The organism is Cyclobacterium sp. L-R (genome assembly GCF_056859355.1).
The window spans coordinates 57,672-288,357 of the sequence record NZ_JBSXOH010000084.1 but is presented as its reverse complement, the minus strand read 5'-3'; the positions used below and the strand labels follow the sequence as shown (position 1 = coordinate 288,357).

163 protein-coding genes, 2 tRNA genes, 1 pseudogene, 1 CRISPR repeat array and 1 riboswitch (2 of these 168 only partly in view) are annotated in these 230,686 nt (G+C 37.7%); of the genes and pseudogenes, 58 read left to right on the top strand and 108 right to left on the bottom strand.

Annotation, left to right across the window (positions count from 1 at the left end; translation table 11 throughout):
• The 5 genes from AC13EX_RS17005 to eat form a co-directional block, all read right to left on the bottom strand.
• Positions 1-884 carry the 5' portion of an aldehyde dehydrogenase family protein gene (locus AC13EX_RS17005; protein WP_482893625.1) on the bottom strand. 481 nt of this gene lie to the left of the window's left edge, so only the first 884 of its 1,365 coding nucleotides appear in the window; its start codon is at positions 882-884; its stop codon lies off the left edge, out of view.
• Between the two features lie 3 nt (positions 885-887).
• On the bottom strand, positions 888-1,631 hold the full coding sequence (locus AC13EX_RS17000; RefSeq protein ID WP_482893624.1) for a gamma-glutamyl-gamma-aminobutyrate hydrolase family protein: 744 nt from the start codon (positions 1,629-1,631) through the stop codon (positions 888-890).
• Between the two features lie 3 nt (positions 1,632-1,634).
• Positions 1,635-2,783, bottom strand: coding sequence for an iron-containing alcohol dehydrogenase (locus AC13EX_RS16995; RefSeq protein ID WP_482893623.1), 1,149 nt, complete (start codon positions 2,781-2,783; stop codon positions 1,635-1,637).
• 191 nt (positions 2,784-2,974) lie between these two features.
• Positions 2,975-4,339: a glutamine synthetase family protein gene (locus AC13EX_RS16990; RefSeq protein ID WP_048643778.1), complete on the bottom strand. Its 1,365-nt coding sequence runs from the start codon at positions 4,337-4,339 to the stop codon at positions 2,975-2,977.
• The gene (gene eat / locus AC13EX_RS16985; protein ID WP_482893622.1) at positions 4,336-5,670 is read right to left on the bottom strand and encodes an ethanolamine permease; all 1,335 of its coding nucleotides are present in this window, start codon (positions 5,668-5,670) and stop codon (positions 4,336-4,338) included. Before eat ends, AC13EX_RS16990 begins: the two co-directional genes overlap by 4 nt.
• 711 nt (positions 5,671-6,381) lie before the next feature.
• On the opposite strand from eat, the gene AC13EX_RS16980 reads away from it, so the two are divergent.
• Entirely contained in the window at positions 6,382-6,999 is a 618-nt protein-coding gene (locus AC13EX_RS16980; RefSeq protein ID WP_339716535.1) for a deoxynucleoside kinase, read from the top strand.
• On the opposite strand, the gene AC13EX_RS16975 is transcribed toward AC13EX_RS16980, so the two are convergent.
• On the bottom strand, positions 6,996-7,640 hold the full coding sequence (locus AC13EX_RS16975) for a DUF7255 family protein (protein ID WP_482893621.1): 645 nt from the start codon (positions 7,638-7,640) through the stop codon (positions 6,996-6,998). The two genes, AC13EX_RS16980 and AC13EX_RS16975, sit on opposite strands and share 4 nt — an antisense overlap.
• Positions 7,641-8,102: 462 nt before the next feature.
• On the opposite strand from AC13EX_RS16975, the gene AC13EX_RS16970 reads away from it, so the two are divergent.
• Positions 8,103-8,441 (top strand): hypothetical protein, encoded by a 339-nt coding sequence (locus AC13EX_RS16970; protein ID WP_482893619.1) that lies wholly within the window; start codon positions 8,103-8,105, stop codon positions 8,439-8,441.
• Positions 8,442-8,519: 78 nt separating this feature from the next.
• Entirely contained in the window at positions 8,520-10,217 is a 1,698-nt protein-coding gene (ggt, locus tag AC13EX_RS16965; RefSeq protein ID WP_482893616.1) for a gamma-glutamyltransferase, read from the top strand.
• Between the two features lie 12 nt (positions 10,218-10,229).
• Here ggt and AC13EX_RS16960 read toward each other — a convergent pair whose 3' ends face one another.
• The 10 genes from AC13EX_RS16960 to AC13EX_RS16915 form a co-directional block, all read right to left on the bottom strand.
• Entirely contained in the window at positions 10,230-10,520 is a 291-nt protein-coding gene (locus tag AC13EX_RS16960; protein WP_482893615.1) for a DUF6958 family protein, read from the bottom strand.
• Positions 10,521-10,737: 217 nt separating this feature from the next.
• Positions 10,738-12,168: a hypothetical protein gene (locus AC13EX_RS16955; RefSeq protein ID WP_482893613.1), complete on the bottom strand. Its 1,431-nt coding sequence runs from the start codon at positions 12,166-12,168 to the stop codon at positions 10,738-10,740.
• A 200-nt stretch (positions 12,169-12,368) separates the two neighbouring features.
• Positions 12,369-14,084 carry a RagB/SusD family nutrient uptake outer membrane protein gene (locus AC13EX_RS16950; protein ID WP_482893612.1) on the bottom strand — a complete coding sequence of 572 codons (1,716 nt, stop codon included), beginning with the start codon at positions 14,082-14,084 and terminating at the stop codon, positions 12,369-12,371.
• 45 nt (positions 14,085-14,129) lie between these two features.
• Complete coding sequence (locus AC13EX_RS16945; RefSeq protein ID WP_482893610.1) at positions 14,130-17,252, bottom strand: SusC/RagA family TonB-linked outer membrane protein; 3,123 nt, start codon at positions 17,250-17,252, stop codon at positions 14,130-14,132.
• 882 nt (positions 17,253-18,134) lie between these two features.
• A complete protein-coding gene (locus AC13EX_RS16940) occupies positions 18,135-19,679 on the bottom strand; it encodes an SDR family NAD(P)-dependent oxidoreductase (protein WP_482893608.1) in 1,545 nt (514 codons plus the stop codon).
• 150 nt (positions 19,680-19,829) lie between these two features.
• Entirely contained in the window at positions 19,830-20,372 is a 543-nt protein-coding gene (locus AC13EX_RS16935) for a hypothetical protein (RefSeq protein ID WP_482893606.1), read from the bottom strand.
• A 331-nt stretch (positions 20,373-20,703) separates the two neighbouring features.
• The gene (locus AC13EX_RS16930) at positions 20,704-21,147 is read right to left on the bottom strand and encodes a hypothetical protein (protein ID WP_482893604.1); all 444 of its coding nucleotides are present in this window, start codon (positions 21,145-21,147) and stop codon (positions 20,704-20,706) included.
• A 175-nt stretch (positions 21,148-21,322) separates the two neighbouring features.
• The gene (locus AC13EX_RS16925; protein ID WP_048643788.1) at positions 21,323-21,736 is read right to left on the bottom strand and encodes a response regulator; all 414 of its coding nucleotides are present in this window, start codon (positions 21,734-21,736) and stop codon (positions 21,323-21,325) included.
• A gap of 492 nt (positions 21,737-22,228) precedes the next feature.
• Positions 22,229-23,404 carry a sialidase family protein gene (locus tag AC13EX_RS16920; RefSeq protein ID WP_482893602.1) on the bottom strand — a complete coding sequence of 392 codons (1,176 nt, stop codon included), beginning with the start codon at positions 23,402-23,404 and terminating at the stop codon, positions 22,229-22,231.
• A 195-nt stretch (positions 23,405-23,599) separates the two neighbouring features.
• Positions 23,600-25,132 carry an arylsulfatase gene (locus AC13EX_RS16915; RefSeq protein WP_482893600.1) on the bottom strand — a complete coding sequence of 511 codons (1,533 nt, stop codon included), beginning with the start codon at positions 25,130-25,132 and terminating at the stop codon, positions 23,600-23,602.
• A 241-nt stretch (positions 25,133-25,373) separates the two neighbouring features.
• Between AC13EX_RS16915 and AC13EX_RS16910 the strand changes: the two are divergent.
• Positions 25,374-26,611 (top strand): annotated as a pseudogene (locus AC13EX_RS16910) (IS256 family transposase).
• A gap of 96 nt (positions 26,612-26,707) precedes the next feature.
• Here AC13EX_RS16910 and AC13EX_RS16905 read toward each other — a convergent pair.
• Entirely contained in the window at positions 26,708-28,168 is a 1,461-nt protein-coding gene (locus AC13EX_RS16905; protein ID WP_482893598.1) for a BspA family leucine-rich repeat surface protein, read from the bottom strand.
• 483 nt (positions 28,169-28,651) lie between these two features.
• Here AC13EX_RS16905 and AC13EX_RS16900 point away from each other — a divergent pair, with 483 nt between their 5' ends.
• Positions 28,652-29,653 (top strand): hypothetical protein, encoded by a 1,002-nt coding sequence (locus tag AC13EX_RS16900; protein ID WP_482893597.1) that lies wholly within the window; start codon positions 28,652-28,654, stop codon positions 29,651-29,653.
• Between the two features lie 26 nt (positions 29,654-29,679).
• On the opposite strand, the gene AC13EX_RS16895 is transcribed toward AC13EX_RS16900, so the two are convergent.
• Positions 29,680-30,102 (bottom strand): DUF983 domain-containing protein, encoded by a 423-nt coding sequence (locus AC13EX_RS16895; protein WP_482893596.1) that lies wholly within the window; start codon positions 30,100-30,102, stop codon positions 29,680-29,682.
• Between the two features lie 1,606 nt (positions 30,103-31,708).
• Between AC13EX_RS16895 and AC13EX_RS16890 the strand changes: the two genes are divergently transcribed.
• The gene (locus AC13EX_RS16890; RefSeq protein WP_482893637.1) at positions 31,709-32,551 is read left to right on the top strand and encodes an IS982 family transposase; all 843 of its coding nucleotides are present in this window, start codon (positions 31,709-31,711) and stop codon (positions 32,549-32,551) included.
• 328 nt (positions 32,552-32,879) lie between these two features.
• Here AC13EX_RS16890 and AC13EX_RS16885 read toward each other — a convergent pair whose 3' ends face one another.
• The 3 genes from AC13EX_RS16885 to AC13EX_RS16875 form a co-directional block, all read right to left on the bottom strand.
• Positions 32,880-34,619, bottom strand: coding sequence for a S1C family serine protease (locus AC13EX_RS16885; RefSeq protein WP_482893595.1), 1,740 nt, complete (start codon positions 34,617-34,619; stop codon positions 32,880-32,882).
• A gap of 472 nt (positions 34,620-35,091) precedes the next feature.
• Entirely contained in the window at positions 35,092-36,384 is a 1,293-nt protein-coding gene (locus AC13EX_RS16880; RefSeq protein ID WP_482893594.1) for a hypothetical protein, read from the bottom strand.
• A 196-nt stretch (positions 36,385-36,580) separates the two neighbouring features.
• The gene (locus AC13EX_RS16875; RefSeq protein ID WP_482893593.1) at positions 36,581-37,357 is read right to left on the bottom strand and encodes a carbohydrate-binding family 9-like protein; all 777 of its coding nucleotides are present in this window, start codon (positions 37,355-37,357) and stop codon (positions 36,581-36,583) included.
• A 613-nt stretch (positions 37,358-37,970) separates the two neighbouring features.
• On the opposite strand from AC13EX_RS16875, the gene AC13EX_RS16870 reads away from it, so the two are divergent.
• Positions 37,971-39,548: a M81 family metallopeptidase gene (locus AC13EX_RS16870; RefSeq protein ID WP_482893592.1), complete on the top strand. Its 1,578-nt coding sequence runs from the start codon at positions 37,971-37,973 to the stop codon at positions 39,546-39,548.
• Between the two features lie 469 nt (positions 39,549-40,017).
• Here the strand turns inward: AC13EX_RS16870 and AC13EX_RS16865 are convergent, their stop codons facing one another.
• Positions 40,018-41,154 carry a bile acid:sodium symporter family protein gene (locus AC13EX_RS16865; RefSeq protein ID WP_482893591.1) on the bottom strand — a complete coding sequence of 379 codons (1,137 nt, stop codon included), beginning with the start codon at positions 41,152-41,154 and terminating at the stop codon, positions 40,018-40,020.
• A 668-nt stretch (positions 41,155-41,822) separates the two neighbouring features.
• Here AC13EX_RS16865 and AC13EX_RS16860 point away from each other — a divergent pair.
• Positions 41,823-42,500, top strand: a complete 678-nt coding sequence (locus tag AC13EX_RS16860; RefSeq protein ID WP_482893590.1) for an Ig-like domain-containing protein — start codon at positions 41,823-41,825, stop codon at positions 42,498-42,500.
• A 51-nt stretch (positions 42,501-42,551) separates the two neighbouring features.
• Here AC13EX_RS16860 and AC13EX_RS16855 read toward each other — a convergent pair whose 3' ends face one another.
• Positions 42,552-42,980, bottom strand: coding sequence for a DUF2141 domain-containing protein (locus AC13EX_RS16855; RefSeq protein WP_482893588.1), 429 nt, complete (start codon positions 42,978-42,980; stop codon positions 42,552-42,554).
• Between the two features lie 42 nt (positions 42,981-43,022).
• The gene (bamG, locus tag AC13EX_RS16850) at positions 43,023-44,264 is read right to left on the bottom strand and encodes a BamG family beta-barrel-assembly machinery protein (protein ID WP_482893586.1); all 1,242 of its coding nucleotides are present in this window, start codon (positions 44,262-44,264) and stop codon (positions 43,023-43,025) included.
• Positions 44,265-44,539: 275 nt separating this feature from the next.
• Between bamG and AC13EX_RS16845 the strand changes: the two genes are divergently transcribed.
• From AC13EX_RS16845 to AC13EX_RS16825, 5 genes are all read left to right on the top strand, one after another.
• Positions 44,540-45,790, top strand: coding sequence for a DUF4270 family protein (locus AC13EX_RS16845; RefSeq protein WP_482893584.1), 1,251 nt, complete (start codon positions 44,540-44,542; stop codon positions 45,788-45,790).
• A 6-nt stretch (positions 45,791-45,796) separates the two neighbouring features.
• A complete protein-coding gene (locus AC13EX_RS16840; RefSeq protein ID WP_482893583.1) occupies positions 45,797-46,777 on the top strand; it encodes a Kelch repeat-containing protein in 981 nt (326 codons plus the stop codon).
• A 295-nt stretch (positions 46,778-47,072) separates the two neighbouring features.
• The gene (locus AC13EX_RS16835) at positions 47,073-47,843 is read left to right on the top strand and encodes a sensor histidine kinase (RefSeq protein WP_482893581.1); all 771 of its coding nucleotides are present in this window, start codon (positions 47,073-47,075) and stop codon (positions 47,841-47,843) included.
• Positions 47,840-48,583 carry a LytR/AlgR family response regulator transcription factor gene (locus AC13EX_RS16830; RefSeq protein ID WP_482893579.1) on the top strand — a complete coding sequence of 248 codons (744 nt, stop codon included), beginning with the start codon at positions 47,840-47,842 and terminating at the stop codon, positions 48,581-48,583. Before AC13EX_RS16835 ends, AC13EX_RS16830 begins: the two co-directional genes overlap by 4 nt.
• A gap of 662 nt (positions 48,584-49,245) precedes the next feature.
• Positions 49,246-50,403: a DUF4221 family protein gene (locus tag AC13EX_RS16825; protein ID WP_482893578.1), complete on the top strand. Its 1,158-nt coding sequence runs from the start codon at positions 49,246-49,248 to the stop codon at positions 50,401-50,403.
• 200 nt (positions 50,404-50,603) lie between these two features.
• Here the strand turns inward: AC13EX_RS16825 and AC13EX_RS16820 are convergent, their stop codons facing one another.
• The gene (locus AC13EX_RS16820; RefSeq protein WP_482893577.1) at positions 50,604-50,864 is read right to left on the bottom strand and encodes a type II toxin-antitoxin system RelE family toxin; all 261 of its coding nucleotides are present in this window, start codon (positions 50,862-50,864) and stop codon (positions 50,604-50,606) included.
• Positions 50,851-51,048 carry a hypothetical protein gene (locus AC13EX_RS16815; RefSeq protein WP_482893576.1) on the bottom strand — a complete coding sequence of 66 codons (198 nt, stop codon included), beginning with the start codon at positions 51,046-51,048 and terminating at the stop codon, positions 50,851-50,853. The genes AC13EX_RS16820 and AC13EX_RS16815 overlap by 14 nt, the downstream gene beginning before the upstream one ends.
• A 346-nt stretch (positions 51,049-51,394) precedes the next feature.
• Between AC13EX_RS16815 and AC13EX_RS16810 the strand changes: the two genes are divergently transcribed.
• Positions 51,395-52,528, top strand: a complete 1,134-nt coding sequence (locus tag AC13EX_RS16810) for a hypothetical protein (protein ID WP_482893574.1) — start codon at positions 51,395-51,397, stop codon at positions 52,526-52,528.
• A complete protein-coding gene (locus AC13EX_RS16805; RefSeq protein WP_482893572.1) occupies positions 52,525-53,664 on the top strand; it encodes a hypothetical protein in 1,140 nt (379 codons plus the stop codon). Before AC13EX_RS16810 ends, AC13EX_RS16805 begins: the two co-directional genes overlap by 4 nt.
• 191 nt (positions 53,665-53,855) lie before the next feature.
• On the opposite strand, the gene thiH is transcribed toward AC13EX_RS16805, so the two are convergent.
• The 7 genes from thiH to thiS form a co-directional block, all read right to left on the bottom strand.
• Positions 53,856-54,965, bottom strand: a complete 1,110-nt coding sequence (gene thiH, locus AC13EX_RS16800; protein WP_482893571.1) for a 2-iminoacetate synthase ThiH — start codon at positions 54,963-54,965, stop codon at positions 53,856-53,858.
• Positions 54,958-55,737 carry a HisA/HisF-related TIM barrel protein gene (locus AC13EX_RS16795; RefSeq protein WP_482893569.1) on the bottom strand — a complete coding sequence of 260 codons (780 nt, stop codon included), beginning with the start codon at positions 55,735-55,737 and terminating at the stop codon, positions 54,958-54,960. The genes thiH and AC13EX_RS16795 overlap by 8 nt, the downstream gene beginning before the upstream one ends.
• On the bottom strand, positions 55,734-56,369 hold the full coding sequence (gene thiE / locus AC13EX_RS16790; protein WP_482893568.1) for a thiamine phosphate synthase: 636 nt from the start codon (positions 56,367-56,369) through the stop codon (positions 55,734-55,736). Before thiE ends, AC13EX_RS16795 begins: the two co-directional genes overlap by 4 nt.
• Entirely contained in the window at positions 56,366-57,139 is a 774-nt protein-coding gene (locus AC13EX_RS16785; protein WP_482893566.1) for a hydroxymethylpyrimidine/phosphomethylpyrimidine kinase, read from the bottom strand. Before AC13EX_RS16785 ends, thiE begins: the two co-directional genes overlap by 4 nt.
• Positions 57,114-57,710 (bottom strand): thiamine phosphate synthase, encoded by a 597-nt coding sequence (locus AC13EX_RS16780; RefSeq protein ID WP_482893565.1) that lies wholly within the window; start codon positions 57,708-57,710, stop codon positions 57,114-57,116. Before AC13EX_RS16780 ends, AC13EX_RS16785 begins: the two co-directional genes overlap by 26 nt.
• An 11-nt stretch (positions 57,711-57,721) precedes the next feature.
• Positions 57,722-59,578 carry a phosphomethylpyrimidine synthase ThiC gene (gene thiC, locus AC13EX_RS16775; RefSeq protein ID WP_482893564.1) on the bottom strand — a complete coding sequence of 619 codons (1,857 nt, stop codon included), beginning with the start codon at positions 59,576-59,578 and terminating at the stop codon, positions 57,722-57,724.
• Positions 59,579-59,646: 68 nt separating this feature from the next.
• Positions 59,647-59,850: a sulfur carrier protein ThiS gene (gene thiS, locus AC13EX_RS16770; RefSeq protein WP_482893563.1), complete on the bottom strand. Its 204-nt coding sequence runs from the start codon at positions 59,848-59,850 to the stop codon at positions 59,647-59,649.
• A gap of 91 nt (positions 59,851-59,941) precedes the next feature.
• A riboswitch (TPP riboswitch) is annotated at positions 59,942-60,041 on the bottom strand.
• A gap of 369 nt (positions 60,042-60,410) precedes the next feature.
• Between thiS and AC13EX_RS16765 the strand changes: the two genes are divergently transcribed.
• Positions 60,411-60,668, top strand: a complete 258-nt coding sequence (locus AC13EX_RS16765) for a hypothetical protein (protein ID WP_482893562.1) — start codon at positions 60,411-60,413, stop codon at positions 60,666-60,668.
• 67 nt (positions 60,669-60,735) lie between these two features.
• Here the strand turns inward: AC13EX_RS16765 and AC13EX_RS16760 are convergent, their stop codons facing one another.
• Positions 60,736-61,605 (bottom strand): winged helix-turn-helix domain-containing protein, encoded by an 870-nt coding sequence (locus tag AC13EX_RS16760; protein WP_482893561.1) that lies wholly within the window; start codon positions 61,603-61,605, stop codon positions 60,736-60,738.
• 125 nt (positions 61,606-61,730) lie between these two features.
• Here AC13EX_RS16760 and AC13EX_RS16755 point away from each other — a divergent pair, with 125 nt between their 5' ends.
• Positions 61,731-62,789, top strand: coding sequence for a ligand-binding sensor domain-containing protein (locus AC13EX_RS16755; RefSeq protein WP_482893560.1), 1,059 nt, complete (start codon positions 61,731-61,733; stop codon positions 62,787-62,789).
• 678 nt (positions 62,790-63,467) lie between these two features.
• Here AC13EX_RS16755 and AC13EX_RS16750 read toward each other — a convergent pair.
• Together AC13EX_RS16750 and AC13EX_RS16745 are read right to left on the bottom strand one after the other, a co-directional pair.
• On the bottom strand, positions 63,468-64,211 hold the full coding sequence (locus tag AC13EX_RS16750; RefSeq protein WP_482893559.1) for a GLPGLI family protein: 744 nt from the start codon (positions 64,209-64,211) through the stop codon (positions 63,468-63,470).
• A gap of 272 nt (positions 64,212-64,483) precedes the next feature.
• Positions 64,484-67,297 carry an outer membrane beta-barrel family protein gene (locus tag AC13EX_RS16745; RefSeq protein WP_014022465.1) on the bottom strand — a complete coding sequence of 938 codons (2,814 nt, stop codon included), beginning with the start codon at positions 67,295-67,297 and terminating at the stop codon, positions 64,484-64,486.
• Positions 67,298-67,691: 394 nt separating this feature from the next.
• Between AC13EX_RS16745 and AC13EX_RS16740 the strand changes: the two genes are divergently transcribed.
• Positions 67,692-67,913, top strand: a complete 222-nt coding sequence (locus AC13EX_RS16740; RefSeq protein ID WP_482893557.1) for a hypothetical protein — start codon at positions 67,692-67,694, stop codon at positions 67,911-67,913.
• Here the strand turns inward: AC13EX_RS16740 and AC13EX_RS16735 are convergent.
• The 12 genes from AC13EX_RS16735 to AC13EX_RS16680 all read right to left on the bottom strand — a co-directional run bounded on the left by AC13EX_RS16735 (position 67,910) and on the right by AC13EX_RS16680 (position 76,351).
• The gene (locus tag AC13EX_RS16735) at positions 67,910-69,817 is read right to left on the bottom strand and encodes a DNA topoisomerase (RefSeq protein ID WP_482893556.1); all 1,908 of its coding nucleotides are present in this window, start codon (positions 69,815-69,817) and stop codon (positions 67,910-67,912) included. The genes AC13EX_RS16740 and AC13EX_RS16735 overlap by 4 nt on opposite strands.
• A complete protein-coding gene (locus AC13EX_RS16730) occupies positions 69,814-70,212 on the bottom strand; it encodes a toprim domain-containing protein (RefSeq protein WP_482893555.1) in 399 nt (132 codons plus the stop codon). The genes AC13EX_RS16735 and AC13EX_RS16730 overlap by 4 nt, the downstream gene beginning before the upstream one ends.
• A 391-nt stretch (positions 70,213-70,603) precedes the next feature.
• Entirely contained in the window at positions 70,604-70,945 is a 342-nt protein-coding gene (locus tag AC13EX_RS16725; RefSeq protein ID WP_149395041.1) for a type II toxin-antitoxin system HicB family antitoxin, read from the bottom strand.
• Positions 70,942-71,184: a type II toxin-antitoxin system HicA family toxin gene (locus AC13EX_RS16720; protein ID WP_482893554.1), complete on the bottom strand. Its 243-nt coding sequence runs from the start codon at positions 71,182-71,184 to the stop codon at positions 70,942-70,944. The genes AC13EX_RS16725 and AC13EX_RS16720 overlap by 4 nt, the downstream gene beginning before the upstream one ends.
• A gap of 920 nt (positions 71,185-72,104) precedes the next feature.
• Positions 72,105-72,491, bottom strand: a complete 387-nt coding sequence (locus AC13EX_RS16715) for a hypothetical protein (protein WP_482893552.1) — start codon at positions 72,489-72,491, stop codon at positions 72,105-72,107.
• Positions 72,488-72,805: a hypothetical protein gene (locus tag AC13EX_RS16710; protein ID WP_482893551.1), complete on the bottom strand. Its 318-nt coding sequence runs from the start codon at positions 72,803-72,805 to the stop codon at positions 72,488-72,490. Before AC13EX_RS16710 ends, AC13EX_RS16715 begins: the two co-directional genes overlap by 4 nt.
• 42 nt (positions 72,806-72,847) lie before the next feature.
• The gene (locus tag AC13EX_RS16705; protein WP_482893550.1) at positions 72,848-73,561 is read right to left on the bottom strand and encodes an RHS repeat-associated core domain-containing protein; all 714 of its coding nucleotides are present in this window, start codon (positions 73,559-73,561) and stop codon (positions 72,848-72,850) included.
• 33 nt (positions 73,562-73,594) lie between these two features.
• Positions 73,595-73,984, bottom strand: a complete 390-nt coding sequence (locus tag AC13EX_RS16700; RefSeq protein WP_482893549.1) for a hypothetical protein — start codon at positions 73,982-73,984, stop codon at positions 73,595-73,597.
• 90 nt (positions 73,985-74,074) lie between these two features.
• A complete protein-coding gene (locus AC13EX_RS16695; RefSeq protein ID WP_482893548.1) occupies positions 74,075-74,329 on the bottom strand; it encodes a hypothetical protein in 255 nt (84 codons plus the stop codon).
• 251 nt (positions 74,330-74,580) lie between these two features.
• Complete coding sequence (locus AC13EX_RS16690) at positions 74,581-75,165, bottom strand: hypothetical protein (RefSeq protein WP_482893547.1); 585 nt, start codon at positions 75,163-75,165, stop codon at positions 74,581-74,583.
• The gene (locus AC13EX_RS16685; RefSeq protein ID WP_482893546.1) at positions 75,134-76,006 is read right to left on the bottom strand and encodes a hypothetical protein; all 873 of its coding nucleotides are present in this window, start codon (positions 76,004-76,006) and stop codon (positions 75,134-75,136) included. The genes AC13EX_RS16690 and AC13EX_RS16685 overlap by 32 nt, the downstream gene beginning before the upstream one ends.
• Positions 76,007-76,012: 6 nt before the next feature.
• A complete protein-coding gene (locus tag AC13EX_RS16680) occupies positions 76,013-76,351 on the bottom strand; it encodes a hypothetical protein (RefSeq protein WP_482893545.1) in 339 nt (112 codons plus the stop codon).
• Between the two features lie 218 nt (positions 76,352-76,569).
• Between AC13EX_RS16680 and AC13EX_RS16675 the strand changes: the two genes are divergently transcribed.
• Positions 76,570-76,842, top strand: coding sequence for a helix-turn-helix domain-containing protein (locus tag AC13EX_RS16675; RefSeq protein ID WP_482893636.1), 273 nt, complete (start codon positions 76,570-76,572; stop codon positions 76,840-76,842).
• A gap of 40 nt (positions 76,843-76,882) precedes the next feature.
• On the opposite strand, the gene AC13EX_RS16670 is transcribed toward AC13EX_RS16675, so the two are convergent.
• Positions 76,883-77,212 (bottom strand): hypothetical protein, encoded by a 330-nt coding sequence (locus AC13EX_RS16670; protein WP_482893544.1) that lies wholly within the window; start codon positions 77,210-77,212, stop codon positions 76,883-76,885.
• A 638-nt stretch (positions 77,213-77,850) separates the two neighbouring features.
• Here AC13EX_RS16670 and AC13EX_RS16665 point away from each other — a divergent pair.
• A complete protein-coding gene (locus AC13EX_RS16665; protein WP_482893543.1) occupies positions 77,851-78,003 on the top strand; it encodes a hypothetical protein in 153 nt (50 codons plus the stop codon).
• Between the two features lie 77 nt (positions 78,004-78,080).
• Here AC13EX_RS16665 and AC13EX_RS16660 read toward each other — a convergent pair whose 3' ends face one another.
• The 3 genes from AC13EX_RS16660 to AC13EX_RS16650 all read right to left on the bottom strand — a co-directional run bounded on the left by AC13EX_RS16660 (position 78,081) and on the right by AC13EX_RS16650 (position 79,245).
• Positions 78,081-78,389: a type II toxin-antitoxin system RelE/ParE family toxin gene (locus AC13EX_RS16660; protein ID WP_482893542.1), complete on the bottom strand. Its 309-nt coding sequence runs from the start codon at positions 78,387-78,389 to the stop codon at positions 78,081-78,083.
• Positions 78,390-78,392: 3 nt separating this feature from the next.
• Positions 78,393-78,638: a hypothetical protein gene (locus AC13EX_RS16655; protein WP_482893541.1), complete on the bottom strand. Its 246-nt coding sequence runs from the start codon at positions 78,636-78,638 to the stop codon at positions 78,393-78,395.
• A gap of 518 nt (positions 78,639-79,156) precedes the next feature.
• A tRNA-Ser gene (locus tag AC13EX_RS16650) sits at positions 79,157-79,245 on the bottom strand.
• Between the two features lie 347 nt (positions 79,246-79,592).
• Between AC13EX_RS16650 and AC13EX_RS16645 the strand changes: the two genes are divergently transcribed.
• From AC13EX_RS16645 to AC13EX_RS16620, 6 genes are all read left to right on the top strand, one after another.
• Positions 79,593-80,204, top strand: a complete 612-nt coding sequence (locus AC13EX_RS16645; protein ID WP_339903792.1) for a fumarylacetoacetate hydrolase family protein — start codon at positions 79,593-79,595, stop codon at positions 80,202-80,204.
• Positions 80,191-82,059 carry a M23 family metallopeptidase gene (locus tag AC13EX_RS16640; RefSeq protein WP_482893540.1) on the top strand — a complete coding sequence of 623 codons (1,869 nt, stop codon included), beginning with the start codon at positions 80,191-80,193 and terminating at the stop codon, positions 82,057-82,059. The genes AC13EX_RS16645 and AC13EX_RS16640 overlap by 14 nt, the downstream gene beginning before the upstream one ends.
• A 53-nt stretch (positions 82,060-82,112) precedes the next feature.
• Positions 82,113-82,562, top strand: coding sequence for a thioredoxin-dependent thiol peroxidase (gene bcp / locus AC13EX_RS16635; RefSeq protein ID WP_048643833.1), 450 nt, complete (start codon positions 82,113-82,115; stop codon positions 82,560-82,562).
• A gap of 10 nt (positions 82,563-82,572) precedes the next feature.
• Entirely contained in the window at positions 82,573-83,424 is an 852-nt protein-coding gene (locus AC13EX_RS16630; protein ID WP_482893539.1) for a transketolase, read from the top strand.
• Positions 83,425-83,458: 34 nt separating this feature from the next.
• Positions 83,459-84,427, top strand: a complete 969-nt coding sequence (locus AC13EX_RS16625; RefSeq protein WP_339714068.1) for a transketolase family protein — start codon at positions 83,459-83,461, stop codon at positions 84,425-84,427.
• A 269-nt stretch (positions 84,428-84,696) separates the two neighbouring features.
• Positions 84,697-85,641 carry a DUF6807 family protein gene (locus AC13EX_RS16620; RefSeq protein ID WP_482893537.1) on the top strand — a complete coding sequence of 315 codons (945 nt, stop codon included), beginning with the start codon at positions 84,697-84,699 and terminating at the stop codon, positions 85,639-85,641.
• Between the two features lie 87 nt (positions 85,642-85,728).
• Here AC13EX_RS16620 and AC13EX_RS16615 read toward each other — a convergent pair whose 3' ends face one another.
• The 4 genes from AC13EX_RS16615 to AC13EX_RS16600 form a co-directional block, all read right to left on the bottom strand.
• The gene (locus AC13EX_RS16615; RefSeq protein WP_048643837.1) at positions 85,729-86,070 is read right to left on the bottom strand and encodes a hypothetical protein; all 342 of its coding nucleotides are present in this window, start codon (positions 86,068-86,070) and stop codon (positions 85,729-85,731) included.
• A gap of 414 nt (positions 86,071-86,484) precedes the next feature.
• A complete protein-coding gene (locus AC13EX_RS16610; RefSeq protein ID WP_482893536.1) occupies positions 86,485-87,195 on the bottom strand; it encodes a DUF1003 domain-containing protein in 711 nt (236 codons plus the stop codon).
• Between the two features lie 252 nt (positions 87,196-87,447).
• A complete protein-coding gene (locus tag AC13EX_RS16605) occupies positions 87,448-88,110 on the bottom strand; it encodes a hypothetical protein (RefSeq protein ID WP_482893535.1) in 663 nt (220 codons plus the stop codon).
• Positions 88,107-88,712, bottom strand: a complete 606-nt coding sequence (locus tag AC13EX_RS16600) for an outer membrane beta-barrel protein (protein WP_482893533.1) — start codon at positions 88,710-88,712, stop codon at positions 88,107-88,109. The genes AC13EX_RS16605 and AC13EX_RS16600 overlap by 4 nt, the downstream gene beginning before the upstream one ends.
• Positions 88,713-89,133: 421 nt before the next feature.
• On the opposite strand from AC13EX_RS16600, the gene argS reads away from it, so the two are divergent.
• From argS to hisB, 10 genes are all read left to right on the top strand, one after another.
• Entirely contained in the window at positions 89,134-90,924 is a 1,791-nt protein-coding gene (gene argS, locus AC13EX_RS16595) for an arginine--tRNA ligase (RefSeq protein ID WP_482893532.1), read from the top strand.
• A 2-nt stretch (positions 90,925-90,926) separates the two neighbouring features.
• Positions 90,927-91,532, top strand: coding sequence for a glutathione peroxidase (locus tag AC13EX_RS16590; RefSeq protein WP_482893530.1), 606 nt, complete (start codon positions 90,927-90,929; stop codon positions 91,530-91,532).
• An 84-nt stretch (positions 91,533-91,616) separates the two neighbouring features.
• The gene (locus tag AC13EX_RS16585) at positions 91,617-92,522 is read left to right on the top strand and encodes a 1,4-dihydroxy-2-naphthoate polyprenyltransferase (protein ID WP_482893529.1); all 906 of its coding nucleotides are present in this window, start codon (positions 91,617-91,619) and stop codon (positions 92,520-92,522) included.
• A 79-nt stretch (positions 92,523-92,601) separates the two neighbouring features.
• The gene (locus tag AC13EX_RS16580; RefSeq protein WP_482893527.1) at positions 92,602-93,453 is read left to right on the top strand and encodes a universal stress protein; all 852 of its coding nucleotides are present in this window, start codon (positions 92,602-92,604) and stop codon (positions 93,451-93,453) included.
• 9 nt (positions 93,454-93,462) lie between these two features.
• Entirely contained in the window at positions 93,463-93,819 is a 357-nt protein-coding gene (locus AC13EX_RS16575) for a translation initiation factor (protein ID WP_339714044.1), read from the top strand.
• 234 nt (positions 93,820-94,053) lie between these two features.
• On the top strand, positions 94,054-95,292 hold the full coding sequence (locus AC13EX_RS16570) for a glutamyl-tRNA reductase (RefSeq protein ID WP_482893526.1): 1,239 nt from the start codon (positions 94,054-94,056) through the stop codon (positions 95,290-95,292).
• 870 nt (positions 95,293-96,162) lie between these two features.
• Positions 96,163-97,023 (top strand): ATP phosphoribosyltransferase, encoded by an 861-nt coding sequence (hisG, locus tag AC13EX_RS16565; protein ID WP_048643847.1) that lies wholly within the window; start codon positions 96,163-96,165, stop codon positions 97,021-97,023.
• An 83-nt stretch (positions 97,024-97,106) separates the two neighbouring features.
• Positions 97,107-98,402, top strand: coding sequence for a histidinol dehydrogenase (hisD, locus tag AC13EX_RS16560; RefSeq protein WP_482893524.1), 1,296 nt, complete (start codon positions 97,107-97,109; stop codon positions 98,400-98,402).
• Positions 98,403-99,473: a histidinol-phosphate transaminase gene (hisC, locus tag AC13EX_RS16555; RefSeq protein WP_482893523.1), complete on the top strand. Its 1,071-nt coding sequence runs from the start codon at positions 98,403-98,405 to the stop codon at positions 99,471-99,473. It abuts the gene before it with no gap.
• A 13-nt stretch (positions 99,474-99,486) separates the two neighbouring features.
• Positions 99,487-100,587, top strand: a complete 1,101-nt coding sequence (gene hisB, locus AC13EX_RS16550; RefSeq protein ID WP_482893521.1) for a bifunctional histidinol-phosphatase/imidazoleglycerol-phosphate dehydratase HisB — start codon at positions 99,487-99,489, stop codon at positions 100,585-100,587.
• 100 nt (positions 100,588-100,687) lie between these two features.
• Here hisB and AC13EX_RS16545 read toward each other — a convergent pair whose 3' ends face one another.
• From AC13EX_RS16545 to AC13EX_RS16535, 3 genes are all read right to left on the bottom strand, one after another.
• The gene (locus AC13EX_RS16545) at positions 100,688-104,119 is read right to left on the bottom strand and encodes a HEAT repeat domain-containing protein (RefSeq protein ID WP_482893520.1); all 3,432 of its coding nucleotides are present in this window, start codon (positions 104,117-104,119) and stop codon (positions 100,688-100,690) included.
• 62 nt (positions 104,120-104,181) lie between these two features.
• On the bottom strand, positions 104,182-107,601 hold the full coding sequence (locus tag AC13EX_RS16540; RefSeq protein WP_482893519.1) for a HEAT repeat domain-containing protein: 3,420 nt from the start codon (positions 107,599-107,601) through the stop codon (positions 104,182-104,184).
• A 244-nt stretch (positions 107,602-107,845) separates the two neighbouring features.
• Positions 107,846-109,228, bottom strand: a complete 1,383-nt coding sequence (locus tag AC13EX_RS16535) for an AGE family epimerase/isomerase (protein WP_339717740.1) — start codon at positions 109,226-109,228, stop codon at positions 107,846-107,848.
• 231 nt (positions 109,229-109,459) lie between these two features.
• Here AC13EX_RS16535 and AC13EX_RS16530 point away from each other — a divergent pair, with 231 nt between their 5' ends.
• The 6 genes from AC13EX_RS16530 (at position 109,460) to AC13EX_RS16505 (ending at position 115,421) form a co-directional block, all read left to right on the top strand.
• A complete protein-coding gene (locus AC13EX_RS16530) occupies positions 109,460-109,816 on the top strand; it encodes a BlaI/MecI/CopY family transcriptional regulator (RefSeq protein WP_048643853.1) in 357 nt (118 codons plus the stop codon).
• A gap of 3 nt (positions 109,817-109,819) precedes the next feature.
• Positions 109,820-111,178 carry a M56 family metallopeptidase gene (locus AC13EX_RS16525; RefSeq protein WP_482893518.1) on the top strand — a complete coding sequence of 453 codons (1,359 nt, stop codon included), beginning with the start codon at positions 109,820-109,822 and terminating at the stop codon, positions 111,176-111,178.
• 165 nt (positions 111,179-111,343) lie between these two features.
• Positions 111,344-112,633, top strand: coding sequence for a tyrosine--tRNA ligase (gene tyrS / locus AC13EX_RS16520; RefSeq protein WP_048643855.1), 1,290 nt, complete (start codon positions 111,344-111,346; stop codon positions 112,631-112,633).
• 43 nt (positions 112,634-112,676) lie between these two features.
• Positions 112,677-113,375: a TetR/AcrR family transcriptional regulator gene (locus tag AC13EX_RS16515; RefSeq protein ID WP_048643856.1), complete on the top strand. Its 699-nt coding sequence runs from the start codon at positions 112,677-112,679 to the stop codon at positions 113,373-113,375.
• Positions 113,376-114,283: 908 nt separating this feature from the next.
• Positions 114,284-114,487, top strand: coding sequence for a hypothetical protein (locus AC13EX_RS16510; RefSeq protein WP_048643857.1), 204 nt, complete (start codon positions 114,284-114,286; stop codon positions 114,485-114,487).
• A gap of 166 nt (positions 114,488-114,653) precedes the next feature.
• Positions 114,654-115,421: an SDR family NAD(P)-dependent oxidoreductase gene (locus AC13EX_RS16505; protein WP_048643858.1), complete on the top strand. Its 768-nt coding sequence runs from the start codon at positions 114,654-114,656 to the stop codon at positions 115,419-115,421.
• Between the two features lie 527 nt (positions 115,422-115,948).
• Here the strand turns inward: AC13EX_RS16505 and AC13EX_RS16500 are convergent.
• From AC13EX_RS16500 to AC13EX_RS16480, 5 genes are all read right to left on the bottom strand, one after another.
• Positions 115,949-116,893 (bottom strand): YihY/virulence factor BrkB family protein, encoded by a 945-nt coding sequence (locus AC13EX_RS16500; protein WP_048643859.1) that lies wholly within the window; start codon positions 116,891-116,893, stop codon positions 115,949-115,951.
• 550 nt (positions 116,894-117,443) lie between these two features.
• Positions 117,444-118,001, bottom strand: a complete 558-nt coding sequence (locus tag AC13EX_RS16495; protein ID WP_205749787.1) for a 1-acyl-sn-glycerol-3-phosphate acyltransferase — start codon at positions 117,999-118,001, stop codon at positions 117,444-117,446.
• The gene (locus AC13EX_RS16490) at positions 117,998-118,804 is read right to left on the bottom strand and encodes a patatin-like phospholipase family protein (RefSeq protein ID WP_048643861.1); all 807 of its coding nucleotides are present in this window, start codon (positions 118,802-118,804) and stop codon (positions 117,998-118,000) included. Before AC13EX_RS16490 ends, AC13EX_RS16495 begins: the two co-directional genes overlap by 4 nt.
• A gap of 61 nt (positions 118,805-118,865) precedes the next feature.
• A complete protein-coding gene (locus AC13EX_RS16485) occupies positions 118,866-119,813 on the bottom strand; it encodes an acetyl-CoA carboxylase carboxyltransferase subunit alpha (RefSeq protein WP_048643862.1) in 948 nt (315 codons plus the stop codon).
• A gap of 87 nt (positions 119,814-119,900) precedes the next feature.
• Complete coding sequence (locus tag AC13EX_RS16480; protein WP_048643863.1) at positions 119,901-120,554, bottom strand: ABC transporter ATP-binding protein; 654 nt, start codon at positions 120,552-120,554, stop codon at positions 119,901-119,903.
• Between the two features lie 253 nt (positions 120,555-120,807).
• On the opposite strand from AC13EX_RS16480, the gene sucC reads away from it, so the two are divergent.
• Positions 120,808-122,022 carry an ADP-forming succinate--CoA ligase subunit beta gene (sucC, locus tag AC13EX_RS16475; protein ID WP_048643864.1) on the top strand — a complete coding sequence of 405 codons (1,215 nt, stop codon included), beginning with the start codon at positions 120,808-120,810 and terminating at the stop codon, positions 122,020-122,022.
• A 37-nt stretch (positions 122,023-122,059) separates the two neighbouring features.
• A tRNA-Arg gene (locus AC13EX_RS16470) sits at positions 122,060-122,133 on the top strand.
• A gap of 139 nt (positions 122,134-122,272) precedes the next feature.
• Here AC13EX_RS16470 and AC13EX_RS16465 read toward each other — a convergent pair.
• Positions 122,273-122,692 (bottom strand): transposase, encoded by a 420-nt coding sequence (locus AC13EX_RS16465; protein ID WP_048643865.1) that lies wholly within the window; start codon positions 122,690-122,692, stop codon positions 122,273-122,275.
• A gap of 582 nt (positions 122,693-123,274) precedes the next feature.
• Between AC13EX_RS16465 and AC13EX_RS16460 the strand changes: the two genes are divergently transcribed.
• From AC13EX_RS16460 to AC13EX_RS16440, 5 genes are all read left to right on the top strand, one after another.
• A complete protein-coding gene (locus AC13EX_RS16460; protein WP_048643866.1) occupies positions 123,275-125,749 on the top strand; it encodes a M56 family metallopeptidase in 2,475 nt (824 codons plus the stop codon).
• 125 nt (positions 125,750-125,874) lie between these two features.
• Positions 125,875-127,086, top strand: coding sequence for a glucuronyl esterase domain-containing protein (locus tag AC13EX_RS16455; RefSeq protein ID WP_482893517.1), 1,212 nt, complete (start codon positions 125,875-125,877; stop codon positions 127,084-127,086).
• Complete coding sequence (locus AC13EX_RS16450; RefSeq protein ID WP_482893516.1) at positions 127,076-128,212, top strand: mannonate dehydratase; 1,137 nt, start codon at positions 127,076-127,078, stop codon at positions 128,210-128,212. The genes AC13EX_RS16455 and AC13EX_RS16450 overlap by 11 nt, the downstream gene beginning before the upstream one ends.
• Positions 128,213-128,641: 429 nt before the next feature.
• Positions 128,642-130,222 (top strand): neutral/alkaline non-lysosomal ceramidase N-terminal domain-containing protein, encoded by a 1,581-nt coding sequence (locus tag AC13EX_RS16445; protein WP_482893515.1) that lies wholly within the window; start codon positions 128,642-128,644, stop codon positions 130,220-130,222.
• 16 nt (positions 130,223-130,238) lie between these two features.
• Complete coding sequence (locus AC13EX_RS16440; protein ID WP_482893514.1) at positions 130,239-130,694, top strand: DUF1801 domain-containing protein; 456 nt, start codon at positions 130,239-130,241, stop codon at positions 130,692-130,694.
• A gap of 52 nt (positions 130,695-130,746) precedes the next feature.
• On the opposite strand, the gene gap is transcribed toward AC13EX_RS16440, so the two are convergent.
• Positions 130,747-131,751 carry a type I glyceraldehyde-3-phosphate dehydrogenase gene (gap, locus tag AC13EX_RS16435; protein WP_048643870.1) on the bottom strand — a complete coding sequence of 335 codons (1,005 nt, stop codon included), beginning with the start codon at positions 131,749-131,751 and terminating at the stop codon, positions 130,747-130,749.
• 273 nt (positions 131,752-132,024) lie between these two features.
• Between gap and AC13EX_RS16430 the strand changes: the two genes are divergently transcribed.
• From AC13EX_RS16430 to AC13EX_RS16415, 4 genes are all read left to right on the top strand, one after another.
• Positions 132,025-132,936: a bile acid:sodium symporter family protein gene (locus AC13EX_RS16430; protein WP_482893513.1), complete on the top strand. Its 912-nt coding sequence runs from the start codon at positions 132,025-132,027 to the stop codon at positions 132,934-132,936.
• Positions 132,917-133,942, top strand: a complete 1,026-nt coding sequence (locus AC13EX_RS16425; RefSeq protein ID WP_048643872.1) for a 1-acyl-sn-glycerol-3-phosphate acyltransferase — start codon at positions 132,917-132,919, stop codon at positions 133,940-133,942. Before AC13EX_RS16430 ends, AC13EX_RS16425 begins: the two co-directional genes overlap by 20 nt.
• Before the next feature lie 36 nt (positions 133,943-133,978).
• Positions 133,979-134,860, top strand: coding sequence for a pirin family protein (locus tag AC13EX_RS16420; RefSeq protein WP_482893512.1), 882 nt, complete (start codon positions 133,979-133,981; stop codon positions 134,858-134,860).
• A gap of 412 nt (positions 134,861-135,272) precedes the next feature.
• Positions 135,273-135,914, top strand: a complete 642-nt coding sequence (locus AC13EX_RS16415; RefSeq protein ID WP_048643874.1) for a carbonic anhydrase — start codon at positions 135,273-135,275, stop codon at positions 135,912-135,914.
• 72 nt (positions 135,915-135,986) lie between these two features.
• Here AC13EX_RS16415 and AC13EX_RS16410 read toward each other — a convergent pair whose 3' ends face one another.
• The gene (locus AC13EX_RS16410) at positions 135,987-136,406 is read right to left on the bottom strand and encodes a phosphoribosyltransferase (RefSeq protein ID WP_482893510.1); all 420 of its coding nucleotides are present in this window, start codon (positions 136,404-136,406) and stop codon (positions 135,987-135,989) included.
• Between the two features lie 518 nt (positions 136,407-136,924).
• Between AC13EX_RS16410 and AC13EX_RS16405 the strand changes: the two genes are divergently transcribed.
• The 3 genes from AC13EX_RS16405 (at position 136,925) to AC13EX_RS16395 (ending at position 140,599) form a co-directional block, all read left to right on the top strand.
• Positions 136,925-138,445, top strand: coding sequence for a GH3 family acyl-acid amido synthetase (locus AC13EX_RS16405; protein ID WP_482893509.1), 1,521 nt, complete (start codon positions 136,925-136,927; stop codon positions 138,443-138,445).
• 103 nt (positions 138,446-138,548) lie between these two features.
• Positions 138,549-139,784, top strand: a complete 1,236-nt coding sequence (locus AC13EX_RS16400) for an MFS transporter (protein WP_084011947.1) — start codon at positions 138,549-138,551, stop codon at positions 139,782-139,784.
• A gap of 29 nt (positions 139,785-139,813) precedes the next feature.
• Positions 139,814-140,599 (top strand): hypothetical protein, encoded by a 786-nt coding sequence (locus AC13EX_RS16395; RefSeq protein ID WP_482893508.1) that lies wholly within the window; start codon positions 139,814-139,816, stop codon positions 140,597-140,599.
• A gap of 204 nt (positions 140,600-140,803) precedes the next feature.
• Here the strand turns inward: AC13EX_RS16395 and AC13EX_RS16390 are convergent, their stop codons facing one another.
• The 20 genes from AC13EX_RS16390 to AC13EX_RS16295 all read right to left on the bottom strand — a co-directional run bounded on the left by AC13EX_RS16390 (position 140,804) and on the right by AC13EX_RS16295 (position 177,951).
• The gene (locus tag AC13EX_RS16390) at positions 140,804-141,853 is read right to left on the bottom strand and encodes a glycoside hydrolase family 113 (protein ID WP_482893507.1); all 1,050 of its coding nucleotides are present in this window, start codon (positions 141,851-141,853) and stop codon (positions 140,804-140,806) included.
• Positions 141,840-143,318: a BCCT family transporter gene (locus AC13EX_RS16385; RefSeq protein WP_482893506.1), complete on the bottom strand. Its 1,479-nt coding sequence runs from the start codon at positions 143,316-143,318 to the stop codon at positions 141,840-141,842. Before AC13EX_RS16385 ends, AC13EX_RS16390 begins: the two co-directional genes overlap by 14 nt.
• Before the next feature lie 807 nt (positions 143,319-144,125).
• On the bottom strand, positions 144,126-145,712 hold the full coding sequence (locus AC13EX_RS16380; RefSeq protein WP_482893505.1) for a glucoamylase family protein: 1,587 nt from the start codon (positions 145,710-145,712) through the stop codon (positions 144,126-144,128).
• Between the two features lie 38 nt (positions 145,713-145,750).
• On the bottom strand, positions 145,751-147,718 hold the full coding sequence (locus AC13EX_RS16375; RefSeq protein WP_482893504.1) for a glucoamylase family protein: 1,968 nt from the start codon (positions 147,716-147,718) through the stop codon (positions 145,751-145,753).
• A 57-nt stretch (positions 147,719-147,775) separates the two neighbouring features.
• Positions 147,776-148,861: a LamG domain-containing protein gene (locus tag AC13EX_RS16370; RefSeq protein WP_339717455.1), complete on the bottom strand. Its 1,086-nt coding sequence runs from the start codon at positions 148,859-148,861 to the stop codon at positions 147,776-147,778.
• Between the two features lie 23 nt (positions 148,862-148,884).
• Complete coding sequence (locus AC13EX_RS16365; protein ID WP_482893503.1) at positions 148,885-150,426, bottom strand: RagB/SusD family nutrient uptake outer membrane protein; 1,542 nt, start codon at positions 150,424-150,426, stop codon at positions 148,885-148,887.
• Between the two features lie 13 nt (positions 150,427-150,439).
• Entirely contained in the window at positions 150,440-153,529 is a 3,090-nt protein-coding gene (locus tag AC13EX_RS16360) for a SusC/RagA family TonB-linked outer membrane protein (protein ID WP_482893502.1), read from the bottom strand.
• A 500-nt stretch (positions 153,530-154,029) separates the two neighbouring features.
• Positions 154,030-155,916 (bottom strand): 7TM diverse intracellular signaling domain-containing protein, encoded by a 1,887-nt coding sequence (locus AC13EX_RS16355; RefSeq protein ID WP_482893501.1) that lies wholly within the window; start codon positions 155,914-155,916, stop codon positions 154,030-154,032.
• A 664-nt stretch (positions 155,917-156,580) separates the two neighbouring features.
• Entirely contained in the window at positions 156,581-158,008 is a 1,428-nt protein-coding gene (locus AC13EX_RS16350) for a BNR-4 repeat-containing protein (RefSeq protein WP_482893500.1), read from the bottom strand.
• A 500-nt stretch (positions 158,009-158,508) separates the two neighbouring features.
• Entirely contained in the window at positions 158,509-158,886 is a 378-nt protein-coding gene (locus AC13EX_RS16345) for a response regulator (protein WP_482893499.1), read from the bottom strand.
• A 512-nt stretch (positions 158,887-159,398) separates the two neighbouring features.
• On the bottom strand, positions 159,399-160,814 hold the full coding sequence (locus AC13EX_RS16340) for an enolase C-terminal domain-like protein (protein WP_048643886.1): 1,416 nt from the start codon (positions 160,812-160,814) through the stop codon (positions 159,399-159,401).
• Between the two features lie 9 nt (positions 160,815-160,823).
• On the bottom strand, positions 160,824-163,205 hold the full coding sequence (locus tag AC13EX_RS16335; protein WP_482893498.1) for a c-type cytochrome: 2,382 nt from the start codon (positions 163,203-163,205) through the stop codon (positions 160,824-160,826).
• A gap of 13 nt (positions 163,206-163,218) precedes the next feature.
• On the bottom strand, positions 163,219-164,667 hold the full coding sequence (locus AC13EX_RS16330) for a sulfatase family protein (RefSeq protein WP_482893497.1): 1,449 nt from the start codon (positions 164,665-164,667) through the stop codon (positions 163,219-163,221).
• Entirely contained in the window at positions 164,664-166,241 is a 1,578-nt protein-coding gene (locus AC13EX_RS16325; protein WP_339712017.1) for a sulfatase family protein, read from the bottom strand. The genes AC13EX_RS16330 and AC13EX_RS16325 overlap by 4 nt, the downstream gene beginning before the upstream one ends.
• A 10-nt stretch (positions 166,242-166,251) precedes the next feature.
• A complete protein-coding gene (locus AC13EX_RS16320; protein ID WP_482893496.1) occupies positions 166,252-167,376 on the bottom strand; it encodes a formylglycine-generating enzyme family protein in 1,125 nt (374 codons plus the stop codon).
• A 109-nt stretch (positions 167,377-167,485) separates the two neighbouring features.
• Entirely contained in the window at positions 167,486-169,375 is a 1,890-nt protein-coding gene (locus AC13EX_RS16315) for a sulfatase family protein (RefSeq protein WP_482893495.1), read from the bottom strand.
• 10 nt (positions 169,376-169,385) lie between these two features.
• Entirely contained in the window at positions 169,386-171,107 is a 1,722-nt protein-coding gene (locus AC13EX_RS16310) for a hypothetical protein (protein WP_482893494.1), read from the bottom strand.
• A gap of 201 nt (positions 171,108-171,308) precedes the next feature.
• A complete protein-coding gene (locus AC13EX_RS16305; RefSeq protein WP_482893493.1) occupies positions 171,309-173,507 on the bottom strand; it encodes a B12-binding domain-containing radical SAM protein in 2,199 nt (732 codons plus the stop codon).
• A gap of 43 nt (positions 173,508-173,550) precedes the next feature.
• On the bottom strand, positions 173,551-176,211 hold the full coding sequence (locus AC13EX_RS16300) for a DUF5686 and carboxypeptidase regulatory-like domain-containing protein (RefSeq protein ID WP_482893492.1): 2,661 nt from the start codon (positions 176,209-176,211) through the stop codon (positions 173,551-173,553).
• 186 nt (positions 176,212-176,397) lie between these two features.
• Positions 176,398-177,951 (bottom strand): sulfatase family protein, encoded by a 1,554-nt coding sequence (locus AC13EX_RS16295; RefSeq protein ID WP_482893491.1) that lies wholly within the window; start codon positions 177,949-177,951, stop codon positions 176,398-176,400.
• Positions 177,952-178,672: 721 nt separating this feature from the next.
• On the opposite strand from AC13EX_RS16295, the gene AC13EX_RS16290 reads away from it, so the two are divergent.
• Entirely contained in the window at positions 178,673-187,696 is a 9,024-nt protein-coding gene (locus tag AC13EX_RS16290) for an amino acid adenylation domain-containing protein (protein WP_482893490.1), read from the top strand.
• A 79-nt stretch (positions 187,697-187,775) separates the two neighbouring features.
• A CRISPR array of direct repeats spans positions 187,776-189,417; the repeat unit is 46 nt; unit sequence GTTGTGAATTGCTTTCAAATTGGTATCTTCATATGATAATCACAGC.
• Positions 189,418-189,539: 122 nt separating this feature from the next.
• On the opposite strand, the gene cas2 is transcribed toward AC13EX_RS16290, so the two are convergent.
• The 4 genes from cas2 to cas9 form a co-directional block, all read right to left on the bottom strand.
• Positions 189,540-189,887 (bottom strand): CRISPR-associated endonuclease Cas2, encoded by a 348-nt coding sequence (cas2, locus tag AC13EX_RS16285; protein WP_482893489.1) that lies wholly within the window; start codon positions 189,885-189,887, stop codon positions 189,540-189,542.
• Positions 189,880-190,776, bottom strand: coding sequence for a type II CRISPR-associated endonuclease Cas1 (gene cas1, locus AC13EX_RS16280; RefSeq protein WP_482893488.1), 897 nt, complete (start codon positions 190,774-190,776; stop codon positions 189,880-189,882). Before cas1 ends, cas2 begins: the two co-directional genes overlap by 8 nt.
• A 63-nt stretch (positions 190,777-190,839) precedes the next feature.
• Complete coding sequence (locus tag AC13EX_RS16275) at positions 190,840-191,439, bottom strand: transposase (protein ID WP_482893487.1); 600 nt, start codon at positions 191,437-191,439, stop codon at positions 190,840-190,842.
• A gap of 2 nt (positions 191,440-191,441) precedes the next feature.
• Complete coding sequence (gene cas9 / locus AC13EX_RS16270; protein WP_482893486.1) at positions 191,442-195,506, bottom strand: type II CRISPR RNA-guided endonuclease Cas9; 4,065 nt, start codon at positions 195,504-195,506, stop codon at positions 191,442-191,444.
• 422 nt (positions 195,507-195,928) lie between these two features.
• Here cas9 and AC13EX_RS16265 point away from each other — a divergent pair, with 422 nt between their 5' ends.
• Positions 195,929-197,179 (top strand): endo-1,4-beta-xylanase, encoded by a 1,251-nt coding sequence (locus AC13EX_RS16265; RefSeq protein ID WP_482893485.1) that lies wholly within the window; start codon positions 195,929-195,931, stop codon positions 197,177-197,179.
• A 9-nt stretch (positions 197,180-197,188) separates the two neighbouring features.
• Here the strand turns inward: AC13EX_RS16265 and AC13EX_RS16260 are convergent, their stop codons facing one another.
• The 17 genes from AC13EX_RS16260 to AC13EX_RS16180 all read right to left on the bottom strand — a co-directional run.
• Positions 197,189-198,730 (bottom strand): sulfatase family protein, encoded by a 1,542-nt coding sequence (locus AC13EX_RS16260; protein WP_482893484.1) that lies wholly within the window; start codon positions 198,728-198,730, stop codon positions 197,189-197,191.
• A 12-nt stretch (positions 198,731-198,742) separates the two neighbouring features.
• The gene (locus AC13EX_RS16255; protein ID WP_339711996.1) at positions 198,743-200,212 is read right to left on the bottom strand and encodes a sulfatase; all 1,470 of its coding nucleotides are present in this window, start codon (positions 200,210-200,212) and stop codon (positions 198,743-198,745) included.
• A gap of 16 nt (positions 200,213-200,228) precedes the next feature.
• Positions 200,229-201,656, bottom strand: a complete 1,428-nt coding sequence (locus tag AC13EX_RS16250; RefSeq protein ID WP_482893483.1) for a sulfatase-like hydrolase/transferase — start codon at positions 201,654-201,656, stop codon at positions 200,229-200,231.
• A 279-nt stretch (positions 201,657-201,935) separates the two neighbouring features.
• Positions 201,936-203,519: a RagB/SusD family nutrient uptake outer membrane protein gene (locus AC13EX_RS16245; RefSeq protein ID WP_482893482.1), complete on the bottom strand. Its 1,584-nt coding sequence runs from the start codon at positions 203,517-203,519 to the stop codon at positions 201,936-201,938.
• 18 nt (positions 203,520-203,537) lie between these two features.
• Positions 203,538-206,894, bottom strand: a complete 3,357-nt coding sequence (locus AC13EX_RS16240) for a SusC/RagA family TonB-linked outer membrane protein (RefSeq protein WP_482893481.1) — start codon at positions 206,892-206,894, stop codon at positions 203,538-203,540.
• 102 nt (positions 206,895-206,996) lie between these two features.
• Entirely contained in the window at positions 206,997-207,983 is a 987-nt protein-coding gene (locus AC13EX_RS16235; RefSeq protein ID WP_482893480.1) for a FecR family protein, read from the bottom strand.
• A 108-nt stretch (positions 207,984-208,091) separates the two neighbouring features.
• Positions 208,092-208,694, bottom strand: coding sequence for an RNA polymerase sigma factor (locus AC13EX_RS16230; RefSeq protein WP_048643901.1), 603 nt, complete (start codon positions 208,692-208,694; stop codon positions 208,092-208,094).
• 45 nt (positions 208,695-208,739) lie between these two features.
• On the bottom strand, positions 208,740-210,203 hold the full coding sequence (locus AC13EX_RS16225) for an alkaline phosphatase D family protein (protein ID WP_482893479.1): 1,464 nt from the start codon (positions 210,201-210,203) through the stop codon (positions 208,740-208,742).
• A 187-nt stretch (positions 210,204-210,390) separates the two neighbouring features.
• Positions 210,391-212,028 (bottom strand): RagB/SusD family nutrient uptake outer membrane protein, encoded by a 1,638-nt coding sequence (locus AC13EX_RS16220; RefSeq protein WP_482893478.1) that lies wholly within the window; start codon positions 212,026-212,028, stop codon positions 210,391-210,393.
• Between the two features lie 12 nt (positions 212,029-212,040).
• Complete coding sequence (locus AC13EX_RS16215) at positions 212,041-215,109, bottom strand: SusC/RagA family TonB-linked outer membrane protein (protein ID WP_482893477.1); 3,069 nt, start codon at positions 215,107-215,109, stop codon at positions 212,041-212,043.
• A 371-nt stretch (positions 215,110-215,480) separates the two neighbouring features.
• Positions 215,481-216,869: an alkaline phosphatase D family protein gene (locus tag AC13EX_RS16210; RefSeq protein WP_482893476.1), complete on the bottom strand. Its 1,389-nt coding sequence runs from the start codon at positions 216,867-216,869 to the stop codon at positions 215,481-215,483.
• A 220-nt stretch (positions 216,870-217,089) separates the two neighbouring features.
• The gene (locus AC13EX_RS16205) at positions 217,090-218,475 is read right to left on the bottom strand and encodes an alkaline phosphatase D family protein (protein WP_482893475.1); all 1,386 of its coding nucleotides are present in this window, start codon (positions 218,473-218,475) and stop codon (positions 217,090-217,092) included.
• Between the two features lie 395 nt (positions 218,476-218,870).
• Positions 218,871-220,571, bottom strand: a complete 1,701-nt coding sequence (locus tag AC13EX_RS16200; RefSeq protein ID WP_339711975.1) for a RagB/SusD family nutrient uptake outer membrane protein — start codon at positions 220,569-220,571, stop codon at positions 218,871-218,873.
• A 29-nt stretch (positions 220,572-220,600) separates the two neighbouring features.
• Positions 220,601-223,696, bottom strand: a complete 3,096-nt coding sequence (locus AC13EX_RS16195; protein WP_482893474.1) for a SusC/RagA family TonB-linked outer membrane protein — start codon at positions 223,694-223,696, stop codon at positions 220,601-220,603.
• 729 nt (positions 223,697-224,425) lie between these two features.
• A complete protein-coding gene (locus AC13EX_RS16190; protein ID WP_482893473.1) occupies positions 224,426-226,423 on the bottom strand; it encodes a RagB/SusD family nutrient uptake outer membrane protein in 1,998 nt (665 codons plus the stop codon).
• Positions 226,424-226,435: 12 nt separating this feature from the next.
• Positions 226,436-229,945, bottom strand: a complete 3,510-nt coding sequence (locus tag AC13EX_RS16185) for a SusC/RagA family TonB-linked outer membrane protein (protein WP_048643910.1) — start codon at positions 229,943-229,945, stop codon at positions 226,436-226,438.
• Positions 229,946-230,081: 136 nt separating this feature from the next.
• Positions 230,082-230,686, bottom strand: partial view of a FecR family protein gene (locus tag AC13EX_RS16180; RefSeq protein ID WP_482893472.1) — the 3' portion only. The gene runs 364 nt beyond the window's last position; only the last 605 of its 969 coding nucleotides appear in the window; its start codon lies beyond the right edge, outside the window; it ends in the stop codon at positions 230,082-230,084.

The following is a 230,686-nucleotide window of genomic DNA, read 5'->3' as shown; positions in this document are numbered from 1 at the left end:
TCCATAGGGTCACCGATTTTATAAGTGGAAACTTCGTCCACAAAAGCAGCTACAAACTCATCGTAAATCTTTTCATGCACATATACCCTTTCAACAGCACAACAGCTCTGACCATTATTGTAAAAGGCGCCCTCAGCAGCATTTATTGCTGCTTGTTTCACATCTGCCACATCTTCCATCACATACAAAGGATCTTTACCTCCTAATTCCAACTGCACAGGCACCAATTTGGAAGCCACCTTTTGGGCAATGTATTTACCTGTTTTATAAGATCCTGTGAAGAAATAGCCATCCAAATCTGCCTCCAACAACATCTCTCCCACTTCAGCTCCACCAATAAAGCATCCAAAAGCATTTTTAGGAATTCCAGCTTCCCAAAGTAAATCTCTAAATTTAAGCCCTGTAAGTGAGGCAAACTCTGAGGGTTTATAAGCAACAGCATTTCCTGCCAATAACGCATATAAAAACACATTGTATCCCACATTGTATGGGAAATTCCAAGCAGAAATATTGGCTATAACACCAAGTGGCTCAAAGGTAATTTCCTCTCGTGTAGCTCCCTCTTCAGTAATGATCTCCTTCTGCAACCACTTGAGTGCATCCTTCCGGATATGGTCAATTCTATTTTGGGCCCCTTTGATTTCATTTATAGCTTGTTGAATAGGTTTGCCCGTCTCCAAGGATAGGATCTTCGCCAGTTCATCTAGGTTTTCCATCACAAGGTCACCGTACTTTATAATTATCGCTACTCTTTCTTCCAAGGGCACTTTGGCCCATATTTTTTGTCCTTCAATTAAAGCAGCTATTTTATTGTTTACCTCTACAGGGGTATCCTCAGTTAGCTTTTCAATTGTACTTCCAGTAGCAGGGTTGATGATATCCATTTTTTATTGTCTTTTAACTTTTTCTATAAAATAATCGTACAGTTTTAGGGGATCTAAAAGAGGTGCCCCCTTTCCTACTGAAAACTCAGGGTGCCATTGTACTCCCAAGGCATTTCCATCCTTGTTTTGTAAGGCTTCTACAATGCCGTCTTCCTTACTCAAGGCCAATATCTCCAAACCATCACCTACTTGTTTTACCCCCTGATGATGCACAGAATTCACTACAGCCCGATCCACACCTTGGTAGATCTCATCAAGGGTTTTGCCCTTTTCAATTACGATTTCGTGTATTAATGCATCGTATTTATCAGCATCCCTATGCTGAATTGCAGTTGGTTTTTGCGTAGCAATGTCTTGAAACAAGCTTCCACCAAAATACACATTCATCAATTGAAATCCTCTGCAAATGGCAAAAATAGGTTTTCCTTTTTGGACAGCATAATCCATTATTCTTAGCTCATAGGCATCCCTATAAGCATCTCCCAACCACTTCCCTGGAACTATTGGGGTTTCATTGTAAGTTTCAGGAGCTAAATCGGTTCCTCCCTGAAAAACAAAGCCATCAAGTTCATCCAAAATCTCACCTAACTGGTTAATAGGAAGATCAGGTAATAAAACAGGAAGAATGCCTTTTTGGGATACGTAATTAAACATATCACATTCTACATAGGCTAAATTTTTAGGCCCAAAGACAATCCTTGTGGGCTCTTTATACATGAAACATGCACTAATTCCTATCTTTAGCATATTCTATAGGGCCTTCTCATAAATGGATTTAAAGTCAGCTTCAGTTACTGGTTTGGGATTATTTGGATGACAGAAATCCGCAATCGCTAATGAAGCTAAGGTATCAATATGCTCATTTTTCACCCCTATTTCCGATAGTTTTGCAGGCAGCCCTAATTTCTTATTCAAATCGTTGATATAATTTATAAAGTTTTTGCCTTCTCCTTGTTTGAGTCCTATCATTAGTCCCATTTGCTCATACCTGTCTTCAAATCCTTCATAGTTAAATTCCAACCCATGTGGCAGGTTAATGGCATTGGCCAAGCCGTGGTGGGTATCCAATAAACTGGACAATGGGTGCGCCAAGCTATGTACTATGCCCAATCCTTTCTGAAAAGCAATCGCTCCCATCATGGAAGCCATTAACATTTTACTTCTAGAGAGCAAGTCAGGTTTTAAGGTTGCTGTTTCTATGGATTCACCTATTAACTTAATTCCTTCAAGGGCAATACCACTACACATAGGATTCCAGTTTTTGGAAAGGTAGGCCTCAATATTATGAGTAAGTGCATCCATGCCAGTAGCTGCGGTTACAAAAGAGGGCAAATCCATTGTAAGTTCTGGATCTGCGAATACTATTTTGGCCATAAGTGTTGGTGCAAATAGGATTCTTTTCTTCTTACTCTCATTTTCTGAGATGATAGCGCTTCTTCCTACCTCACTTCCTGTTCCAGAAGTCGTAGGCACAGTAATAAAATGTGGGATTGGCTCCGTCACATACTTATCTCCACCAATCAGGTCATCGTAATCAAACAAGTCTCTGTGGTGATTGATACTTAAAGCAATGGCTCTTGCCACATCCAAGCCCACTCCTCCTCCTATACCTATAATCGTATCTCGGTCCGTTGATTGATACAATTCTTTCCCTTTAAGCACATCCGTCTTAACTGGATTTTTATGAACATCTGAAAAAACTTCAACTGACAGACCTGATTGGCTTAGTTCTTTAACTATATTTTTAAAAAACCCAAGTTCCCTTACTATAGGATCAGTAACCAATAACGGTCTTTTTAATTGGTTTTGTTTAAGATAATCAGGCAATTCACTGATAACCCCTACTCCAAATCGGATGGTCGTAGGAAAACTAAAATTAAATTTTTGACGAATGTCCATTTTTATAAATGAAAATATTAGTGATAAACTTGAGATATAACGGTCAAAGCCGAAATTCTTTTTCTGATAAAATCGATTAACAACCAATTGACGCTCTACTTATTCATTTAATTGAACTAAGCTATCTAGCACAATCACCTGGTTGATTTAAATGCTCACCAACTATTTTGGGGTTTATTGCTTTCCTTTAATTAAATGATTTCAAAATAGCGTTTCCTTTCCCAATCAGTAACCTTAGATGCGAATTCCCTGCATTCCCATTCTCTGGTTTTACAGAAATGGTCTACAAAGTCCTCCCCAAATAAGGATTTTGCGATGGCTGAATTTTTCATTGCTTCAGTGGCTTCTTTAAGGGAAGTTGGTATTGACCCATTGGTATAATCCTCATAGCCATTCCCTATTGTGGCTGGCTTGTCCAACTCCAATTTGTGTTTGATCCCATATAACCCAGAGGCAAGGCAGGCAGACATAGCCAAATAAGGGTTTACATCTGAGCCTATTACACGGGTTTCCAATCTCGTTGATTTGGCACCGCCGGATAGCACCCTCAAGGCAGTTGTTCTATTGTCTCTTGCCCAAGTCAAGGTAGTTGGGGCCCAAGCACCTTCTACCAACCTTTTATAACTGTTGATAGTGGGTGCAAACATGGGTAAAATATGAGGTAAACAATGCAATTGCCCAGCTATATATTGTTGCATAAGTGTACTCATGCTCCACTTGCCATTGGCATCATAAAACAGGTTGTTTTTAAGATCTTTGTCCCATATACTTTGGTGTACATGCCCACCATTCCCTGGAAGTTCTTCAGACCATTTCGCCATAAATGTGGCCATTATTCCATGTTTATATGCAATTTCTTTTACACTACTTTTAAACAAGGCCGCACGGTCTGCTGCTAATAAAATATCACTGTATTGAATTGCGGCTTCATATACACCTGGGCCGGTTTCTGTATGTAAACCTTCTAATGGAATGTCAAACTGATGGCAGAGATCAAAAAGATCATTGAAAAACTCACTTTTTAATGACGATCTTAGAATGGAGTACCCAAACATACCAGGGGTTAAAGGCTTTGTATTTTCACAACTACCACTACCATATCCTTCTGGTGTACTTTCGAAATTAAACCATTCAAACTCCTGAGAAAACTGAGGAAAAAAGCCTGCCTCAAATGTTTGTTGTTGGATATTCTTCAATAAAGTCCTAGGACAAACCAATGCTCCATTCTCTTTGTCATTGCTAAAATCAGCCAAGAAAAATGGGAGATCATCTTCCCAAGGTATTTTTCTAAAGGTAGAAGGGTCAATTTCCGCCTGGAAATCTGGATAACCAGTGTGCCACCCAGTGACAGAAACGTTGTCATAAGATTTATCTTCTACATCCCAGCCAAATACCACAGCACAGAATCCCATGCCCCCATCTAAAATTGAAAAGAATTTGTCCAATGAAACCACCTTACCCCTCAAAACCCCATCAATATCAACAATAGCCAGTTTTACCTTATTAAAGGAACTGTTCTTTAAACTTGATTTTACTTCTTCTTTACTAAATTTCATGAAGTTTTTGTCTTGTTAAGGAATAATACAAAAAATAAATAAGCCCCTAAAAGCATGGCGAAAAATAATAAAGCCAGATTAAAATTATAAATGATCATTGCGATTAAAGATAAACTGGCAATTATCAAGGCCACTAAAGGAAATAAGGGATAATAGGGTACTTTAAAAGGTCTTTCTAAATCAGGTTCCTTTTTCCTAAGTTGAAGAAAAGCAAGCATGGACAATATATAAAGGCATAAAGCACCAAATACGGCAATAGTAATGATCTCTCCCGTTTTCCCCGTAAATAGCGCGATAATTCCAATAACCATATTGAAAAACAAAGCATTTACCGGGGTTTTAAACTTTTTATTTACTTTTCCGATGGCTTTGGGTGCATATCCTACCCTACCAAACTCAAAAGTAGTACGACCCGCAGCAAGTATGATCCCATTAAATGAAGCTACTAGTCCAAATAATGCTATAAAAGCGAGTAAATGATAATACATTTGATTGTCTCCCATTACTAGCCCCATGGCCAATGGAAGAGGAGAATCAGAAGCTACACCTGAACCATCTGGATAAACAATGGCTTCCCAACCACCAACTCCTACTGCAGCCATAAATGTAATTACACATAAAATAACCAATGTTAGCAAGGCAAAGCCGAATCCTTTAAGAATATTTTTTTGAGGATTTATGGTTTCTTCAGCAACATTTGCGACTCCTTCGATGGCCAAGAAAAACCAAATTGCAAATGGAATGGCAGCCACAATTCCCATGTACCCATTAGGAAGTGCATTGATCTGTAAGTTTTCTACTTTAAACGCTGGCAAAGTGACTCCTGCGAAAAACAACAAACCGATGACCGCAATAATGGTAATAAACAGCTCAAATGTAGCAGCAACCTGTAGCCCTATAATATTAAGACCAGTAAAAATAAGGTAAGCCACCACCCCTATCAGTAAAGCATCCAGTTCAGGGAAAAAGATACCAAAATAGGCCCCAATAGCCGAGGCAATGGCTGGAGGGGCGAAAATAAATTCAATGTTTTGCGACATTCCTGCAAGGAAGCCTAAATGTTTTCCCAAGCCTCGCTCGGCATAAGAAAAAGCACCTCCAGCTTTAGGAATAGCACAGGCCATCTCAGTGTAACTAAACGTAAAGGTGACATACATGATAATAATAAAAAATATGGCAATACCAGCTCCTAATGTTCCTCCCTCTGCTAGGCCTAAATTCCAGCCAAAATAATTGCCAGAAATTACATACCCCACTCCCAAACCCCATAACATAAAAGGACCTAAGGTCTTCTTTAATTGATCTTCTTTGTCGTTTGTTTTTTGATCCATATAAACTTTACTTTTGGAATAGAAAAAGGGCTACCTATTAATTGAAGTTATACCAATAAAACATCCTTTAGAACTTTGATTGTATTTTTTTCAATAAGCACCTCCTAAAATTAGAAATTATTTTGATTTTCAACTTAATTGATTAAAATAATTTAAATAAAAAAATGATATCCCGTAGCGTAAATCAAATCCTGATTTCCCATGTAATTCCACAAAAACTTGGTATAAGCAATTAATATCCTGATTTAAAAATGTCAATTAAAACTGCAAAAAGTTAAAGCCATTGTATTCATAAAATACTGAATAACAGAAAGGTAAATAGAGCAATTGAAAACACAAGTATAATTCAAAAAAAAATCATATAACTTTTAAAAATGGACACCAATAGAGTGGTTTTAAAATAATCCTAGGACTGCCAATTTTTTTTTGAATTATAGGCAGCAGAACCTTGTTAATAAAAATAGTTAAATAGAAAAAGGTATAAATCTTACCTGCATACAAGGAAAGTAATGTGTTCCAATGAATATTAATCCATTGGAAGATTTTAGCTTGGTACTTGGCTGTAAATAGAAAGTAGCAATATTTGACTTTCTTTTAGGTGAACCCCCTCAAATAACAGATTAACGCTTAAATTTTGAGGTGAGGGATTTATATAATACTGAGAAAATAACGACTCTGTATTTAAGAAAATAGAAATAAATTAACAGAATAATGCATATCGCAATTTCAGGAAATATTGGAAGTGGTAAAACTTCATTGGCTGTAAAACTAGCTGCCCACTATGGTTGGCAAACAGAATTTGAATCTGTAGAAGATAATCCGTATTTATCAGATTTTTATAAGGACATGACCAAATGGTCTTTTCACTTACAGGTTTTCTTCCTTCAAAGCCGAATTAACCAGGTGAAAAGAATCCAGCAAAACCCGACTTCTACCATTCAAGATAGAACCATTTATGAGGATGCGCATATTTTCGCTGCTAACCTCTATGAATCCAATTTGATTTCTAAAAGGGATTATGAAAATTACAAAGGCCTCTACCATTCTATGGCTAACTATATCAAACCTCCAGACTTATTGATTTATTTAAAAGCTGATATTCCCAAATTGGTAGATCAAATTGAAAAAAGAGGTAGAAATTACGAAAGAAGCATCCAAATAGCTTACTTGAAAAATCTAAATGACCTCTATCAAAAGTGGATTACCGAATATAACCTTGGAAAGCTACTTGTAATAGATGTCAACAATATGAATTTTGTTGATAATCCAGAAGATTTTTCAATAATAGTAGAGAAAATTGACGGTGAACTATTTGGCCTATTTAATTAATCCATTTTTCTAAGCAACCAAGATCCTATTACACGCAAAGTCTCTGCGTTTGGCCTTAGTAATAATTTGTCTATCCGTTGAAGCTTACCTCCAATCATTAGGTTTTCGTAAGAAGGAATTCTGATTAGCTTAAAACCCTGTAATCTACTAATAAGATCGTATTGTAAATCATTGTAAGCATTTAACTTCCAACCTGAGGAACCATTACCTGTGAGGTCAGGAGCTTCTTCACTTCGTCCAAAGCATCGTGAGGCAATAGGTGGTCCATTCCAAATACGCTCCTGTGAACCTGAAATCAAGCATTCTCTTTCGAATGTTCTACACATTCGGAGATAGCTTTGGTGCCAGGTATAATTAAATAAAGAATAAACCTCAGCTTTTAAGGTTTTAAGTCTGTACCGATTAAAATGATTAGCATCATCATAAACAAATAAAAACTTCCCAATTTTAATATCCACTTTTAGCTGGTTCAACAGCGGAAAGTCTCCCTCTCCGTCAAGCTCTTTATAAGCCTCCAACAATAAACCTTCCCCTTTACCTTCTATAAGACTTTTTTTGATTGGGACGTGAAAATCAATTTCGTAAGTTGCCTCAATTTCTTCCAGGGCCTTTATCAATTGATCTATTTTTTGATGATGCATTTAGTTGAATTAAAAATTACTGTGGAAAAAAGGCTTAAATTAGGTGACTATTCGTTTTCAATTCTCTCTTTTAAATTTGGCTTTGACCCTGGAAATGTTGTCTTTGTAGACATATCATAACCAATCCAAAGCATTATAACTAAAAATATAAGTCCAAAAATCAAAAAAACCACCTTGTTCCTATTCATAATTGCATCCAATTTTATATTTAATTCAAATCAAGAATCTCAAAAAATAGTTCCATGGAGGCTTATACTTTTAAAGTACTAAATGCCGTTGTATTATGAGATATAAGCAGAACGAAAAATTGGCTGTAAGCCACAAAAATTAACATTTATCTGAAAAAAAAAATAATTATTTGTTAAATTTAAGTTTTCCAGCTCTATTTTTGCGTTGGACTATGATACTTATAGTTCATTGTGTAAATTTACGTTTATCAACCTATTTCATAAAACCTACTGTATGTACAAACAGATCAAACCAGATATGATCTATCATTATTTCGATCAGGATATTGAACTTATCCATGAAATTATAGAATTGGTTTTGGAACTGAACGTACAAGATTTGAAAAATCTGATGCCCTTATATGAAGAGGGTCAAATTAGTATAATCAAAAAGAAGTTTCATAAATCTAAGCCCGTCTTCAGTTTATTGGGGGCTAATAATTTAAATAAAAGCATTTCAGCACTGGAATATGACCTTAATGATCAATTTCTAGAAAAGTATCCTTTTTTACTTAAAAATCTGAATGAGCTTGAAGAAGACCTTAACTCTTTTCTAAAAAGGTCTCATCATTAATTGGCATTAACTGCCTCCTACTTTTCCTGATTTTTTCATCGTCTATTACATTAAAAACCTTAGACCAATATGCTTAAAATGATTAAGTCATCATTCTCTTCTCGATCACAATTTTTTATCTTTAGTATTTCCATTCTGCTGACAATTTCCTGTTTACCCCAAAAGCATAAACTAGGTTTATTGGGTGAAAAAGCCATGGTGGTCAGTGCTCATCCTTTGGCTTCTGAGGTAGGTAAAGACATTCTCTTACAAGGGGGAAATGCTGTAGATGCGGCTATTGCCGTCCATATGGCACTGGCCGTGGTGTACCCACAGGCGGGAAATTTAGGTGGCGGTGGATTTATGGTAATCCGAGAAAAAGATGGTGAGGTCCATTCACTTGATTACAGGGAAAAAGCACCTCTAACAGCAAGCAGAGACATGTACCTAGATGCACAAGGTAACCCTCAACCTGAAATAAGCCAAAATGGTCACTTGGCTTCAGGAGTACCTGGATCTGTAGATGGAATGGTAAAAGCCCATGAGAAATTCGGATCACTTCCGTGGAGTGCATTGATAAATCCTGCCATTATCTTGGCTGAGGATGGCTTTAATTTGACAGAGGTGGAAGCAAATTTTCTCTCTTCCTATTCCGGAAATTTAAAAAAATATTCTACCATAGACCCTGTACATTATACAGGTAATACATTCAAAGCAGGTGATAAATTGGTTCAAAAAGAACTTGCCAATACGCTTAAATTGATTCGAGACCATGGTCGTGAAGGATTCTATGCTGGCGAGGTAGCTGACCATTTAGTTGCAGAAATGAGAAGGGGTGGGGGCTTAATAAGCCATGAGGACCTTGAGAAATACCAAAGCATATGGAGAAAACCGCTAACTGGAAATTATAAAGATTACCGCATAATTACCATGGGTCCTCCTAGTGGTGGAGGAATTATTCTGCTTCAGATGCTAGGCATACTTGAAAACCATAAAATCTCTAAAAACAAGTTTAGTGATTACCTTCATCTGAAAACGGAAATGGAGCGCAGAATTTATGCCGATCGGGCTGAATACATGGCCGATGCTGATTTTTATCCGGTCCCAGTTGAGCAGTTGGTAGCTAAGGAATATTTGAAAGAAAGGTTTCGAAATTTCAATCCTGATAAGGCCACACCTTCAACGGAAATCAAAGCAGGTGACCTTCTTCAAGAGAGCGAGGAAACCACCCATTTTTCAATTGTTGACCAGGAAGGCAATGCTGTATCCAGTACAACTACCCTAAACGGAAATATGGGATCGAAAGTCCTAGTAGCCGGAGCTGGCTTTATCTTAAACAATGAGATGGATGATTTTTCTATAAAACCTGGTTTTCCTAACATGTTTGGTGTTCTCGGAGGCGAAGCGAACAAAGTAGAGCCAGAAAAAAGGATGCTTAGCTCCATGAGCCCCACCATTTTGGAAAAAAACGGCAAATTATTCATGGTTGTAGGGACGCCTGGAGGCTCCACTATTCCTACCTCAGTTTTTCAAGCCATAGTAAATGTGATCGAATTTGACATGGGAATGCAAGAATCAGTCAATGAAAACCGCTTTCATAGCCAGTGGAAACCGGATTGGATAAGCTATGAAAAAGGGGATTCAAACGAGCCCATTTTGAAGGAGCTAAGGGCTAAAGGACATGAGCTTAAAGAGCGAAATGCTATCGGAAAGGTTGATGCCATCCTTGTTCGAGAAGATGGGACCCTGGAAGCTGGGGCTGATTACAGAGGTATGGATTCGGCTGCAGGTTTTTAGGTTACAATGAAATCATCTTTTGGCCTCACACAGCCTCACAAAATGAGGACTTGTTCCAGGTATACGCTCAATTATATTTCTAGCCTCCAAATCCAGCTTTACTGAAACGAGGTACCAAGGAACCGAACCATCAAAACTATCCTTCAATGTAGCAATGGCTAATTCATTAAGTTCCTTATAAGAAATCTCATTTCTTTCCTCAAGGGTTTTAAGTATAAATGTTCTAATTAGATTGTATTTAGAAACCAAAATATTAACCCCTTTCTTGCCTTTAGGGTGCAAAGTCAATAGCCTGTCTTTCATATAGATTCAGTTGATTTTTTTAATTCTATTCTTGAAGAAACAATACCGACAAAGTTATTTAAATTTCATTTCCCACTTTCATAGGTTTAATCCCCCTATCTTAAGTTTTTAAGGCTCTTTAAAACTGATGTTTAATAGGGCTAAATATTGCCTAAATTCAATCCTCAACTGGTTTCATTAGGATTTGATTGTTCTATTTTTTCTTCGGATAAAAGTATTACTCTTTTAGCAAATCCTTAATTGCCTTCATCAGTACACCTTCCACTTCAGGAGCAACATTTGATGCGCGTTCACTGACCTCATATCCTCCTTTTTCATAGGCCAAAGTAGTTCCTATATAACCTGGACCAAGATCACCATAGGCGGCCATAGTTACAAACAGGTCCGGACGTTCGGCTTTAGCCGCAAGCTGATACTCAACAAATAGCTCTCCAGGCATATGTAAAAGTCTTGCATCATTAAGGCTAAGACACATGACATCCAAGGTTTTTCCAGCTTGGGACCTGCGCAACCAAGCCATTTTACGTGCATTCCCGCTACTTTTCTTTAATAATTCATTACTTTTCTTTAACTCTCCTTGCATTTTGTACAAGTATTTTGCCGGAGGTAGGGCCACTTTCTCCACAGTCCAAGAAACCCTTGCGGCTGTTATTGGTTCTCGCTTTGTTGATTCCCATGCTTTTTTCATTCCTGTTGCCAGCCGCTCCGCTAAGATCAAACGATTTTCGTGGGAACCATCATTGTACTTACCTGCAGCAATATTTCCTCCTGCTCCGTTAAAATGGGCATGAAGGGCATCGGGAACAGCCAATTGACGTAAAAACCTGGCTACCCCTACAAAATCAGGATTAGGGATCCCCGTACGGTAATAACTCTGTGGATGGGAAGCATAATAGCTAAAAATAGCAACCGGCTTGTCTTCATTCCAAAAACTAACAAGTGACAGTTCAGGATCAATCAATCCTTCAGGTTCAGCATGCAAAACGGGATCTTTGGTTGATGACATACGCGTAACCCTTACTTTTCCATCAGGTCCATAAATATTTCTGTTTGAGGCCACTTTTTCTACAATTGCTTTACCTAAACCTATATGGGTAACCGGCTTCGTATCGGACAAAGAACTTTTAACGGCAATGGTTAACCGACGCAGGGCTTCTCTAGGGAAAGTACCATCAAATTGGGTAGGGTTGATATTTGCTGGGTCCATACCGGCTTCAATAAGAATCTGTTCTGCACCTGCATCAAACCTAGGTGCATCATGCTGGTGCACCACGCTCACAGCGATCCGATTAGGAATAGAGCCAACAGCCGCTGCCAATGCTCTTTTGAATTCATCCATACCCTCATTGCCAATGGCCAGCCAATCTATGGAACACATAACAATAGGCAATCCAGCCCCCTGCAACACTATCCCCTTAGCCCTTAAACCTAAGTCCCATTTGTTTATGGTTACATCATAAGCCAAAGGACTTCCTACTGGTGGAGTAACATCTATGTCAAAAGTGGATAGACGAAGTCCTTCTACTGGTTTTTCTTGGGGTTCATTGTCGTATTTAAAATTGACTTTTCCTTCCACTTTGTGTATTTGAAAGGAAAAAAGAGAAAGCAGGATAAGTAGGACTGATAAGCTTACATTAACACTTTTCATACTTCTAAGAATTTATTATTCATTACTAAAACTATTGTTTCACTACCACAGCTTGATGCTGTACCAATTGCTAAGCAAAAAGGAGAAACCCACAGGTTTCTCCTTTTAAATTTAGGTCCAAATTAATGCTAAGAAAATTAAAACTAACTTGAATAAAGGGCATTTTTCCTTTTCTCATCAATTCATGCATTTATCCTTGCTTAATAGCCAGGATTTTGAGGAAACTCAGCATCCACATTTAGGTCAATTTGTGCCTGAGGTATTGGCCAACGGAAGTTGTGTTCTTCAATGTCTGCTCCAGGAACTAGCGGGTTATCGTTATAAGCCCGTACCCTATCGAGAAGCATTCCAGTTCTTCTTAAGATAATAAGCCTCCATTCTTCACCATACAATTCTCTCACACGTTCGTCCAGTAAGAAATCCATGTCAATATCCGAAGGAGAAACAGGTGTAGCATGGGCACGTTCTCTCACTCTATTCACATCTTCTGCGGCCAATGCTTTATCTCCCAATTCCAAATATGCCTCTGCCCTTATTAGCAAAGTTTCAGCAAAACGTAATGCATACCAGTCCTTGTGGGTGATTCCTCCCCCTGAACGATTGGGTTGCAAGAAATAATTTAATGGATCCGTAAATTTAATGTGAATAGGGAAAATGATTTTACAAGTATCCGCTATTGGATCAGGTCTTGGTGGATCATAAAGGCTGAAATCAATTTTTTGTTTATCATAAGCTGATTCTGGTGAGTCATAATAGAAATTTCTCTTCAGGTTATGCTCAGCATTTCTAATATCAATGTCCCAATTGTCTTTCCATACATCATAATAAACCAGACTAGTACCTCTACCATTCGCTGTAGGTCGACCCAAAGTATCAGAATAGCCGGTATACATTCCATTATACAATTCACCCTGAAAACCTTTTTTACCATCAGGAGTCAAGCCAATGTCAAAATAACGAGGTCCGAAAATATAGGCACTTGCAATCTGTCCACCACCGATGATAAAAGGCTCTACCTGTATTACCCACATGGATTCTTTATTTTCAGGAAGGTTATGATTTCCGAAGCCAAAAAGGTCTAAAAACACATCCCCTGAGCCAAACACATCATTTCCAAGTTTAGTACCAAAACGACTTGTCATTAAATCATAATCATAATCTTCAATAACTCTTGTAGCCGCTTCCACCGCTTTTTCGAAATTATCCTGTTCAAGGTAAGTCTCTGCAAGGTAATGCCAAGCTGGACCTTGAGTAATTCGTCCCGGTGCATCTTCTTCACCTGGTTTTGGTAAATTATTCGCAGCATATTGAAAATCTTCAACCATCAAGTTGTGAATATCAGCTACAGGGTTTCTAATAAAATCTGCTTTAGCTGAATTAATCGGCTCGGTCAATAGCGGGATATCCCCGTAGGTAGAGACCAAATACCTGTAGGCAAATGCCCTGAAAAACCTTGCCTCGGCAATGTATTTATTTTTACCGGCTTCACCTTCTGCAAACACATCAGGATCAGCACTTTCCACTCTATCAATCAATACATTTGCCCATTGGATAATCTCAAACCCAACATTCCAAGTAGCAATTACATTTCTCCAAACAGGAGTCATGTCTGCATAAGAATTCAAATAAGAACCTCCTGGTCCCGGTGTTTCACCATTGTATCCCAAATCTGAACCATGAGTTGCCCAATTCATCACACCAAATTCACCGAATGAATAGTAGGCAGACCGTACTCGGTCATGAATAGCAGTAATACCTTGTAAAGCACCTGCTTCAGTTAAATATGCATTATCAGGCGAAAGAAAATCGAGGGGCTTTTCGTCTAGAATATCATCATTACAAGACGGAAATATAAACAGCGCAACTGCAGCAATCAGCAAGGATTTAACTGCAAGAAATTTTATATTTATGTTCATTGTTTTTTTATTTATCAGGTTGTACTTAATTAATTAAGCTGATTCTTATAAGCTAAGATTCAAACCTAGAATGAAATTTCTCATTAGTGGCGTATCACTAATACCAGTTTCTGGATCCCAACCTTGCCAATTTGTCCATACATAAGGATTTTTGCTAGAGACATAAACTTGTGCAGACTGTAACTTTAATTTATCCAAAAAGCTTTGTGTAAAAGTATACCCCAATGAAATATCCTGTAGCCTTACAAAACTCCTGCTTTGGTAAACTCCACTTTGACGAAGGGGTACATTATAAATCCCTGTAGTGTTGGTAGTAGGATTTTCAGGTGTCCAATAAGGATTTACTGCTGAATTATTCCTTCTATCCGGGAAATAAAAGAGTGGATTGATTATGTCAGCATTGTTAGACATATAATAATTTTTACCTCCCTGAATTGAATTTATAAATACCGAAAGGGTGAAATTATTGTAAGTAAAGCTGTTATTGAGACTGAATCTATAACTTGGAGATTCATATCCAATAACCTTTCTATCATTTGTAGGATCGATCTCTCCATCTTGATTTTGATCCACATAGCGAAACTGTCCTGGGTACCATCCATCTAAAGTGTTGCCACTAAAGAATTCTTCTTCGGTCCATACTCCTCCTGCCATTTCATAATCATATATAGCACTAAGCGATTCTCCAACAAACCAACCGTTCCCAATATCATTGTCATCTTCTCCACCATACAGCTTGGTGATTTTATCCCTATTAAGTGCGAAAGTAAAATTGGTTTCCCACCTAAGTGCTCCATCCATATTGATAGATTTCAAATCAAACTCAATCCCTTTGTTTTTTAACCCTCCTATATTTGTCCAGATATTTGCATAACCGGCAGCCCTTGGTAGTTGTCTTAAAACCAATACATCAGTTGTGTTTGCCGTATAAGCATTGACCGTACCAGTAATCCTGTTTTGCCAAAACCCAAAATCCAGCCCTAGGTTATAGGAAGTAGTGGTTTCCCAAGCCAAGTTTACATTTCCAAGATTACTCGGATATAAACCTATGGCTGTAGATTGCCCATAAACATAATACCTGGTACCCATTCTAGACAAACTTGAATAACGTCCTATTCCTTGGTTACCATTTTTACCATAAGAAGTCCTTAATTTAAGATAGACATCCATGTTATCAAGGAAAGGCTCATCTGTTAGTACCCAAGCCAAAGAGGCAGAAGGGAATGTTGCCCATTTATTGCCAGCACCAAATCCGGAAAAACCATCTCTACGTACTGTTCCTGTAAACATGTATCTGGATAGAAAACTATAATTGACACGTGCCATATAGGAAAGACTGTTTTCTTCATATGCAGAAGAACTTCCAGTAACAACCTCTGCCAAGCCAATATTATTATAGCCAAGGATTTCATTTTCAAAACCTGAAGCCGAGAGCGTTGAAGCATTACCTGTTCTTCCTTCTCTACTAAACAAGAAAGTAGAATTTACCTGATGATCTCCGAAGGTTCTCGAATAATTAATAATATTATTCAAATTCCAATCTCTGGATTCAGATGGACTTTTTATTGCCAATCCCCTATTGGAAACACCTGATGGGGTTGAACTTGAATGAAAAGTGTTGTTGTTTCTATTGGAATAAACATGGGAATAATTGAATTCGTAATTTAAACCTTCAATCCAGGGGATAGATACTTTTAACCTACCCACAGCAAACAACTCATTGGTGATATCTGAATTGTCTATGTACTTATTCACTAAAGGGTAAGGTTGGAATAACTCTCCGCCAAGGTAAATATCATAATTCGGCTCACCGATATAATTGTTCACCAAGGGACTCGCTACCCTTGCATTTGCAAGACTGGTGGGGATACCAGAATTGTCTCTGGTACTATAACTAGCATTTAAGCCGAAGGTTAACCAGTCAGTAATTTCACTTTCAACATTACTACGCAAGGTAATTCGCTTGAACTTATCATTAATCTGTATACCTTCCACATCTGTAAAAGAACCAGAAACATAATAGGTAGACCGATCTGTCATTCCTTGAAGGCTTAGGTTATAATTTTGCATAGGGGCAACCTGCAAAACTTCATTCACCCAATTAATTTCGTTTCCAGCAAGGTAGTTTTGTTGTTCTTCATAAGTCTTCAAGTAAGACCCTACCGTCTCGGGATTGGTTAAATCCGGCCTTTGTGGTCTTCCTTCTGCACTGGTAGGATTGGTTTTATACCATGCATACACCTTACTTTGATGATCCCAATCAACCAAACGATTGGCAAATTCATTTGCATTCATAACCCGCATAGGGTTATTGGTCATGTCCTGAAATCCAGTATACATCCCAAAAGAGATAACAGGTTTCTCAGATTTACCTTTTTTAGTAGTAATTAATAATACACCATTTGCAGATCTCGAACCATATACTGCTGCAGCACTGGCATCTTTAAGTATATCTATGGTTTCTACATCATTAACGTTAATATTAGAAATGCTCCCATTGTAAATCACACCATCCAAAACGATCAAAGGACCATCAGAGGCAGAAAGAGAAGTTTTACCTCTTATTGAAATTTCAGGTTCACTGGAAGCCCCACCTCTACCTTCAAGGTTCACCCCTGCCGAGGCTCCAATCAAGGCTTGGAAAAGGTTGACATTGGCTTGTCTTGATTTGTCTTCCATAGAAATTCTAGCAACCGAACCGGTTAGGTCACTTTTCTTTGCTGTACCATAACCAATAACAAGAACCTCATCCATGGAGGTCACATCCTCTTCCAATACAACATCAATTACATTTCTATTTCCAACAGAAATGGTTTGGGTAACGTACCCAATATAGGAAAAAGATAAAGTGGCTCCATCGGGAACTGTAATGGAATACTTACCCATTAGGTCAGTAGCTGTACCAGTGGTAGTACCAGGTACAAAGACTGTAACACCAGGGATAGATTCCCCATTCGAATCAGTAACGGTACCGGTAACGGTAATGTCGACAGCAAGGGTTTTATTAATTGAAAAACCATCATTTTTTACTGTTTCTGAGCCTTTATTCATCTCGCCCGGCTTCAGCTTTGCCCCTGAGGCAAAACCCAAGGTCAATATTTGGACGGAAAAAGCAAGAACCATTATCCCGCCTTTTAACTTTAAGGATTTAGGTATTATTTTCTTCATCGTTTAGGGGTTAGTAGTCATAATTTTCGTAAAACATTCAATTAACAATTTTTCGTTTTGAATTCATTAAGTATTGAAAATTATAAACTACTCAATTCAATAGCAAGTAATTTATAATATTTTTATTTTTTGTGTTAAGGTTTAAAGACTTTTCATGCAAATTATTCACATAAGCTAACAGAAATTTTACATCTAAGGTTAGGATGTTTATTCAATGGTTAGCAAACAGGAAAAATACACCTATAGACCAACGATTTTATACCTATATCATATTTAGGGGAATTTTGAAAATAAACCAATTAATAAATGGCTTATGAATACTAAAACCTTAATAAGCGAATCTATATACTACATATACAAAATTCATAAATCCCTAATACAAAGGAATTTATTGAAAAATTAGATTAAACCATCACTATATCATTAATTTTCAATTATTTTATTGAAAGCTATTTTAGCCAATCTTTAATGATTAAAAAAACCATATTTAAAAAAGTTTAATATAATTAAATAACAATAAACCACTTTATAATAGAAATTCAAAAGTAAATAATTACAAAAAAAATAGACAATTTATGAAAAAACACTATTTTGAAAAGTTAATAAATATTGAAATCAAACCTAAGCCAAATGGTTAAACCCGAAATATGCAATAGACATTCTATTACGTGCTGAAATCGCTTTAAAATCAGCCACTTCGTTGCTGTTTTCAATTTCACCATAGCGGTGCTATGCTAAAATCTCCAAACAGCCTGATTTTCTTGCGATTGCAACACTCATCACAAATTCTATTACATAATCCGGGTTAAACCTTAGGAAATCGTACATAAAAAATTATTGGACAGTCTCCAAAATTGCTCATACCATAGGACTTGCCGCTTATTACCAACTAGTCGGTCTATAGTCTTTCAAAAATTTACCACACCAGTGTTTTCCAGTATTGATCCCATCGAACAATGGGTCCATTACCCTAGCTGCACCGTCCACAATATCCAAAGGCGGTTGGAAATCATGAATTTCTTCTTTCTTCTTGGCCAATTCAATGGGATCCTCATCGGTAACCCAGCCAGTATCCACTGCATTGGTATATATACCAAACTTGGCAAATTCAGCCGAAGAAGTAAGCGTCATCATGTTCAAAGCAGCCTTAGCCATATTGGTATGTGGATGCCTTGATTCTTTGTGGTATTTATGAAATTTACCCTCCATGGCAGAAACGTTAATAATGTGCTTCTTACCTGTATTGTCCTTTTTCATAATGTGCACCAAACGGTTACAAAGCACAAAAGGAGCAATAGAATTAACCAGCTGTACTTCTAGCATTTCATTGGTATGGATCTCACCTAATTTTAACCTCCAGCTATTGGTCTTCCTCAAATCTACCTGCTGCAAATCCGCATCCATCTTTCCTATTGGAAAAACTTCTTCGGGGGTCAGAGCATGATCAATGGAGTAAGCGATTTGTGATAATTTTGCTGAAGCACTTAAACCTATGCCTACTTGATTGCTATGCCAGCTTACAGGAAGGTTTTTATTAGATTCTTCAACCAAAAAACTCGAAACGCTCAATTCTCTTAAGCAAGCTTCGTGATCTGACAATATATCCCTGACTTCCATAGGCAATTCGGATAAAGTCTTTTCTTCATTGGCCAATAAGTGCTGATAAAAACCTGCCGGTCGTCTTACCGTTTGTGCAGCATTATTGATGAGCACATCCAACCTATCGTATTTTTGTTCGATAAAATTGCAAAACAATTCTACGCTTGGAATATGTCTTAAATCTAAGCCGTGAATTTTAAGTCGATGCCCCCATTTTTCAAAATCCTCTTCTTTGGCAAATCGCAAAGCAGAATCGACTGGAAATCTTGTAGTAGCGATAACTGTAGCCCCTGCCCTTAACATCATCAGGGTAATATGATAGCCAATTTTGAGCCGAGAACCAGTAACTAAAGCAACTTGACCACTTAGGTCAGCCATTTGAAAACGTTTGGCATAATTAAAGTCACCACATGCTTCACACATGGTATCATAAAAATGATGTAAAGTGGTAAAGGTCTCTTTACACACATAGCACTCACGAGGAGCTACTGAACCCCCTTTTGTCCTAGTTTGTGAGGTATTCAAAAGCATTTTAGGTGCAACAAAAACTACCGCTTCTCTGGCACTTCTGATTCCGGTATTGTTACGGGCCTGTTTGTCATTTTCAACTGCTTTTCTTTTGACTTTCTTTTTGGCGTTTTTTTTACGTTTAATCAATTCTTCCTTTTCAGGTCTAGAAAGCCGACCGGCTTGTTTGATCAATTCAATTCTTCGATCCAGAGGAATATCAAATATTTGGTCAGTGTCATTGTTTAATATTTCTAAAATGGCGATGCATTGATCTATCTCATCTCTGTCTAATCGACCTTTATTTTTGCTACTTTCCATTTATTTGATCAGAATCGGGTACACAACAATTAAAATTTTGACTATGCTTAATACAAGCTACAAAGGTACACTCTTTTCAACTAAGCAAGTGAAACCAGGCAAAACTTGAGCACTACCCTATTTGAACCCAAATTGAAAAAAGATTACTATTCACTCATCGAAATCTTCTCTTATTATTCGGTGCTTATTTTTCCTTTGCTTTTTCATGCGTTCTGACTTTTTCTTAGCAGAGACTTTATTTCTATCAGACTTAAAATGCATTCCAGATTCTGCCAAATAAGAGCCTTGCTTTATCATAAGACCATTATAAGGACAATCCTTATAGCCACAATTGTGTTTAGAGTATTCCCCAAAATTCCTATGTTTAATTTTCTTATCAGCAAGGATTTTTTCTTGATTAATTCTAATATCATTCCAAACCTGCTTTTCATCAGCCACTGTCATTTCAAGGCCTAATGTACTGAGATCAAAAAAGGTCTTTGGGTCTTTCAATTGATAAAAATTGAAGGTTTTCTCAAATACCACATTCGCATAATCTCTTAACTCAATCCGATCACATAGGTCAAGACTTTCATTCTCACAAATTGAGCGGTACATCCCTAATGTATTGAAGTCTGAATATTTTTTGTAATTATCAATTAGGTCAAAATATTCATCTTTCCTTAATTGGTTGAATTTCTTTCCAATTACCATATTTATCAATATTCATTTTACTGTTAGCGTTAAAACTAAAGGGATTTTGCTGGTTTTAAAAATAATGATGGAAACTTATTAGCAAAATAAAGCTTAAACAGGCAGGTTTAGGTTAGTTTTAAGGACTTGGGAAATACAATAATTAGGTAATTGACTTAAATTGAGATTTTCACATTCAATTCCGGAAGTAGACCCTCATTATTTGCTTCAGAATTTATTAAAAATCCGTTTAGAGAAATTAGTATTGGTATAGGGATTAAGCAATCTGTATTATTCCCCGGGATATTTAATACAACAGCTATAATACTAGCAAAATTCAAAATGATTTTAGCTAGTAACAGTATTGAGTAATTTTATTTATAACATTGGATTTGGAATGCATGCCCCAAATTGCCCCACCAATTAAAAGGAAGCAGATGGACACCCAAAATGGTAACCTACTTGAGAACTTTAGATCAAAAACATTAACGACATTATCAAAATTAAATAAATACTGACCAATTGTTAGTACTGATATAATTAAAACACTAACAATGGCTACCTTACTTAATAATAAAATAGAATTGGATCTTTTTTGAGAAGTAAGCACCCCCAGACTTAATAGAAAAAATGAAACTTCAGAAGTAAAATCCATGAATTGATCTCCTGAAAACCCAGAGAGAACAGATTGAAAATTTGACAACCAAGCAGCCATAACAGCAATATTTATCGCCATTATTATCAAACTAATAATTTTTACGTTTCTTGACTTCTTAGCCTTTAATTCTATTGTCATATAATTATTTAGATATTAATTACGACCGAATTTATATCTTTGAAGTCAAAATAAAGTAAATAACGCAGGTTAAAAAATGGATATTACTTAGGTAAACAATTACAGTGTAATTTTATTAGTTGAACCCTATGACTTTAGCTAATATATTACACCTAAAAACAATAAAATACTTTTATTAATTAGACACAAAGAATTCTTCAACAATTTCTTCAATCATTTTCACGGTTAGGGGTTTGTTCCTGTATCCGCTAATTGTAGAAAAACTTTTCGCTTTATTTAAATCATCAGGGTTCAATGAAGTGGTCAACATGATCAAAACAATATCCCCTCTGTTGTTTTGGTTTAATTTTTCGTATTCTTCTAAAAATTGCCACCCATTCATTATGGGCATATTAATGTCTAAAAAAATAATATTAGGTTTGATTAAAGGTTCATTTTCTTTTGGCTGAAGGTATTCAAGTGCCTCCAAACCATTCTCCACAACAACTACATTTTCAATGCAGTTGGCTTTTTTAATTGCATATTTGTGAACAAAATTAGTTGCTTTGTCGTCATCAACGAGCAAGATAGAATTAATCTTTAAAGCCATTATTATGAGATTTACTGAAAAAAATTTAAGTGATCATCGTTTACTTTCAATGCAAAACAAAAAAGAATAATTAAAAACTATTTCTTATTTGCAAATATACCAAAAAATACATTAACACTTCAAATTTAATTAAATATATAAAATTGTAAAAATTTTAATTCTAATAAAAACAAAAAAAACACCCAATAAATTTTAAAATATACCATTTACACAATATTTATCATGCCAATATTTTCATTAAACAACAAAATACAACATACAACTATTTACTAGCTACATAATGCGAAAAATTGTTTTTTTTCTGGCTTCATTATTTAAAAATTGTAACCTATAAGTAAAAGGTCCTGCCTAAATTACCCTATTACATCTATGGACAAAACCTCCTATTTCCTCTTGTATACGAACTTATCCCCCATTAAAGGTGGTAAATCAATTGCATAAAAAGCGCCAGATGCATCTGAAATGAGAGGAAGAGTTTCCTTTTGCTGTTTTTTAGGGACTTGTAATCATTTCAATTGGAATAATTGCTAATTCAGCACTATTGTTATTCCAAGTGTCTCTGCCTTTTCCAATTGGCCTGCCTACTTTCCCACCACTATTAGAATACCCAACATACAGCTTACCTTGGTATTCAACAGCATGAGGATAAGCCAAGGCTGCTTGGGGATGTGACTCTCCTACTCCTTCGGGGAAAACAGAATGGCGAATCACGAAAACTTTTGAAAAAAACAGCTCTCCAGGAGGACTGATAGCTATGGTCAAAGTGTTTCTCGTTTTATTTACACCATTAAAGGTCGTACCAATCAAATAATATTCACCGCTACTCAATTGACCTGTATATGGTTTTGAGGTGGTCATGGGCAAGTTACTGGGCTTAAGTATTGACCAAGTCTGACCAAAATCATTGCTTTTTGATGCCAAAGCTATGGATTGCTTGCCCCATCGTGCCACATTTATAATTATTGAACCATCAATTATAACAGTGCTTTCACCCCAAACTTTCTCAGTTTTCATAGGAATAACAACCACATCCCATTTGGTGAAATCATCCCCATCACTTATTGCAACAGCTGGTGGATTGTTCCCACTGCCAGTTTCGTTAACCTGAAAACCTGACATAATCCAGTTCCCATTATCCATTTTTTCAGGAGCTGCCAATGGCCAAAAATTATTTCTTGCAACGATACCTTTGTCCTCCCATACATCCGTTTTTTCATTTAAAAGAAAGGCGCGTACGCGAAGCTTTTCCATAATCCCATCGTATTCTCCATGAAATGCCCACAACTCACCATTGTAAGAAAGAAATTCACCATGACTAACCGCTACATTGTCTCCTCGACCTATGGTTTTGACAGGCCCCCAGGTTTTACCCCCATCTTCACTCACACGGTAATTGGCTTCCTCTGACACTGTATTTTCACCATTTTTATTGTGACCAAAGGAAGCGTAAAGTTTGTCCTTATGCCAGATCAAAGCAACCCCATGCAAAAATCGGTAACCATCTTTAGAAAATTCAAAGGGTTTTATGACCGAAAATTCAACGTTTTCAATAATTGGAATTTCATTTAACTCAGGCATATTAACCGTTGTATCCCATAAAGGGAAAACTTCCTGAGCAAACGATTGGAATGAACATAAAAATCCAATCCACAAAAATACACTTTTCATTGTTTTGACTTTATCGTTAAACAGGTAATGCAACCCACCTATAATCAGGGAATTGCTCCGATTTGATTGCTCTTTTTTAAATCATTATTAAAGCGTTCCGTATTGTTGGACAAATGAAAGTACCACTAAACTTATATTAACGAGAATTGCAGACTTCCATCAATTAGCTTTACCTTTAAATTTCTCCTACCAAGCTTAATTCAGCTCAGGTTTTACCCAATCTTTGATCCCACTAGCTTCCTTTTGTTTTTCATATTCCACCCAAAAAGGTTTCTCTTTGGCTAAAGGAGCTGTTTCGTTAACCATTAAAGGTCGCACTTCGTCCCACCAAACACCATAGGCTTCTTTCATTTTTTTAATGAGTACAGGATGTTCCGCTGCAATGTTATTTGTTTCTCCAGGATCTTGATACAAATCATACAATTCACTGTTTTTCACAAATCTATACTGTTCGTTTCTAACCGCATATTTCTTGAATTTTGAACTGTCAGGATTCGACGTTTCTGCAGTACCTACCCAACGTTCTGTGCCTTCTTGATCTGTAATATTGTCTGGATTTAAAGGCCATCTCCCCTCATGAAAGAATCGAAACCTGTCTTCAGATTGAATGCTGTCCTTTTTTAAATAAGAAAGGAAGCTTTGCCCATCCAGATCCGGAATATCAGAGATGTCAATATTGGCAATTTCAGCAAAAGTTGGCAACATGTCATAATGATTAAGCATCACATCCACCTCTTTGCCTTTATTGAATTTATTGGGCCATCTGATAAAGAAAGGAACCCTTGTTCCTCCTTCATAAACACTTCCCTTAAACCCTTTCATCCCTGCATTGTAGGTTTCTCCATGCACTGTATTGTAACCTCCATACGTTTTCCCATTGTCCGACATAAAAATTAAAATGGTATTGTCGGAAATACCCCATGCATCCAGTTTATCCATCAATATACCCAAGTTATAGTCTACGTTTTCTATCATTCCATAAAAGCCTTGAGCATCTGTTGGGTAGCCCTGATCGATGAATTTTTGCTTGTATTCTTCAGGAGCTATAAAAGGACCGTGTGGGGCATTTGTGGTTATATAAGCAAAAAACGGTTCCTCTGTTAAGAACTTATCTTTTATCCATGACAAAGCCTGTGTAAAAAACACATCGGTGCAAAACCCCTCCGTTTTCACAAAGGTGCCATTGTGCTTAATAACGGGATCGAAATAACCATTTCCAGGAGCATCGGCACAAGAACCTGCATAAGCCTGACCTATACCACCGGCACCATGTATAAATACCTCGTCAAATCCACGACTGTCAGGTTGGTACTCCTGCTCATCTCCCAAATGCCATTTTCCAAATATACCACTGGTATAACCTCCCCGTTTCAATACCTGAGGCAAGGTAGTTAGGCCTAGTGCCATTCTTTCCCTTTCCAGAATGGTATGCGTAATGCCATTTTTAAAAGGATGTCGCCCGCTCATAATGGCAGACCTGGTTGGCGCACAAGTAGGACTGACCTGAAAATCCTCTAGACTTATTCCCTGAGATTTCAACTTATCCATATTAGGCGTTGACACATCCGGACTTCCATTGGCTGAAATGTCTCCATATCCCTGGTCATCTGTCATTACCAATATAATATTTGGTGGCAATGGTTCCTGTTGTTTTTCCTGGTTACAACCGAAAATCATTAGGGCAAAGCCAAAGAAGAAAAGAGAATGGAGAAGGATAGTGTTTTTCATTGTGATTACTATTAATGATTTGTACACAATAATAGCAATAAGATTGGAAAAACTGCTGTGAATAGGCGTATGGTTTAATTGTTAATTGTTTTTAGCGTATAAACTTCAATAATCTTCTTCCTTTGCTTGAGACTGTTGAACGTTCATACCGGTGCCTCAGACGTTCGGACTGGGATTGTCGAAATATCGGTACCTGAGCTGAGACTGTTCATTTAAGTGTGTCTGCTAATTTTACAAATAAATGACAAAGAAACGAACACTTGAAGAATTATTGAGCGATCCTAAGATGAGTGAGCGGCTAAAAGAGCGGCTTTACATTAAAAGGGATTGCTGGGAAAAGAGAGTCCATTCAGTGAGATTTTACAAGGAATGGTAAATACGATGCTTGATGCTGAAATCGATGGTTTTTTGACAGTGGAGCGGGCAGCAGGAACTACCAATAAACGAAATGGAAAAACGCCTAAGCGAGTTATAAGCGAAATTGGCGACCTTCATGTTTCAACCCCTAGGGATCGCAATGGTCATTTTGAGCCAGAACTGATAGGTAAGCGCCAACGTGAACTTACCAGTGGCTTAGATGACCAGATAATAGCATTATATGCTCAAGGCAACTCTATTGAAGACGTGCGACGTCTGCTAGAGGATATTTATGGAGTAAGTATCTCTGCTGGTCGAATTTCTGAAATTACCGACAAAGTATTACCAGAGATTCAGGAATGGCGGACCAGAAGCCTTCAGCGCTTTTATCCGGTCGTGTATTTAGATGCCATTCACTTCAAAGTAAGGCAGGAAGGCAAATATATAAGTAGTGCTTTTTACACGGTTTATGCGGTTGATTGGGAAGGAAATAGAGATCTTTTGGGCTTGTATGTCAATTCGGGAGGAGAAGGTGCTGGGAAATGGGGGATGGTGATGGAAGATCTTAAATCCATAGGGGTGGCAGATATACTGGTGATTTGTACAGATGACCTACAAGGGTTTTCATCTCAAATCGAAGAGGCTTTTCCGTCTTCAATTATCCAAAAGTGCATCGTCCACCAAATGAGGAATTCAGTCAGATTCGTGGACGACGTTGATAAGAAAGCAGTTGTTAAAGACCTGCGTCAAATCTATACTTCTACCACAGAAGAACAGGCAAAAACAGCTTTAGCGGCTTTTGAGGTGACTTGGGGCAAAAAATACCGCTATATCGTTAAACAATGGACAGAAAATTGGACTGAGTTGATGGCCTTTTTGGACTTTCCATTACCGATGCGAAAGATGATTTACACGACCAATCCAGTGGAATCTCTTCATCGAATAATCAGAAAGTTGGTAAAAAGTAAAGCAGCATGGGTGTCAGAAACGGCCCTAATTAAACAGCTATACTTATCGATTACCAGAAATGAAAAATAATGGAAAAGAAAGGCTTATGGGTGGACAGCAATACAGCGAGCCATACTAGAATTATATCCCGAAAGAATACCCAAAAAGGAATAATTAACCAGGGGATGGTATCGTCGGCCTACGGCCTCCTCAACCATCCCCTGGTTAGAATGAATTTAAACCCTAGACACAGTTTAATGAACTATCCCATTAATCCGGGCAAGTTCCCCAAATCGGTTTTGGCAACGTCCAGGAAGTAGCTCCGAAATCAAATAAATCAGGTTCTCGAGGGATTTTTAATACACACCATGATGATAAATCCTGATTAAATTCATTATTATTGGTAAACATACTTTCCATTCTAGTAACATTTGATACATCCCAATTTTCCAATGGTTGGTTGAAGGGTGAACTAGAAAACATAAAGTCCATATTAGTAACTTGTCCTACATCCCAATTTCCTATTGGTTGATTGAATGATGATTCCCAAAACATTTGTCCCATAATCTTGACTTTGCTTACATCCCACCGATCAATTGGATAATTAAATGTAGTCTCTCTAAACATCCAACCCAGATGCGTAACATTACTAACATCCCAATTATTTAATGGTTGATTAAAAGAAGTTCCCAAAAACATTCCTCTCATATCTTCAACATTTGCAACGTTCCAATTTTCTACCGGCTGATTAAAGTTAGAACCACTAAACATAGCATTCATTGATCTTACTTTGGTGACATTCCAATTTGAGATATCCTGATTAAAATGAGAATTACCAAACAAATATTCCATATCAACAACATTACTGACATCCCATGCTCCAATTGGTTGATTAAATGTTGAATTAAAAAAAAGTCTATGCATATTTGCTACATTACTAACATCCCAGTTTCCGATAGGTTGATTAAATTCACGATTCTGAAAAAGCTCAATCATTAAAGTAACCAAAGAAGTGCAAAGTTTTGTCATATCCGCATCTTCGTCCCTTCTTTGTCTTAGCAAGGTATTATCCACCGCTTCATACTCCACACCATTAATAAATCCTTTATCACCAGGGTTTGCTCCTTCGCATTTACAGGTAATTCCATTCTCATCAAGGTAAAAAACTCCTTGGCTTTCTTCCTTAAAAACAACCGTCACATTCGCCTCCCCATCCACCGTAATCCGCTTTGGTACCTCATCACCACTGAGGTCACCTCCCCAGCTTTCGAAGGCCCAACCTTCTGCAGGAATTGGAGTCAACTCCACTGTAGTTCCGTGTGGATATTCTTTGGCAGAAGGATTGGTAATGATTTTTTCACCGATCGTTCCCTCTCCTTCAATAGTTAGGTTTAGTGGATAATCTCTTTTGACAAAAACAGCAGTAACAGATTTATTGGAATTCATGGTTAGGGCAAGTGGGTTAGTACTACCGCTTCCATCACCCTCCCATTGTTGAAATACCCAATTTGAATTGGGTTCCGCAGTAAGTGATACACTTTCGTCTGCATCGAAATAACTTCCTGAAGGAGAAACCTTTACCTCCCCTCCTTCTGTTGGCGAAGCCGTAGTAGAAAGTGTGAACGTTTGGTTTTGCTGAGGTTCCTCAGCATCATCACAGGCTGCAAAAGCTGTAAGAAATACAAGCAAGTAGCAAATAGGATTGGACAGGTATAAACATTTAGAGTTCATCGTAGAGAGTTTTTGATAGTAGTAATAATAAAGTATTGTTAACTAGCCACTAATTGAATTTAAGAATTGAATTGGTTTTCCTTTAACCTAGTTCGTGAGGATCGATTAAAGTGGAGTGAACAGTGGGGATTTTTTCGTGAAGAAGTAGGGTGAAATGTGTTAATTGTTAATTGTTAATTGTTTTAAACCTACAAGCTTCAATAATCTATTACTGGTGTCTGGGCTCGTTGGACTTCTCAACCGATGCCTGAGCTTGTCGAAGGCAAAGTTGACGTGATAATCTTTAAAAGGCATGTGGATTTAGTATTGGAAATTTGGGACATGCCACGCCACTATCAATCACGCTATCACCACATCACCGATCACCCAATCACGGATCACCCCATCACTCCTAACTGATTTTCTTTCATTTTCCCTGCAAAATAAAAAAGTCATTGTATATTTCTGGTAGAACTACTTATCCCCTATTCAATCGGAAAAAACATGAACAAAACATATACAATCTTTGGCCTGATAGGGCTTTTATTAATAATTGCTGGATTTAATAGAATGGCCACAGCTCCCCAAGCAGAAATCAGCAATGGAATTATTAAGGCAAACCTATACCTCCCAGATCATGAAAATGGTTATTACCGTGCTTCTCGCTTCGATTGGTCGGGGGTAATTTCGAGTCTGGAATACAAAGGGCACCAATATTTCGGGCAATGGTTCAAAAAATATGACCCAATGATAAATGATGCCATAATGGGGCCGGTTGAAGATTTCTCTCCACTAGGATATGATGAAGCAGAAGAAGGGGGCCTGTTTGTAAAAATTGGCATCGGGGCACTGGAAAAAATCAAGGAGGAAAAATACCGCTTCTCCCATACTTATGATTTAGTAAATGGAGGGGAATGGAAAGTAAAGAAGCATAAAAACCGAGTGGAATTTAGGCATGAATTGATAGATGCAGATGGCTATGGCTACCAATATACCAAAGTGGTGGAATTGGTGAAGGGCAAGCCTGTACTTGTATTAAAACATACCTTAAAAAACACAGGCACAAAATCAATCAATACAAGTGTCTACAACCATAATTTCTTTGTGATTGACCAGGAACCTACAGGACCTAATATTAAAACAACCTTTCCTTATGACATCCACCTTGACAATAGTGAACAAAAGAAAGTGGTTAATTTTGATTCTTTAGGGTTAGTTTCCGATCGTACTATCAGCTTTAGCAGGTATTTCAAAAATGGAGAAAGCGTTTATACCAGCGGTATTATGGGTTTTAGAGAATTGCCTGAAGACTATCAGTTCTCGGTGATGAACACCAAAACAGGCGCCGGAGTAAAAGTCAAGGGAGACAAGGCTTTGGAGAAAATAGTATATTGGGCCAACGCAAGAACTTACTGCGCTGAACCCTATATCAGACTTGAATTGGAACCAGGAGAAACCGTCAACTGGAAAAACGAGTACGACTTCTTCACTTTTGAAAAAGAATAATATCCAAGCTTGTTAAGAATAAGTCTTTATTGACCTTCTTCTATATCTCCAAAATAATAAAGCATGACAACCTTTGAGTACCTTAAATTCCAAGGGGTACTTAAAATGGTAGGAATAAATATGGCGACATAATACACCCAAAGTGGTGGATCATTAAATACCAAATAGGTAAGGAAACCAAAAACCACAAATATGGCTACCCCAACCATATAAGTAAAGAACATTGAAATCTGATAAAAGCCTGGTTCAGGCATAAAATCAAAGCCACATTCTTTGCAGTTTTTGTTCAGCTCATTGAATTTACTCATGTTAAGGGCCGAAGTTTTAAACATGTCCCCTTCTTTACAAACTGGACATTTGCAATGAAGCATGGCATTTAATTTCTTATTGTCTTTCCCTAAAGCTTCATGGGTATTGCTGCTCCTAATTTCTTGACTTAAATCCTTCATTTGGGGTTTATTATTTATTCACAAATTACTAAAATAAACATTCGCGTTTTAACTTAAAACGATATTTTTTTTTATAACCTTCAACTACTTAAATTAATCTAAAAATTAGCATTTAAGTTCAATCAAATGGCCATTCTTTTTCGGAAAACCCTTAAGGTATTAATTTACAGAAAATTTCAACTTGGATTTTATCTAATCATTTCAGAAGCCACATATATTGCCCAAATGAATTGGAACTAAACATCGAAATTCGCTTGAAACAAACCCATATATACCTCATTAAATCCGAAGATAGGAATAGGAATTATGTCGACATATTTGCTTTCTATGCCACATTTCCGACATAATCCCTCCCTATTTTAACTTCAGTTTAACCCAGATTATGTAATAACCTGAGTTCGATAATAAATCTACGAAATCCGATGAATGAGAGGTGTTTCTGGTTTCATCCTGTTTACCCTGTCTTATTCAGGGCCTGTCCCGATGCGTAGCAAGTCGGGGGGAAAAGAAATGAAAGGATAAATATTAAATATGCCTTTACCTTTGCAAAAAACTGTAATAATAAGCCCAGCATCTCAATTTCCTATATCTATGCCAAAATATTTACTATTGCATTTTTTACTTTTTTGTTGCAGGCCTGCCCTGAAACAAAGTAACTCAGGGCCTGCCCTGACCCTAGTTAGTGGTCAAAAAAGTAACCAACCTGCCCTGAAGCGGAGCAACTCAGTGGCCTGTCCAGAGACATCGGTAAAAAACCCGCCGCTGAGTATCTTTTGGCTAAAATTTAAGGCTTGCTAATCCCTGCTTAAGTTTCTTAACGCCGAAAATCTACAAGGTAGAAATTTATCTATCACTTATAATGTTTAAGGTATGCTTTGCTAAACCTAGACCAGATGTGGAAATGTAATGTATTCGCTAAACTAAGAGCGCGGTGGCCGGGCCAAAACTACGAGGGTGCGAGGGCCTTGTGGGTGGAAGTTTAGTTTTGGCTAGATTTTTTTTTGGTTCGTTTCTTTTCATCAATGGAAAAGAAATGAACGGATAAATATTAAATATGTCTTTACCTTTGCCAAAAACTTTAATAATATACCCAACATCTCAATTTCTATATCTATGCCAAAACATTTACTATTGTATTTGTTACTTTTTTGCTCCAGTGCATGTCCCGAGCAGTGAAACGAATCGGGATCAAAAAAGTAACCAACCTGCCCTGAAGCGGAGCAACTCAGTGGCCTGTCCAGAGACATCGGGAAAAACCCCGCCGCTGAGTATCTTTTTGGCTAAAATTTAAGGCTTTCTAATCCCTGCTTAAATTTCTTAACGCCAAAAATCTACAAGGCGGAAATTTATCTATCAACCTGAGTTTGATTAATAATTTCACGAAATCCGCTGGTTCAAAGGTGCTTAAGAATTAATATCTTTTAATTAATTTATTTAATATGAATAATTATTAAATATCTATTTATTAATAAATTAACTATACTTAATCTTTATAATATTTAAAATAAACACTGTAAAGAATAGAAAAAGTCAAGTTCTTTTGTTAAATTAAAGGTGTGAATATCAACAATTTAACTACTCAAACATGACTTTGACTGAAAGGTAAATTACCGAAATTTTCTATCTTATTGATGAATTCTGCATTGAATTTGACAAATCCATCGAAAAACATCTCCTAGGAAATAAACCTAAGAGAACCCCGAAAATGAGCCCCAGCGAGGTCATTACAATCATGGTGATGGTTCATACAGGAGGCAATCGGAATATGAAACACTTTTATCTCAATTATGTACAGGTCCATATGTTACATTTATTCCCAAATACGGTCTCATACAACAGGTTTATGGAATTGATGCAATCCGCTTCGTTGCCAATGACTATATTCTTGAAAACCTGTTGTTTAGGAATTGGGACAGGAATAGCCTTTATTGATTCTACCCCTATTAGAGTTTGTAAAAACAAGAGGATTAAGCGAAATAGGGTATTCAAAGACATTGCTCAGGTGGGTAAATCCATCATGGGGTACTTCTTAGGCTTTAAGCTTCATCTGGTAATCAATGACAAAGGGGAGATACTGAATTTTGTAATCACTCAGGGTAATTTTGATGACAGAGACCCCTTGAAGAATAAAAAGTTTGTAAATAAATTAAAGGGAAAACTTTATGCTGACAAAGGGTATATTTCAAAAGGATTGACCGAAACCTTGTGTATGGATGGCCTTCACCTGATTACCAATATCAGAAACAACATGAAAAATACCCTGATGGAGCTAAAGGATATGATCTTGCTCCGAAAAAGAGCGGTTATTGAAACGGTAAATGACGAACTGAAAAACATGTGCCAGATTGAGCATTCTAGGCATCGTTCTTTCAATAATTTCATTGCAAACTTGATATCAGGATTGATTGCATATACTTTTTTTCCGAAAAAAACCCCGAATCAAATATGAAACCATTCAAACTAACCAAATTGCCATATATTAAAATCGAACTCAGGTTAATAGGATTTCTCCGCCCTGACAGAAGTCAGAGATAAAACCTGTCCCGTGTTTACGGGACAGGTTGTAATCGCAAGAAAATCAGGCTTTTTGGAGATTTCAGCATAGCACCGTTATGGTGAAATTGAAAATAGCAACGATTGGGTATTTTGAAGCGATTTCAGCACGTATAAGATTTTCTATTGCATGTCTCTGGTCAAATCTATAAAAAAAATCCAACAAGCGGTCCGATCGGAGCACTTGTTGGATAGATGTATTGTTTGTATTTAAGTTTCAGAACTTATTGAAGTTGAATTTTTAAACGATCAAAGATTTCATACGAGGGAATTCCAAAGGCAACTCCTTCAATACCTGAACCAATTAATTTTGCACTTACTACTCCCAAAACATTTCCGCTTTTGTCTACCAGTGCTCCACCGCTATTACCTCCATTAATACTAGCATCTGTTTGGATCAGTTTGGCATCACCTTCAATGGTGCGCAAACCAGATATAATTCCTTTAGAAATAGTTTGTGATAGATCTTCAGCAGATGGCGTGCCTAAGGCATAAACCTCTTCTGCAATGTCAATGTTTTTAGATGAACTAATACGAAAGGGAAGTAAATCCTTAGCGTCTTTGATTTGCAGAAGGGCCAGATCATGAACCTTGCTTACCCGAATTATTTCTACCTCATGAACAGACTGGTCTTCAAAAATTGCCTGAATATTATCATTATTAGAGATGACATGATAATTGGTAATGATATGCCCTTCATCACTTATTAAAAATCCACTACCATGTCCATTATCATGCTTAATGGTTAAGCTAGATTTAATGGCTTCATTGAGATTACTTACAAACTTCTTGGGCATAGGAAGCGAAAGCTCATCAAACTGCTCCTCCAATTTGTCCTTCTCCCTATCATTGAGTAAAGCAACCACTTTATCGGAATTCATTAATTCAATCAGCCCATATTCTAGCGCATCTTTTATAGCTAAATGAATGATTTCATCCATATTGTCATAATCCTGAATCGCAAATTGACCTGATCTGGATTCGGTGGTTTGTGAATAAACCGGGGTTTTATAATAATCCAATGCTTGCCATTTAACTTTTAAGTCTACATAAACCATACCCCCAAAATCTACAACTTGATAATTAGCTACATGATTAAGGGTGTAATCCTTTATTGAAGCATCTATTAGTAAATTATTAAGGTAGGTGTTTTTTATCGCTCTTCTACTGGTGTCAATATATCCATTTTCTTTGAGCACTTCATTTAGAAGATCTGGGAAAATAGTATTTGTCAATTCAATATTATCTGATTTTTTAGAAACTTTTGCTCGTTTTTTGTGCTGACGGTTTTTATGGTTTCGAAAAGTAGGGTAATACCTGTATTTAACATCTTCCGAGTTTATGTCAACGGCGATATTATTTATTTTTATATTCTTCGTCAGTTCAGATCGATTAGGAATTCGAACTGACTTTTTCTCAATTTGAATTGCTTTATCATAATTATACGCTTTATAACCATTATCCGCAAAAGGAATTAACATTACCCCAAATGGGATCCATGAAAGGATATAAATGTGAGGTCTTTTGTATTGCATCAAGGTATAATTTTCTTCTTTATACCCCTCTTTTATTATAGTCAGTTGCTTTGGTTTGCGATCTCGTTTCAAAACTAAAGTCCCCTTTTCCCCTTCCACTGGCTTGCCATTGATGAGAATTTCATTATAACTCTGACTCTCCTCAATGGATACTTTTTGGTACCTTCCATTTAAAATGCTAGCACAGCTTGAAAAAAACATAGTTGCAATCAAACCTAGGGCTACCGTTTTTTTGAATGAGAACTGTTTAGTAACAAATTTAAATTTATCCCAAAAGGCTGTGTAATTTATTATGTCTTTGGTGTTATCCCCTCTTAAATCCGGAATACCACTTCTCATATGAGAGGTATTTTTACATAATTTTAATCCGAAAATCCCTCCTGATACATTTTGAATAGAGGTTAGTAAATTGCTGTCAAATTTTTTCATTTCTATTATAAAAGTTAAACTAAAACAATGAGTCAAAGTTAGGCTAAAAAATTTACAAAATCAATAAAATGTATTTCATATACTATTTTTTACTTTTACTAACACACTTTACTAGTTTAAATCGTTTTTTATAATTAACCAAATGAAGTAATTTTTATATAAATTAAATTTTTAAAGGAATTGGTATTAATTATTTTCGTTTATTAATTTTTATAATAAGGGATTTGTCTCCTATTTTTTATCGGAATTTGATGAATTGAGCTAGAAAATGAAATGATAATTTGGTTTAGATTATCCTTTAAAAAAATTAAATGATCGAAGCAAAATAAGAAAACAGAAATTCATGACCACACAGATAAAGGCCTAAAGTTTAATTCAAGGATGAATATTTAATGTAAAAAAAAATGGATTTTTACCATAACCTGGTAAAAATCCATTATTGAAAGGTTTAAATCTGCTTTATTTGTTTGGATTAATCCAACCTTTTTCCATTTTCATCCCATCCTGTTTTACAAAAATGAGAAGCATTTGGCGTTATATAGCTTACCTTAGCGAGTTCCGAAGTTTTAAGCTTTTTGTGTCCTAAAATTCTCGACTCTAAGGCAAAGTCCAGAATTCCACTGCTAAGCATGGTTCGCTCAACAGGATAAGGAGCTTCCCCTGTTTCAAATAAAATCTCAATGTTTTTAACAAGACATCCAAAGTGATGGTGCGGTTTGCCCTGTAATCGCATAAGGGTAGAATAGGGTTTGGAAGTGTTTTCCAATTCAACTGCTACAGTAAAATCCTGTACCAGCCCTGTCAATAAGAAAGCAGCAACTTTTAGCCCATCCTTATAGTCTACCACAAAAACTGCAGGAGATTGTACCAATTCCTTCATGTCACCTTCTACTTTGGTGAGGCTATGTGAAATTGCCTCTTTAAATAGCCTACTCGCCCATTCATTCTGATCCAAAAATTGCCAGCAATCCTCTCCTTCCAGACATTGAACAGCTTTCACACCCGTTTCTCCTCCTTTTCTCCTCTCAACTACCGACTGAAGTGAATCCAACAAATGAAAGCCATAAATATCCAAACCACTATAGGAAATCCCTACAGCATATTTTTGGGCTTCTCCGTAAGGCGTATCAATCGCCGGAATGCGCCAGGCTACGGGAACAGAAGAACCTGCCAACATCGGGAAGTCAAGTTCTTTTGAAATCTCCACCATACGTTTGGCTTGCCGCCAACTGTAAGAAAGGTGCTTGTCATTGAAAACGGGAACTGATTTCTTTGTTTCTCTAAAGACATCAGTAATTTTCAAAAACATCTCAAATCGTGGATATTGTTTTTGTTCCTTGTCATTCATTCTATATACGCCGTGTTCTCCAATCAGTAAAACTGCATCTACAGCCAGTTTATCACCACCCAATGTAAGGGCATCAGCAACGGTCCTAAAAATGGGAACACCATGCTTTTTAGCCATGTCACGACTCATATCTGTATCAGGTACCTGCTCGGTAAACATGGATACGATTTTTGACCTTGGATAAGGATCCATACCGTCTTGATTATAGCCCTCCAAGTACTTGCCAACAATCACGTCCGCGTGTGAATTAGGTCGATATTCTGTTAGGATAGCTGCTATTCTTTTTGGCCTACCGGGAATAAATTCTCCTGAATTCGCTTTATTGGAAGTCTCCGCCTGAGCTGGGGAGATGGAAAGCAATTGCCCAGGCAATAAAGGCGTAATGGCAAGATATCTAAGAAGTTCCCTACGTTTCATCTTATGTTTTTATGTTAAGTTAATGGTTAAATTTTAGTCTGGAACCGGTTTCCCGGTTTGTAAGCAAGTTCTTTATGCTAGTTATGATGGCAAATGCTACATTTAAATTCCGAATCCCCTGCAAAAACAAGTTAGAAAAAAGCATATCAAAGAAGCGTTTTTTCTTAATCCAATTGTGCAGTGAATAACTTCAAGGTTATTCAAACTTCAGGGTGCCGAAAAACTTAGGCAAATGAAAGTTTGGTTTGGGATTGTCAACATACGACCATGTTAGGAAGTTGGGGTTACTTGTCCTACTTCCTGTCTTGTAAAAGTTTGCTTTCCATACCACACCTTTTTTAGGTTGGGTGACATTGGAATGCTTTTTTAGCATGGAAATTGGGATCCTGTACTCTATAGTCCATGTTGTGGGCGCCGAAATCTCAGGGTCTACCACCTCGGGCAAAGAATGAGCTATTTCAATTTGGTCAATATCTTCTTTGCCTAACTTTGTGAAGTCGTCCCAAGGTTTGGTTATGTAAAAAATCAATGGAGTTCCTCCGGCATTGATTTCAAGATTAAAATAACTCAGAGGCTTCTCTGAATCCGGTGAAAAGAAAAACTCCACACAAGAATCGCCAGAAACATTGCCATTGTATTCCTGAACCACAGAACGAACATAACGGTCTTCTACTTTGAAAATCCCATAAATATTCTTTTCGTCATACATCAATTTGGCCTGTACTTTGGGTAGAAACTTTGGATCTTTGCCCATATGGTATTCAAGAGTCACGGCTTTAATTCCTTTCCATTGTGCCTTTTCCCAATTGGCATCAATCGGATTTGAACCCTTCTTTAGCTTTTTCACCAAGTACTCAGCGTCTTCCTTGATTGGAGCTGAATCAGTCTTTTCGGGAGCTATCCCTACCCTATTTGAGAGACTGAAGAAAAGCGGTAAGGTTAACAATGACAATGATAATATTATTGCTTTCATGAAATTCATAGTTTGTGCTAATAAAGAAATTAGCTTTGGTCCTTAGACCCTTTAATTGAATAAATGGATAAGAAATTAAGTGCAATAAGCAAAATTGGGCAATTTTCCTCTTAAAACTCGAGGAAAATGGTTGTCAATATGGCTATTATTGCTTGAATATATGTAAAACTTCAAAAAGTTGGCTAAACAGTAGGCAACTTTTTGAAGTTTTATTATTTCTACGGTAAATACTGGTAAAATTTAATAAGAAAGTTTGCGGTTTCTCTTCTTAACTAGTTAGAATCATTAAAGCTGCGAATACCTCTTAATTGTCATAAGCTTCCCTACTCAAAACAAAAGGAACTAAAGAACTTTCGTAATATAAGTGATGCGCTAAAAAAACTGGCCCTTTCCTAAAATTAAAGCTGTTGATCTTTTAAACCTAATGGATTAGGATAAGTTAAGGTGACTTCTATCACTAAGAATATAAGAACTACACTGCCTTGTCCAAACATTATATCGTCGAAAAACATTGAATTTTAAGGAAATAAACGGTATAATTGATGAATTTACTTTAACACAACCACCTATTTAAGTCATTCAATAAATGATTTAAATCTTATAAAAAACCAAAATGAAAAAATCCACTTTCTTAAGAATTACTTTAGTCTTACCACTCGCGCTGCTTTTCTTATTGACAGCTAATGCACAAAAAAAACCAATAATAGGGGTAGCAGGAATTGCCCACGAATCAAATTCTTTCAGCAGTCAGCTGACTACATTGGATAAATTTGATTTTCAAGTGGGAGAATCACAAAAGGAACTGGCTATGAAGTTCTTTTCTTTTGCCAATTCTCAAACCATAAGTTCTGGTTATATAGAAGGTGCAAAGCGTTTTGGCTTCGAACTCTACCCTACCGTAGTTACCAGAGCCAGGCCGATGGGACCTGTTACTGACAATGCTTTCGACACCATGATGGACGAAATCATTAAGCAGCTAAAAGCAGGACCAGAACTAGACGGTATTTTGCTAAACCTTCATGGTGCAATGGTTGTAGAAAGTTACCCAAGCGGTGATGAAGAAATTGTAAGAAGGGTTCGGAATGCCTTTGGCCCTAAAATGCCCATCATTGTTACCCATGATTTCCATGCCAATGTTACACCAGAATTGGTGAAGCTTTCCAATGTTTTGATCACTTTTAAAGAAAACCCTCACCTTGATACATTCGATCGTGGATTGCAAGCAGCAAAAATCATGGCTGAAATGGTAAAAGGAGGTGTAAAACCAACACAGGCTATTGTGAAGGCTCCTATGGTCTATAATATTGTATATCAGAGCACTTTTGCAAATCCATTGCTTCCAATTACTACGGCAAGTAAAGAATTGGAGAAAAATGAAAAAATACTGGCAGTAAGTGTTTCTGGAGGCTATCAATACGCAGATGTACCATGGATGGGACCATCGGTGATTGTCGTTACTGATAATGATCCCGAACTTGCACAAAAAGAGGCACAAAAACTTTCTGATATGCTTTGGGATTCCCGTGATAAAACAATTCTTGACAGTCCCCAACCTGCAGAAGCTGTGAAAATGGCAATGGAACATGATGGTCGTCCCGTTGTCTTAATTGACATGGGAGACAATATTGGTGGTGGATCTACAGGCGACAGTTCCTTTTTATTGGAAGAATTGATCAAGCAAGGAGCTCAAGGCTGGGTAATGGTAATTGCTGATCCAGATGCTTATAAGATCGCTGAAAATGCAGGCGTTGGAAATGATTTTGATTTTGAGGTAGGCGGAAAAACAGATGACATGCATGGAAAACCTGTTAGGGTTAAAGGCCAGGTACGTTCCTTGAATGTAGGACGTTATCTTGAGACAGAAGTGCGCCATGGTGGTGGTCGCTACTGGAACATGGGCCATACAGCAGTTATTCAGGTAGAAGGCTCCACTTTGGATGAACCGAATTTGCTTCTTTTGACTACTTTGGCATCCAGCCCAAACAGTGCGCACCAACTTATTTCCAATGGCGTATATGTTGAAAGACAGAAAATCATTGTGGCAAAAGGAAACATTGCCCCAAGGGCAGCTTACGAACCATTTGCTTCCCTATTGATACAAGTAGACAGTCCGGGTTCTACTGCTGTTAATCCATCTTGGTTTAAGTTTAAACGTGCCAGAAAAGGAATGTTTGGCATGGGAGATTATTAAATACTTGTGATCAAAAAATAACAATTTGATCGACAACTGCGATCAACCCTAGACAGTTGAAGATTGCTTTTAACGCCCTCTTGGCTTAGCTGGGAGGGTGTCTTCATTTGTCAGGATCTAATAGATTTCCTTTTTGGGAAACATCAGAAAATCCTATTGCAGGTTCTATGTAAATCTATTCTGTACATATCTCCCATGAAGGTGAACCTCTGTTCAGGATGGGCACCAAATGTTGTTTATCAAAACCTTCTTAACAGGGTTAATTGGATATTAAGTTGATTGCTCAACCCCTATCAGGGTTGCGGAAAAATAGTGCGTTAAGGTCCGCGAGTTGACACTCACGGTTATTATTGTTCAGGCCCTTTAGGCTTGGGTTCCATATTATATAGTGATCACATTTTAGCACTGTGCTTTTAGCTCTAGTATTTATGGTAGATACCGGCAACAATGAAATTTCAAAAATCAAGTTTTATTTTTCTAAGTCCCTTGATTGAGGACTATCAGTAGGTTCTGAAGCATCATCTTCCCCCGTAGGTGCAGTGCGCCACCAGTTAGCAAGGAAAGAGCCGGAGATGTCCATCCAGGTACCAAAAATCGCTGGAAAAAGCCCTAAAGTAGCGGCCTTGCCCAACTCGGAAGCAATTCCTGCTGCCATGCCTCCATTTTGCATGCCTACTTCTATCGCTATGGTACGGCTGTCGACTTTATTCATCTTGAAAAGGCGGCAACCCCAATAACCCAATACATAGCCACTTGCATTGTGAATGATGGCGGCTAACAATAACAAAAGACCAATCTCTAAAAGGCTGTCACGCCCTGCTGCAACGATCACAGCGATAATCACCACATTGGCGGCCATTGCTATAAAAGGCATGGCAATATGAAGCCAACCTGCCCTCCCCTTGAAAACCTTATTGAAAACCATCCCTGCAATTATAGGTACAAATATCATCTTGATTATGCTCACCATCATCTGAAAAGAGTCAATCGGAATAAACTGACCTGCCAAAAGTTTCATTAACAGGGGTGTTAAAAAAGGTGCCAGTATAGTAGTAAAAGCGGTTAAAGTGATGGACAAAGCCAGGTTTCCCTTGGCTAGAAAAGTAATAATGTTGGAGGATACCCCACTCGGTGAAGAACCTATAAGGACAATACCTGCAGCAATTTCTGGTGGAAACTCCATTAGAATAGCCAAACTGATAGCTAGGATAGGCATAATGGTAAACTGAGAAACCAAACCAACAATGACTCCTTTTGGCATCTTTAATACTCCTTGGAAATCTCTAATCCCCATGGTGGTTCCCATTCCAAACATGATGAGTTGAATCAAAGGAACAATAAACCCCTCGGTATTATAACCAGCTACCTCTGTTATATAATCAGGAAATGTCATGCTGATGGCCACGGCGGCAATTACCCACACGGTAAACGAAAAACCCTTTAACTTATCATAACCTTGCATGCCTATTAGTAAAAAAGCAAAGAAAGAAAGTACCAATAGAGAGGCAACTTCTTGATTATCCTTTAAAAGCAAAACAACGATTCCAATTAATGATATTCCTGCCAAAGCTAGAGATGAGCTAAATAAGGTTTGCTTTTGATTCATGTTTTTTTTCGTAAATGCTTACTGATATTATTTTTTAACCACAACAAGATGGTCCTCTACTCAACCTTATGTGGACAATCCGGATGATTAGCACAATTGCCTGTATGGTAAAGATAAAAGGGATTTCATAAAGTAGGGGGAATTCATTGCCATTTTACCTCAAAATTTATTTTTTTTAAAGAGATTTTTTAACCATTTGTCTTGAGGGAAACCTTTAGTAAATTCTATTATTGCTCAATCCAACTTTAAACGCTTCATTATTGTACAACTATCGCTTAGTGTAATGAGCCTAAGTTGCCTAATAAACAGTAAAGCTTTTATAATAGCATGCTTAATACCATTCATTAAGCCTACTTACTACCTAAATTTATGATTGGATAACCTCTTTAAAAAATTTTCTCGCTTATAGACAGGGAAAAAAACACAAATCAAAATTTCAAAAACTAAATGCAATTGTCTTTTAAAGCTAAAAACCATTACATCAAAATCAATAATTTTTAATCTTAAAAATGATTAGTTAATTTCGCGTGATTCAAATTTGGCGAATATTTTCAATCATACTTATGATGCATACATTAGAAAGTTGTTCGGTATTTTTAACTGAATATTAAACCATACAAGAAGGTAATTTTAATTAATAAAACCTTAAAAATATCCCTATTATTAATATGATGCGTAATTACATAATCATAGTTTTTTATTTTGTTCTTTTTGCTTGCAACCCAAGTGAGGACCCACAAGATGAATACATTACCTTATCTGAAAATGACCTTTCCATTTCTTATAATGATGAATTCCAAATTCTAGCAGTATTCAATAGAGCAGGTTATACTACAGCAGATCTTATTTGGGAGTCAGAAGCAGAAAATATTGCAAATGTGGACCAAAACGGTCTTGTAACGGGCAAAAGGAAGGGGAAAACCACTATAACCGTAAGAACTGCTGATAACTTGTTTACCTCTTCTTGTAAAGTTGCCGTTCAACCGACCAATTTCTTGTTTAAGGAGCCTTATTTTGATTTTGGTAAGGATCAGGCATTTATTACTAATAAGGAATCGAGATATTTATCCGTGCAAATACCTGAGGCAATGATTTTCGATGGTGAAAATCAAAATATCCGTTACTTAAACTATAGGTTTAAAGAAGGGAAGTACGAATATTCTTTTGTGGTTTTACCTGGTGATCAAGACATTCAAGAAGAAGTCCATGATTTCCTTATACAACGATATGACTTGCTAGGTTCTTCAACTTTAAGATTATATTTTGAGAATGAGGAAGTGAATATAACGTACGCTATCGATGAATATCGTGATATAGTCATCTTTTATTTCCCTAAAGACAATTAGAAGAAGGTTAAATTAATCTCTTCCACTTAACAGGGAACTACATTGTCTTAATCAATAACAGACATTAATGGTTATTTCCTGACTTCCCGCATTTAACCTGATGTAATGCGATTCAGGATTTTGGGTTTTCACCTTGCAAATGAATTCACCTGAAAAGCCAAAACCTTCCTTAGGCTTTCCAAAAAAATTATAATCCATTTTCCCATTTTGGTTACTATCATGAAACACAGCAATCATGTATTCTCCCGGATCTAACTCGGGAAGTATGAGGTAGGGCGCTTTTTTAATGGGAACCTCAAGCTTTTCAACAAGTTCCATTTCCAAGCCTAGTTCTATTGCCTGTTTCTTGAAAATATGAATCCGAACCTCCCCTCCCAATTTAAAATCTAAATTGTTAATGCTTAAAACAGTTGTATTGGCGACAGGAGTATTGAATGCATATTGAAATAGGCTAAACAGGAGTATTAATGTAATTTTCATTTTTAACTATTTGTAATAAAATTCAATATTGTAGCTCTTTGATTATTTGAAACCTTGTTTTTGAAACCAAACATCAGCCAGGTTAATGTTCAAGGTAATGCCATGAGTTGTTTCTCTGGAAAGAAGTGTTGTAGTCCCCTGCTTTTCATACTGATAGGAAAGATTTAATCTGGTAAGTCCTTGTATGGGAATACCTATGCCCGCTGTGAAGCCCCATCGATCTACCGCTTGATTTTGAAAAAGGTAGTTTCCTGAATCATAATAAACGCCGGCGGAATAACTCAACTTTTGAGGAAATGAGTAACCTCTTGGTACAGGCACATATTCTATGCCTACACTCACTTGATGAGCCGCTACATAATCCTCCCATGAATCTGGGAAAAATTTATACATATAATCGGCCGCTATGATCCAATTCTTGTTTTGGTAAGACAGGCCAGCTTTGGCAGTTTGGTAAAAATCCATTCGCTCCTTATCACCTGTGGATTCAAACAAAAGAGTATCTGAATTGACAAGTTGGATTTCTTCCGAAATGGTCTCATTCATTATGGCTGGCGCCTGATAGGTCAAACCCATCAATACTTTTTTGTCTTTATTTTGATAGGCTACATATTGCAAGCCCATATCCACCCCTACACCACTGTAATTGTTTTTTAGATTTTGCTGAAAACTGTCTATTGCCTCATCTCCTGGGGACTGTGTTTCATAGGTGTTGATATTATTGATAATCCCAAAGGCATAATAAGGTCTTATCCCTAATGAAAGTCGAGGGTGTAAAGAGTAGGCATAATTAAGAAACACCTTACTTATGTCCCCATAATTCTTAGTAAGTTTGGAATAAGGGTCAGCTGATCCTACAAAATAGGTGGTTTCCAAAAAGCTATTGTCTACACTACTTAAAGGCATTAGGCCAAAGGTAAAAGCAGATGATTTGGATACCCTCAGCCAAAAGGCCACATGGGTCAAATTGGTTCTATTAATATCAATGTTTTCATCGTTTGTGTCAATGTTCATCATCTGATACTTAACATCTGCATCGATCATGAAATTATAAGCACCTAAAACCCCAACACTAGAGGCCGGATTGATAAGGTTTAGGAAGTAGGGTGATTGAACAGCCACTCCGGTTCCTCCGAGTCTAGATGCATACCCCACATTGTCACTATTAATCAAACCTATACCATAGGAAGAGTACAAGGAACCACTTCCCCTTTGTGCTTCCACCTTACCTATAAGGATAAAAGATATAAGACATAAACATAGCGTTCGAATTGGTAAAGTCATTTTGATTTTTTCGTAAAGCTAATGCTACATCTAGGAACATTCCTCTTAAATAGGCATAAGGGCTAATTTCATAGACCTAATCCCACTTTTCATCTTCCAAAATTCAAAATCCTTATATCCTTTGTATTATTTAAGATCATAGAGAATAAAGTGCTTTTCGTCGAGAGGATTATTGCCTAGGTCTATTATACCTCTTTATTCGCTAAAGATTGATTTGGTTTGGGGCAAAAATAAACTTTATGCAATCAATTTTCAGATCAATCAAATATCTATGTATGCCAGCAGTGGCCATTTTTATGACGGGATGTTTTGAAAATGAAATACTAGTACAACCTGAAGTCACTAAAGACAATAATCAACTGGAAGTCAGCTTAATTGAAAGTACAGACATCCTATTGTACAGTTATTATAGTGATAGTTTGGTCACCAATGACAGGACAAATTTTTTATTGGGCTCATACAATGACAGTATAAGAGGAGATATTAAGGCGGTTCCTTATTTGCAATTTGGAGTTGAAAGTGGCATAAGGATGAATGATGAAGCCCAAATGGACTCTGTTGTATTGGTATTGTATTATGAAAGTTATCATTATGACACCCTTCCTGTTTTCGATATCAATATTTATGAACTTATAGAAAACCCTGAACCTGATGATTTAAATGCCATCTATAACTTCCAAAACTTTGACTATAACGAAAGTCCTTTGGTGTCCCAAAAAATCCAAGCCCTTCCTCATCAGGATTCGCTTACAGTGACCTTACCCTATGAATTTGGACAAGAACTTTTTGAACTGTCCAAGTCAAGTAATTCAATTTTCTATACCAATGAAGACTTGGAAGAACACTTTAAAGGTTTGAGAATAGAGACAGAGGGAACAGGCCCCATATTGTCTTTTAACGAAGCTTCTTATATAGGTTTCTATTACAAACCATCCACTAGCATTTCCCAAACAAATGCACAATTCAAAATTACTGTACAGAGCGGAACTGAACATTTCACAAATTTGACAGTAAATAAATCCTCCGGGCTATTGCAAGGCTTTGAATCCTACACCAATATTGCATCGGAAGAAACCTCGGGGACGGTAATGGTGGATCCCCTATATGAATCAGGTATCAGAATTGAGTTCCCCGAAACCCAAAGCCTTAAGGAAATTTCCGAGAGCTTCTTTATTTCTTCGGCCATACTTCACCTACCCGTGAAACCGGGAACTTATAACAATTACTTCAACACCCCCTCCTTTTCGATCAATGTATATATGGTCAATAAAAACAATGAGATCATAGGCTCTTTAGCCTCAGTAGGTATGACGGCTTATGATGATCAGTTTCATGAAAACACCTACTATGATATTCCAGTAACAGATTTCATAAACAGTCAATTGAATACAAATTACGACAATGGAAATGCTTTATGGATTACCCTACCAGAAAGCACCTCGCTAACTACCAGGTATTTGGCATTTTCGTCTCACTCATTACAACAAAAAATTAAACTAGATATTGTATTTCTTCCTTTAAATTAAATTATTATGAATAAAACACGTTTGTTAATAGGAGCTATTATTGGAGTTTTCTTCTTCAGTAGTTGTATCAATGAAGATGAAGTAACCTCGGAAGGCAACTGGGTCCAAAGATCCTATTTTGAAGGTAGTAATCGCTCCAATGCGGCCTCATTCTCAATTGATAATAGTGCCTTTGTAATGGGAGGTTACACAGGAGAAGAATACCTAAATGATTTCTGGGAATACAATTCTGACGGAGATTATTGGATAAAGAAAGCTGATTTTCCAGGAGAAGCGCGTAGCAATGCTGTAGCCTTTTCTATTGACGGTAAAGGTTATGTAGGAACAGGATACGACGGTACCAACAAACTCAATGATTTCTGGGAGTATGATCAAGAAAATGACACATGGAAAGAAGTGGCATCCTTTGGGGGTACTGCCCGTTACAATGCTATTGGTTTTTCCCTTGTAGGAAAAGGATATATAGGTACAGGCTACGATGGAAGTGAGCAAAAAGATTTTTGGCAATACGATCCTACAAGTGATTCCTGGACCCAAATTATTTCAATGGGGGGAGCCAAGCGTCAGAGTGCTTCCGTATTTGTAATCGGAGATGTTGCCTATATTGGTACCGGAATCAATAATGGCTCTTATGAATATGATTTCTGGGCTTTAAATGGCAATAGCCTAGAATGGACACGGAAAAATGATTTGGACTATAGCGATGATTATGCAGTGGTGAGAAGTGAAGCCAGTGCATTTTCAATTGGATCTTATGGCTATATTGTAGGCGGATCAGTGGGTTCTGTTTTGGGTAGTACTTGGGAATACAATCCTTCAGATGATACCTGGGAAGAAAAAACCCCACTGGAAGCTGTTTATAGAGCCGGTGCTTCAGCCTTTTCAGTATACGACAGGGCCTATGTCCTTTTAGGACGAAGTTCCAGCTTAAGGTTTGATGACATCTATGAATTTGAGCCTTTTGTATATTATGATGAAGAGGATTAAATTTATCAAAGCCTTCTAAATGTTGAAAATAGAAAAAAAAGTAATTTTAAAGACATTGGTTCATTTCTTAATACTGGGGGTAATTTTATCCCCAGTATTTTTTATTATTTCTAATAAAAACCAAGAAATACGCCCCAATTTTTATTTTAGCATTTCCAACAGTAGCATAATCATTTTTTATTTAATCAACATTATTTGGTTGATTCCTAAGTTAATCTTTCAAAGGAAGTATTTAAAATATGCCTTGTTCCTAACCTCATTCCTTGCCCTCTATATATTCTTCCAATATACCTTTATGGACTTCTCCCCTATTGGAGGAGATAGACCGAGTCCAAGATTTCCTGATGGAAAAAGGCAGATGTTTTTTTGGATACCTTCCTTTTTTCGGTTCATACTTATTATGGCCTTGGGAACAGTTATAGAGCTTATTACAAAGTTTGAACAGGAACACAAAAAATTTGATGAACTTGAGCGGCAAAAAATCATCAAAGAGTTGAACTTCCTAAAAAACCAACTTAATCCCCATTTCCTGTTTAATGCCCTAAATAATATCTATTCTCTGGCAAGTCGGAAATCCGAAAACACTACTCCTTCGATTATGTTGCTGTCAAACATGCTCAGGTATGTTTTGTATGAATCGGGGAAAGATAAGGTACCTATTCATCAGGAAGTAGATTTCATAAAAAATTATGTAAACCTGGAAAAGCTCAAATTTTCTGACAACAATGCGCCTCAAATCAAATGTTATTTTTCGCTTACAAATGAAAATTATACCGTTGAGCCACTGTTGTTCATTACTTTAATAGAAAACGCTTTTAAGCATGGCATAAGCTACGTTACGCCTTCTTTTATCCTTATTTCCTTTAAGGAAGACAACAATGAAATACTGCTTTCTGTAATCAACAGCATAGTAAAAAGAGATGACAGGAATATCAATACCAACAAAACTGGGGTTGGTATTGAGAACCTTAAGAAAAGGTTGAAGTTGCTTTACCCGGGAAAACACAGCTTCAAGCAGATCCACGAAAACAGCACATTTAAGGCCTTTCTAAAAATAAAAAAATGAAAATCAACTGTATTATCATAGATGATGAAGTGCTGGCTCTTGATATATTGGAAGATTATATTTCAAGAATGCCTATGCTTGAGCTAAAGGGGAAATTTGACTCACCCTTAAAGGCCATGGATTGCATTGTTCATGAAGAGGTCAAACTAATGTTTCTTGACATCAATATGCCAGATATCAATGGAATAAAATTCTATGAAAGTCTCGCTAACAAACCCAAGGTCATATTTACCACCGCTTACAGTGAATACGCCGTAAAAGGCTTTGAAATTAATGCCATTGATTACCTCCTAAAACCTATCAGTTTCAGCCGTTTTTTCCAGGCGGTAGGTAAGGTCATCAATAATCCAAACGCACTGCCAGCAGCACCCGTTCAGTCCAGTTATCAGGAAAGTCAAAATGATGAATCATCAAGGTTTATTTTTGTAAAAGTAGAGCATTTCACAAAAAAAGTTAGCCTCAAGGACATTGCCTACCTTCAAGGCTACAAAGATTATGTCAAAATATATCTCATCGGTGAAGACAAACCCATCCTCACCCTAAACTCCATCAAACACTACGAAATGAGCCTTTTCTCAAAAGGATTTATCCGTATTCACAAATCCTATATCGTCTCTGTAAACCAAATAGAAATCATCAGTCGAAACAAGGTCAAATTAATTGACAAAGACCTTCACATCACCATTGGGGGAAATTACAGGGATTTTTTCTATGAACTGGTAGTGAATAAGAATATATAGAGAGCTAGATTAATGTTTGACATGCTGTAATTTTATCCTAATTCCTCGTAATTTATCAAAAAAAAGAACTACTTATTTGGGTGGCAGGAATTGCTTCTTCCAATCAAGCAAATAAAAGACTAGCACCCAAATTGAATAGCCCCTTAAAGGAGTAAAAAAATCTAATCCTCGTTCATTTGAAGTTAATATCCCCCTACCAGCAAAGATAAGATTGAATCTACTTTTTTGTTTGAAACCTTTTAAACCCATAATAGCTCAAATAAAACCATACTATGGCAGCCCCAATTGAGGTATAAAAACCGACATCTAAAGGATAAAAAGATCCAAAAGAACCGAAAGTCATCAATAAAATTGCCATACCCATACTAGCAATGATAAACCGCTTTTTCAATTTCCCCATTTTGAAGTGATCATTCTTACTTCAACTAATATAATATAATTCTATTACATTCTAAAACAAGACAATAACAAGTTCAAATCACCTCTTGTAAAGCAGCTAGAAAAATCTATTAGCCCCAGAAAAAATTTAAATCAAATCATATATGGAGAGTGATTGGTAAATTTTTCACCACCTACCCTTCTCAAATCAATTTCCAAAACCTTAAACTGAAATTTTAGTCCTAAGAATTTGATTATTAGAAAGATTAGGTCAAATTAGAGACATGAAACATTTTGGCTATTTATGGGCGGGAATTCTTCTATTGTATTCCTGCAATCAATCTTCTTCTACGTTTAATGGAGTTGATGGCTTGGACATAACTGTTGATACGGTCATGATAGCTACTGGCGATGATATTATTAACCTGAAATGGGGGATTTATCAGTCCGGTATTAGCCATGATAAAAAATATTTGTTTATTTCCGGTGGAACTAGTCCCTATTTGGAAAGGATAAACTTGGAAACATTGGCCTATGAAGAAAAGATGATATTTGATGTGGAAGGGCCTAATGGATTTGGTGATTACGTTTATGCAGTAAGCTCAGATGTCAACAACAATTTAATTTTGACCAGTCATTATTCCACAAGCATTTTCAATTTTGATAAACAAAAACTGAAAAAGTACCTATTGATTGGGCGTAATTTTAAAGGAGAACAATTAATAAAAAGAGAACAATTTACCTCTAAAATTATCCCTTCAAAGGACTATAAAACAACGTTTGGCTTGATTCAGAATCATGATACCGGAGGAATATTTTTTGCTATTGTAAATGAAGAAACAGATGTTTTAAGGAAAGTAAAACTAAATGGATTTGAGAAGGCAGAAGATTTTACAGTTAGACATCAGCAAGGAAGAGGTGCATCAATTTCTCCCCAAAATACAGAAATTGTTCAATTGGGAAATAAACTCGTGATCACAAATCCCGTATTCAGCAAAATTGCAGTATATGATTTAGTTGAGCAAAACTTAAAGTATTATCCCTGTCTACCTACATTAACGGCCTCAGAAAAAACCGGCACTTATATCAAAGATGTCAATTCAAGAGAAGAATTCACGATTCGGAAATTAGAGATTGAGAAAGAAGTCACATTTTTACCTTTAATGACAGAAGCCACTACTGATAAATATGTCAGAATTTCTACCATTGGCCTACCAAAATTAAATGACAAAGGCCTACCCGAAATGAATGACCAAAAAGTATTTATCAGTATTCTTAATGATTCCTTTGAAGTAATCAAAGAAACTGAAGTTCCAGATGGTATCGGGAAGCTTTTTTCTAATTTCATACCGCAAAAGCCATTTTTAAAGGATGGCAAAATATGGCTCTACTTAAATATCCAGGATGAATTGGCTTTTGTCCGTCTGGACCTGGGTTTATAATATTATAGAAGAAGTTTCTAATAAACGGGTTAATCTCGGTGCTTCCCCCAGGGTTTATTCTCGTAGGAATTACAAATGAGTACTGCCCGATTTAATAACCAAGGAATGGTTGATTAGAATGGGTTTTCAATTTCCATCAAACACTGTTCAAAATTTTAGACGATTCTAAACCAAGACGCTCTTTAGTTATCCTTGGCTGATCAATCGTAAATATCCTTTCTGTAGCCGACTTTTCTGACATCCACCACCAGTATTTCATCGTCAACGGAGTATACCACCCTATAATCACCTACCCTGATACGCCAGTTGTCAGACCCGCCACGAAGCTTTTTGGCACCAACAGGCCTTGGTTCCTCTGACAGAGCCATTATGGTCTTGATAAGTTTATTATTGACCTGGTTGGGCAATTTGAATAGTTCTTTTGGGGCCGACTTGCTGACGGTTATCTCATAGTAATTCATCCAGCTTTCCTTCTTCTTTCAAGGAACTGATCAATTCAGTCAGTGGTATTTTTTCCTCGTTTTTCCTTTGCTCTGCTACCAGATTGTCATAAAAATCTTCCCACAGTCTCCCGTGTTTTTTCAGGTCTATCTGGACAGCCACTTTCCTGTCATTCTCATCGGTTACGTAATTTATACCTTTCATTCAATTCAATTTTATCCTTTTAAAGATAACGATTTGTTTATGTATTTGATTCACCCTAGTGGCTGGTGTTTCTGTATCTGTCACTTCTTGTTCCTAAAGGTCTTTTCTCTGTCCCTCTCCTTAATGCTCGAACGTTGTCACTTACTACGGTAAAGACGTTACCTTAAAATAGGTAGAAGCCTCAATTTAATAAATCTTATAAAATTCGTCCATGAATTTTATTTTTTATTAACTTCATAGTTCACAGTAGAATAAGAAAATGGTTTCAGGGTATTGACAAAAAGATTACCTGATGCAAAGTGGGAGGAAAAAACGTTAAGCCTTTATAAAAAAAACTTAATCCCAAATGATCAAAGTACGTAATCTCCTGATTTTGCTATTGGTATCGGTCTATGCTTGCACTGATGGAACCAAAACCTTCAACAGTAGTGCGGATTCCAATGAATGGGAACTTGTAATTTTGGACTCTATTCAGGTAGACTACTTAGCTGATGTAAGAGAAGGAATTTTTTCAAATGGAATTGGGCTTATTAAAACTTCGTCAAACAATGGTTTGATTAAGTTTGACTCATTAGGTACTATTTTGGTAAATAAAGAATTCCCGCAAGAAGGCCCGGAATCTGTTCTATTTTTAGAAACCTTAATTGAATATAAGGGAGAATATTTTGGGACCACTTCATTTAGTGACATCTATCATTTCGATGCCAATCTTAACATAAAGGAACGTTTGAAAATGCCTTTTATGGGTGAAGCCAGAGGAGGTGCCTATAACCGAAGAAATATTGCTGTTTGGAATGAGAAAATACTCCTGTGGTATCCGGGACGAAACGGTATCAGCCCATACATTGACCACTTTTATAGAGACTACCCTTTTTTGGAATTATATGATCTTAAAACAAAAACTTCCAAACCGGTAGTAAGGACCCCTCAAGCATCGCAATATAGTAGTGATGATTTTTTTGATCGGCCTGACATTAATTTCATTATAGAAAAAGACAGTTTGTACCTTACCTTTTCCAATGAACCCCTCATACATGTGTATGCCATGGGGGATAGTATCCTTTGGAAAAGGAGTATTGCTATGAACCCAAGCGATTTTAAATTGATTCCAGGACAGAAAACACCTGTTACCTATCATGAAAAAATGAAAATGTATGAAGCTGGAATTAAGGCCGTTTATTCTGATCCGGATCATATCATTGTTAGCTATCATGGTGGAATTGATGGAGATACTTTTGTGAATAATGAATTAAAGGAAAGAGAGAATTATCCTCGCTATCCTGAATTTCTTAAAAATTATCTTAAAATCTATAGGCATGGACAAGGCTGGTCCAATGAGTTAATCATTCCTTCAAAAATCAAAATAATTCTAAATATCGAGTCCGCAGATAAACCCTTCTTTGCGCTTAGAAATGATGAATTTATTGGAGAGGAACAAGATTACCTTACTTTTTATAAACTTCAACTGGTAAGAAAATGAAATTTAAGTATTTAGCATTAGTTATTCTTTCTATCTTCCATATAGCTTGTTCAAAAAAAGAAGTCTCAGATAAAGTGGCTTTTACAAAGGAATGGGAACTCATAATCTTGGATTCCATTCAAGTAGACTATTTAGGAACTGTTGATGGTGGAGATTTTAGACAAGGCAAAGGCGTTTTTTATAATTTTGAAGAAAATAAACTGGTTGCGTTTGACTCTAGTGGTAAAATCAGCTATGAAATTTCTTATCCAAAGGAAGGTCCGGGAAAAGTTCAATATCCAACTCAACTAAAATATACGGAGGATGGAAGGCTTTTTGCAGCTAGTTTTATGGGCTGGCTGTATGAGTTAAAGACGAATTTAACTTTGAAGCAAGAAATAAAGCTTTCATTTCTGAGCCAATCACAGGACGGAGGTGGCTTTATTAAAAATCTGGAATATTATAATGATTCATTGATCAGTTTTTATCCGGGCAGAGATGGAGCAAATCCTTATGAGACACATTTCATCCGGGACAACTTTCTTTTAGAAAAAATTGATCCTAAAACAGGAGGATCAGTGCCATTAATTAGGATACCAAGTACCTCAAGATATTCCACCAGCAAATACTTTGAAAGACCCATAATCCAATTTGGAATATCGGGAAATAGACTTCACCTGGCCCTAAGCAATGAGCCATTGGTACATATTTACGACTTAACAAATGGAGAAACCTACTTAAGTACTGTTGATTTTAAACCATCAAAGTTTTTAGACAATGGTGAACATCCAGAAAAAAATCAATACATAGACTATATTAAAATGCTTGATGGAAGGATCAGGCAGTTTTTTGTGACCGATAAAGGAACAGTTGTTTTTTATGAGGAAGGTATTGAGGAAGACATTTTTATTCAAAATGAATTAAAGCTTCGAGAAAACTACCCTAAATACAAAGACTTTCAAAACCAGGTGCTGAAAGTCATATACCAAGATTCTATCCTTTCCAATGAAATCATTGTCCCCTACAATATTGGCAGCATTTTAAACATTGAAAAGTTAGATAAGCCCTTCTACGCACTCAGAAATGATGAATTTATTGGAGTGGAGCAAGATTTTCTTACGTTCTATAAACTCCAACTGCTGAGAAAAGGAAGTTGAATTGCTTTTCTATCTATAACAGTTGCATTTCATAAGAAAGGGGGGGCTATGAAAGTTCAGTAGGTTCACAAGTGCTGGTTAAGGTGTAAATCATTTGGGCTTCTATTCATTAATTCTACTTTTCAATTCCAAAATAGGTATAGGAATGTGTCCAATATGTAATACTATGCCTACTTTCCCTTGAAGCATAATTACCAGCTTTTATCCCAATCTTTCCAAACAGGTTCCAGGCCACTCTCTGAAAGCATTTTGGCAATGTGCGCTGTGCTCCGTTCATCTGAAATTTGGAATTGCTCCAGAGATTCCGGTTCTACCACATACCCTCCCGGATTGGTTTTGGATTCAGCACTCATTGAGGTGATTCCCAAATGAACAATATGGTCCCTGAAAGTTTCACTTTCCCGTGTGGAAATGGAAAGCTCCACATCTTCATCCATTAAGCGATAGGCGCAAATAAGCTGCAGCAAATCTGAATCAGTCATTGCTACTTTTGGTTCCAGGCCTCCACTAAACGGACGTAAGCGTGGAAATGAAATAGAATACCTGGTTTTCCAATAGGTCTTTTGCAAATATTTTAAATGAAGGGCGGTAAAGAAGCTGTCCGCTCTCCAGTCTTCCAGTCCAAATAATGCCCCTATTCCTATCTTATGGATTCCGGCCCTACCTAAACGGTCTGCGGTATCCAAACGATAATCGAAATTAGCCTTTTTACCTTTTGGATGATGCATTTTATAGGTTTCTCGATGGTAGGTTTCCTGATACACCAGAGTGGCATACAGTCCGTCCTCAATTAATCTTTCATATTCATCCTGCTCCAATGGCTGAATTTCTATCGTGATATTAGAAAAATAAGATTTTAGAATCTGTACCGCATTGCTTATATAGTCCACTCCTACTGTTTTATTGGCTTCACCGGTTACCAGCAGGATATGGTCGTAGCCCTTGGATTTTAAAAATTCCGCTTCTTTAATAATTTCTGTATCGGTGAGCGTTTTTCTAGGGATTTTATTGGTCATGCTAAACCCACAATAGGTACAGATATTCTGGCACTCGTTGCTTAAATACATGGGCGCGTACATTTGCATGGTATTCCCAAATCGTTTTTTGGTAATTTCTTTGCTTTGCCGAGCCATCTGTTCTAGAAATGGTTTGGCTGCGGGAGAGATCAATGCTTTAAAACCCTCCAAACCACACTTAGGATTCTGTAGCGCAATCTGGACATCCGCCTCGTTTTTTGATAAGATACTAGCCAGTACCTCATCCCATGAATACCGGTCTAATGTATTTATAAAACTACTCATATAAAAATCGTGTTAATGGGCTACTTGCTTCAGCTTGGTTTCTTTGTGGGGCTAGCTGTGCTTTAAAGGCCATTCTTCCCGCTTTTACCGCTAGTTTAAAAGCTTTTGCTATTTCTACCGGGTTAGGAGAAACTGCGATGGCGGTGTTGACAAGCACGGCGTCAGCCCCAAGCTCCATGGCCTGTGTGGCTTGGGATGGGCTACCTATCCCGGCATCTATTATCACCGGCACATTGCTTTGTTCAATAATGATTTCTAGAAAGTCCAGGGTCTTCAATCCTTTGTTGCTACCAATAGGTGCTCCTAAAGGCATCACACATTGCGCCCCCACTTCTTCAAGTCGCTTGCACAATACCGGATCCGCATGAATGTAAGGCATCACCACAAAGCCTAGATCAATAAGTTCTTTGCAGGCCTTCAAAGTCTCTACAGTATCCGGAAGTAAATATTTAGGATCGGGATGAATTTCCACTTTCACCCAATTCGTTTCCAGTGCTTCTCTTGCCATTTTAGCGGCAAATACTGCTTCTTTTGCATTTCTTACTCCTGAGGTATTGGGAAGCAGACTGATATTTGGACCTTTCAGCGCTGTAATCATTTGATCATCATCATTGCCTGGATCGACTCTTTTCAAAGCCATTGTCACTAGTTCACTTTCCGTAGCCAAAATCGCTTGTTGCATTACTTGTAGAGAACTGAATTTTCCTGTTCCTGTAAATAATCGGGAAGAAAAACTCTTATCTGCTATTATTAATTGATCTGTTTTGCTCATAATTTTTTTCCTAAAAATTGATATTGAATTTCCTTAAGCAATTTTTCTGGGTCTTCCAATGAGGTTAACCCTCCTGAAATAGCCAAGCCATGGACTCCGCTTTCTACCAATATGGAGACATCTGGTGCAGTTATGCCTCCTATCGCAATTACCGGAATTGACTTTCCACTGCTGTGAAGACGGCCCAAAAGCTTTCGGTAACCTTCTGCTCGCAATACCGGACTCAAATCCTTCTTGGTTGTGGTAAACCGAAAAGGACCAAGACCTATATAATCCACCTTTTTTTTGCATAAAGCTTCACAGTCCTCCAGCGTATTAGCAGTGCCACCAATGATCTTGTTTGTTCCCAAAAGCGCTCTGGCCTCCAGTGGACAGCAGTCTTTTTTGCCCAAATGTATACCGTGCGCATCTACTTGTTTTGCCACTTCCGGATAATCGTTTATGATCAGTTTCACTTTTAAAAGATCGCAAATCTCTTTTGCTGCTCTTGCAGTTTTAACAACCGTCTCTAAAGTTTCATCTTTAAGCCGCAGTTGTACCCAATCCGCACCTGCCAAACAAATTCGATGAATATTCCTCAGGTGTTCTTCGGGCGTTTCTCCTTGTGATATATAGTGTAAGTTTGAAATCATAATTTGTGATAGCCTAGTAAAGTTTTGTTTGATGCCAATAGCTTTTCTGTATAATTTTTTGCCTTTTGGCAGGCTTCCGGAAGCGGAAGACCTAATGCCAAAAAAGCGGTAACTGCAGATGATAGCACACAGCCACTGCCGTGTTTCTCTGAACAGTCAGTTCGGGTTGGTGAGAATGTGAAGTGTTTTCCCGCCGTAGTAAACAGTTCATCAAGTCCAATTTTTTCTTTACGGTGTCCGCCTTTCAAGAGCAGGTTGGTTTTGCTGCATAGCATTCTAATACTTTCTTCAACAGTACGCTCGGGATAAAACCATTGTAGTTCGTCAAAATTTGGGGTCACCAAAAATATCTTCTCCAAAATAAAATTCACATCCGCCTGAAAAGCATCCAGCTGCTGAAAAGAAAATCCGCTACTAGATTTCAACACCGGATCCCAAATAATCTTGGTGTCTTTGTTTCTCTGCAACAATTCATCGATGACAGTAATTAAAAGCTGTCTATTTTCAATGATCCCAATTTTTACCATTTCCACAGGAAAACTATCGAGCAATAGCTTTAGCTGGTGGAGAATGATTTCTTCGGAATTCCAGTGGCAAGCGCAGAATTGCAGGTCAGTTTGAATAGTATTGGCAGTATTTACGGCCAATCCATAACAGCCTAAACTTTCAACGGTCTTAATATCCCCAAGTAATCCAGCTCCTCCTGATGGGTCGAATCCAGCGATACTCAATACAAATGGCCTGTTATTGGAAAACATTGTTGTACTCATTAAAAATTTCTGTAAAAGCCCCTTGCTTATTATCACTCTGCCATATGGCTCCTAATATTGCTACACCACCGTATCCCAGTTCCTCGGCTTTGCAAATTTTCTCTGTTTTAATTCCACCTAAGGCGATTGTTTTGAAAGGCAATTTTTTTACATCAAATCCCTGCCCTTCATATCCGTCTTTAGAAATAGAAGTGAAAACTGGACTCAAAAAACTATAATCAAATAATGAAGCTTCATTTTTTATCTTTTCAGGATCGTGAAACGAGGAACTCACAGTAAAACCTCCTATTTTGTACCGCTCTATATACTGAACCAGCTCCTTCTTTTTACTTCTTAAATGTTCCGTCAAATGAATTCCCTTAACAGGAAAAGACGCAGCTAAACGATGATGTTGATGGAGTACCATTTTCCGAAGGTAACTTTCTTCATATCCAGACAACCATGACCGTAATTCTTCTTCCGATATTTCGGGTTTTCGAACATGTAAAAGTGACAGTCCACTCTCAAAAAATTGAGTGAGTTGTTCCTTTTCAGTATCGCTGTTTTTTTCCAGAGTGATGAGGACAAGCATCTAAATCGCTATTAAAGATAAACCTGGCTTCCTTTATCCTTGAATTCTTGCGATTTCTTTTTCATGCCTTCTTCAATCGCTTCTTCGGTATCCATGCCATTTTCTTCCGCAAATTTCCGTACATCTTGGGTGATCTTCATGGAGCAGAAATTGGGACCACACATAGAACAGAAATGTGCTACTTTGGCATTATCAGAAGGTAAAGTTTCATCGTGATAAGCCCTGGCGGTATCTGGATCAAGTGCAAGATTAAATTGATCTTCCCATCGGAATTCAAATCTCGCTTTACTCAAAGCATCATCCCTATGCTGTGCTCCAGGATGTCCTTTTGCCAGATCGGCTGCATGTGCTGCAATCTTATAAGTAATCACACCTTCTTTAACATCGTCTCGGTTTGGTAAACCTAAATGTTCTTTTGGTGTCACATAGCAAAGCATGGCACATCCATACCAGCCGATCACGGCGGCACCGATACCACTAGTGATGTGGTCGTATCCGGGTGCAATATCTGTGGTTAATGGCCCTAAAGTGTAAAAAGGAGCTTCCCCGCATACCTCCAGTTGCTTATCCATATTTTCCTTGATCATATGCATTGGAATATGTCCTGGACCTTCAATTATACACTGTACATCATGTTTCCATGCTATCTTAGTAAGTTCTCCTAAAGTTTCAAGCTCTGCAAATTGCGCATAGTCATTGGCATCGGCAATACTCCCGGGACGTAGGCCATCTCCAAGAGAAAAAGAAACGTCATAGGCCTTCATGATTTCACAAATATCCTCAAAGTGCGTATATAGAAAGCTTTCTTTGTGATGGGCCAGGCACCATTTTGCCATTATGGAACCTCCACGGGAGACCAGTCCGGTAACCCTTTTGGCAGTATGCGGAACATAGGCCAAACGGACCCCAGCATGAATGGTAAAATAATCCACCCCCTGCTCAGCTTGCTCAATGAGGGTATCCCTAAAAATTTCCCAAGTAAGCTCTTCTGCTTTTCCATTTACTTTTTCTAGTGCCTGATAAATAGGTACTGTTCCAATAGGTACGGGAGAATTTCTTAAAATCCACTCCCGTGTTTCATGGATATTCTTTCCGGTGGAAAGATCCATAATTGTATCTGCTCCCCAACGACAGGCCCATACCGCTTTCTCCACTTCTTCCTCAATAGAAGAAGATACCGCTGAATTTCCAATGTTAGCATTGATCTTTACCAGGAAATTACGGCCAATAATCATTGGCTCATTTTCGGGGTGATTGATATTGGAAGGAATAATTGCTCTTCCACGCGCCACTTCTTCCATTACAAATTCTGGAGTAATGGCTTTTGGAATGCTCGCCCCAAAACTATTCCCAGGGTGTTGATCTGAAATCTGTTTGATTTTTTCCAGTTTCTGATTTTCACGAATGGCGATAAACTCCATCTCAGGTGTAATGATGCCTTTCCGTGCATAGTGCATCTGGGTAACGTTTTTTCCAGGTTGCGCCTTTAAAGGTTTTCTATTCCTTTTGAAACGCAGCCCATCCAATTTTGAATTTTCTTCCCTTTCCCTACCATAGGCAGAAGAAAGCCCCCCTAATTGCTCGACATCTTCCCTGCTGGAAATCCAACTGTTTCGTAAAGGCATAAGCCCCTTACGCACATCAATCTCAACTGAAGGATCTGTATATGGGCCGCTGGTGTCATAAACAAGAACCGGTTCATTCTTCTCTACTTTTCCGTTAAATTTGTCCACAGTATCACTTAGGAAAATTTTTCTCATTGGAACCTTAATGTCCGGATATAATTCCCCACTAACATAGCTCTTTTCTGAATTTGGAAAAGGTGCACGACTAATGACGTGCTGGTTTGGCGTCTGGTCCTTTTTCATAGGTAGAATAATTTTTGTATTTGATAATTTCTTCTGCAGAAGAAACCTTCCGCAGCCTTCATTTTATATTACCCGCCCTGTGTTGCCCTTATCACAAGCACATTTTCACCTTCTGCCAAAGCACGACTGCTCCATTCATTTTTAGAGATAATTTCATTGTTAACGGCAACAGCGATTCCTTTGTCAGAAATATCAAGCTGCGTCAACAGGTCCTGAAGGCTAGTTTGTGAAGGCAAAGTATGGCGGGTATTATTTACGTTTACAGTTATCATTTTTGAAAATTAAATGGCTGTAAACCAGAGGGGAATCCCTATAGAAAAAGTATATACAAAAATCACCATTCCCTAAAGAATGACATGATACAAATGCAGAAAGACTTTTCCCTTCGCCGGTATTAGCCGGAATCAGGTTCAAAGGGTCTTATCTCAGCCAGTCCTAAAGACCAGCACCCCTAAAGTTTACGTGACCAAAGGTAGAAGAATTTTATAAAAATAAAAACACCAGTGTCTGAAAGAGATTTTAAAAACCAGGGTAAGCCTGCATAAGTGTAGCCCATACCTTTCTCAGCTGATGTCTTTTATTCTCATAAGAATGAAAAAAGATAACATTTTATATTGTTATTTAAATCTCTCTTCACCCCAGTTCAATGCTGTCCTAAATAATTTTTGATTTATCATTTGGTCTGTACTTGGATAGCAATTGGGCACCTCTTAAGTAGATTGAGAAAACAGATCCCAATGTACTACACTCTGGAGTGGTATGCCTGGTTCCATAAATGGGCTTATCAAGCCATTTATGCAATACGATTTTAACAAAAATAAAGGCGACCAGATTGGACAGATATCACCCGAATTTTGCTATTGTCTTTATGGCTTTGACCAGAAGGATGCAGATCAACGCCGTCCATATCTATATTATTACCGCATTTTTTAAGGTCTCCCCTCGCTGTGGTTTACGCCTTCCTCAGGCTGGTTTCGCAAAACACCCTTCTATTATTTCCAATTTGCAATTGGAAATGTACGGAATTATCAATGATCTAGGTCTATTTCTCCCAAATGCAAATAGTCCTGAAGCTCAGCGAATTTTGTAGAAATATCAACCTCCATAATTATCAATTTAAAACACCAGTTGCAGCATCAATATGTTTCCGGCACTTTTTAATTTACCTGAAGTACATACCCCCTACCTCGAATATTTTTGAGTTGAATATTCGGGTCTAGCAATAGCTTTTTGCGAAGTTTGGAGACAAACATATCCAGGCTTCTGCCCACAAATACCCCCTCATCTTCCCATATTTCTTTTAGCAGGTGGTCTCTCTCAAGCATTTCGTTTGGGTGCAAGGCAAATAGGGTTAGCAACTTATTTTCTTTTTGGGAAAGTTGGATTTCCTCTGTTCCAATTTTCAAAAGCTGTTTACTGTGATACAGTTCAAACTTCCCGATACCCACGGATTGACTATTGCCCATGTGCTTACTCTTGCTGGGCTTAAGTGCATTTTTATTGTATATCAACAAAAAGCCAAAGGCCAAAATCCCAATGATGATCGGTACAGAAAAGTTGGATACCCTCATTGTATTGTGATCAAACCGGATTTTGATGCTATAGCAATCTTTTGGCTGCAAACGTCCCTGACATGGAATTAGGGTTTTGTCTTTGTGACTGGACATTTGATAACTGTAAACAACCTGATTGTCTATGCATTCCACAACATTAACTTGGTATTTACCTTCAGCTTTTTTGCCCACCAAGCCTTCCCCCAAACCCTTATGAATAACTTTAACCAAACTGTCCGGGTCAAATTGGAAGGGGTTTTCAAATACAATACTATATTCACTCTCGCTGATTCTCTTGATTGGCAAAACCCTAGAAGTGCTATCTCCTGAGGCAAGCAAGATTTGGTGTCCCACATTCCTCAACCTGATTTCTCTGTTTTCTGCAAAATCATCTGACTTCCATGGCCACAGAAGGATCATGGTAAAAATCATGGTGAATATTCCGATTCCGGCAGGTTGTATCAGTTTTTTCATTACTCAAATATAAGGTTAAATAGAAGTCATCTTTCAATTTTACCTTGATTTACAATCTTTTTACATTCTATTTACCATCTTGACTTTGGATAGCTTTAGGTTTGGACCTGCTTAACAAATAAAAAATGAAAAAACACTTAAGATTATTTTCCTGGCTAATGCTGTTGGTTTTTAACACTTCATGTAAAGATCAAGTCAAAAATGACCAAGAAAAAAACCAATCCAATTTCCAAAGCAATAATTCAAACACTTCCAACGCTCCTAATTCAATCGTACGTAATATAGTGCAAGATGGCAAAGGCAACATTTGGATGGCTACCTGGGAAGGGGTGTTTCGGTATGATGGAAAGTCCTTTACCAATGTAACAAAGCAAGTAAGTTCAGCTCGCTTCTTTTCAGTTTTGGAAGACAGCAAAGGCAATATGTGGTTTGGAAGTATTGGATCAGGTGTATATTATTTTGATGGAAAAGACTTTCAAAATTTCACAACCAAGGAAGGGCTTCCGAATAATGAGATTACCAGCATTTATGAGGACCAAGCAAATAATATCTGGTTGGGCACAAATGGGGGATTGAGCCGGTACGATGGAAAAACTTTTCAGAATTTTATGTTGACCGAAGATTCTATTGTTGAAGATAAAGCAGGGAAAACAGTTCCGAATTTCACCCGCCCACCTAACGAGGTCAATTCCATCATTGAAGACAATACGGGTACTTTTTGGTTTGCCACAAGGGGCAACACCTATCTATATGACGGAAAAACATTTACCATTATAAGCCATAAGGACAAGCCGTTTACCAATGTTCGATCTTTAATCGAAGATAAAAAAGGCACTATCTGGCTAGGTGGAAATGATGGCTTATGGCGCTATGACCCATCGACTTCGCTCAAGGCTGGTGAGGGTAAATTCACCAACATCAGCAAGAATTTTATTGGATACATTCATGAGGATAAGAAAGGAAATATCTGGACAAGTTCAGAAACTAAAGAAGGATCTTGGGTACTTACACATTATTATTCCCAGACCTTTTTAAATAAAACACCCGCAGCAACCGAAATAAATACCAAAGAAAGAAAGATGCTTTTTGGAATTTTAGAAGCCAATGATGGCAGCATTTGGTTCGGCTCTGATGGGGTGTATCGATACAATGGAAAAACCATAACTGATTTTAAAAGCAAATAGGCTGCATCCCACAAACGTATAGTTTGCAAAACATCCTTTTTCTCATTCCAAGTTGCAACTGGAAGGGATGAATTCAATAGTGATCCATGGCTATCAAACCTTTCAATCCATCATAGTTTCTGATAGGTGTAAACATCTTTGATTTCCTATGCTCCCTTCTTCTATGGACTTAAGTGAAGCTTTGGCTCTTAGGGCCAAAGTTTCTACTTTGGTTACAAATAAACCCTTCTCTGTATTCTAATCCAGTAATTGTTTGATCCGGAATATAAGGTACCATCTTCGATAGTAGTAAAACGAGCTAATAGTCCTGGTTTTTCACTTTTAAAATCAATGGCCATTAGATTAAGATCCTTAATTTATGGATTTTCATAATCCAGTCGGTAAGTGACTAAGTCTTCTTCGAATCTTTAGATTTGCATACGTTTCATTTTTAACTATTCCATTAAGCTAACGTCTTTTTTGGTCAGGTAGGTTTACCGTTTCCTAAAAGACGCTATTTCCATACTGCCAATTAACCTATCTGAAGGAAGGATGTAATTACCAGAAAATCATTCTATTGAGAATTTGGCATAGTATCGGCTCGGTGAAATTGAAAATAGAAACGAAGTGACTTAAATTCCATTTCACCACTTAATAGAAGATCAATATCTACTTTAGGGATATTTTCCTACAGCCTTCTCAATACCTTATTTCCCACATCCAAGCTCTCCTGCTTTCGATGGAAGTTTGGATAAACTCCCGAGCTATGTCTAGATATTCAGTACCTGATACTTCTCTCCCTCTCATTCTCTTTGGCAGGGAGATGATTTCTTCAGGTTCTCCAAAAGTGATTTTCTCGGCTTCTACGATGAGCATACCATCATTAATATCATAAGCCAAAATCAAACCTGGAAGCCCGAATTGCTCCTCCGGACCCGTTGGAACGGGGATATCTGAGGCGAACCAAGCAGCGATCTTTTGGCCTTTAATGCTGTCTTCAGACACAGCTTTCATGCACATGTGACCCAGTATATCACGTATTTCGTTCATTACTCTCCATTTTGGAGTATTTAAGCTGTCACGGACGATGTAAGTTTTGCCCATTTGATCCATGTACTTCAAATAGGTCTGGTCTTCAAAATTGTTTTCAATGAAATAGTCTTTTACCTGCCAAGAATAGCTTTGGACTTGATAGGGTTCCCCAAATGTATAAAGACTTTTTTCCGGCCAAAACTGAAGTTTCATCCGAGTACTATAGCCTTCAGGATTACTCCAAGTGAGTAGGATCCTATCCTTTTCTTGCTCAGTAATGTGAGGCAAATTGGAGTATATTTTATCATAGAATATCCGGTAGCGATATTCTACCTCTCCTACTATATTTTGGGCTTTTAGACCTGTAGAAATTAATAATAGGATAAGGATCTTTAGGCATTTTAATTTCATTGTTTTAATGTTTTAAGAATTTGCTGAATCAGAATATGTGAAATAGATTTGCAAAATACACCAGCATTCAAACCTATTTAACTATATATAACATTGTAAATTAGAAAGAATCAACTTTTTCACTCAAAAGCCAGAGGATTTATATAGCTTAAAAAGCAAATATAAATTAAATCACAACTACTATTGATCTTGCTCAAACGGTAAACTTAATTTTCCATTTAAGAAGCTGACCTTATTTATTTAGCGACTATAGAATCTTCCCAATTACTCCACTATCTACGTTTTTTCACTTCTATTCCCCGCATATTGTACGTTACTCCGAGTAAGAAATACCTTGATAGTGTTTCAATCCTACCGGTGGAAACGTAATTTTGACCTGCATATTGGCTGATGGTTTGATTTTGCTTGAAGACGTCATAAGCGGATAGCCTGACTTCCCATTTTTTAGCCTTGCCGAGTAGTTTATAGACGAATGCATTAAGAATAGGTACTTCTTGATCAAATCCAAAACTTTCGTTCTTATATCGGTTATAGTTGAATTTTACATCTAAATAAAAATCTTTGGGGAATTTTAAGTTCATATTACTATAAGCACTCCAATTTATTATGTCTTGGTTTTGGGAAGGATTCTGTTCGTATTTTGTTTTGCTAAGCCTGAAGGATGACCCGGTATATAAGCTAAACCATTCTAAAGGTGTCAGATTGAAATTAACCCCAAAGTTATTGCCGGAAGTTTGGGTCTCTGTCTCCACTGAGTTGATGAGGGCAAGGCTTTTAGTATAGGAGGGATTTGCATATAAGTATGCGGAAGCCTTGGTTTTTACGATAGGAAAACCAAAACCTAAATAAGGATTAAAACGCTGCCCCCCTGAAACATTGCCAGCTTTGTAGGTAGTGACAAAGGTTTCCGGGTCTATGGTTTGATTTTGAACTACTTGATTCTGATAGAATGTTGAATTGAAAGAAACCCGCAAATTTATAAACGAAACAGGATCATACATGCTATACCCAGTATTGAATGAATGGGATACTTGAGGCTCTAAATCAGGATTTCCTTCCCGTATATACAATGGGTTAGAAATGTCCTTATATGGCTGCAAGTCGGCGATATTTGGGGGATTGACGCCCATGTTATAACCTGCGCTGATGCGCTTGTTCCCTTTCATTGTTTTATAGAAAGTTACATTAGGTGTTAAATTGAGGTAACTCTTGTTCACTCGGCCCAATATTTCACTATCCTTTAAGACTGAAAATTGTCCATTTAGCCGGTAGTTGGAAGCGGCTAACCCAACGCTTAAGTTGGAGCCTTTGTTGGCATATCGGATACTAGAACCAAATCTGTTGTAGGTAATTGTATTTTCAAAAAATCGACTGAGGTCCGGATTTAGCTCTTGGGTGTCGCTTGACTCCACATCGTATACTTGCCGGTTGGTTTCGCTCTGTGACTGGCTGAAATTGTAGAAAGTCTCCCAAAAAAATATTTTTTTGATTGGTTCCACAAAGAGTAGGCTTGACTTGATCAAGTTGGAGCCATTCAGTGCCTGGTTCAATTGATCCAAGTTTCGGAAATAGGTATTTGGATCTGTGGAGTTCATGAGATCTACAACTGATTTTTGTATACCATTTTGGTCTGCCTTACTATAGGTATCACTGATACTGGCTGCAAAGTTTCGTCCGTTTTTCTTGAATTTATGCCTATATATTGCTGTGCCCTGAAAGGCCCCTGACCATTTATCCGATTGGTTGTTCCTATCCATTTGGCTTTGCTCCGTACTGCTGCGAATCAGCTCTTGATGGCTGGCCAAGTAAGTCGTAAGTGAACTTAGCCTTCCTTTTACGTTAATGGTGATAGTATTGGCGCTGTCTAATTCGTTTTGAAAACGAAGATTTACCCGATGGTGACCTGCCATGTTATTTTGTGAGTTTTGGTCAGTTGAGGTAAAGGAAGTATTGTCCTGCAAAAAATTCGTCCTGCTATTGAAACTCTCCAGCGCTTGATCACTACGGCTATAAAAGTAGTTACTATTAAAATCCTTTTTATCCTTCAGGTAATTATAATTGACACCTATGGCTTGGTTATTAGAGTAACCAGAGTTGAGGTTATTGAATGGGATTTCAAAGGATTCTTCATTGTCCCCACCTGAAAACGAAAAATAATTCGAACCACCTCCATTAAAACCAAAGTCCCCGGTGTCGCCAAATTGAAAAGCACCACTCCCTTTAAACTCCTGCAGGTCATCCCAGCTCAGACCGGATTGGTTCACATTGTTGCCATAACCGATCACCGAAAATTGGTTTACTTTGTCAAATTTATTGAATGAAGCATTACCAGACCATCTTCCGTCTGTACCAAGTGCTGCTGAAAGCTTACCAAAGCCTCCTTTTCTGGCTTCCTCCTTCAGCTCAACGTTTAAGGTTTTTTCCTTCACTCCATCTTCAACACCTGTTAACTTGGACTGTTCTGACTTGTCATCGAATAACTGAAGCTTGCTTACTGACTCAGCATTTAAGTTTTGTGTAGCCATTTTTGTATTACCCCCAAAAAAGCGCCTTCCATCCACAGTTACTTTCTGTACTTGTTCCCCTTGTGCAACTATATTTCCATCCTTGTCGATTTGTATCCCGGGCAGCTTGCGAAGCAATTCTTCCAAAGTAGCCCCAGGGGGTACTTTAAATTTACTTGCATCATACTCAAGGGTGTCTCCACGCATCATCAACGGCGCTTTGGCAGCTTTTACAACTACCTCGTAGAGTTCCTGTAAGATTGGCATCAACTGAATCTCATCGACTTCCAAATCACCTGTTTCAGGAAGAACCAGTTCCATTTGAACGGGAAGGTAGCCCATATAGGTGGCTTTGATGAGTAGCGGTTGTCTCTCTACATTTTTGAATTGGTACGCTCCATTTTCTTTAGTCAGGGTGTAGGCCACCAGAGCCGAGTCTTTGGGGCTAAGGAGTAGCACAGAGGTATAGTCGAGTGGCATATTCGTGGTATCTTTCACCACTCCTCGAATAGTAAGTTTGGATTGGGCATGGGAGCCAAAAGTGATGAAGGCCAGAAGAAGGCATGAAATGAGTAATTTCATTTTGTTTCGGGTTTATGTTTTTAACAATAATTTCTTTGACTAAAAACCATCATCCCATTTATCATTATCAGTTCACCTTTACAAGTTGAATTGGTAGCGTGAGAAGACAAGCTTAATATTCAATGTGCTATTTATGAATCCAAATAAAAAAGTGGAATTAGAGCGAATTTTACTTTTTGCAACGCTTATCCGACCTTTTTAATAAATACTCTTGAGCTTCAAATTCTTATAATATGCCCCCTTCACTTCTCTCCTTCGCGAAGTCATCTATTAAAACAAATCAAAAATTGCCTCTTTCAAGCAAGGTAATTTTGAAATATTATATCGATGACTTTCAAACTATTACAATAATAGTAATAATTCAACTAAAAACATAATACTAATTTATTAAAAAATGTTAATAGGTTGCGACTACCTGATCTTTGAAGATAATCCGGTTTTAAGAAGAGTTTGGGAGAATTATGGATATTTGGCTGTGTTTGCAGTCTTTGTTTATGCCATAACCATTTGCTTATGGTTTTCTTTGGGTTATTCAAGCTTTGCTTTTGGTTTTAGGCATAGGATAGATATTCCACCTGGGCAGCAGTTTTTTTTCGATACTATTTCAATAGTTTAACCAACTACACTCTCCTTCAATAAAGATGTCACCAGCTCAACAGTCAACGGTTTCTTGTTCGCTTTTTCCCGGAGGGTATCAAAAGAGTATCTAAAGTCACACCCTTCTTTATAGGCGCTGCATCCATAGGCTGTTTTTCCTCTTATTATGGTTCCTTTATTGCAAAGAGGGCATGAAATGACAGGAGGAGTTTTCTTAGAAGCCGCCGAGTTGGCTACTTTCTTTTCTACCAAAACGAGTTGAAATTTCTCATTGAAACGTATCAATCCTTCTTTATCTCCAGTCGCCGTTTTAAATCCCTTTAAATTGACAGTAGATCCTTTTTGAAGTAACCTCAAATATTGATTCTCTGATATAGTTTTTCCTTCGAAAGAAAAAGCGAGTAAAAAGTCACATCCCTTTTTATAAGCGCTGCATCCGTAACTTGAATTTCCTTTTAGCAATGACCCATTCTTGCATTTTGGACAGGGCTGTCCCACAAGTGTTGTTGCTGATTTTTCTTTCTCAGGAAGCTTGTTTTCAGTGGTATGCGCTATTTTAGTATGACTTTGTTCCCTTATAACATCATAGACCAAATTCGCCACCATTTTTTTCATGTTCACCACAAAAGAACCCGCATGAAATTTCCCTTTTTCTATTTCTTTCAATTGCTTCTCCCACTGTCCTGTAAGTTCTGCAGAGGTCAGCAAGTTATTCTTAATAATATCGATCAATTGCACTCCAGTTTCGGTAGGCAAAATTTGCTTCTTATTACGTTCAATGTATTGTCGTCTAAACAGTGTTTCAATGATATTTGCCCGAGTTGAAGGGCGACCAATGCCATTCTCTTTCATTAAGTCTCGCATCTCTTCATCGTCCACTTGTTTACCGGCAGTCTCCATGCCTCTTAGCAAAGTTGCTTCTGTATACTGTTTTGGAGCTTTGGTTTCTTTCTCTAGGAAAGAAGGTTCATGTGGCCCTTTTTCCCCTTTTTTAAAAAGCGGGAGCTCGTCTTTCTCCTTTTTTTCTTTGCCATCTGCAGTTTCAAAAACAACCCTCCAGCCTTTTTCTAAAATCACCTTTCCTCTTGCTTTAAACGGGACCGTACCAACTTTTCCTAATACGGTGGTATTGTCCACTGTACAGTCGTCATAAAACACTGCGATGAAACGCTTGGTAATGATATCATAGACTTTTAGCTGATTGTCGTGTAAACTAGCCTGCATGCCTGTAGGAATCATGGCATGGTGATCGGTTACTTTTTTGTCATTGAAAACCTTAGTAGACTTTTTTAATTTCTTCCCCAAAATGGGTTGAGTCAACGACCTATATTTCGTTAGCTTCTCTAATATTTCTGGTGCTTTGGGGTAAATATCGTTCGGTAGAAAAGTGGTGTCAACTCTTGGGTAGGTGATTAATTTTTGTTCGTATAGTTTCTGTGCGATTTTGAGCGTTTCATCGGCAGAAAGGCCAAACTTATTATTACAATGCACCTGTAATCCTGTTAAGTCAAAAAGCTTAGGTGCATATTCCTTTCCTTTTTTCTTAGCAATTGAGACGACTTCAAAGTCATTTTCTTTGACCTGGTTGGCAAAAGTCTCCCCGTCTTCTTTCTTTAAAAATTTCCCTTCTTCACAGTTAAATACAGTCTCTCTATACAGGGTTTGTAGTTCCCAGTAGGGTTGTGGCTGGAAATTTTGAATTTCTTTAAACCGATTAACGATCATGGCCAGTGTAGGCGTTTGAACTCTGCCAATGGACAGCACTTGTTTGTACCCACCATGTTTAACCGTATATAACCGGGTGGCATTCATTCCTAACAACCAATCTCCGATTGCTCGGGAATATCCAGCATAATATAAATTATCGTATTTCGCCGAGGGTTGTAATTTGTCAAAGCCTTCTTTGATGGCCTCTGTGGTCAAAGATGAAATCCATAAGCGTTTGACTTCCCTTTATACCCCGCTTGTTCAATTACCCATCGTTGAATCAACTCTCCTTCTTGGCCGGCATCACCACAGTTGATCACCAGTGTAGCTGTATCAAATAGCTTTTTTACAATGTCAAATTGCTTCTTGACTCCCGGATTATTAACAATTTTAGTTTTGAATTTTTCAGGAAGCATAGGAAGGTGACTGAGGTGCCAACCCTTCCAATGAGGTTCGTAATCGTTCGGCTCCAATAAGGTGCAAAAGTGCCCAAAAGTATAGGTAACGATATATCCGTTGCCTTCATAGTACCCCTCATGCCTATGATTAGCTCCTAGAACAGCCGCTATTTCACGGGCGACACTTGGCTTTTCTGCAATACAAACTTTCATCTGAAACAAAAATAGATAAAATAGCCTAAGCTCAACGGAGTGCAGGCGCTTTTAGGTTGTTCAAAATGAAGTAACCCCTGTGGATCAACCTGATAAAAATTACTTATCAGAAATTTAGTTATTTCTGGATATCTGAAATTTGAAGGGATCCAAGGAAAGGAATATTTCTTTGGTTTTCTATCCCAGCGAGCTGCAATTGTAAATGGACGGATTCACCAATGATCCACGGTTATCAAACCTTGTAATCCAGCATAATTTCATCTGGTTATAATTGTTTTCAAAAGGTCAGAACTTGCCCCGGTTTATCGAGGTGGAATCTCGCTACGATAATCGGGGTCACGTCCTAAAAATAAAATCCCTGATTTCTCAGAGGCTTGCAACTTGTGTTTTACTAAACTTTTTCTTTTGTTACTCGCGAACGTATGGATTCTGCAACAAAGTTGTTTAAAGACATTTTAGCTTCTTTTGCTAATAAAGCTGCCTTTTGATGTAATGAAGCTGAAATACGAACATTAAAGCTCCCTTTATAGGGTTTCTCCGGTGTTTTACCTGCTTCTTTACAATCAGCTAAATAAACATTTATCGCTTCTTTAAAATCGTTTTCTAACTCTTGACCTGTTAAGCCTTCATAAGAAATTAAACCTTGAATACCGAGTACCTTTCCATAAAGTAAATTATCATCATGGTTATACTCAATACTCCCTGTGTATCCTTTGTAATCTAAATACTTCATAAGTCTAAAACCTCCTTTACTTGTTTTAATTGGTACGCTTTCATTATGCCACTTGGGTGCGGTTTGTGCAACATAATCGGTACACCCGATTCGTTTTCAAACTTAACCCTTGAACCACTGGTTTTACCCTTTTTTATCTCCTCAAAACCAAAGTAACCTAAAAGCTTTACAATTTCATCGTAATGAAAATCTTTAGGCTGTGTAAGAAATCGTTCCAGTAGTTTTTCTTTCTTAGACATAACACGAAGTAACTGTATTTAGTTGCTACTTCAAAGATTTTTTTTTAGAACAGTAAATACTTGTTTACGTCTTCTTGTAAATCGTCTAAACCGTTATTAAATACGCTTCTGTATAGCTTACGTAATAATAACCAGCCATATATTGTCCCCCTAGATGTAGTTTATGTCTTCGTGAGCTGGGTGTAGGTTTGCAAAACACCTTTCTATTCTTTCCAATTTGCAATTGGAATTGGACGTAATTACCAATGATCCACGGCTATCAAACCTTCTAGTCCAGAATAATTCCTTGCACTCGAACACATGTAATCCTCTGGTTTTTCCACGATTCCTGCCCTTACCGGATTCTCATGTATTTAATTCAAATGTGAAAAAATAAGCCATCTCCTGATCTCTTATTTGGTAAGCCTCTCCCATAACTAAAAATAGTCTATCCTTGATTGAATTACAAATAAATGCTGGCCGAGTGTATCGTTGATTTGGATGGGGTTTCAAAATTTTGTCCATTTGTTTACTTGGATAAGGAGGACTTTCAGAAGCCATTGCAAATGGCATATAAAAGATTTCGACTTCAAAGTAAGTTAGGAATAAAAGGGTGTAGAGGATTCTACACCCAGCCCGGGCCTGTCTTGGATGCAAAATTAACCAATCCAAGGCGTGAACTACCATAAATGGATTATTCGGTAAGTGTCTTGTCATTGAATAAGCATATGCCTCCACTGAAACCTGGTCCTTCGCTAAAAAAGTACACCGGACTGTTTTTTAACCCTCAGTAATCAGAGGCACCTCGGACGTAGGTGGTCGTACCACTTTCAATGATCTTGGCTATTCGTTACTTTCAGTTAAATATAGTCATTCCTTTGTTTTAGCCTAAATTATTAATTAGGTAAAACGAATTACTCTACAGATTATTAAGAAGAAAACTACATTCCAGTATATGGATTAGAGACATCGTCTCCATACTCTTTAATAGCCTCCTCCACTAACCTTTGTGACTCATAATTCTTCATTTTACATTTTTTTAGCCACTCGTATATTTCTTGGAGTCCTAAATATGAGATAATATTAAGACTATAATCTACCATTGTAGGCGAGTCGAAGTCCAGATTTCTTTGCATCCATTCGATAATAACATCTCTTAAATCTATATCGATAAGTTCGTAGTTATGCCATTGCTTTTCCGCTAAATCATTAATGCACTCAAACTTTTCTACAATTTCTTCATTACTATTAATTACCCTAAGAAATATAATTCTTAGCTTATCTGACGAAAGTTTTTCTGGCAAGTCATTGATTTCTTCGATCATCATTCTTTTAAAGGTAAATGGGTAGAATTGTCGGGTTTTCGTTGAAATTGTCCACTCTGATTTAAAGATTTCTTTCCAACTTTGATTTGTGTAGTGTTTGTTGTTCCAGAATTAGAATCTGGAAATTTAGTGGCTGCATCACTGTCTGGAGAATGCCACTTTAATTCTATCTTTGTATTATTGATTGAAAATTTATACTTCTCACCTTCCAATATGGTTGATGAAGGCTTAAATGTGTTCGGAACATCATCTGGAATCATTCGTCTAATTACATCAAAATCATAAGTTGCTTCCGATGAATTTAAACCTTGTTTCACTGCGAAATGCGGATCATAAGGAACTAAATCAAGAGGGGTTTCCTATGTTAGATTTTTTAACTTTGAAAAATTCCCTAACTTATTGGCCTTAAGTACAGCTCCTCCCCCAAAAGTTACTAGTCCACCAACCCCTTGTTCATAGGTTTCTACTGAGCTTAGACCTTTTTTTATATCTTGCCTGAATTCTTCAAAAGATGTATTCTTTGTATAATTGTAAATACCTAATCCTATATCAGTTACATCTCTTTTAACTTTCTGGGCGGCAGATAACGGGCCTTCATGGATTCCGGTCTTGGTTACTTGGACACCATAATTCCAAGTCCCTGCAGCGTCGTTATATATACTCTTTAATGCATTACCTGAAAATCTCAATCCTTTCGATAATGTCCCTTCTGTGGCATTATATTCAGATCGATCCCAGTAGGGTAACTCCTCAGCACTATCTAAATCTATTGCATAAATTGGTTTATTCCCTGCAAACTGATATGGTGTGTACCAAGGATATGAACTTGCAAGCGGATCCACACTCAAAAACTTCGCTATACTCGGATTATAGATCCTAAAACCGTAGTCATAATGGCTCTTTGAACCCCATTCTCCGGATGAATCTTCTTCCTTCCCATTGAACCCATAACGGTACGTACTATCCTGCTCGCTACGACCATCCATGGCCAGCCCAAAAGGATAGTAACCCGTAACATTTACTACACTGGTCCAAGTGCTGTCCTGATCCAAGTGGATATTGTCCGAAACCACTGCCAATACGTTTCCTAAGTGATTACTTAGTTCTTACTTCTTGCCACCCAGGGTTCTGTAAGCAGTTTTCGAAGCATAGTTTATAAGACCAAGTCTTGAACTACCATAAATGGATTGCTCAGTCAAGGCATCGTTTCTATAGACTGCCATGACATTTCCAGAGGCGTCCCGGGCATAAACCGTGGTGTCCGTTTCGGTGATCTTAGCGATGCGGTTACCAGCGGCATCATACCTAAAATGTACTTCAGAAGTATCGTTTTTGTAAACAGCCCTCACCTTACCATATGGCGTCCAAGCAATACTGTCAATGCCTTCGGCATTGTCACTAACCAGGTTGCCGATCTGATCATAAGTGTAATTATCAGTCTCCGTACCATCCACATTCTTCAGCTTGTTGCTGAACTCATAGTATTCGTATGTCAAATCATCACGGATTGTCGTTTCATCCCGCCTCTGTAAAGATATGGATTTTCTATTTAATGATAGTTCGATGAAGTCTTTAAAACCCTTTATTCAACCAAATTCACTTAGGCCTGCCCTGCAATCTGGCCTCCCGATCCGCTTTACTTCTCGGGACAGGCTCTCCCTAAAACAGTCCACTGGACTGTTTTTTAACGGTTGGTCCTCATTTGGATCATAACTATAATCCGCATCGTATTTATTTGCACCTGGCGACCTCGAATCAAAGCCAGTGCTTTGTGAACCAATCAAACTTCTGGCCTGAACGATCCTGTGAAGCTGATCATATCCATATACCATGGCCTGCATGGACTGGTTGACATCTAGACCGAGGAGATCCGCTAAATATCTAATACCTATTACTTTTCATTTCTTGGCAAGAATTTTCAAAAAATATTATCCTTACATATAAAGCAGAAAATATATAGTTGTTAAATATCCTTACAAGATAATAGTACATTCTTTCAATTTCCCATTAATTTATTATCAGATTGTTAAAATACCTTATTATCTTACTCCATATCTAGATTAAATTCAAAACATATACCCTTTGACAATCACTACAAAACTTCAACCAAATTAAAAACACTGTCAATTGGAGTTTCTCTTAATTCACCATTTAATAACTCGACTATTGAAATAATTTTCATTGAAATATACATGGTATCAGGTTCTGTCATTGTAAAATAACCTTTCAAATATGTTTTTTCAAGAGTTTGTTTGTTAAGAAATTTTGATTTAATCTCCCAAAAATCTTCTCCATCACCACCTTGGGATGCAACTACGAAACAACTGCTCTTTTTTAAACTTGCTAAAACCAAACTGGTTTCATAATCATCAAAACAAATATAAAATATGTAATCATCAAATAGCCTAGAATGACGATAAACTCTATTGTATTCTCCAAAATTGTCATTTTCACGTTCCATAAAGGCTTTCAAAGTAGTATCATGCTTGGATGCTATATGATAATAATCGTTGTTTAAAGGGTTTAATGAAAAATCAAGAATTTCACTTTTCAAAACATCCTTTTCATATAATGTTCGATCTTTCTTGTCATTTTTTTTATTACATGACAAAAAAAATAGAACTAAAAAAAATAAAAATATGACTCTAGAAATCATCAACATGATAGTGGTTTTCATGGGTTTTTCTTCCTGCTCTGTCTGTTGCAACCTTAATTTTAGTACCTCCATTACTCAATGTGTCAAATATGCTTCTACCTACAATTATTCTACCAAAACCATTCATTTCTAAACTTCTTATAAAGGTTTTAGACCTATTCACATCATGTAATGGGCTTGAAAATGTACCCCTAAAGCTTCCTCCCTCTCCTAATACTCTAATATCAAAGGCGTTTGTATTACCGTGATGGGTCGAAGTCGAAGAGACATAAGGGCGTCCGTTTGTTGGTGTTTTCATATCACCAATTTGAATAATATCCCCAGAATAAGATTGCGTGTAATCCACTATTGAATTAATCATTCGAGCTACAGCTCCCACTTTCCCCCACTGATCCTTTGGATCTCCTCCCCTTTCATCATTACGGTTGTAAAAACCATAAAGAGTCAAACCATCAATTGAAAATATACCGTTTCTTTCTTCTGGATTATTTGCAGGTAATTCCACCATTCCTGAGGAATTAGCGCTAAACATTTGAACACCGCCATTTGGAGTACCTATATTGAGAATTTTTTGTTGAAAAGTATTTGTTTTACCATCGGAACCTAACTCAAAACCAATCACCGAAGATTCCCAAGCCACTGATGGAAAAGTTCCTTTAGGAGCATTACCATTCGAATCGAAACCGACATAACTTGCACTTGATATAATGCCATTGGCATCAGTAGCTTTTTTCCACTCCAATCCTTCAAGTTCAATTCCGTCAATAACTCTATTCTGAGCAAATGCATACGGACTATTGAAAGGGTAACTTGGTGCAAGTGGATCTACAGCAAAGAATCTTCCAATCCTTGGATCATGCATTCGATATTAAAAATTAATGCTGTTTCCAGAGCCCTTAATCTCGTCATCCCGTTCCTGTCCTTGGAACCCATATCGGTACGTACTATCCTGCACGCTACGACCGTCCATCGCCAATCCAAAAGGATAATAGTCCGTAACATTGACCACACTGGCCCAAGTGGAATCCTGGTCGAGATGGATATTGTCACTTACCACGGCCAGAACATTTCCCAGGTGGTTGGATAGTTCGTACTTTTTGCCTCCCAGGGTTCGGTAGCCTGGTTTGGATGTGGCCGTCATTAAGCCTAGTCGGGAACTGCCATAGATCGATTGTTCTATCAAGGTGTCGTTTTTATAGACAGCCATGCCTGCGCTGCCACCAGGCCCTTCACTAAAACAGTCCCCAGAGGCGTCCCGGGCATAACCCGTGGTGTCCGTTTCGGTGATCTTAACTATGCTGTCATTAAACCTAGTCGAGACCTGCTATCAATTCAAATTAGAAAGAACTTTTTTGCCCTTATTGACAATCCTAAAGATAGATTTTTTTTTTTCGGTAGAAAAAAAGTAGGTGTATCTGGAAATAACTGGCTGAGATTTTCAATACATCCCATACCACCATTAGTAAATACGAAAGGGCCGAAATGACCCCTTCCATTGAAGCCGCTAAAAAGCTGGCCAACTTTCTTGATACTAGTGTGGGGTATTTGCTAGGAGAGAATGAATCTTCCAAGCTGTTTAAAGACGAAAAAATGCTGCAACGATTATTGGAAATCATAAAGCTACCGGAGAAAGAAAGCAGCTCTATCCTGCTAATGTTCGATCACTTTATCATGGCTTCTAAGAATAACCTGATATAAGAAAAGCCTAGACTTGCCGGGCTTAGGATTTTTCAAACTTTCAGTCTTTACATTCTGTTCTTACTACCTTTTTTGTTTTGGCACCAAAAAATATGTTTACGCCAACTGAAGACCCGGAAGGGGCATCATAATAGTATTTAGTGACTTCTAAATCCTTGTAATTTATTTTTGCATTGTAAGTCTTAATATTATCAGGTTTCCCCATGATTTCAATAACCTGGGTAAATGACATGCCATTCTTTAATTTTTCACACTTGTTTACATTATTCTCAGCATTAATTTCATAGGACACACATTTCAACACAATTAATGAGATAGCCATTAAAGCAGCTACCATTACCCAAAATGATATTTTTTTGTATGCCATCATGATACTTTTTATTGTTCGGCCCTATTTTGAAAGAATTTATTTAAAGACTCAGAGAAATCAATGTCTCCGGATTTATACTGTTGATAAAAATCAGAACCATAAAATTGTTGCCCCCGCTAGGTGTAGTTTATGCCTTCGTGAGCTGGGTATAGGTTTGCAAAACACCCTTCTATCCTTTTCAATTTGCAATTGGAATTGGACGGAATTACCAATGATCCACGGTTATCAAACCTTCTAATCCAGCATAATTTCATCTGTTTCTAATTATTTTTTAATGGTCAGAACTTACCCCGGTTTATCGGGGTGGAATCTCGCATAGCTGATAATCTTCTAATCGCGCGACAATTGGGTCATGCTCGATTTCTTGCACTCGAACACATGTAATCCTCTCGTTTTTCCAAGATTCCTGTCCTTACCGGATTCTCATGAATAAATTTTGAATGTGAAAAAATAGGGCATTTCATCTGTTAAATTAGTTTTTCAAAGGTCAGAACTTGCCCCGGTTTATCGGGGTGGAATCTCGTCAAGATAATCATTCCTTGGCCTGACGATTTCGTCATGCCTGTCTGCCTCTGGCAGGTTCGATTTCCTGATTTCTTATTTGATAAGCCTCTCCCAAAACTAAAAATAGTCTATCCTTGATTGAATTACAATTGAATGCTGACCGAGTAACCGAATATAGTGTCGTTGATTTGGATGGGGTCTCAAATATCAGTACAGTATTCAAAATTTTGTCCATTTGTTTACTTAGAAAAGGAGGTCTTTCAGAAGCCATTGCAAATGGCATATAAAAAATTTCTACTTCAAAGTAAGTTAGGAATAAAAGGGTGTAGCCGATTCTACCCCAAGCCGTGGTCTTGCTCGGTGGCTATTTATTCCTTTTCGGTTTCCTGGTAGGTTTTTGATAGTTGCTAAAAATATCCGTGACAATAACGATTTCTCTATCAACTTTGTAAATGATTTTGTAATGATATTCCTGCAAATATTGGTGCCCTTTCCCAAGAGATATCAGGTCGTCTTCTACTCTCCATCTATTCGGATAGTTTTCAAGCGTTTCTGCTCTGTCAATAATTTTATTTACAATCTCATTCGCTTTTGCGGGACTGGCTTCCCTTGAATAATGATCGTAAATCTCTTTCAAGCATCTTTTCGCCCACTCTGAAAACCTAACCTCCATGGACTACCAATGCTTTATTTCTTCCCTGACCTGTTGTGACGTTTTTACACGGCCTTCTTTAATGTCCTTTTCAGACCTTTCCGCCCTGGATATTAGTTCCTCTTTTGTGATAGCTGTGCCATCGGGTTTATATCCAACAGGTGAAGCTATTTGGTCTGCTTTAATCAGCCCATGAATAAGCTTTAACACACGATCATCTGCATGTTGAAGGTATTGGCTTATTTCTTCTCGTATTTTAACTGTATCCATCGATTTTTCTTTTCGTTCCCTAAAGTTAACGATTCCGTATTACAATTTGATTTGTTCCAATGGATGATATTTCAGTATTTATTTTTTTTAGAGCTGTAAACCTCATAATTCCACCCAATGTATTTAGTGATGTCTTCGGCTGTCATCATAATAATATTCTACTTAGATTTGTCCCTTTAAAGCTAGATAAGGCTTTTTAAATTAAAGTTCATCCCAGACTGGGTGTAGGTTTGCAAAACACCCCCCTTCTATTATTTCAATTTGCAATTGGAATTGGACGGAATTACCAATGATTTCATCTCATGCTTATTCACAGCTATTCTAATATAATCCAGCAGATCAAATTTATTTCCCCCTTGCCCTCATTCAACAATTAAAAGTAAAACACTTTGGATTGCATCCTTTTCGCACTATCTATAAGCTGATCCGGAAATTTATCCCCATCCCCACAAATAGCCCCTGACTAAAAAAACAAAACCCTAACCTATTGAAAATCAATAAGCTAGGGTTTTATTCAGTAGAGAGTGGGGGATTCGAACCCCCGGTACGCTATTAGGCGTACGACAGTTTAGCAAACTGCTGGTTTAAGCCACTCACCCAACTCTCTAAGTATTGGTGAAGCATGTAAACAAATTAATCTTGATTTTTTTAAGCTTGCTCATTGTTTCTAACAATCAGCAAAAAAAACTTTTTTAAATCCTATCTTAATATCAATTCCGACCGCTTCCCGATCAGTGATGCAAATATAAACCAATATTCTTCAATTTAACAAAACCAAAACAAGAAAAAAGGGGACTTTTTTATCGCTATAGCCGGAAATGAGGGCTAATTGATTTTAAGCCAGCAGGATAAATTCTAAAACAATTTCTAAACTTTTTCCCGATTAAATAAAGCCTCTTTTAAAATCAACCTAGAATCCCTTTCTTTGCAACCCATACTATTATTTCTTTGAAGATGAAAATAATTGCCATAGGCCGAAATTATGCGGCACATATAGAAGAGCTTAACAACGAAAGACCCGAATCACCTGTTGTATTTATGAAACCGGATACGGCCTTGTTAAAAGACAATGCCCCTTTTTACCATCCTGAATATTCTGACAATATTCACCATGAAGTGGAATTGGTCCTTAAAATAAATAAGGAAGGCAAATACATTCAACAGCAGTTTGCCCACAAATATTACAATGAAATTGGAATTGGCATAGACTTTACCGCCCGTGATTTGCAGCAAAAGTGTAAAGAAAAAGGCCTACCCTGGGAAATTGCCAAAGCATTTAATGGCTCAGCTCCATTAGGGCAATTTAAACCGATCAGCGATTTTCCTGATATTTCCAATATCAACTTTCACCTTGACATCAACGGGGAACGGCGCCAAACAGGAAACACCTCACTATTGCTATTTCCTTTTGATGTAATAATCGCCTATGTGTCTCAATTTTTCACCTTGAAAACAGGTGACCTTATCTATACTGGAACACCTGCCGGAGTAGGCAAGGTGAACATTGGAGATAGACTGGAGGCATATGTGGAAGATGAAAAATTGTTGGATTTTGAAGTTAAATAATTCCCTATACATCTTACTATTTGTATTGCTTGCCCTTGTCTTTCTCTCACAAACTCAGAAAGGCTATTACCTCTTTCCTATCAAACCCGGTGAACAAAATTTCCTTGCCGGAAACATGAGTGAAATAAGGAGCAATCATTTTCATACCGGACTTGACATCAAAACGGAAGGAAGACAAGGTTTGGCCGTACTCGCTTCTGCGGATGGTTACGTTTCCAAAATCAAAGTTTCTTCTTTCGGCTATGGCAATGTGCTTTACCTCAAACACACCAATGGAACAAGCACGGTGTATGCCCATCTCAGAAGTTTTGAATCGCCAATAGCAGAATTCATGCAGGGTAAAATATATGAAGCCCGTGAAAATGAATTGGAATACACGTTAAAACCTGGAGAATTGCCCATTTCTCAGGGAGACACCATTGCTTATTCCGGCAACACTGGTAGTTCGGGTGGTCCCCACCTGCATTTTGAAATCAGGGATTCACTGAACAGGGCCATCGATCCCCTACATGCTGGCTTCAAAGAAATAGTGGACACCACCTCCCCCATCGTTCGAAGGGTCGCCATAAGTCCGCTAACACCTGACAGCCGGGTCAATGGAATGTATCGCCGACAAGAATTCTCTCTTATCTATAGTTCTGGCGCATTTCAGGTACAGCCTACGGTTAAAATTTCAGGAAAGGTGGGCATTGAAGTACTGGCCTACGATCAGTTGGATGAAATGTACAATAGAAATGGGTTTCCTATTTTTGAAATTTATGAGGCCGACAAAAAAATATTTAGAGCTGAGGTCAATGAAATAGATTTCAACATTGGCCGCCATATTCTCCTACACACCTATCGGAACCGTTATACTCGGCTTTACAAAAAACCAAACAACAAGTTTTCATTTTACGTACCCGATACGGTATTAAGTGGGGCCATATCAGCCATGCTTGGTGAGGAAAAATCCATAACTGTAAAATTATTGGATGCCTATGCCAATGAATCAGACTTGAGGATCCAATTCAGTGGTGAGCTTGCTCCAACTGACTTAGAAGGCATAAACTATACCTCTGGCAATAGTCAAATCGATTACCAAGAGAATGTATTGATCTTAAACAGTACAGCTGCTGAAGAAGGTGACCTGGCCATCGTTCATGTAAATGGCTTGTCTATGGAGCTGCCTTACGCCTATGCAGGAAGAAATAAACGGACCTACCTGTGGGACATGCGTCTGGGCGTTCCCGATTCGATTGACCTTTGTTCCGAAACCATTCTGCCAGAAGTTGAAGCCAGAATCCCCGCGGGAGAAGAACTGCTGTTCGACAATGGAGAAGTAAGAATAAACTTTGAAAAAGAAAGCTTGCTGGATGACCTTTATTTAAGAATTGAACATTTTGAAGAGAAGGGTTTGAAAGGATTGACCATCAATGACCAATTTGATTACCTTTGGCAACAAGTTTCAGTGAGAATGAAAGTCGATAATTTCCAGGGAGACACATCCAAAACCCATATGTATCAATTGTACAGAAACGGGCATAAAAATTTTGTAGGTGGCAACTGGCAGGGTCCATTTATAAATTTCAAAACCAGGGTTTTTGGAGATTTCGTATTGGCCACCGACAGCATTCCACCCTTAATCCGGGCAGTACGTGTCAATAGTCGAGAAATTAGGTTTGTAATCAAAGACAATTTGTCTGGAATAAAGGATTTTAATGCTTGGGTAGATGGAAAATGGACACAGATGAGGTACGAACACAAGCAAGCCATAATATGGTCTGACCCGTTGCCTGGCACTACTTTAAAAGGAGAGGTTTTGCTAAAAGTAAGAGATCGAGCAAATAACGAGGCCATTTATAAGGGAAACATTTAATTTATTCCGATATTTAAGGGCTAAAATCAATAGTAATAAAAAAAACTACAACTATGTCACTAGAAGTAGGCCAAACGGCACCTGACTTTGAGTCAAAAGATCAAGATGGAAATCCCATCAAGTTATCCGATTTTCAAGGAAAAAAAGTAGTCTTGTACTTTTACCCAAAAGACAACACCCCCGGATGCACTGCCCAGGCCTGTAATTTGAGAGACAACTACGAAAGTCTCCAAAAAGCCGGCTATGTAGTCTTAGGGATAAGTTCAGATGCGGAGAAATCTCATAAAAAATTCATTGAGAAATTTGAGCTACCCTTTCCGCTCATTGCTGATGAAGACAAAAGTGTACATGAAAAATATGGAACCTGGGTAGAGAAAAACATGTATGGAAGAAAATACATGGGCACAGCCAGAACCACTTTTATTATTGATGAAAAGGGAGTAATTGAAGAAATTATTTCAAAAGTTAAAACAAAGGAACACACCAATCAAATTATTAAATAATTCCAAATCAATGGAAAAAAAATCAACCGAACAATTAGAAGCAATCTGCTCCCAGGTAAGAAGAGATATTTTACGAATGGTGCATGCCTGTCAATCAGGTCATCCAGGAGCATCTTTGGGCTGTACTGAGTTTTTCGTAGCCCTGTACTTTGACCAAATGACAAATAACCCAGATTTCAATATTGATGGACCTGGAGAAGATCTATTTTTCCTTTCAAATGGACATATATCACCCGTATGGTACAGTGTATTGGCCAGAAGCGGTTATTTCGAGACAAGTGAATTAAAAACTTTCCGTAAATTAAATAGCAGATTACAGGGACATCCAGCCACTGAAGAAGGACTACCGGGTATACGTGTAGCTTCCGGTTCTTTGGGCCAAGGACTATCTGTAGCCATAGGTGCTGCATTTGCAAAAAAAATCAATAACGATGACAAAACTGTCTATGTCCTAATGGGAGATGGAGAGCAGCAAGAAGGACAGATTTGGGAAGCAGCTCTAAGTGCTCCTCACCATAAACTGGACAATATCATCGCAACCATAGACCTTAACGGTCAACAAATAGATGGACCTACCAAGGACATTATCAACCTTGGAGATCTAAAAGCCAAATGGGAAGCTTTTGGCTGGGAAGTCATGGTAACCGAGCATGGCAATGACATGTCAGGTGTAGTCAAAGGGCTGGAAAAAGCAAAAAGTCTCCTTGGAAAAGGGAAACCAGTATTGAACCTGTTACATACCGACATGGGCTACGGAGTAGATTTCATGGTTGGCACTCACAAATGGCATGGTGTAGCTCCAAATGACGAGCAACTAGAAAATGCCTTAGGACAACTGAAAGAAACCCTTGGTGATTATTGATTTCGGTGATAACAGATCTAAAAAAGTTTGAATAATGGAAAATAAATTGGATACAAAATATACATACACTGAAAAAAAGGACACCAGGTCCGGGTTTGGTGATGGTCTGCTAGAAGCAGGTAGAAAAAACGAAAACGTGGTTGCACTTTGTGCTGACCTTATTGGTTCATTGAAAATGGGAGCCTTCCAAAAGGAATTCCCTGAGCGTTTTTTCCAAATGGGAATCTCAGAAGCCAACATGATAGGTGCTGCTGCTGGACTAACCATTGGAGGTAAAATACCTTTCACAGGTACATTTGCCAACTTTTCTACAGGACGTGTATATGATCAAATCAGACAGTCTGTAGCTTATTCTGAAAAGAATGTGAAGATTTGTGCCTCTCATGCAGGACTTACTTTAGGAGAAGATGGTGCTACTCACCAAATCCTTGAAGACGTAGGCATGATGAAAATGCTTCCAAATATGACGGTTATAAATCCTTGTGATTACAACCAAACAAAGGCAGCAACCATGGCTATCGCTGAGCATGAAGGCCCTGTTTACCTTAGATTCGGCAGACCAAAATGGCCTATTTTCACTCCTGAAAACCAGGAATTTGTAATAGGTAAAGCCTGGAAAATGATCGAAGGTACAGACGTAACTATTTTCGCTACAGGACACCTTGTATGGGAAGCAGTAGAAGCAGAAGCTATATTAAGAGCTGAAGGCATCTCTGTAGAACTTATAAACATTCACACCATTAAACCTCTCGATACTGAGGCCATATTGGCATCTGTTGCCAAAACAGGTTGTGCAGTAAGTGCAGAAGAACACCAATTCAATGGTGGCTTGAATGACAGTATTGCGCAGACATTGATCAGAAATCAACCAGCCCCTCTTGAGTTTATCGGTGTTGACGATTCCTTTGGAGAATCAGGAACACCTGCTGAGCTATTGGAGAAATATGGTTTGAACGCCAAAAACATTGTTGAAGCAGCTAAAAAGGCTATTTCAAGAAAGTAAACGGTTCTAATAATAATAATTGAAGCGAGGAAAACTTAAAACTTTCCTCGCTTTTTTTGTAATAATGCGAACAAAATATAAAGTCATAGCCAATATCAAACCATCACCTGTTGATTTTAAAATGGGCTAAAGTCAGGAACATTGTTCCCCTGCCATCGAACCCTTTTAAATTGGCATTTTACTATTTTCTTCAGCCACTTATGAAATAGACACTTGGTTAGCTCATGCTTATCTTTTACTTTTATAAACAACTAACCATTTATCTTCAAATGAAATACCAACCCATTGCCCCAGTTGTCCTTTTATTATTTTCAGCTATCTTTCTATTTGCAGAAACACCTACAGCCACGGCCCAAATCCTTTCCTTTGAGGAACGGGATGGAGGATTGCTTTTACTTTCGGATGGAAAGCCCCTACTGTTTTACCAAATGGAAACGATAAGTGAGGATGGACAATATCCAAGAGCAAATTACCTTCACCCTGTGTTTGACACCAAAGGAGAGATAGTCACAGAGGACTTCCCCAAAGACCATTTACACCACCGAGGGATTTTTTGGACATGGCATCAGCTATGGGTGGATGATTTGAGAATTGGTGACCCTTGGATAAGTGAAGGCGTAGAATGGGAAGTAAAGAAAAGTAAAACTAAAATTCATCCCAACAATTCCGCAACCATTGAGCTCAAAGTGATTTGGAAAGGCAATAAGGTATTGAAAAAGAATATTATTGAAGAAAACACAATCATCACTTTTCAATCTATAGGAAATCAAGCGTATAAAATAACCTTTGATATTACTTTAAAACCATTGACTTCTGGAGTAAGAATAGGTGGTTCTGAAGACGCTAAAGGCTACGGAGGATTCTCTCCAAGAATAAAATTATCCGAAAACGCAGGCTTTTTTGATGAAAACGGCCCTGTGACACCTGACAATCTTCCTGTTGCAGCAGGTGATTGGATCAACATCACGAAAAATGGTCCTGATGACGCAGGTGTTGTAATTATGGGTGAACCGGACAAACTCCCCTCCTACCAAGGGTGGATTCTTCGAAAACGAAACAGCATGCAAAACATGGCATTCCCAGGTCAAGAACCCTTATTGTTAGATAAAAAAGAGCCATTGCACTTCAGAAACCAATTGATTATTCATCAAGGAATGACAACTCAAGAAATAATAAATCAATACAGAATATTTAGAAATCAAGCTAATTATTAAAAGTCTAAATGAAAAAAGCCACGGTCAATGACCATGGCTTTTTAACTGTTTAATAGTAAAGGATAGACATAAGCCTATTCAAGTTTATTATTTTACTGGCTCTGGGAGTTCAACTGACCCTTTATCTTCTACTACTTCTTTACCCATGGCATCAAATTTCTTTTTGATTTCTTCACCAGGAGTTTCTGATTCGAATTTCAATAAGTAGTGAACCTGTGCCTCTTCCATCACCTGATGGGCCTCAACTATTTTCAAGTCTTTCAACTGCAAATCATTCTGAATAGCTTCCTTTACTTTTTCAGGAAGACTTTCAGGATCAATTTTAGTTGTTTCTTGGTACCATTCTTGCGAAACAAACACTTCAGTTGTTCCTGCATTGGCAAAAGCAAAAACAGTCATTGCGGCGACACTCAAAATTAACTTTTTCATGGCATTTTAAATTTATTGGTTTAAATAATAATTGGTTAAACAATACTTTTTAAATATTATTTTCAATTATACTTAGCCAAATGCCATGCCAAGTAATTTTACATACATTCAATTAAAATAAAACAGGCCTTATTTCTTATTAAACAATGTTTTTATTAATTAGAAGAAATTGTAAAGAAAAAGAACCTGTAACCCTAAACACATAAATATGTGGAGCACACTCCACAAACTGTAAATAACCTTAACAATTTATACACAATTACACAAAAGGTTATTTTATTATATAAAAAGTATATTTTTAATTTGAATAGTATAATTTATTCTGATATTAAGAAATGTAGGCTGAAAAATGATACTATAATTGAGAAATAGAAGGGTTTATAATTGTTCGCTCAAGATTACCCGTTTCACTTACTATTTCCTTTGACCTGATTTGCTGTTTTTCAATTCCTTCATCAAGTCCTCTAAATAATCAATTTGCACTTCCTGGACTTCAAGCAGTTTTTTATTTTGATGCACCAATAGATGATCAATTTTTTCATTCAGCAGCTGAATTTCAAGTTCGGACTTAAGGTTGATTTTGTAATCAAGTTCAGCTCTCTGTCTATCTTTTTGTCCCTGCCGGTTTTGGCTCATCATAATAATCGGCGCCTGTATAGCAGCAATACAGGAAAGCATTAAATTCAACAATATAAATGGATAGGGGTCAAAAGTATTACTGGCAAGCAACCAAATGTTTGCTACGATCCACAAAGTCAGAAATGAAAAGAAAGCAATAATAAAAGTCCAACTCCCTCCGAAAGAGGCGATTTTATCCGCCATCCTTTGACCTAAAGTTATAGCGGTATCAATGTCTTCTTGTAAGTTTTCAGAAAGTATGGAATTGTTACGAATGGCATCCATAACATCCTTGTCAATAGCCGCTAAATCTCCTTTTTCTTGCTCGATAAGTTTAGTTAAATACAGTCTGCGGTATTTATTTAGCTCTCCAATTGAAATATTGCTTTCTCTGGAAAAATCAGGATATTGAGATTTAATAAAGTCGAAAATTCCGTCTCGGATCTCATTCCCATTGACTACTTCCCCTTTATTGATCTCCCTTTTTGATAAATGGCTTTTGTTCATTTTAGTATAGGTTTATAAAACCCTCGTTACGCCATATTTTAACCCTAATGCATAATACGAGTTTAAAATCAATTTATGGATTTCCATCAATAGACCAAAATAAGCATTGGTAAACTTATAATAACATTCAATTTATATCTTGGAATAAATGCCATTGTTTCCTTCCTTCATAAAGTTATGAACACAATAAGTCCTTTCCCAATAAGGATAATGCTACTTTCGCTAAACTATAGGTTTGCTATATTCCTCGAATTAAAAATAATACCTTACTGCCAGGCTTGGTTGGTCAAGAAATCCATCCACTTCAAAAACCCAACCTTTGTCCTCATAGTTGTTAATATTGTGAGCGCTAACGGTACTCTTATTATTAAACTTAAAAAATTGACTTTCTATAAAAATTAGTTCAAAGCTAAATTTTTCACTTGGAAAATAAGCCAATCCCAGGTTCCCAAAAAGGGCGAGTTGATTTAATTTTTGCTGTGAAGAGTATAACCACTCTTCATTGGCAATAACTGATTCAATAAAATAATCAGTATAGGAATACCTGAGCCCATAGGTACCTATCATAAACAACTTGGCGCGAATTTCAATGTGTTTTCTCAATCCCACAAAAACATCCCATTCTTTTCTTTCCCACCCAGAAGAATTGGGATTTTGGTTGAACCTTTTATTTCTCTTTTTATAAAAACTACCACCACCTATGATACTGAGCCGATCTTTAATAAAATAAGAATAGCTAGGTGTTAAACTGAAGGAATCATTCTGTTGGTTTTCTTGATCAGGTAAATCTACAGATCTATCACTCCATCCGAATTCCAAGCCCACAGAATGATTTCCTTGCGAAATCTGGGCATTGGCATCTTGACCCATGGAATAAAACCCCAAGCAAACAAAAAAGATTAAAAACTTCTTCATTGGTCTTTTTGATTAATAAAATAAATGATTCCTATGCTGTTGGCGGTAATTAAATCTAAAGCAAACCGTGTATCATCATATTCCTGATTTGCTCCTGAAGAATTATATGACTTATGATAAACCAGACCACCCAAAGTAGCTTCTACCATCCATTTGGGGCTAATTATATAGGATGCTCCAGGGGATAAAGACAATCCAAATGATCTGGGCTTAGATTCCTCTTCAAAGGATGAATTATAGGTGGCTTTGGGTTCTAAAAAAAAATAAAAATTATCGACCACCGGAAAATATCTTATAAAAAAAAGGCCTATACCGCCTGAAACTGTATTGGAACTGATTTTCTCGTTATTTGATGTAGTGTTTTTATTCCAATAAAGATTAACCTGAGGATTGATGCCGATGACAGACAAGTCACTAATAAAGTAACCAAAATTTGGACTGAGGTTTATAGCGAGATAGGTGGAACGGTTTGTAGTTGAACTCTCTGCCTTATTTAGGGAAAGCCCAAAATTCCCCCCAACATACCGATCTCCTTTTTCAAATTGCGCAAAAGCAGTAGAGATCCCGGAAATAAAAAAGAGCAATAAGAGACATTGTTTCATATTGTAGGCCTGGTTAAACTTTATGAATTTTATTACTTATTTAGTTAGGTAAAGCTAATCGCATTGTATTACGAAATACTTAGTCTAACAGTTGTGGATTGTTACTAATAATTTATTTTTCACACATAATTCTTAAGAAGTGCTTAGTCACATTTCATGTCTCATAATCCAATAAAATGAATTGGCATCCCTTTGAAAATTTACACGTTTGGAAGAATCGATTAGGGAATCTACTGGTTATCAGACACATTGACTTTAGGCAAAAGGAATAACATTACCTTCTCCTACTCCATAGTTTCATTTCCGTTAATACAAGAGGCTACTGTCCAAAGTCCTCCCCATATAATTTAAGCCTAGCCCTCTCCTCTTTGAAAGGAAAACCTTATATTTGCGCCTCTATAATTAGGAAGTAATTGACAATATGGATATTCAAGAAAGCATTTTAAAGACAATAGCAGCGGCTTTTGAGCAACTATTTAATCATAAGGTAGAAAGTGAAGACCTAAGCCTTCAGCTTACCAGAAAAGAATTTGAAGGCAGCTATACCTTTGTATTGTTTCCTTATTTAAAAATCACAAAAGGCTCGCCTGAACAATCTGGGGAGAAAATTGGTAATTTTCTGAAAGAAAACCATCCTTCGATAGCTGATTTCAATGTGGTTAAAGGATTTTTAAACATCAGTCTTTCTTCTGCTTTTTGGATAGACCTTTTGACGCAATTAATGGCTGAAAAAGAGCCTGGGTATTTTCCTCCTAGAAATCAGAAGGTAATGGTCGAATACAGTTCTCCAAACACGAACAAACCATTACACCTGGGCCACCTTAGAAACAACTTTCTTGGCTTTTCTGTATCTAACATTCTCAGTGCCTATGGTTATGAGGTCATCAAAACCAATCTTGTAAACGATAGAGGAATTCATATTTGTAAGTCCATGGTGGCTTATCAAAAATTAGGGAACAATGAAACCCCTGAAATGGCAGGTTTGAAAGGTGACCATTTGGTAGGCAAGTACTATGTACTCTTTGATCAGGAATACAAGAAGCAAATTAAAGAGTTAATGGCTGAAGGCATGACTGAGGAACTTGCCAAAAAAGAAGCCCCATGGATGAAAGAAGCACAAGAATCCTTGGTAAAGTGGGAATTGGGAGACGAAGAAACGGTTAGTCTTTGGAAAAAATTAAACAACTGGGTTTATCAGGGCTTCAATGAGACCTATAAAAAGATGAACGTTTCTTTTGACCAGTATTATTATGAATCAGACACTTACCTTTTAGGTAAAGACATTGTAACGGAAGGTCTGGAAAAAGGCGTATTCTTCAAGAAAGAAAACGGCTCTGTTTGGGCAGACTTAAGCCAACAAGGACTTGACGAAAAACTTGTTTTGAGAGCTGACGGTACATCTGTATACATGACTCAGGACATGGGCACTGCGGACCTAAAATTCAAAGACCATGGCATAGACAAGTCTGTTTATGTAGTGGGTAACGAACAAGATTATCACTTTGAAGTTTTATTTAAAATCATGGGTTTATTGGAGCGCCCTTATGCCAACAACCTATATCATCTTTCCTACGGCATGGTAGACTTACCATCTGGAAAAATGAAGTCCCGAGAAGGAACAGTGGTAGATGCGGATGATCTTATTCAGGAAATGGTGGATACGGCACGTGCCCACACACAAGAGCTCGGTAAAATAGATGGCTTTAGCCAAGAAGAAGCAGAAAAATTGTACGAGATGTTGGGTTTAGGAGCAATCAAATACTTCCTTCTAAAGGTAGACCCTAAAAAGCGAATGTTGTTCAACCCTCAGGAGTCGATTGAATTCCAAGGGAACACCGGCCCTTTTATCCAATATACCCATGCCAGAATTGCAGCTATCTTAAGAAAAGCAGACCAAATCGGTTTGGATTATAATGCCAATAGTTTTGATGGTATAGGCGAATTGGAAAATGTTGAAAAGCAATTGGTATTTATGCTTGCTGATTATTCTAAAAAAATAGAAATGGCAGCAGAGGACCTATCTCCGGCAGTTATCGCTCAGTATTTATTTGATTTAGCAAAGGAGTATAACCGATTTTATGCAGAACTTCCTATATTTAGTGAAGCAAAAAACGAAGTTCAATCCTTTAGGGTTACTTTATCTAACAGCGTAGCTAGAACAATAAGCTCAGGAATGAAGTTATTGGGAATAGATGTTCCACAAAAAATGTAATTATGAAATCAATATTTTATGTTTTCGCGATAAGCCTTGTTGCTTTTCAGTCTCCTTTGCAAAAACGGATACCTGATACACCAGTTGATCCTAATCTACAAGAAAACAAAAACCTAGAAATCATGAAGGAAAGCAATAGTATTTATGATTTCACCATGAATGATATTAATGGTAAACCTGTTGACCTGGCTAAATACAAAGGTAAGAAATTGCTACTTGTCAATGTGGCTTCAAAATGTGGCTATACCCCACAATATGTCGAACTACAAGAGCTGTATGAAGCTTATAAGGATAAATTGACCATACTTGCTTTCCCCGCCAATAACTTTGGTGGGCAAGAGCCTGGAAGTAGTGAAGACATCAAATCATTTTGCTCCGAGAATTACGGTATTTCCTTTCCTATTTTTGAGAAAATCTCCGTTAAAGGTGTTGACAAGCACCCACTTTACAGATGGCTATCAGACAAGAAGCAAAACGGCTGGAACAATGAAGAACCGTCATGGAATTTTTGCAAATATTTCATCAATGAAAAAGGTGAGTTGGTTAAGTTCTTTCCTTCTGCAGTGAAGCCAATGGACAGTGAAATACTCAAATTAATTGATGCCTAAAAACAAAGGGCTAGGAGCAATAGTCAGTATTCCGCTAATGAAATTCACTCCTATCATTACCTATTACCATAAATACCAACAAAGTTGACCATTACCACCAAAAAACAAGCCTGGATCCATGCATTAAGGTTAAGAACGCTCCCTCTTGCTTTGTCGAGTATTTTCATGGGCAGTTTTATCGCCTTTCAAAAATCCGGCTTCAGATGGTCAATATTATTATTGGCCGCTGTCACAACTACCTTATTGCAGATCTTGTCCAACCTTGCCAATGATTATGGAGACAGCAAAAATGGTGCAGATCATGATGGCAGGCAGGGTCCGGTAAGGGCTGTTCAATCAGGTCTTATTCAGGCTTCTGAAATGAAAATAGCGGTGATAATTTTCTCAGCCCTATCTTTAATCAGCGGGCTGATATTGTTAATTATCGCGTTGGAAGACATCTATAAGTTTCTATTGTTTTTGGGCATTGGTATTTTAGCCATTATCGCGGCAATCGCGTATACATCAGGAAAAAAGCCTTATGGTTATGCCGGCTTAGGTGACATTTCTGTATTTTTGTTTTTTGGATGTGTGGGTGTCATGGGTACCTATTATTTGCATACCTTGACATTTGACCCATCATTATGGTTACCTGCAGCATCAATTGGACTACTTAGTACAGCAGTTTTGAACATCAATAACATCAGGGACATAGAATCAGACAAAGTGGCCGGAAAACTTTCTATACCTGTTAGAATAGGGAAAAAAGCAGCACAGACCTATCATTGGACCCTTATTGTTAGCGCCTTGATATTACTATTCGTTTTTATAATAATAGAACAAGCCTATGGAGCATTGGCATTTTTGTTGATGGCACCAAGCATATTGAAAACTGGCTGGGCTGTAGGTAAATTTGAAACACCGGAGAAATTGGACCCTTATCTAAAAATAATGGCCTTTTCAACACTGTTTTGTGTGTTATTTTTTGGTATCGGATGGATGATTTTTTAAACAATTGAGCCATTTTGTACCTAAAATGTTTACATTTATGTAGTTTAATTGAATTCAAAATTTAAACAGCATCATATCTATGAAAAGTATCTTAGTACCTTATGATTTTTCAGAAGAGGCTGGATATGCCTTTGAACTCGCTCAGGAATTAGCAACCAAGGTAGCATGCAAACTTAAGCTTATACACATTATAGAAATCCCCACTTCTCAAAATTTCAATACAATGGGAGAAGTAAGCATGGGTGAAAATTTTATTGATAAAATCTACATGGTGGATTTAGTCAATAAAAGGAAAGAACAATTGAAGAAAATGGAGGAAGAACATGTAGGCAAAGCCTACAAATTTTCCACTAACATCTCTTTTGGCAATCCTTACGCTGGCATCTCTGGAGAGATCACAGAAATAAAAGCGGACTTGGTAATCATGGGCTCAAAGGGGTCAAGCGGTCTTGAAGAGATACTGATAGGCTCAAATACAGAAAAAGTTGTTAGACACTCTGAATGCCCGGTAATAACCGTCAAAGCTCAGGTCAGTTCCAATTCTATTAAAAAGATTGTGTTTGCTAGTGATTTTGGGGAAAATGGTAAAAAAGTCATCAAAAAACTCAAAACACTTCAGGAACTTTTAGGTGCAGAGATTCGACTTGTGAAAATTAATACACCCAACTCCTTTGAAAAAACAATCACTTCGATGGAAAAGATTAACGCTTTTATTAAAGCAAATAATCTTGAGAATACAGCCATAGATGTCTTCAATGCAGACAGCGAAGAAGAAGGAATTAATGAATTTGCTGATTATATAGATGCAGATTTGATAGCAATGGCCACACATGGTAGAACTGGCTTTTTACACCTCTTAGGCGGCAGTATAGCTGAAGATGTTGTCAATAGTTCTAAAAAACCAGTTTGGACAATGAAGTTCAAAAAATAAAAAGAGAGAATGGGTAGAAAGAAGAGCAATGATTGGAAAAAGAGAGATGGGGTAGTTTACTCTACCGCAGACAGCTTTAATTTTGATCTTGAAAACGAAGGGAGTGAGCAAACACTTCCACCCAAGCAGCAAAACTTGAAGGTTTTATTGGATAAAAAATCAAGGGGTGGAAAACAAGTAACAATAGTGACCGGGTTTATTGGACAGGAAGATGATTTAAAATCTTTAGGAAAAGACCTTAAGGCCAAGTGTGGGGTAGGTGGAAACACCAAGGATGGTGAGATTCTAATCCAAGGAGACCAAAGAGAGAAAGTAATTGATTACCTGACAGGTATAGGCTATAAAGCCAAAAAGTCCGGTGGATAAAACCGGACTTTTAATTTTTTAATAGCTTTTAGTAAATTAAGATAACAGCAATAAAAAAATTCACCGACCGTTTTGGGGATTTTACCGACAAGGCTTGTATGTTCATCGACTAATTATTTGTCGTTTTTAAATACTTTTTATATTTGAATATTAAATTTTTATAAACCGGTAAATCCGGCAGAATGGAAGGAGACGTAAGTAGCCAAACATTCACAGCATTTAGAAACAGCAATCATGGGACAGTTTAGATTATTAAGCTTTAGCACCAATTTATACAACTTAAAAAGTGACGCTTTTTATTTAGATTGGGATGAGTGTAAGCAATTAATGCAAAACATGAAATCCTGGAGGGAAGTTAATGAGTTGTTGATTCTTTCAATACCAGAAAGAACAGAAATAATTTATCATAGCGAGGTGGATTTGGAGGATAAAATTTTTGATGCACTTTCCGATTGTAAAAAAATTGGCTTACCGCTAAAAAGTGAGTTTCAACAGACTAGTGATGAGGAAAAGTTGCTGGTTTACCTTTCTGAACTATGTTTCGGTGTACAAGCTTCTAATTATGGCACTACTCCACTCTTTCCAAGCTTTATTCAGGCCTATGAATTGGCTTCACAAAATGAAATGGTCGGTGAATATCTTGGACAATGGTGGGAGAATTTGATATCAACCAATAAGCTGATAAAAAAGCATGTGGATTATCAGTTGCCAAATTTTTCGATAACCTACACCGTTTCAGATCTTGTCACAGATTTATCGAAAAAATTAAAAACCCCAAAGATCGCAATTATGGGGTTCAATTCCTTAAGCAAAAGAATTTTCAAAAACCTAACCTGCAAAGGGTTTAAGAATATAACCATAGTTGATAAAAGTATAGCCCCCTTTTCATCTTTATCAAAGGCAGAATTAAACAACTTTATATTCGAACCTATCTCAGAGGTTGAAAATGTAATAAAAGACAATGATATTTTAATATCTACCCTTGAGGATGCGCAGCAATCCCTTCAATTGTCTTACTTTCAAAAGGATTTTAACACCATGAAAATATTAATTGACCTCTCTATTAAAAGCAATTTAACAAGTATTTTGAATAAGATTAGCCAGGTAATTCCTTTTAATCTTACAGATATTTACAAAATAATTGAGCAGAAAATGGAGATCAATAAAAAATGGATGAGAAAAGCCAAGCCAATTATTTCAGAGAAAAACTTGGAGTTCTTTCAATGGATAGACACTAAAAAAAGTCAAGAAATGGTAACAGTAGCCAATGAGTTACTGGGAGAAAGCATCCATAAAAACCAAAATTCTAAGGTATTAATTTCAGAGGAGCCTTATTCTAACCTTGAGATTGATGACAATAGGATCAATACACTTTTACTTAAAAAATCAATTGCGAAAATAAAAAGCAATACACAATACAAAGACATTATCAACTATAATAAAATGGTGAATGATTTCTACCAATACAATTAATTTTTTTTATTCATTTTTCACTCTTATTTTTTTCTAAAAAGTTTTCCTTTATTGGGTTTTAGGATAACAGTTTTTTCAGTATCTCATTTTTTTTATTTTTTTTTCGTTTGATAAGGCAGGATTAGGTGGCAAGTGTCCACCATTCCCTTGCCCCATTCAGCACTTGTACCCAAAACAATATTGTCAGTCCACAGCCAATTTATGCTTACAAAGCCAGTATCAATTCAAAATTTAACCCGGATTATGTAATAGAATTCGTGATGAGTGTTGCAATCGCAAAAAAATCAGGCTGTTTGGAGATTTTAGCATAGCACCGCTATAGTGAAATTGAAAACAGCAACGAAGTAGCTGATTTTAAAGCGATTTCAGCACGTAATAGAATGGCTATTGCCTATTTCGGGTTTAAATGTAGAGTAAAATGGATGGGCCGAGGCTTAGGGCTATTCTCAGTCTTTAAATCAATGACTAATCAAAAACTGAAGTGTTTTTTCAAGGTCTTAGTAGCTAAGACAAACCTAGGCAGGGTAGTCAAGATTTGGCTCTAAAAAAGCTGATTTCATTATTGTTTTGCTACTACTAAACTGAAGTTGAGAAAGCCTATTGTAGAATCCGGATTAAAAGAGCTGCTTTTATCACAGTAATCCTCTTTTTTTTTTGCAAGTTTGCAATAGCTGACTAAATTTGCAATACTATGATGATATCAGGAAGTTTACGCTTTACCTCTAAATTTTTATACCCGGCAAATGCACACATGCATCATGCAGGTCATCATACCTCCTAAAATAGCGATTTTCCTCCATCTAATCCCTTACTCGTGGAGAAGCAAATCAAACTAAAATATATTCTCAGTATTATTGTATACATTATTCCATGGAAAACATTATCAGGATTGCCGTTCAGAAAAGCGGGCGTTTAAGTGACGATTCACTAAAACTCATTAAAGAATGTGGCATTAAGTTTTATAACGGCACAGGTAAATTAAAATCTTCTTCAACCAACTTTCCTATAGAATTTTTATTTCTCAGAGATGATGATATCCCTGGATATGTGGCCGATGGTATTGCAGACCTTGGCATAGTAGGGGAAAACGAGCTGGTTGAAAAAAATAAAGATGTTGCTATTCTTAAGCAATTGGGTTTTTCTAAATGTAGGCTTTCTTTGGCTATACCTAAAGGAGAATCGTACCCAGGTATCGAATATTTTGAAGGCAAAAACATTGCTACTTCCTACCCGAAAATCCTTGGTGACTACCTTAAAACAGTTAACATTAAGGCTGATATTCATGAAATCAGTGGTTCAGTTGAAATCGCCCCTAGCATAGGCCTAGCAGAAGGCATATGTGACATTGTCAGTTCAGGATCAACCCTTATGATGAATGGACTGAAGGAAGTAGAAGAAATTTTCCAATCTCAAGCTGTGCTGATCAGCCATAAAGGCATCAGTCCAGCCAAGCAGATATCAGTAGAAAAGTTACTTTTTAGAATGGATGCTGTTCAAAAGGGCAAAAAGAACAAATACGTGCTTTTAAATGCCCCAAATGAAAATCTAGATAAAATAGTAGCATTGATTCCAGGAATGAGAAGCCCTACTATACTGCCATTGGCCGAAGAGGGTTGGTCATCTGTTCACTCTGTAATTAGTGAAGAACAGTTTTGGGAAAATATAGAAGAACTTAGAAATGCTGGAGCGCAGGGCATTTTAGTTGTTCCCATTGAAAAGATGCTTATTTAGGAAAAGATTGAACCCTAATGGGAAACATTCAAATTCATAACAAATCAATGAACTGATTCTTTCCATTATAAAATTCAAAGCGTATGAAAATCCTGGTAAATCCTGACAAAAAGATTTGGAAGAAAGAACTGGCAAGACCAGTACAAAAAACCAAGGACATAGAAAAGATCGTAAAACCGATCATGAAGAAGGTAAAACGTCAAGGAGATAAAGCACTCCGCAAGTTTGCCTTTGAATACGACCATGTGGAAATTGACTCTATAATGGTAGATCCTCAAGACATTAAAAATTCGGGAAAGCTGGTTGACAAAGCACTTAAAGCTGCCATTAAAACTGCCAAATCGAATATTGAGAAATTCCATAAATTACAAGAAGCTGCCCCATTAAGCACGGAAATAATGAATGGGGTGACTTGTATGAGAAGAAGTGTGGCCATCCAAAAGGTAGGATTGTACGTGCCAGGTGGAACTGCTCCTTTGTTTTCTACTGTTCTTATGCTTGGCATACCAGCAAAATTGGCAGGATGTCAGGAAATAATACTATGTACACCGCCCGATCAAAAAGGGCAAGTTCATCCAGCTATTTTGTATGCTGCCAAATTGATTGGTGTCACAAAAGTAATTAAAGCTGGAGGTGCACAAGCCATAGCAGCACTTGCCTACGGTACAGAAACTGTTCCTCATGTTGATAAAATATTCGGCCCGGGAAATCAGTATGTAACAGCAGCAAAACAGTTGGCAGCGAAAAAAGGAGTAGCCATTGATATGCCTGCAGGACCTTCTGAGGTTTTAGTATATGCTGATGACACGGCTATTCCAGAGTTTGTAGCCGCAGATTTACTTTCTCAAGCTGAGCATGGCGCGGACAGTCAAGTCATATTGGTCTGCCCAACAGAGAAAATTGTTGAAAATATCATCGCACAGGTAAACTTACAATTGGAACATTTACCTCGTCAAAAAACAGCTAGCAAAGCATTGGAAAACAGTGTGGCCGTTGTGATAGATGATATGGATACGGCTTTAGAACTAATCAACGAATATGCTCCAGAGCATTTGATTATCAATGTTAGGGAAGAAGAAAAAGCTGTAAGTGGCATCATCAATGCAGGCTCGGTTTTTATAGGTAATTTCACACCAGAATCAGCCGGAGACTATGCCTCAGGCACTAACCACACCCTACCTACCAATGGTTATGCCAGAAGTTATTCTGGGGTTTCATTGGACAGTTTCGTGAAAAAAATCACTTATCAGAAAATTACTGAAGAAGGAATAAGAGGTTTGGGACCAGTGATAGAAGTGATGGCAGAAAATGAACAACTTATGGCACACAAACAGGCCGTAAGTATACGTTTAAATTACCTGGATAAAGAAAAAAAATAGATGGCATTTGATCTTCTAACCTTACTTAGGCCGCACATCGCCTCACTTAAACCCTACTCTTCTGCAAGGGATGAATACACTGGCAAAGAGGGAATTTTTCTTGATGCGAATGAAAATGCGTTGGGTTCAGTATCTGAAAAACCATACAATCGATACCCTGATCCCTATCAGTCAAAATTAAAGGAAAAACTAGGGGCCATTAAGCAGGTTGATCCTGCCAATATTTTCTTGGGAAACGGAAGTGATGAGGCCATAGATTTATTATTCAGGGCTTTTTGTAGACCAGGAATAGACAATGTCATCATCATGCCTCCTACCTATGGTATGTACGAAGTAAGTGCAGGAATCAATGATGTGGCCACAAAGAAAGTATCTCTTTCTACCACATTTGATATGGAGGTACATAAGGTGTTGGAAGCAGTAGATGAATATACCAAAATAATTTTCATCTGCTCACCTAACAACCCAAGTGGTAACAAAATCAACAGGGAATCCATCTATGAAATTTTATCAAAGTTTGATGGATTGGTTGTAATAGACGAGGCTTATATAGATTTCAGTGACGAACCTAGTTTTAGTCTTGAACTCAAGCAACACCCCAATTTATTGGTTATGCAGACACTCTCCAAAGCATGGGGTTTGGCTACATTGCGCCTTGGAATGGCATTTGCGTCAAAGGAAATAATTGGCATACTAAATAAAATAAAACCGCCTTATAATATCAGCGGTTTGACTCAAGATACTGTTTTAGAAGCCATAGGTAATACAGCACAGCTTGAACAAATGATCAAGGAAATTCTTGACCAAAAAGAACAGTTGCAGCTTGCCTTGGAAGAAATTCCTGAAGTTGAAAAAGTACACCCATCAGCTGCAAACTTTCTCTTAGCCAAGGTACCTCAGGCCAATAAGGTATATCAGCAATTAATCGATAAGAAAATAATTGTCCGAGACAGGTCAAAAGTACAACGCTGTGATGATTGTCTGCGGATAACAGTTGGTAGTAAAGAGGAAAACCAACAGATGATCAAAGCATTGAAAGAAGTTCTTAAGAATCAATCCAATAAGCACTAGAAAAGATTGAAGCATGAAAAAGAAGGTATTGTTTATAGATAGGGATGGCACCATTATCAAGGAGCCACCAACCGATTTTCAAGTAGATAGTTTAGAAAAACTTGAATTTATACCCCGTGCAATTACCAACTTGGTAAAAATAGCAGAAGAAGGGGATTTTGAGTTGGTCCTTGTTACCAACCAAGATGGTTTAGGAACAGATTCATATCCTGAAAACACTTTCTGGCCAGCACAATTCAAAATGCTCAAAACCTTGGAACAGGAAGGCGTTTTTTTCAAGGATATTCATATTGACAAAACCTTTGAACACGAAAATGCCCCTACTAGAAAACCTGGTACAGCCATGCTTAAAGGCTACCTCAATGGAGATTACGACCTGGAAAACTCCTATGTGATAGGTGACAGACTAACGGATGTAACCTTGGCAGAAAACCTTGGAACCAAATCGATCTTTTTCGGAAAAGAAGTGGTGGAAAATGCAGATAAAAGTGTTGACAATTGGGATGCTATTTATGAATTCCTAAAGCTTCCACCAAGAAAAGCTCAAATTGTTCGAAAGACCTCTGAAACCAATATAGACATCCGACTTAACCTTGATGGTTCTGGTAAAAGTGCCATTAGTACAGGTCTCCCCTTCTTCGACCATATGCTGGATCAATTGGCCAAGCATGGTGGTTGCGATCTGGAAATTAAGGTTGAAGGAGATTTGCATATAGATGAGCACCATACCATAGAAGATACCGGTTTGGCACTTGGTGAAGCATATCTGAAGGCTATGGGAGATAAAAAAGGCATCTACAGATATGGCTTTTTATTGCCTATGGATGATTGTTTAGCCCAAGTAGCCATAGACTTTGGTGGACGTCCTTGGATCGTCTGGGAAGCTGAATTTAAACGTGAGAAAATCGGAGATATGCCAACAGAGATGTTCTTCCATTTCTTCAAATCCTTCAGTGACACGGCAAAATGCAACCTGAACATAAAGGCTGAAGGGGACAACGAACACCATAAAATAGAAGCCATATTCAAAGGTTTGGCAAGAGCCATTAAAATGGCGGTCAAGAAAGACCTGAATGCATTGGATCAACTGCCAAGTACAAAAGGGACATTATAAATCAGTAAGAAGTAAAATACAGCAAAATAATAACCTACTTATAAACAAAGAGGCCTCATTTTAAAAATGAGGCCTCTTTGTTTATATTGATTTTTCAATATCAATTAAAATCTTCCTTCAAGGTCACAAGGAAACTAACCAAATCCCTGATTTCTCTTCTACTTAAAAACTGCTTCATATCAGGCATACTTGATGGGGCATCTTTCCTTTCTAGAATTTGACTTTTCATGACCACTGTATCTGGTTGATTACCCATTTTCAAGGTGATGCTTTCTTCTGTTTCGTCCATTTTGATACCTGCGAGTTTCTTGTCATTGTCCAGAGAAAGGGTAACTACACCAAATCCCGGAGCCAATCGCTTACTTGGATCAATCACAGCTTCAAGCAATTGTTCCCTAGTTAAACTGGCTCCTACACCATTTAACTTTGGACCGGCATTGCCTCCAAAATCATCATAAGCATGGCACTTAATACACTGAGCTGTGGCGTGTTGAAAGAAAATCTTACGGCCTTTCACAAGGTCACCCCCATATAAACTCCCACTATAAGAAGCCAGCAAGTCATCCTGACTCATGCCCTCATGCACTTCATTGTACCGGTCTTTTAATGCTGCATCTTCTCTTGTTTCCATTGCCTCGAAAAATTCAAGCTCAATGGCTTGGGGCAGCTTTCCATTTTCGAATTGTACCAATAGTTTTTCAAACACTGGTTTGGTACTATTTTGGTCAAGCTTTGCCAAAGTATTTACCGCTGCTTGCTGTTCTTCTACTGTTCTTTTCTGGATGACTTCTTCCAAGAGAGCTGCTTTTCTCTCATCAGGAATAGTCAACTCTTCCAAGAGGTCCAATCCAGCTACCCTTACACTTCTTTCTTTATCTGAAAGCGCTTGCTCTATTGCCTTATCCATTGGTGACTCAGGAATTTTAGCCATCGCTCTTAAACTTTGCGCCCTAACAGCTGCATCATTGTCATTGGTTAGCACAGTGAGCAATTGTTGACTTGCTTCAGAAATCTTTAACTCACCTAAAGCATTTACAGCTTCTTCACGTATTAAGTGACTCCTGTTTTTCGTCAAATCCAATAATACTTTTGCGGCCGAAGCCTGAAATCCTGCAATATCCCTATTGAATTCTCCTCTGTACCATCCATCGACTCTGTCTAGGACAGAAGGTGAATTCCATGTACTCAATGCTGCTATTGCTTCAATTCGCATGTCTTCAGGAGCATTTCCCTTGTTGGCATAGAGCAATAAGTTATTAAAGCCTTCTTCTGTTCCCCATCTCAAGTTTGCATTGATGGCTCTTCTGATCAAAGGTTCAGAAGTAAAATCTCTTGCAAGTAATAATTTTCCTAGTTCAGGAATGGCTTCCTCTATAGAGAAATCATCGTTAATTGCCCTTGCTGCTTCTGCAATGATGTATTCGTCTTTGTCATTTAAAAAGGCTACGATTCCTTTATCCCTTAACCTTCTCAAAGCAATAACAGCCCCAAGGCGAACTGCCTCTGAAGGATGCTGTGATAAATCCCCAATATCTGAAGGATTCCCAACCCTAGCTAAAGCAAGGCTACCCACGTGCCTGATATACAGGTCTTCATTGTTATTTTCTTGAAGAAGGTTAACGATGGCATCAAAAGCAGCTTCAAACTTCATTTTGCCCAATGCTTCTGTAGCAAAAAATTGCACCCTTGGTTCATTTGAACTTACTAAAGGTAAAATATCCTTGGCGGCTGAGGAATATTCCAAATCCCCAAGCCATTTTGCAGATTGAGCCCTTATTTCAACATCACTGTCTTTCAAATAAGGCACTAAATTTTCAGCAATTTCAGGGCTTTTCCTGGCTAGTTGAGAGATTCCCCAAATGGCATGAATTCTAGCCAGTTGATTCTCTTTCTGTGCCAAAACAGAAGTAAATACTTCTAATCCGTCATCTCCCCTACTTGCCAATTCAAACTGTGCTTTTTGCCTTACACGCTGGTCTTCAAAGGCCAATAAGGAAATCAATTCCTCTTTGGATAAGTCAGCATAATTTTTAGCTAAATGAGCTGCAGTAGTTTTACGAATTTCTGAAGTAGCTGTATTGTCTGTGAATTTCCATATCCTACCATAGCCTTTGTTTACCCATCCATCAATCCAATCTGAAAAATACAACGCTCCATCAGGGGCAAAATCCATTCCTGTAGCAAGAATTCCAGTTAAAATCTGTTCTGTTTCTCCCATTTCAAATCCTGCACCTTTTGGTTTCAGATCGAAAGCATGTATACCAGATCTGGCCGCATTTCCACCAAATTCAGCTACAAAAAACTTGTTTTTCCATTGCTCTCCAAGTCCCGTTCCTGGGTTGTGTTGCATTCCTGTAGGTCCATTTACATAATTGGCAATTGTAGGAATAAAGTAAGCTGCCTGATCTTCGTTTCTAGGAAGGTGCATTTTTTCATCCATCCATACCTTGTATCCATTGTTTTTGGGATCTCGGTACTTACCAAACTGCCAATTGATACGCCATCCAGTATCTGAACCTTCCACCAAATAAACGATCCGTTCTCTTTCTCCCTTATTGTCCCCATCATTGTCTACACTTATAAGGTTGCCGTAGTCATCAAAATCAAATTCGTGGGTATTCCTTACTCCATAAGCAAATATCTCAAAGTCGGAGCCATCTGGATTGGCTCTCGCAATTACCCCACAGTTGGGATAATCAAGAAGGTTACCATCATTGTCTTTACCACTAAAGCCAATGTCACCTATTCCCCAATAAATTTTACCTTCAGGCCCTACTTTAAGTCCTGACATATTGTGTCCTCCAAATCCTATATGAACACCAAATCCATGGGCGAGCGACTTCTTTTCATCCATTAAGCCATCTCCATTGGTATCTGTCATCCTCCAAAGATCCGGGGCAACTCCTACAAAGAGCGCATCGTCATGGTACAGAACGGCACCTGCAACATCTGAAGTCTCCTGATTGAAATCACTGGCAATTAATTGGGAACGGTCTGCCCTGCCATCACCATCCGTATCTTGGATTTTGAAAACATTTTCCTTTTCAATCGTAAGGTCTTTCCAATCGTGAGAACCATCGCCATTAATATCCGGCAACCATTTGTTTTTGTCACTGTTTTCTGGTGCAAGTTCTTTATGGATAAAGGCTTTCCGATCTTCCACATTTTTGAAACTTATAGATGAAATCTCCCAATCCTGATGGCTTCGGATATCAAATTCAGAAATTTTCCTTCTATTGGTCTTTGAATAGATGGCATTGCCAAAGTCATCTATTTGAAGTGAAATGGGATCTGCTACCAATGAATCCACTGCCCAAAGATCCAACTTAAGATCTTTATGAAACTCCGGGTTTACCAAACCTTCAATAGCATTTGTTTGCTGGTTGACCTCCTCTTGGGTTAATTGTTTCACTTGAAGAGGAACAACCTTTTCACCTGAGTTACAAGCTGTAAAGCAAATGCTTAATAATAGGTAAAAAGGTAAAAAATTAAAAATTTTATATCGTTTAGTCAATTCAATTTTTCTCAACATGGATAACTATAATAAAATAATGAGATGAGTTTTTTTTAATTATGTTCATTGGAACCAGCAATTTATTCTTCTTTATCCAGTGTAACCAGAAAACTTAATAAATCTCGGATTTCTCTTTTTGTTAATAAGGCTTTCATGTCCGGCATTGAGGACAAAGCATTTGACCTTTCATTTATGGTTTCTATTGCAATAAGCTTCTCAGGTTCATTACCTGTTTTTATTGTAAGGTTATTTTCGTCTTCATTTATTACAATTCCTGAAACGCTTTTACCAGTATTTAGTTTTAAAGTAACCATTCCATAACCAGGAGCAATTCGATTACTTGGCGCCACCAATGCCTCTAGCAAGAGCTTTCTGTCAAGTTTGTTGGCAATCCCATTTAATCTTGGTCCAGCAATACCACCAAAATCATTGTAGGCATGACAGCGTATACACTGAGCATTCTGGTGTTGAAAGAAAATCCTTCTTCCTTTGGCTGCATCCCCACCATAAAGACTACCGTTATAGCTAGCTAAAACGTCACCAGCATACAAGTTAGTATTTATCGCTTTATACTGAGTCAACAAATCAGAATTCCCTAATGTTTCAAGTGCTTCACTTAATTCCAATTCAACAGCAGCAGGCAATTTTTTATTTTTTAATTGATCAAGTAATTTTTCAAAAACGGGCTTTGCATATTCTTCCTCTACCTTTCCTAAGGTAGTAATTGCCGCTTGCTTCTCTTCTACAGTTTGATTCAGAATCACCTTTTCTAATAAGCTAGCTACTGTTTGTCCAGATAAACTCGTTTCTCCTAAAATCGCCAAACCAGCGACCCTTACCCTTTTATCCTTATCCGTTGTTGCTTGCTCTAGTGCTAAGTCCATATTATCAGCACCTGATTCTGCCAAAGCTTTTAAAGCTGCCTCCCTTACTAGTGGTTCCCTATCTCTTTTTAATAGGCTCATCAATTTTTCGGAAGTATCAGCAATCTTTAATCTTCCAATTGCATTTACAGCCGTAACACGAAGATCAGGGTCTGAATGATCCAGAAGCTTTAACAGTGGACTAGCGGCACTTTGCCTTAGTGAATTTACATCTCGTGAAACATGCCCTCTATACCTACCATCTACTCTATCCAAAACCGATGGGCTATCCCAGGTCGAAAGGGCATTTATGGCTTCAATACGCATGTTTTCTGGTGCAGATTCCATAGATATAAAACGCAACACCTGATTGAGAGCTTCTTCATTCCCAACCCTTAGATTGGCATTTATCGCTCTTCTAAGCAAAGGCTCAGAAGTCAGGTTTTCGCGTCTTAGTACTTTCCCTAAAGCAGGCAAAGCACCTTCTATAGAAAAATCATCATTAATAGCCCTAGCTACTTCTGCCAATATGTATTCTTCTTTGTCTTCTAGAAAAACAGCAATTTCCTCTGCCTGCATGCGTCTTAAAGCTACCACAGCAGCTATTCTTACCGCCTTGGAAGGATGTTGATATAGGGCTATTACAGCAGCTACATTACCAATCCTTGCGAGGGCCAAACTTCCTGCATGCCTTAAATAAATGTCTTCATCATTATTGGCTTCTAGGAATGTGACAATCGGCTGAACAGCAGAAACAGCTTCAATCCTACCTAGTGCTTCTGCAGCAAAAAACTGAACACGAGCAGATTCATCTTGAAGTAAAGGTATCAATTTAGCTTCTGCTTCTTTATGACGAATATCACCCAACCATCGTGCGGCCTGAGCTCTGATTTCAGGATCAGCATCTTCTAATAGTGGCACAAGTAATTGCCCAGCATTGGCCTCTCCTGATCTGGCAAGTTGTCCGATGCCCCAAATGGAATGAACCTTCGCCATTTGTCCCTTATTTTCTGCTAAATTAGCCTGAAATATTTTCAGACCTCTACTCCCTCTTTTGGCCAATTCAAATTGGGCCTTTTGCCTAACTCTCTTGTCAACGAAATCAAGGAGTTCGCTCAATTCTGCATCTTCTTTCTCAGCATAATCAGCCTTGATTAAAATCTCAGTATCTTTTCTCAATTGGCTGTTGACAGAAGACGAATCATCCAATTTCCAGATTCGACCGCTATCCTTCGTCCCCCATCCATCAATCCAATCAGCGAAATAAAGCGTGCCATCGGGTCCAAAATCCATTCCCGTTGCCAAAATACCTCCCATAATTTTTTTGGTCTCCGTCATTTCAAACCCTGCTCCTTTTGGAGCCAATTTGAAAGCATGGATACCCGACCTTGCAGGATTACCTGCAAATTCAGCAACAAAAAAAGTATTTTTCCATCGCTCACCTAGTGCAGTGCCTGGATTATACAACATGCCTGTAGGGCCATTGATGTAATTTTTTATTGGTGGAAGGAAATAGGCAGCCTGTCCTTCATGCCTAGGCAAGTACATCTCCTCATCCATCCAAACTTTGTAATTGTTGTTCTTAGGGTCTCTGTATTTCCCGAATTGCCAGTTAATCCTCCAACCTGTATCAGAGCCTTCCACCAGGTAAACTAGACGCTCACTTTCACCTCTATGGTCACCATCATTGTCAACACTTATAAGGTTCCCATAATCATCAAACACAAATTCATGGGTATTTCTTACCCCCATGGCAAAAATTTCAAAATCACTGCCATCAGGGTTGGAGCGAGCAATTACGCCCCTATTTGGATATTTATAGGTATTGCCCTCTTGGTCCTTGCCATTAAAACCAATGTCCCCTATTCCCCAATAAACTCTACCATCAGGCCCCATTTCAAGACCTGACATTCCATGCCCTCCAAAACCTATGTGTACACCATACCCATGGGAAATGGATGCTTTATTTTTAGTCAGACCAGTTTTAACATCCTCCTGAACTCTCCACATATCAGGAGCAGCACCTACGAAAAGGTCATCTCCATATTTCATCACTGCCCCTGCCACATCAGTGACTTCTTCATGCAATTCCTCAAAAACCAATTGGTAGCGATCAGCCAATCCATCTCCATCAGTGTCTTCCAGACGATAAATATGGTCTTTTTCAACGGTCATGTCTCTCCAATCATGAAATCCATCTCCATTAAGGTCCTCCATCCACTGGTTTTGATCGCTGTTTTCTTGCGAAAGTTCTTCCCTTAAAAAAGCACGCTTATCTTCAATGCTTTGCAGTCCTATAGATCTGATTTCCCAGTCCTGATGCCTCCTGATTTCATGTTCGGAATTTTTCTGCCTATTGGTACGGCTATAATAAAGTCTTCCTTGATCATCAAAATCGATAGAAATAGGATCAAAAACCAAAGAATCAGAGGCCCAAATATTGACAACCAAGCCAGATTCCAAGGTTGGTTGCACTATTTCCTCAATTTGAGATGCCCAATCAAGGGCATTGGAAGGACTTATAGTACTGATTTTTAAATCCTGTTCTTCTTTGGAGCCACAACTAAAAATTATAAATACGCTCGCGGCTAAAAAAACCCGCAAAGGCTTTTGTTTTATCACATTCAATAGATTCATAGGTTATTTTCTGGTCATATGATATTATGCAACCTGAGAAAAAGCCTGATTTTTATACAAGACTTTAGTCTCAGTAATTATTGTTGCGTATATCCGATTTTCCCCTCTCCTTTACATAATAGTCTTGAAATCTTAGACATCCTTAAACCACTGGCCCACTAATTTAGCCAATATTCAAGACCAGAAATATAAGGAAAAGATCATTAGTTGAAAATTAAATTTTTATAAAGGTAAGAATCATCAGCTAATGTTCATTCCCAGCCTTTTTAATGGTCAAAGCAAGGTGAGAAGGGTCACGCAATTTTTGTTCACAGTTATTCAATGACCTGAAGTTATGATAAGCGGTTTTCCACACATGGCCTTTCTGTGCATCTTTCAGTTCTGGTTGTTTATCCAACCCACCAGGATACCATTCTCCGTTTTCATGATCAATTAGGTATTGTTTTATATAACTCCATTGAAGTTTAAATTTTTGATAATATTGCAATGGATCATTGGGGTATAAATCCGTCAAAATTAAGAGTGTATTAAGCCCTTCTGCCTGAGCCCACCAATTCTTAGTATCCTTTACAACTCTTGGAGTGGACTCTCCTGGGAAATAATAGCCCCCATCATAAAACCCACCTTTACTTTCATCCCAACCAAACCTAAGGGAATGGTCTACCATTTTCTTCCCTATTTCCCAGGTAGCATAATCTTCCTCAATCCCCAAAACATGAGAAGCTTCCATCATCAAATAGGCAGTTTCAACATCATGTCCATAGGATACATGGTCTATAGAATGGTGTTTCTCGATGGCTTCTTCCCCTTCATTCCTAAAGCTAACGGGGGTCCAATCAGCTTGCAGAAAAAGCTGTAGGTATCCCTCTTTCTGAACAATCCTGTCTCTGATAATGGCCAAAAGCTCCGTAGTTCTTTGTTTAAGTAAAGGGTCTTTCCAAACTACATAAAGTTCAGTAAATGCCTCTAATAAGTGAATAGAACTGTTTTGGTCTTTGTACCCAATGGTAGCGGTAGATGGTGTACTGTTATCTCTTGCCAGAGGTGTGCCATCTAATGCAAGGGATTGAAAATAGCCCCCATAAACCGGATCATAACTGTGCTCCTCTAGCCAATAAAAGGCCTTTTTTGCCAATTCAAGCACTTCTGGATCCGATGACACTTTATAATAGGCAGCAAGACCATATATACCAAAAGAGTTACCATAGGCCGTTTTGGCCCCCAAACCACTTCCTCTTACCTGACCATCACGACTTAACAAGGTGTGAAACCCACCATTTTCTTTGTCCCAAAACTTATCTCTCAAAAATGTATACCCTAGCCTTGCTCCTTTTTTGTAGTGATCAGTACCTGGACTTCTCTCTATCATTTTAGACAAGGTCCACAAATGTCTGGCTTGTGAAACAATCATCTTGTCCTGATTTTCAGTGGCTTTAAATGCAGCATCAAAAGAGCTAATAAAACCTCCATATTGGGTATCATAGGCCTTGGGGTACCAGTGATTGATTAATTCATTATTGATGGAGTAAGCCATTTCATTTGCCAATTTAATTCTTTCGGATTTTTGGCCTAGAATAGGTTGTACAAGACAGGTAATAACAATAACAACAAGGGAGAGGAACTTCATAAAATTTTGGGTTTAAATAATTACTTAAATTTAATTTCATTCTTTGGGATTTCCAACTAAGTAAATTTTAAGGCGATAAAGGAAATAAATCTAAAATGGAAAGGCTATTTCAAAACAGTTCAAAGTTGAATAATTGGTTTTTATTTAACTATTTAGTTATTAAACTGGTAAAACAATTGGTAAACTGAAAAACCCGTTGTATATTTATATAAATATATAATTCGAGTCAGTATGGAAAAGTTAACCAAAAAGGAAGAAGAGCTAATGCAAATCCTTTGGCAACTTAAAAAAGCTTTTGTAAAAGACATTGTAGCCAAATATCCGGATCCTAAGCCACATTATAACACCGTTTCTTCTCTTATAAGGGTCTTGCAGGAAAAAGGAATCGTTGGATTCAATGCCTATGGAAATACCTATGAATATTATCCTTTGCTTAAGAAAGAAGCTTACCGTAAAATTTACATGAAAGAAATTGTTAGCCAATACTTTGACAATTCATTTCCCAGTGCTGTTGCAGCCTTTGTGAAAGAGGAAAAGTTGGATGAAAAAGAAGTTGAAGAATTGATCAAATTAATACAATCTAAATAAGTTATGGAGGCTCTTTTTATATATTTATTGAAGTTATCGATCTCTACCATTGTATTGTACCTCTCCTACCATTTTTTGCTAAAGAGGTATAAACAATTTTCATTTAACCGCATTTACCTACTGCTTGTTCTCCCATTGTCACATATCATCCCATTGATACAAATACCTGTCAAGGAAGATCTTTCAACAAGCACTGTGCATATCAGCGGAATCAATTCAATTACTTCAAGTTCAAGTGAAATAATTCAGCAAACGAGTGATGATGAAACCTTTAATTGGCTCTTCCTATTAACTTTAATTTATAGTATTGGAATAATAATTGGTCTTGCAAGATTTGTTCTGAGCTACTTTCAAGCATATAAGATTTACAAAGCAGCAGAAAAAAACCAAGTAGAAGGTCAAACGGTCTATTTATCTGAAAAAAACATTCGCGCCTTTACCTTCATTAATAAGATCATTATTGGCAAAAACATCCTTCATCACCCGGACTTAAAAATGGTAATAGACCATGAAAAGGTGCACCTCAGGGAGAAGCATTTCATTGATTTATTTATGATTGAATTGTTATCAGCCTTCCAATGGTATAATCCGGCAACCTATTTGCTCAATAAAGCCATTAGATTAAACCTCGAATACCAAGTTGATGCCAAAGTAGTGGAAAAATCGAATATGAGGAAATACCAAATGGCATTGATTTCTATGGTCAGTGATCGAATGGCCTTACCTCAATTCACAGAACTCAATTCTAATAACCTCAAAAACCGTATACTCATGATGAAATCTCCAAATACATCGAAATTTTCAAAATTAAGGAAAATAGGGCTGCTTCCTATCTTTCTAATCTTGTTGGCAGGCTTATCTGAAAAAACACCTACAATTGAAAAAAGTGATAGCCTGGAAAAAGACTCAATGGCAACAGAAACAAAATTAGTCAAAGAAAACTCATCAAATAATGAGATTACTACTATAGACGAAATGACTAGGTATTTTTCCAAATCACTAAGGTACCCTGAAGAGGCGAGAAAATTTGGGCAGGTTGGATCGGTGACTTTATATTTTAAAATAAATAACAATGGTGAATTGACAGGAGTTTATGAAGTGCAACCTTCCGGAGATGTTTATTATTTACCAGATGGGAACCTAAAACGAGATCCCTTTAAAAGGAATGACATTGTAATCGTCGGCTTTGTGAGCAATCCATTAGAAAAACCAATACAAATTAATGAATCAAACCAGCATCCAAGATTGTATGAGGAATGCAAAAGAGTAATTAAGGATCTTCCGATCCTCAATATTGAAGAACTTAAAGGCAAAACGGTTGAAATTGAATTTAGATTTAAATTGAAAATAGATAAATTATAGAGGATAATTTATCTACCCTCTTCCAAATCAACCAAAAGCACTTTCCTCGATTTTTTGAACTTTATGTTAAAAAAAAACCTGCAAACAAATTAATAAACCCTTTTCATTCCTTCCTTTTATCAGGATGCCTTATATTTGCGCACGCATAATAAAAAGCCAAGTAGAATGAATGATTTTATAGCTGAATTAAAGTGGCGGGGCATGATACAGGACATGACCGCAGGATTAGAAGAACATATACAAAAAGGAACAGCAGCAGCCTATCTTGGTTTCGACCCTACTGCCGACTCACTTCATATAGGCCATTTGGTTGGGGTAATGACCTTACTCCATTTTCAGCGCTCAGGGCATCAACCCGTTGCGCTTATAGGTGGAGCTACAGGTATGATTGGAGATCCATCCTTTAAATCAGCTGAAAGAAACCTATTGGACAAAGCTACCCTGGATCAAAACATTGCCGGAATTCGTAAGCAATTAGAGAAATTTTTAGATTTTGATGCAGAGGCATCAAATAAAGCCGTCTTGGTTAACAACTATGACTGGATGTCTGAATTTTCATTTTTGGAATTCATCCGAGATGTTGGTAAGTACATTACCGTCAATTATATGATGGCAAAAGATTCTGTAAAAAGAAGGCTTGAAGATGGCAATGGATTGTCATTTACAGAGTTTACCTACCAGTTGATTCAAGGGTATGATTTTTATTACCTATGGAAAAACAAAGGATGCAGCATACAATTAGGCGGTTCTGATCAGTGGGGAAATATTGTGACGGGTACTGAATTGATCAGGAAAAAAGAAGGTGGAGAGGCTTATGCCCTAACTGTTCCGCTTATTACAAAAGCTGATGGAACAAAATTTGGGAAAACTGAAGGTGGCAGTGTTTGGTTAGACCCAGAAAAAACTTCCCCTTATGCATTTTACCAGTTTTGGCTTAATGTTTCTGATGAAGACGCATCCAAATACATCCGGATTTTCACCACCTTGGACCAAAAAACTGTTGAGGATTTAGAGAAAGAGCACCAAGAAGCGCCCCATCTTCGGGCTTTACAAAAAGCCTTGGCAAAAGACATCACCATTCTGGTTCACAGTGAAAAAGAATACGAGGTGGCCCTTAAAGCTTCTGGAATTCTTTTCGGCAAATCATCGCTCGAAGATTTGGCTACCTTGGATGAGCGTACTTTTCTTCAGGTTTTTGATGGTGTAGATGTGATTGAAATGGATCAAGCTACCTATGAAAATGCAGAAAGCGCTCTTGATTTATTGACCTTAGACCAAACAATTTTTAAATCTAAAGGTGAAGCCAGAAAAATGATTCAAGGGGGTGGAGTATCTATTAATAAGGAAAAGATAGAAAATCCAAACAACAAGGTGGAGACAACCTTGCTCCAAGACAAATACCTTTTGGTACAAAAAGGAAAGAAAAATTATTATATAATCAAGGTGCTTTCCTAAGCTATAATTTTAGGAAAGATTTATTATACGCATAAAATAGAACATGGGCGTTTACGAAAGACAGCAAAAAGAGAAAAAAATCCTTGAATCAGCCATTGTCTTGTTTGGTGATAAGGGACTCCATGCCACCAAGGTCGAAGACGTAGCCAAGAAAGCCAAAATAAGTAAAGGTCTTGTTTATTTTTATTATAAAAGTAAAGAAGACCTTTACATGGCCATTACAAAAAAAGGTATTGAAGAATTAAAGGAGGTCTTCAATAAATCTTTCGGTAAAGGAAAAGACAAAACAGGAATTGAGGTAATGACCGATTTGGTCAATGGCTATTTTCTATTTGTACAGGAAAAGAAAGTTTTCCATGATGCCATTCTCTACTTCCTATCAGTTTTGGAACTGTATCAGCAAGACCAGGATAAAGTAAATCCTTTGCTTTTGGAAAGTCAATATTTTAATAAATTGCTCCAAAGCCATAACGATTTGGCAAAAATTGGTATCAAAGCCATTTCACAAGGGATCAAAGATGGCAGTATGCGGCCTGACCTACAAGCAGATAGTACTTTCTATACCATTTGGAGCATGTTAATAGGCTATTGCAAATTGAACGGTTCAGTCAACTTAGAGCCCAATGACATAAAAATTAATAGTGAGAGTTGGAAAAATGGCTTTAATAAAATCCTTTTTGAAATTCTAAAAGGGACCAATAACCCATTCAAAACCCAACCCGTCCAAGGAAACCTCTTTTGATGCTCGTCCAAGAACTTGAGAAATAAAACCCTATAGTCCTCAAAGCCAAAAGCTAAGTCATCAAACACTAGAGAATCCATTTACCTAAAAGAACATTAAACCTCTTAATATAATTTTGAAGGCTAACCTGTGGGTTCCCGGCAGCTTTTCCTGTTCATTTTGACACTTGAGTTGCTAAGTTTAAACCCGGATTATGTAATAGGATTCGTTATAGCCTGTCCCGTGTTTACGGGAAGTGGTGTTAACACAATAAAATCAGGCCATTTGGAGACTGAGTCATAGCACCGCTATGGTGAAGTCGATAAAGCACCGAAGTGACTGATTTTAAAGTGATTCCATCAGGTAATAGGAGGGTTAAACGAACTCAAAGGACAAGGCCCTGAGCAATTCCAAATGTAAAAAGGCTGTTCTTGGCCCAATCAAAAATTCCGTATAATAGACCTCAGGTGATTTTTTAATCACCATTTAACATTACTTTTTTTTATAATTTATGTCAGGTAAAGCTTAGCAATCGACATTTATTTCAGCTCACTCCTATCTCTTGCCTGTAAATACCTATGAATCGAATTTAACCTGGACTATGAAATAGGATTTCTCCGCCATGACAATGGTCAGGGATAAAGCTTATAGCGTATTTACGGGAAGTGTTGCATTCACAAGAAAATCAGTATTTTAAGATATTTTATCAGCACCGCTATTGTAAAATTGAAACAGCAACGACTGGGTATTTTGAAGCGATTTCAACACGAAATAGATTGTTTATTAACTATTTCGGGTTTAATAAACCACTAAATATTGATTAACAATAACGTCCCTAGGTGAAAAATAATTAAAAAAAATATGCTCACAGGCCATTAGGCATCTTTATTGTGTATTTGTAAATAGGACACTAAACTAAATACAATACTATGGATCTATTAATCGGAGCATTAACAATTGTGGCAGTATTAATTGCCCTTTATCTAGTTTACAATAAAATATTCAATACCAAAAAATCAAAAACGGAAAGTTCGCAGGAAATAGCTGCAAAAGAGGTTTTAGGAAAAGAGGTTTCTAAAATGGAAAATAAACACCTTAAACCTCAAGTGGAAGATGATGCCAAAAAAGATTAACAAGCTTCTAAAGGCAATGGATCATCTATTATGAGCTGGATTCGAAATAAAATTAGCCTATTCAAATAAACATGAGTCAAGCCTATGTCTAAGGCTATTGTAAAACCCGAGTTTAAATTTTAAATTTGGTAAAAGCATATTTCTGACTTAATAAAACGGAATTTTTATGGATTTAAGTTCTCTATTTTCATTACATGGTAAAGTCGCTATTATTACAGGAGCAAGTAGTGGCATTGGTTTTTCAATTGCCCATTTTTATGCTGCTGCGGGAGCGAAAGTGGTGATAAATAGTAGAAACCAAGAGCGGCTTGATGAAGCCATCGCCAAACTCAAAGAAAAAGGCTACGTAGCCATGGGGGTTGCAAATAACATAGGTTATGAAGATGATCGAAAAAATTTGATTGAACAAACAGTCAATAAGTACGGTCAAATAGATATTCTTGTTAACAATGCGGCAACAAACCCAGTATATGGAGCTATCGAAGACACTGACCTAGGCGTCTTCGATAAAATCTTGGATGTGAATCTTAAAGCACCCTATGAATTATCGAAATTAAGTCTGCCATTTTTAAAACAATCTTCATCAGCCTCCATCATAAATATTAGTTCCATTAGTGCTCTTTCTCCGGAGAAAGGATTGGGCCTGTACAGTGTTAGTAAATCTGCACTTGTAGCCTTGACCAAAGCCTTTGCTAAGGAATGGGGAACTTACAATATTAGGGTAAATGCCATTTGCCCTGGATTGATTAAAACAAAATTCAGTGAAGTACTTTGGTCTAATCAAGAACTTCGAGAAAAGTTTTTAGAAGCACTTCCATTGAAAAGAATTGGAGAGGAAGAGGAAATTGGTGCTATGGCTTTGTTCCTAGCTTCTGATGCCTCAAGTTATACTACAGGCAGTATTTTTACCGTAGATGGGGGTTTTCAAGCTTAGTCACTAGTCAAATAATTCTATTGTTAAATACCTTTTTCTGCAAGACATGGGATCAATTAATGTTTATATATGATTCTATCATATGCGCTTTAAGTATTTTATGAATGTCAATTTAACCCGAAATATGCAATAGACATTCTATTACCTGCTGAAATCGCTTTAAAATACCCAATCGTTGCTCTTTTCAATTTCAGCATAGCGGTGCTATGCTAAAATCTCCAAACAGCCTGAATTTCTTGCGATTGCAACACATACGAATCCTATTACATAATACGGGTATAAATACAAGTATTACAAGGCTCAAGACATCATAATCTCGAAGAAAAACTGATCAAGGCAAAAGGGCGGTAAAAAAATTGGCGGAATTGTTGCGTAAATCGGAGCAATACCGCCATTAAATTATCGCTTAATTCAATGAAGTAAGCTCAGCAATTAACTATTCTAAAAGAAATTCATTGGTATTTCTCTTTAATTGAAAGTAGTCAAAACTATAATTTCAAAGCAGTTTAAGCCCTTTAGGACTTGGATCACTCTTGCTCTTCTTCATCCTCATCTTCATCTATTTCTATAAGTCGTACTTTTACAGCTTCTTTGATAGGTGTCACATGTCCACCTATATTTTCAGCTATATAATAGGTCAATTGGGCACCAAAAAGGAAGATGACAACGGAATAATAAACCCAAATCAACACTACCACCAAAGACCCTGCAGTACCATAATAACTGCCTACATCTGCATTACCAAGATACAGCCCTATAAGAAGCTTCCCCAAAGCAAAAAGAAGCATAGTAACGAATGCACCCAACCACACATCTTTCCATTTCACCTTGGCATCTGGAAGAATTTTATACATAAGGCCGAAAATCAAAACAAAAATCCCTTGGGTAACCAGAAAATTGATGACTGAAGCCAGTTTTAAGGTGCTGCTGTCAAACAAATCAGAAAAATAGTTCAGTAATATCACTATAAAGGCATCTGCTAAGAGAGAAACCAACAGTAAAAAGCCAATTGATGCCACCATGGAAAAGCTAAGCACCCTATTAATTATATATTTTAAGAGCCCTTTTTCAGGTTTAGATCTAATGTGCCAAATGTGATTGATGCTGTTTTGCAAACTTACAAATACCGTAGTTGCAGAGAAAATGAGTACCGAAATACCGACAATTCGAGAATAAAATGTCTGCCCACTTATGGCCACATTCGCCATAACATCTTCAAGAGTAGATGCACTTTCACTACCCATTAATTTTGTGACTTGTGCGAATAGCTCTTCTTTTACGGTATCCTCATTTAAGAGCACAGAAGCAATATTGAGTATGATTATCAATAAAGCAGGAAGAGAAAATATGGTATAAAAGGCAGTAGAGGCAGCAAAGGTAAAGGAATCATTTTTCCCAAAATCTTTAACTCCATCTATTAAAATCTCAAAAACAGAATATTTTTTAAGGCTTTTTATTTTACTTTTTATCATTGCGTCTTCAAGTAATTTTCAAAATTTATGGTACCAAAAATCATTCCCTATTTTAAAAATTGGTCAATAACCTCACCTTAAACCCGAAATATGCAATAGACATTCTATTAAGTGCTGAAATCGCTTTAATATCAGCCACTTCGTTGCTGTTTTCATTTTCACCATAGCGGTGCTATGCTAAAATCTCCAAACAGTCTGATTTTTTTGCGATTGTAACACTTCCCGTAAACACGGGACAGGCTTCACCCCTGACAATGTCATTTCGGAGAAATCCTATTACATAATCCGGGTTAAATTACGCAATAGGTTTATTGAACCATTAGGAAACAGTTGTAAAGCTGCGAAATAAAAGTTATTTGAAATTAAAGAAGTCAAAAATTGTTTAAACCCTACTGAACCAATCCTTTTAGCAAAAAAAATTCTTTACCGTCACTGAAGTAAAAATTGCGAAAGTTTTTATCTAGTAATATAATGCAAAAGACAATTAATCTTTAAGCCATCATTTGATTATTAATTGTTGTTTAGAAGCAATAGTTCAACAAAAATAATTTTATCTGATACCCTGATCAGGAAATTTACCGGTAATGGTTCTTCCAAAAGCTTTCATTTCTTCCATTTGCTCCTGTAAATTTCCATTCGGTTGAATTACAGGACCTATACCTGCAAGTTTTCTTTTATAATCTAAAAAGCCAATCACTACGGGTACATTTGCCCCTAGAGCAATATGGTAAAAACCAGATTTCCACCTTGGTGCATAGCTTCTTGTTCCTTCAGGGGTTACCATCATAACCAACTCCTCCCTCTCTTCAAGCATCTGAATCATCGCCTCTGTGTAGGTTTGCTTTCTTTTGCCTACTACTTTTTTTCTATCGATAGGTATGCCTCCCAAAGCTTTGATTAGCCATCCCAGTGGCCCTATCATTATCTCTTTTTTAATGGTGAATTTCACGGGAACTTCCATTATGTAAAAAGCAGACAATGCATAAATCAAGTCCCAATTACTGGTATGAGGGATCGCAATAAGGACTGCCTTTTTTAAACCTTCAGGCCATTTACCTGAAACTTTCCATCCAGAAATCCAAAATATAAAACGAGCTAGTAATTTCATGATTTATATAAACTGTTAATATCCTGACTTTTCAAAAGAGACAATGATTGGTTTTCAAGTAAAAATTCTTTGCAATATTGGTAGCCGGTATCGTAAATTTCCATGGCTTTTTTCACTTCCAACACACCAAATTTTGCCAAACCTGGAGGATCTATAAAGTAATCGCATTTGGGCTTCCTGCTATAAACATTGTAGTTCAAAGCCATTATCACAGATCTTTCTATCAATCCTTTTATATGTGTATCCCCTTTTAGGTCAGGTAGATTGTTACAATTGACCCCAATGATGGTGTCACAGTCATCAACCAAAGGTTCCACAGGGAGATTATTTAGTACGCCTCCATCTATATACAATTCCCCATTCAATAAAATCGGTTCAAACATCCCCGGTATACAAGCAGATGCCATCAATCTTTTAATCAAAGGACCATTGGAGAAGAACTCCGTACGACTTTTTTGAAAGTTGGTAGCAGTTACGAATATGGGGATCTTTAAGGCAGAGAAATCATCTTCAGGCAAATATTTCGCAAATAAATCTGCTAAAAGATCCATTCTTAACAATGCCTTAAAACTAATTGAAGGCTTGAAGAATTTAAAGTATTTGGTTTGGACAATAATGTCTAATATCTCTCTTGGGGCATAACCATGGGCATACATTGCCGCAACAATGGCCCCCGCGCTACTACCAGAAAGACAGTCAGGGTAAATACCTTCTTCATTAAGGGCTTGCAAAACGCCTAGGTGCGCAATACCTCTCACTCCTCCCCCTGATAAGGCAAGTCCTATTTTATTGTTTTTTTTCAATAGATAAATTGATAGAAAATCATGCGATAAATAGAACCAGAATTAAGACAATGATTGCCCCTTATTCCTGAACAACACCCATCGAACAAAATTTCTCAATGCGTTTTTCGATGCGTTTCTCAACTTTCATTTTGTCAAGTTCCACCAAAGCTTCATTGATCTTCTCTTTAATTCTCAAGGCCATGTCTTGCATATTTCTATGCGCGCCACCTAGTGGTTCTTCTATAATAGTATCAATCAAGCCATTATTTTTCATATCAGGCCCTGTCAACTTAAGTGCTTCTGCAGCTTGCTCCTTATGATCCCAGCTTCTCCATAAAATGGTAGAGCAATTTTCGGGAGAAATAACAGAATACCAGGAATTCTCAAGCATCATTACCTTATCACCAATAGCGATACCTAAAGCACCACCAGAAGCTCCTTCACCAATAATGATACAGATAACAGGAACCTTTAGCTTAAACATTTCCCTAAGGTTTTTGGCGATAGCTTCCCCTTGTCCTCTTTCCTCAGCTTCTATTCCGGGATATGCACCAGGAGTATCAATTAAAGTAATGATAGGCTTATTGAATTTCTCAGCCATTTTCATCAACCTCAATGCCTTTCTGTAACCTTCAGGGTTGGCCATACCAAAATTCCTTTCTTGGCGAAGTTTGGTATTTCTTCCTTTCTGTTGACCTATAAACATAACAGATCTGCCATCAATGTCACCAAGGCCACCTATCATCGCCTTGTCATCTTTTACAGTCCTATCACCATGTAACTCTATAAAATCATTGGTCATTTCATAAATATAATCCAATGCATAAGGTCGGTCAGCATGTCGGGAAAGTTGAACCCGCTGCCATCTGGTAAGGTTTTGAAAAGTTTCTCTTTTTAATATTTGAAGCTTTTCCTCTAGAGATTGGATATCTGTAGACAAGTCTATGTTTTTTTCATTAGCCAAATGAATCATTTCCTGAAGTTTAAGCTCCAGATCAGCTATTGGCTTTTCAAATTCTAATACCATAAAGTGAAGTTTTGAAGTATCAAAGATAAAAATTAATTTTTGATTACATGATCAACTTTTATCAAAGATATATTATAAAGGTTTTTGTCAGGTTAAAATCTTGCCATCTTTCATGGTTAGCATTCTATCCGACATCCCTGCTAGGGATTGGTTATGAGTAACGATTACAAAGGATTGTCCTAGTTCATCCCTTAATTTAAAAAATAGTTCGTGAAGGGATTGGGCATTTTCCGTATCCAGATTACCACTAGGTTCATCTGCGAAGATTATATCAGGACTATTGACCAAAGCCCTTGCTACAGCCACACGCTGTTGTTCCCCTCCTGATAGCTGGGAAGGCTTGTGTCCTAACCTAGAACTGATTCCAAGTAAACCGGCCAATTCATCGGTTCTTTTTCGAAGTGCGCTTTCTGGCTTTTTACCTATTAAACCTGGAATCCAGATATTTTCTTCGGCAGTAAATTCCGGAAGCAAATTGTGGAACTGAAAAATAAAACTTATTCTATCATTCCTGAAGCTAGCTAATTTATCTCCATTAAGCTGTAGAACATCAATATCATCTACTTTCAAAGTACCTTGATCTGGTTTATCTAAAGTACCTAAAATATGCAATAGGGTACTTTTTCCTGCACCTGATGCACCAACTATGGACACGATCTCCCCTTTCTTGATAGTTACATCTACCCCTTTGAGGACATGGAGATCACCATAATATTTTTGAAGAGATTGAGCGTAAAGCATAGTATTATATGAGGATAAAATAAGTAATGGGAACAAACATAGTTGTATTTTAAAATTAATCAAAAATTAAATCATGATTGAAGTTTTAAATTTATGAAAGAACATTATTAGCTATACACTTGATTTTTAATGGCATGAAAAGTACCTAATAGTATAAACATGGCCCAAACATGAAAAGATTACTTAAAAAGCAGCTCGTAAATCTTGAATAATCGGACATTAGACATTAACTTCGGGCAAAAATTTGACCAGAATGAATATACACGAATATCAAGCTAAAGAAGTTTTAAAATCTTACGGAGTCAAAATCCAAGAAGGGATTGTTGCTGAAAGCCCGGAAGCTGCACTTGAGGCAGCAAAAAAGCTTACTGCAGATACAGGTACTTCCTGGTATGTTCTAAAAGCACAAATCCATGCTGGAGGTAGAGGTAAAGGAGAAATTAAAGAAACCGGATCAAGAGGCGTGGTTTTGGCTAAATCTTTGGAAGACGTTCCAGTGAAAGCCAAGGATATATTAAATGGCACCCTAGTTACGATTCAAACAGGTGATGAAGGGAAATTGGTCAATAAAATCCTTGTGGCACAAGATGTCTATTATCCTGGTAAATCAGAACCTAAGGAATATTATTTGTCAATTTTATTGGACAGAGCTACAGGCAGCAATATAATCATGGCATCTACTGAAGGTGGTGTGAACATTGAGGAAATAGCTGAAAATTCTCCAGAGAAAATCATTAAGGAGTGGATAGATCCATTATTGGGTATTCAGCCTTACCAAGCTAGAAAGGTAGCCTTTAAGTTAGGTCTTGAAGGAAATGCTTTCAAGGAAATGGTGAAATTTATCATGGCCCTTTATGCTGCCTATGATGCCAGCGATGCTTCTCAATTTGAAATTAACCCAGTATTGAAAACATCTGATGACCAAATTTTGGCTGTAGATGCAAAGGTAAATCTGGATGACAATGCCCTTTATAGAAACAAAGGCTTGGCTCAAATGAGAGATGTTAGTGAAGAAGATCCTTTTGAGGTTGAGGCTGCAGAGTCAGGATTGAACTATGTTAAGCTTGATGGCAATGTAGGTTGTATGGTAAATGGTGCAGGACTTGCTATGGCAACAATGGACATGATTAAGCTTTCTGGCGGTGAGCCTGCAAACTTCCTAGACGTTGGAGGCGGGGCCAATGCACAAACTGTTGAAGCCGGTTTTAGAATCATCTTAAAAGATCCTAAAGTAAAAGCCATATTGATCAATGTATTTGGCGGTATCGTTAGATGTGATAGAATTGCATCAGGTGTGGTTGAAGCTTATAAATCTATCGGTGATATCCGCGTTCCTATTATTGTAAGATTACAAGGTACGAATGCGGAAGAAGGAGCAAAAATAATAGACGAATCAGGTCTAAAAGTTACTTCTGCAATAACATTGAAAGAAGCAGCTGAAAAAGTACAAAAAGTATTAAATGCTTAATTAATTTAACTAATATTGCGGCCTCATTGGCCTGCATGCACCCGTAGTTCAACTGGATAGAATATCGGATTTCGGCTCCGAGGGTTGAGGGTTCGAATCCTTCCGGGTGTACAAAAAAGGCCCCTTATGAAAATCATAAGGGGCCTTTTTTATTTATTATACTACTGCAAGAAGCGCGTTTGAGTTAGTTATTAGGTGATAAAACACATGCTTAGTCATGTGACTGCAAACACGCCCCCTGAGAGGCTAATTAAGATTCTTTAATCCATTTGAACAAAGTCTGATAAGTAACACCAGTATCTTTGCTGAAATCAGCTTTAGTTTTACCTTCAGCCTCAGCTTGCTTCCAGTTAGCAAGAATGCTAGCTTTCTCTTCTGAAGAATAGGTTCTTCTGCCACGTGTAGCTGTCATATCAGCTTTGGCATCTACTCCATAGATAAATTGAATAATTCCCATTAATTTAGAAGCTTCACTTTTAGAAGACAATCCCAAATCATTCAGATCAGCAATCGCTGAATCCTTTAGATTTTTTGTTACAAAAGGATGCTTTCCTTTTTTGTGTGCTTCATCGATAGAATGGAAAATATTTCCATCTGCATCTTCCATATAAACCACCGCATTGGTTTTAGAAAGATCCGAGTACTTGTTTAAAAATTCTTGAATAGACATGATATTATAAATTATTTAGATGATAAACTTAACAAAGCTACATTTTAATTTTTAATTGATTTACAAATTCCACACCAGAAATTATGTTTTATTCAATATCTATAATTAAAACGCCTAATTATTATAAATTGTTTTAATTAAATTAGTAAAAATTGGAGAAATATATTTCTATTCACCATTTCAATTAGGATTATTTAGGGTTTTAACGGCAACGTTAACGAAAATAAGTCTTTTTCCATTTAATTTAAGCCATTACAATTAAATAATTGGTGCTCCATTTAATTTGAATTAAGGCATTAAGTATTTTTTTAAAATTGTTTAGGATTTTTAAAACTAAATCGATAAGTTTAAATACGCTTGTTTTTAATTTGTTCAACTATGTCAAAATTTCACCCAAACAAGTTCAATAAACAAGCTTTGATATTGACCAATTATTAGTCTTTTATCCATTAATAATTGAGGTCGGTTTTAATCCTGTTTCAAAGATAGAAACTTAGGATTAACTGTAAAAGTAATTTCATTTTAGATTAGTAAATACAAGAATAAAAAAAACTTATCTGCAAAATTATCTATAAACTGATTATGGCTGCAATCATCAATTTTATTTGGCAGAGTATAATTTGCCTTTTGTTTTTTTACGCCTTTTATTGGGTATTTCTAAAAGATGAAAAAACATTTGTGTTTAATAGGATCTATCTATTGACCACGCCATTTTTAGCCATAGCTTTTTCTTTGATCGAAATCCCTGTATCTTTTGAAAAACCTAGTATTTCATTAGAGAATACAGCTTTTTTAAAAGCGCTCGAATTTGATGCTCAAAAAGAAATCGCTGGCACTTATGGACTACCTGAAGTAACCGTTACAGGAAGTAGGCTACCTACTTTATGGGGAATTACAGACTACCTACTCCTTGCTTATTTAATTGTAGCAATTTTTCTTTTTGCTAAATTCTACTGGCAGTTCCTACAGCTCAAACAAATTCTAAGAAAGGGCTGGTACCAAACAACATTTATCCTTAAAGACAATTATTTTAAAGTACCCACTTTCGGGCTTACTCCAGTGTTTTCCTATTTTGATAAAATATTTTGGGATGATGAGCTTGAACTTAATCATAAAGAAAAAAAGCAAATTCTTAACCATGAGATAGAACATGTAAAACAAAAACATACTTATGATGTGATCATTTATCAGATTATGTGTAATGTTTTTTGGTTTAACCCTATAATTCACCTAATGCAAAAAGCATTAATTGATTTACATGAGTTTCAAGCAGATGAAAGTGTAATAAAAGACCTTGAACTCAAGGATTCTTATCCTAAACTTGTTGCTAAAATGGCTTTTCAAGGCTTGGACCTTTCTTTGGGCAACTACTTCATTCGCTCCACTACTTTGAAAAGAATTCAAATGATGAAAGCAAATAGGAAAACAAACTGGTTTAAGTTGGCCATGTTGGTTCCTTTAATGATTATGGTCTTTGGCTTGATATCAATGAAAAGCAACAATAGCATAATTTCTTTCAATAATTATTCTACACTACCCATTTCATTTTTAAAAAATCAGATTGTCGCTTTCCAAGATTCAATAGCGGTAGGTATAAAACTTAAAAACGTTAAAAACCCAACACATTATGAAAGTATAGGGAAACTTAAACATGAATCACTCAATGTACAGGTAGGTGAATTATCCTACGAATTCACTGGTATCAAAAACCAGCAGGAATACATAAAAGTACTCAACTTGGTCGAATCATTACGCCCTAATTCAACCCTTAATAAGAAGTATGAAAATGCTTACCCCTATTACTCTATAGATCATAAACCAGAGCCAAAAATAGGTTGGGATGCCTGGGAAAATTATTTGACAAACCAAATCCCTAAAGAGCTTATAGACGAAATCTATATAAATGGAGGCAGTGTAGAGTTGGAATTTGTGGTAGATCAAGAAGCAAAAATAGTTAGTCCATCGATCAAAAAAAGTTTAGGGGAAGAGGTGGACCAAATATTATTGGCTTCACTTATTGACACAAAAGCTCCAGCCTGGTTGACTGGCAAAAAAGACAATGAAATAGTTGCCGTAGTAGTGAATGCAAAAATAGAACTTGAAAACCCAAATCAACAAAATGACAAAAAAGTCACTTTAATTTCTTCTACAACTAACAATAGAACTTCAGTTCAAAACACCAAAACTAAATCATTCCCTGAAAACTTAGCCATAGAGTTAAGAGATGATTTAAAGTCTGGAGCAATTACGCTTGGTAACTCATTTAAAAAACACATGGCCAAAACACTTTCTTTTCCTAAAGAGACCATTAAAAATAATATATCAGGGACTGCAATAGTTAGGCTTAAAACGAATTCTAAAGGGAGATTAACAGACATCTCTTTTGTAAATAGTATTGATCAAAGTTTTGAAAAGGCGATATTAAATGTCTTAGCAGATGCTCCCAATCTAGTACCTGTTCATCAATATAAAGGATATGAATTGTTACTACCTATTTCTTTTAAAATTAATGGATCAAACATCAATAATATAATTCCAGGTTTAAATGAAGATTATGGAGATGTAATTTACATCAATGGCTATAAGGCTGAAGAAAATCGATTTACCAGTGACCCTATCGAATCTAAAGTAGACGAAATACCAGTTCATATTATTAAAGAGGGCTTGGTTAACTTTAATGGCGTGATCATGCCAATTAACACAAGTCTATCGAAAATCATGAATGCCTATATCAGGCATTTTTCCATCAATCCCCAATCTATTAGCATCAATTTTTCTGCGGAAAAAGATGTGAAAATGGGTGAAGTTCAGAATGTACAGTTTGCACTTAGGGAAGTAGGAATTAGAAAAATCAACTTCCGAGAATCGGGAGAGCAAGTTGGGAATTCTGATAGCGCTCCTGTATACCTAATAGATGGAGTATTTTTTCCAAACCCTAAAGTAATGGATTACCCTAATCCAGAAAACATCAAAACCATTTCCATAGTGGGTCCAGACAAAATGAATATATATGGATCAAAAGCCAAAAACGGTGTAATAGTCATTACCACGAATTAAGCTCCCCTTCGCCGATAAAAGCATCTTTAATTGGTGAAAACCTTGATCAGCATCAAAATTAGCCTGCCTTTTGGTAGGTTTTTTTTATATATTGCAGTAGTTAATAACCCTAATTAAACAAGAAAATGACGCATAAATCACTTTTATACTTTTTTTTACTTTCTATATTGCCTTGCCTGGTCTTCGGACAAAAGGATGCCAACAAAGAGGAGTCAAAAGTTCCTGAATATTCTATCCCTGACATCTTTGTAAACCTGAAGGGACAAGAAATAAACTCAATACAAGATTGGGTACACAAGCGGAGACCTGAAATAGTAAACCTTTTTGAAGACAATGTCTATGGTAATATGCCAAAAGCCATAGACGCCATAAATTTCACCACAGTGAATGAGGACAAGATGGCTATGAATGGAATGGCTACCCTGAAAGAGGTGGACATAGAAGTGACCAATAGATCTAAAAAAATTACCATTAGGTTGATTCTTTTCATACCAAATAGAAAGAATCAACCTGCCCCAGTATTTCTATTAATCAATCATAGAGATCCTGAAAACATAGACCCCACCAGAAAAACCAAAATGGGTTTCTGGCCAGCAGAGGAAATAATTCAAAGGGGCTATGCTGCAGCTACTTTTCATGTAAAAGACGTTTCTGATGATGACAAGGTAACCTTTACAGAAGATATCCTTAACACACTGTACCCCGAAGAATTAGAAAAAGAAAATGGAATGCGTGGATTAGGAGCCTGGGCATGGGGAGCTATGCGTGCCATGGACTACTTTGAAACGGCACCTGAAATTGATTCTAAAAAAGCAGCTGTAATCGGGCACTCTAGAGGAGGTAAAGCTTCTCTATGGACAGGAGCATCGGACCCCAGATGGGCCATCACCATTTCTAATGAGTCAGGTTGCGGTGGAGCAGCTCTGTCAAGAAGAAAATTTGGAGAGACTGTGAAAGTAATAAACACCGTTTTCCCCTATTGGTTTACGGACAATTTCAACAAATACAACGACAATGAAGCACTATTGCCAATAGACCAACACATGCTAATCGCTTCAATAGCACCTAGAGCAGTCTATGTGGCCAGTGCATCTGAAGACCTATGGGCTGATCCCAAAGGAGAATACACTTCATTACAATTAGGTACTCGCGTACACAGAGAGATCTACAATATGGAAGGAAACTTCCCTAAAGAAATAAATGCACCAGGTAACCCTGTACACCTGCCTTATGCAGGACACCACATTCGTGAGGGAAAACACAATTTGACTCCTTACGATTGGAATCTATTCATGGATTTTGCTGACAAACATTACGGATATAAAAGTGGACAATGATAGACGAAAATTCCTCCAAAATTCAGCTAAACTAACCGGCCTTACTTTTGCTAGCCCGGTTATTCTTCCTTCTAACTCTAAAGCTAGTACCATAGCCATTGGCAGCTACCAAAGGGACTTGGGAATGAAGTTGTGCCTTGCCTACTTTTGGGGCATAGAAAAACAAAAAACTGCCCTATCCCGGCAAATGGATGTAAGGGGTGCCGTTAGCCCAATACATGCTAATTTGGCTGGACTGCCGGGTGAAAAAGACAATTCAAGAAACGTGATCAAGGCCATCAAGAATGTATGGGCCAAAGAAAGTCTTGAATTAAGGGTTGTAGAGGGACCTCCCTATCTTGGCTTAAAAACCAAACTTGCTCTGTCTGGTCGTGACGAAGAAATAGACAATTTTATCACTTTAATGAAAAATTTATCTCTTGAAGGAATTGATACCATCTGTTACAATTGGATGCCAGTGATAAGTTGGGCACGTACTTTTTTAGATAAACCAGGTCGAGGTGGCGCCTTAGTGAGTGGCTTCAATTCAGCGGCCATGCTCCAAAAGGATCCCATTACAGAATATGGAGATTTAACTCCAGAAACGATGTGGGAAAACCTTGAATATTTCCTTAAAGCAGTTGGACCTGAGGCCGAAAGGTATGGAATTAAACTGGCCCTACATCCAGACGATCCTCCGGTTGACAATATACAAGGTATACCCCGAATCATTACCTCGGTTGAGGCTTTTAAAAAAGTCCTAGGGCTTTATCCAAGTGAAAACAATGGCATTACATTCTGTCAGGGTAGTTTTGCATCCATGGGCAGTGCAGATGACCAAGTTAATATACCTGAAGCCATCCGGTACTTCGGCAAAAGAAAAGCCATTCATTTTGTCCATTTCAGGGATGTAAGAGGAGATAAAAACAATTTTGAAGAGACCTTTCATGACGAGGGAAAAACAGATATGTTTGCAGCCATGCAGGCCTATCATGAAATAGGATTTACTGGGCCAATACGACCGGATCATGTTCCTACCATGGCTGGAGACAGTAATGACAAGCCAGGATATAGCACCATCGGAACCCTATTTGCCATAGGCTATATAAGAGGCTTAATGGAAGGTGTCGGCAAAACCAAGGCCTAAAAGCAATTTTAATGCTTCACTTATATCGACTGAAAACTCCTAATAAAAAAATTCCAACATCATTCAATTCAAAATCCTTAACATTACTTAACCTATATATTTTTTTCGCAATTAGTGAATCTTTTATTAAACCCGGATTATCTATTAGGATTTCTCCGCCCTGATAATGTCAGGGGTGAAGCCTGTCCCGTGTTTACGGGAAGTGGTGTAATCACAATAAAATCAGGCTATTTGGAGACTGAGTCATAGCACCGCTATGGTGAAGTCGAAAATTACAACGAAGTGACTGATTTTAAAGTGATTCCATCACGTAATAGAAGGTCTATTGCATATTTCGGGTTAAACAATATATTCAATACTTATTGTACGGTAGAATAGCTTATCAATGGTCTTTTCTTATCATTTATAGTAATAAATTAAAACTTTTATATGAATCACTGGTTAAAATATTTTCTTCTATTTATAGGTGCCATTTTATTGATAGCTCTAATTTACGGAACCTACCAATTTCGTGACAGGCACAAGGGATACGACTTGAACTTGTCTTTGATGAATGAAGGTAAAGGTGAATTATCTGCAGGCTTTGCCATTGCAGACATAAGCCCTGTTGGTTTTGACACCTGGGAAGATGCTAATGACGATGCAAGATTCAATGAGTCCGATGGGGACCATTACAATGACCTCAATGGGAACGACAAATTTGATCCTATTTGGTTAGCAGGCTTTCAGCAAAACAGACCGGCATCGGGAATCAATGACCCTTTATGGGCAAGGGCCATGGTTTTAAATGATGGAAAAATCAAATTGGGTCTATGCGTTATTGACATGATAGGTTTTGGCAATGATGAGGTACTAACGGTCAGAAAAAGAATTCTTGAACAAACAGATCTAGATCATGTAATCATCACTAGTACTCATGTGCATTCCTCTCCGGATATGATGGGCATGTGGGGACCGGATCCATTCACGCGAGGCGTCGATGAAGGTTACAAAAACCTGGTCTTTGACGGGATTGTGTCCTCTGTATTGGAAGCTTACAACAAACAAAAACCTGCTTATTTAAAATTCGCTATTAATGAAAGTGACGCCGCACCACTTGTCGGTGATACCAGGGCACCGGAAGTATACGATGCTGCCATTAGATTAATGCAGGTAGTGGACAAAGACACGCATAAGACTTTAGGAACAATTTTGAACTGGGGCAATCATCCCGAAACCCTTTGGTCTCAGAATACTTTGGTAAGTTCTGATTTCCCTCATTATTGGAGGGAATACATGGAAAAGGGAATTGTGTACAATGACTCTGTTTACCACGAAGGATTAGGAGGGGTTTCTATATTCCTCAATGCCGCCCTTGGAGGACTAATGACCACTAGGCCAAGCGACCCATTGCTCCACCCCTACTCAAAGGACACTTTGAAAGAGGCAACTGTAGAAAAAATTGATGCACAGGGGATGGCGCTCGCTAAAATAAGCTTTGAAACCATGGAAAAAGGCATGGATACTGTGTACAATAGCAGCTTGGCTTTACGTGCCAAAACTGTAGCACTACCTATGGTAAATAAATTATTTAGGCTTGCCTCTTTTATTGGGGTTTTTGATCGTGGATTTGTCTCTTGGGGAAAGGTAAGGTCAGAAGTAAACGCATGGAAACTAGGCCCTGCAACTTTTGTACATATTCCAGGTGAACTGTATCCAGAGATCCTCAACGGCGGAGTAGAAGCTCCGGAAGGCGCTGATTTTGGCATAGCTCCAGTAGAAGTCCCTGCCATCAAAAGTCAAATGCCAGGCAAATTTAAATTCTTTAGTGGAATGGCTAATGATATGATTGGGTATATTGTGCCCAAAAGCCAGTGGGATGAAAAACCTCCTTTCACTTATGGAAGAGATAAAGCACCCTATGGAGAAGTTAATTCACTAGGCCCTGAAACAGCTCCTATATTACATAGGGAGACTTTGAAGTTACTCAATGACCTATCAAAAACAGCTTCCTCGCTAGAGAGGAACTAAGCTATTAAAGATTAATATGAACAGCAAAACACAATCGGTAGAGGCCTATCTTGATGAAATCCCTGATAAAAGAAAGGAAGCTTTTATAAAATTGCGAGAAGTAATTAACTCAAACCTTCCTGAAGGTTTTGAAGAAACCATGAGTTATGGTATGATAGGCTATATTGTTCCCCATAAACTTTATCCAGCTGGGTACCATTGCAATCCCAAATTGCCCCTACCCTTTGTAAACTTAGCCAACCAAAAGAATTATATAGCGCTATACCACTTAGGGATCTATGCCAATGAGGAATTATTGAACTGGTTTACAACTGAATACTCAAAGTTCAGTACTACCAAACTGGACATGGGTAAAAGCTGTATTCGCTTCAAAAAAATGGACAAAATACCCTATGAATTAATAGGGAAGCTAATAGCAAAAGTGAGTACGCAAGAGTGGATAAACACTTATGAAAAAAGCATAAAAAAATAGGGCTGGAAAATTTCCAACCCTATTTTCAATAAATTCTAAAGCCTAAGGCTTATTATTTTTTTGCAATGTATTGCAACAAGTCTACTACTTTGTTAGAGTATCCCCATTCGTTGTCATACCATGCAACCAATTTCACAAATTTGTCACTTAACTGGATTCCAGCACCTGCATCAAATATAGAAGTTCTTGGGTCACCGATAAAATCATTAGAAACAACTGCATCTTCAGTGTAACCCATGATTCCTTTTAGTTCTCCATCAGCCGCTTCCTTCATTTTGGCACAAATCTCTTCGTAAGTAGCACCTTTTTCCAATCTTACAGTTAAATCTACTACAGATACATCAGGAGTAGGAACTCTGAAAGACATACCAGTCAATTTACCATTCAATTCAGGGATAACTTTACCTACAGCTTTAGCTGCACCAGTAGAAGAAGGGATGATGTTTTGTCCAGCACCTCTTCCGCCTCTCCAGTCCTTCATAGAAGGTCCGTCAACAGTTTTTTGAGTTGCAGTAGTAGCATGTACAGTAGTCATTAATCCTTCTACGATACCCCAATTGTCATTCACCACTTTTGCAAGAGGAGCAAGACAGTTAGTAGTACAAGAAGCATTGGAAACAAATACCATGTCAGAAGTATATGTACCTTCGTTCACGCCCATAACGATCATCGGCGTATCATCTTTTGAAGGAGCTGACATTACTACTTTTTTAGCACCTGCATCAATATGACCTTGTGCTTTGTCTTTGGTTAAGAATAAACCTGTAGATTCTACAATGTACTCTGCACCTACGTCAGACCATTTCAAATCAGCAGGGTTTCTTTCAGCCGTAACTCTGATGGCGTTGCCATTCACTATTAATTGGCCATCTTTAACTTCCACATCACCTTTAAATTGGCCATGGGTAGAATCATATTTTAGCATGTAGGCCATGTAATCTACATCAATCAAATCGTTGATGCCTACAATTTGAATATCTTCTCTTTCCTGTGCAGCACGGAAAACGAGTCTTCCTATCCTACCGAATCCATTGATACCTACTTTAATTTTTTCCATAATGTTGATTGTCTATTCTATGGTTTATAAGATTACTATTTTTTACTGTCCACCGCTTTGGAAATAATATGAAGTTCTAGTGCTGAACAATTCAAAATTAGCCAATAGTGCCATTTGATCTTTCCTTCCGAAATTTTCAATGGTCAAATTTATAAAAATTAAATTTATCATTGAAATTTTGTTTTTGAATAGTTGTAAAAACTTAACATTTATCCAACAAACCTACCGTTCTGAATTTTTATCTTAATTTTGAGCCTCACACTTAAAAGATTTATGGAAGAATTAGATCAAATGCAGATCAATTTTGGGGAAGGTTCTTTACTATTGATGAACATATCCCTAGCTGTAATTATGTTTGGCGTTGCCCTTGAAATCAAACTTTCAGATTTCACTTATTTATGGACAAACCCAAAATCATTTTTTTTAGGGATTATCTCTCAATTTATACTATTGCCATTTTTAACTTTATTATTGGTATTCGCACTTCAACCCACTCCTAGTGTTGCTTTAGGAATGTTCCTAGTAGCCGCATGTCCGGGTGGTAATATTTCAAATTTCCTAACCAATTACAGTAAGGGTAATAGTGCACTGTCTGTAAGTCTTACGGCATTTGCCACTTTAAGTTCTGTAATACTAACTCCATTTAACTTTGCACTATGGTCAGGCATGTATGAGCCGGCTGCCCTTCTATTAAAAAGCATAAGCCTTGATTATGCCGATGTATTTGAGACAGTAGCTTTGATTTTAGGAATTCCATTAATTTTAGGAATTTATGTCAACAATAAAAAAGCCCAAATGGCCCAAAAAATGGCTAATATCCTTAAGCCCATTAGTGTTGTCATTTTTATAAGCATTGTTATCATTGCATTTTTTAGCAATTTTGACCTATTCATTAGGGTTATAGGATGGATTTTTGGCCTTGTTTTAATGCATAACCTTATTGCTTTAGCTTCAGGCTACAGTATATCGAAAATATTTGGCCTTAACCTTCCCGACACTAAAACGCTAACAATAGAAACAGGCATTCAAAATTCCGGCCTAGCCCTTGTTTTGATTTTCAACTATTTCGATGGATTGGGGGGAATGTCGATTATCGCAGGATGGTGGGGGATTTGGCACATAATATCAGGGTTAACAATTGCTATGCTATGGAAAAAATACAACTATGTGGCAAAAACTATTTAATAGCCTATTGAACCGATGGGTCAAAATTGCCCTATGGTTTTACTTTTCTAAAATTGAGGTAAAGGGCAAATGGAAACCTTATAAAAATAACCCTATTGTAATTGTCTCAAACCATCAGAATGCCCTATTGGATCCATTGTTGATCGCAACCTATATCGATCTTAAACCTCATTTTCTATCAAGAGCTTCTGTATTTAAAAATCCCATTATAGCCAAAATATTGACTTTTATCCGGATGGTTCCCGTCTATAGAATCAGAGATGGTTTTGGAAGTATACAAGGAAATAAATCAAGCTTTTCATTTTGCGAATCCGTCTTACAGAAACAAGGGAAAATTCTCTTATTCCCAGAAGGAAACCACAGCCTCAAGAGGCAGGTAAGACCTTTAAGTAAGGGATTCACAAGAATTGTAGCTGGGGCATTAATGCAGGATCCTGAAATGGATTTGAAAATTCTACCCATTGGCCTAAACTTCCAAGCCCACCAAAAATCTGGCACAAAGGTGCTGCTAGAAGTGGGAGAACCAATAGCCGCAAAAGAGTATATGGGCCAAGAGAAAGCCTTGGTGAGAAAAGTGCAAAATGAATTACAAAAATTGACACTGCATCTTCCTGAAGACAATTATGAAAATGCCCTTATTAAGCTCCTCCGAACCGACACTGATCTCACTACCTTCCGGACAGATAGTACACCTACCACCTCAAAACCAGTAGTTAGACAAAAAAATGCTCATCCAAAATGGAAAAATCGCTTGTTTAAGGCCATGCATTTACCTCTATGGCTAGTGTGGGCATGGATAAAACCTAAAATAAAAGACACCGTGTTTTATGGTACGATCAAATTTTGTCTGGGCTTGGTCGCTACCCCTATTTATTACCTCTTGGTTTTTATTTTAATTTATTCCTTTGCTTCTCTAAACACAGCTATTGTTTGTATCTTGCTTATGCTTTTAAGCTTAAAGATCAACCGAAATTGGTACAATGAAGGAGAAGAGGCGTTGATCTAATATTGTTTGAATTAGTAGTGATTTCAAATTTAATCTATGTCAAATCTATCATTGATTATCGAAGAAAGGGCAGCTTCTATCGGAAGTTTTTTGGTAGGGAGATTATTACCTTTTGCACAGAAAAGAGCAGTAGGCCCATTTGTATTTATCGACCATATGGGGCCTGTGCAATTGGATAAAGGGCAAAACCTGGATGTACCACCACATCCACATATAGGACTTTCTACCCTCACCTTTTTATTTGAAGGGTCTATATTGCATAAAGACAGTTTGGGTACCTCCGTAGAGGTCAAACCAGGTGAAGTGAATTGGATGACCGCAGGAAAGGGTGTAGTCCATTCGGAAAGAACCCCAGATTACCTTAGAAAAGTGGACAAAAAGCTTCATGGATTGCAAATATGGGTAGCTCTACCGAAAAATCTGGAACAAATGCCTCCCTCCTTTTCACATATCTCCGCAGATGAGATTCCTGCATGGGAGCAAGATGGTGTCCAAATGAAATTGATCGCTGGCAAATCTTTTGGCAGGAAATCACCTGTACCCACCTATAGTGATTTGTACTTTTTAGAGATAAAGAGCAGTAAAGAAACTACATTGAATATTGGAGATGATTTATTTGGGGAAAGTGCACTATATATCCTAAGTGGGGAGATAAGTTCCGAAGGGAATACCTACGGACCTAAACAATTATTGGTAGCAAAGGATAGTAAAATATGCACTTTTACTATAGGGGAAAATACCACCGTTTACCTTTTTGGCGGCGAACCTTTTCCTGAAGAACGATTCATTGAATGGAACTTTGTCTCGTCAGACAAGGAATTAATCAAAGCAGCCAAATTAAAATGGCTTAACCAAACTTTCCCGAAAGTATCAGGTGAAACAGATTTTGTTCCTCTTCCTCAAAAAGGCAAATTCTAGTTTTAGGCTTGTCTCATCAATTCCCGTAAATTCAAAGGATAATTGAATGAAGACTACTGAATAGACAACTATCCACTCTGAAAAGCAATTTGTAAATAGTAGTTTGCTAGCACAAAGATTACAGGTATATTTGAACCCGGATTATGTAATAGAATTTCTCCGCCCTGACAATGGTCAGGGGTGAAGCCTGTCCCGTGTTTACGGGAAGTGTTGCAATCACAAGACAATCAGGATGTTTGGAGATTTTAGCATAGCACCGCTATGGTGAAATTGAAAACAGCAACGAAGTGACTGATTTTAAAGCGATTTCAGCATGTAATAGAATGTCCATTGCATATTTCGGGTTGATGGTTGTGCACCTTGATATTAATTATTCACTAAGGTTGTAAGGTAGGCGATAAAAGGTAACACTATGGAATATAAGCGACTATTGGAGAATAACAGGGTTTGGGTTCAGAAAAAATTGGCCCAAGACAAAGATTTTTTTGAAAAGCTTTCCAAAGGTCAAACGCCTAAGCACCTTTTTATTGGTTGTAGTGACAGCAGGGTTACAGCAGAAGAACTTTTAGGGGCTGATGCTGGGGAAGTATTTGTACACAGAAACATCGCCAATTTAGTTCCTAATAATGACAATAATTCAGCCTCGGTAATAGAGTATGCTGTGGGCCACCTAGAAGTGCGACATATAATTGTCTGCGGTCATTACTTGTGCGGGGGAATAGCTGCCGCTCTGGAATCAAAAGACTTAGGTATATTAAATCCCTGGTTAAGAAATATTAGGGATGTATATCGTTTACATTTTCAAGAGTTAAATTTAATTACGAATGAGCGGGAGCGATACAATCGACTTGTCGAATTGAATGTTCAGGAACAATGCATAAATGTGATAAAAATGGCTGTATGGCAAAAGAGCTTCCTAAAAAATGGAGGTCCAATAATTCATGGAGTTGTTTTTGATATCAAAACAGGCAATTTGATAGACTTAAATATAGATATTAATAAAATATTGAAAGAAGTCCGAAATATATATGACTTGGGAACGGAACTGCTTTAAAGTGTAAAGCTACTCAAAATGCTACCTATCCTAATAGGCTTAAGTAGTCCTCTACCCTATCTTCCAACTCCTTTACTTTTTTTCAGTAGTCCAAGGTAATTTTACTGCGGATTTTACTTTGGGAAACAAAACATAGTCCGCCTCACCAAAAAGAACCATACTGTATACCTTATCTGCTTTGACATTGTCTCTGATAAACTGAATGGTTTTGCCTGTTATAGAAATATCATCCACAATTAGAATCCGGTGATGCCCGAAAAAATCCCAGGCAGCACTGTTTTCAATTTCTGCTGTAGATACAGAAAATTTCCCTCGCTTGTTCTTCTTACCTACAATAATTAATTTTAATTCAACGCCTAACTGATGAGCTATCATTGCCGCAGGTGACTTTGCTCCCTGAGAAATACCCAAAACCAAATCAATTTCAGGAAAATCAAATCCATACATTGCCTCACTAATGGCACCAAATGAAATATCTAAAGAAGGTTCCATAATTTAACTTTAAACTGTCAGAAAAATTTAAATTTCATTTGACCCTGAAATTTTCAAAAGTAACATTATTTCTGGTTGAATTCATTTCTAATCCTGTCATAAAAATCAGGATGTTCCTTACACCCAACTAAAAAACAAATTTTTAAACTAATTAACAATTTTAATTAGTTGAATTTTTCGCTTAAAAAAACAATTGGAACTAAGTAAAAAAATAAATTATTTACCCTGTAACCCAACTCAATTTTAGACAAACCTGCATTCAGGTTATCTTTCTTAATTAAAATAAAAATTAATTCATATATAGCCATAACCTATTATTTTATTGCCTCTATAATGAGAGGCATAAAGTCAAACAATGGCAATAATTAAATCACCTTTTCAAACTACATCATTACGTAAACATAATTAAACTTTATTTAAAAGACTAAATTTCAATAACTTAAACACATATTTTTAAATGGTCTGATAATTGCTACTTTCACAACGAAATAAAACAACCATAAATAATAGAAAACCTTATGCCCGTAATTGGTGAACTCATAAAAAAAGCCATTGAACTTGGCGGTAAATTAAATTCAGAAAATAGCCCAGAAAAAGACCAGGAAAAGGTTTTAACCCAATTGTTGGAAACGGCTAAAGACACCGCTTTTGGAAAATACTATGGATTTAAAAACATCCTCGATGCTGAGGATATACCTAAGGCTTTTCAAAACAAAGTCCCCTATCATGATTATGATAAAATCTACAATGAATGGTGGAAAAAAATAAGGGAAGGGCATGAAGACATTACCTGGCCAGGAATTAACAAATATTTTGCAGTCAGTTCAGGAACAACCAGCAATAGCAAATATATCCCTGTGACGGAGGACATGGTTGATGCCATAAGAAAAACAGGTATTCAACAGGTAGTAAGCTTATCCAAATATGATTTACCTCCTGACTTTTTTGAAAGACAAATCATGATGTTGGGAAGTTCTACAGCACTTCAGCAGCAGGATGGTTTTTTACAAGGTGAAATAAGTGGTATCAGCGCCAATCAAATCCCTTTCTGGTTTCAAAGCTTCTATAAACCAGGGCCCGAAATCTCAGCCATTGAAGACTGGGATGAAAGAATCGAAGAGATTGCAAAAAATGCTAAAGATTGGGACATTGGAAGTATATCTGGTATTCCATCATGGATAGAGTTGATGATGAAAAGAGTGATCTCCTACCATGGAGTCTCTTCTATTCATGACATCTGGCCCAACCTCTCCGTTTATACTCCCGGTGGTGTAGCCTTTGAGCCTCACAGAAAAAGCTTTGAGAAAAATCTTGCTCACCCATTGATTTATATAGACACTTATCTTGCTTCGGAAGGTTTTCTGGCTTTTCAGAACCGTCCCGATACAGATGCAATGGCCTTGGTTTTAGACAATGGTGTGTACTTTGAATTTGTGCCTTTTGAGCCTGAAAACATAGATGAAAATGGGGCTGTAAATGCCGATGCCAAAGCATTGGGGATTGCTGAAGTAGAAGAAAATAAAGATTATATTCTAATGATTTCTACTGTTGCCGGCACATGGCGGTACATGATTGGAGATACGATAGCATTTACCAATAAGGAGCGTTCAGAAATACGCATAACAGGGAGAACCAAATTTTTTCTCAATGTAGTAGGAAGCCAATTGGGTGTTCACCAAATGGACAAGGCAATGGAAGCATTACAGGAAAAATTCAATCTAGCAATTCCTGAATACACCGTGGCGGCTATTGAAGAAAATGATGAATATCTCCATCGCTGGTACTTGGGTAAAGACTCAGGAGATGCCGATGAAGCTGCTGTTAAAGATTTTTTGGATGCTTTCCTTCGAGAGAACAATAAGAATTATAATGTAGCCAGAAACAAAGCTTTAAAAAGCATTGATGTAAAAATTGTGCCTGTATCGACCTTCATTGCCTACAATGAAAAACAGAAAAAGAAGGGTGGTCAAGTCAAATTTCCACGAGTCATGAAAGCGGAACCTTTTGGTAAATGGGAGGATTTCGTAAAAAGCATTTAACAATATCATAGTGGATGAAACCAAACAAGCCTTTTTTTGATTGTAAATGATCAAAGACATCAATTGTCATGTTTGATTAGTAATCATTTTTTCATCCCTAGCAATGTTAATTTTCAAATCACTGTCTTCATCAAATTACCGGTATTTCTTTACCGGACAGGCATTTTCAAACCTGGGAAATATGATGAAGCAGGTAGTGGTAGGCTGGTTGGTGTATAGCCTTACCGGCTCTGCCCTACTTTTAGGTGTGGTGTCCTTTTCAAGGGAGATTTCAGCTTTTCTTATTTCTATCTTTGCAGGAGTATTTGCAGACAAGTATAACAAGCACAAGTTGCTGATGGTCTGCCAAACAATCATTGCCATCAATGCTACAGCCTTGGCTGTATTCACCATTTCAGGCAATATAAATTTCACCCTAATACTCAGCTTAGAAATTATTTTTGGGCTGATAAGTGGGCTAGAAATGCCTTCAAGGCATGCTTTTGTCAACGATCTGGTTGAAGACAAGGCCTACCTAACCAATGCCATAGCATTGAACTCTTCGCTTTTCAATACTGCCCGAATAGTAGGCCCTGCCCTTGCAGGAATTTTAATTCCTTTAATAGGTGAAGGGTATTGTTTTCTACTTTACGCTATAGCGAGTTTTAGCGTGGTAGTGTTTTTCGCCTTTATTAAGTACCGACCTGCGCCGAAAGAATTTCCTAAACAGAATTTCAAAAATGCATTTGCAGAAGGCGCAAGGTTTGCCTTTAAAACAAAACACCTGCGTTTTATAATGTTGTTTGTTGCTGCCATCACCTTAATTGGCATGTCCTATATGGTCATTCTACCCGTCTATGCTGCAGAGATATTTGATGGGGATGCGGTGATTTTCGGGTACATGACAAGTGCTGTTGGCCTAGGTTCTTTGGTAGGTGCATTTTTTGTTGGAACAAAAAATAACATTTTAGGATTGGATAAGTTAATACTCATAGGCACCATAATATTTGGTTTGGGACTGGCGGTGTTTTCCTTCAGTTCAATATTATGGCTCTCATTACTAGCACTTTTGGCTACAGGTCTGGGAAGGGTAATCATTTTTACCGGATCCAACACTTTGATTCAATCCATTTCACCTGAGGAGAAAAGGGGAAGGGTCTTAAGCTTCTATATCATGCTGTTTATGGGTTCACTTTCCTTGGGCAGCTTTGTAATTGGATTTGTAACTGACGGCATTGGTGGTCCATTGACACTGGCTTTTGGAAGTTTAGGCGTGCTCCTTTTAGCTGCTTATTATGCCAAGAGCCTCCCTTTGTTTAGAAAAAGAACCTATAGGGCTATCAAAAAATCTGAACTATAATAAACCTTACAACCTAACCCAAGAACAAAATGAAACCACTACCTCTTCTATTAACTAATACCCTCACTTTTATTTTTACTTTATTCATTAATTACCTGGGAGGCTCCGGAAATTATTTTGGTAATTCAGTAGGTGACATCAGCGACGATTTCACCACCTTGATTACACCGGCAGGGTACGCTTTCTCCATTTGGGGCTTGATCTATTTGGCTTTGATTGCTTACTTGATTTACCAATGGATTGGTTATTATAAAAATCAAAACGACCTATCATTAACCCCTTCAGGTATTTGGTTTATCGTAGCCAATTTGAGCAATGCCCTTTGGATATATGTGTGGGTCAATGAACAAATACTCCTCTCTGTAGTGGTGATTCTAGTATTATTATTCTCATTGATTCAATTGGTTATTAGACTAAGATTGGAAACCTATGATGCACCTTTGAAAACCATCTTTTTTGTCTGGTGGCCCATTTGCCTTTATACTGGTTGGGTCATTTTGGCTACGGTTTTGACCCTATCTGTAGGAATCAAAAATACAGGGATATTAGATGACATTTGGACAGAAACAGGTTGGGCAGCTTTGGTAATTATCGTGGCCACTTCTATCTATGCCTTGTTAACCTATTATAGAAATATGCGGGAAGCTGCATTGGTAGGTGCCTGGGGCATAACAGCAATTGCTGCCAAGCAATGGGAATTAAATGATACGCTCAGTATTGTAGCGGTCGTAATGGTAGGTGTATTGGTTGTTATCGTTGCCTTCCATGGCTTCATCAATCGAAAAACTTCTATCCCCGCTAAAATGACTGACTGAGTATTTTAGCCAATAATTAAACCCGAAATATGCAATAGACATTCTATTACGTGCTGAAATCGCTTTAAAACCAGCCACTTCGTTGCTGTTTTCAATTTCACCAAAGCGGTGCTATGCTAAAATCTCCAAACAGCCTGATTTTCTTGCGATTGCAACACTCATCACGAATCCTATTACATAATCCGGGTTAAAGATCTTCTCGATCTATATTTTGGCATCAAGAAAATACTTCTTCATTATTTTCTCGGCCATTTTATTTTGAGGAGTGAAATCAGGTTCACGTACCCTGGGTTCAGGATACCATTTCCAAAAATACACCCCTTGCATCCAAGGTTTATCCCAGACAGCTTCAAAGAAAGCCTCATAACACAAGGCTTGGACTTCCTCCGAAAGGGTAGCTTTTCGCCTTTCACTGGGCCAAACCCATGGAGAATGTGCAGCATCTTCTGTATTGCAATAGCCTATTTCAGTGAATATCACCGGCTTTTGGTAGGTGATATTCGTTTTTTCTATTTCAGGAATCACTTTTTCCCAACCTTTAATTAATTGAGATAAATCAGGAGCATTTTGATGGTCAACCAATGGGAAATAGGCCTGAATACCAATATAATCCAAAGCATCCCAAAAATTAACCTTTTGGTATTCTGTGAAATTGGCAGCATAGGTAAGCTTTCCATTATAAACCTCACGTATGGCTTGTATTATCTCCCTCCACTTTTTTTCTTTATGACTGGCCTTTTCCAATTCAGTACCTATGCATAAAATAGGGATACCTTGCTTTTCAGCTATTCGAGCGTAATAAAGAATAAAGTCTTTATAATTGTCAAACCACAAGTTCCAGTCCTTCTCATTGCTCATGGCTATTTCCCCGGGCCAAGATCCCCGCACCCAAATATGAGGCTTCAAGATATTGGTAAGCCCCAAGGAACTGGCTGTATCAGAAGTGGAAATTAACCCATTGCTACTTTCCCCCCACCATGATTTTTTACGGTCCTTTTCCCAACTTAATTCTGGAGCAGTAACCGACTTCTGCCAGCCAAATGGGGTTTGTGAAAGGTGGCTAACCCCTAAATTTTGCAAAGTGCGCAATTCCCCTCCTTGAAGTGGGTCCCTACTTCCTACCCAACAAACCCCTTTGTGTTTCACCCCTTCATAACTGGCCAATTTTTTATTGCTTTCACATGACAGGCATAGAAAAATCCCTAAAAGGAGACTTAGGGTTAAATACCAATTTTTCAGATTAAATTGCATCATGCTTATTTCTTTTTATCAAGATAAATATAAAACTACCAATCATCAAAAGATAAACCCAACTAAAAGGCAATGCAATCAAAATAAGCAATTGACTAACAGCCTGTAACAGTTCTTCTTTTCCAATAAATAGGGTTGCAATTGTAAATAAGGACAATATCAAACCCCAGCCCAATAAATGTTGTTTGTCTGGCTCCATATTCCCTCTGTCTGCAAACATGCCTAGAACATAAATGGCAGAATCCAATGAGGTAATCAGGAAGGTAAAAACCAAGATAAAAGCCAATATTTTCATAACAGCAGCAAATGAAAAACTGTCAAAGAAAACAAAGATGGATCCATACAAAGAATCGTATTGACCGCTGTAGTTTTCAGGGTTTCCTATCAATTCAAAGACCGAGGTTCCAAACACTGTGAACCAGAGAAATGTACCTAGTGAGGGCACCAAAATGACCCCAAATATAAAAGCCCTAAATGTTCTACCCTTTGAAATACGTGCAATAAACACCCCGGTAAATGGTGCCCAGGAAAGCCAGAAGGCCCAATAAAAAAAGGTCCAATCCATTAAGAATTCCTGGGAAACACTTTTGCTTCCATAATTGATGCTCATGGGCAAAAAATCATACGCATAGGCAGCTATAGAAGATAAAAAACTACCCATAATTCCTACAATATCACCTGAAAACAAGGTGGCCAATAGTAGGAAGATTGCCACACTTATATTAAAGCGGGATAAATTTTGAATTCCTTTACTCAGCCCTGAAAATGCGGAAATCGTAGCCAATCCGCCAAGCAGTAGTACTGCCAAGGCATTGTTGAAATAGTTGATTTCTACCTCTACAAATAGCTTTTGAAAACCAACCAGTAATTGCCTACTGCCTAATCCTACAGCGCCTACCACACCAAATAAGGTACTGATAATGGTAATTACATCTACAATTACGATCAATAAAGGCCTATTGTATCTACCTACCAGAAGCGAGGAACTTAACATGGCTCTCCCCTTCCCGTAAACCAGGTAGCCAATCATCAAGCCAAACAGACCATAAAAGGCCCAAGGAGTCAAGCCCCAATGAAAAAACGTGTACTCCAAAGCGAAAACCTCTCCTGATAAGTCTGTTGATCTAGGTGGATTGGTGAAATAATAGACAGGTTCCTGTACGGCCCTTAGCATTAGCCCTGCTCCCATGCCCGTACTATAAAGCATGGCTACCCAGGAAAACCCATTGTAAGCCACGGGACCTTCACCCAATTTAATTTTTCCCCAGGGAGAAATGGCGATGCCTATCAATAGCATCACCATAAATAGACCTAAGACCAAATAATAATTCCCGAATAAGCTTAAAGTAGATGCGGAAGCAATTGCCAATTGTTCCCTGATCCCCACAGGGAAGCTAAAGGCCAAAACCAAAAAAAATAAGCAAATGGACAATGCGATTATAAAGGTCGGTTGGCGATAAAAGGTCACGATAGTAGGTATATATTTTTTTCAATTTAACCATAAATAAAGCGTTTATCCAAAAATTAATTTATGTTCAATTTTATCTTCCTAAGCACCGAATTTTCTTCCATCACTCAGGCTAACAAAAGGTAGGTGGTCGGAAGCATCTGGAAGGAAAAAAGGCAGGAGGAAAAAATAGTAAGAAGTATTGGAATCAATTGAAATTCATCTTTGACCGGACCAAATCATACTCAGAATGGGTAAAATGGTTATATTGATTAATGTGGAATGAATGCCACCCTTTCAGGGCTCAGGATTTAAAATTTTCACCTATTTCCACAGGGCTGACACCCTGTGCTAAGTTACTATGCCCTTTCAGGGCTAAAATGAAAAAAACATCAGGATAATAAATGCATTTTCAACTAAAAACCCAAAGTGGTTAAACAGCAACTCCAACCAATCAATCCCGGCCCTGAAAGGGTCAGATATAATAGCACAGGGTGAAGCCCTGTGTGAAAAATCAGTATTGCAACCTAAGCCCTGCAGGGGCGAAATATTTTAGCAATTTGGAATTTATCTGTGATGAATACCAAATTTTCATGGCACAGAATTTAAATTTTCACCTATTTCCACATGGCTGACACCCTGTGCTAATTTACTATGCCCTTGCAGTGCTAAAATGAAAAAATAACAGGATTACAAGTTCATTTTCAACTAAAAATTTAATGCGGTTAAACAGCTATTCGTAAGTCCTGAAAAAGCAAAATCCCTCCGCCGTGACGGAGGGATTTTGTAACGTTTGAATTAGCGGATACGTTTTCACAATTTAATCAATTACTCCTCAGAAATGGTAAAACCCAGCTTTTCTAATCCCTCTTGAACCTCTGGTGCAGCCATAAATAGCTCCCACCCAAGGCCTGTTCTGTAGTTTTCAATCATCGCAACAATTGGCCCCTGATCAATGGCCAAATACCGCTGTGGATACCAATCTTTTTCCGGGCTTAGGGCATCATAGAAACCATAACGCCCAAAAACATTTTCCCCATAATTGTAATACAAATTCTTTATCACCGCCATGCTTTCTTCAGGCGTATAAGGAATAGAAGACAATGCAGCTGTGGGAGAAATCACCCCCAGATCATTTCCTGGCTTATGGGCAGCATATCCTGTTACGGTATAGCTTGCCGTCAAGCCCCAAAGGTCTTCTCCATAGCCTTTAAATCCTTGTTCATTATTTACACACCATTGCCTGTTAATCAAAGTATGGTTTCGGTTATGCTCCCAATAGTTGGCGTATTGGTCTTTTAAGCCCTTAGGATTTAGGCCTAAATAAGAGTAATGAGACCAAAATAAGGGGCCTCCAAACTCAGGTGAGCCATTGTGTTTCAAAGGAAGGTCATGTCCATAGGCCGAAGTGTCATTTACAATCCCACCATCCCTGGCCCAACCTTTATGGTAAACACTTGCAGGTACGCTGAAAGTCGGGGACGAAGCGGCCAAAACATACGTAATCATGCACTCATCATACCCCTTGATCCCAAAATTCTTTTGCCAACCAAAATTTGGTGACCAATGCCAATATAGAATATCCTGACCACCTTGGGTGTACCAGTTCCACTCCATAGAATTCCATAATTCATCAATCTTTTGGGCAAGCTGCTTTTCTCGTTCAGTCCCATTATTATAGTATTCTCTCACGGCCAATAAACCCTGCATTAAGAAGGCTGACTCTACTAAATCTCCTCCATCATCATCATTTCCAAAAGGCTTAACTTTTCCACTCTCCCCATGAATCCAATGCGGCCAAACCCCATGAAACCTATCAGCCTTTTCAAGAAAATCAACTATACGCTCAAAACGTGCTATCCCTTCTTCCTTGCTCACCCAATTTCTTTCTATTCCAGCCAACAGGCCAAAAATACCAAAACCAGTTCCTCCCGTGGTCACTACATTTTGATCATTCTGTGGGTAGTTGCCATCCATATGAACTCGTTCTCTTGCCATTCCTGAATTGGGTTCTGCACCTTCCCAAAAATACCGAAATGTGTAATATTGAACCATATCTAGCAGTTCTTCGTCCGTCATTGATCGGGTAGCTACTGTGACTTCACCCAAGCTTTCAGTACCTTTATTTAATTGTGCTTCCACCTTGTAGGAAAGTTCTAGCTCAGTCCCCAGGTCGTTCACAAAATCCATGTAAATAGTATCCTTCACGTTTGCTCTTTCTGTATAGCTATTGTCCTCTTTTTTTACAAAAACAGCATAGCTCTTAGCCCCTTCAACAGGCTCCCATTGCAATTCAACATGTCGGTCATATCCCTTTACAATTATCCTCTTGGATGGTTCGGGATTGTTGTTACAACTTGAAATAAGGAGCAACACTCCTATTCCAAAAATCCATAAGTTTAATGTCCTGTTCATTTGATATCTCTTTTATATTGACGCTATTAATCAATTTTTTAATAACTAAACCCCAATTTATCCAGGCCGGCTTGTACCTGCTGGTTTTGCATAAAATGTTCCCATAACAATCCAGTCCGTTGATTTTCTATCATGATTACAATAGGCCCCTGATCAATGGCAAGATAACTGTCTGAAATCCAGTCCTCAGTGAGGTTAAATGCATCGTAAAAACCATATTCTCCCCATAACCTGTCTCCCAAACCATAATAATACAATTCAAGTGCATCCATAGAAGCTTCGGGTGTGTAGGGCATGGATGACAATGCAGCAGTAGGAGAAATAACTCCCTTGTCATTGGTGGGAGAATGCGCGGAATACCCTTCTTGGTTATCACTGGCTGTCAGCCCCCACATAACTGGCCCATACCCAACATAGCCCAAACTGTTTTGCTCGCTATAGACTTGGTGAATTAGGCTATGGTTTACATTTTGAGTCCAGTAGTTGGCGTATTGATCCTTTAAGTTTCTGGGATCCATACCCAAAAACGAATAATGCGCGTAAAACAAGGGGCCTCCCATTGCAACGCCTAAAGGCAATTCCATCCCAAAATAACTGTTCCCATTCATTATTCCTCCATCTCTTGCCCAGCCCTTATGGTACACCTCTGCGGCTATGGGATGGGTAGGGGATGAAGCTGCCAAAACATATACAATAAGGGCTTCATTGTATCCGGAAACGGGTAAATTCATATCCCATTCATTGTTTGGAGACCAGTGCCAGAACAATTTGTTTTGACCTCCTCTCGTATACCAATCCCACTCTACTTCCTCCCATAAAGCATTTATATCCTCAATGATTTCATTCTCCGTAGCATTAGAAAGATCCAGGTATTCTTTAACAGTTAATAGCCCCTGAATGAGCAGGGCTGTCTCAACAAGATCTCCCCCATCGTCTTTGGGACTGAAAGGAATCACTTTCCCAGTATTGCCATTTAACCAATGAGGCCATACACCATGAAACCTATCTGCTTTTGATAAAAATTCCACCACTTTTGCCCACCTTTCCACACCTTCACTTCTACTTATAAATCCTCTTTCTATTCCAACAATAATGGCCATCATTCCAAAGCCGGTTCCACCAGTGGTTACCAGGTCCCCTGAAGTATTTCTTTCTCTTACCAATCCACTACTCGGGTGTGCAAAATCCCAGAAATACTTAAAGGTTTGCTCCTGAACAAGCGTTAATAAAGCAGCATCGGTGAGAAAAGGAAATTTATTAAGCTCAGTTTTGCCTGTAAAAAATTTAACAGTAAAATCCTCTAATTCTTCTGACACTGAAGAATTAGGGTCGGAGACTATAGAAAGGGTATGCTTTTTAAAATCATTAAGTAAACCTGTACTTTTGATTGTCCAAGTCTTCTCACTATCTCCTGCTTCCACTTTCACAAGAAGCGGATTCCCGTTCTCTGTTAGCTTTACCTGATCGGATGTAAGGTCGATAGCTTGGGAAAAAGTCATGGTTAAAGAAAAGTCTAGACTAGCCCCTACCCATCGGCGGTTACCAACCCATTCAGCCTCATCAATCTCGAAATTAAGCACCTTAATGGCCGCAGATAAGGTGGTAAATTCCACCTTATAACCGGAAAAGTAGGCACCATTTTTCCCTAATGAACCTTCTTTGACTGCTAAGGAATAGGCAGTGCCTTGTTTTAATAAGCCAATAGGTCGGAGGATTATTTCTCTATTTTGAGCTAAAAAATTAACATTAAAATTCACCAATTGACCGGATTCCTTCTCTTTGAGAATTATAAGGTCTTCAATATTGCTTTGCTCTATAGCAACAGAAAAAGTCAAAGAAATGCTTTCGTCTACAGCAACACCTGTATTTTGGCTAAAATCCTGAGCCAACATAATTTGACCGGCCGTTGCTTTGGTCAATTGAATATTGGGTGCCTCAGAATTTTCCTCCTGACAAGAAAATATCAAAATCAGGAAAAGGTAGGGTAGAATTAATTTTCGGTACATGCGGTAGAAAATAGAACGGCAGCCGTGATGGGTGGCTGCCGTTGAGCTATGATTTTCTTAATTGTTTTCTGCAGCCATAATAGCTTGAATCTCTTCCTGAGTCAAAACTTTATCAAAAATCCTCAGTTCATCCATCAAGCTGGAAGTGGATAAATGTCCCCATCCAGCAAATCGGGGAGCTCCAGAACCTACAGACAGCAAATCACATCCAGTCCAGTCAATCCCCGGAAAATTATTTTGACTAACAATTTCTCCATTGAGGTAAACTGTGGCTTGATCAGGTGAAATGGTGAAAGCGATATGGTTCCAACCTGAAATAGAAGGGTCAATATCTGCAGCACTTCCTCCATCAAACCAATTGTCACCGGAACCATTTCCCACATTGAGTTTTATCCGCTGTTTGCCTCCCGCATTTTCTCTAAACAACCTGAATCCTGAAGTTCTATTGTTCATTGCTGATGGATTGGCTTCATCAGGTGGCCCCATCACCAAAAGCCCTGCCCTATCGGGATTGGCATTCAGATTGTACCAGAACACCGCACTAAAAGAATCATTTTTTAATCCATCAGTAGGGAATTTTAGGTAGGAATCTGTTTTACCAGCATAAGCACTCCCCACCAATCCATTGGCGAATTCAGGTGCTCCTGCAATATCAGGGGTTTGTAGCCTTACCAGCTCCACATAGTCACCATCAAAGGGCGCATAGAAAACTTCACCCTCATAAATTGGCTGATAGGGTTCTGTCTTTTCGAAAGTCACTGATTTCGTAGCAGTTTTACCAGACATATCTGTGGCTATAACTTCAAGCACGTGCTGTCCATTGGTAAGGGTTTCAAAAGTATACTTTTTCAAAAACCTTCTGTAATCAATAAATTCGTTAAAACTGGCTATTTCTGTTCCATCCATATTTAATGAAACCTTTTCGATTTCGATATCATCCTCAATCGCAAAGTCAATATTGATAGCCGTAACATCTTCCACCACGCGGATTTGCGTACCTTCATTTGGGAAATTGATTTGGATTTCCGGCGCCACATTGTCTGTGCCAGGAGCTACAAAGGCGATATCATCAATATATCCATCGGTGCATGAGACGGCAATCAAGGCCATCAACATGATTAGTGTGAACCTTATATTTATCATCGGATTATATTTTAAATTTACCATTAGTTATTGTTAGCAGCGTTTTTGATTTGAGGCAAAATATCCTGCTGTTCTAAAGGATAAGGCAAGTATTTATCTGCCTCTGGTTCGTAAACTCTTCCTCCATAATTCAAGGCATCTGTTTGCTCGTGACGAATCAAATCGTAATAGCGGATTCCCCATTCCATTCCAAATTCTGCAAATTTCTCCTCCAACACAGCCTCAAGATTTACGCCACTCAGATTTCCTAGTCCTGCCCTATTTCTAACCTCGTTAACAGCTTCATCTGCCGAAATCACGCCTCCGCTTGCACCACTTACCAAAGCCTCGGCATGTATAAGCAATATCTCGGCATACCTGATACAAGTAAAGTTTTTATTTTCACCATAGGTAAATCTGCCCGGAGTAAGTTGGGTAGAGGGTAAATAATGCTTTCCACTTAGAAAATTATACCTAGGATGATCATTGAATACATCACCGTCCGCACTGCTATTGGTAACCCAATTGGGTAGAGTTGCATAATTGGGATCGGCTTGTATTTCGGCTATTCCTTCCGGAGTAAATAAAACAGAGGTGGACAATCTCTCTTGCTCGTTTCTATCCAGCATAAATTTCACATATTTAAGAGATGGTTCCCAAAAGCCCCATCCACCTCCGGCTCCGGAAACGGCAGGTGTCCAGTTGGAAGGGCCGAAAAAATCCCATAAATACCTTGTATTGGTACCACTCGCCTGACCAAAATCTGAATATTGCAGTTCTAAGATATTTTCGTCGTTAAGTTTACCGGGAATTTTAAAAAGCTGGTAGTAATCTGGCTCCAGGCTAAACAAGCCACTGCTAATGATTTCATCCGTTGCGTTTACCACCGCCTGGTAATTTTTCATTTCCAGATTTGCCAGTGCTTTAACTGCCAGTGCGGTATACCTTGTAACGCCGCCTTTCACTTTTGTCCTTTGATTGGGGTGAACACCCGGAAGGTCAGGGATGGCTTCATCCATCTGTTCGGAAATATGCTGCATCACTGCATCAAAATCTGAAAGGGGTACATTAAACAAGTGACTTGGTTCTGAAGAATTGGGAATCAACACTGCTCCCCATAGCCGGGCCAAATGCATCAATTCATAAGCCCTTAGCACTTTGATTTCAGCAATGTACTGACGGGTATCAGCTTCACTGGCCCCTGCATCCTGGTACTTTTGGATCTCCTCCATGGCACCATGCCAAAATAAAAGATCAGAATAGAGGTTGAGCCAGGTAGAATTGTACATCCAGAAATTTCTGTTGTATTGAAAATTATCCGTCTCTGTAAGTGGCACCTGATCTCCACCTGCATTGACATCATCACCCCGTACACTAATTAAAGGGAAGCTTTCCCACTGAAGTGAATAAAGCTCATTGTAGGCCCCATACAGCAACAGGTCCATATTTTGGAATTGCGTATAATCTGTGTTTTCAGCTATAAATTTATTTTCTAGCGGCTCATCAAGTAATCCTGTACAAGATTGTCCAGCCAGGCCAAAAATTAAAGCCAAAAACAAAACGATTCTATATTTATTGTTCTTCATCTTTGTTTCGAGTTTAAAGTTTGATGTTTAGGCCGATGGTGTAAACACCTGGTATGGGATAAACCTGACGGTCTATTCCATTGGCTACTTCGGGATTAAATCCATTGTAATTGAAAATTGTCAATGGCCTATCCGCTGTAAGTGTAACTCTGGTTTGGGGGAATTTCACTCCCAATATTTCCTTATCAGTAATGGAGTAGGTTAATTGGACATTTTGCAACCTAAAATAGCTTCCATCCTCGACAAAATAATTGCTTAAATTCTGGTTCCAACTTCTTCTCAAACCAGAAGCTGAAGGATATTTATTGGAAGTCCCCTCTCCTCTCCATAGGTTTTCGGCAAGTTCAGCATCTATATTTGTGTCATTGGTGAAAATAATTTCTCCCCTTTTTCTATTGAGAATACTATTGCCAACCTGACCTTGAATCAAAGCGGAAAATTCGAAATTTCGGTAATTAAAGCCAGCATTGAATCCATAAGAGTACTTTGGTAAGAATGAACCCAATACTACCCTGTCTTCATCATTAATAATCCCATCACCATTCTGATCCTTGAATTTCAAATCTCCGGCTTGTAAATTATTATCTGTAATGAATTGTGGTGTATATCCGTAATTGTTGATCTGCTCTTCGGTTTGAAATACCCCATCTGTTTCATAGCCAAAAAACGCCAGGTAAGGTTGCCCAACAATAGAACGTTGTCTGAATTCGGCTGAACCTGCATCTAAACTTTCCGGTCCACCCAATCCTAAAACTGTATTTTTGAGGGTGGCAATATTTCCACTGAGGTAATAGGAGAAATCCTGGGCAATATTGTCTTCCCAATTTAAAGACAATTCAAGTCCTTCATTTCTAATTTCACCTACACTTCTTCTTTCACTTGCTCTAATTACTGGAGGAATAATGCTTACTGCAAGGTTTCTTGTATCCCTGATAAAATAGTCTGCATCAAAAGACAGGCGCTCATTCAGGAATCTGGCATTCAAACCAATATTCCTCTCAACGGTAGTTTCCCAACGGTCAATCAAATCAAAAGTAGGATCCAATCGTCGTCCGATAATTAATACACCGTCATAAGCACCTCTGTTTTCCACCAACTCAGGCGCACCAACAGAGGAATTGATTCCATCATTACCCAATTGACCCCAGGATCCTCTTATCTTAAGGAAATCAATGGCTGGAACATTAAAAAAGGATTCTTCGGTAAGTACCCAACCTGCTCCAAATGTGGCGAAGTTGCCCCATTTTTGCTGAAATTTGTTGTTTCCGTCTTTCCTAAATGTTCCGTACAATAAGTAGCGGTCGTCATAATTGTAGGCTACTCTTGAGAAATAGGACTGATAAAACAACCTATTTCCGCCATCTCCTATTCCATTTAGATCAAAATCAGTGGCATTGGTTAGGTACCAAAACTGTTCCTCATCCCGCATTAGATCAGGGTTTAAGTTTTCACCTCTTGCAAATAAAACCTCATTGGTTTCACTCCTAAAAGATTGTCCTATTACAACTGTTAGGTTATGAAGATCAAAATTATCTTGATAGGTAAGGAAATTGTCCCAAATCTGGTCGTATCTGGAAAATGAATTTCTGCTCAAGGAAGATTGGCGCTCCTCTCTGCCATCACTGTAGGCAAAGCCAACATTTCTAGAATTGATGTTCTCCATACTGAAATTGTAGGAGGTTTTAAAGGTCAGGTTATTCGGTATTATTTCTATTTCGGAATAAAAATTACCCAACAGTTTGGAAACTTTGTTCCTATTGTCAGAATAAAGCAAGTTGTAAAATGGGTTTTGATTGCTTCTATATCCTAATTGCTGAGCATTGGACAAGCCATAAGGCCTTGCATCTACATTGGTATCATCATAAACAGGAAGAATAGGAACAGCAAAGTAAGACCTAAACCAAGCTCCATTGTCTCCATTATATTGCTCTGCGGTACTTAAATTCAAATTACCGCCTACTGTCATCCAATCCTTCACATCTGTATCAAGCTTGATTCTGAAATTCATTCGCTGATAACTGTTGCGTGTTTCTTTCATCAAACCCTCCTGATCAAAATAACTGGCACCAATTGAATACCTGGTTTTATTACTGCCTCCGTTAAAAGAAAGGTTGTGGTTTTGTATGGCAGCTGGTGCCATCATTTCACTATACCAATCTGTATTCACAGCAGGTAAGGATGGATCTATATAGCTTCTTCCATAACGTTGAATGGCATTTTGCACAAAGGCAATATCAGCAGCAGATCCGGTTTCATTGATGTATTGCACAAATTGTTGAGAATTTGCCATCTTCAATACATTTTGAGGGTTTTGAATGCCATAGTAACCGTCATAGACTATTTCAGGCTTTTGGTTGTATTCGCCACCTTTGGTCTCGATCACCACTACCCCATTGGCCGCCCGTACGCCATAAATGGCGGAAGCGGAAGCATCCTTCAATACAGAGATGGTTGCAATATCGTTAGGGCTTAGGAAATCAATATTGTCAAAAAACATTCCGTCAACAACGTACAGCGGAGCTCCTCCTCCCTCAAAGGAACCGATCCCTCTTACGCGGACTGTTGGTGATGCTCCTGGCGCTCCATTACTAACAATCTGCACCCCGGCAACTCTTCCTTGTAAGGATTGCATAGCCTGGGAATTAGGCGTCTTTATGATGTCATCAGATTTAATTGTGGTAATGGCAGAGGTAAGGTCCCGCTCTCTTTGGGTCCCATATCCAATAACTACCACCTCTTCTAATCCCTGCGCATCTTCTTTGAAATTAACATTAATTGTGCTTTGGTCACCGACCAATATCTCTTGGGTTTCAAAGCCGATAAATGAAAATACCAGTACAGATTGCCCCGAACTAACCTGTAATTCATAATTACCATCTATATTGGTAACAGTTCCATTTCCTGTGTTCTTTTCAAGAATATTAACCCCAGGAATGGATTCCCCAGATGGGTCCTTCACGGTGCCGCTCACCGTGAGTTGTTGTGCTTGCAATGTCGAGTTTTCGGAAAGCATAAGCCCTCCAAATAAAAGTGTCAGCAAAATTAATGAAAAAGGGATTTTGGGTTTTAAATTTCCTTTTTCAATAGTAAAGGGAATTTTCATAAGGTTTTGAGTTTAGGTAATTTTAATAGTTTATAGGTCAATCAAAGTCCTTTTGATTTGTAGGTTTGAAATTATGTTAAACAAATGGCTGAATATGAAAAAATGGCTAAAAACTTTAACTAAAACCCTAAAATCACCTTAAGATTTAATCAAAAAATATCACATTAATATCAGTTAAAAACACCCTAATTCAACACTATGGGGCAAATTGAAAAATTTTGTACCAGATGGATAGCAATAAAATTAGGACTGGTAATTACCGTGTTAAAAGTTGAAATTTTGGATTAATGAGCGGCTTATCTTAGCCAAGACTTTGAGCAAATTCACAAAGCAAATAACTCAAAAAAAACAGCAAATATGGAATTAAGGATTAAGGGCACTGCTAGGTGTTTACTCATCTAAATTCCAGAAATTAGTTTTAAAATATTTGGTAAAATCAGTTCCCTAGGGTTTTATGGCAAGGCTGGGAAAAACCAGTAATCCTTATAATATCATTCAAATTAATAATCAACCATTTCAAGTTGAACAATCTCCTCCCACCCAGGATCGGATTCTTCTGAATTGGCAATTCTTGTTTGAATTTTTTTTCTAAAAGCCCATATGGTATTTCTTCTTAAATCTAAAGTTGTAGCGAGCTGATCCAAGGTTAATTTTTCCTGGGTAATGTAAGAAGCATAGATAATATAGAAAGCTTTGTCAAGGGGGAATTTAACACCATGGAACACTGTCCCTGAGGTCACTGAATTAATGTAGCCGCATTTGGTACATCTACGGCTAAATACCTTAGGCGTCTTTCCATATTTACTATTGTCACAATGCCGGCAACGAAATCCCTCTCCCCATTTTAACTCTTCTAAATACCTATAGCAAGCTGAAGAATCAGGGAATATCTCTCTAAATTCTGAAAGAGTTAAAGATTTCTGGGTTAACCTTGCACGAAACGAAGCTCTTATAGAGCTTTTTAATTTCCAATTGTCTTTGTCCAGTAAAGCATTGATGCGCTTAATTTCTTCATCTTTTTCCTGTAGTTGGCTATTGTAAGTTTCCAACAATTTGTTTTTGGCCTGTAATTCGGCAGTCCTTGCACTCACTTTAGACTCCAACTCCTTATTAACCTTTTCCTTCAGGGAAATATTCTCCTTGTATTGTAATAGAGACCGTTTAAGGGCCTTGTCTCGGATTTCTTTCATCAACCTAATCCGATCTCCCAGGGCGAAGGACAACAGCACCATTTCAACTAAAAAAGCAAAATGAAGACTGTAATAAACGAGTGTATTGTGGGGTATTATGGCATAGTTTGCCAAAACCTTTATACTTATGCCAATAAATAAAACCCCATAGGCCATCACGAAAAATCTAGCGGCCTGGTATTTTTTAATTAACAAAAAAACAGAGGTGGATAATATTAGTAAAAAGGGTATACTATCAAAATAGGTAAGTTCAAAGTATTTATTGTCTACAAACAAACCCAAACAGAAAAGTCCGATTTTAACACTTAATGACAACCATAAGGAATAATGAAAGGCAATTGCCTTCCTTTTTGTATTTAGAAATCTTACAGTAAATAAAACAGCCCATAGAACAATTGAAAAGCTGAAAATGCCATTTACTACTGCATTCCATCCTGGGGAGTTTGGCCAAAAATATTGAAAACCAATACCATCCAAACTCATAGCATAAAAGGCTACACTTAAGAGGTAAAGTATATAATAGACATACTTCATTTCTTTAACTGCCAGAAAGATCAAAAAATTGTAAAAGGCAATAATCAATATCATTCCATAGAACAATCCGTAAAGAAAATATTCACTCAAGGCATAATGAACAAATCGGTTTAAAGACCTCAAGGCTATCCGAATATCTGCCTTTTGGGAGGAATTAATTTTAAAATAAAAGTTCGTAATTCCATCTTCATTATTGTCTAGAAGCAATTGGAAATTTTTATGATTAAAAAGTCTTTGGGAGAAGGGATTCTTGTCTCCCATTTCCTTTACTGTATATCCTCCAGTTCCATCAGGAATAAAGGCGGTAATATGATCTATACTTTGGTCATAAAACTCAAGTAACCATTTTTTTTTACTTTCTGGAGTATTATCAATGGAAAGCTTCACCCAATAGGTATAGTCGGTATTAAAATTATTTTTACTAAAATCCGATCTAATTTTAATAAACTGCTGAAACCTTTCTTTACTAATTTCTTTAAAAGTTAGCCTATTGGTGCTGTCTTCAAAAAATTCGAGTTGATTAATGGCATAAATTCTTTCATTCCAACCATCATCTATTTTTAAAGTGGCTGCACCAGAAATCCTTTGACCTAAACAAAGAGAATTTGAAATCAATATTAAGGTTACTATAGGCCAGACATGTCTTCTCAGTAAAGTATACATTCCAATCTTTTATGTAGATCATTGTACAATGAAAACAAACAACCACTTTCGGGGCTTAGTTATTAAAAACCAAAATGGGCAAAAACCATGCTTAATTTGTAATCAATCCAAATCATACTTCTGTGACTTCTTTCTTTGGGCCTGAATGGTTATAGATAATTACAAATTCTATAGAATATTAAGGCGTAGTTGCAAACTCACGCCTAGGCAAGGGTGACTGAGCGGAGAATCAATAATCTGAAAATAACTTATAAATATTGCACGAAGAGCCGCAGAGTCGCAAAGAAATTCAAGAATAAAAAAAACAATTCAAGGGTTACCTTTTCAATAAGAGGCATCCCTATTCCCTTTGCGTCTTAGCGCCTTTGCGAGAATCAATAATCTGTAAATAACTTATAAATATTGCTCGCAGAGCCGCAGAGTCGCAAAGAAATTCAAGAATAAAAAAAACAATCAAAGGGTAAGCCAAATTATTATCCCAAAACCTCTAAAATTAAGAATTTGAATTTCCATAGAATAGAAAGGAGTATTTGCAAACTACGCCTAGTCAAGGGTAGTTACAAATACTCCTTGTCGAAGCAAATTCTGGACAAAAAAATCCGGCAAACTAACAATAACTGTTAATTTGCCGGACCTATTAATTTTCTAAAGACCTAAATTAAGGTCAAAACCACCTGCTAATGATATTGGTTTTTACTCTTTTGGGTTTCTCCTGATCAGCGGTCATTTCATATGGGAGTTGCCAAACCTTTCCTTTACTGTCGCCAAAATAGAGCTGGCTTTTGCTAAAACTATTTGGGTCTCCATCTGCCCAAAAATACAGAAATGGATCTGTCCCATTCGAAACTCTTCTAATGTAATTGTGATTGCGCTTGCTACCCTTGGTTAGTTTCTTTGTCTTGGCCCAGGTTTTACCAGCATTTGTACTCTTCCACATTTCTACTTCTCCTCCTGCGCCATATAGTTGTGGTGAATCATTGGTCGGTCCTATAACCATCCAATTGTCTCCATCTATCCACAAGCTCCCCATGTCATAATTTTGATCTGACTGGGTGATTATATGGTCTTGCCACTGCCTACCATCCCAATGGACCACATGCCAGTTTCTAGGGCCATATTTAGGTCCTGGTTGGTGCCCTTCTCCTTCTACATACAAGGCAATGGGATTGCCTTTCGAATCAAAATTCACATCTTTAAGGTAAACATTGCGTTTTTGGCTAAAATATTCCTTTACCAATCCAGAAGTTGATGGATCCGTTACTGGTATTGATACAGTTTTGCCATTGATATCTGTCCAAGTTTTACCAAAGTCTTCTGTCTGATAATAATATAGGTTGGTTCTAAGGTCCACATTTCCATTTGGATGCCAATTGCAGAAAAACACAATCTTGCCCTCATGTTGGCCAGAGACTTGATAATGGCCACTATTTTTATCTTCAGGCCTTTTTATTCCTACGAGATGTTGGTCTTCAGACCATTCCTCACCATCACTGCTTGTTTCAAAGTACAACTGACGCACGCCAGTATATTTGGTGAATAAATTAAGAAATCCTTTGCCGGCAATGTACTTGGGTTGCGGATATGTCATTTCTTCCTCTGAAACCTGTTTAAAAGAAGCTGTGCTATAAGGCGATGTACTTTTATACTTGAAGCCCATCCTTTTTCTTCCTCTACCGCTTACAAACACCCATAGGTAACCTTCCTTATCAATTGCAAGACTTGGATTGTCATGTGGATCGTCCACACCTAATTTATCGTATACAATTACAGGTTTTGAAACCATGCCGGTGTTGTGATCAAACTCCCCTATCATACAGAGAAGGTATCTTTCATCTTCACTTTTAGTACCTCCATATACAAAGAAGGTACGGTTAACTTCAGGCGCATAAATGGCTAAGGGAATATGCTTAGCCGTATAGGTGCCTAAGCCTCCTGAATATTTATCACCAAATTCGGATTTTTGTCCAAGGGTAAACCATATTCCTTTGTATCCATCTACCGTAGGGTACTTTTCCTGGGCTAATAAACTGCTCGCAGAAAAACAAAAAAGTAATAAAAAACTAATTTTTAAATAGTTACAGAAAAGCTTCATAAGGGTTCTTTATTTGATGTCCCAAAAATATACATTATGCGCAAGTAAAGAAAGTAAAATAGTTTGTTAGCGATAAAAAATGGAACAGATTTCAACCTGTTAATCGAAATATGGATAAGAAAAAAAACAGAAAATAGGCAGGCTTTAACCCGGATTATGTAATAGGATTTCTCTGTCCTGACAATAGTCAGGAGTGAAGCCTGTCCCGTGTTTACGGGAAGTGTTGCAATCGCAAGAAAATCGAGACAATCTGTTTGGAGATTTTAGCATAGCACCGCTATGGTGAATTTGAAAACAGCAACGAAGTGGCTGATTTTGAAGCGATTTCAGCACGTAATAGAGTGTCTATTGCATATTTTGGGTTTAAGGTGTCCGATATAGGCTTGGCAAAAAAAAATGAAGATTTATCAAAAAACCTTCATCTTATCAAATTTTAATAACTAATGGTACTTCTAATACCTAATTATTCCCATTATTTCAAAGGATTAATCAGCTTTAAATTACAAATCAAATTTCAGCTTTAATCCACTAAAATCTTGTAAACTAAATGGTTTAACCCAAAAATCCACTATTCTATCGTAAGACTTTGCTTTAAACCGGTCTGCATCTTCTATGGAAGAAGTAATTATTATTACCTTTAAGCCAAAAGGTATATCCATACCTTCCAATTTATCTAAAACTTCCCAGCCTGACAATCCAGGCATATTAATATCAAGGAACATAAGGTAATTACTACCACTTTCTTTTTCCGAAAGAAATTCTATAACATCCTCACCATTATTAAATGAAATTACTTTATGAGAAATACCTGCTTTCTCCATCAATTTCTTTTGTAATAAAATAACGATTGGGTCATCGTCTACCAAAATTATTTCCACCTTCTACCTATTTACTTGTACAATTCAATTTTTACACCCAAAACCAGTCTTTAGCACATTACCTAAACCAGGTGCAAATCAAAATGATTATTTAATATACAGTTTTGTATATTTAAAATACATTTTTTCAAATGTAAATCAAGATTAATGAATTAAAAAAATTATACACTTATTTTTTTGCAAAATCGTACCTAATCCGCTTTTCGTAATAAAAAATATTTATTGCATTATAAAATTTAACCTTTGAATTATTAAAACTTACGTAAAAAGGTAAAAGGAAAAAATTTCAAATTTTGTGAATTTTATGAAAACTCAAAATGATTATGATTATAAACCGTTTAGTTTAATAGGTGAAAATAGCACCAAATCATAATTGAATTGGTGCTATTAATATTACTATTTTCTAAATTGATCAAAGCATTTTTAAGCTAAACTCCATTTGATCAATCGTTTAAACATCATTATTAACATCAATTTAGGAATGGTTTTGATTAATATTCAAAAATTCCGCATTAATGGTCGAACATTTGTTCATAGTGTGGAATAGTGGCCAAAATCCCCCCACTTTTCTCATAAAAAGCTTTACCTGTAGGATACACCCCATTCTTGGTTTTTACCCACTCTTCATTGGCCATTGGGTGATAACTTACCATTTTATCCCAATTTTTGTAATATTGATGACCATTGGTTTCTTGTAATCCAAGTGGCATATCAGGAAACGAATGCAATCTTGCTGCCACATTTTTATTCCAATCTACTAAAATTGGATTTACTGTTAAGTCAGCACAGAAACATGGAACATTTTTCTCATAGGCTACCTGTGCAATTTTCATTGTCATGCTCATCGTCTTGGCAATGGCTTTAAGAGCAATTGCTGAATAGCCCTGTTCTATTCTTTCCAAAGCATCTTCTACTGTATGCGCACTTTCATCTGCAGCTATTCGCACACCTAAATCGCCGACAAAAACTTTGTTATTCTCACCAAAAGGCTCTTCAATAACAGCTATTTGATCAAAAGCACCTATTTTTTTGGCATGATCTAGAAAACGTTCTAAGGTCTCCTTTTTCTCATATCTCTCGTTAACATCAAAATAATAAGGAATTTTACCATTTTTGGTATAAGGTGTTTCTCTATGCCCCAAAGTTTTATGCACCTCAGTAAGGAATTCGATGTCTTTGTCAAGCATTTCTTTTTGAGTCCCTGCCGCACCTGTTTTCAACTTCATAATAAAGTGTCCCATATCCGCAGCAGCTTTTATGTCTTTTATTGAAGCACCAACACTAAAGGAAGGAATACTTGCTACTTTATCATGTTTTTTCGAAAGTCCAGGTCTATAGGCCTCAGGGATCATCTCGTCAAAATTTTTCATTCCATTCTCTTCCCCATACAATAACCAAATGGCATTGTCTACAGGCACAAGGGAATTAAGCGCAAAAGTAGTCTTCAAATCCGGGTTACCGGTGATTTTAACTCCGTAAGCATACACTTCAGGTAAGACATCATCCAATAGACTAACTGGATCTGTGAAGCTATTGCCTTTAATTATTTGCAAAGCCCTTTCAGTCATGGCATACATTAAAGCATTGCCTCCTGTTGTAGAATGACTTTGAAAAACAGCTTTGTCTGACCATAAAGTACCTTGCGTACCTATTCCTATTTTATGTCTACCACTTTCCGACTGCATCAATGCAACAGCCTGCCATGCCTGAGTAATCGCACTTCCCTTAAAGCGATAAGGGAATAAGGGTTCTCTTTCAAAATTGGAATCAGTATGGGTGATTTTAATTTTCTTCATTGCTTTATTTGTTTTTCTTGAATTACCAAAACTTAAGGAAGGGGTAATTCCCAATCCACCAGCAGCCAAGGCTACACCTGATCGGTTTAAAAACTCTCTTCTGCTATATCCGTTATCTTCGTTCTTTTTCATGGTTGACAGTTAATTGGGGATTTTATTTAAGGTGTACCAGGCCTCAGAAGACCACAATGAATTCCCTGTTTCACTTTTAAGGTCTTCAGGTAAATTAAAATATACAACATGATTTTCCTTTAATCCGGAAATTTTAAGATCTATTCTCATGCCATCATTAGACAATACAATATCGTCTGGTTTTAATCTTTGTAAATCCAATTTTGGACCACCATAGGCAGCAGTGGCTTTGTAATAATATTGCTCGATAACAAGCTTCTCTAATATAGAATTCAAGCCTTCCTTCTTTACTGGTTCCGTAAAAGCTATCTCAAACCCATCTGGTTTGGCCTTGATGGTTAACATTTCAAAGGTAGATTTTCCATTGTATTTGATTTTTTCCAAACCAAACTGCCTTTCTTTCCAGCTCCAACCACCTACCATTCCGACTTCTCCGACATACAAGGCCCCATCAGGACCCCAAACTAGCCTATTGACGCCAGCTGTAAAACCTTGAGAAAACCTAAACACCACGCCTTGATACTGTCCCTTGATTTTCTCCAAAAAGTCACGCTTGATACCTCCATTACTTACATCTCCATGCAACATCTGTCCTTTGTAAGGACCGTCTTTCATAAGTATAGGTTCACCTGGAGAGTTTCCAATTTCATTGTCAGGTAACCAAATAGCCGGTGGACTAGCCTTTGGTGGATTTAGTTCCTGTTCTGCGGACAATCCCCAAGCCATTCCGTTATAATTGTCTTTCTGTACATGAATCAATTTGTTGGCTGGTAGCCACTGTCCTTGGTTGTCTGTCAGGAACAATTGATCATCTACTCCTATCCCTATCCCATTTGGCGTTCTCAGCCCATAATCCAGCCTTTCAATACTTCCATCTTTACTGATTTTAAGCGTTCTCCCACGATCAGGCAATTGCCTTTCTGTGGACAACAAACGCATGGCCATGGACAAAGTGATATAAAAATGATCTTCCTTGTATACCAATCCAAATGCAAACTCATGAAAATCATCTGATGCTCCCCAACCATCACATACCACCTTGTATTCATCCATAATCCCATCTCCATCATGGTCAATCAATTGGGTAAGTTCATGCTTTTGAAGTACATAGACATCCCCATCTACAACTTCCATTCCTAGGGGTTCAGCCAAACCTGAGGCAATGCGCTGAATTTTTACTTTTTTGGGGTCATCCCCTGTTACCCCTTCTAGAGCGTAAATTCCACCTATGGAATCCCAGGTACTGACCAATAGTCTTCCATCAGGTAAAAAAGCCAAAGCTCCCACCCTGGGTTGAAATTTTTCATTGTGTAAAACAGTCAGGTCATAACTAGGGTGAACCCCTTCCAAAGCTGCGCCAAAACCAGGTTTTGTTGGTGGTTTTTCTTCTGCTTTTTTAGGATTTACTTTCTTGGCTTTTGCAAGTTGACTTTTTGTATTGTCATCAGCGTCCTTAGGTCTGAAAGTAAACACATAATCCAATATGGTTTTAATCTCACTCTCTTTCAAATCAGGATGTGGATTCATTGGGGTGTCTCCCCAAACTCCCGCTCCTCCACTAATTATTTTCTTTGTTAATAAAGCTATATTGGCTGGCGTTTTTAGGTATTTTGTTGCAATTTGCTTGAAAGAAGGACCTACCATGGCATTCTTTTCTTCATGACAGGTATAGCAATCGCTATTTTCCATCCATAAAATCCCCAAATGATCATAGCCTTCACTGATTGCAGGTTTCTCTTGCTTTGGAACAGGCTCAAAATAATCAGCAACAGTACTGTTATCTTCAATCACAATAGCTGCTGTCTTATCAGCAGCTTGCTGTAAACTCACTGACAAATCTGCTGATGGCTTATTAATTTTAAAGTTTCTCTCAAAGCCTATCTCACCCTTCTCATTAAGCGTAAACTCAGGATTCTCCTTAATGCTAATGCTTTCCCCATCCGGTAATAGCAGTTTAAAATTCAGGGTAATGTGATTATCTAAAATCAAATACCCCTCATACTTCAACTCAACTTGTAAGGGAGTTCCATTACGACTTACCGCCCATTGATTGTATAATTTCCCTTCTTCATAATAAGGTGCTCCCCAAGTAGTAGGCTGTATGTTTTTCTTATTGGTAAACACAGTACCTTCTTTGGTCACCCCTCCATTCCAAACCTTGTACAAGGTCCCACTGGCCAAATCATAGGCTGCGAAATTAACCGTATCAAAAGCCAGTGTTAGCATTCTTGGCTTCTTATCCAACACAGAACGAAATGCCCAAGGATCCATTGATCTGTTTGCTGGCTCAGTTTTTGGCTCTTGGCAAGCATTAAAAATCCAAACCTGAGCAATTAGTACCAAAGGAAGAAAACCCTTTTTTAAGCTAGTTTTGTATGTTCTAAAGTTCATTGTTTTCTTTTAACTAAAAGGGACCTTTTTCTGTAGTTTCAAGCGCTTTTTCACCACCTGGCATCTCTCCTCTAAGCCTTTGTATATCAAGTGACTTTCCATTTTCTTTATTGTACCAATCCTGGGTCAAATTTTCAGGAACAGAATCCTCTGTTTCTTTCGACCACCTTTCTAAAACTTTTCGTAACTGAAGCATTTCACTATTATTCCCAACCATGGTTGCTTTGTTTAACAACTGGTATTCATCATCTGCTACTATATAAAACTCTTCAAATGGCCTTGGAGAAATAAAAACATCTGCCTGGGCAGGATTAAGTTTACCTTGGTCCCTGAGGTTTCTGAGGTCTGCATAAGAATCACTGGAATTGGAATCCGCAGGTCCTGGGTTAGCATATTGAGAACGGTTATTTTTTATGTATAAAAAATCCTTAGTCCTAACCATTCGCTCATGGGCTTCATGATCGTGCCAATTGTGCTCTGCAAAAACGTAATTTCTAAAGGGTAATTCAGGTTGCTTTAAAACAGATAAAAAACTCTTTCCCTGAAAATTATCTGGGGCTATTATTCCTGCAAGCTGTAAGAATGTTGGCGCTAGGTCGATACTACTTACCATGGCATCAGCTACCACTCCCGCTGGTAATGATTTTGGCCATTTCACCAACAAAGGTGATTTGATTCCAGAATCTATAAGTCGGGTTTTACTTCTGGGAAAAGGCCTACCATTATCAGATAAAATAAAGATAATCGTATTCTCCAATTGGCCCTGCTTTTCCAACTCTTCCTCCACTTTACCAATAAAATAATCAAACCTGCTTATCTCATCATAGTAATTGGCCAGGTCTTTTCGAGTAGCGCTGCCATTAGCCAGGTATGGAGGTACCACAACTTTATCTGGGTCATGCGCACCAGTGAAATCATTTTCTGCCCAAGGTCGATGTGCATCCAAAGCTGCCAACCAAAGGAAAAAAGGTTTATCTCTAGGTCTTTCTTTTAATAGAGGCACCCAATAATCTTCTCCTCCATGACCAATTTGAGGTTTCTTGTCATAAATCAGATCAAATCCTTTTCTAGGAACAGGTCCCATATGCCATTTGCCTGACTGCGCTGTAAAATATCCAGCCTCCTTTAATAATTCAGGGAAAGTGAGAATGTTTTCAGGCATGGCAGTATGCAACTCAGCGGCTCCTGTATTGTGGGGATACCTACCTGAAATGATGCTACTCCTGCTTGGACTACATGAACTTGTTGTCAAATAGAAATTTGTAAAGCGTATTCCTTCCAAAGCAATTCGGTCTGTAACCGGTGTGGAAGCAATCTCATTTCCATAACTCCCCAAATCTTCATAGCCGATATCATCCGCAATGATCATAATTATATTCGGTCGGTTATCCTGAGCCCAAATGAAGGTATTGGAAACAAAGAATGCCAACACCAAAAACAAAAAGCTACCTGCCTTTATCATTTATCTTTAAAATCAGTTTCAAAATCACTTTCGTTGACCCAGCCAGTCTTAAAAGATTCTCCCTTCATGTATCTATTGTAAAAGTCACGTTGACTTTCCTGAGCGTACTCATAATTGTCAAAAATCTCCCCATTTCCAAACATCCTAGGGTCTTCCTGAGCCTTCAATTGTTTGAATAATTCTTCTTTTAGGGAATTTTTTATGTTTTGATATTCGGGATGTAATGCAAGATTATTCAAGCCATAAGGGTCTTTTTTTCTATCGTAAAGCTCCTCTGCAGGTCTTTTCCCGAAAGCCAGGTTCCAATATTTCATTTCACCTGATACCCTTCTTTGATTTAAAATCACCGTTTTGGTAGGGCTACCATCAGTATTGAGGTAGCCAGTTTCTGGATTGCCCCCAGGCCACCTACCGGTTTCAAAATTATGAATATAAGTGTATTCCTCATTTACAATCCCTCGAATAGGATAGCCTTGGTCATCGGGTCTTCCGATATCATGCCTTTCTTTACCAATCAGAACCGCATTTCTGGAAGGATCTGTTTTACCTTCTTCTTCGGTGTTAAAAATTGGAATAAGGCTTTTTCCTGCAAAAGCAGCCATTCCTGAACTATCAAAATCCACCTTCCCTACCTCAAGAAAAGTAGGAGAAAAGTCCACAAAACTCACAAAATCGTCAATTACTCTACCTGGATTCTTAATTCCATCTCCCCACCTTATTGCCAAAGGCAAGTGATTTGAATATTCATACCCCTGACCTTTAACTCTTGGAAAAGGCATGCCATTGTCTGAAGTAACTACAATCAATGTGTTTTCCAACAGGCCTCGCTTTTCGAGTGTGGCCAACATCTTTACCAAATGTTGGTCAAAGTATTCCGTTTCGTAAGCATAATCCAATAAATCGTTTCTCACGGAATCATTGTCCGGCCAAAAAGGAGGCACCTTGTCAATCATGTCTGTGGTTTTACCTCCTAATTCTGCTCCAGATCCGTAAGTATAAGCTCGATGAGGTTCAAAGGATCCATACCAAAAATAGAAAGGTTCCTCTTCTGGTTTTTCGTCCAAAAACACTTCAAAGTTCGCTGCATAATCAATGGGGCTAATAAATGGAGTCGGGGCTTCCATTTTCAAATCACTGAAACGCTTTCCAGTAAGTTCTCTTTCCCCAGCATTCCCTGGGGCCCATCCTTTTCCTGTAAATCCCGTGAAATACCCATTATTACCCAATACCTCCACATGGGACAAGAATTTCTCAGGAAAAAAAGGTATGTGATTGGCAGCCTCTTCTAGCTGCCAAGAATTTCTCCCTGTGATGATAATTGACCTGGAAGGAGAACATTTGGCATTGGGGGTATAGGCCCTGGTAAACAAAAGACCTTCCTTGGCTACCCGATCAAATCCAGGCGTCTTAATCCAATCAGTGCCATAAGCACCTGTATGTGGATAGGACAAATCGTCTGCAATCACAAATAAAATATTAGGAACTTTTGACTCCTCTTCCTTTTGTTGACAAGCTATTAGCCAAACAAAAAGGCCCACGAACAATCCTCCCCAAACACTGTTTTTTGCAGACATAAAATTTTAATTAATTAGAAGAAACACAACGAAACCCAGTATGTTCCAGGCCGGTATCAGCCGAGGATTTCATTTTACCGCTTACTCTATACCCTTCGCAGTAGGACACATTGCATAAGAATGACCCTCCTTTCACTACCTTTTTTGGTACTGTTGGTTCTTGTGGGTCGTAGCTGTCTTTTGGTCCTTGTGGGTTTACGGATACTTCATCCGTTATCTTACTATAATAATCTTCCCGGTACCAGTCATTGGTCCACTCCCATACATTTCCTGCCATATCGTACAGGCCATATGGATTTGCAGGGAAGGATTTTGTTGGCGCCAATCCTTTATATCCATCAACGCCTTTATCCGTCACTGGAAAATCACCTTGCCAGATATTCGCCATAAAACCACTTTTTTCTACAGGATCATCTCCCCATGGAAAAGATTTATCTTCAAGTCCACCTCTTGCGGCATATTCCCATTCAGCTTCTGTAGGAAGTCTTTTCCCAGCCCACTTTGCATAGGCTTTCGCATCATCCCAAGCAATGTGTACTACGGGATAGTTTTCTTTACCTTCTATGCTACTCCCCGGGCCTTGTGGCATTTTCCAACTTGCACCTGGCGTCCACTCCCACCACTGGGCAGCATTATTAAGTGATATTGGCTGGTTGGGTGAATGAAAGGTTAGTGAGGCAGCTACTAATACATCATCCGGTGGTCTAGGTGTACCAGGAGGCAATTGTTTCTTAATTTCTTCCCAATCTGGTTTTTTCTCAGCTATGGTAACGTATCCTGTGGCTTCTACAAAGGCTGCAAACTGAGCGTTAGTTACTTCGGTTTCATCCATCCAAAATCCATCCACTCTGGTCCTATGTGCAGGTAACTCATCTTTTCTCCCCCGATCATCGGTCGAGCCCATAGTAAATTCACCACCTTCAATCCAAACCATTCCTTCATGGGATATAGGTGCGTCTCGTTCTTCGATGACAGCTGTGGAAGCATTGCCAGAAGGGTTAAACCTATCTGGAATATCACCATGGCAAGATTCTATTTCTGCTAATTCTACTTCTTCTTTTTTATTTGAAGAACAAGCATATAGCGTAAATGCAAAAAAGCCAATAAGAGATAAATATTTTAATCGATTGATCATTTTTCGGTAATTAAATTAAATCAACTTACAATTTAAATAAGTTAGGTGCAAACACCTATAGTTCTACATAATTTTTGATAAACGCACGATTTATCATTTTAGAGAAACCTCACCAAGTTCCATCTAGATAAATCAATCTACGATTCACCTCATCATTTACTGCTTTTAAACTCAGGGAATTTGCAGTGAAACCTTCACCATATGGGCTATGGTCTTTAAAGTAAACCAATGTATTCAACCCAATCAAATTTTCTACAGGATCCTTCCCAGCATTAAGCCACTTTGTAAGCATGGGCATTGGATTTTTCGCCTCTACCCTTCCTGAAAGTTCAATTGCCTTTAGTTGGACAATGGAGGATGACTCACTATTGATTTTTGGAAACCGATTATAGTCATCTCCAATTTGCTTACCAAAAGAACAAGCAACACTGTAGGCCCAATACCGCTCCAGCTTATCTCCATTTTTAATTCTTTCAATAACCAGGTCATTGACATCCTCCCAATCATTGGTAGCCCAGTCAGCAATAGTTATTAGTTGCTCAAGTTGGTCATGATTTTTTTCTCCATATTCAACAGGGTTTTCCATGGCTTTGTTAACCAAAATATTTTCGGGTAGAAGGCCAAGATCGTTCTTTTCAACCATCCATAAATGAAGTTTTTCCCTCATTTGCTTTAAAATAGCCTTATTTTCATCAGCCAAGTTATTGGTTTCGAAAGGGTCTTCCTCCAGATTATAAAGTCTTTCCACAGGCTTTTCCTTGAAAAAAGCGGCTTGTTTTGAATTCAATCCCCCTTCCTTATAGCCTTCTTTCCAGGAAGCAAAAGCCATCATCTTATAGCGGTAATTGTTTTGCATGCCATCGGGATAATAGGGCTGAAAACTCCGTATATATTTCCATTTTCCTTTCCTTACAGATCTTACCATTTCATACTTCTCATCAAAACGATCCGCATGTCCATAAGCTTCATCTCTTCGTTCAAGGCTGACTTTCTCCAATCCTCCTCCCAAAAACGCATGACCATCCATCTGAACAGGAATTTCCAAACCAGCAAGCCTCATGACTGTTGGTGCGAAATCAATGAAACTAACAAAGGCCTGTGGTTTTTCATTGGTACCATAAGGGACAAGGTGTTTAAAGTTTTTAGGAACTCTCACTACCAATGGCACATTGAGACCTGTCTCATACAAATACCCTTTACTCCCTGGTAATACACCACCATGATCTCCAAAATAAAACACAAATGTGTTTTCTAATTCTCCTGCATCAGCTAATTCCTGAATCTTCTCACCAACCCAATCGTCTATTTCCCTGATCTTATCTCTATGATAAGCGACCGTGTACCTAAATAAAGGGCTGTCTGGAAATTGGGGGAATAAAAATACTTGGGCAGGATTATCCTTGACCTTATGGTTCATCATCACCTCCTTGTTGAAGTGCAACCTGCTTTCATGGGTTTCATGAAAAGTTTCCTGATGAAAAAAAGGTTGTTTTTCATTCGGTCTATTTTGCCAGGAGGCCTTTAGTGAAGAATTGTCCCAAACATCATCACTTTCTATGGCATTGTAATCTTTTTTGGCATTATTTGACGTATAATATCCCGCTTTCCTCAGGTAAGCAGGGAACATTTCCAGTCCATCCGGCATCGGTGCGATCTTAATTTTTCTATGAAGGTGCATTCCTGTTCTTGTAGTAAGTGTGCCTGTGATAAGGGTACTGCGAGCCACTGAACATACCGGAGCATTAGAAAAAGCATTGGGGTAAAGTAAACCGGATAGAAGCATTTTCTCAATGTTTGGTGTTTCCACACCATTTGGATCAAAAAGCTTCATAAAATGCTTAGAATTATCCTCAGAAATAAGAAAAACAATATTGGGAGTATTCCCCTTGTTTTCTGTTTCCCTGGCTTGCATACTTTCGCTATCCAAAAACAGAAAGGAAAACACAAAAACAAGGAACAACTGAGTGCTATTTAAAGTCAAATAATTACGTTTTCGCATTTTATTACTTTTAAGAGATATTTAATTTATGGTGAAATGGTGTAAAACCTGTTAGAAAAGCTGTTGGCGAATCCATTTTAGGCAATGCCCCTCTTATCGCTACCCACTTGTGTTTGTACAAGCCTGGCCCGAAGGTAATCGAAGATCCATTTCCTGTGTACTTGCCCATGCCATCTTTTAAAAACACTGTTTCCTTCATCCCTTCATGAGGAACGGTTCCAGAAAATGTTCCACCTGGTCTAAATATTAACTCAAGGGCAACCGGCACATTGTCTGTACCAGTAATGGCTATATCTATAGAAAATCCAATGTCCTCCTCCTGAATGGTTACTGTACTATTGAGCTGTTGGATTTCAGATTTCCTTCTTTCGCTTCGAGGCATTTTTGACCAATCTCCATCTCCTGGGATTTTCTCCTTTGGAAAAGGTTGGTAATAAGGCCCTGACAATTGACTGGAAAGAATGTATTTTCCATTTTCTATTTTATAAGTATCTGCAGAAAATTGGCCTTTTCCAAAAAATGCACTTGCGAATCTCAAACCTTGAAGTGCCAACTCTTTTTTATGAAATGTAAAAAAAACAGTACTTCCAGAAAGTATAGAAGCATCATATCCTCCCCTCCTGATTCTTATCAAATTGGAATTATGAAATACCTTGGCATAATCCGCAGGCAGCGCCTTGGCCGTAGGTAATTCTTCCCATAGAGATGGGTCTTCCAAAAAGTAATATAAAAAACCAGTAGTCCTATTAAAACAGGTTTCCTCTATTAATTTACAAGCAGCAGCAAATTGCCCATCACCAGTTTTTAAGGCCATATAGCGGAAGGGGTAGTAATAATATTCAAGGGTACCAATGATAGAGTTATCTTGTCTTCCTGAAGCTTCTGTCACAATCTCTCCATTGGGATGTAGATAAAACAAGTTCATTTTCAGGTTTTTATATACATAATCCAAAAGCTCAGGTTTATCCAATCCTCTGGCAATGCTTATCAATACTCTATCACTTAAGGAAGAGTAGATATAGCTACTTTTCTCTTCATATTGTCCATCTTCGTCCAGGTCAATTTGCTCGGCAAGCCATTCTTCTACCCTTGATAAATAACCTGGATCGGCATTGATCTTGTAAAGTTCTGTCAAAGCCGAACTAACCACCCAACGATGGTTGGGTGTATGAATCCCTCCCACTTTTAATCCCTCACCAGCTTTTAATAAAAATTGCTTTAGTGGAATTGTTATGCTTTCCTTTACTGCTACTTCTGACGTATCAAGTAGCCGCCAAACAGGCGCCAACCACTTCACAATAAAACCAGTATCAGGAGTGGAGTGGAAATTAGTTGATACTAAGTCTATGGTACCATCCTCATGTTGTAGGCTTAGAAAAAAGCTACAGGATAAAGCAATTTTTTTTCGTAATTCCTGATCATTGTAAAATTCAGATTCAGGACTAACCAATGCACAAATGCCGGCCTTAAGAAAAGAAGTTAAAGAATGGGCTGTAGCCATTTCAAAACCATCTAGTACTGCTCCGTAGTTGGTTGAAGCCTGATCATCTACATATCTTTCCAAGATACGTCTGACCCCCCCATCATTATTGGAGATCATCTCCAACAACCAATCAGGTTTTCCTGAACCGGACTTAGAAGATGAGAAATTTAAAGGATCAAATGACAAAGTTGCAAATGGAGCCAAAAGTGTAAATGCTCCATTTTTCCTAATGAAAGCTCTTCGCTTCATAAATTTTTGGGGATTTTGGTTGATTTTGGGAAACAATAAAGGCTAAATATACAATTTTTTTAAGACAGGAAAAGCCGTAAATGCTTTCTTTTAAAGTCCATACAAATAGTAAAATCAGCTGGAAACTGTTGTTTTTATATCATCAGTTTAAAAAGCAAATAGGGACATTATAAACCTGAAACATTCATTACGCTATCCCTTTCAGAGAATTAACAATCCACAGGCCCTAAGTTCCTCTCTCATGGTTGCAGTAAAGAACTGGTTAAAATCCCCACAATTTTCTTCATAACCTTTTCTAAACCCTCCAAAGGAAACAGGACTAGCTGATGGTTTCATTTTATCAAGGGTCTCCAATAACCAATTCGCCGTTTTTTCATCAAGAGTAAAATCGATTATGGCTGAAGAAGTATGAAAAGTCAACAATTGTCTTGTAAGGGTTTTCTTTTTTTTGCGGACAACTTTTTCAGAAACAATTGGCGGATTGCCTAACCATATCATTTTTGCACCATCCTTTGGTAGGGAATTGTCCACTTTATCAAGGCAGGTTCCAATGTAATCAAGTCCAATGGTTGGCCTAGGGATCTTAAAATCAAACCAATCCTGCAAGGGGAAATCAAAGCCAATACCATGCATGAAATTAAACAATGACTTTTTCAAACCAAAACTAAATTTGGAATGATCTATACCGGTTTTGTCTTTGAAAGCAATGTCATTATTGGCAAATGAAATGGGGTTTTGTTCTGGAATAATTTGGTACTTTTCTGGTTCTAATCCAATTGGACTATGGGCCGTTAAGGCAAATTGATGCCAAAAACCAGATCTTAAAACCCCTTCTTCAAAGAGTTGTCGAACCATTTCCAGACTGTCTATGGTCTCTTGAATGGTCTGAGTGGGATAGCCATACATCAAGTAGGCATGCACCATTAGCCCAGCTTCTGTGAAATTTCTTGTTACCTGAGCCACCTGCTCCACAGTCACTCCTTTGTCAATCAATTTTAACAGCCGGTCTGAAGCTACTTCCAAACCTCCAGATACCGCTATACAACCTGAAGCACTCAACAAATGACATAAATCAAGCGTAAAACTCTTTTCAAAGCGAATGTTTGTCCACCATGTTAGGGATAGCTTTCGTTTTATAATTTCCAATGCCACCGCTCGCATCAGTACTGGCGGCGCAGCCTCATCCACAAAATGGAAACCACTTTCTCCAGTCTCCTGAATCATTTGTTCCATTCTATCTACCAGAATAGTGGCTGTCAGTGGCTCATACAGCTTGATATAATCTAGAGATATGTCACAGAAGGTACATTTGCCCCAATAGCAACCATGAGCCATGGTCAATTTATTCCATCTACCATCACTCCACAAACTATGCATGGGGTTGGCAATTTCTATAACAGAAATATATTTGTCTAAAGGTAAATCGCTATAATCAGGGGTCCCAAGCTCCCTTTGTTTGTAGTCATTGTCCTCAGAAAGGTTGTTGTATTTTACCTCCTCACCATCAAAGTAAAAAGTACGTTTTAGCTTTAGCTCTTTCTCAAACGGGTATTTCCCATTTTGAACCAATTCTAAAAGAATTTCAATGGGTTTTTCCCCATCATCCAAGCAGATAAAGTCAATAAAATCAAAAACCCTTGGATCAGTAATAGTTCGTAATTCAGTGTTTGGAAAGCCACCTCCCATGACGATTTTTACAGAGGGATAATTGTCTTTAACAAATTGCCCACAACGAAAAGCACTGTATAAATTCCCGGGAAATGGAACAGAAAGCCCAACCATTTTAGGTTGAATTTCTTTCATTTTATTGTCCAAAATATTTAGGCTAACCTGGTCAATATAGGTAAGGTCCTTCTTTAACTTTTCATAGAGCTCGTCAAAATTATTGGCACTTTGCCCCAATGACTCAGCGTAGCGGCTAAACCCAAATTTAGGGTCTACACAGTCAATAATAAAATCCGATAAGTCTTCTAAATAAAGCGTAGCCAAATGCTTTGCTCTGTCCTGCATCCCCATATTTCCAAAAGCATAATCAAGGTCATCCAACTGCTCAAACCTTGAAGCTTTAGGCAAAAAATTGTCTGTACAAATTTTCCTCGCCAAGCTGGGATTATGCCCCTGAAGGAAAAGTATCACCGAATCTATAGACTGAAAATAGGTTTCTTTTAGGGCATAGATTCTTTGTGAATTCTCAGTCTCAATCTCCTTATTTTGCTTCGCGATTTTGAATATTTCATTCAATCCCTTTTTGGAAAACACGGCCTGAATAACATCTATCCCCAAATCCATCTGATAACTACTTATCCCTTTGGTATTTAAAAAACCTTTGAGATAGGCCGTACCAGGATATGGTGTGTTTAGTTGAGTAAATGGAGGAGTAATTAAAAGCAAATCTTTCAATGGGTCTGTTTTTTTAGCCTATACAAAAGTAAGTGAAAAGGATTTACTCATCTATATTTATAGAAATAAAGGTAGCGATTCCAAACCGAAAGCCTCCTGAACCGTAAGTCTTGTTCTCAAAGCCAGCACCCATTTCTAACCTAAACACCCTAAATAGGTTATCCAGGGAATAGCCCAGCTCCCAATAGTGGGGGGAACTTTCCGTTTTTAAATAGTTAAAAAAAATGTTTTCCCTTATTCCTGAAAATCTTAATCCCGGCAATTGAGTAAAGAGAAACTTTCTAAACTGATAATGGAACAGGCCTCCTAAATAAGCATCAGTGGTACTAAAAGCATAATAATCTAAAAATCTGTAATTACTAGCTGCCCCCATATTGCTAAAGACTGTTCTGTTCCCTCCAAAATGCTTGTAATCCATAAAGTAGGCCTTCTCCCCATTGATAAAGGTACCCGCATTTATATTGAACGCTAATTTCCCACTTACACCAAAAGGAATAGCATGCTTTATTCCCAATTCAATGTGCTTGAATTCGGCAACCTCCGAATTCTTGAAATTAATGGGTAGGGCTTGCTTGTATTTCATCAAAATCAAAGGGGTAGAATTCAGCAAAGGGATCTTACGCCCATTTCTGACCTGATACTTTAAACCAGGCCTCCAATCAATATTCAAGTCTGCTATCAATGCATCATTCCCTATAAAGGAGTTTGCCTGACCCAAATTTAAATTCGGCTGATTGTCAGTGTAATCTTTTTTATCCCTATTGAAAAAGCTGTAATCACTGTGGTTAGACAATGGGCTGCGTTGCTCTAAACTAAAGCTAGTCCTATAGGTAAACTTGTCTCCCATCCTATGCGCCCAAAAGAGCTTTGAAAACGATTTTTCATACACCTTCATGTAATTATCCCTAAGAAAAAGTGAATAGAAGGCATTTACCTGTTCACTTATAGGTTGGTCGGCATTGTATTGATAAATGTATTTTCCAGCATCTATTCCCCAACTGTGGCCTTCCCTCCCTTTGGTGACAGACCTACGGAAATTTAAAGTTATATATGCTTTTTCACTGGCAAATCCATACCTGAATTCTGGTCTGAAATTCCAGGATTTCACTTCATTGGTAACACTATCAGCTAGTTTGGTTACTTTCTCTTTCCGATAGAAGCCCGAAAAACCCACCTTAAAACCCTCTACAGTATTGAAGGACATTTTTGTCCAATTGGTATAAAAGCCCGCAGACCTGCCCTTACCAAAATTATACCTTCCCCCTGTTAGGAAATCAAAAGCTTTGAACTTCCTTTTGGCTTTTTGGGCAATGCTATCCACTTCACTATTTTTGGCAATATCTACCAAGGCCAAACTATCGTCTCGGATATAGCCAAGAACTTCCTTATCGGTCAAAGGCGTTGGTCGAATACTGTCCCAGTAAACGCTGTTTCTTTTGGTAGCTAAAGAGTCGATGCTGTGTGACCTAATGGAAATAATGTCTTTGTCTTCTCTTATTTTTGCTTCTTCTTTTTCATAAGCCGCAATCAATTTTCGGTATTGCTTCCTACTAAGCTGATCTGCCTCCTCCAACTGTTCAATTGGCGATTCATTAGAGGATATTTTATTAATTTCTTCAGGAATTTGAGTGATTTTTTCATCAACTATTTCTGTTTCAAATACCAGATCTGGATTAAGTTTCAAGTCATAATCTCTTGTAGACGCCAGGTATTGAAACTCTCCAGCGAAACCGAAAAATTTCCCTCCAAAATTATAGGTATGTGTTATTGGCATCCATACTTTCTCCATAACGGGTGCGTATTGTTGCCTCACTCTAATATCGAAACCCATAAGGGAGGTTTTAAGATCTAAACTATGGATGGCCCACAAATCCTCAATAATATAAATGTATCCATCAAATACTTTCTCTCCTTTTGACCGGGGGATCACTCTTATTTTATTGACAAGCACCTCATTTTCTAGAAAGGTCCCCTCCAAGCGAAACTTGTAGTAGGCAAAAGCTGATCTTGCCAATGGAGAGATAATTTCATTCACTTTATCATCATAAAAACTGGCACCTATATAGGGCGCTGGTGAAGTTTGGTTATTGTCTCCACTAGAACGTATACTGATTACAGTTTCCTTAATCTCATTTGGTTGTTTGAATTCAATCTTAGACACTGCCTCTGAGGTGTAGGCCTCATTTAGACCTATACCTTCTTCAGCCAATTTCTTTTTAAGAAAAAAAGGGGCATCAGTAAGTTCTCCTGTGCCTTTGATGTAAACCATCATGCTGTAAGCTTCCACCTGAAGCTTGTGATACTTGGCTTTGGCAATTGCTTTACGTATAACCGTCAGGGCAGGATCCTCAGCTCCTTCCCTAACCTCAACCTCGCTTAGCCCATAAGTTTGCATCTCCAAACTTACATTGACTTCCACCCAATCATCTTTAACCTCAACTGTCTTCAATTGAGAAGTATAGCCTAAATATTGAACAATAATATCGTAATGTCCATTTGGAAGTTTCCACTCAAAATAGCCATTTTGATTGGTAGGTATTCCATCATTTAGATTTCTAGCAAATACGGTAGCGAAAGCAAGGGCTTGCCCATCTACTGTAGATACAGTTCCTTTTATGCCTTGAGCATTTAGCTGCGTTCCAGCCAAGGAAAATACAAACAGCAGTAATCCTATCCAAAAAGTACTTATTGATGTCTTTTCCATTAATACCCATAATTGCTTACCGAAATGGCCTTTTTCACAACAAACCTAAAACAAGAAAGAATTTGAAAATGGAAACCATAAGCCAGTAAAAGCCTTTAATATAACCAACACCAATCTATAAAATTAACTCTAGTAATTAGAACTTGGATAAAATGGTTAACAACAATTAACTGTGATGAGGATTATCTATTCCTGATCGAAAGCCCACTTTACTTGGTCCCATATTTCAGGCCCATCATTGCTAAGTTTTGGACCTTGGGTACTTCTGCCATTTTTGATTAGGCTGATCATTTCATTTTTCAATGACAAAGCAAGCTCAGGATAATCAGATATTAAGTTTGATTGTTCTGATGGATCTTTAGAAAGGTCAAAGAGCTGCATCTCTGGTAAACCAGCAAGTTCTTTGGCAGATCTTGGAGCAGTCCATCCACCAGATCCTGGCCAGGCAATTAGTTTCCATTTGTCTTTTCTGATGGCAAACCTACCATCTATCGAATGGTGAATTACAGAAGGTCTTACCTCCGCCTGCATGGCACCGTTAAGTACTTTCAAAAAACTAAAACTATCCTCCCCGGCATTTTCCGGCATTTTCTGACCTAATATATCTGCAACGGTAGCCATAAAATCTGTAGTACAGATAATTTGCTCCGAGGTTTGTGCTCCCGATATTCTTTCTGGCCATTGGACTATAAATGGCACTCTATGTCCTCCTTCATAAATGTCTGCCTTATGTCCTCTGAAACCTTGACTAGGATCATGACCAACTCTAGCCAGTTCTGCGAAATTAGCTTTAGGAGAACAGCCATTGTCTGAAGTAAAAATCAATAAGGTATTGTCTAAAACACCTTGCTTTTCCAGTTCAGCAACAATTTTTCCTACCACATCATCAACTTGCAGGACAAAGTCTCCATACATATTTGTATTGCTTTTACCCATAAACTCGGTCGTTGGTAATATGGGGGTATGCGGAGCTGGAAGTGGGAAATAAAGGAAAAAGGGTTTTTCTTTATTGGAATTTTCCCCAATAAAATCAACTGCCTTATCAGTCAGGTGAGATAAAACTTTAACATGTTCAAAATCAGGTGCTGTAGGGCCTTCTCTCCAGAAACCTTTATCATCCACGTTTACTGTTATTTTATCAGGCAATGCCGTAACCCTATCATTTTCAATGTATACGTAGGGTGGAATATCCAGAGAACTACTAAATCCATAAGCATAAGTAAAGCCTACCTGATTGGGGCCATTTTTAATGGGTTGGGAATAATCCACTTCTAAAATGGTATTCAGGTTATCTATGTTTTCATAATTTTGCTTAAAAGCCCAATCCCATCCCAGGTGCCACTTTCCAATAAATCCGGTATAGTAGCCGGTCTTTTGCAAAAGCTTACCTACAGTAAATCGATCATTGCTAATCAATGGGGCTGAATAACCTCCTAAAACGCCATTTTTAAGCGTAGATCTCCAATTGTACCTACCTGTCAAGATTCCATATCGAGTAGGCGTACAGACAGAAGAGCTGGTATGTGCATCTGTAAACTTCATCCCATTTTCTGCCATTTTATCAAGATGAATGGTTTTAATTTTGCCATCAGGATTGTAGCAGGAAGCATCACCTATCCCCATATCATCGGCCAAAATATACACGATATTTGGAGTTTCGTTTTGCTGTGCAAAACCGAAATTAATTTGAAAAAGCAAAATGCATATTGAGAGAATTAGTGTTTCTATGTTGTGGTTCATTGTTAATTATTTTAGCGAAATAAACTGTCAATTATTACTTGAATAATAGGTATTATAATCCGTATTGGGGTAAAATTTCATTTTAGTAATGAAAATCTATAAAGATAAGCATTAAACTAAAATTCAAATAATTTCGACAAAGGAATCATGTGATTCTACCAAATAAGCAAATCGAGCCCAATACCACTCAAGCAATTTATCTAAAATTGCTTGAGATTTTAATATTTACCTAAGTAATAAATAAACTTTTTGAGGAGTAAGAATAAATACTCGCCCTAAAAAATAGCAGTAAATTTCCATGGAAAGTAAATCCAGAATACATTAATTCATAGAAAACCATAAGTAAAATTGAGCCATTGAATCCATATGAGACCGATACCTTTTACTATAATTCTTTCTAGCTTAATTAATATTTTATAATTTAATCCAAACATATATAATAACACGGATATTATAACAAATTAAAATAAGTATGGCGAAAACATATTGGTAGCAAATAAGTTAAAGCAAAAAACTGAAAAAATACATTTTTAATTTCAATGATAAATTGGAATATTTTAATTATTGTTGTCTTTAGATTAATTTGTCACTTTTGGGAGCTATCTCAATTCCAGAATACATTAATTTATAAAATTAACAGATCGTATGAAAATTTGAATTATTATCCTCAAACCCTACAGGCAGTATAAAAGTATTCATTTATGATCAATCCACTCGTAATATGGGAAACGTAGTCAACAGTAATTCCAAATTAACCAAAAACATAATCCAGCAAAATTCCAAAATAAAATCAAATCATACTTCCTACCTGGTTTCCTCAGTTGATTATCCTAGGGACAAAACTATAATTTCGCAACTGAACGAGGTAACTCGAAAATATCCTGAAAGAATAGGCTTTGTTTTCGAAAGTGAATCGTTGACATTTCAGGAACTAAATAAGCAGGCGAATGAATTGGCTTCCTTTCTAATTAATAAAGGAATTTCTACGGGAAGCCTAGTGCCATTTTGCATGGAGAAATCCTTGGAAATGTTGGTAACGATATTTGGTATTTTAAAATCCGGAGCAGCTTATGTGCCTATAGATCCTAATTTTCCCATAGATCGAATTCAATATATTCTTGAAGACATCAAAGCATCAGTATTGTTGGTCAATAGTGATTTAGACGAAAGTTTAACTGTATCTGAAGAAATCGAGCTAATGAACTTCTCCTCCATACCGAAGGATCAGGTTTCAGAGCCAACAATAACATTTCAACCTAGTCCTGAAAACCTTGCTTATGTAATTTATACTTCTGGCTCTACGGGCAATCCTAAAGGAGTAATGGTGCCTCATAAAGGCTTAATGGATCATTGTTTTGGATTGATAGAAAGTGCCAAGCTTAAAGATTGTGAATCCTACGCTATCACAGCTCCTATCGTATTTGATGCTGGACATTCCCTTATCCACACTTCTATAATTCAAGCTGCTACTTTCCATTTTATATCAGATACAGTACTATTAGATAGCGAGAGATTTACAGCTTACCTGACAAACCAAAAAATTGATTGCCTAAAAATTGTACCTTCATTATGGTTGAGTCATACTGAAGGAGGTTTTATCCCTGTTCCAGAGAAAAAGTTAATTTTTGGTGGAGAAAATTTCCCACTTTCCATACTAGCATTTCTAAATAAAATTGATTTTAAAGGGGATGTTTTCAATCATTATGGCCCTACTGAAGCTTCCATAGGCAAATGTATACACCAATTAGACTTAAGTCGTAAATACAATCAAGTACCAATTGGCAAACCATTTTCCAATTCATTCATCCTTATTCTGAACAGCAAACTCGAAATGGTAACTGAAGATGAGGTAGGAGAAATATATATAGGTGGAGAAGGCATTGCCAGGGGGTACCTCAATTTACCAATGGCAACCGCCAAAAGCTTCATCCCTGATTTTATCTCAGGGCTAAATGGTGGTGTTTTATACCGCACAGGAGATTTGGGCAAAACATCTGAAGATGGAAACATCCTATATCATGGTAGAATTGATGATCAGATAAAAATTAATGGATACCGCATCGAACCTGGTGAAATTGAAACTTGCATCTATCAGTTTGAAAGCATCAAGCAAGTCACGGTTGTAGCCAAAAGCCCCAAGTCGGACAAAAGCTATTTGGTTGCTTACTATGTACTTGAAAGGAGCACTTTAGAGGATAATATAAAAGAAAAACTTAAATCAAAGCTTCCTGCCTACATGATCCCGAAATACTGGGTGAATATGGAGACAATGCCTTTAACCAGCAATGGTAAAATTGATAAGCAATCTTTACCTGATCCCGAGTGGAAAGCAACTATCAGCTCCACAACTAGTTTTCCTAAGACAGAAACGGAAAAGTGTCTATTAGCAATATGGCGAAAGGTTTTGGGTTGGAAACAGATTGGTACAGATGATAATTTTTTTGAATTAGGCGGAGATTCATTGCTTGCTATCCGATCTATTTCTGCTATTAAGCAGGAATTAGGCAAACGACTTTTGGTTAAAGATTTCTTTGACTCACCAACCATTTCTAGTCTAAGCCAAAAAATAGATAAAACGGATATCGACTTACAAGTTTTGGCAGCTACAGAAAATGCTGGTAGCCCCCCACTTTCCTTCAATCAGGAAGCTATGTGGATCATTCATAATTCAAGAGGAAGCCTTCAATACCATTTACCTATGGTATTCTCTATCAATGGTGAGTTGGATGTGAAGTCTCTTAAGGCAGCATTTAAAGAAATCGTCAAACGTCATTTACCTTTACAGACAATTTTTACAGCGACGGATGAGGGCTTGGTGCAAGAACAGCTTGGGTCAGACTCTTGGTTTTTACAGGAATTTATTACACCTCTAACTGAAAATGAGGTTTTTCGGGACTGGCCTTTCAAATCTATGATTGCGCAGCCTTTCGATCTTTCCTCAGATTATATGATTAGGGCTGCTATATTCCAAATAGAGCCACAAAAACACATTTTGGGTATTGTTGTTCATCATATTGCATGGGACGGATGGTCCACTGCCCTGTTTAAAAATAACCTTTCCAATCTGTACAATCTTATTAAGAATGGAAAGCCTGTTCCAAAACAAGCAAATGCTTTAGCCTATACAGATTTTTCATTGCACCAGAGAAGCCTTCTAAAAGGTGATTTTTTAAATAATTCACTTCAATATTGGAATAAAAAACTAACCGGAGTCCTACCGAGTCAACTTAGAACCGATTCTTCAAGAACTTCAGAAGTAACTTCATCTGGTTCCTCTCAGGAATTTATTATCGATAAGGAGACCCATTCAAAATTAAAAAGTCTAGCGAAAAAACACAATGCAACGCTTTTTATGGTATTACTAGCCGGATTTAAAGCCTTGCTAAAAAGACATAGTAATCAAGAAGACATCTGTGTTGGTATTCCAATGGCTGGAAGAGAGCATGAGGGGATGGAAGATTTAATTGGTTTTTTCGTCAACACCTTACCTATCAGAACATTGGTGGACGGAAATTCGGATTTCAATGATTTACTTAAAAATGTCAAAAACAACACATTAGAAGCTTTAGAGCATGGCCATGTACCATTTGGTGAAATTGTAAAATTATCAGACGATTTCAGATTTTCTGATCGAAATCCTGTTTTTCAGGTGCTATTTGTCATGCAAAGCAATAGCGCAACTGAATTAAACTTTGATGATTTAGAAATCACACCATTAAAAGTCACAAAGCAGACCTCTGAATTTGAGCTAATACTAGAAGTTAAAGAGTCTGAAGAATTGCTAACAGGCCAATTTGAGTTCCAAACGGCAATATTTAATCCATCCACTATTGCCCTAATTTCTGATCACTATATAGAACTGCTCAAGTCAATAACCATTGATTCTCAGGACTCCATAGATGGAATAAACTTACTTAATGAGAAGGAAAAGGATTTTGTTTTAAATAAACACAACGATTTTGTCCTTCCAAAGGAATTATCTCATAGTACTTTTTTAAGTCTTTTCGAAGATCAGGTGAAGCTAGTTCCAAATAAAACTGCCATAGATTTTAATGGCGATAGTATTAGTTTTACCGACTTAGATTTAAAGAGCAACCTGCTTGCCAACCATTTAATTAATATAGGAGTAAAACGAGGCACCTATATTCCTATTTGTTTAGACAACTCTCCTCAAATGATCATTGGGATATTGGGAATTCTAAAGGCTGGTGCAGCCTATGTTCCTTTAAACCCGGATTTCCCAAAAGAAAGAATTCAATTTATTCTTGAAGACACCAAAGCTTCCTGGGTGATTACAGATGAGGAAACCGAAAACATTTTTCGGGAGAACTTTACTTCCATCTCTATTATATCACTTGATTCAAAGCTAAGCAGCATAAATAAGGGAAACCCTGAAAAACCTGCTTTACCTCTTTCTACCGAAGACCCAGCCTACCTAATTTATACATCTGGAACAACAGGCAGACCTAAAGGAGTGATCATTAGTCACAAGGGTTTATTTTTGTTTTTATTTTCACGAGAAAGGTATTATCCGGAAAGTTATCCTACTTTGCTATTAATGTCATTTACTTTTGACGGATCCATTCCAGCAATTTTTGGAACATTGGCTAGAGGTAATGCCTTAATATTAGGAAAGGCCAACCAACTCAAAGATACTAAGGAGCTGAAGAAATTAATAAGACTTACTGGAACAATCCATTGTGTACCTTCCTTTTATCATTTTTTACTAACCGAAAATTTAATTCCTACTGGGCAAATTAAAAGGGTGATTTTAGGTGGGGAAAAAATAGATTCCTCACTATTGGCCTTGCATTTCGAAAAGAATAAAGAGGCAAAATTATACAATGAATATGGCCCCACAGAAGCGACAGTATGGGTTACTGCGGCAGAATTGAAAACACCTAAGACACGAATTACAATAGGAAAACCCATTGCTCACATTAATATCTATATTTTAGATCATTTAGGAAAAGTATGTCCTGTAGGAATTCCTGGAGAGCTATTTATTTCAAGTGAAAGTTTGGCCAAAGGATACTTAAACCGCCCTGAATTGACCGCTTTAAATTTTGTTCCTGACCCCTTTTCAAATGTGAAAGACAGGAAAATGTACAAAACAGGAGACCAAGCAATTCTCCTTCAAGACGGGAATATTGAATTATTGGGCAGATTGGATAATCAGGTAAAGTTAAGGGGCTATAGAATCGAGTTAGAGGAAATAGAAAAGGTATTAAACACTTTAGATTTAGTCGACATATCCGTTGTTACCCTAAATGGTAAAACTCCCGAAAACCAGGTACTTGTTGGACATATAATCACAGTCAATAACTTAAAGTACTTATCAGAGGAACAAAAAACAGAAAAACTAATTGCTCACCTTTCTGATAATTTGCCTTCCTACATGATCCCTTCTCAATGGCATTTTATAAATTCAGTTCCCCTAACTACTAACGGTAAAATAAATAGAAAAAAACTTTCGCAAATTGATCTAAGCGCAAAATTCAACAAGGTTCTCACACAATCTAAAAACCCTACTGAAATACGGCTGCAAGGGATTTGGGAAGAATTATTGAATATTAAGCAGGTTGGGATTAATGATAACTTCTTTAAAATAGGTGGTCATTCCCTAATGGCTATAAGGTTAATAAATGCCATTAAAACTCATTTTAACTTTGAAATAAAGTTTACTGAAATATTTAAACAACCTACCATCCATCAGCAGGCCTTACTCATAGGTGGAATTTCTTCAACATTGCCAAGGCAGCAAAACATCGAAATCCCCATTAAACCTAAGGAATTTCCCCTTTCCTTTAATCAGGAAAGTTTGTGGTTGACTGACAAATTAGAAGGCTCTTTACATTATCATATTCCTTTGGTTTTGAAACTTACTGGAAAGCTTGACAGCCTTTCGATGGAGTCCACTTTACGTAAAATTCTCGACAGACATGAAATATTGCGGTCTGTTTACCAATATGATGGAGACCACATTTATCAGGTAGTGCGTGAAATTGAAAATTGGCAATTGGAAGTTAAGGACATTTCTACAGAAGTCTGGGATGAACAAACGCTTAGTAATTTTATACAATTGCAGATCAATCAACCATTTGATTTGAGACAAGACCTAATGTTCCGAGCCTTATTGATTCGTCAAAGTAATGAGGTAAGTATCCTTGCTTTGGCTTTCCACCACATTGCTTTTGATGGATGGTCAGTCGGAATATTAATGAATGAAATCGAATATTTTTATAGCCGGATTAAAAATAACAGCCCATTAGACAAGCAACCTTTACCCATCCAATATAGAAATTATGCCATTTGGCAAAGAAACCAATTTCAAAGCTATGGATTTGAGGAAAAAATAGCTTATTGGAAAAATAAACTTGCTGCATTACAGCCAATTTCATTAGCGCAATATAAAAATGTCATTGATGATCCTAATAGTGATTGCGATACGATATTCTTCCTTATCCCAGCCCACCACTCAAAACATTTAAAGGAACTAGCTAGTAAGTCAGAGACAACATTGTATATGGTTTTAATGGCCACTTTTAAAACTCTTCTGTACCAATTGACTCATCAAACGGACATTTGCGTAGGGACTGTGGTGGCAGATCGGAATTATCAGCATACAGACAAGTTACTAGGGTATTTTGTCAATACCTTACCGATTCGATCACAGCTCAATCCAATTGGTAATTTTAGTGACTTCTTAAATGAAGTAAAAGACAACTGCCTTGAAGCCTTTGAATTTCAGGAGGTACCTTTCGAGAAAATAGTAGTTGCAGCCCAACCTGAAAGAAAACTAGGAAGCAATCCCCTTTTTCAAGTAATGTTTTTACTTCAAAATTCTTTTGATAAAAATGGATGGAAAATTGACGATTTAATAATAGAACAACTTAAAACCAAACCACAAAGAGCAAAATTTGACCTTATGCTTACCAGCACTGAGGTTGAAAATGGTATCGAAGGTGTGATGGAATACAAAACATCTCTTTTTAATTCAGAGGAGGTAAATCAAATTATTGAAAAATACCTAGACTTACTGGAGACCATTTTTGCTCAACCTTCCCTGCCAATTGATGCTTATACTGAAGACAAGAAAGCCAAAATCAATAGTATCCAGGAGGAATTAAAACCTGATACCTACAATGAATTCAGACCTGTTCAGGAATTAATAGAATCTGCTGTTTATCAATACCCTGCAAAAACAGCAATAATTTCTAAAAATGAATCCTGCAGCTATAAAGTGCTAAATGAAACATCCAATCAATTGGCAGATCTTCTAATCCAAAAAGGCATAGGCCGGAATGATATAGTGGGCATAGTAATGGATCGTTCAATAGAGATGATCACATCTATTATGGCAGTATTAAAAGCAGGGGCAGCCTATCTCCCTGTAGATACTGATTTTCCTGATGAGCGGATCAGTTATATGCTCAAGGATGCAGCAAAGGTTCATATAACACATACCAAATACAAAGGGAAATTCAAGTCACAGTCAATAGAGATTCTGTGGGAGGAATTCAAAGCAAAGCAGGATAATTTCTCAAAAGAAAACCCATCTCCGAACAATGAAGCCAATGATGTGGCTTATATTATTTATACCTCCGGATCTACAGGAAAGCCAAAAGGAGTCATGCTAACCCATGGCAACTTGTATAACTTCCTTAAAACCGTTAGCCATAAACCCGGAATCACGGCCAAAAATAAATTTCTGGCCGTAAGCTCTGCATCTTTTGATATTGCCTTACTGGAGTTAATATTGCCTTTCGTACACGGGGCTCAAATCGTAATTCTCGATCAATTCGAGAGAAAAGATCCCCGACTTATTTCAGATTATTTAAGGCAAAAAAAGGCTGACATTATGTTTGCTACACCTACCCATTGGAAAATGCTTTTAGAAAGCGGATGGAATTCGCGAGTAGACAACCTGCAAATAATCAGCGGAGGTGAAGCGTTGAGCAAAGAATTGGCAAAGCAGCTATTGCCATTATGCCATAGCCTTTGGAACATTTATGGCCCTACAGAAACTACTGTTTTCTCTACCATAAAAAAGATCGAGGCAGATCAATCACTTATTACAATAGGCCGAGAGGTACTGAATACTAAAATATATCTTCTTGATGAAAACCAAAAACCTGTACAAAAAGGAAAGGAAGGAGAAATCTACATTTCCGGTAAGGGTGTAGCGAAGGGATACCTTAACCAACCGGAGTTAACCAATCAAAAATTCTCCACAGATCCATTTCAATCGCAATTAGGTATCTGTATGTATAAAACCGGTGACAGAGCAAAATTCCTACCCGACGGAGAAATCCAAATCCTTGGGAGAATTGACAATCAAATCAAATTGAGGGGTCATAGGATTGAACTTGAGGAAATTGAACAGGCCATAAATGAACTAGCCTCAGTCAAAGAAAGTGTAGTTTTATTTAGAAATACTTCTCGTAATGACAAAGGCTTGGTTGCCTATCTCCTCCTCAAGGAAAATTTGGAAGAAAGTGAAGTAACAGATAAAACCAAGGTAGTTTCAGCCAAGCAAGTCAAGGGCTGGAAAAAAGAATTGTCCCTTACACTTCCTGGCTATATGTTGCCCTATGATTATGTTATTGTAGACCATTTCCCCCATACTGCAAGTGGAAAGATTGACCGGCTTCGACTACCGGATCCCATAGCTATTGATCAGGATGTTATTTTGTCACCTGAAACTCTAGAAGAAAAGAAAATCGCTGCAATTTGGTCAGTTGCCCTGGGTTTAGATAAAATAGATATCACCGATAATTTCTTTGAGATTGGCGGACATTCACTGATTGCTGTGAAAGTAATGACCTTGATAGAAAAAGAGCTAGGAACCCGATTGCCACTTTCAATTCTCTTTAAATACCCCACAATTCAGAAATTAGGTAGTTTCTTGGAGAGCAAAGTAGAATTAAACAAAGAATGGAAATCTATTGTACCTATACAGCCTTCCGGATCGAGGCCACCAATCTACCTTGTGCATGGAGCAGGATTAAACGTAATGCCATTTCATTCACTGGCCAAATACCTGGACAAGATTCAACCACTATATGGCATCCAATCCAAAGGTATGAATGAAGAAAACACAAAGTATGAATCCATTGAAGAAATTGCCCGTAACTATATTGAAGAACTAAAGGAGAATAGCCCTAGTGGCGAAATCATTTTGGGAGGTTATTCCCTGGGAGGAATCATTGCATTCGAAATGGCCAAACAGTTAAAGAACTCCAGCATAACTGTTAAAAAACTCATTCTTTTTGACAGTTATGCTACTTTTATCAAAGATCCCCACAGTCCAAAAAACAAGCTTCTTGCTAAAATTCACCTTCAGCTTTATAAAAAATCCCATGATTTAAAATTACTGGTAACCCACCCCACTGTTCTAAGAGATATTAAATATAAGTCAATTAGCAAAAAACTAAATGTGTTATTTATTAAATTAAAGTTAAAAACTAAAAAAACAGAAAGTCCTATTCTCCAAAGAATTAACAAAATTAAAGCCTTGCATTTGGCTGCTTGTAAGAATTATACACCGGGATTTTACGAAGGGGAAATCACCCTATTTAGAGCCAAAATTCGAACTAATTATTTCTTCGAACCAGAATTTCTTGGATGGAAGGCCTTTTCCAGATCTATAAATATAATCGAAGTAGAAGGTACTCATACAGGTTTGTTTATAGAACCAAATGATAAAAAAATTGCCACAATTATTAAACAAGTGGTGGAATAAAGGAAATCATTGTGGGATGGGGTGATCGGTGATTAGATGACAGGGTGATGGGGTGATCCAAAATTCGTTATATCAATCAGTTGTGAATTGCTTTCATATTGGTATCTTCATAGGATAATCACAGCAAGGTAAGGCAATTGATATTGAATTGAAGAGTTGTGAATTGCTTTCAAATTGGTATCTTCATATGATAATCACAGCTCAAATCATCTCATACGGCCTCCGGCAAATGTTGTGAATTGCTTTCAAATTGGTATCTTCATATGATAATCACAGCTACAATTCATAGAAGCTTCGAAATCGCCATGTTGTGAATTGCTTTCAAATTGGTATCTTCATATGATAATCACAGCGACATTAGCCTCCATATAGATTTCATCCATGTTGTGAATTGCTTTCAAATTGGTATCTTCATATGATAATCACAGCGAAACGTAACATATTTTCAACTCCAATCGTGTTGTGAATTGCTTTCAAATTGGTATCTTCATATGATAATCACAGCAGTATTCTGGCAAAAACAAACATGATACGTGTTGTGAATTGCTTTCAAATTGGTATCTTCATATGATAATCACAGCTGCATGCAAAAGATGCTGTTACAGATTTAGGTTGTGAATTGCTTTCAAATTGGTATCTTCATATGATAATCACAGCATATAGAGGAAAAACAACTGGATGGTTTAGGTTGTGAATTGCTTTCAAATTGGTATCTTCATATGATAATCACAGCGAGACTACTGGGAAAGAAAGAGTGCCAGATGTTGTGAATTGCTTTCAAATTGGTATCTTCATATGATAATCACAGCTGATCCTGAAAATACATCTTTAGATAATCTGTTGTGAATTGCTTTCAAATTGGTATCTTCATATGATAATCACAGCTTACCATATTTAGTTTGATTGGTGTTTGCAGTTGTGAATTGCTTTCAAATTGGTATCTTCATATGATAATCACAGCTGGTACTGTTAGATTTAGATTAAGAGTAAAGTTGTGAATTGCTTTCAAATTGGTATCTTCATATGATAATCACAGGTGAGCTGGATTGGATAGATGGGGAGAATTTGTTGTGAATTGCTTTCAAATTGGTATCTTCATATGATAATCACAGCTATCTGAAATTATTTCGGAATCTATGTTATGTTGTGAATTGCTTTCAAATTGGTATCTTCATATGATAATCACAGCTTCAGTGTAATCATCATAACTCTTTCCTTTGTTGTGAATTGCTTTCAAATTGGTATCTTCATATGATAATCACAGCATACTTATTCTTATAACCAACCGCACCCGTGTTGTGAATTGCTTTCAAATTGGTATCTTCATATGATAATCACAGCCCCTTTCTACTGCTGACATCACTTCTCTGTGTTGTGAATTGCTTTCAAATTGGTATCTTCATATGATAATCACAGCTGGGTATTTGGAGATATACATGGGGCTATAGTTGTGAATTGCTTTCAAATTGGTATCTTCATATGATAATCACAGCATATATGGTGGGAATAATCTACAGGTATATGTTGTGAATTGCTTTCAAATTGGTATCTTCATATGATAATCACAGCGAAGAGATTTTTACACTAATTCACCAGCTAGTTGTGAATTGCTTTCAAATTGGTATCTTCATATGATAATCACAGCAATCACCATTATAGATAGCGTAACGTTCTGGTTGTGAATTGCTTTCAAATTGGTATCTTCATATGATAATCACAGCATACCCCACTTTAAGTGTCTGGTATGCTGTATTTTACATGACTATTTAGATTTAAAAAAGCAACCGGATTTTACCAAACAAAACCAAAGGACTTACAGCTTTTACCAACCTATAAAAATCCTTCAAAACAACTCCAACTGTTGCGGTGGAGCCTCCTTTTCCTGCGGCTTGGCCCCATAAAATAATTCCATCATACCAAACTGTTTGTCGGTAATGCACATAATCCCAACTTTCCCTTTGGGTGGAAGGTTTTTTTTCGTTCTTTTAATATGTACTACTGCATTTTCTCGACTGGCACAAAAACGCATATAAATGGAAAACTGAAACATGGAAAACCCATCGTCCAAAAGTTGCTTTCTGAATTTGGTGGCCACTTTTCGGTCCTTTCGGGTCTCAGTGGGCAAGTCAAAAAAAACTAAGACCCACAAACTGCGGTATTGATTAAGACGTGAGAAATAATTTTCATCCATATTCTGGGTAAATGATTTTACGACTAACGCCGGCAAAGCAATCATATAAGGAGGATGTAGTCCGAGAGGCAGCCACGAGCAAAGGACTTTTCTGTCCATCAATATTTACATCTAAGGCCGGAATACTAAGCAATTCCTTTTTTAATTCGGTAGTCAATACATCATATGCATCATAAGTTTCAACTATATGCGTTACCACCAAATCCACATAAGGCCGGTAAGGTTCCATGATATCGTCTGCCAAACAATAGGCATTGTATTTGTTCCGGTGCCAAATGCCCACTCCGGGTAACATACCTGAAGAAACCAAAGCCCTAGCAATAACTGCCCTAAGAATGGCATAACCATAATTCAACAGGTTATTGGGAGGAATACCGATTTGCCCTCGGTTAAATTCAGGTAATTCAAATAAGTACTGCCAGTAAATCGCTGCTGCCTGTGCCTCATGGTTACCAGTATCTCCGGATGCTACATTTTTATACAGGTACTTCATTCGTTTCGATTCCTTCCCTTTTTCCTTCAGTAAATCATACTGATTTTTAATCTTAGCCGCGACTGTCTGTTGCCAAAGGTTTTTCTTTAAGGGTTGGGAAGCGCTTAACTGAAATCGAACGCGCTCTGTTTGTTCGGAATGTCCCTGCATAGGCAATAACAATCCTTCCGGGAGGTGCTGGGCATTACAGGAAACAACAGCTACTTTCCGATCTGTTAGCTTGGACAAAAGCCCATTAGTAATGGTAATTTGCTGGTTTTCTAGAACAATCATCCCAATATCTTCTATGGCCACCATCCTGTCCGCCTTATCATCCTCAGGAAAGCTGATTTTCAGTTGTTCATTTTTGGTGCTGAGGTAAGCCGGGTTACCAAAAAATAAGGTACGCTTAATCATCTTTTCTTTATTTTGTTCAGGAAAAAAATCACTGACAATCTTTAAACATGTTTTCTTTAAGTCTTATTCTAAATTCTTATTTATCAACCATTCCTTTTTCATTTCCACCAGATTCAAAACATGGTCCCAACTGTCAAAGAAATTCAGATAGTAAGACCTTTCAAGATAAGATGCCATATCCGGACGTTCATAAGTCTTCCAACTGGACCATTTCCAATCTTTTGGATCTTTTACAAAGCCATGTTTTAAAGGATTGAGGTGAATATAGAGGAATGTTTCCTGCCATTGTCGTTCAGTTTGAATTGGCGTTCTTTTGAAATGTTCTATAAAAAGGCTACCTCTCCTCTCAAATCGTTTGTTAAAAGCTTTAGTGTACGAATTGAAAAAATCACTAAAGGCCTTGGTTGCAGGATTTCTGGAGGCATGGCCAATTTTGCTTTGTCCTTTCAGACCTGCCAGGTTTTGAAAACCTGGCAGGTCTTTACGTACAGCAACCAGAAAATGAAAATGATTAGGCATCAGACAGTAGGCATAAGTATTTACTACCTCTCCAAGATATCTGGCATATTGACGAAGGAAAAACCGATAGTTTTCCCCCTCCCGAAAAAGATTTTCGACTCCATTGGCATGATTGTAAATGTGGTACGTTTGCCCAGGTTCCATTGTTAATATTCTCCAACTTGAATTACCTTACCTAAATGATTTAAACGTACTTTAATAATTCCTTGAAAGAACTGTAGGCTTTTTAACTGTTTAAACCCCATATCCCTGAGGTCCTTTGAATCATTGAGAGTTGATTCTAAATGATGACGAAAGACATAATCTCTTACTGCAGAATTTCCATATACAACTTTCGAGAACTTTTGTACCCTAAACAGGTTTGGACTAATCAAATGGTTATTTCTATCATCAAGAAGATCAATCTCCGAAGGATCAAAATCTTCTGAAGGGAATACAAAGAATTCATTTTGTTTTAATGTAAACAAAAATTTCCACCCTTTAGAATGATTTTTATTAACAATAGGTAAACCTTGATTTTTCCGAACAACAGCTTCAAAAAATGATACCACCTCGTCTTGTAGGTTACCCTCGTTATCTTCATAAATGGCTACATGATGATTATTCCCGGTACTCACAAAGTCTACTGGTATTTCTTTCCCCTCCTTATCTATTATTGGTTGACCGAAATGATCTTTCTTGCTGTGAAGTGCCTCGGCATTACTAACACCAGAAATTTTCACCCTTCTGATAGCAATTCCTTTTTCTTTATTAAGCCAAATGGGGTTTTCATCTATATTTGAGAATGCTAATTTTGAATTACCACCAAATTCCTCCAAACGACTTTCTAAAACCCTTTTAATCTTCGAATCAATGACTTTTTCAACTTTAAGATCTGGGGCAACGTCTTTCCGGATGGTATAATTCTTATTCAAGGTGACGGTTTTAACTTTATCTGGCATTTTTATATTTCTTTCAAAATTCAAGTAAATAGGCATTTTATTTAAAGAATTTTTCCCTGTGAATGCCTTTTTAGGATCATTATTATTTTGAGCTAGTCTTTTTAGCAAGGCATCTCGCTCCTTTTTCTTAGCAACAGTTTTTATTTTCTGTTCGTCAAAAGCTCCTCCAACCTTTTCAAGCTTGGTGACATATGAATGTGACATTCCATATACAGTTTCTTTATGAAGTTGTCCCCTTGGAGTAGAGACAATCTGCTCATTGAATCCCTTCTGTTTTTTAGTCTTATTTTTATTAATCGTAACAACCTTATTCTTGGCTTTATAAGAAACCAAAATCTTAGAAAGATAATTTTTAGCTTCCGACCTTATGTTTTTAACTGGGGAAATAAAACGAAGTTTACCATTTTCCCTCTTTAGGTATTTACGTTCAATTCCAAAGATCTGGGAACCTTTTGCACCATCTATAGCTCTAGCATTGAGATTATTAAGATATTGAATATATGCAGGCTTGGTTAGCGAAACTGTTAGGGCATCCATGGCATGGTGCCGATGGTCATTTCGCTTGCTCCAATCTTTAATATTTTTTAATCTTTCACCATTCTTTCCTTCAACTGTATAAGTCAATCCAAGTTTATCGTACTTTTCCCAGTTTAACTCTTTTAAAATATCAACAAGTCCCCAATCCTCCCTAAGCCTATCAGTAATTATTCCTGTTGTAACTGTTACGTTTCTTACAACATCGAATAAAATTTCTTTGGCTTTTTTACTTATATACCTCGTTTCCTGAAGTTGTCTTGCAATAAAATCCTCCGGTATTTTATCATTAGCCATCAAGAGTTTTTGGATTTTGGCTTTACTTAATCTCCCTTGAAAGCCTTTAACCCTCTCCTGATATTGCTCAAATTCCTTAGGTGATAATTTATCCTGAAGAAAAGTAAAAGCGGTAGCATTCAACTTATCAATATTGAGCTGCCTTTCACAAATTGTTTTATTTGAAAAAGAATCATCAAAAAGCCTTGCTTTAGGAATAATATGCTCAATATCATATTCTTTGGTGAAAAGTTTACTTGCCTCTATAACCTTTCCTGTATAGATGGAAATTCCCCCCGTCTCTAACCATAGTTTGTATCGTATCAAATCATTTTTGGTAACTCTTACCAAACCAAATTCTTTCTTTAATATACTACGAAACTTATCATGATCTTTAGTTGCTGAAGCTATACGAGAGGTCATTTTTTTTCGTTGCTCTGCATTGGCTTTTAACTCACGAGCCATTTCTATTCTGATCTCATCTGGGCGCCCTAGATTGGGATCTTTAATTATAGCATTGACCACATTAACCATTTGATTGAGAATCTTTTCCACTACCGGATTACGAAGAGAGTTCTTCTTCAGCAATTCCAGTTCAGGTTTTAATTCCCTATTTTCGTTATCCTCTTTTGTCAATGACGAAGAATGGTTATAACCTGCATAAGTACATGCTTTATCATAAATTAAACCTGATTGAAGATGAGGTAAAATTTTCTTAATTGCCCTACTACTTAAGGAGGCATGGTCTTCTTGAAGGCTAATTCCTAACAAAAATTTGGTATGTTCTGGTTTGAATCCAAATTTTTTGATTAGACATTTTTTTAACTTTTCATCATCCTCAGCACTATACAATAAATGCCAAAATTGAATATATGGCTGTTTTTCATATTCTGTTCCTTCAATTTCATTACTTACTCGAAGCAATTGCGGCTCAATTCCAATTCTCAAGAAAGCTTCAGAAAACAGATCGAGTATATCATCAGCCTTCATCTTTGCTAAATCAATGGACTCTCCATCCTCTAGCTCTATAATTCTAGCAAATGCATCAAAAATAGCGTAATTGATTCGGTTTCCTTCAAGCTTTTGAAAATTAAGCTCCCACTCCTTCGGTTTTAGGTTCATCAACTTTAAAGCGTCGGAAACGGACATTTCTCTCTTAAAGGCCAATTGCTCAGCCAATAATATTTTATCTTCAAGAGCTAATTCGAGTTTTTCATTCAGGTTATCTTTTTTGGCTAAAAAAAGGTTATTTAAATTTTGCCAAATTCTATATTCTTGAAATACAGGATGTGACTTAGGAACTACCTTATGGTTGGGTTCAAATTCACAATTACTAATTAAATGCTTTTGAGACTTAAGTGGCCTTTGATAAAAAATAGAAATATCCCTAATGGTTTTCTTCAAATTGTCAGTAAGTTGAGAATGAAACCTGGACTGAACACTCCATAATCTTTCAAATTCATCAAGATAATCTTGACGATAAAACACTTGACCTTTTAACCTTGTGTGAGGATTTATTTTTATTTGCTCATATAGAAATTGACCTATAGTCAGATTTTTAAAATACAGCTCTTTACTTCTATCGCTAATTGCGCCCAGATAACCACTGGAATTGTTAATTTGAGAATTAATTTGCGAAAGAATTAAGGCAATCTCAGAAAGTTCAATTTGAGAGGTAACTGCTTTCGAACGTAATTGATATAATTGTAATTTTTTTTCGTCTCTTTTACCTTTACTTTCAACCAGTTGAATTCCATTCTTATTAAAAAATTGTTTAGTTGGAGTGGAAGGCTTTCCCATCCATTCTTCTATAAAAGATGAATTCAAGATTTCTGGATAAAACTCCCCTTGACACCCCACTATTATTTTAAACTCTTCCTGTAAGTCTGAAAGGTAAAAGTCTGGAATATTATTATTGCCGCTAATTAAAGCTTTATAAACCCATTGTCCAGGGGTTAATCCATTCTCATAAAGCTTCTTAGCAATTTCCATACTATCTATGACACTACCTTCATCTTCCACTGATTTTGCTTTTCGATTACTTTTGTAACCTCTCTTTTTATTAATTTGTAAAAGAACTTTTAAAAATTCATCTAACTCAATTCTTTCTTGTACTGCTTTTGCCCTAAGTTTCAATGTGGAAAATGTAGAAGAAGGGCCATCTTCAGCGTACAAAAAGTTAGAAGAAACCAAACCCTTTTTCTTAAAAACATCAAGTAATGCATATCTCCTTTGTTTAAACCGCTGAAGATTTCTTCTTGCTCCTCTTTTTAAAGTTCGATCTGAATTAATTGAAATTTTATTTCCTTTCGAAAAATCATTTTCTTCATCAGAAGTAATAGGAACAATTCTTACTCCCATATCTCTAATTTGACTCCCTATTATTTCTTTATCCGGCTCTTGAATAAATGCCCAACCTATGGAGGTAGTCCCTAAATCCAACCCCAAAATTTTTTTCATATTTATAAAAATTTAACTTCTAAAAGCTATATTGCATTACCAATTTGAAGCAATTCACAATAAGGATTATTCCGTTGTGAAAACATTTATAAGGGCCTCAGTAGATCTTTTCTACTGGGGTCGTTATTTTTTTGCCCATTGTATATACTTTATTTATAAAGATTAAAAATTTAGTATTAAATTTCAAATATTATATTAGTTATTAAAATAAATTCTGGTTATTCACTTCATTAACTGCATTAAATTCTATTTTTCATAGTAATAAAACAGTAGCTATTGTTTAAAATGAATTACCTCCAATATATGGATCTCCTGCAATTACTAAATATTAATCCTTCTAGGTGTTTCTAAATCAAATTTTTATATCAGTGAATAAATAATATATTTACTAATCAATTGCCAAAAGATAATTCTATCTCTCCATGCTTAAAATTCATTCTCTCCTTCCTATTTTGGGTATTTTGTTTTCTATAGCTTTACCCTGCTTCTCCCAATCGAACCCTACCGACCAAGCTATTGCCAAGCATAGAAAAGGCAAGCTGATTGTCAATGCCAAGCCGGGAACCAAGGTCTCCATCAAGCAACTTTCCCATGAATTTTGGTTTGGAGCAGCCATTGCCAATGGTCTGGGATCGGGGAACATGAACCCTGATGACCTAAGCCAATACAAAACCTATTTCCTGAAAAACTTTAACAGTGCCGTTACAGAAAATGCACTCAAGTGGGCCAATATGGAAAGGGAAAAAGGCAAAGTCAATCACTTAACAGTAGAAGGAATACTAAATTGGACAGATGAAAATGATATCCCTCTGAGGGGGCATAACTTATTCTGGGGCATAGAGAAATTTGTACAGCCTTGGATAATGGAATTGAGTGATGAAGAACTGGAGGCAACCATAAAAAATCGAGCCATTTCCATTGCCAGACGGTACAAAGGGCGCTTTGTAGAATACGATCTAAACAATGAAATGATCCATGGCAATTATTATGAAGATCGGCTGGGGCCGGACATAACCGCGAAAATGGCCAAATGGGTGCTTGAAGGGGATCCTGACGCTCAACTTTATCTCAACGATTACGATATCCTAACAGGAAACAGATTGGCAGACTATTTGGCCCAAATTAGAGCACTCTTAGCCCAAAATGTTCCTATTACTGGTATTGGCGTGCAGGGTCACTTGCATGGCAGTACTTTTGACAGAAAGGAGCTAAAACGCAGTCTTGACTCTTTGGCACAATTTGGTCTTCCTATTCGAATCACTGAATTCAATATGCCTGGCCAACGATCCAAATTACATAAAGACACGCAATTGGTTATGAGTCCTGAAGAAGAAAAACAAAATGCCATTGAATTGGTGGATTATTATAGCATTTGTTTTGCCCATCCGGCAGTGGAAGGTATCCTAATGTGGGGATTTTGGGAAGGAGCCAATTGGATACCTGCCTCTTCTTTATATACTCGCGACTGGCAGCCAAAACGGGCAGCTTATGCCTACCAAAAGTTGATATTTGAAACTTGGTGGACAGAAAAAACCGGCACTACCGATGCAGAAGGGAATTACTCTTTATCCGCTTTTTATGGCGATTACCAAATAACCGTTGATGGGAAAACGAGAATAATTTTACATAAAAAAAAGAATGGAGCAACCACCATTGATTGCTCCAATCCTTGATCCATTTATTTATTGATAATCCTTTCCGATCAAACTCTCTAAGACGGATTGTTGCCAATCATGTAAAGTATTTTCCATTTTCTCGGCAATTTCCGGGTGATCTGATAGTATGTTATTTTCCTCTGCCGGATCTGCATTGATATCAAAGAGTTCTTTTTCGGCTGCCTCACCAGTACTTCCATGGATCACCAATTTGTATTGATTACCCAATAAAGTCCGAGGACCGGAAAAATCCTCCTCTTGGATATCCGTTTGCTTAAAATTTTTAAAGTTTCTGGTAGGTATCCCATTCATCAACTTTACTAGAGGTGAGGTACCTTTTTGTAATTCCGGGTCTATATAATCGGCCAAACCTTCGCCATTGTTTCTTGGTCTACCATTCCAGAAGGCGATAGGCTCTGGTCTTTTATCCATTTTTCCTTCCAGCATAGGCAAGAGACTGATGCCATCAATGGGTCGGTCAGGAAGTGCTTGACCTGTAATTTCACAAAGGGTAGGAAATACATCACTGGAAACACCATGACCCTCGGTAATAAAAGGATTCTTTATTTTTTCAGGCCATTCCAAAACTGAAGGAACTCGCACCCCCCCTTCATATACCCGTCCTTTTTGACCTCTGAAAGGAACTGTTGCATTTCCCTCCTGAGGTGTTCCATTGTCGCCAAAGTACCATAGCAAGGTATTGTCTCGAATTCCCACCCCGTCAAGATAGGTTCTTAATTGCCCTATAGACCTATCCATGGCTGTGATTTCAGCGAATCGTTCCCTTAAGACTTCACGTTGCAGCCGTTCTACCGGTCCACCGGTTTCGTTGGAAGTCAGCCTAACCATCCGATTTCCGAAATCTTCCGGTAAATTATCATACAAGGCCAAGTCTTCGGGTTTTGCACTATAGGGCTCATGAGGAGAGCCATACCAGATCACAATAAAAAAGGGTTGATTTTTTTCTTTGGAACGTTCGATAAAATCGATGGCCTCTGCAATCAAAATTTCAGAACTCTCCCCTTCAAAAACAACCGGTTCGGCTCCATTTCTTGACAAATGAGGATTCATTTCAAAGAAATTATCGTGAGAAAGGTATTCATCAAACCCAAAATGCTTTGGATTGGTAGGTGAAGCTTCTTTGACAGGGCCCAGGTGCCATTTCCCCAAGTGAGAAGTAACATAACCTGCATTTTTCATGAGTTCTGCTATACTAATTTCTTCCGGACGTATAGAATACCCCGGGGTAAAAGTGCCATACCTATTGGGATGTCTCCCGGTAATGATACTACCCCTGGTAGGGGAGCAAACCGGAGATGCCGAATAAAATCGATCCATTCTTACACCGGATTTAGCCATTTCATCCAATACAGGCGTGTGGAGAAATGGATGTCCATTGTATCCGGTTTCATCCCAGCCATGGTCATCGCCAAGCAGAAGTACTACATTGGGTAGGCTTTCTTGAGTTTCAGCCTTTTCATTACATGAGGCAAAAAGCCCTAATGTAAGAACCAAAAGAAAGTAATGTTTCAAGTATTTAGAAGTCAGTTCATTCATTGGGTTTATCATTAATTATCATTTTTATTTTGCCGGTTTTGCCGGCAAATCATTGTTTCTAATGGCCACTAACTTCTTGCTGACTTCCTCCTTTAGCTGGGCTACAATATCTTGATAAGCAGGGAAATTCGCCAAGTTATTAAATTGTTTGGGATCATGTTCCATGTCAAATAATTCAACACCATCACTTCCATCTTCATTGTAAAGAGTAAATGCCCACTTGTCATTCCTCAATAAGAAGGCATGCTTCCCTCCCCACCTATTGACAGAAAATGCCATGTCTCTGGTTTTAAAATTGGGGTCTTCTAAAGTTGGAACAAAGCTTATGCCTTGGATATTGTCCTTTACCTTCACTCCTGCCAACTCAGCTATGGTTGGATACAGGTCAATTAATTCCACAAAACTATCAGAAACCTGGGCTTTTTTGCCCGGTATTTTCACGATCAAAGGCACCCTTACGGATTCTTCTTTTAAACTCACCTTCATCCAAAAATCATGTTCTCCCAAATGAAAGCCATGATCAGAAGTGAAGATAACAATGGTATTGTCTTCAAGTCCCTCTTCTTTTAGTGTATTTAGAATTTTGCCAACCTGAGCATCCATATAGCTCACTGAAGCATAATAAGCTGCAATGGCTTTCTTCTGCTGTTCTTCTGTCATTTTCGCGTTGAGGGTGGTGACATAATTTATTCCACGCTCAGGAATATCATCCCAATCACCTTTGACTTTTGGAGGTAAAACTACTTGCTCATAAGGGAACCTATCGAAATAAGGTTTAGGGGCAACAAATGGCACGTGAGGCCTAACCAAGCCAACGGCTAAAAAGAATGGCTCGTCTTTATGTGCCCGAATTAAGGAAGATGCTTTTTCGGCTGTTTTACCATCAGAATGAACCAAATCATCCCCATCAGCCTTCACTATGGTCATTACATTCCCACCCTTTCTTGGCAATAATCCAAAGGGGTTGTTTTGCACCAATTCCGCTTCCCCATCTGCAGTCCATTCAGGGCCTTGACTGTTGTATCTTTCATTCCATGAAGCTTCATCGTCTGTGCCATTTGATCCTTTCTCTATGTCTATTGGAACTCCCATATGAAAAATCTTACTTACCCTGGCTGTAAACCAGCCATTTTCCTTAAAGAGCTGAGGCCACATCTTTTTATCAGGACCAATATTCTCTCTCCCACTCACATAGCCAAATGTACCTGTGGCATGGGGATAGTATCCTGACATCATGGAGGCTCTGGAAGGTCCACAAACCGGATATTGACAGTAGGCCCTTGTAAACCTCGTTCCTTCATTGGCCAATCGATCAATATTTGGCGTATAACCTGCAGCATTTTCGTAGGAAGAAACTGCTGTGGTCGTAAGGTCATCTGAAATAATAAAAAGAACATTGGGTTTCTTTGCCTGTTGTGCAATCGTATCCACAGGTATCAATAACCCGAGGAAATAAATTCCAAATGTTAAAAGAAATTTTTGTTGGGTTTTCATGAAATCTATTTATTGTTTATTGGAGAAGCAGGGCATTACTTTTCTCTCTTTCCAAGTCACTCTTTATTTCTTCTTCCGTTAATTTAAATGCTTGTTCTAATTTTAATACCAATTCCGGAGACTTTTCTGCCAGGTCATTGGATTCTGAGACATCCTTCTTCAGGTTAAATAATTTCCAAGGTTCCCTATTACTTTCCCTAAGAATTTTATAATCTCCCCAGATCAAAGCCTCTTGCCCTTTGTATTTAAAAAACATGGAAGCGTGAGGAGAGTGAGTGGTTTCTCCAGTCAATACTGGCAAAGGATTTCTCCCATCATAATACCTGTCCTGTGGCAATTCAGCTTGGGCTAAATTTGCTGCTGCTACCATCAAATCTATGGACCAAAGCCTGGTGTTTATAGTAGAATTGGCTTTGACTTTTCCTGGCCACCTTACCAATGCAGGTACTCGGATTCCACCTTCCCATAGGGTCACTCCTGCTCCATTCAAAGGAGCATTGGATTGTATATCTAAGTAAGGATAAAAAGCACCGTTGTCAGAATAGAAAAACACAAAAGTATTGTCCGCAATTCCAAGTTCTTCCAATGAATTCAGTACCCTACCTACCGCCATGTCTATGGCAGTGACAATGGCATTGAATCTTTTTTTCGGGTCCTTCTCTGAAGGCTTTAAACCATAAGGCTTAAAAGCATAATCTGGTGCTTTCCATATATTCTCTTCCCCAGGTGCTATGTTTCTGTCTCCCGGATGATGTGGTGCATCAAATGGAAGATACACCATCCAAGGTTTCTTTTCGTTTGTTTTCTCATTAATAAAATCTATGGCAGCATTGGCAAACAGGTCTGTACTGTACTCACCATGCCTATTGATTGAAGTTGTATTGTGGTAAAGGTCATGGCGTCCTGCATATACATGTGAAAAGTGGTCAACATTTCCGGAAGCAATTCCTAAAAACTCATCAAAACCTCTTTCAGTTGGCCTTGAACCCGGGGCAAAGCCAATGTTCCATTTTCCAAAAGCACCCGTCTGGTATCCATGAGGGCTGTTTTTCAATACCTTTGGAATAATAATTTCAGTTTGTGGAAGACCAATGCCATAATTTCCTGCCAATCCTCCAAGCTGATAGTCCAATTTGTTTCTTTGGGGTATTCTTCCGGTAAGCAAACTAGCTCTAGAGGCTGTACATGTAGGAGAACCGGTATAGAAATCAGTCAAAATAGCCCCTTGTTTGGCTAATTTATTCAAATTAGGGGTCAATATGGGTGAAGCCTCATTCATAAAACTAAAATCCCCATAGCCTACATTGTCTACGGTAATGATAAGGATATTTGGAGGAGAAGTTGAATTGGGACTTTGTCTTCCATATGAAGAAATACTACTTAGAAAACAAGCTCCTAATAGAACTAAAACAATACTATTAAATTTAATATGAGGTCTTTGCATTCGGTATAATTGTGATTAAAACAGGTGGTGGAATTAAGTGATATTACCAAATTATTCTTTTTGGTAACTGATATTAGGCAAAATTCCTGAAGCCTACAAGATTAATCTATTTAAGGTACTTATTTCATGCCATGAAAGGATTTATCGCTTTCCAATGGCAGTTCCTTTTTCAAAATATGCCCCTGTTTATCACTTGGTAAAGACTCCTTAAGTTTTGTTATCCTTTTACAAAATGGATAAATAAATAAGCACTCCCAGAAAATCCGGGAGTGCTTACCCTTACCAACCTGTGTTTTGGGTCAATGCCGTATTCAATTCTCTTTCCCTGTTAGGAATAGGCCATAGATAATCCCTTTCAGGATCAAAGGACCTATCAAAACCATCCAGCGAAATTTGAATCAAATTGCCATCACCATCTACATATTGCATCCCAAGTGGAACACCGGGCATCACATCTTCAGCAATTTTCCATCTTCGAATATCAAATAAGCGGAATCCTTCAAATGCCAACTCAATCTGGCGCTCATTTCTGACAATGGAGCGCAAACTTTCTTGAGTTGAAGCTTGTTCTGATGTTACTGAAGGTAGCATAACGCTTTCTCTTTGTCTCACCTCATTTATTGCAGCATAAACAGTTTCATCCAACTCACCCAGCTCTATTTTAGCCTCTGCATAAGTCAGTAATACTTCTGCATAACGAATTAACATGATATTTAAACCTGAGTTTGAAGGATTACTATAATCTGCAGCATCCACATACTTTCTCACATTAAAACCCGAAGCAGTAGAATAAACAGTAATTTGAACTGCATCTGAGCCATCTGTGCCCGGAATGGTTCCATAAGTACCTCCATCAGGTAAAGGTGTAATGCCTGTCAAAAACACTGATTGTTTCAACCTTGGATCCCTATTATCATAAGGATTATAAGGATCAAAACCGCTTTCAGGATCCTCAATAGCCAATCCATTAGCCATTGGATATGCATCGATAATGGCTTTTGTTGGCACATACAAACTCCCACTACTTCCTGAAGTCTGACTCCAAGGAGCTACGCTTGAATAAATATTATGTGCGTTTACATCTACCGCAAATTCCCTTGCAAGAATAACCTCAGAATTGTTTTCTCCTTCATACTGAAAAAGATTAAAATAATCAGGGTATAAGCTGAAGACTCCACTGTCCATCACTTCCTTAGCAGCTTCTGCGGCTTCGTTGTACCTTTGAGCATACAGCATTGCTCTGGCTTTTAATGCCAAAGCTGCACCTTTATCAATTCTTCCATTATTTTCATATGGAAGCCAATCTGCCGCTTGGGAAAGTTCATCTTCTATAAAATCCCATATCTCTACTATTGGAGTTCTTGTGATCGTACGCCCTCCTTCAATATCTATTCCCGAAGTAATCAAAGGAACATCTCCATACAGCATAATCAATTTAAGGTATATGTAAGCCCTAAGAGTCATTACTTCACCTTTAAACCTATTAATAGCCTCTTGATCATCCTCTTCTACAAGGTCTACATTGTCCAAAAAATCATTGGCTCTTCGTATGCCTCTATAAGCATTTTGCCACTCTGAATAAAATTTACCTGAAGCGATAGTACCAAACCCACGTTGAATATCCGTGTTTGAATTAAATGGATGGTTGGTCATCAACTGATCTGTTATTCCATCAAAATAGAAAATATTTGTTCCGTCCAAAGAAGGATAAACAGCATTAGAGGCATATTCTAAATCTTCTAGTGTTTTCCAAAAGATCTCTTTTGAAATCCTATCGTTTGGAATTGTTTCTAATAAATCTTCTTGACATGCCACCAATGAAAAGATAGTTAAGCACAGCAATATATATTTAAAATTCTTCATGTTTTCAGCTATTAAATATTAAAACCTAACGTTTGCTCCAAGGGAATACATGCTTACTTGTGGGTAATACTGTCCCCTTCCTGAAGGTATCTCAGGATCCAAATCCCATCTATTTAACTCAGAAAAAGTCAACAAATTGGTAGCCCCAAGAAAAACACGAATACTGTTTACTGAGACTTTTTCTAAAATTGATTCAGGCAGTGTATATCCTAAAACTACATTCTTCAATCTTAGGTAAGAAGCATCAATCAACTGCGAATCTGAGGTTTGAAAATTCCTAGGATCCCCTTTGATTGGTCTTGGAAACTCTGCATCTGGATTTTCCGGTGTCCAATAGTTATCCGTATAAATCGCATGGGTAAAAGTTTCATAAGTAGCAATTTGCTGAAAAGCACCATCTAGTCTGGTCTTATGTCCTGCAGCTCCTTGAAATTGGTAAAACAAATCAAAATTACCATAGGTAAAAGTACCGTTCATACCAAAATCAAATTTAGGGAAAGATAAGCCCAGGTATTGATGGTCATTTTCATTGATAATTCCATCTTCATTTACATCTACATACTTAACATCTCCGGGAGCACTATTGGGTCTAAGTGTAGGATAATTATCTACCTCTTCCTGTGTTTGAAATACTCCATCTGTAATATAACCCCAGTGAGAATTTATAGGCATTCCTTCTTGTATAATGAATCGGGGTGCGGTTGTACCTCCAGATATGTAAGGCCCCGAATTCACTAAATCAATCACTTCATTTTTGTTTTGACTGAAATTAAGTCCCAGGTCATAAGTTAATTTTTGACCTCCACGATAATTTAATCCAATTTCATACCCTCTATTGTTAACAACTCCTGCATTCTGTACTGGAGCTCCTAAACCGATTAAAGCTGGAATTGGTAATTGAAGTAAAATTCCATCGGTGGTTTTATCATAATAATCAAAAGTCAAAGAAATCCTATCTTCCATTAAACCCATATCAAAACCAATATTGGTTTGATAGGTGGTTTCCCAAGTTAGATTCTGATTGGCAAGATTGGTTTGCGTAAATCCTTGTACCGGTGCTTCATTGAATGAATAATTGATAGCGCTTAAGGTTTCATAGAATGAATATAACCCTACTGCCTGGTTACCAGTACCACCATACGAACCTCTTAATTTAAATTCGTTTATCAAATCTTTCCATTCAGTCCAGAAAGTTTCTTCAGACAATCTCCAACCTGCAGAAAAAGAAGGGAAAAAACTATATCTGTTATCTTGATTGAATCGTGATGATCCGTCATAGCGACCATTCACTTCAATGAAATAACGATCATTGAAGTTATAATTTAACCTAGAAAAATAAGATCTAAGCCCCCACTCACTATCAACTCCTGTAGCATCGCGGTTTTCATTGGAACCTTGACTTAAAGATTGTACATCGTTGTTATAAAACTCTTGTCGATATCCGGTAATATAGTTTGTCTCATGTTCTATTGTTGAATAGCCCAGTAAACCAGTAAATTTATGCTTGTTTATAGCTTTAGTATAAGTCAAAAGGCTATTTAGAGTACCTTCTCGAGTATTGGACCTGTATTCCCTTAGACTGTTAAAAGCACGTTGGGCAACTCTTCCGGTTAATGGGTCTTCATTTCTATATTGATTCAGAAAATTTTTCACTTGAACATGCGTATTTCTTATAGCATACTGTGTGGAGAAATTTAACCCAGGTAGGATTTCATAGTCGAATTTTACACTCCCTGTCAAGTAATCATTTATTGTTCTGCTGTCTCCTGTAAGTTCGGCAAATAGAAGTGGGTTATTCACTTGTGGACCTAGCCCATATTCACCTGACTCATATTTTGGCCATGAAAATTTACTAGCATGAAGCATGTACTGAAATACCAGTGACTCACCATTTCCTGCTACAGACCTTCCTGCAGGCTGAAGTGATTCTTTAGTCCTGTAATTTAAATCACCTGAAAACTTAATTTTTTCAGATGCTTTAAGGTCCAAATTCATCCTAAACTCATTCAGTTTATCGCTGAAATTCGGTGCAACACCATCAATTTCCTGATGTCTAACACTAAATCTTCCAGTAAAATTTTCACCTCCTCCACTTACTGAGAGGGTGTGATTTTGTTGAGGTGCTGTCTTAAGCATGCCAAGTTCATCTTTTCTCCAGTAAGGAAAAGGGAGAGGGTATTCAGGACTTGGTGCATTGGCAACATAATTGTCAATATATTCATCAGTATAAGGAATAGTTCTGCCCGCATTTGCATAGGCATCATTTTCCAAGCGGAAATAGCTTTCCAGGTCCATATGCTCAGGTCTGTTGGTTACCTCCTGTAAGGCAAAATAACCGTCATAGCTAACAGAAATCTTACCTTCTGTACCACGTTTGGTTGTTACCAAAATAACACCATTAGCAGCTCTTGATCCATAGATAGCTGCAGAAGAAGCATCTTTAAGCACTGTTACTGAAGCAATATCATTCGGGTTAATGTCATTGATTCTTTGTTCAATTCCATCCACTATTACTAAAGGATTGTTGTTCCCAAGCGTGGTGATTCCTCGAATTCGAATATTAATATTACTGTTGCCCGGTCTGCCACCCTGATCTACAACTGTGACTCCAGGAGCCAGTCCTTGAAGTGATTGTTGAAAATCTGCTACAGGTCTCCTTTCAAGCCTTTCTCCATCTACTTGCGCCAGTGAGTTGGTTACAGATAATTTCTCCTGAACACCATAACCTACGACTACTACTTCATCAAGCGATGTCTGATCCTCTTTTAATACGATGGAGAGTTGAGTCTGAGTACCAGGTACAATTCGCTGGGACTCGTAGCCAATAAAAGTGATCACAAGTGCTTCCCCTTCAGGGACTTCAATACTAAAATTACCATCAAGATCAGACACCGTACCAATAGTGGTACCTTCTACAACTATTGTTGCTCCTGGTATAGGAGCTCCATTTACATCCTTAACTACTCCCTTAATAGGAGTGATCAATTCTTCTTCAGATGAATCTTCGGTTTCGGGCAGTCTACCCACATAAATGGTATTGTTTACCTGTTTAAACTTAAGTGCTGTATTTGCTGAAATTTCATATAGAATTTCATAGACAGATTTTCGACCCGGTTCCAATACAAGTTTGTTATTACCCTTAAACTGATCATCTGCAAAAACCAACCTGTATTCAGTTTGCTTTTCAACGAGATCAATAATATTTCTAATATGCCATTCAGCCTGATTGACCTGTAGATAAGTTTCATCTATTGGCTTGATTTGCGCATTTGTGTCATTCGCAAGTAAGGTACTTAGGAAGATCACCTGCAACAGCAAACCATATAAGATATGACGTGATACCATTTTAATTAGGTGAAGTATTTTTGTTTTCATATTTTAGTATGTTTTTATAGGATGAAATTTTATAAGAACGGACAGGGTAAACCCGGACATTTGGCGATGGAGGGTTTATCCTGTAATTATTTATCTCATAGGCTAATTTGAATTAAGTTTGACATTTTTATTCTCAATTTTGTGATTGAAGTTCAATGTAAAGCCCAAACCGGAAAGCAAATTATCAAGGTTATCATTTTGAAAGGTACCCGAAACAGTCCTGTCTATGTTGATATTTTTATCTGTATCAAATTTCACCCCATACCAATCCTCTAGTTGCTGAAGAACGGCTTTAAGCTTTTTCTTTTGAAACTTTATTTGCCCGTCTTTCCATGCAATTTCATTGGCATATTTAAAGGGTTTTACTGTCAATTTCTCGGAATTATTTATCCCATGTTCAACCATTTCTCCCGGCAATAAGAAGGCCTCATTAGTGGCATTTTTCACCTTGACCTTACCTTCAATTAAAGCTACTTTAGTACCTGTTGGCCTGTTGCTGACATTAAAGCTTGTACCCAATACCTCCGTAGTTAATTCTCCTGCAAAAACTATAAAAGGTCTTTCCAAATCCTGGTGCACTTCGAAAAATGCCTCTCCTTCCAAATAGACCTCTCTGAATTGCTTATTGAATGTAGAAGGAAATTTGATATTGGAATTACTGTTTACTAACACTTTGCTTTCATCAGGAAGGATGAGATATAACTTCTCACCTGAAGGAACAGATTTCTCGATCCATTCTGTTAGAACAACTTCCTCCTGAGTTTTGGAGCTATTTTCCAAAATTACTTTTGCAGATAAAAATAGAAAACCTGCCAATATCAACCATACTGCTGCAGATTTTAATAGTGGATACCTATTCCGGTCAATTGTAATTTCAGATTTATTACCTGTCTTCTGTTCTATTTTACTCCAGAGGTCATTTTTCTTATTATCAGAATAGATGGTATGTGCAGATTCTTCCCAAGATGCCTCAAATATCTTATTGATTTCCTTTTCAGAATTATTATTCTCAAGCCATTTACCTACCTCTATTTCTTCCTTTTTAGGAGATAAACCATTTAGGTAACGTCTTAATTTTTCTTTGTCCAATTTCTTTGCCTTTTTTTATAATACACTGGCAAAGTAGAAATCACGTGCTTTTCAATTAAAAAATGTTAAAAAAACTTTATGAAAAAATTAAATCTTAATGTTCTGTTATCAGCAATACAAAATTTCATTCATAAAAAGCAGAAATAAAACTATGTTATCAAAATTATTCACCTTAAAAGACTTTTTTGCCTTATAAATATGGTGCTCAACAGTACGGGTAGAAATTGATAATTTTTCTGCGATTTCCTTATTAGACAAGCCATCGATTTTACTTAAAATAAAAACTCTTTGTCGAATTTTAGGCATTTTACTAACAACTTCAAGCGCTTCACGTGTTGTTTCCTTCAGGCAAATTTCTCTTTCAATGTCCAACCCATCAAAAGATTTTTCATCCGAAATATTAGAAAGATCACACATTTTTTTTTGATCTCTTATCCGATTAAGTATTCTATTTTTGATGGACCTATAAAGATATGCTGAGAAAGACTTTTCAGGGTCAAAAGATTTTCTATTGTCCCAAACACCTATAAAAACTATTTGTACAACCTCTTCTGCCTCTTCTGCATTTAATAGAAAGGAAGAGGCAAAACCCAACATTCTGTCTATGTACCGATGGTACAACTCCTCAAATGCAAATTTGTCACCTTGTTTTAAAAGCAAGACTAAATCCGTTTCATTATGTTGAGATTTTTTCCTCACTCTTTTCTTCAAATGGAATTTTAATTGACTTAAATGATAGCGTTAAAATTAAAAAAATTATCCAATAAAGGATTCCTCATGCATTTCCTTTCCAAAAACATCTCTATGTTTGAAACTGATTTTTGGCTTACCTGATTTCCTGTCTACATGAATAGACAGAAAGCCTCCTATCAAATTAAGGTATTGATGCTCTGGCCGAACGTCACCTTTATCCCAACCCTGCACATGATAATCACTCACCGGGCCTGATCCAAATTCCATCAGTCCCGTTTCAGCATCTTTGGAAACGTATTGCCAGTGCCTGTCTCCATTTACTACAAACATGTTTTTCTGGCTGGAAAGGTAGCGCCTTAACCATTCTCCTTCATGGCTAAAGTTACTATTGGAATGATTGTCTTTCTTTTTCTCTCTATCCGGACCAACTATGGGAGTAGCCGTAAAAAGAAGTTTGAAAGTAGCATCTGATTCAGCTACAGATTTGGTAAACCAATCTATTTGCTCCTTACCCCAAATACTCTTTTCAACACCATCTTCCATGTCATTGGCCGACCTGTACTCTCTGCCTTCCACCATCCAGAATTGTAGGTCTTTGCCCCAGCGAACTGTACGATAAGGTTTGTCATCTATTGGTACATTTTCATACCAAAGCTTAACGCCATCTTGAAAGGTTAAATCTCCATAAGGTCCTTTGCCAAGATAAGCATCGTCTTTTAAAACATCATGGTCATCCTTGATCATATAAATAGGGACTTTCTTGAAAAAATCTCTCAAGGAAGGCCAGCCATTCATTGCGTGCCATTTGTGACGTGCTTTTTCAATATTTTTAGCCAATGGGCCTGGTTTGTCATAATAGATGTAATCACCTGTATGTACAAAAAAGTCGGGATTGAGTTTAGTCATGCTGTCATAGGTATGAAAACCTCTTTTCTTGTCATCAAAACTCCAGAAATACTGACAAGTGGAAGTAGTTAAAAGAACAGGAACTTTGTCATTCTTCCCTGGTGCGGTTGAAAAAGCCCCACTTTCATAATTCACTTTTCTGGATGCTGTACTTTTTGCTTCCAATTCAATTTGATAAGCATGTCCCGGCTTAAGTCCCTTCACTGGAATTTGGGCTGTAAAGTCATTCTCAGCGCTTGCCTTTTTCCAGTTAGAAGTAAAAACAACACGCCCTTGTTTATCTTTCACTATAGCCCTTACCAAACCCTCTGTTCCAGCTACAGCCCCATCCATTTTACTTACCTCCTGATTTTCATCAAAATCAATTGGATGTCTGAACACCTTTTCTATTCGTTCATGTCTAACAGGGTTTGGTTCGGCCTGAGCACAAAGCCTTGTCCAAAGCATCGATGTCTTGGTATCTACCTCTGCTATTTTAAATCCATTGGTAAAAAAGGGCCCTTCAGTATCCATCTTGATGGTAAAAGAATTGGCTTTTGAGGCAATCTTGGGTGCTACTGTAAACGTTAGAAGTCCAGTGAAAATCTTTTTAAAAAAATCTCTTCTGTTATTAAAGTTCATCTTGGTTTTTTTATTATTCTGGTATTGGAACTTGGTTTAACATGGATTATGGTATAGGCCTATATATCAAGTAATTCAAACACTTTATTTGAAAGGTTCTGAAATCGTTATGCATAATACGGGTTAATTTCTAAAAAAGGAAAATAGCCTCCCAAGTAAATCGGAAGGCTATTTAAATAATTGTTATTTAGTAACCAGGATTTTGCTTAAACTCCGCAGGATTACTTGCTCTATCTATCTGGGTCTGTGGTATGGGTCTCACCAGATGCATTTCCTTAATGTTAGGACTTGCATCAAGATTATATTGCCTAACTCTCTCAAGTAAAGTACCGGTCCTTTTAAGGTCGTACCAGCGATGCTTCTCCCCTACCAACTCCCTGGCCCTTTCTTCCAAAATAAAATCCAGGTCAATATCTGCCGCATTCACTTGCATTTGCGCCTCCTTTCCAGGAATTGCAGCACGTGACCTCAATACGTTCATATAATCAGCGGCCGCATTGGCATCTCCTTGACGCCAGGCAGCTTCACTAGCTATCAAGTACATTTCTGCCAGTCTCACTACAGGGAAATCCCGTCTCCCTGCTGTTTCATTTGTACTGGGACGTAAAGGGTCCAGAAATTTCAACAATGAAGGATAATTTCTACGCTGATTGGTACCAATTTCCTGATAAGCATTAACATCACCTATCCAATTCCCTTTGTAATCGATGATCCAATAAGGAGCAGCTTGTTTCACTTCATCGGCTACAGGTTCCATTACAATATGTATGGCAGTATCTCCGGGAATTACCTGGTGTCCATTAATTTCACCAGGGATGTTTGCATACCAAACGGTTTTAAAAGAACCATTCCAACGTGCATCAACTTCCCTATCATATAAGCTAAATAAATAATTGGTTGGTAGAAAACGCTGAAAAGGCCTACCATTCTCCGTATCCCTAACCATAGCAGGGTTGAAAGTATAGTCAAATATAAAATACAAGTGTCCGGAATTACCCGGTCCATTCAATAACGGATCATCGGTAAATTGCACTGTCCAAATAAATTCCTTATTGGTGTCATTGTTGATATCCCAAAGGTCGGCATAAGGAGTAATCAGCTCAAAATCATAATTATTGATCACATTAGAGGCAAGTTCTTCTGCATCTTCCCAATTACCCAATGTCAATTGGACTCTGGCTAAAATGGCTTCTGCAGCCCCTTTGAAGGCTCGTCCAGGATCAGCAGCGCTTAAAGGCAAATTGGCAACCGCAAATTCCAAATCAGGAAGAATCCCACTGTTATAAATAGTAGTGGCAGGGGTTTTGTTTGCTTCTGTCTCTACTCCTTTGGTTTCTTCAAGTGAAAAGTGAACATCTCCCCACTGCTGAACCAAATGAAAATAATAGAGGGCACGAAGGAACCTCGCCTCTGCCTCAACTTCTTTTCTACGTGTATCTGAAATACCAATGACCTCAGGAATTTTACTAACCACAGTATTGCATTGGTTTACCCCTACATACAAGGAATTCCATATGTTGGTTACCGTAGAATTGGTTCCTAGAAAGTTAGAAGAATAATTGTTGATATCAGGGTTATTGGCAATCCCTCCAAAACCATTGGTGAAGATATCTGTACCTGTTACAGTAAGGAAAAAACCATTTTGCTGACCGTAAAAGCTTCTAAGCGTTGTATAAGACGCTTTGAGGCCATCCTCAATTCCTCTTTCTGTCACATAATAGCCATCAGATGTTGCCAAACTCACTGGATCTTCTGTTAATATTTCGCTACATCCATTTAATAAAAGGCCCAGAACGAAACAAATAATTATATTATAGAATTTCATGTTATCGACAGGTTAAAATTTCAAATTAATTCCAAAAATATAAGAGGCTGTAGTAAGGGGACTTCCACCTCCTACATTGCCATTTGATGTTTCCGGATCCACCGTAGAATAAGGAGAGAAGATAAAAGCGTTATTGACCGTAGTGTAAATTCTGGCAGATGTTAAACCTAACTTCTGAATCAGTTCTGCATTTATATTATATCCCAAGGCAATGTTTCTTATTTTAATATAAGAACCATCAAAATACCTAACAGCAGAGGCATACAATGGAGCCTCACCGGCATTTGGTCTAGGAATCGCATTTGTAGGATTATCAGCTGTCCAGTAATCCATTGTAATGGCATTGTACCTGCCTTGCCAATTGTTTCCTCCCAAATTATGATAGCCGCTATTCAGCATTTGACCCATTCTGGCATGCACGAGCACTGATAAATCGAAGCCCTTATAGCTAACTCTATTGGTTAATCCACCTGACCAGCTAGGTACTGTAGAGCCCAAAACCTTTCTGTCATCCGAATTAATATTCCCATCGGGTTGCTTATTTAATTCACCGTCTTCACCTCTTCCATTCACATCATTGATTCGGATATCACCTGGTTGTTGACCATAATCCGCAGCTAAATCTGCCTCATCTAATTGCCAGATTGCCCCTTGCTCAAAATCGTAAAACACATTGATAGGCTCACCTATAAACCAGTTGTTTCCTACATCATCACTCTCTCCATCAAACAGCTCTGTAATTTGCTCTTTATTGGAAAAAACATTCATGTTAACATCCCATTTTAAGCCCGCAGGTCGGTTGATAATGTTGGCATTAACAGACAGCTCCCAACCGGAATTTCTAGTACTTCCTATATTTTGCAGAACGGAATTGTACCCAGAGGTAATTGGTAATAACCTGTTCAATAATAGATTGCTGGTATTGGTAATATAATACTCCAGACTACCGTTAATTCGGTCCTCAAACAAACCATAATCAAGACCTAAATTCATGGTTTTTGAAATCTCCCATTTCAAATCTGGATTTGGGATTAAGTTATTGGCATATCCAAAAGCAGCAGTAGACCCAAAAACATAGGTGGTTCTTTCCAGTCCACCGAGGGTCTGATAAGCAGAAATGGCAGTATTGCCCACTTCACCATATCCACCTCTAACCTTTAAAAAGGAAATTTTAGACCCCTGCATTAATTCTTCTTCAGATAAAATATAACCTGCAGAAAATGCGGGGAAAAAGGCCCACTTATTGCCTTCTGCTAACCTTGAAGATCCATCAGCTCTACCTGTAAGGGTAAACAGAAATTTGTCATCAAAGCGGTAATTAGCCCTTCCCATATAGGAGGTAAGTCCCCATTCACCTAGAGAGCTACCAATTCCAGTGATTGTAGAAGAACTTCCCAAGTCATAAAACAAGGATTTCTCAATAGGAATGTCTTGTCCTGAGAGTGAGGAAGTTTCAAATCGACTTGACTGTACTGAAAATAAGCCAACCAAATTAAGGTCATGATTTCCAAAACTTTTGTCATAGGAAAGAATGTTTTCCTGAGTATAAGCAAAATCCATTTGGTTGTTTATAGACCCTTGGTTTATGTTTCCATCCAACATTCCACCATAAGTTCCTCTTCTGGATAAATTGAAATCAGGCCCATAATTCACTCTAAGTTTTAAATTGTCATTGAATTGGTATTCAGCATATAAATTGGCAAAGATTCTATGTCCTCTTGTTTCATCTACATATTGGTAAGGTTGATAATTTAACAAAGGGTTGGACAATAGTCCTTCCCTAGGGTTTGGGAAAGCCAAGAAATTTCCCTCTTCATCATAAGGACCTACTAAGGGGGAATATCCCAAAGAATTTGAAAAGGGAGCGCTAGACATTTGATTTCTTTCACTTAAGCTAACCGTAGCACTAAGCCCCATTTTAAGCTTATCCGTTAATTTAGACTCAAGGTTAACTCGTATTGCTGTTCTTTCGAAATCAGTACCCGGTATATAACCGTCTTCTTTGAAAAAAGAACCCGATACATAATAATTTACTTTATCGGTTCCACCACTAACGGAGACTTGGTGGTCTTGTTGACTGCCCGTCTGTATGGCTAAATCCAACCAATTTGTAAATCTACCCGCTTGTAGGTTTTCTATTTCTAGAGGTGCAAGAAAATTACTGTCGAATGATGAATCATCTCCATCATGCCCTCTGGCAATTCTGGAATAGGCCGCAAATGCATTCCCATCCATAAGATTGAGGTTTTCTATGGGTTGTTTTACCCCATAATAGCCATCGTAGCTAATAACTGCCTTCCCTGTTTTTCCTCTTTTGGTCGTAATCAAAACCACGCCATTGGCCCCTCTGGAACCATAGATAGCTACAGAACTTGCATCCTTTAAAACCTCCATTGATTCAATATCATTGGGGTTAAAATCATTGATATTTGCATTGGTAGGAATGCCATCAATTACATAGAGCGGTTCATTACTTGCATTAATGGATCGATTGCCTCGAATTCTAATTTGAACAGGTGATCCTGGAGAGCCATTTGCCCTAACAATATCAACACCGGCTAACCTGCCTTGGGATTGTTCCAAAAAATTGCCGGCGGGAGTTTCTTTTAGATCTTCACTAGTAACAGAAGAGATGGCTCCTGTCAGGTCACTTTTACGCTGGGTACCATAACCCACAACAACAACCTCTTCTAAAGCCGAGGTATCTTCCTGCAGAGAAATATTGATAGTGGTTTGATTGCCGACAGTTACTTCAGCCGACTGAAAGCCAATAAATGAAACCCTAATGACTTGTCCTACGGTAGCATCAATATTGAATTTCCCATCTATGTCGGTAACCGTTCCCCTAGTAGTTCCTACAACTATAACTGTAGCACCAGGGATAGGAGAATTATTTTGATCTACGACCGTTCCAATAAGTGGAATCGGTAGTGCATTATTGGAATTAATTGTTTCCAATTCTGAAGGTTGGATGGCAGTTGATTTACCTGTATAAGCACTTGCTTGCCTATTATTGCATAGTGCCAAAACAGAAAACACCAACAGCCAAACCAGCTGATAGTTAGTAAACTTTTTTTTCATGGGGTTATAATTTGGGTTATTGTAATAATTCTTAGGGTGGTACTATTAAATAATGGGCATTTTCTAAAATGGATAATACCAGAAGCCTAAATGTAACATTCAGCTTTAGAATCCAAAACTTAGTTGGCCACCCTAATATTTTAGCATCACAATATATAAAAATAACCATAATTCTTATTTCTCAAAGAATACAAATGGTTAGAAAAATTGATAAATAGAGATTCAGTTTTTAATCGAGTAGAAAAGTATCCTCAATTAAATACTTATTATTAGTTTTTAGTAATCTAAGCCAAATTATTAAAGGTATTAAAAGAAAACCTATCCGGAATTATTATTTAAATCGCATGATCACTTATACCTCTTAGGCTTACTCATGGTGTTAATTCACTTTTTCTAATTTTTTTCTCGAAAATAGAATGTCCATCTTCACTTACAAGCCGGAAAACTACAGCCGGGTCCTTTTTAGAAGGGAGGTAAGTAAATTCTCCAAAAGCAAATTCCCCGTCGATGCCATACAATTGGGTGTCCCAGGAAGGGTCATTGGCGGGAGGCCCTACCCTTGCACCCAAACTAGCAGCTTCAAACTCATAAAATCCAAAATTAGATTTCCTTGGTATGGTAAATCCTCTGGCCCCGTGTCTGTCTCCCGAAATAAGCAAGACACCACTGATATTATTTTCTTCGATAAAACTAAACAACTCTTCCCTTCCTTCGGGGTCATTTACTCCCCATGAATCTTTACCATTGGATACATAATCACTCCACATGGATCCACAGGACAGGACAATAAATGGTCCTTCACAATCCAATAATTGTTCTTTTAACCAATTCATCTGTTGAGGGCCTAAAAATGAACCTTTTTTCCCGGTTCTAAAAAATCGATTGTCCGTCATGATGATGTCAAAGGGGCCTATTCTATCTCTTGTAAAAATCCCCTCCTGATTGGCTTCATCCCCGTAGGAATGATTGACCCATGAATGCTTGAATACTTCTCTAACACCATTACGACCCTTTTCTGAGTATCCTTCAGGTATCCCGGCTTTGTCATTATCAAAATAGTCATGATCATCCCAAGAAGCATAAACAGGAGTTTGTGCAGCAAAGCCTTGCCAGGCTGGTAAAAAATCTCTTAATAAATAATCAGCTCTATGCATGCCCAAATGATCATTTCTATCCTGAACAGCTATATCTCCTAAAAACAGCATCGCTTGATTTCCTCTCTTTTGAATTTGCTCCAGCAAAGTATGGTTTCCTAAGCCCCAACGGTGCGGGCAGGAACCAAAAGCAATTTTCACCTCTTCATATTGGTTGTCTTCTGGCAAGGTTTTGATGATTTGTTCAACGTTTGGCGAAAGGGTTATACCGTTTACAATGATCTTATAAGGATAGCTTGTAGAAGGTTTTAAATCATCAATTTTTACAACTGCTGATAACTCGGTTTTTCCATCAGTAAATACTGGTCCATAGATTTTCCCTTCTCCAGTTTTCTCAATCCACACTTCTACTTTTGCAGGTTCTAAAGTCCTTAGCCAGACTGAAGCACCATTGGATTTAATTTGTCCAAGCATGGGGCCGGCAAGAATTCCGCGGTTTTGCTGAATAAGCAGGTCTTTAAATGAAGAATTTTTTATTAAATCAGCATAGGATGCATTTTTATCGGCTGATAGAATTTTATATGCCGATTCGTAAAGGTTTATTTCACCATCAGGTGTTGTGCCCCAGTATTTCAAAATCTCCCGGCTATCTGTGCTCTTGTTCATTGGGTGACCTTGTTCACCAAAATTTTGAGCACTGACCTGGAAAGTCATGCTAAACAACAACCCCATCAAAATACAATGGATAGTTATTCGTGGTTGATTTTTTTTCCGATATTTATTGGATAAATCTTTTTTTAATTTCATACTTTGTCTAATATTTTTGAAATTTCTATACTCATCTCCTTTTCTAAAAGAGGATGACGTTATTTCTTAAATCAAAACATCAACTATCAAATTCTACTTTATTCACTATTCTTCCTTCTACATCATAATGCCTGAAGTCAATTTTGGGAACAGAGCCATTTCGGAATACTTTTATTCCCAAAAACCCGCCCTTTACCCTCAAAAATTGATGTTCTGGTCGTTTATCATCTTGAGACCAGCCTCCGGATTGGGAATCTGATACGGGACCTGCACCAAACTCTCTCAAACCTGTTGCTTCATCTATAGAATAATACTGCCAATGCCTGTCTCCATTGACTACAAAAACCCCCTTTTTATCGGACAAAAATCCTCTTATCCAATTTCCTTCTTTTTCAAACAATTGATTGGCATGGTTGTCTCGTTTTTTCTCTCTATCCGGACCAACTACGGGGGTGGGAGAAAACAAGATTTTAAAAGTGGCATCTGATTTTTCAAAGGTTTCTATGAACCAATTCTTTTGCTCTTCACCCCAAATCGTTCTGGGCTGGCCTGCGGATATGTCTTTAGGACTTCGGTATTCCCTCCCCTCCACAAGCCAAATCTGTAAATCTTTTCCCCATCTAAAAGTCCTGTAAGGTTTGTCTTTTAAGGGAACATTTTCTCGCCAAATCTTTAAGCCATTTTCCAAAGTTAACTCACCCAAGGGACTGGAATCCGGATATACATCATCCTTAAGCAAATCATGATCATCCTTAAGCATATAAATTGGCACTTGTTGATAGAATTCCTTAATAGAAGCCCAACCATCCATAGCATGCCACTTGTGTCTGGCCTTTTCTATATCTGTGGCCAATGGCCCAATCCTGTCATAATACACATAATCTCCTGTATGTACGAAAAAATCGGGCTTTAATTTTGCCATTGCATCATAAGTTTTGAAACCCCGCTTGGCATCATCATAATTCCAGAAGTATTGGCAGGTGGAAGTAGTTAAGTTTACCGACTTAATCTCCATTAGGTCAGAAGCAGTATTAAAACTACCTGACACAGATGAATGAACCTGTCCATCCGCTGGCATGGCCTCCAATTCAAAAGAATAATGTTCACCTGATTTTAGATTTGTCAAAGGTATTTGGGCAGTAAAATCATTGATCGATTCAGTTTTATACCAATCTGTTTCTACAGTTTTCCCCTTTGCCTTGTATTTAATTCTAACTTTTCCTTTAGCCCCAACAATGGCACCATCCATATTTTTCACCGGCTGATTTTCATCAAAATCTACCGGGTAATAATTGTTGGCTTTAGGCTTTGTTTTGGCCTTTTTATGAATAATCGGTTTAGGCTTTTTACTATGACTAAGCCTGGTCCATACGACTGCCTCAGTTGTAGATACTTCGGTTACTTTAAAGCCATTCGGGAAATACAACTTTCCGGTGTTCTTAGGCAAGCCAAAGAGATTTTTCATGGCCAACAAGGGTTTCACCCTCCCCACAAAAAATGAAATTAAAAAGAAACTAAACTTTCCTAAAAAGGATCTTCTTTTGGACACTTTCACTTCCATTTTTATCTAATTATATGTTACAACATCAGCATTTTATTGCAATTCAAAATCAGCCCTTAACTACTGTTATCAACCTTACTATTGGGTAGGCAGGTTCACCATCGACTACCTAAACTAGACTCTCCAATCAGTTTGAATTTCTTGCTGTTACTAAATTCTCTGAGAAAGCTCGGAAAATTCTATTACATAATCCAACTTTAGTTGTATGACTGCAAATGGTATAGCCGGTATTATTCCTTGATTCGAGAATAATACCGGCTTATTAATGAATACTGCTATTTCAATCTCGATAAATTTGATCAATAGCCGGGATTTTGCCCTAAATCTGCTTCAATATTCTTTTCAATTTCGTTGAAAGGTATAGGCCATAAATTGTTGTGAGCTTGATACAGTTCTCCGACCCATGGATTCTTGGCTTTGGTCCATTCCACCAATTTCCCTAATCTAGTAAGGGTTAACAAACGAAAGGATTCATAATGCAATTCACGCAAGCGCTCATCCAATAAATAATCAATGTCTAAATCTGCCGAGTTGATGACCGGGGCCTGAGCCCTATTCCTTACCGTATTTACATCTGCAGCAGCATTTTCCTTATCCCCCATTCCGAGGTAAGCTTCTGCCCTTAATAAATAAGTTTCTGCCAAGCGTATAGCGTATCTATCTCTAAATGTTCGCTGGGCTGAATTGGTAAGTGAGCCTGGAACAGTCTGATCATTATGGTACAATTCCGTTGGGTGTTGGCCGACGACGGAAGCTTTTGCAAATACAGGAAAGAAATTCCGAGTTGTATCATTTACTGAACTTAAGGCAATGGGTACATTGTCTTTGAAAACCCATTTCCCGTTGTGATCCGAACTTGGGTTATTGACTATAAAATCCCTTACGATATTGTACTCAGAATTCCTCATGTCTTGTTCATAACCACTTTTCCTCCAAATATTGTCATACAAATACCGAGTAGGGCTCATAAATCCTGATCCTCTGCCGTAGTAATTGGTATTTGGATAAGGGATCAATGGGTGAACTGACCCATCATTATTGGCAATTTTTGCTTGCCAAAGCCTTGGAATTACAGTCCTTTCCAATTGAAAACCATCATTCCCCCCGGGAACATTAAATTCGTACTGCAATACCCATATGGCCTCCGTATTTCCGGACATTCTGTTTTGGTTTCCTTGTCTGAATAAGTCCCAATATACATCACCTCCAAATGTAGGATGGTCCACCATTGAGCCAAACCTTTCGGTCATTAATGCAGTCTGAGGATGATCAATAACCTGGGAAGCCGCGTTTACCGCCTCCTGCCATTTACCTAAAGAAATATAAACCTCAGATAATAAATGGTAAGCTGCCAGTTTATTGATTCTGGAATTGTCTACATCGTCCACATCAGGCAGTTCCTGGGCCGCCAACAATAAATCAGCTGCACTTTGCTGGTATACTTCTTCTCTGCTGGAGCGAACAAAATCTCTCCTAGGGGAAGTTACTTCTTCCAACACTATGGGGACATCTCCATAAAGGTTGGCTAACATCTTGTACATAAAGCCTCTAAAAAAAGCGGCTTCAGCCTGCACACGTTTATTTTGTTCAGCTGTCAATTGACTTTGTGGGCCTTCAGATCTACCTATGATCACATTGACATCATAGATGATGCGATAGGCAGGTCTCCACATGGCTTCATAAACAAGACTTGTATTGGTAGGTAAAAGCAATGAACCTCCCCAATCAGGTCTCGTTCCAAAATTCTTGTGCGCATAAACCATGTCCGTTCCATCCCATGAAATGGCCGGAAAACTGTTTTGGTTATCGCTTGTATAAAATTCGTTTCTTACCTGAGCGTATAGGTTTAACACAGCAGCATCAAAATCATTGACAGTCACATAAGCAATTTCAGGAGAAAGAAAATCCTTAGGAATCTCTTCCAAAAAACTATCCTCATTACAGCCGAGAATAAGAAAGCATGCGATTAATATCAGGAATTTATTTTTTATCGTTTTCATGTATTTATAGTTTAACGGCCAAAAAATCATTAAAAACCAAGATTTAATCCGACAGAGTATCCCTTGAGTACAGGTCTTCCGGTACGGTTAATATTTTGGCCGGTTTCAGGATCCCATCCGGGCCATTTGGTAAGAGTGTACAAGTTTTTGCCACTCACAAATACCTTAAGGTTTTGAATTTTTAACTTGGTCAACAATTCCCTTGGGAAATTATAAGCTAAGGAAACATCCTGAAGTCTAACAAAACTCCTTGGAATATACCTTGTGCCTGCTATTCCACTGGAAATATTAATATTTGGGCGTTCATAAATTGCATCGGTATTCTCCGGTGTCCAATAATCCAAGCCCAATGGAAAATCATTATTAAAGTGATTTTCTTGGTTAATGATTTGCCAACTATTGATATTGTCCATCCCTAAATACCTTGAATTGCCACCTTGAATAGAATTAATAAACAATCTAAAGGTCCAATTTTTATAAGTTAGGGTATTGTTGATACTAAAACGGTAAGAAGGCTCTTCATAGCCAATGATGCTACGATCTGCCGGATCAATCTCTCCATCTCCATTGATGTCCACTACTTTGTAGGCCCCCAAGTCCGAATAGACTGGAATTTCATCATTAATTTGCCATAAACCATTGATGGAATAATCGAAAATAGCATCCAAGGGATACCCGATAAACAAACCTTCGGAAACCAAATCATCCTCTACCCCATCTCCATCAAGATCAAAACCTAACAATTCTCTAAGTTCGTTCCTATTTCTTGAAAACATAAAAGTACTTTCCCAGGTCAAATCATTTTTCCTAATATAGGCAGTGGTAATGGCTATATCCAGTCCTTGATTATGAATTCGGCCAAGGTTATCCGGAAAAGTTTCAAATCTACTGATTCCCGGAATGTCTACTTGGTACAATAAGTCGGTGGTCTCGTTGTTGTAATAATCGATAGATCCACTGATCCTATTTCCAAGAATTGCAAAATCAACCCCTAGGTTAATCCCCGTAGTGGTTTCCCATTTAAGGTTAGGGCTAGCCAATTTATTTATTGCTTGGGTATAAAGTGGAGTTCCATCTGCGGTTATATAATTAAACCCACCTGCCACTGTGGCTAATGTTTGGTACCTACCTACCGTTCTGTTACCATTAGAACCATAGGAAATTCTTAGCTTAAGATTGTTTAGCCAATCTGTATTGTCTGCAATAAATCTTTCTTCACTGGCAGCCCAAGCTAAAGATAGGGAGGGGAAAATGCCAAATTTATTGGTAGCTCCAAAGCCGGAAAAGCCATCCCTCCTAATGGTCCCTGTAAACAAATACCTGTGATCATATCCATAAAATAATCTTGCCATTTGATAAAGGCTGGACTCATTCCAGGCCCCTGAACTGGTTCGCTGTTGGTCTGCACTTCCTGATTGGAGGCTATTGTACCCTAGGGCTGTATTGGCATAGATAAATGAGCTGGCTTGGGTGTATTCAGATTCACGGCTTTCAGAGCCGTAAAGCAAGGTTAAAAATACATTGTGAACATCCTTAAAGGTTTTATTATACGTTAGAATATGGTCACTAGACCAATTGTAATTCAATTGATACATCTTTTGACCTCCACCTTGAAAATTACTTGCATATTCTCTAAAGTAGTAATCTTGATTGGTTGTAAAATTGTTGAGATAATTAACCTTATAACTTAGGCCTTCCAAAAAGGGAAAGTCAATCTGAGCATAAAAGTTTCCAAAGAAATTAAGCCTTTTATCTACAAGATCTGCTTCCAATTGCACCATAGGATTTATGGTGTTTCCCCCGGTAATTTGAATGTACTCTCCATTTTCATCCCTTACCGTCGCAAAGGGAGATAGATACCTGTTCCCTAAGCTTGGTGTAGGCCCCAAATAATTGCTCCTGGTAAAGGCGGATTGTAGCCCAAAGGTTAGCCAGTCAGTTACATTGGTTTCCAAGTTAACCCTTGCATTGATCCTATTGTAACCTTCGTTCACCATATGACCTTTTTGATCTGTATGACCCAGTGATATGTAATAATTGGATCTTTCGGTAGCATTTGCCAAGGACAAGTTATGATTTTGAATATAGGGATTGTCATTGGTCATCAAATCATACCAATTGTCTGATCGACCTTGATTATAAGCCAATATTTCATCACTCGTTTTAAAATTGGAGGAAGGTTCCCAGTTAGGGTTGGGCTCCAAATATCCTGATGGTTCCGTACGGCTATTGTACAAATCAGATTCCTCAGTTTTCTTTAAATAATCGGCTGCCGTACCTGTTTTAAATTCTTTAATCGGCTTTTGAAAGGTAAAGCTATTGGAATAGTTAATGGTGGGCTTACCTAAATCCACCCCTTTCTTAGTGGTAAGAATAATGACACCATTAGAAGCTTGGGAACCATAGATGGCAGCTGCACTTGCATCTTTGAGTACATCAATCGATTTGATATCATTCGGATTTAAATCATTGATATTGCCCCTATATATGACCCCGTCTATAACAATCAAAGGGCTTTGTTCACCTGAAAGTGAGGTTCGTCCACGAATCTGAATATCAGGTTCACCTCCGGCTTGGTTCACTTGTCCCACATTTAAACCGGCAACTGAACCTTGCAGCGATTGCATAATAGATACATTTGGAGATTCCTGAAAAGCCTCAATGTCAGCTCTTACCACAGCCCCGGTTAGGTCAGATTTTTTCTGCACACCGTAGCCTACAACAACAACCTCTTCAAGTGAGGCCATATCTTCTTGTAAAATGACATTGATTACTGTTTGATTAGCAATAATTACTTCCTCGGACTCGAAGCCAATGAAAGAAATTTTAAGCACCTGTCCGGAACCGGCTTCAATACTAAATTTACCATCAATATCAGTAACAGTTCCGATGCTTGTTCCTACCACAATTACTGTAGCACCGGGAATAGGAACATTATTTTGATCGACTACCGTCCCACTGATAGAAGCAGGAAGATCGGTTTTGGAGTTGGCATGATCAATTTCTGATGTTGAATTGAAGATCGTTGTCCCTGCGTGAGTTCTTATTTGCACTTGAAAACAAAATAAGAATACAGCAAACACAGACAGCCATACCAACCGGGAGGTTGTAGACTTTTTTCTCATGGGTTTATTGTTTTGGGTTATTGAATAATTGATAAATGCCCTGCAATAAAAACTACAAAATATTTGGGATTATTTGGCTGCATACAATTTTATTAAAATTGAATATAACCTTTAAATTTACAGGCCAACAATATATAAAATAAAAGATAATTTTTTGATTATTTCATATACAAAAGATATTACTAAACATTTAATCATGATTTTATATTCATCTAATAAGCCATTGACACCTTATTTCAAAGGTTAATTTCTTACAGGGTAATTGCTGCTTTATGAAACTAACTAGTTAATCAAATAAAAAATCATTAATTTTTCGCTCCTAGTAACTGTTACAGGTTACTGCCTTGGAACCTATTAGGTAAAAAGATTAGCGAATTAGTTTGCCTATAAAGAGTGATGATTTAAATACTAACCTACCTAACTAAACGATCTGAATCCATTCTAGAAGCTTCAACCCGGATATGTAATAGGATTTCCCGTAATTACGGGAAGTGTTGCAATCGCAAGAAAATCAGGCTGTTTGGAGATCTTAGCATAACACCGCTATGGTGAAATTGAAAACAGCAACGAAGTGGCTGATTTTGAAGCGATTTCAGCACGTAATAGAATGTCTATTGCATATTTCGGGTTGAAGAAACTAACAAAATTCCATCTACACTTGGAAATAAAAAAAGCAATACCCATAACGGGTATTGCCTTAAAAAAAACTTGATTTATACAGCTAAGTAATTATTCCAATGCACCTTCATTCGCTTGGAGTGACCATCCCGGATTTTGGTAAATAACTGAATTTGAAGGATCTCCACCTGTGGAAGTGATAATAAAATGCTGAATGGCTATTGGTTCCAAGTAATGAGCGGTAGCCCATTTGTAACCATCCTTCACCAAATTGGTGCCTCCAAGCATAATTCTGTAAGGAAGTAGGTAATCACTTTCATCAGGATTAGAAACATTTGGAGTCGCTGAATCATTTGTTCCTGCAGGAATCAATAAAGTTTCATTGGTCTCTTCATCCACATACCAACTTTGCATAGGTCCCCATAATTTGAAACCTTTTGCGATATACGGATCCGATTTAAGTTGATCCAAAGCTCTCCAACGTTTCAGGTCAAAGAACCGCATGCCCTCGGCAATCAACTCATTTCTTCTTTCTCTTCTGATATTGTACAAAATTGGATCTGAAAGCATTTCTCCGGAAGAATATGCGCCCATATCCCCTTCAGCTTCTTTGCTAATAATGGTATTGGCAATGGTAAGGTTAAAGTCAGGACTAACGCCGGCTCTCACCCTTAAGGCTTCCCAATAAGCGGCAGCTTTTGCGTCAATGCTTCCATTGGCTAGGTAAGAAGCTTCAATATAGTTCAGGTATGCTTCTGCTGCTCTAAACACTATTGAACCAACGGTACCTGCTTCACCTACTGTCTGAGATGGCAAATAACTAAACCCTTTCTTTATACCGTATCCGGTTACATATTTGGTTTCTTGGTTACCAATAATTTCCGGCTCCGTTATAAGAACAGGAGATCCATCTGCATTGGTTTGGCCTATTAACCTGACTTCACCTGCATCCTTCATAAATAATTGAAGCCTGTTGTCCCTATCAGCCTTTACATCGGCAATAAAATCGTCTCCATGATATCCTGAACCCGCTGCATAGATTGGTAGTCCATTGGCCATCAAGAAGCTTTCAACAAGTCCTTTAGTGTAACCTGTATTCCCACCGTTTGAATTGATATAAGCATTGATATTGTGACGAATACCTAAGGTATGGTCATATTGTCTCCAAAGTAATACTTCATCATACTGACTCATGTCCAAGTCTCCAAACATTTTATGGTATGGATTTTCAGAGGAATCATAGCCATTATCCAGGGTATTGGTGGTCAATGAAACCTGATCAGCAACCAATTCAGCAGCTTCCATGGCTTCACCAAGAAAATAATCAATTTCTTGATCTATATCAAGGCTGAAATTAGGGTTATCACCTTCTCCAGGCCATCCAGGACCACCAGGAACATGAGCTGTACCTTTATGGTAAAGCAACCATGTGGCTTCATGCAAAGCAACCCTTGACTTGAAAGTCAATGCTGCCATTTGGTTGATTCTGTTCTTTCCTCCCGGAGGGCTTACCAATAATAGGTTGATGGCAGAATCAAGGTCAGAAATAATAAACCTCGCTACTTCGTTCCTAGGCTTTCTTTTAGAAACCTCTGTCAGGGTTTCCATATCATCAGGGAGGGTAGTTTTAACTATTGGATAATCACCTAAACTTTGCACCTTGTTAAAATACTCATAGGCCCTAAGAAAATAACCTTCTCCGATATAATGCTCCACATTGGAAGTATTACCAGAAATCCCATTGGCTTTCCAGCGAGGGACAACAGTTTCGAGGAAATAATTCATGTCCCTTATCTGTCCAAAACTCCATGAACCACCTGTCTGACTAACCCTATATTCACCAGGTATCCATCTATTACTGGCATTGGTGGTGGCTTGGTTATCTGTATGGTTGTCATAGCCAAAGGTACCTACATTCCATCCTGAATGCGTAGGAAAAGCATAATTGGCAATGGTATAAGCTGCCAAATCGGCTTCCGAGTGTAGGTAAGCTTCTGGTGTTACTACGGATAAAGGCTCTCTTTCCAGAAACTCATTACAAGACATGTTCAACAATGGCAATACCATTGCTAAGGCTATATATAATTTAGATTTTATATGTATTCTCATCACAAATTCTCTTTAGAAGTTAACATTTAGACCCAATGAATAAACAGTGGAGAAAGGATAGGTTTTACCATCATTCCAACCGGATAATCCTACTGATTCAGGATCAAATATTTTAGACATTTTAGAGAAGGTCAAAAGATTTTCTCCCGATACATAAAAGCGAGCGTTTCCTACACCAATTCTGGAAACAATTTCTGATGGGAGGCTGTAACCTATTTGCAAGTTTTTCAATCTCATATAGGCTGCACTTTGCAGAAACCTGCTTTGGGTTTGGTTATTTTTACCATTATCAAAAACAGGTCTTGGGAAGTAGGAATCAAGATTCACATCTGCCAGTCCTGCTTGTACCATTGGCGAGTTCTCGTCTCTGTAGAAATCCATGTGCTCCATAAATCCAGCTGCCTGCCACATATTTTGACCTCCGGTACCCCAGAAATAAGGGCCATTTGGCATCCAGTCTCTTTTACCCACCCCCTGGATAAAAATTCTAAAATCCCAATTTCTATATTGTCCGGAAAGATCCAGGCTGTATTTGAATCGAGGTGTGGAGTTACCTAATATTTTTCGGTCACCTGAATCTCCAAGAGTATTGCTACCTGAATTAACCGTTCCATCTCCATTTAGGTCTTTGTACATGATGTCTCCGGCCATCCAATTGGTACCTAATTGATTTTGGTTGGTCGTTTCCAAGTGCTGGTCCATTTCGGCCTGATCTTTTGCTATGCCTACAGTCTCATAACCCCAGATATTGCCACTTAACTCACCTTCATACCATTGGCTAAGGTTATATGTATCATTGGGGTATTTTGTCACTTTCATTTGATCATCTGAAAGCACACCTCTTACACTATAATTAAAATCTCCAATATTGTCTCTCCAAGTTGATTCTAACTCAAAGCCCCAAGATTTTAAATCAGCATTGTTTATTAGCGGAACACTTGTACCCAAAATCACCGGCAATTCTTGTGCGGGGCCAACCATATCTAGGGTAAGTCTAGTGAAATAATCAAAATTCACTGTTAGACGGTTGTCAAACATTCCCATATCCAAACCAATATTGTAACTTCTTACCCTTTCCCAAGTCATGAACCTACTGATAAGTCCCGGTGCAGTGGCAGTATTGGGCTTAATACCATTCACTAACCAACTTCCGGAGTTTACTGAGAAAGGCTGGGTTAGGTAAAAGGGATACCAACTTGAAGTATTCTGGTTGCCAAGCTCACCATAAGACCCCCTGATCTTTAACATTTGGATTTTGTCGTCCCAGGTCCAGAAATCTTCTCTGGCAATATTATAACCTACGGATGCGGAGTTAAACAAATTCCATCTCAAATCTTGGATAAACCGTGAAGAACCGTCATACCTTGAATTGAATTCAAAGAGGTATTTTTCTTTGTAGTTATAGTTCAAACGTCCAAAGAAACCTGCGGTAGCCCAGTGGTTAAGGGCACCTGCATTTTGGAAATTGTCTGTAGCTGTGTTGATAGAAATGACAGTTGGAGTGATTAATCCTGTTCTACTTGCACTGATGTTTCTGTATTTATTCAATTCAGAATTAAAACCAGCCATCACCTTGAAGTTATGTCCTTCGCCTAAATTAAAGCTGTAATCTGAATAAATATTGCTTGTGAAAAAGTCTTCTTTTTGATTGAATTGACTAACAGCAGTATGGCCGGCTGCACTCCAGTAAACAGGTGCTGGATAGGCTTCTCCATCCACATCGTAGGCAAAAGCAGGCAGCACATTGCTATCATTATTGGTATTGATCAACCTATAATTAATGCTGGCAATGATATTCCAGTTATCTTTAGGCGTATAAGTCAACTGACCTTGCATATAATAGAAGTCTTTCAGGTTGTTTACCCTACCTCCTGTTTTCATCTGATTGATTTCAGAAGGGTAAGAATAATATCCATTGGGATCTTTTACCGGAACCGTTGGCCATCTCCTTGCAACATTATGGTAAAAAAGATCATTTAAATGCGTGGCTTTTGTAAAGTATTCCCTCACAAACCTGTTATTGTATAAAAAGGAAACCTTGTCATTGATTTTAAGGTCAACTTTGGCAGTGATACCATATCTGTTAAAACTGTCATCAGCATGTCGGGTAAGTCCTCCTTGGTCCAGATAATTGGCTGAAACGTAGTATTTGGCATTTTCACTCCCACCATTCACACTCAAATTGTGTTCTTGACTGAAAGTCATTGATTTATATTGCTCTGCAAACCAATCAGTATTTCCATTGGATGCAGAATAATATTGCCAACGTTCTCCATTATTATCAGGAATGGTAGAAGTTTCCAACGTACCATTTTGGTATTGAACAATGCGGTCTATGGTTTCATCGTCAAATATGGGGCTTCTTCCCGCATGGTATGCCGCTTCATTGTAATACAAAGAAAAAGTATGTGAATCCATCATGTCCGGTAAGCCTCTAGGCTGACCGAAACGGAAATTGTTGTTATAATTCACCTTTGCTTTTCCTTCTTTACCACTTTTGGTGGTTACTAAAATTACACCAAAGGCCGCTCTCGAACCATAAACTGATGCCGCTGCAGCATCTTTTAGAACGGTAATATTATCAATGTCCTGAGGATTGAGGGCATTTAAGTCTCCATCCATTCCATCAATCAAAACCAAAGGGGAAGAGGTAGAACCTTGACCAATTGTTCCTGCCCCTCTAATATTGAAATTTAGAGATTGATTCAATTCACCACCAAGACCTCCTGTTTGTAAGTTTAGTCCCGGAATAACACCTTGAAGCATTTGCCCAACATTTTGTACCGGCCTTTCTGCAATAACGGCTGCATCTATGGTGGTTACTGCCCCCGTTAGGTTAGCCTTTTTCTGCTCTCCGAAACCAACAACTACCACTTCATTTAGTGAAGAAATTTCTTCAACAAGGGTAACATTTATTACGCTTTGGGATCCTACCTTAATTTGTTGTGCTTCGTAACCTATAAAAGAAAAAACCAATTCAGCCCCTTCAGGAACACTGATGGAGTATTTTCCATCCAAATCCGTGGCCGTACCTATAGAGGTTCCAGGTATAGAAACTGTGACCCCGGGTATAGGGGCGCCGCTTTCGTCAACAACCGTACCCCTAATAGCTATAGCAAATTTTTCAATTTTATTTTTTGCTAAAACCGGTGACAGTTTATTAACCTTGGACTTTTTTATTACGTATATATTCTCGTTAACCCTTTTAAAGTCATAAGGGACTATGGTCGCTAACCTTTCAAGTGCCTCTTTCAGGTTACTGGAAACACTAAGCTTAACTTTGGTTTTATCTGTCAATACGGATTGATTGTAAGCAAAAATGAAATCAGTTTGCTTTTCTAACTTACTTAGAACATCAACCAACGATTCTCCATTGGCATACAATTGAACCTGATAATCTTCCAAACTTTGGCTGGTAGAAGGCTCTGCCACCAAGGTTTGGATTCCCAACAACATGGGTAAGAAGAGTTTTAAAGTTTGTTTTGAAATACGCACAATTATCCTCAGTAAATAATTTTTCATACTTTTATAAGGTTAAATTAATAAATGTAGGTTTTAGCCGGACTCGGATAATTCCTTTTGATTTAATCCCGGAACTGTTGCAGCAGTTCCGGATCTTTTTGGTTTAAAGTCATAAAGCTTACATAGGCAGTTTCATTTAATTGATGCAACTTTTATAGTTTATAATAATCTTTCTTTCATCTACCTTTTCCCAGTCAAAATCAACTATGTTTTTTAATCCATATAGAATTGAATAGAGGCTTTTATTGGAATATGTGGAACGAATGGTGCAAGATTCACCAACGTCCCCTCTAATTTCGATTTCAATGTGGTACATGGATCCAATAGTGGCTATTACTTCTTCGAATGGAACAAAGTCAAATGACATTTTTTCAGCTTTCCAAGCTAGTTCTTCTTCTATGTCAATTTCTTCTACATGAATTTCCTTATTGAGTCGATTGATGGTTGCTTTCTGATTTGGATCTATTAAATTTAAACTTGCCCCTTTAGTGAGATCATTTGTCACGCCAACCTTTCCACTTGCAACCACCACTTCAACCAACTCCTCATTGGCAGCATTTATATTAAAGGAAGTTCCCAATACTCGCGTTAAAACACCATTGCTAACCACTTCAAATGGCTTTTTCTTATTTTTAACTACATTAAAAAAACCTTCTCCTTCCAAGATCACTTCTCTTTTGTCCCCGGCGAAGTTTATTGGAAATCGGATACGGGAATTGGTATTCAAAAATACAGTAGAAC

What these genes read in the sequence shown, in the direction of transcription:
- AC13EX_RS16185 (WP_048643910.1), bottom strand. Translation starts at nt 229,945, where the DNA reads ATGAAAAATTATTTACTGAGGATAATTGTGCGTATTTCAAAACAAACT.
- AC13EX_RS16445 (WP_482893515.1), top strand. Translation starts at nt 128,642, where the DNA reads ATGAATCACTGGTTAAAATATTTTCTTCTATTTATAGGTGCCATTTTA.
- sucC (WP_048643864.1), top strand. Translation starts at nt 120,808, where the DNA reads ATGAATATACACGAATATCAAGCTAAAGAAGTTTTAAAATCTTACGGA.
- AC13EX_RS16260 (WP_482893484.1), bottom strand. Translation starts at nt 198,730, where the DNA reads ATGATAAACCCAATGAATGAACTGACTTCTAAATACTTGAAACATTAC.
- AC13EX_RS16895 (WP_482893596.1), bottom strand. Translation starts at nt 30,102, where the DNA reads ATGAAGGATTTAAGTCAAGAAATTAGGAGCAGCAATACCCATGAAGCT.
- AC13EX_RS16465 (WP_048643865.1), bottom strand. Translation starts at nt 122,692, where the DNA reads ATGTCTATTCAAGAATTTTTAAACAAGTACTCGGATCTTTCTAAAACC.
- argS (WP_482893532.1), top strand. Translation starts at nt 89,134, where the DNA reads ATGGATATTCAAGAAAGCATTTTAAAGACAATAGCAGCGGCTTTTGAG.
- eat (WP_482893622.1), bottom strand. Translation starts at nt 5,670, where the DNA reads ATGGATCAAAAAACAAACGACAAAGAAGATCAATTAAAGAAGACCTTA.
- AC13EX_RS16975 (WP_482893621.1), bottom strand. Translation starts at nt 7,640, where the DNA reads ATGCATCATCAAAAAATAGATCAATTGATAAAGGCCCTGGAAGAAATT.
- AC13EX_RS16315 (WP_482893495.1), bottom strand. Translation starts at nt 169,375, where the DNA reads ATGCGAAAACGTAATTATTTGACTTTAAATAGCACTCAGTTGTTCCTT.
- AC13EX_RS16950 (WP_482893612.1), bottom strand. Translation starts at nt 14,084, where the DNA reads ATGAACATAAATATAAAATTTCTTGCAGTTAAATCCTTGCTGATTGCT.
- AC13EX_RS16295 (WP_482893491.1), bottom strand. Translation starts at nt 177,951, where the DNA reads ATGAACCACAACATAGAAACACTAATTCTCTCAATATGCATTTTGCTT.
- AC13EX_RS16220 (WP_482893478.1), bottom strand. Translation starts at nt 212,028, where the DNA reads ATGAAATTCTATAATATAATTATTTGTTTCGTTCTGGGCCTTTTATTA.
- AC13EX_RS16785 (WP_482893566.1), bottom strand. Translation starts at nt 57,139, where the DNA reads ATGAGTACAACAATGTTTTCCAATAACAGGCCATTTGTATTGAGTATC.
- AC13EX_RS16460 (WP_048643866.1), top strand. Translation starts at nt 123,275, where the DNA reads ATGGCTGCAATCATCAATTTTATTTGGCAGAGTATAATTTGCCTTTTG.
- AC13EX_RS16300 (WP_482893492.1), bottom strand. Translation starts at nt 176,211, where the DNA reads ATGGAAAAGACATCAATAAGTACTTTTTGGATAGGATTACTGCTGTTT.
- hisB (WP_482893521.1), top strand. Translation starts at nt 99,487, where the DNA reads ATGAAAAAGAAGGTATTGTTTATAGATAGGGATGGCACCATTATCAAG.
- AC13EX_RS16395 (WP_482893508.1), top strand. Translation starts at nt 139,814, where the DNA reads ATGAAACCACTACCTCTTCTATTAACTAATACCCTCACTTTTATTTTT.
- AC13EX_RS16815 (WP_482893576.1), bottom strand. Translation starts at nt 51,048, where the DNA reads ATGAAAGGTATAAATTACGTAACCGATGAGAATGACAGGAAAGTGGCT.
- AC13EX_RS16740 (WP_482893557.1), top strand. Translation starts at nt 67,692, where the DNA reads ATGTTAATAGGTTGCGACTACCTGATCTTTGAAGATAATCCGGTTTTA.
- tyrS (WP_048643855.1), top strand. Translation starts at nt 111,344, where the DNA reads ATGAATGATTTTATAGCTGAATTAAAGTGGCGGGGCATGATACAGGAC.
- AC13EX_RS16875 (WP_482893593.1), bottom strand. Translation starts at nt 37,357, where the DNA reads ATGAAAGCAATAATATTATCATTGTCATTGTTAACCTTACCGCTTTTC.
- AC13EX_RS16330 (WP_482893497.1), bottom strand. Translation starts at nt 164,667, where the DNA reads ATGATAAAGGCAGGTAGCTTTTTGTTTTTGGTGTTGGCATTCTTTGTT.
- AC13EX_RS16400 (WP_084011947.1), top strand. Translation starts at nt 138,549, where the DNA reads ATGTTAATTTTCAAATCACTGTCTTCATCAAATTACCGGTATTTCTTT.
- AC13EX_RS16960 (WP_482893615.1), bottom strand. Translation starts at nt 10,520, where the DNA reads ATGAAAGACAGGCTATTGACTTTGCACCCTAAAGGCAAGAAAGGGGTT.
- AC13EX_RS16210 (WP_482893476.1), bottom strand. Translation starts at nt 216,869, where the DNA reads ATGAACAAGAGCACAGATAGCCGGGAGATTTTGAAATACTGGGGCACA.
- AC13EX_RS16360 (WP_482893502.1), bottom strand. Translation starts at nt 153,529, where the DNA reads ATGAAAATTCCCTTTACTATTGAAAAAGGAAATTTAAAACCCAAAATC.
- cas2 (WP_482893489.1), bottom strand. Translation starts at nt 189,887, where the DNA reads ATGGATGAAAATTATTTCTCACGTCTTAATCAATACCGCAGTTTGTGG.
- AC13EX_RS16375 (WP_482893504.1), bottom strand. Translation starts at nt 147,718, where the DNA reads ATGTACCGAAAATTAATTCTACCCTACCTTTTCCTGATTTTGATATTT.
- bamG (WP_482893586.1), bottom strand. Translation starts at nt 44,264, where the DNA reads ATGACTTTACCAATTCGAACGCTATGTTTATGTCTTATATCTTTTATC.
- AC13EX_RS16485 (WP_048643862.1), bottom strand. Translation starts at nt 119,813, where the DNA reads ATGGTATTAGAATTTGAAAAGCCAATAGCTGATCTGGAGCTTAAACTT.
- AC13EX_RS16495 (WP_205749787.1), bottom strand. Translation starts at nt 118,001, where the DNA reads ATGAAATTACTAGCTCGTTTTATATTTTGGATTTCTGGATGGAAAGTT.
- AC13EX_RS16925 (WP_048643788.1), bottom strand. Translation starts at nt 21,736, where the DNA reads ATGGCTTTAAAGATTAATTCTATCTTGCTCGTTGATGACGACAAAGCA.
- AC13EX_RS16685 (WP_482893546.1), bottom strand. Translation starts at nt 76,006, where the DNA reads ATGCATGATCCAAGGATTGGAAGATTCTTTGCTGTAGATCCACTTGCA.
- AC13EX_RS16845 (WP_482893584.1), top strand. Translation starts at nt 44,540, where the DNA reads ATGCCAGCAGTGGCCATTTTTATGACGGGATGTTTTGAAAATGAAATA.
- AC13EX_RS16195 (WP_482893474.1), bottom strand. Translation starts at nt 223,696, where the DNA reads ATGAGAAAAAAGTCTACAACCTCCCGGTTGGTATGGCTGTCTGTGTTT.
- AC13EX_RS16855 (WP_482893588.1), bottom strand. Translation starts at nt 42,980, where the DNA reads ATGAAAATTACATTAATACTCCTGTTTAGCCTATTTCAATATGCATTC.
- AC13EX_RS16350 (WP_482893500.1), bottom strand. Translation starts at nt 158,008, where the DNA reads ATGAAGCTTTTCTGTAACTATTTAAAAATTAGTTTTTTATTACTTTTT.
- AC13EX_RS16915 (WP_482893600.1), bottom strand. Translation starts at nt 25,132, where the DNA reads ATGAAAAACACTATCCTTCTCCATTCTCTTTTCTTCTTTGGCTTTGCC.
- AC13EX_RS16355 (WP_482893501.1), bottom strand. Translation starts at nt 155,916, where the DNA reads ATGTATACTTTACTGAGAAGACATGTCTGGCCTATAGTAACCTTAATA.
- AC13EX_RS16620 (WP_482893537.1), top strand. Translation starts at nt 84,697, where the DNA reads ATGAAATACCAACCCATTGCCCCAGTTGTCCTTTTATTATTTTCAGCT.
- AC13EX_RS16480 (WP_048643863.1), bottom strand. Translation starts at nt 120,554, where the DNA reads ATGCTTTACGCTCAATCTCTTCAAAAATATTATGGTGATCTCCATGTC.
- AC13EX_RS16405 (WP_482893509.1), top strand. Translation starts at nt 136,925, where the DNA reads ATGCCCGTAATTGGTGAACTCATAAAAAAAGCCATTGAACTTGGCGGT.
- AC13EX_RS16625 (WP_339714068.1), top strand. Translation starts at nt 83,459, where the DNA reads ATGGAAAATAAATTGGATACAAAATATACATACACTGAAAAAAAGGAC.
- AC13EX_RS16615 (WP_048643837.1), bottom strand. Translation starts at nt 86,070, where the DNA reads ATGAAAAAGTTAATTTTGAGTGTCGCCGCAATGACTGTTTTTGCTTTT.
- AC13EX_RS16805 (WP_482893572.1), top strand. Translation starts at nt 52,525, where the DNA reads ATGAAATTTAAGTATTTAGCATTAGTTATTCTTTCTATCTTCCATATA.
- ggt (WP_482893616.1), top strand. Translation starts at nt 8,520, where the DNA reads ATGATTAAGTCATCATTCTCTTCTCGATCACAATTTTTTATCTTTAGT.
- AC13EX_RS16190 (WP_482893473.1), bottom strand. Translation starts at nt 226,423, where the DNA reads ATGAGAATACATATAAAATCTAAATTATATATAGCCTTAGCAATGGTA.
- AC13EX_RS16605 (WP_482893535.1), bottom strand. Translation starts at nt 88,110, where the DNA reads ATGAAGAAGTTTTTAATCTTTTTTGTTTGCTTGGGGTTTTATTCCATG.
- AC13EX_RS16325 (WP_339712017.1), bottom strand. Translation starts at nt 166,241, where the DNA reads ATGTCTGCAAAAAACAGTGTTTGGGGAGGATTGTTCGTGGGCCTTTTT.
- AC13EX_RS16430 (WP_482893513.1), top strand. Translation starts at nt 132,025, where the DNA reads ATGGAAGAATTAGATCAAATGCAGATCAATTTTGGGGAAGGTTCTTTA.
- AC13EX_RS16990 (WP_048643778.1), bottom strand. Translation starts at nt 4,339, where the DNA reads ATGAAATTTAGTAAAGAAGAAGTAAAATCAAGTTTAAAGAACAGTTCC.
- AC13EX_RS16755 (WP_482893560.1), top strand. Translation starts at nt 61,731, where the DNA reads ATGAAAAAACACTTAAGATTATTTTCCTGGCTAATGCTGTTGGTTTTT.
- AC13EX_RS16410 (WP_482893510.1), bottom strand. Translation starts at nt 136,406, where the DNA reads ATGGAACCTTCTTTAGATATTTCATTTGGTGCCATTAGTGAGGCAATG.
- AC13EX_RS16530 (WP_048643853.1), top strand. Translation starts at nt 109,460, where the DNA reads ATGGAAAAGTTAACCAAAAAGGAAGAAGAGCTAATGCAAATCCTTTGG.
- AC13EX_RS16225 (WP_482893479.1), bottom strand. Translation starts at nt 210,203, where the DNA reads ATGAACTTTAATAACAGAAGAGATTTTTTTAAAAAGATTTTCACTGGA.
- AC13EX_RS16380 (WP_482893505.1), bottom strand. Translation starts at nt 145,712, where the DNA reads ATGAACAGGACATTAAACTTATGGATTTTTGGAATAGGAGTGTTGCTC.
- AC13EX_RS16610 (WP_482893536.1), bottom strand. Translation starts at nt 87,195, where the DNA reads ATGAACAAAAGCCATTTATCAAAAAGGGAGATCAATAAAGGGGAAGTA.
- AC13EX_RS16885 (WP_482893595.1), bottom strand. Translation starts at nt 34,619, where the DNA reads ATGAAAAAATTTGACAGCAATTTACTAACCTCTATTCAAAATGTATCA.
- thiS (WP_482893563.1), bottom strand. Translation starts at nt 59,850, where the DNA reads ATGATAACTGTAAACGTAAATAATACCCGCCATACTTTGCCTTCACAA.
- AC13EX_RS16905 (WP_482893598.1), bottom strand. Translation starts at nt 28,168, where the DNA reads ATGAACTCTAAATGTTTATACCTGTCCAATCCTATTTGCTACTTGCTT.
- thiE (WP_482893568.1), bottom strand. Translation starts at nt 56,369, where the DNA reads ATGATTTCAAACTTACACTATATATCACAAGGAGAAACGCCCGAAGAA.
- AC13EX_RS16730 (WP_482893555.1), bottom strand. Translation starts at nt 70,212, where the DNA reads ATGAAAGTTTGTATTGCAGAAAAGCCAAGTGTCGCCCGTGAAATAGCG.
- AC13EX_RS16835 (WP_482893581.1), top strand. Translation starts at nt 47,073, where the DNA reads ATGGACTTCTCCCCTATTGGAGGAGATAGACCGAGTCCAAGATTTCCT.
- AC13EX_RS16340 (WP_048643886.1), bottom strand. Translation starts at nt 160,814, where the DNA reads ATGAAAAAGAACGAAGATAACGGATATAGCAGAAGAGAGTTTTTAAAC.
- AC13EX_RS16860 (WP_482893590.1), top strand. Translation starts at nt 41,823, where the DNA reads ATGATGCGTAATTACATAATCATAGTTTTTTATTTTGTTCTTTTTGCT.
- AC13EX_RS16795 (WP_482893569.1), bottom strand. Translation starts at nt 55,737, where the DNA reads ATGAGCAAAACAGATCAATTAATAATAGCAGATAAGAGTTTTTCTTCC.
- bcp (WP_048643833.1), top strand. Translation starts at nt 82,113, where the DNA reads ATGTCACTAGAAGTAGGCCAAACGGCACCTGACTTTGAGTCAAAAGAT.
- AC13EX_RS17000 (WP_482893624.1), bottom strand. Translation starts at nt 1,631, where the DNA reads ATGCTAAAGATAGGAATTAGTGCATGTTTCATGTATAAAGAGCCCACA.
- AC13EX_RS16255 (WP_339711996.1), bottom strand. Translation starts at nt 200,212, where the DNA reads ATGAAAACCCAACAAAAATTTCTTTTAACATTTGGAATTTATTTCCTC.
- AC13EX_RS16525 (WP_482893518.1), top strand. Translation starts at nt 109,820, where the DNA reads ATGGAGGCTCTTTTTATATATTTATTGAAGTTATCGATCTCTACCATT.
- AC13EX_RS16715 (WP_482893552.1), bottom strand. Translation starts at nt 72,491, where the DNA reads ATGATGATCGAAGAAATCAATGACTTGCCAGAAAAACTTTCGTCAGAT.
- AC13EX_RS16535 (WP_339717740.1), bottom strand. Translation starts at nt 109,228, where the DNA reads ATGAAGTTCCTCTCCCTTGTTGTTATTGTTATTACCTGTCTTGTACAA.
- AC13EX_RS16240 (WP_482893481.1), bottom strand. Translation starts at nt 206,894, where the DNA reads ATGAAAACAAAAATACTTCACCTAATTAAAATGGTATCACGTCATATC.
- AC13EX_RS16980 (WP_339716535.1), top strand. Translation starts at nt 6,382, where the DNA reads ATGCATATCGCAATTTCAGGAAATATTGGAAGTGGTAAAACTTCATTG.
- AC13EX_RS16970 (WP_482893619.1), top strand. Translation starts at nt 8,103, where the DNA reads ATGTACAAACAGATCAAACCAGATATGATCTATCATTATTTCGATCAG.
- AC13EX_RS16545 (WP_482893520.1), bottom strand. Translation starts at nt 104,119, where the DNA reads ATGTTGAGAAAAATTGAATTGACTAAACGATATAAAATTTTTAATTTT.
- AC13EX_RS16335 (WP_482893498.1), bottom strand. Translation starts at nt 163,205, where the DNA reads ATGAACTTTAGAACATACAAAACTAGCTTAAAAAAGGGTTTTCTTCCT.
- AC13EX_RS16590 (WP_482893530.1), top strand. Translation starts at nt 90,927, where the DNA reads ATGAAATCAATATTTTATGTTTTCGCGATAAGCCTTGTTGCTTTTCAG.
- AC13EX_RS16900 (WP_482893597.1), top strand. Translation starts at nt 28,652, where the DNA reads ATGAACAAAACATATACAATCTTTGGCCTGATAGGGCTTTTATTAATA.
- AC13EX_RS16515 (WP_048643856.1), top strand. Translation starts at nt 112,677, where the DNA reads ATGGGCGTTTACGAAAGACAGCAAAAAGAGAAAAAAATCCTTGAATCA.
- AC13EX_RS16440 (WP_482893514.1), top strand. Translation starts at nt 130,239, where the DNA reads ATGAACAGCAAAACACAATCGGTAGAGGCCTATCTTGATGAAATCCCT.
- AC13EX_RS16695 (WP_482893548.1), bottom strand. Translation starts at nt 74,329, where the DNA reads ATGCAGGCCATGGTATATGGATATGATCAGCTTCACAGGATCGTTCAG.
- AC13EX_RS16320 (WP_482893496.1), bottom strand. Translation starts at nt 167,376, where the DNA reads ATGATCAATCGATTAAAATATTTATCTCTTATTGGCTTTTTTGCATTT.
- AC13EX_RS16290 (WP_482893490.1), top strand. Translation starts at nt 178,673, where the DNA reads ATGGGAAACGTAGTCAACAGTAATTCCAAATTAACCAAAAACATAATC.
- AC13EX_RS16720 (WP_482893554.1), bottom strand. Translation starts at nt 71,184, where the DNA reads ATGTCTAAGAAAGAAAAACTACTGGAACGATTTCTTACACAGCCTAAA.
- AC13EX_RS16415 (WP_048643874.1), top strand. Translation starts at nt 135,273, where the DNA reads ATGGAATATAAGCGACTATTGGAGAATAACAGGGTTTGGGTTCAGAAA.
- AC13EX_RS16840 (WP_482893583.1), top strand. Translation starts at nt 45,797, where the DNA reads ATGAATAAAACACGTTTGTTAATAGGAGCTATTATTGGAGTTTTCTTC.
- AC13EX_RS16760 (WP_482893561.1), bottom strand. Translation starts at nt 61,605, where the DNA reads ATGAAAAAACTGATACAACCTGCCGGAATCGGAATATTCACCATGATT.
- AC13EX_RS16275 (WP_482893487.1), bottom strand. Translation starts at nt 191,439, where the DNA reads ATGGAACCTGGGCAAACGTACCACATTTACAATCATGCCAATGGAGTC.
- AC13EX_RS16680 (WP_482893545.1), bottom strand. Translation starts at nt 76,351, where the DNA reads ATGGCTGTCTATAAAAACGACACCTTGATAGAACAATCGATCTATGGC.
- AC13EX_RS16780 (WP_482893565.1), bottom strand. Translation starts at nt 57,710, where the DNA reads ATGCTTGTCCTCATCACTCTGGAAAAAAACAGCGATACTGAAAAGGAA.
- AC13EX_RS16750 (WP_482893559.1), bottom strand. Translation starts at nt 64,211, where the DNA reads ATGAAATTAAAATGCCTAAAGATCCTTATCCTATTATTAATTTCTACA.
- hisC (WP_482893523.1), top strand. Translation starts at nt 98,403, where the DNA reads ATGGCATTTGATCTTCTAACCTTACTTAGGCCGCACATCGCCTCACTT.
- AC13EX_RS16830 (WP_482893579.1), top strand. Translation starts at nt 47,840, where the DNA reads ATGAAAATCAACTGTATTATCATAGATGATGAAGTGCTGGCTCTTGAT.
- AC13EX_RS16580 (WP_482893527.1), top strand. Translation starts at nt 92,602, where the DNA reads ATGAAAAGTATCTTAGTACCTTATGATTTTTCAGAAGAGGCTGGATAT.
- AC13EX_RS16870 (WP_482893592.1), top strand. Translation starts at nt 37,971, where the DNA reads ATGAAAAAATCCACTTTCTTAAGAATTACTTTAGTCTTACCACTCGCG.
- AC13EX_RS16880 (WP_482893594.1), bottom strand. Translation starts at nt 36,384, where the DNA reads ATGAAACGTAGGGAACTTCTTAGATATCTTGCCATTACGCCTTTATTG.
- AC13EX_RS16370 (WP_339717455.1), bottom strand. Translation starts at nt 148,861, where the DNA reads ATGATAAATATAAGGTTCACACTAATCATGTTGATGGCCTTGATTGCC.
- thiH (WP_482893571.1), bottom strand. Translation starts at nt 54,965, where the DNA reads ATGAGTAGTTTTATAAATACATTAGACCGGTATTCATGGGATGAGGTA.
- AC13EX_RS16505 (WP_048643858.1), top strand. Translation starts at nt 114,654, where the DNA reads ATGGATTTAAGTTCTCTATTTTCATTACATGGTAAAGTCGCTATTATT.
- AC13EX_RS16245 (WP_482893482.1), bottom strand. Translation starts at nt 203,519, where the DNA reads ATGAAGAATTTTAAATATATATTGCTGTGCTTAACTATCTTTTCATTG.
- AC13EX_RS16215 (WP_482893477.1), bottom strand. Translation starts at nt 215,109, where the DNA reads ATGAAAAAAAAGTTTACTAACTATCAGCTGGTTTGGCTGTTGGTGTTT.
- cas9 (WP_482893486.1), bottom strand. Translation starts at nt 195,506, where the DNA reads ATGAAAAAAATTTTGGGGTTGGATTTAGGGACTACCTCCATAGGTTGG.
- AC13EX_RS16310 (WP_482893494.1), bottom strand. Translation starts at nt 171,107, where the DNA reads ATGAAGCGAAGAGCTTTCATTAGGAAAAATGGAGCATTTACACTTTTG.
- AC13EX_RS16655 (WP_482893541.1), bottom strand. Translation starts at nt 78,638, where the DNA reads ATGGATACAGTTAAAATACGAGAAGAAATAAGCCAATACCTTCAACAT.
- AC13EX_RS16820 (WP_482893577.1), bottom strand. Translation starts at nt 50,864, where the DNA reads ATGAATTACTATGAGATAACCGTCAGCAAGTCGGCCCCAAAAGAACTA.
- AC13EX_RS16690 (WP_482893547.1), bottom strand. Translation starts at nt 75,165, where the DNA reads ATGAAAACCACTATCATGTTGATGATTTCTAGAGTCATATTTTTATTT.
- hisD (WP_482893524.1), top strand. Translation starts at nt 97,107, where the DNA reads ATGAAAATCCTGGTAAATCCTGACAAAAAGATTTGGAAGAAAGAACTG.
- AC13EX_RS16205 (WP_482893475.1), bottom strand. Translation starts at nt 218,475, where the DNA reads ATGAAAAATCTCTTTGGCTTGCCTAAGAACACCGGAAAGTTGTATTTC.
- AC13EX_RS16935 (WP_482893606.1), bottom strand. Translation starts at nt 20,372, where the DNA reads ATGGTAATTGGAAAGAAATTCAACCAATTAAGGAAAGATGAATATTTT.
- AC13EX_RS16600 (WP_482893533.1), bottom strand. Translation starts at nt 88,712, where the DNA reads ATGAAACAATGTCTCTTATTGCTCTTTTTTATTTCCGGGATCTCTACT.
- AC13EX_RS16920 (WP_482893602.1), bottom strand. Translation starts at nt 23,404, where the DNA reads ATGAAAAGTGTATTTTTGTGGATTGGATTTTTATGTTCATTCCAATCG.
- AC13EX_RS16365 (WP_482893503.1), bottom strand. Translation starts at nt 150,426, where the DNA reads ATGAAGAACAATAAATATAGAATCGTTTTGTTTTTGGCTTTAATTTTT.
- AC13EX_RS16575 (WP_339714044.1), top strand. Translation starts at nt 93,463, where the DNA reads ATGGGTAGAAAGAAGAGCAATGATTGGAAAAAGAGAGATGGGGTAGTT.
- AC13EX_RS16250 (WP_482893483.1), bottom strand. Translation starts at nt 201,656, where the DNA reads ATGCAAAGACCTCATATTAAATTTAATAGTATTGTTTTAGTTCTATTA.
- AC13EX_RS16955 (WP_482893613.1), bottom strand. Translation starts at nt 12,168, where the DNA reads ATGAAAAGTGTTAATGTAAGCTTATCAGTCCTACTTATCCTGCTTTCT.
- AC13EX_RS16570 (WP_482893526.1), top strand. Translation starts at nt 94,054, where the DNA reads ATGGGACAGTTTAGATTATTAAGCTTTAGCACCAATTTATACAACTTA.
- AC13EX_RS16865 (WP_482893591.1), bottom strand. Translation starts at nt 41,154, where the DNA reads ATGAATCAAAAGCAAACCTTATTTAGCTCATCTCTAGCTTTGGCAGGA.
- gap (WP_048643870.1), bottom strand. Translation starts at nt 131,751, where the DNA reads ATGGAAAAAATTAAAGTAGGTATCAATGGATTCGGTAGGATAGGAAGA.
- AC13EX_RS16945 (WP_482893610.1), bottom strand. Translation starts at nt 17,252, where the DNA reads ATGAAGAAAATAATACCTAAATCCTTAAAGTTAAAAGGCGGGATAATG.
- AC13EX_RS16670 (WP_482893544.1), bottom strand. Translation starts at nt 77,212, where the DNA reads ATGATGGCATACAAAAAAATATCATTTTGGGTAATGGTAGCTGCTTTA.
- AC13EX_RS16200 (WP_339711975.1), bottom strand. Translation starts at nt 220,571, where the DNA reads ATGAAAACGATAAAAAATAAATTCCTGATATTAATCGCATGCTTTCTT.
- AC13EX_RS16455 (WP_482893517.1), top strand. Translation starts at nt 125,875, where the DNA reads ATGACGCATAAATCACTTTTATACTTTTTTTTACTTTCTATATTGCCT.
- AC13EX_RS16265 (WP_482893485.1), top strand. Translation starts at nt 195,929, where the DNA reads ATGCTTAAAATTCATTCTCTCCTTCCTATTTTGGGTATTTTGTTTTCT.
- AC13EX_RS16540 (WP_482893519.1), bottom strand. Translation starts at nt 107,601, where the DNA reads ATGAATCTATTGAATGTGATAAAACAAAAGCCTTTGCGGGTTTTTTTA.
- AC13EX_RS16725 (WP_149395041.1), bottom strand. Translation starts at nt 70,945, where the DNA reads ATGAAGTATTTAGATTACAAAGGATACACAGGGAGTATTGAGTATAAC.
- AC13EX_RS16500 (WP_048643859.1), bottom strand. Translation starts at nt 116,893, where the DNA reads ATGATAAAAAGTAAAATAAAAAGCCTTAAAAAATATTCTGTTTTTGAG.
- AC13EX_RS16745 (WP_014022465.1), bottom strand. Translation starts at nt 67,297, where the DNA reads ATGAAATTACTCATTTCATGCCTTCTTCTGGCCTTCATCACTTTTGGC.
- AC13EX_RS16425 (WP_048643872.1), top strand. Translation starts at nt 132,917, where the DNA reads ATGTGGCAAAAACTATTTAATAGCCTATTGAACCGATGGGTCAAAATT.
- AC13EX_RS16420 (WP_482893512.1), top strand. Translation starts at nt 133,979, where the DNA reads ATGTCAAATCTATCATTGATTATCGAAGAAAGGGCAGCTTCTATCGGA.
- AC13EX_RS16390 (WP_482893507.1), bottom strand. Translation starts at nt 141,853, where the DNA reads ATGATGCAATTTAATCTGAAAAATTGGTATTTAACCCTAAGTCTCCTT.
- AC13EX_RS16630 (WP_482893539.1), top strand. Translation starts at nt 82,573, where the DNA reads ATGGAAAAAAAATCAACCGAACAATTAGAAGCAATCTGCTCCCAGGTA.
- AC13EX_RS16510 (WP_048643857.1), top strand. Translation starts at nt 114,284, where the DNA reads ATGGATCTATTAATCGGAGCATTAACAATTGTGGCAGTATTAATTGCC.
- thiC (WP_482893564.1), bottom strand. Translation starts at nt 59,578, where the DNA reads ATGAAAAAGGACCAGACGCCAAACCAGCACGTCATTAGTCGTGCACCT.
- hisG (WP_048643847.1), top strand. Translation starts at nt 96,163, where the DNA reads ATGGAAAACATTATCAGGATTGCCGTTCAGAAAAGCGGGCGTTTAAGT.
- AC13EX_RS16930 (WP_482893604.1), bottom strand. Translation starts at nt 21,147, where the DNA reads ATGACAATAGAATTAAAGGCTAAGAAGTCAAGAAACGTAAAAATTATT.
- AC13EX_RS16825 (WP_482893578.1), top strand. Translation starts at nt 49,246, where the DNA reads ATGAAACATTTTGGCTATTTATGGGCGGGAATTCTTCTATTGTATTCC.
- AC13EX_RS16995 (WP_482893623.1), bottom strand. Translation starts at nt 2,783, where the DNA reads ATGGACATTCGTCAAAAATTTAATTTTAGTTTTCCTACGACCATCCGA.
- AC13EX_RS16940 (WP_482893608.1), bottom strand. Translation starts at nt 19,679, where the DNA reads ATGGAAAGTAGCAAAAATAAAGGTCGATTAGACAGAGATGAGATAGAT.
- AC13EX_RS16810 (WP_482893574.1), top strand. Translation starts at nt 51,395, where the DNA reads ATGATCAAAGTACGTAATCTCCTGATTTTGCTATTGGTATCGGTCTAT.
- AC13EX_RS16660 (WP_482893542.1), bottom strand. Translation starts at nt 78,389, where the DNA reads ATGGAGGTTAGGTTTTCAGAGTGGGCGAAAAGATGCTTGAAAGAGATT.
- cas1 (WP_482893488.1), bottom strand. Translation starts at nt 190,776, where the DNA reads ATGATTAAGCGTACCTTATTTTTTGGTAACCCGGCTTACCTCAGCACC.
- AC13EX_RS16645 (WP_339903792.1), top strand. Translation starts at nt 79,593, where the DNA reads ATGAAAATAATTGCCATAGGCCGAAATTATGCGGCACATATAGAAGAG.